Below are 172,687 nucleotides of genomic sequence, written 5' to 3' on the forward strand. Positions count from 1 at the left end.
TTAGCTTTTTAGGGCCTTTTTTAGAGGTTTGCAGCCAATAAAGCTTCAATTTGAGGTGCTTCAACGCGGGCCATGAGGTGTTTATAGGCTTTGATTGGGTTTTTGCTAGAGAGAGGCGCTTTAACGTCATTCCAGGTCATGGCTGGAATCGAAAGGAAATCCTCAACACCAGCAGTGACTTGTGGCAAAACTGGCTTGAGATAAAGACTTAATAAGCGGAATGCCTCTAAGGTAACGCTGCAAACACGCTGCAGATCTGCTTCGCGCTCAGGGTCTTTAGCGATTTCCCAGGGCTTGTTTTCATCTACGAAGCCGTTGACCTTGTCAGCCAGCTCCATGATGGTGCGCAATGCTTTGGCATATTCACGAGCTTCATAAAGTGCTGCAATTTTCTCACTTGCGGATGCTATTTCAGTGAGCAGGGGATTATTCAAGGCTTCATCAGAAACTACTCCGTCAAAACGCTTTACCAAAAAGCCGGCACTGCGACTGGCGATGTTGATGTATTTACCCAAAAGATCACTGTTTACTCTGGCAACAAAGTCTTGAAGATTTAAATCTAAATCTTCCATGCTGTCATTCAACTTAGTCGCAAAGTAATAGCGGAACCATTCGGGGTTAAATCCAGATGTAATGACGCTATGCGCAGAAATTAAAGTGCCGCGTGACTTACTCATCTTCTCGCCATCAACGGTAAGAAAGCCATGAGCAAATACATTAGTTGGTGTGCGATAGCCGGCAAAATGCAAGGTTGCTGGCCAGAAGAGTGTGTGGAAATACAAAATATCTTTACCGATGAAATGGTATTGCTCGGTAGCGGTATCGGGCCTGACCCATTCCTCAAAGTTCAAGCCTTTGCTCTGGCAGTAGTTGAGGAAGCTGGCGTAGTAGCCAATCGGTGCATCAAGCCACACATAGAAATACTTGCCAGGCGCATCGGGGATTTCAAAGCCAAAGTAGGGGGCATCGCGGGAGATATCCCAGTCACCCAGCTTGCTATCTCCAGGCTGACCAACCCATTCCTTCATCTTGTTGCGGGCTTCAGGCTGAAGTGGTGTTTTGACTTGAGTCCACTCGCGCAAGAAAGTTTCGCAACGAGGGTCGGATAACTTAAAGAAGTAATGATCGGACACTTTTTTAATGGGTGTTGCGCCACTGACAACCGAGAATGGGTTCTTTAAATCAGTTGGGGAGTACGTTGCCCCACACTTTTCGCAAGAGTCGCCATACTGATCTTTAGCGCCACACTTAGGACATTCGCCTTTAATAAAACGATCTGGCAGGAACATCTCTTTAACTGGATCGTATGCTTGTTCGATCGCACGCATTTCAATCAAGCCTGCATCACGCAGCTTGAGATAGATGCTTTGAGATAGTGTTTCGTTCTCAGGACTATCGGTGGTGTAGTAGTTATCGAAAGAAATTAAAAAGTCATCAAAGTCACGTTTGTGCTCTTTCCAGACATTGGCGATTAATTCTTTAGGGGTGAGACCCTCTTTTTCAGCGCGCAACATGATTGGAGTGCCGTGCGTGTCATCGGCGCCAACATAGTGCACTTCGTGACCACGCATTCTCTGGAAGCGAACCCAAATGTCCGTCTGGACATATTCCACCAAATGCCCAATATGAATCTGGCCATTGGCATAGGGTAAGGCGGAGGTAATTAGCAGGCGACGTTTGGGGCTACTCATGAAAAGCGGACTTAAATAGAAAAAGTTTCAACAAATGGCAATACAGGATTATGGGGCTTAGGGCCTCACTTCAGCGCCAATTTTAGTCTGCGGTTAAAGTTAGTACCGAATTGAACCTATTTAAGAGGCGTTTTATGGCTTTGCCCCACAATATTCAGATGTCTAATGCTTCCGTGCCGTTGGTGCACGAGGTGCAGATCATGGATGAGGCAGGGCGCATTAAAACTACCCATATTCCTGGAGAGCGCCCCTTAACCATTTATTTGGATAAGCGAGAAGTCGTCACCTTGATGACCTTGGGGAGTGCCCCTGAGGCCCTAGTTCTAGGTTACTTACGCAATCAGCGCCTAGTAGAGTCACCAGACGATATTGCGAGTATTCAAGTGGATTGGGAGACCGATTCCGCTGCCGTGAAAACCCATCGCAGTACCGTAGATATCGACGCCCTTACCAGTAAGCGCGTAGTGACTACGGGCTGTGGGCAGGGCACGATGTTTGGTGGCTTGATTGAAGAAATGTCGGAGATTAGGCTGCCAGATGGTCCAGAGTTAACTCAAGAAGCGATTGTTGCCCTCATCGATAGCATTCGGATGCACGACACCATTTATAAGAAATCCGGCTCTGTTCATGCTTGTGCCGTGTTTGAACGGGATGGTAATGACAATGTCCGTCTCTTGCACTTTATTGAGGACGTTGGCAGGCATAACGCTGTGGACTCGATTTCGGGCCTGATGTGGCTGGCTGACAAGCCAGGCCAAGATCTGATCTTCTTTACTACTGGACGTCTCACCTCCGAAATGGTCATTAAGGGCGCTCAGATGGGCATCCCTTTCTTATTGACTCGCTCTGGTGTGACCTTAATGGGCTTGGAGCTCGCCCGCAAGACTAATCTCACACTGCTATCCCGGTGCTCAGGTAAGCATTTTGAGATCTACAACGCCCCTGAGAGGGTGATTTTTAGTTCGACTCCAGTTTCCCAGTAAATTGCTGGGCGTAGGTCTGGCGATGGTTTTACAATTCGGCCATGACTATTAAATCTGACCACTGGATCCGCCGCATGGGCGAACAAGGCATGATCAGCCCGTTTGAACCTGGGCAGGTCCGCCAGGACGCCGCCGGACACAAAATTGTGAGCTATGGCACTTCAAGCTATGGCTATGACATTCGCTGTGCTGATGAGTTCAAGATTTTCACGAACATCAATAGCACCATCGTAGATCCTAAGAATTTTGATGAACAATCGTTTGTTGATTTCAAGGGTCCAGTCTGCATCATTCCACCAAACTCTTTCGCTCTAGCAAGAACCGTTGAGTACTTCAAGATTCCACGTAGTGTATTAACAGTCTGCGTTGGTAAGAGTACTTACGCGCGCTGCGGAATTATTGTGAACGTGACTCCATTCGAGCCTGAGTGGGAAGGTTACGTCACACTGGAGTTTTCTAATACGACGCCATTACCTGCAAAAATTTATGCAGGTGAAGGATGTGCACAAGTACTGTTCTTTGAAAGCGATGAAGTGTGTGGCACATCGTACAAAGATCGTGGCGGTAAGTATCAAGGCCAAGTCGGCGTAACTCTGCCGAAGACTTAATCTGTTTAATCGCCATATTGGCGAACTTAAAGGGTACTCATGAAATTTCGTTTTCCAATCATCATTATTGATGAGGACTTTCGCTCTGAAAATATTTCAGGTTCGGGTATTCGCGACTTAGCAGAAGCGATTGAAAACGAGGGCATGGAAGTGATTGGCCTGACTAGCTATGGCGACCTCACATCCTTTGCCCAGCAGGCTTCTCGTGCCTCCACCTTTATTGTTTCCATTGATGACGAAGAATTTGTTTCTGATTCTGAGGACCACGATTTACCTGCATTAAATAACTTACGCGCCTTTATTACTGAAGTGCGTAAGCGTAATGAAGATATCCCCATCTTCCTGTATGGCGAAACCCGTACCTCACGTCATATGCCGAACGACATCTTGCGTGAATTGCATGGCTTCATTCATATGAATGAAGATACGCCAGAGTTTGTTGCGCGACATATTATTCGTGAGGCAAAGGTCTACCTAGATTCATTGGCTCCCCCATTCTTCCGCGCGCTGACCAACTACGCCTCTGAAGGCTCTTACTCTTGGCATTGCCCTGGCCACTCTGGTGGTGTGGCTTTCTTAAAGAGTCCAGTAGGTCGTATGTTTCATCAATTCTTTGGTGAGAACATGCTCCGCGCTGACGTCTGCAATGCGGTAGAAGAGTTGGGTCAGTTGTTAGACCACACGGGGCCAGTATTGCAAAGTGAGCGTAATGCTGCGCGCATCTTTAATGCGGATCATTTGTTCTTTGTCACAAACGGTACCTCCACATCAAACAAAATTGTTTGGCACTCTACTGTTGCCCCTGGTGATGTAGTTTTGGTAGATCGAAATTGCCATAAGTCAGTGATTCATTCGATCACGATGATGGGCGCGATTCCAATCTTCTTGATGCCAACCCGTAATCATTTGGGCATTATTGGCCCAATTCCAAAAGAAGAGTTTGAATGGAAAAACATCAAGAAGAAAATTGATGCTAATCCATTTATTAAAGACAAGAACGTAGTGCCACGTGTCATGACGCTCACACAAAGTACTTATGACGGAATTATCTATAACGTCGAGATGATTAAAGAAATGCTCGATGGCAAAGTAGATTCATTGCATTTTGATGAAGCTTGGTTGCCGCATGCTGCATTCCATCCCTTCTACAAAGACATGCATGCGATTGGTTCCGATCGTAAGCGTACCAAGAAGAGCTTAATGTTCGCTACCCAGTCAACTCATAAGTTATTGGCCGGTCTCTCACAAGCTTCGCAGGTATTGGTGCAGGATGCAGAAGAGTGCAAGCTTGACCGTGATTGCTTTAATGAAGCCTATTTAATGCATACCTCCACTAGTCCGCAGTACGCCATCATCGCTTCTTGCGATGTGTCTGCTGCCATGATGGAGTCTCCTGGCGGTACTACGCTGGTTGAGGAATCGATTGCGGAGGCGATGGACTTCCGTCGCGCGATGCGTGAAGTGGATGATAAGTTTGGCGCTGACTGGTGGTTTAAGGTTTGGGGTCCAGATCACTTAACCGAAGATGGCATTGGTGAGCGTTCGGATTGGATTCTCGAACCCAATGCTAACTGGCATGACTTTGGAAAAGTGGCCAAAGATTTTAATATGCTGGATCCAATTAAGGCGACGGTAGTAACGCCTGGACTGGATATCGAAGGCAACTTCGGCTCTATGGGGATTCCAGCAAGTATTGTGACTAAGTACTTGGCTGAGCACGGCGTGATCGTAGAGAAGTGTGGTCTTTACTCCTTCTTCATCATGTTTACGATTGGTATCACCAAAGGTCGTTGGAATACCTTGGTAACTGAGTTGCAGCAGTTCAAGGATCATTTTGATAAGAACGCCCCGCTCTGGAAAGTATTGCCAGAGTTTGTAGCTAAGCACCCCCGCTATGAGCGCGTTGGCCTCAAAGATATTTGCCAGCAGATTCATGAGTTCTATAAGAGCCGTAATGTGGCGCGTATGACTACGGAGATGTATACCTCGGATATGGTTCCAGCGATGATGCCTTCTGAAGCTTGGGCCAAGATGGCGCATAAAAAAGTGGATCGCGTTCCTTTGGATCAACTCGAAGATCGGATTACGGCAATGCTAGTAACACCGTATCCTCCAGGTATTCCATTGTTGATCCCGGGTGAGCGCTTTAATAAACGCATCATTGACTATCTCTACTTTGCGCGTGACTTCAATGAGCAATTCCCAGGTTTTGAAACCGACATCCATGGCTTGGTGAAAGCGGATGTTGGTGGGCGTAGCGAATACTATGTTGATTGCGTGAGGCAAGAGCCAGATATCACTTTGTGATTTATGATTGCTTCATAAAAAACCACCTGCGGGTGGTTTTTTATTTGATTGACTTATCTAGTTGAAAGACCACTGGTGCATCTTCATCTAACTTGCTTGGTGGTGCATTCGGTTTAGCCTCATCGCCCCCAGTGAAATTAAAGTCTTGGCTCTGAATGACTGCTGCAGGCTTATCGAGAAGGGCGGTTACTAGACTTGGGAATGCGGCTACCACAACAACCATGATGAGTTGCAGCGCAACCCAAGGCAATGCACCCCAATAGATATCGCTACTCTTCACTTCTTTGGGTGCTACGCCACGCAAATAGAAGAGCGCAAATCCAAAGGGTGGGTGCATAAATGAAGTTTGCATATTCACGCACAGCATGACCCCAAACCACACGAGTGCGGCACTAGCTGCGGCTTGTGGATTGCCATTCATAGAGGCAAGCAGTACCGGTGAGAGCAGTTTGACTGCGACAGGTGCAAGCATCGGAACGACGATGAAAGCAATTTCAAAGAAGTCCAAAAAGAATGCCAAGAAGAAAACAAATAGATTCACAACCACCAGGAATCCAATCCATCCTCCAGGAAGATTAGAAAAGAGCTCCTCTACCCAGTGACCGCCATCGACTCCTTGAAAGACAACTGAGAAGCAGGTGGAGCCAATCAGGATGAATACCACCATCGCAGTAATGCGCATGGTGTTTTGATAAGCCTCTTGTATCAATCCCTTGAGATTAGGAATAGTTGCCCTACGAATCCACGCCAATAACAACGCACCCATTGCCCCCATGGCGCCAGATTCAGTTGGGGTTGCAATGCCAGTCATGATGGTTCCCAGTACCAAGAAAATCAGCACTGCTGAAGGGATGATCCCCATGAGACATTGCTTCCAGAGGGGCCACCCTTTGAGGGTGAGCTCATTTTCTGGGGCGGCGGGCAGGTAGTCGGGTCTAAAGCGGGAAAGGAAAAAGGTGTAAAGAGCAAATAGACCAATTTGCAGCAAGGAAGGGCCCCAAGCACCTAGGTACATGCTGCCCACATCAGCGCTACCACTTTGGGTTTTTAACTGGTCAGCCAGCACTATCAGCACTAGAGAAGGTGGCACCAGCTGAGTAATGGTCCCAGAAGCCGCTAAAACGCCCGTAGCGTAGCGCATGTTGTAGCCGTAACGCATCATTACCGGAAGAGAGATCATTGCCATAGCGATCACCTGAGCGGCTACGGTGCCAGTGATCGCTCCCAGAATGAATCCCACAATAATGACTGAGTAACCCAGTCCACCCCGAATACGCCCAAAGAGCTGACCCATAGAATCCAGCATCTCTTCCGCAAGGCCGCAGCGCTCAAGGATGGCGCCCATAAAGGTAAAGAAGGGGATGGCTAGCAATAGGTCGTTAGCGAGAACGCCACCAAAGATGCGTTGAGGGATGGCTTGTAAAAAAGGCATGCCAAAGAAATTCTCGCCAATCGCAATACCAGCGAAGAATAATCCCGCCGCCATCAAAGAAAAGGCTACTGGAAAGCCGATCAACATAAACACGATTAATCCGCCAAACATCAGCGGTGGCATCCATTCAAGTGGAATCATTGCATGGGCTTTTCATAACGGAGATCGGCGGCCGGTAATGTTTCTTTGCCCTTGAGGGCGCCAATACGTTTGATGATTTCTGAAAGACCTTGAAGGCTCAGCATAAAGAAGCCAAAGGGTACAACAAACTTAATAGGGTAGCGTGACAAACCACCTGAATTAAGTGAGTGCTCCGAGATCAACCACGAGGGGTAAAACAGGGTGGCCCAAGATAGCCAAGCAAAAAGAATGCAGGCTGGCATTAAAAAAACAATCAAGCCAAAGAGATCCACATAGAGACGTCCACGATCAGATAGTTGCGAGTAAATTAAATCTACTCGAACATGTTCATTGCGTTTCAGGGTGTAGGAGGCGCCGAGCATGACGGCGGCAGCAAATAGGTACCACTGTAATTCCAGTGGCCAGTTGTTGCTCATATCCAAGCTGTAGCGTAGGAGGGCATTAGCGGCAGACACAACACAAGACAGCAAGATCATGATGCTGGCTATCTTGCCCAGGAATTGATTTAGGCGATCAATTCCTGTAGAGAGCGTTCCCCAAAAGTGCATCCAGTTTAGAGATCTGCGCGACCCCGTTTAATTGCAGCCAGTACTTGCGCTGGAGCAGTACCACCAGTGTGTTGGCGAGAATTTACTGAGCCGTCTACTGTCAACAGAGCGAAGACGTCATCACCCATCAGCTCAGGGCGATTGTCTAAACCACAAGCAAAGCGCAATTCGGGAAGACTTAAATCGGTGAGCATGCAGTTGCGACCAACACAGGCTTTCACGGCGTGGGCTACTGCTTCATGAGCATCACGGAACGCCAAACCTTTTTTAACTAAGTAATCGGCAAGGTCAGTAGCCGTTGCAAAACCTTCTTCAGCAGCAGCCTTCATCACATCGGCTTTAACCTGAATATGTGGAACCATATCAGCGAAGATGCGCAAAGTATCTTGCACGGTATCTACGGCATCAAATAGCGGCTCTTTGTCTTCTTGATTATCTTTGTTGTATGCCAATGGCTGACTCTTCATTAAAGTTAATAAAGAAATTAAGTCACCATATACGCGACCTGTTTTGCCACGAGCCAATTCTGGTACATCGGGATTCTTTTTCTGGGGCATGATGGAGCTGCCCGTACAGAAGCGATCAGGCAGATCAATAAAGCCAAAGCGTGGGCTGAGCCACAGCACAAGCTCTTCAGATAAGCGGGACACGTGCATCATCAAAATGGATGCAAAGGCGCAGAACTCAATTGCGAAGTCGCGATCTGATACTGCATCCAGCGAGTTATTGCAGATGCCATCAAAACCGAGAATCTTGGCAACTTGCTCGCGATCGATTGGGTAAGTTGTTCCAGCTAAGGCGGCTGCGCCGAGCGGTAGACGATTGAAGCGGGCGCGTAAATCAGCTAAGCGGCTAGCATCGCGACTAAACATTTCGTAATAAGCCATCAAGTGATGGCCAAAAGTAATGGGCTGAGCTACTTGTAAGTGAGTGTGACCAGGCATGATCGTGGCAGAGTGAGTTTCTGCAAGATCAAGCAGGGCGATGCGAAGAGTTTTGAGGGTGACTGCGATTTGATCAACGCTGTCTCGCAACCAGAGGCGCAAATCAGTCGCCACTTGGTCATTGCGTGAACGACCGGTGTGCAGACGTTTACCAGCATCACCAACTAATTCAGTCAGACGAGCTTCGATGTTCAGGTGAACATCTTCTAAGGCGAGTTGCCAGTTGAATTCACCAGCCTCGATCTCAGTTTTGATCTGAGTCATGCCCTTTTGAATATCCGCCAAATCTTGTGCGCTAATAATCTTTTGGGTAGCCAGCATTTCAGCGTGAGCTAAGGATCCCGCGATATCTACTAAGGCAAATCGTTGGTCAAAGCCAATGGAGGCGGTATAACGTTGAACTAGTTCGTCAACGGGTTCGTTAAAACGGGCCGACCAAGCTTGGGCTTTGTTGGCGAGGGAATTTTTTGATGAGCTCATAAACGCAGTATATTGGTGTAGGTCTTTGATTATTTTAAATGTTATGTCCCAAACCCCCATTTCTAGCTCTATAAGCTCCGTCTCCGCCACCCCTCAGCGCCTGGTAATCGCCTCCCGTGAGAGCCGGCTTGCCATGTGGCAGGCAGAACATGTCCGGGATTGCCTTAAAAAGCTCTACCCAGCATGCGACGTGCAGATCCTGGGGATGACTACCCGTGGCGACCAAATACTGGATAAAGCCCTCTCTAAGGTCGGTGGCAAGGGTTTATTTGTTAAAGAGCTTGAGACTGCTCTAGAGGATGGTCGGGCTGATTTAGCGGTGCATTCCCTGAAAGATGTCCCCATGGTGATGCCAGAGGGCTTTGATTTGTCTTGTGTGATGGCGCGTGAAGATGCGCATGATGCATTTGTCTCAAATGACTACGCCAGTCTTGAGGATTTACCAAAAGGCGCGGTAGTAGGCACATCTAGCTTGCGACGTGAATCTGTTCTCAGATCCCAGTTCCCACATTTAGAAATTCAGCCCTTGAGGGGAAATTTAGATACCCGCATGGGCAAGCTCGATCGCGGTGAATATCAAGCCATTATTTTGGCTGCCGCTGGTCTCAAGCGACTTGGCTTAGAAAGTCGTATTAGAGCCCTGTTACCAATTGATCCGTACACACCAGCTGCCGGTCAGGGCGCTCTCGGTATCGAAACCCTCAGCAAGCATCCCAATATTAAAGAGTGGCTTGCGCCACTAAATGATTTACCGACCCTCTTTGCGGTTACTGCTGAGCGTATGGTGTCACGTCAATTGGGCGGTTCTTGTGAAGTACCTTTGGCTGCTTACGCTACCTGGGATCAGGATCATATGACAATCCGATCTTTTGTCGCTAGCGTAGATGGCACTGCAAGCTGTCTGGCTAGTGCTAAAGGCTCAGTGAAGAACTTAGAGCAGGCTGAGGCGCTCGGTCTATCAGTTGCGCGAGATCTGATTTCTCAAGGTGCTGAGCGTCTATTGCCTAACGGTTTACCCAAGTAAGTCTCAATGAGCAATAAGACCATTGTGATTACCCGTCCAAGTGGACAGGCGCGGCAATTATCGGAGGCGCTTCAGATAAACCTACTCAACAGTGGTTTTACGCCTGAAACTACTCCTAAGATTATTTCTTTACCCTTACTCACTATCGCTCCGAAGAGTGATGATGCTTTAGTCGAGAAGATCATTAAGGCACTCAAGACCGCAGACCTTGCAATTTTTGTTAGCCCAAATGCGATTGAATGCACGATGCGCTTGCTGGAACAGTCTTGGCAAGATTTATCGGATAAGCCTTTGCCAGTAGGCGTTATGGGTGGCAGTAGCATGGTAGCCCTGAAAAATCATGGCATTGGTGTTGAGGGTAATCCCACGAAAGTCATTCTTCCTCAGCGCAACGCGCAATGGGATTCCGAAGGTTTATGGGTCGAATTGCAGAAGCTGAGCTGGGATTGGTCGACTAAGAAAGTCATCATTTTTAAGGGTGAGGGTGGGCGCGACTGGCTGGCTGACACCTTAAAAAATGCCGGCGCGCAAGTAGAGGCATTCTCAGTTTATGCGCGCGTGCCTTTAGATCTTAATAGCCCTGCCTGGAATGAGATTCAGGGGATGGATTTTGCTAAATCACTTTGGCTCCTCACCTCATCTGAGGCAGTGCGATATTTAGGGCAAGCTAATCTACCGCTCGATCTAGCAACCGCTATTTGCCCGCATCATAATATTGCCGATGCTGCTGAGCAGATTGGCTTCGGCGAGGTATTTACTTGTGAGCCTGGTGACGACGCCTTAATTGCTGCATCCCAAGCCTGGCTAACGATTTAATCGCTAGGGTAGTTCAGTAGCGCTGGCAGGAATACTTCACTCACCAAGAGTGGGCGCCCTTTAAGTTGGTATAGCGTACGTCTTGCCCAGCTAACCGATGGTAGCTCTGGGTATTGCTGAAAACATTTTTTCCATAACGCGCTTTGCTTATCTAGGCGAGCAATTTCTCGAAGAGGTTTCTTTTTAGAGTGCATGCGTGTTTTGGCAAATAGCACCGCGCCTAATGGTTTCTTACCTAAGCGTAGAACCTCATGGTTACTACCGCTCGAGCTGCTACTGGGAATAATGCTGTGTGCCATGACTAAGGGAATGCCATTGGCGCAAAGCAATACCTCTCTAATGCGACAACGCTTGATCTTGAAATGAAAATAGCGACTCTCGTCGCTATTTAGGTCTTGCCGGCAATCTCGCAGAACTACTACTTCTAGTTTTTGTCCGATTGCGCGTTCAATTTTTTGGGTTAAAGAACCAGTATCACTAAGCCAAGACTGCCACTTGCGTGGCGCTTGATGCAGCTCACCGGAATCGACTCGATTCCATGCAGAACGGAGACGACGACGGTGAACCATTTTTAGCTACCGCTAAAGTTTCTACGTTGACCGCCAGCTTTTGGTTTTGCAAAACGTGGACCAGCGGATGGACGTGAATCTCCAGAACGTGCAGGACGTGAGTCAGCAGAACGTGCAGGGCGTGAATCAGCAAAGCGATTAGCGCCAGCAGGACGAGAGTCACCAGATGGGCGTGAATCACCAGTTGGACGGGAATCGCCAGAGCGAGATTCGAAATGATTGCCTGAGCGGTTTCCACCAGCTCCACCACCAGAACGGGACTCTGAACGAGCACCTGAACCATAACGACCGCCGCCACCACCACCAGAACGACCACCACCACCGAAGCCACCGCCAGAGCGACCGCCACCTGGGCGACCACCGCCACCACCAAAGCTAGGCTTGGCTTGTGGCTCAAGGCCAGCAATCACGGAAGCAACGATGTCTTGCTGTGTGAAGCGTTCGATATTGCGAATCTTGGCGCGATCACGATGTTCAACCAAAGTGATAGCAACACCATTGCGACCAGCGCGACCAGTACGACCAATGCGGTGCGTATAGTCTTCTGGTTTCATTGGTAAGCCAAAGTTAATCACGTGACTAATACGTGGCACATCGATACCGCGAGCCGCTACGTCAGTTGCAACCAAAATCTTGGTGTGACCTTTACGTAAAGACTCAAGACGACGCATACGCACTGCTTGAGGCATTGCACCATGTAAGGCGCTAGCTTCGTAGCCATTAGCACGCAAGGTGTCAGCGATTTTTTCGCTTTCAATTTGAGTGCTTGCAAACACAACCGCTTGATCCAAAGTGGCGTCAGCCAAAATATGCTCGAGCAATTTATGCTTGTGTGACATGCTATCAGCCCAGTGCAGCTTCTGTTCAATGTTCGCATGCTTTTCGCCAGCATGAGCAAGCTCAATACGCTTAGCATTAGAAGTCAACTCATTAGCCAAAGACATAATCTTAGGTGCAAAAGTTGCAGAGAACATCAAAGTTTGGGTACGGCCAGCACAACGCTTATCAATTGCCTCGAGATCATCAGCAAAACCCATGTCGAGCATGCGATCAGCTTCATCGATAACGAGTTGCTTTACATCATCCAAGCGAATTGCTTTGCTATCGGTCAGGTCAAGTAAACGACCAGGAGTTGCGACAACTAATTGCGCGCCTTTGATAGCTTGGATTTGCTTGCCATAAGGCATGCCACCCATGACGGTTGCAATACGGATACCTTTCAGACCGCGAACTAAATTCACTGCATCTGCGGCAACCTGTTGAGCTAATTCACGAGTAGGGCAGAGCACTAACACTTTAGGTTGTGCGCGTCCCGGTGCAGGTGAGCCGTTTGGGTTGTCTTCGATGAGTTGATTAATCAAAGGCAATAAGAAGGCCGCGGTTTTACCGCTACCGGTTTGGCTGCTGACTAATAAGTCACCGCCAGCGAGAGCCGCAGGAATAACCTGAGCTTGCACTTCAGTGGCTTGGGTATAACCCAGTTCAGCAACGTTTTTAAGGAGTGGCGCCGCGAGGGCGAAAGACTGGAATTCATTTCCAGCCGGATTAGTTTCTTTAGAAAAAGTCATGCTATTACACATCCCCTTTAAGGGATGTCTCCGTGTATACACTCTTTGTTTTTTATTGAGTGTGATGGTCAAAGGCATCGACCATCAGACAAGCGGCAGCGTTGTTGTGTTTATGACTTCTAAACTAATCGCTGAAATATAGCTGGGGGGCGATGAATCAAATTGCTTTAAAAAGCCTCCTATTATGGCATTTTAAGTGGCCAATTACAAGGGTTTTCCCGAATTAATTACAAGTAATCACATTAACGCAGCCAGCTTAATAAGCGCTCAACACTTTTACCATATGGTGGCCTTGCTAATTTGGTGCCGCTTAATAAATTGAGACCAAAGAAGCCGCGCACTTCTAAGACGGATTTGCGATGGCTAAATATCTCAAAACCCGCTTTGCCGTGATAAGCACCCATACCGCTTGCACCGACACCGCCAAATGGTAAATCTTCTATAGCTGCATGCAGAAGGGTGTCATTGATTGTTACGCCGCCGGAGCGAGTCTCATTGAGAATCCGCTGCATCACTTCCTTATTTTTACCAAACCAATATAAGGCGAGCGGCATTGGGCGCTCATTGATATAACGAATTGTGGAAGCTACATCGTTGATTGCCATGATTGGCAGGATGGGGCCGAACACTTCCTCTTGTAGGATCAACGCATCTTCAGAAATATTTAAGAGCGCTACTGGAGTAAATGCTAGAGGGATTTCTCGAGTGGGGGTGATGAGTGGGATTGCTTGCGCGCCACGATCTACCGCATCTTGAACTAGTTGATTCCATCGTGCTAACTGATGCTCGTCAATTGCGCCGGTCAATTCCTCCGGATTGGAGAATTGTTGCTGAGCTGCATTTTGTAACTCCACCACAAACGCATCGCAATCACTTGGGTGCACTATCGCGTAATCAGGGGCAATACAGGTTTGGCCGCCATTGACTAGCTTGCCGTAAACAATACTAGCAGCAGCATCTTTAAGCTTGGCGGAGGAGTCGACAATCGCTGGTGATTTGCCGCCTAATTCAAGGGTAACTGGCGTTAAGTGATCTGCTGCTGCACGCATTACCTTCTTACCAATTTCTCCAGAGCCGGTAAAAAAGAGATGATCAAAAGGGAGGGCTGCAAAAGATTCCGCAACTTCAGTACCCCCAGTGCTGACGCAGAACTCGCTAGGGTGAAAATATTCTTGAATCAATGTTGCCAAGAATCCAGAGGTGCGTGAACTTCTTTCTGAAGGTTTGAGCCAAACGCGGTTCCCAGCAGCAAAAGCAGTGATAGCTGGCACTAGGGCGAGTTGAACTGGGTAATTCCAGGGGCTCATGATGCCAACAACGCCCATGGACTGCATCTGAGTCCAAGCATAAGAAGAGCCCAAGAATCCAGGTGTTGGCACTAACTGAGGCTTCATCCATTCTTTAAGGTGCTTGCGAACATGTTTGCAGGCCTGATAAATCATTTGGAACTCAAGCAGTCGACTCTCAACCGAGTGGCGAGTGCCAAAGTCCGCAACCAAGACTTTGCAGATTTTTTCTTCATTGGCGGCAATCATTTGCTCAATGCGCCCAATGCGTTCAAGGCGAACCTCAAGCGTAGGGTTGGGTTCAGCAGCATAAGCCGCCTTGATTTCATCTAACTGAATTGTGAAGCGATTTATCGACATAGGGTTTTATGTGGGGCAAGCAAATGATTGAATAAGGTATTAGGATAAAGGCATGAACCAAACTATCCTTAAAAACCACCCGACTCTGGAGCGCGCTACTTTGGGTGGCGGCTGTTTCTGGTGCCTAGAAGCCGTTTACCAGCAAATTTCAGGCGTGAGTGCAGTAGTTTCAGGGTATGCGGGAGGGGCAATGCCAAACCCAGACTATGACTCTGTATGTTCAGGTCAAACAGGACATGCTGAAATCGTCGATGTGTATTTTGATCCATTGGTAGTGTCTTATCGTGACTTATTGGAAATCTTTTTTGTCATTCATAACCCCACTACCTTGAACTATCAAGGTAATGACCACGGCACTCAATATCGTTCGGTGATCTTTACTCATGGCGAGAGTCAAAATGCAACCGCGCATGAAGTGGTCAAAGAGCTGAGGGAGGCGAAGATCTATTCCAACCCAGTGGTAACTCAAATTGACGAAGCCCCTGCTATTTATCCTGCCGAGGATTATCACCAAAATTATTTTCGTCAGCACCCAGGGCAGGGCTACTGTATGGCGGTCGTTGCTCCTAAATTAGCCAAATTTAGAGCAAAGTTTCAGTCTCTCATCGCTCCAGAGTTTCGCTAGAGCAAGGAGATTCTTTCCGCCTAACTCTTTTTAAGGTGCCAGGCGTGCAATGCGCCAGTGAGTACCATCAAGCTGATAGTGAATGCGGTCATGCAAGCGTGAAGGACGGCCTTGCCAGAATTCAATTTCGGTGGGATGTAGGCGATACCCACCCCAATGCTCTGGTCTTGGTGGCTTAGCACCAAAGTCGGCCGCGAAGCGCTTTTCAGCTTCTTCAAGAAATTCCCGATTCGGAATCTCAGTGCTTTGGGGTGAAGCCCATGCCCCAATTCGGGAGGCAGCTGGACGGGAGTGAAAGTATTCGTCGCTCTCAGCGGGGCTGACACGCTCAACCGTTCCCTTAATGCGAACCTGACGCTCTAGTTCATGCCAATGAAATAAGAGGGCGGCGTGAGGGCGGGCAGCTAATTCTTTGCCTTTTTGACTTTCGTAATTGGTGAAGAAAGTGAAGCCAGCGGTATCAGCGCCTTTTAGTAAGACAATACGGGCTGATGGATTGCCTGATGCATCTGCCGTTGCCAAGGTCATCGAGTTAGGTTCAGGACATTCCGCTTTAATGGCCTGTTCAAACCAAAGCTGAAATAAGCCTAGTGGATTAGGCGGAACCTCAGTCTCTGAAAGTTGGCCGAAGGTGTAGTTTTTGCGGAGTTGAGCAATGGAGTCCATTTTTTCAGTATAAAGAGAAGCTATGGCAGAAGACAAGATAGAAGACAACTTAGTAGATCGTCGTTTTGGGGGTGTAGCTCGACTATACGGGCCAGAATTGCGCGAGCGTTTCCGTCATGCCACAGTCGTAGTGGCTGGATTGGGTGGTGTAGGTTCTTGGGCTGCCGAAGCCCTGGCTCGCACTGCAATTGGACATCTTGTGTTGATCGATTTTGATCACATCGCCGAAAGCAATACTAATCGTCAGTTACACGCTCTTGAGGGCGAGTATGGCAAGGCAAAAGTACAAGCCATGACCGATCGCATTCGCCAAATTAATCCTGAGATTTCGCTCACTACCCATGATGCATTTTTGGAACCAGAAAATCTTGATGCATTGATTCCAGAAAATGCGATTGTTTTAGATGCAACTGATTCAGTCCAAACCAAAATTGCTTTAGCCGTTTGGGCGAGTCAAAATCAGCGGGCTCTAGTGATGTGTGGTGCAGCTGGCGGAAAATCTGATCCCACCTCTGTGCGTTGCGATGATTTATCTCGGACCGAGCAAGATGCTTTGCTGGCAAAGGTGCGTCAAGGCCTTAGACAGGATCACGGCTTCTCAAGGAATCTTAAGAAAAAAATTGGTATTCGCGCTATTTATTCTCACGAGCCTCGTGCAGGCGTTGCTAGTGGCGGTCTTGCTTGTTCTGGTTATGGGTCGACTGTGATGGTTACTGCAGCCTGTGGTTTGGCTGCTGCCGCTGAAGTTTTAAATCTTATTGCCGCTGAATAAGTAGTGATTTTTTTAAAAAAATTAGTAAATCCTTAAGGGGAATCCCTGTAGGAAATTACGGATTCTGATGTAATCCCCAATTTATTCATCTCCCTTTAAGCCCGCTCTCATCTAGCCTACCTATTTTTTCCACAGCACATTTATTCGTTTAATCACTTTGCACATTTTTATCCCCTAGTGTAGAAGCGCAGTCCTCCCTAGACTTTGCCTCGTTGGTGATTTACCAACGACAAATCGAAAGGAGGTCTCTTTTGCAGACTGAACAAACTGGTTTACAGCGCCATCTCAAAGTGCGGCACATTCGCCTCATGGCTTTGGGATCCACTATCGGGGTCGGATTATTTCTCGGTTCGGCAAGCGCGATTCAAATTGCAGGACCTTCAATCTTATTGGGATATCTGCTGGCTGGGATAGTTGCCTTTATTGTGCTTCGTGCCTTGGGTGAAATGGCGGTGCATGAACCAGTTGCTGGCTCATTTGCGGCCTATGCGAATACCTATGTGGGGCTACTAGCGGGATACATGGTCGGCTGGGGCTACTGGACTTACTGGATCGTTGTCGGAATAGCCGAAGTGACTGCTGTTGGTATTTATATGGGAATTTGGTTTCCTGAATCACCGCAGTGGATTTGGGCTTTATCTTCCATCTTGATGATGGGGTTGATCAATCTCATTGCCGTAAAAGTATTTGGTGAGTTTGAGTTTTGGTTTGCGCTCATCAAAGTAGTTGCGATTGTTGCCATGATCGCATTAGGCGGCTCAGTTATTTTCTTTGGTTTTGCTAATGACTGGAATCCAATTGGTTTTGCAAACTTATGGCAGCACGGCGGCTTCTTTCCGAACGGTATTAGTGGAATGTTACTTTCCTTGCAGATGGTCTTATTTGCTTACGTTGGGATTGAGATGATTGGCTTATCTGCTGGTGAGGCAGAGAACCCACGCAAAACCATTCCCATGGCAATTGATTCATTGGCTTGGCGCATCTTGATTTTCTACATGGGCGCGATCCTGGTCATCTTGGCGATCTTCCCTTGGAATGAGGTGGGTCAGCAAGGCAGTCCATTCGTAGTGATGTTTGAACGGATTGGTTTACGTGAAGCTGCTGGAATTATTAACTTCGTGGTGATTACCGCTGCCTTGTCATCATGCAATGCTGGCATCTTTAGCGGAGGCCGAATCTTATATGCGCTCTCTGTTAATGGCTACGCACCTTCGCCATTTGCCAAGCTATCCAGGTACGGGGTTCCACATCGCGCAGTGATGGTGACGGTAGCGATCTGCATGACTGGAGTGGTATTGAACTATTTCGTTCCAGATAAAGCATTTCAATACATCATGGCCGCAGTCACCTTCGTTGGTTTGATGGTGTGGATTGCTATTTTATTCACCCAAATTCAGTTTCGTCGCTCCCTTACCAAAGATCAGGTTGCTGAATTGGCATACCGCACACCTTGGTGGCCCTATTCCTCGTGGTTCGCATTGGCATTTATTGCCTTAGTGGTGGTGTTGATGGGCTTTCATGAGGATGCGCGGATTGCATTGGTCTTAGGTCCGTGTTTATTGGGTGTGTATCTCGCCATGTTCTACATCATTGGCTTGCATCGCAAAACAAAACTGAGTCGTGAATTCAAATAAGGAGACATAAATGATTATTGGCGTACCTCAAGAAGTAAAAAATAATGAATTTCGTGTTGGCTTGACCCCGGGTAATGTTAGGGGGCTATGTAAGCAAGGACATTCTGTCTTAGTGCAACGTGGAGCAGGCGAGCAGATTGGCTTGAGCGATGAATCCTATCGCTTGGCTGGCGCTACCTTAATTAATAGCGCTGCTGAAGTCTTTGCAAAGGCGGAGATGGTGATTAAGGTGAAGGAGCCTCAAGCGCAAGAATGCGCGATGTTGCATGAAGATCAAATTCTCTTTACTTATTTACATCTAGCGCCAGATCCACAGCAGACCAAGGCATTGCTCGCTTCGGGTGCAAGTTGTATCGCTTATGAGACAGTCACGTCGGGTAGCGGAGCTCTGCCTCTTTTGGCTCCCATGAGTGAGGTCGCTGGCAGGATGTCCATTCAGGCAGCTGCTACGCATCTTGAAAAGACACATGGGGGCGTGGGAATATTGATGGCGGGCGTACCAGGAGTGGCGCCAGCAAAAGTAGTGATCTTGGGCGCTGGAGTTGTGGGCCGTAATGCCTTGCAAATGGCGGTAGGTATGGGTGCGGATGTTTGCATCTTTGATCGTAATATTGATTCCTTAAGACAGATTGACATGCTCTACGGCAATCGTGTGAGAACCTTTTATGCCGACCCGCTTTTGGTAGAGCTTGAAGTTTGTGAGGCGGATGTTGTGATTGGTGCCGTGTTGTCGCCTGGTGCTACAGCACCAAAGCTAGTGACCAGGGAGATGGTGCGCAAAATGAAAACAGGCGCGGTAGTAGTGGATGTTGCAATCGATCAAGGCGGTTGTTTTGAAACATCTAAACCCACTACTCACGCTGACCCTACCTTTATTGTTGATGGTGTTCTGCACTACTGTGTAGCGAATATGCCAGGGGCTGTTGCCAGAACTTCCACCTTTGCTTTGACTAATGCAACTTACCCCTTCATTGAGGCCTTAGCAAACAGTGGCATGGTAAAGGCGCTCTCTCATAACCATCATCTACGTAATGGTTTGAGTGTTCATCGAGGCAACCTCACTTCTGAGCCAGTGGCCAGTGCTCAAAAAGTGGATTTTGTCACTGCTGAAGAATTGCTAGCCGTTTAAATCGCATGAAAGTTGAAGCCAGCATCTCTCGGGGTGCTGGTCTTGAAGACCAGCTCTGAGGCTGTCATATTTATCCTCTATGATTCTGTTAGACATTAATATCAAAATCATTATTAAACTACTGAATCTATGGACTTCTCCGCATTAGCAATCTCTACTGGCGTTGTAGCTCTAGCTGAGATGGGCGACAAAACCCAATTACTCTCCTTGATGCTTGCTGCGCGCTATCCCAAACAAGCTCTAGCCATTATTGGCGGCATCCTGATTGCAACCATTGCAAACCATGCCTGCGCAGCACTTTTAGGACATTGGCTTACGACTTTTATGAGTCCAGATCTACTGAAATGGATTTTGGGAGTGAGCTTTCTGGGGATTGGACTTTGGCTCCTAGTGCCAGATCACATTGATGATGCGGCAGGTTCAAAAGTAGCTGATAGAGCTTTTCAGGTGTTTATGTTGACCGTTGGACTCTTTTTCTTGGCGGAGATGGGGGATAAGACCCAAATTGCCACGATCGCTTTGGGCGCAAAATATTCTGACGTCTTTTCAGTAACGGTTGGCACCACTTTGGGGATGATGTTGGCTAATGCCCCAGCTGTTTGGATTGGGCAAAAATTCACTAAACGCATGCCTATTAAGTGGGTGCATGCTGTTGCTGCAGTGACCTTTATCGCCATTGGCGTTGCCACCCTCGTTTGGGGTTAAGTCGAATTTTTCCATGGGGCTTAAAATTGCCCTATGAAAACTGATCTGCCACAGAGCTTTCGTAGGCTCGAATACCGTGCCCCCAATTACACCTTTGTACAGGTTGCGCTGGATATTGCCCTAGATCCTGCCAGGACGATTGTAAAGAGTCACCTAGAGGTTCTACCTGGCCCCAGTCATGAGGCTGGCATGCCTTTGGTCTTGCAAGGTCATGAACTAGAGTTTGTGAGTTTGCGCATTAATGGTGAAGCCCATCGTCAGTTTGAGCTCACTCCTGAGACACTCACTATTCATGCGTTACCAAATGAAGGTCAGCAGGTTTTCATCGTGGAGATCATTTGTGTTTGTGTGCCTGAGAAAAATACTTCCCTTATGGGCTTGTATGTTTCCAATGGGAATTTCTTTACCCAGTGTGAGGCTGAGGGTTTTAGAAAGATTACCTACTTTCTCGATAGACCAGATGTCATGGCGCGTTATCGCGTGACTCTCCGTGCTCGTGAGGCAGAGTGCCCAGTGTTGCTATCAAACGGTAATCTGATTAGCACTGAAAAATTACCCAATGGTTGGCATAGCGCAGTCTGGGAGGATCCATTTCCAAAACCGTCTTACTTGTTTGCCTTGGTTGCCGGTAAGTTGGAATGCATTGAAGAAACGATCACCACTAGTAGTGGTGCGCAAAAGTTATTACAAATTTGGGTTGAGCCTCACGACTTGAAAAAGACCCGTCATGCCATGGACTCTTTAATCGCATCGATTCATTGGGATGAAAAACGCTATGGCCTTGAACTGGATCTCGAACGCTTCATGATTGTGGCAGTTGGTGATTTCAATATGGGCGCAATGGAAAACAAAGGTCTCAATGTTTTCAATACCAAATATGTTCTCGCTCAACCCGAAACTGCAACGGATGCCGACTTCGCCAATATCGAAAGCGTAGTGGCTCATGAGTATTTCCATAACTGGACTGGTAACCGAGTTACTTGTCGCGATTGGTTTCAGCTTTCCCTTAAAGAAGGCTTAACGGTATTTCGCGATCAGGAGTTTTCTGCGGATCAGATGGGTAGCGAGTCCGGTAGAGCGGTGAGACGTATTGAAGATGTGCGTTTATTGCGTCAACTGCAGTTTCCGGAAGATGCGGGTCCGATGGCTCATCCAATTCGTCCGGACGAGTATCAAGAGATTAATAATTTTTATACCGTTACCGTATATGAGAAGGGCGCTGAAGTCGTGCGCATGTACCAAACCCTATTGGGTGTAGAAGGTTTCCGCAAAGGCATGGATCTTTACTTCAAGCGTCACGATGGCCAGGCGGTTACTTGTGATGATTTCTTGGCTGCGATGGCTGATGCTAATGGCCGCGACCTTTCCCAATTTAAGAGTTGGTACAGCCAAGCGGGCACTCCTTCGGTGAGGGTTGAGGAATCCTACGATGCGGATAAAAAGCAATATCAAATTACCTTGACACAAACCCCCTCACTCGTTGTGGAGCACAAAGATAGTAAGCCTTTTCATATCCCACTAAAGATGCGCTTGCTAACTCCATTGGATGATCAAGCAGAGGTTTTATTGGAGTTGACTCAGGATCAGCAAACTTGGACTTTTGATCAAATAATAAGTCGTCCAGTGTTATCGATTAATCGTAATTTCTCGGCCCCGATTAATTTAGATTTTGATCAAAGTGAAACTGATCTGCTCACCATGTTCTCAAGTGATGACGATGCCTTTAATCGTTGGGAGGCTGGTCAGAAGCTCGCAATGCAAATGATTTTGGGTAATCGCTTACCTGATGCACCGCTCATTGAAGCCTACCGCACCCTCTTAACCGATCCGGAATTAGATCCCGCATTTAAAGAGTTAGCGCTAACCTTACCCGCAGAGACTTATTTGTATGAGCAGTGTAAGAGTGTCGATCCTCAGCAGATTTATGCTTCCCGTCGTGCTTTCCGCCACGCCATAGCCAGCGAGTTGCGCATCGAGTGGGCTGCTCTCTATCAGCAGATGCAAACACCGGGACTATTTAATCCAGATGCGATCAGTGCTGGTAAACGTGCTTTAAAGAATCTGGCATTAAGTATGTTGCTCGAAGCGGATCCGCTGATCTGGGCGCCAATGGCGGTGAATCAATATCAGCATGCCGATAACATGACCGACCGTTATGCGGCCTTAGCTGGGTTGGTAATTCATGGATCAAAATCAGCGGTAGCGTGTCTAGAGGATTTCTATACCCGGTTTGCTGATGATGCTTTAGTGATTGATAAGTGGTTTGCATTGCAGTCAAGCAGACCTCCAGTGGCTAATGCTGAATCTACCCTGAATGAAGTCAAGCGTTTACGCGAGCACGAAGCTTTCAAAATGAATAACCCCAACCGTGTTCGCAGCGTTATTCATGCTTTTTGTATGAATAATCCCGCAAGCTTTCACCAGGCGGATGGAAGTGGTTATGCATTTTGGGCTGAATCTGTGCTCGCTTTAGATCCAATCAATCCACAAGTTGCGGCTCGTTTGGCAAGAGGTTTGGATCGCTGGCGCCACTTTGCAAAGCCTTACCAGGATCACATGTTGGCAGCCCTCAAGCGGGTAGATGCTTGCGAAACCCTCTCTGCAGATGTAAAAGAGGTGGTTTCCAAGGCTTTGGGGAATTGATCAGTTCAGAACAAGGCAAAATAGACCCCATCCAGAAATAAACCCATTACGGAGAAACTCCTTTTGACCGCTTCAAGTACTTTTAATACTAATTTCAAGCAATATTTAGCATCCACTAAGGTGAAGGGTGCAGATATCCCCGCGGGCTTACAAGAGTTATTGTTAGCGGTTGCTGATACCTGCTCCACTTTGAGTCATGAAGTGGCGCAAGGTGCCTTAATCGGTTTACTGGGATCTGCTGGCACTGGCAATGTCCAGGGTGAAGTTCAGCAAAAGCTGGATGTGATTGCTAATGACTTACTCATCGATGGCGTGCAGGGGTGCAAATCTCTAGCGGGCCTGGCCTCCGAGGAGATGGAGTTGCCGCTGCCAGTTCAGGGCACTGGTGACTATTTATTGTTGTTTGATCCATTAGACGGTTCCTCAAACATTGATGTGAACGTGTCCATCGGTACTATTTTTTCTGTGCTGAAAAAACAAGATCCTTCAGCGCTATTGCAAACCAGTGATTTCTTATTGTCAGGTCGCCATCAGGTGGCTGCGGGTTATGTTGTCTATGGCCCGCAAACAACCATGGCGCTTACTCTGGGTGAAGGCGTAGTGATGTTCACTCTAAATAAAGTAACTGGCGAATTTGTTTTAATTAAGCATGCAGTGGAGATTTCTCACTCAACGAAAGAGTTCGCAATCAATATGTCCAATATGCGTCACTGGGCTGAGCCTGTTCGTCGCTATGTAGATGAGTGCCTGGCTGGCGTCAGTGGTGAGCGTGATAAAGATTTCAATATGCGCTGGATTGCCTCTATGGTTGCCGATGTTCATCGCGTCTTATCGCGTGGCGGCGTTTTTATGTATCCATGGGATCAACGTGAGCCACATAAGCCAGGCAAGCTACGCCTCATGTATGAAGCAAACCCGATGAGCTTTTTGGTGGAGCAGGCTGGTGGTGCATCGACCAATGGTGAGCAACTCATTATGGATATGGTCCCCACTGAACTCCATGAGCGCGTCTCGGTCATGCTCGGATCTAAGGAAGAGATTGAGCGTTTGCAACACTACCATTCTCAAGTTTAGTACCTTCTTAGTACTCTCTTAGTGCTCTCTTAGTACTTCGATAGTAAAAAAGCCCAATCAGTGATTGGGCTTTTTTGTTTTTAGCATCTGAAAAAAAGAATTCAATAACTACGGCTGCACCTTTTCTTTAAGGTAGGCCAGAGATTCTTCCACTTGGTCAATCAGGATGAGGCAGATATCACCAGCAGACAAATCATTCAGAGCGGTATCAATGGCAAGGAATTCACCGGTGATTTCTTTGACTTGTTTGGCTTTCTTTGTACCCACTAAACCTTCCTGCAGAAGTTTGAGCACCTCTCCGTCCTCGCGACCACGCTGACACTGATCTTGATAGAGGATGACGTTGTCAAAGCTATTGCCAAGTATGCGCGTCAAATCACGAATATCTTCATCACGACGATCGCCAGCACCACTGATCACGACATGGCTCTTCTTAGGCTTCATAGCCTCAATGGCACTTGCTAAAGCGCGCATGGCATCTGGATTGTGACCATAGTCAGCAATCACAGTAGCGCCTTTGTGTTGAAATTGATTAAAGCGACCTGGCACTGCATTGGCTGAGCTCTCAAAAGTGTGGAGTCCGCGGGCAATCTTTTCAGCATCTAAGCCTAAAGCCCAGCCAGCACCAATAGAGGCCATCGCATTTTCAATCTGAAAACCTAAAACACCATTTTGAGTCAGCGGAATCTCACTCACTGGGAAGCGGAACAGTATTCGCGCACCTTTTGAGCAAACAATGTAGGTGCCATCAAAGTAGATTACTTTTTTATTCTTAGCGCGGTGGGCCGCAATCACAGGGTGGTGTTGATTCTGTGCAAAGAAGATCACTCTACCAGTGCAGACATCACCCATCCTAGCAACAATGGGGTCGGCAGCATTGAGAACGGCAGCACCTGTAGGCGCGACGTTCTGAACAATAACCCGCTTCAGAATCGCTAAATCTTCTACGCTGGTGATGTAGTTGAGGCCTAAGTGGTCACCTTCACCAATATTGGTGACAACAGCAACTTCACAGCGGTCAAAGCCAAGGCCTTCACGTAACATCCCGCCACGAGCTGTTTCTAATACGGCGGCATCGACATCGGGATGCATAAGGACATTGCGAGCACTCTTAGGGCCACTGCAATCACCGGAATCAATTAAGCGATGGTTGATATAGACGCCATCAGTAGTAGTCATACCCACGCGTAAGCCAGTCTCATTTAGCAAATGAGAAATGAGGCGTACTGTAGTGGTTTTGCCATTCGTCCCCGTTACAGCCACGACAGGAATACGGCCATCTTCGCCAAGCGGATACATCATGTTGACGATATCTTCGCCAACAGGGCGACTCTTGCCATAGGAAGGCTTGAGATGCATACGTAGGCCTGGCGCAGCATTCACCTCAACAATGCCGCCACCCTGAGATTCCAGGGGCTTATAAATCGCTTCACATAAAATGTCGACGCCGGCGATATCTAGCCCAATCATTTGTGCGGCAGCAATTGCGCTGGCAGCAACATCGGGATGAACATCGTCAGTCACATCAGTAGCGGTACCACCGGTACTGAGGTTGGCATTATTACGGAGTAAGACGCGCTCACCAGTTTTAGGAACATATTGTGGGCTTAAGCTATTACTGGCTAAATGCGCAAGCGCGATGTCATCAAAACGAATCTTAGTTAATGCAGTTGCATGGCCATCGCCACGCAATGGATTTTTGTTTTCTAGTTCCACAAGTTCAGCAACGCTATGTTTGCCATCACCAACCACCTGAGCGGGTTCGCGACGCGCTGCAGCGGATAAGCGGTTGCCTACTACTAGCAAGCGATAGTCAGCGCCTGGAAGATAGCGCTCGACAATGGTTTCACGACCAAAGGCTTGCGTAACAATAAAGCCAGCGCGTACCTCTGCTTCTGTTTGAATATTGGCAACAACACCTTTGCCTTGATTGCCATCTTTAGGTTTAAGAACAATGGGACCACCAATTTTTTGGGCGGCGCGCAATGCATCATCAGCAGTGGTAACCACTTCACCAATTGGAACTGATACACCAGCGGCTGCCAAGAGGTTCTTGGTCAGTTCTTTATCTTGCGCTATAGCTTCCGCAATCGCGCTTGTGTTACTGGTCTCTGCAGCTTGAATACGCTTTTGTTTGCTGCCCCAACCAAACTGCACCATGCTGCCCTCAGTCATGCGGCGATAGGGGATATTTCTTTGTACGGCAGCATCAACGATAGAGCCGGTACTTGGCCCTAGGCGAACATCTTCATACAAAGCTTCTAACTCTGAAAGGGCAGCTGCTAGATCAAATGGCACATCATTTAAGGTTGCCTGAATGAGTGCAAAAGCAAAGTCAAAAGCCATGCGTCCGACCACTTCTTCGGTGTATTCGACGACGACTTGATATACACCTACGTCAACGGTTTGTACTGTGCGGCTGAAAGTGACTGGACAGCCGGCTTGTGACTGAAGGCCTAAGGCAGCATGCTCCAGGGCGTGCGCTAAGGATAGAGTTTCATTATGGCCACCGCGACGCATGCTACCTAATTGAGGAAAGCGTTCACGAATCTTGATTTCAAATTGAGGGATCGAATCGATTGAGCGTTCTGTTTCGTCGCAAGAAACAATTGCCTCTAGGGCAGTATGGCGGCTCCATAAATTCGGGCCGCGCAACATGCGAATACGGGTGATTTCCAATTAAGCCCCTGCTGGAATGCTGGTGTCAGAAACAAAGGTTTCAGCACCAGCTTCGATTACGTTGAATGGAATATCTAAAGCCCAAGCTGCAGCAATGGCGGCACCAAGATTCATGGGCTTCCATGGCTCGGTAGCGCTTGGCTCGGAATTGCGTGGCACTGGAATACTCTTTTGATCATGCTTGGCGGATTTGAGGGTGATTTGTTGATTCCCAATCATCACCACGCGACCGCCATTTTTGAGATGCTCTTGCGCAATTGCAGAGGCAGAGTCCTGAGTAAAGAAAATGACTTCGCCATCACACAACTCTGCCATGCTGGCAACCATTGGGTCATCGGCATTGAGAACGGCAACCCCAGTTGGCAACACGACATCTACTTGAGTTCGGACAACGCTAAATACTTGGTCTTCATCATAAATAGCGTATTGGGGGAAGTTAGCTTTTGGGTCTACATTTAACACCACACCTACTTGGCAGCGGTCATACGCCAAGCCTTCAATCAACATGGATAAATGATTGTTTTCAATAACCGCCGCTTCAACCGCACGATTTAATAAAGTGCGACGGGCATTTTCCCAGTTGGCAGCATTGCTCTTTTGAATTGAGCGATGACCAAAAAATAAACCCTTACTGCAAGACAGGCCAACATACAAATTGGTTAATCGCAAGAAGTGAGCAATCATTTCGGCAACCGGAGTCTTGCCGCGAGCACCGCAGACACCCACTACTGGGATGCGGAAATCAGCTCCCGGTGGGAAGAGGTGATTGGCGATCTCCTTGCCGACTGGCTGAGGTTTGCCGCTGGCAGGTTTTAAGTGCATCAACAAGCCAGGGCCAGCATTCACTTCAACGATCGCTGCGTTCTGTTCGTCTAGTGGTCTGCTAATGTCTTGTGCAACTAGGTCAACACCAGCAATCTCTAGTCCTACTACGCGGGCGGCTAGAGCTACTTGGCTTGCCACTTCGGGGTGAACTAAGTCAGTGACATCAAACGCAACGTTGCCATTACTTTGAATGAGTACTTTTTGATCTAAGCTTGGAATGCTCACGCCTGTTAATTTCTGGCGTGCAAGTTCCAACTCCACCGCAGAATCAATGCGAACTGGATTAAGGGGATGCTCTTCAGCGGTGCCTCGGCGTGGATCTGAATTAATCTGAATTTGAATGAGCTCAAGCACAGTGTGCGCACCATCACCGGTGACCCAAACTGTTTCACCCTTAGCAGCTGCAACCACTTTATTACCAACCACTAGTAGGCGATGCTCATCACCCAAAATATGACGCTCTACTAAAACTTCACTACCTTCATCGATTGCGACAGCATAGGCCGCTTCAATTTCTTGTTGGGTGTACAGATTGATAAATACACCACGTCCATGATTACCATCGATCGGTTTGACCACTACTGGCAGGCCGATATCTTGTGCGGCTTCCCATGCATCATCCGCGCTGGTCACAGTGCGACCTTCAGGTGTTGGGACTCCAGCACTAGACAAAAGACTTTTAGTGAGATCTTTGTCTCGAGAAATCGTTTCAGCAATAGCGCTGGTTTGATCGGTTTCGGCGGTCCAGATACGACGCTGATTAGCACCGTAGCCCAGTTGCACTAGGTTACCTTCGGACAAACGGATAGATGGGATGCCGCGCTCTTCAGCTGCATTAACGATGCAGGCAGTGCTAGGTCCAAGCAATAGATCGTCGCCGAGATCGCGTAGTTCTTCAATGATGGTGCTCACTAGGGCGACTGGGTCTTTGGTGTCTTGCGCTAGAGCGAGGTATAAGTCGCGAGCGTATTTAAGTGCGGTGAGTGTCACTTCTTCATTAATCGCGCTCACCATGACCTTATAGACGCCACGACGGTCGCCGTCACGCGCTTTACCAAAGCCACCGGGGATGCCGGCTAAATTTTGTAATTCCAGAGTGAGGTGTTCAAGGATGTGGGCAGGCCAGGTGCCTTCTTCCACTCTCTTGAGAAATCCACCCGCTTCGCCATAACTACAGCGGTGTTCTTGAAGACTTGGGAGCGCCTTCACTAGGCGGTCATAAAAGCCGGGAATCAGGTTAGAGGGGTAGTCCTCTAATTCGCCAATATCAAGCCAAACCTCAATAACTGGATGGTAAGTCCACATATTGGGCCCGCGGAGATGCTTGACGCTCAAGATCTCAATGGTTTTATCTAGTAATTGGGGCATATGTGGAGTGGGGAATCTCAGCGCCGCTTCAGAAGGTGAGGGCGGGGATGTCTCAGACTATCTCTCTGGTTCTAGTAATTATTCAAAATCCACAAAATTAGCAAAAATGCACAAAAAAGCTTACTTCATCAATTTAACGGCTTTCCGCCAAGTAAAGTTGACACAGTTACCAAATCTTAAAAATCTAGCTCCACTATACTTTTAAGACTAATGAAGCCAGAAATTTCCCTATCCGCTCCCCTTTCGTCAAGTCATTGGGCTAGCGCTTTAGAAGCCCCCCAATCACCAGTGAAAGACCTTAACTCAATACTGGCATGGGTTGAGCTGGATCTTGATGGAGATATGCGCTTTGAAAAAAGCCTGCTTTGCTTGATCCCGACAGGGCTTTTTTGGACCGATGGCACCCACACAGAATTTTGGCCTGTTAGCTCTGGAGCGCATCTTTTGCATGGAGATCATGCTGGGGTAGGCCATCTTAAATTGGAGTCTGAGACCAGTCTGCTGCGGCTTTGGTATTTCACCTTGGCTGTCAATCCCCAGGTGTTACGCCTACAGAGTAGCTTTAAGCAGCTAATACGCGGTGATCAGGCGAGTAAACAGCCTGAGGCTTCTGAATACGATAAGCAGGTTTGTCCAGTTTGTTTGAGTCCCAAGCCCGCCAATTCAGATGCTTGCCCAACTTGTGATCCTGAGGAGGATGCCCCTCCATCTACCTGGACCTTATTTAAGTTGTGGCGTTTTGCACGTCCTTATAAAAAAGAGCTTTTATTGGGCTTTGTCCTGACTTTGCTCTCAACGGGCGCCACCCTGATCCCGCCATATTTGACGATGCCTCTAATGGATCACGTCTTAATTCCGTATGAAAAGGGCAATCCGATCGATTTTCATTTGGCCAGCAAGTATCTGTTCGCCTTATTTGCCGCGGCGATCATCGCTTGGGGTTTGGGCTGGTGGAAAACCTATCTCCTCGCATTGGTGAGTGAGCGTATCGGCGCTGATTTGCGTAACACGACCTTTGAGCATTTGCTCAAATTGTCATTAGAGTATTTCGGTGGCAAAAGAACGGGTGACTTGATTGCGCGTATTGGTGCGGAGACTGATCGTATTTGCGTATTCCTATCCCTTTACGCCCTGGACTTTGCGACCGACGTCATCATGATTACGATGACAGCAGCAATTTTGGTGTCGATTGATCCGTTGCTTGCATTGGTAACTTTGGCACCACTGCCATTTATTGTGTGGATGATTCATGTAGTGCGAGACAAACTTCGTTTTGGGTTTGAGAAGATTGATCGCGTGTGGTCTGAAGTAACTAATATCTTGGCGGATACGATTCCAGGTATTCGAGTGGTGAAAGCATTTGCTCAAGAAGATCGTGAGCTCAAGCGTTTTGTTGACTCTAATCTACACAATTTACAAATCAATGATCGCGTTAATCGCGTCTGGGGTTTGTTCTCCCCAACCGTCACGCTCCTTACCGAAACTGGCCTCTTAGTAGTGTGGGGTTTTGGTATTTGGCAGGTAGCCCATCAAAAGGTCACCGTTGGTGTATTGATTGCATTCCTTGCCTATATTGGGCGCTTCTATATTCGACTGGATTCAATGAGTCGGATCGTGTCACATACCCAGAAAGCGGCTGCTGGAGCTAAGCGTATTTTTGATATCTTGGATCATGTCTCCAGCGTTCCTGAGCCAATTAATCCAGCGCCCTTAGGCGAGGTCAAAGGCCGCATCTCCTTGCGTGGCGTGGGTTTCCGCTACGGTAACCGCGCCGTCTCTAAAGGTATTGATCTGGATATTGCCCCTGGAGAAATGATCGGTTTAGTTGGTCATAGCGGCTCGGGTAAGAGTACTCTAGTGAACTTGATTTGTCGCTTCTATGATGTGAGCGCTGGTTCCATCGCTTTAGATGGGCGCGATATTCGTAGTATCGGAATCGCGGACTATCGCAAGCGAATTGGTTTAGTGCTGCAAGAGCCATTTTTATTCTTTGGCACGATCGCAGAAAATATTGCATACGGAAAACCAGAGGCCACTCGCGAAGAAATTATTGAAGCGGCGCGTGCTGCGCATGCGCATGAATTTATTCTGCGCTTACCTTTGGGTTACGACTCATTAGTAGGTGAGCGCGGTCAATCTCTTTCGGGCGGTGAACGTCAACGTATCTCTATTGCACGCGCTCTCTTGATTAATCCAAGCATTCTGATTTTGGATGAGGCTACTTCTTCAGTCGACACTACAACTGAAAAAGAAATTCAGCGCGCTTTAGATAATCTAGTGAAAGGCCGCACGACGATCGCGATTGCCCACCGTCTGTCCACCTTAAGAAAAGCAGATCGTTTGGTTGTGCTTGATAAGGGCGAGATTGTAGAGATTGGTTCGCATGATGAGTTGATGGATGCGCAGGGCGCGTACTATGCCCTTTACCAAGCCCAGCTGCGTCACGCCGCAGAGTTGGTTGAGGGTGGCGCCATTGGTGAGAGTATTGAAGAGGGCAAGGTATGAGTCAATATCAAAAACCACATTCTCTAGAGCGCGATTCTCTCGGTCGCCTTGTCCTGGTGGATGCCAGCGGCAATCGTCACGTTGGCGTCTATCCTGTCAGAGCCTTTCCGATTACGGCGCCGGGCGCTGGGATCTCCCTCATGGATCAATCCGGTAAAGAGCTCTGTTGGTTTGATGGGGTTGCCTCTATCCCCGAGGCTGAATTAGGACTCATTGAAGAAGAAATGGCTGCCCGTGAGTTCATGCCGGTAATTGAAAGAATTACTAAGGTATCCACTTTTGCTACCCCGAGTATTTGGGATATTGAAACTGATCGTGGGCCCACCAGAATTCGTCTCAAGGCCGAGGAGGATATTCGCCGAATTGCTGGAAATACGCTCCTGATTGCGGACTCCAACGGCCTGCAATTTTTAATCAAGGATTCCACTCAGCTTGATAAGGTCAGCAAGAAGCTTCTAGACCGATTCCGCTAGAATTTGAGTTCAGAGACACCGCTTGATTTGCCGCTTTAGCTCAGTTGGTAGAGCAGTTCATTCGTAATGAAAAGGTCGCCAGTTCGATTCCGGCAAGCGGCACCAAACTTGATATTAGGGTTAATACTAGCTAGCTAGTGTTACCCCTAATCCCCCATTTACCAATTATTGATGGCAATCAAGTGTTAGTCCCTCAAGTTGCATAAAAATCGCTACATAACAAAGAGAAGCCAAAGTAATATTGGTATTCAAAATTTTTTGGAGGAGCGTTCATGAAGATGAAGTTAAAAGGGGCATTGATTTCCACCGCATTAGCCCTCGGTGCCGCTGGTATTTCACCTGCTTTCGCCGCTTGGGAACCTACCAAGCCAGTCGAATTCATTATTCCTGCTGGCCCTGGCGGTGGTGCTGACCAAATGGCACGCATGATCCAAGGCATTATTACTAAAAATAACTTGATGAAGCAGGCCATCATCCCTGTAAATAAATCTGCTGGTGCTGGTGCTGAAGGCTTCTTAGCAATGAAAGAGGCAAAGGGCGATCCAAATAAGATCGTAATCACGCTCTCGAATTTATTTACTACTCCTCTGGCTACTGGCGTTCCTTTTAACTGGAAGGACATTACTCCAGTGGCAATGCTAGCCTTAGACCAATTTGTATTATGGGATAACGCAGACAAGCCATATAAAACCGCCAAAGAATTTATCGATGCCGCTAAAGCAGCTGGCCCAGGTAAATTTAAGATGGGTGGAACTGGCTCTAAGCAGGAAGATCAAATTATTACTGTTGCGCTTGAAAAAGCCACTGGCGCTAAATTCACTTATATCCCATTTAAAGGGGGTGGCGACGTAGCTGTTCAGCTCGTTGGTAATCACATTGATTCTTCTGTGAATAATCCAATTGAGGCAGTTGCCCAATGGCGTGCAAATAAGTTACGCGCATTGTGCGTATTTGATGACACTCGCATGCCTTACAAAGAAAAGGTTACCGATACCCAGTCTTGGTATGACATCCCAACTTGTAAAGAAGTAGGCGTTCCCACTGACTACGTCATGTTGCGCGGCATTTTCATGGCTCCGGGCGTTACTCAAGAGCAGGTTGATTTTTATGTCGACTTGTTTAAAAAAGTGCGCGCTACACCAGAGTGGAAAAAGTTCATGATTGATGGTGCATTCAATCAGACCTTCATGTCTGGAAAAGAATTTAGCAATTGGCTAACTCTGAATGAAGCATTGCATAAGCAGCTGATGACCGAGGCTGGTTTCTTGGCCAAGTAATCGCTGAAGATGAAATAGAGCCTCTGTGAGGAGGCTCTATTTTTTTGAACACATCAAAAGCACAGCAGTATTAATTAACCATTTATTAGTGATCGAAGCACATGTCTGAACATACAAACAATTCAAATCAAGACTCAGTAATTAGCGTGCGGATGATGGATATCATCACCGCCCTCTTATTTATTGTAGTTGGCCTAGTGGTAATGATTGGAAGTCTTAAATTAGGCGCCAGCTGGGGCAGCGATGGCCCTGAGGCTGGCTATTTCCCTTTTTACATTAGCCTGATCATTTTGCTATCTAGCACCATTACCCTTTATCAAGCGGCGATCGTCAATAAGAAAAAGAAGACAGAGTCATTCGTTGATAAAGAATCCTTCAAGCAAGTGATGGCGGTATTGTTGCCAGCGATTGTTTTTGTATTGGGTGTTCAGTTAATCGGTATTTACGTATCAGCTGTTATTTACATCGCTATATTTATGGTTTGGTTAGGTAAGTACCCAGCATGGAAAGCAATTGTTGTATCAGTCGGAGTGAGCGCATCTCTCTACCTGATGTTCGAGTATTGGTTCCAGGTTCCATTGCCACACGGCTCTTGGATTAACCCGCTCGAATTTATTGGCGTGCAATAAAAAAAGAATAATTATTAAAAAAGATTAGAAAAGAAGGAGTTCAAGTTGGAAGAAATTAGCGCTCTATTCAGCGGCTTTGCCGTTGCAATGACACCCTTTAACTTGCTATTAATGCTGGTTGGTGTAACTCTCGGTGTGATTATTGGTGTGCTCCCAGGCCTAGGTGGCGCAAACGGAATTGCGATTCTGTTGCCTCTCACCTTCACAATGCCACCAACTTCCGCAATCATCATGCTGTCCTGTATCTATTGGGGCGCATTGTTTGGTGGTGCGATTACATCGGTTTTGTTCAATATTCCAGGCGAGCCCTGGTCTGTTGCGACAACCTTTGATGGCTATCCAATGGCTCGCAATGGTAAAGCTGGCGAAGCATTGACTGCTGCATTTACGTCTTCATTCGTTGGTGCGTTCTTTGCGATCGTGATGATCACTTTCTTAGCTCCATTGGTAGCGAAGTTTGCCTTGCAATTTGGGCCGCCTGAGTTCTTCTCGGTCTACTTGCTGACTTTCTGTAGCTTTGTGGGTATGAACAAGGGATCTCCATTTAAGACAATTTCCGCCATGATGCTTGGCTTTGCCTTGGCGACAGTTGGTATGGATACCGTAACAGGTCAATTGCGTCTGACTTTTGGTAATCCAGAATTGATGCGTGGTTTTGACTTCTTAATCGCGGTTATTGGTCTGTTTGGTATTGGTGAGATTCTCCTTTCAATGGAAGAGGGCTTGGCTTTCCACGGTGCTGCCGCGAAGATTCGTCGCCAAGTGGTACTTGAGACTTGGGCAAAATTGCCAAAGTATTGGGCCACTTCTTTGCGCAGTTGCTTGATTGGTTGCTGGATGGGTATCACCCCAGGTGGTGCTACCCCAGCGTCCTTTATGGCGTACGGTGTTGCTAAGCGCGTCTCCAAGAATGGCGAGAACTTCGGTAAAGGCGAGATGGAGGGTATTGTTGCTCCAGAAACCGCGGCTCATGCTGCTGGTACTGCCGCTTTGTTACCAATGTTGTCCTTGGGTATTCCGGGGTCACCAACAGCCGCTGTATTGCTTGGCGGTTTGTTGATCTGGGGCTTACAACCAGGACCATTACTTTTCGTTGAGAAGCCAGACTTTGTTTGGGGCTTGATCGCTAGTATGTACTTGGGTAACTTGGCAGGCTTGTTTGTTGTATTAACTTGCGTTCCATTGTTTGCCTCGATTTTGAGAATTCCATTCTCAATCATCGCTCCAGTAATTATTGTGATTTGTGCGGTGGGTGCATACACCGTTCACAACGCTACGTTTGATGTTTGGTTGATGCTCGGCTTTGGTGTGCTTGGATATATCTTCAAGAAGTTGGACTATCCAATGGCGCCAATGGTCTTGGCCTTGGTATTGGGTGACCGGGCGGAAGATTCCTTCCGTCAGTCTATGCTGATCTCTCAAGGCAGCGTTGACGTGTTCTTCTCAAACTACCTGGTGGCTGGCATCACAACACTGGCTTTAGTGCTGCTGTTCTGGCCTTTGGTTGGCAAGGTTATCGGCAAGAAAAAGGCTACTGCAGCGTAAGCTAAAGAGCTAAAAATAAAGATTGAACCAAGGGAAGGGGGCGCAAGCCCCTTTTTCTATTCCCGCATCAAGAATCCGATAGAATCTCCTCATGATGAATTTTCGCAAAAATCGCCTCATTCACTGGATTGCAGCTCTAGCAATCGCAATGAGTGCGCTTGCGCCAGCAGTTTCACAGGCGGTATCGCTAGCGAAACACGGCCAAGGTTTTGCAATGGAGATCTGCGCTGCTGATGGCGCTAAAACACAGGTGCATGTGCAAAGCGAAGATCAGTCAGATCGCGTAGAAGCGCTGCCTTGCCCGTATTGCTTGGCTCATAGCAGTATTACCCCGGCGTTCAATACCAGCCTAAGCTTCCAGGCGCCGCAAACACTTGCTTTTCTGCCACAGCTTTTCTATCAATCACCCAAGCCTCTGACTGTTTGGGTAACGCCTCCTTCAGCCGCCCCTCCCACACAAGCCTAAATCTTTTTAGGGCATAGCCTAGCTATGTTTTTGGCAACCAAATATTGGGTTGTCGTCATGTTGTGTGGGGTTGTCAGTGTCATTCAATCAAAAGAAAATAAGTATTTGCATCGGGATTGCGCTCGAATTAATCCTATTTTCAAACAGTGCTCGAGCACAAATTGCGCCGCCACCTGATTATGATCAGAAATTAAAGAGCGTCACTGTTTCCGCTACCCGTTCAGGAACTCCGTTGGATGAAATTCCTTTAAATACAACGGTGCTGACTAAAGAGGCGCTAGAGGTGTCCCCAGATCAAACGATCGATCAGGTCCTAAAGAATGTGCCTGGCGTTATTCTGAATGACACACCTTATTACCAGAAAGATCCAACCGGTCAGGGCATTAACGTCCGTGGCCTTGGTAATGCTAGAACACTAGTGTTGATCGATGGAGTTCCAGCAAATGATGCTTTTTATGGGACTGTGCAGTGGAACTTAGTTCCCATGTCTTCAATTGACTCGGTTGAGTTTATCCGTGGCGGTGTTTCTAGTTTATGGGGTAACTATGGCATGGGCGGCGTTATTAATATTAAGACCAAAACGCCAGTCAATAGCCAGCAAGAGGTATCGGCAAGTTACGGTGCGTTTGGCACTAGCAATGTAGCGGCCTCCAAGGATTTAATTGCATCTGAAAATCTTCAGCTGAGATTTTCTGCTGATTACTTCAACACCGAGGGTTATCAAAATATTGCTACGATTTCTCCGGCATCGCCAACTAGCATTAGAAATGGGCAGGGCGACGCAGCTTCCCATAACTCTAACGTGAGAATGCAGGGTTATTTCAAGGCCACCCAAGATACAAGTGGCTTTTTTCGCCTGGGCTATCACACGATGTCTGACTTATCTTCGGGTTATGCATTTGCAACGAATATCACACAGGAGACTGACCTCGCCGGGGGTGCCACCACTCACCTGGATGACAAGTCAAAAGTAGACGTCAATTTTTTCTACGAGAACACAGGCTTTAATAAGCAAAATGGCTCAACCACTTCTGTTACGGGATCTAATCCCAAAAACTTCCCTTATATAAATGCAAACTATAAAGATCCCTACAGCACTGTAGGTGCATCTGCTCAATATACTCAAGAGGTAACTGGGGTTATTGATCAATTTGTTGTGGGTGTTGATGCTCGTAATATTGCAGGATCAAATCAGACCAATAATCTGGGTGTGAATGGATCCATTGCGGCAGTTAATTATGGACAAGGCCAGCAAACCTTTTATGGATTATTAGGTCAGGCCAAGTCTAAGGCGGAGTCATTCCCGCTCGAAGCTACCTTGGCTGCACGTTTAGATCAGTGGAATAGTCAAACCCCAACTTCCTATAATGCAGGTCTTAGTGGTACACCAATATATCAAAATGTTTCGAATCAAAGCAAGACGCAGCTTAGCCCCACATTGGGTTTGCTGTACAAAATGAATAGGGATTGGGATCTTCGTTCCGCTGCCTATCAAGCATTTCATGCGCCAGGCATGAACAATACACTTCGGAGTTACGGGTCTGGTAATGGATATTCATTCGCAAATCCAAACCTCACTCCAGAAACTATGACAGGCTATGAAGTGGGAACCGACTATCGCTGGCGAGGTGGTTTTGCTCAATTAACTGCATTTAATAACTACATCCAAAATGCAATTGTGAGTTACAAAATTCAACCTAGCCAGCAGGCCCTAGCCAACTCTCTTTGCGCTACGGTTGGTAACCCGAGCGGGTGCTCTACTAACTCTAGTTACTATACAAATAATCAAAGTCTGTTGAGTCAAGGTGTCGAGTTTCAGTTTCATCACGATATCAATTCTCAGTGGGCAACAGATGCTAACTATGCATTTACGAGCACTAAGCTGACATGGACGGCTACCACTGATCCAGTCGGCAAGCAGCTTGCTGGCGTGCCACAAAATATTTTGGGTGGTGGGGTAACTTACTACCCGGTACCGCAAGCAAGTTTGACTGCGACTGTGAGATATGTGGGAAGTTCTTGGCTGGATAATAGCAATACCTTACCGGTGGCTTCTTATGCGGTAGTGGGACTTCGTGCTAACTATGAGCTCACCAAGAGCACAACCGTATACGCATCTGCAGTGAACTTGTTTAATCGCCAGTACATTACTTTTGGCACCGGTAGCAATAGCTCTAGTTATGTATTGGGTATGCCACAAGCAATTTCTGTGGGCGCACGTATCATCTTCTAATGGCATATAAACTTCTCTCCTCTTTTAGTCGCCAGTTATTGGGTGTGCTTCTTCCTTGTGTACTATGCGCTGCGGGACATGCACAAGCCCAGATAGATCATTCTTCGATGGCAAGTGCTTCATCAACGAAGCCCCTGGTTTGCGAAGGATTTGGATTGAATTGTGCTAATGCGGCCACACCATTTCTCACGGAAGATGGAACCTTATTGCTTGCTTGGACCTCGGGTGGCAAGGTGTCTGTCGCGCAGTCATCCGATCTTGGGGGCATGTTTATGCCCCCCATCGTTGTTGCAGAGCATGGAAAAGCTCTTGATGCTGGGAGCGATGCCCGCCCACAAATAGTTTCTGATTCCAGGGGTAATGTATTTCTGGCGTATGCTTTTTTCAAGGATGGTAATTGGAATGCTCAGATCAATACAGTCAGGTCTTCTGATGGGGGCATCAGCTTTACAGCCCCTGCCCCACTGATAAAAAATGGCTCTAGCGAACGCTTTCCTTCGATAGTGATTGGTCCAGATAACACCCTATTTTTGGCCTGGATTGATAAGCGTCTCATTGCGGATGCGAAGGGATCAGGTAATACGCAACTTGGCGGATCTATTGCTTACTCATTTTCTAATGATGTTGGGAAAACTTTTCAGCCTGAGAAAATTGCTAATGACAATAGTTGTGAATGCTGCCGTATAGGCTCAACTATTGATCCAAAGGGAGGGGTGGCAATCGTTTATAGAGCTATTTTCTCTGGGGGCATACGTGATCATGCTACACAGCTCATTAATAAATCTTCATCTGGAGAAATACATAGGGTCTCTAAAGATGAGTGGAGGACTGACGCTTGTCCGCACCATGGCCCCTCAATTGCCGTCTCTAGCACCGGGAAAATTCATGTAGCCTGGTTTACCCAGGGAAGCGCTCGCTCTGGCGTGTTTTATGCTAACTCAAGCAATCAGGGGGAGACCTACTCGAGGCCAGCCAGAATTGGGGCTGAGCAAGAGAATGTATCTCGTCCCTATCTCCTAGCTCTCGATAAATCGATTTGGTTGGTTTGGAAGGCGTTCAATGGGGTCAAGACCTCCGTGTACCTTAAGCAATCCTCGGATGATGGCACTACCTGGTCTCAGCCTGCCCTAATTTCGCAGACAAGTGCTTACTCTGATCATCCTTTGTTAATCAGTAATGGAAGTGAGGTCTTTTTATCTTGGCTAACTCGTGCTGATGGATATCAACTCATTAAACTAGGCGGCAAATAATGAAAAAAATACTTCTTATCTTTTCCCTATTTTTCCTGGCGATGCATTGCGCTTTTGCGGATGTGTCCAGTATGCAGGCATATCAAAAGGGCGAGTGGAGCTCTTTATTGAAGAAAAATGCGGGTCAAGCAGTTGCCATTCATTTTTGGGGTGTTACTTGTGCGCCCTGTGTAAGAGAGATGCCGCAGTGGGGTAAGTTTCTTGCTACGGATAAAAATGCAAAAGTCATATTCATTCAGGTCGATGAAGTACCCATTGAAGCAACTAAAAAAATGTTAGCCCAAGCCCGTCTAGATACAGCTAGCAACTATTACTTAAACACCCCTTTTGATGATTATTTTCGCTATGAAATTGATCCACAGTGGCGTGGCGAAACCCCAATGACCTTGCTGATAGATAAAAACGGAAAGGTGACTCGAAAAACAGGGCCGATAAATTTTATGGAATTGAAGAAGTGGTTTTCTAAAGGGATTTATTAAATTAAGGAGAGTGGTGTGAAAAATATTGTGATTGGTTTGATGTCTTTATCTGCTGCGGTATTTTCTGTCGGGGCGGTTGCTCAAAATGCAAAGATAGGCAGCGTAAAAATTGAAAACGCCTACACTCGCGCCACCGTGCCAGGTCAAATGGCTGCCGGCGGTTTCATGAAAATTGAAAATAAGGGTGCTGCCGATCAATTGTTATCTGCTAGTTCACCCGTTGCTGGTGAAGTGCAGCTGCACGAAATGTCTATGGACGGACAGGTTATGAAAATGCGCCAAGTTAAAGATATCCCAGTGCCAGCTGGTGGTGCGGTGGAATTAAAGCCTGGTGGATTGCATCTGATGTTAATGAATATCAAGGCGCCATTGACTGCTGGTGAGACGGTTCCAGTCAAGTTGAAGTTTGCTAAGGCTGGTGAGGTTGAGGTGAAGATGCCTGTCAATGCAATGGGCGCTGGCCATGGCGGAGCTATGAAGCACTAAGCACTTACGAAAACCGTATTTAGCTGAGGCATTAAAAAAAGCCCCTAGTTTTATTTAGGGGCTTTTGATTTTATTGCCATTGCTATCTGTTTTAATCTAAATTCAGATCCGTTACAGCACCTTTACTTGCAGTGCTTGCGAGGTAAGCATATTTGGCAAGTAATCCACGGGTATAGCGTGGCTTAGGTTGCACCCATGCAGCACGGCGCTTAGCAATTTCTTCATCGCTCACATTGAGTTGAATGAGGAGTTTATGCGCATCAATCGTTACCGAGTCACCCTCATGAATGAGGGCAATCACGCCACCAACAAATGCTTCTGGCGCAACGTGACCAACAACCATTCCCCAGGTACCGCCAGAGAAGCGCCCATCAGTGATGAGGCCTACTGTCTCGCCTAAGCCTTGGCCAACTAGGGCAGAGGTAGGAGCTAGCATCTCACGCATACCAGGACCGCCTTTAGGGCCTTCGTAGCGAATGACCATCACATCACCATCTTTAATCTTTTGCGCCATGATGGCAGCCATTGCATCGTCTTCCGAATCAAATACGCGGGCTGGGCCAGTAATTGATGGGTTCTTGAGGCCAGTAATCTTGGCGACACAGCCCTCTGGAGAGATATTGCCTTTCAGAATAGCTAGGTGGCCTTGCTTGTAAAGCGGATTATCTAAAGTGCGAATCACTTTTTGATCTGCGCGCGGTACTGAAGGAACATCTTTTAATGTCTCAGCAATTGTTTTTCCGGTGATGGTCATGCAATCACCATGTAATAGTCCGCCATCAAGCAAAATCTTCATTACTTGCGGAATGCCGCCAGCCTGATGAAGATCAGTTGCTAAATATTGACCAGAAGGTTTCATATCCACAATCACGGGAACGCGTTTACGAATGCGCTCAAAGTCATCAATCGTCCAATCGATCTCAGCGGCACTAGTAATTGCTAAGTAGTGAAGAACCGCATTGGTAGATCCACCAACAGCCATGATGACACTGACTGCATTCTCAATCGATTTTTTGGTGATGATGTCACGTGGACGTAAATTTTTCTTGATTGCCTCAACCAGTACTAATGCTGACTCATGCGCGCTGGCAACCTTCTCAGCATCCTCATTTGCCATGGTGGAGGAGTAAGGCAGGCTCATACCCAATGCTTCAAACGAGGAGCTCATGGTATTGGCGGTATACATACCGCCGCAAGATCCACTGCCTGGACAGGCGTGTTGCTCTACACCTTTTAGATCTGTTTCGCTCAGGCGTCCAGAAGTAAATTCACCAACGGCTTCAAATGCAGAAACAATATTCAGTTCTTTACCTTTGAAGTGTCCCGGCTTAATCGTTCCGCCATATACATAGATGCTTGGGACGTTAGTACGCGCCATCGCCATCATGCCGCCTGGCATATTCTTGTCGCAACCACCAATAACTAAAACACCGTCTTGCCACAAACCATTGACACAAGTTTCGATACTGTCGGCAATCACTTCACGAGAGATTAGGGAATACTTCATTCCCTCAGTGCCCATGCCGATACCATCAGAGACGGTAGGGGTGCCAAACATTTGCGCTTTTGCGCCAGCCTCTTCAAGTGCTGTTACCGCTGCGTCAGCCAGTTTTTGTAAACCGCTATTGCAGGGGGTAATTGTGGAGTGGCCATTTGCTACGCCAACCATCGGCTTCACAAAATCTGTTTCTTGGTAGCCCATCGCGTAATACATAGAGCGATTGGGTGCGCGAGCAACCCCTTCGGTGACATTACGCGAGCGTTCATTGAGGCGTTTCATGCTGATATTGACTCCAGAAAAGAATTTGTCGAAAAGCTCTATTGTGCCGTGAGACAACAGGGAATGCAGGGGTTTATGCAGACTTTTTGGTGTTCTCGTTAGGCGCTGCAAGAAGCATATTTCTCTATTGTATTTGCTGATTCAGCCTCATTATTAGCTTGAGGGCTAATATCCTTCGTAAAAAAGCTGCGGTACATTGCCTTATCTACTACTTTTCCTTTTAAATTCAATGACTAAAGTTGGCCACATCTACCTAATTGACGACGATGAGTCGATGCGCACCTCTTTAAGCAGAATGCTCAAGGATGTGGGTTACATCGTTGATGATTTCTCCTCCGCAGTGACGTTTCTGGAACATTCGGTGCCAGTAGCACCAGCGGTCATCTTGCTCGATATGCAAATGCCAGATGCTACGATCAAGGTTCATAAGGCGAGAGTCATGGATAAGATGAATGTGGATTCAGTTCAATTGTTAGTTGCAAAGTACCTTGAATCAGACCTAGAAAACCTCCAAAATGGCTAGCCCTTGAGCTAATTTGCTTACTAGTAGATAAATACTATGATGGGACAACACTTTGCTAGATAAGGCACTTAAGACATTTTTGTGATCACTAACACCAAGCTCCCAGCAATTCGTAAAGAAGCCTTTTCTCAGGCCAGAGAAAAGCGCGGTCTGAGCACAAAAGATCTCGGTGGAATGGCTTGCTTATCTCATCGCCAAATTGAGCAAATTGAGAGCGGCCAATCCGGCTCCTTCTATGGCGCCCAAAATAAATTGACCGCTGCTAAAAAAGTGGCCAAGTTACTCAACTTAAGCGACGTGGAAGCATTTGACTATGGGGCTCAAGTACCAGCAACAATAATTGAAGAGCCAAAGGCTGAAGAGTCTAAGGCTCCCGCCAAAAAAGCACAGGTAAAAAAAGAAGCTGAAGCAGCGCAGGAAATAGTGGAGGAGGCTCAAGCTCCAAAAGTAGAGCCCATAAAAGCCAAATTAGAAGAAATGCCTTTGTCTGCAACGGCGGTAAGTTCAAAGCCTACTTCGTCAAAGAAGTTGTTCCTATGGCTCAGCGTGATAGCGGCGCTGGTGTTCTCGGTCATTAATCTGCGCCCACTATTTTTTGCAGACAAGCCTGAAGAAATCATTGTTGTAAAAGAAGAGGTGATTGAGCCAGCTCCAGCAGCCCCTCCAGCGGAGCCTACACCAGTCGCTCCAGTTGCTGTCGCACCAGTAGTTGCGGTTCCTGCGGTCAGTACTGAGACCTCAACGGCCTGCCCTGCTGAGGAAGGGATTATTAGCTATAAACCAGATGCACCTCGTAAAGCGGCTGACATGGTTTATGTACAAGTTAAATCAAAGCAGGTTATTTGTGTCAGCGATGCTTCTGGAAAGATTCAAAACAAAACTGTTGAGCCCGGAGTTGGCGTATCCTTTTATGGCAAGCCGCCATTTAAAGTACTGACAGGTGGGCTTGCTCAGGCAGATATATTCTTTCAAGGCGCAAAGGTTCGCCTGACAAATCTAAATTACAAAACTGTAGTGTTGGAGGCTGCTGAAGTGGTGGCTCCATCCGTAGACCGGACAGATTCTCAGCAGCGCTAACCCTCTGGAGAGTTAGCGCATCAAATGCTGATTCTTAAACTGCGGAGTCGTTAGTTTCGCCAGTGCGAATACGAATTGCCTGTTCAATTGGGCTAACAAAAATCTTGCCATCACCAATCTTGCCTGTGCGCGCGGCTTTAGTAATGGCTTCGATTGCTGTTTCTACACGATCATCAGCAACCACTACTTCTACTTTTACTTTGGGTAAAAAGTCGACTACATACTCGGCGCCACGATAGAGTTCAGTATGACCTTTTTGGCGACCAAAACCTTTTACTTCAGTAACGGTAAGTCCGGTGACGCCTACTTCAGCTAAGGCTTCACGAACTTCGTCAAGTTTGAACGGCTTAATAATGGATGTGATTAGCTTCATATATTCCCCTTAATACGGTAATCATACCTAGAACTGATAACGAGCGCCCAATTACGCTCTAAATTGAGAAGTGATGGGGTATCGCCAGTCACGCCCAAAGGCTCTGGTAGTCACGCGAACACCGGGAGGCGCTTGACGGCGCTTGTACTCATTAAGCTTAATGAGGCGAGTCACTTTTTCTACGCTTTCGGGATCAAATCCAGCAGCAATAATTTGAGCGATGGATTGGTTTTGCTCCATATAACGCTCTACGATGCCATCCAATACCTCGTAGGATGGCAAGCTATCTTGATCGGTTTGATCAGGGCGCAATTCCGCGGAAGGCGCGCGTGTCAAAATCCGCTCCGGAATAATTGGGGCAATACTATTGCGATAAGCACACAAGCGATAGACCAAGGTCTTAGCAATATCCTTAATGACCGCAAAGCCGCCAGCCATATCTCCATATAAGGTGCAGTATCCAACCGCCATTTCGCTCTTATTGCCTGTGGTTAAAACTAGGCGACCTGTTTTATTGGAGAGGGCCATGAGTAGGGTGCCACGCACCCGCGCCTGAATATTCTCTTCGGTAGCGTCGAGTTTCAATCCTTTGAATTGCTCGGCTAAGGCATGCTCAAGGGCGTCAACGGGTTCGCTAATTGGAATCTCATCGTATTGCACGCCAAGATTCTGGGCCATTTCTCTCGCATCAATCCAGGAAATATCAGCGGTGTAACGTGAGGCCATCATGACGGTGCGCACTTTGTCTGCGCCCAAGGCATCCACTGCAATCGCCAGCACTAATGCAGAGTCAACACCTCCAGAGAGGCCAATAATGACACCCGGAAAGCGATTCTTCTGAACGTAGTCGCGCACACCCAAAACAAGCGCTTGGTAAGCTTGAGCCTCTACGCTGGAGGGAACCACCATGACGCCTGGATCTAAATCAGCAGATGGATTGACATTCACAAAGCCAAGAGCAGTTTCAAACTGGGGCATGGTCATCATTACTTTGCCTGCACTGTTTAAAGCAAAAGATCCACCATCAAAGACAAGCTCATCTTGACCACCTACTGCATTGACATACACCAATGGCATCTTACTTAAGGCAATCTGTTTGCGCAGTACATCAATGCGTAAAGATTCTTTTTGGAGGTGATAAGGCGATGCGTTGAGAACTAGAAGTACTTGAGCGCCAGCAGCATGAGCCTGTTTGGCGGGACCAGCATGCCAGGCATCTTCGCACAGAATCACTCCGTATTGAATGTCCGCATTTTCAAAGACACAGGCTTCCTTACCGGCCGTGAAATAACGGACCTCATCAAATACTTCATGATTAGGTAACTCTTGCTTGGCGTAACTAGCAATGACTTTGCCATCACGAATGACGGAGGCGAAGTTTTGTAAACCAGCGGCAGTCTTCGTGGGGTGTCCAACTATGACTGTTAAACCCGGAAATTTTTGGAGCTCTTGCATTAAAAGGCTGAGCTCGCGATCAGCAGCCTCTATAAAAGCAGGGCGTAAGAGTAAATCTTCTGGAGGGTAGCCAGTGAGCGAGAGCTCTGGTGTGAGAAGGATTGTGGCGCCTTGTGCATATGCATCTGCAGCGGCTTGAGAGATGAGCTGCGCGTTGCCAGGCAAATCACCCAGAAGAGGGTTGATTTGCGCTAAGGCGATTTTTTGCGAGCTCACTCCCAATTTTAAATAAAGTTAAATGGTTATGTATTTTCTTTGTTATAGCGCTCGATACCTTCAAGAATCTCTTGATGTGCTTCAGCTACGCCAGCCCAACCCTTTACTTTTACCCATTTACCTTTTTCGAGATCTTTGTAGTGCTCGAAGAAATGTTGAATTTGGTTTAAGCGCAATGGGTTGATGTCTTCTGGCTTTTGCCAGTGTGTATAGATCGGTAAAATTTTATCTTCTGGTACGGCGAGCAACTTCGCATCTTGACCCGCTTCATCTTCCATCTGCAAGATACCGATTGCGCGGCAGCTAACTACAACACCTGGGATTAACGGAAAAGGAGTAATGACAAGAACGTCAACTGGGTCGCCATCGCCCGCAATGGTTTTATTGATATAACCATAATTGCATGGGTAGTGCATTGCTGTTCCCATAAAGCGATCAACAAAAATAGCGCCGCTTTCTTTATCCACTTCATACTTTATCGGATCGGCATTCATGGGGATTTCAATAATGACGTTAAAGCTTTCGGGGATTTTCTTGCCTGGTTTGACCTTGTCGAGACTCATACAAACTCCAAATAGTGATTAGTAAATACCCTGATCTTGATAAAGACGCAGAGAAGTGATTCTGCTACATACTGATAAAGCGCATATAGCCTCTAGTTTATCGCTTTCAGAAAGTGGGCTGACATACGTAAGAGATGCAAAACAATTTAAACCAAATTTTAAGGGGTTTAAGCATGGGTAATGTCACTTTAGGCTTATATTTTGCCTTGGCTTGCGGTGTTCTAGCCGTGATTTATGGTTTTGTAATGCGTAGCTGGATTCTGCGACAAAGCACTGGTAATGCCAAGATGCAAGAAATTGCCGAGGCAATTCAGCAGGGCGCTGCCGCGTATCTTTCACGTCAATACAAAACCATTGGCATTGTTGGAATCGTTCTCACGATCTTAATAGCTCTATTCTTGGATGTTGCCACCGCCATGGGCTTTGTTATCGGCTCAGTCCTTTCTGGTGCTTGTGGCTTTATTGGCATGAATGTTTCAGTTCGCGCTAATGTCCGAACTGCTGAAGCAGCCACCAAGGGTATGAATGAAGCTCTGAATGTGGCCTTTAAGGGTGGCGCAATTACCGGCATGCTGGTCGTAGGGCTTGGTCTACTAGGTGTAGGTCTTTTCTTTATGTTTTTGGTATCAACAGGATCTGGGCAGGATCTCTCATCCGTACTGCATCCCCTCATTGGATTAGCATTTGGCTCCTCATTGATTTCAATCTTCGCTCGTCTGGGCGGAGGCATCTTTACCAAAGGCGCCGATGTTGGTGCTGATTTAGTGGGTAAGGTAGAGGCAGGCATTCCTGAGGATGACCCTCGCAATCCTGCGGTTATCGCAGATAACGTCGGTGACAACGTAGGTGACTGCGCAGGTATGGCTGCGGACTTATTTGAAACCTATGCTGTGACATTAATTGCCACGATGGTTTTAGGGGCACTCATGATTACTAGTGCCCCAGTCTCTGCCATTGTTTACCCCTTAGTGTTGGGAGGTGTCTCAATAATCGCTTCCATTATTGGCTGCTCTTTTGTAAAGGCCACTCCTGGTATGAAAAACGTTATGCCAGCTTTGTACAAAGGCTTAATTGTGGCTGGCGGCATTTCTTTAGTAGCGTTTTATTTTGTCACTAATTTCATCATGCCGGATGATGCCTTGGGTATCCCTGGAAGTCAGTGGCGTTTGTTTGCATCCACAGTAGTTGGCTTGGTACTCACCGCTGGATTAGTTTGGATTACGGAGTACTACACTGGAACGCAATTTAAGCCGGTGCAACACATTGCCGAAGCTTCAACCAAAGGTCACGGTACTAATATCATTGCTGGCTTAGGTGTCTCTATGAGATCCACAGCATATCCAGTGTTATTTGTTTGCGCTGCAATTTATGCAGCTTACTGGTTAGCTGGAATTTATGGCATTGCTATTGCAGCTACTGCCATGTTGTCGATGGCGGGTATTGTGGTTGCTCTAGATGCCTATGGACCCATCACAGATAATGCAGGTGGTATCGCTGAGATGGCCGGTTTGCCACAATCTGTCCGTGACATTACTGATCCACTCGATGCTGTAGGTAATACGACCAAGGCAGTGACGAAAGGTTATGCGATTGGTTCGGCAGGTCTTGCTGCTCTAGTGCTCTTTGCTGATTACACACATGCCCTTGAATCTATTGGCCAGCAAGTATCTTTTGACTTATCAAATCATATGGTGATCATTGGCCTCTTTATTGGAGGCATGATTCCGTATTTGTTTGGTGCGATGGCCATGGAAGCAGTGGGTCGTTGTGCTGGCGCGGTTGTAGAAGAGGTTCGTCGACAGTTTCGCGATATCCCTGGAATCATGGAGGGGACGGCAAAACCGGAATATGGCAAAGCCGTGGATATGCTGACTTCTGCAGCAATTAAAGAAATGATTATTCCATCACTCCTACCCGTTGTTGCCCCGATTTTGGTCGGCTTATTTTTGGGGCCTGCTGCCTTAGGCGGTTTGCTCATGGGTACTATCGTGACTGGTTTGTTCGTAGCAATTTCGATGTGTACTGGTGGTGGCGCTTGGGATAATGCCAAGAAATACATTGAAGAAGGCAACTTCGGTGGCAAGGGTTCTGAAGCGCATAAAGCGGCAGTCACTGGAGATACTGTAGGCGATCCCTATAAGGACACTGCAGGACCTGCTGTGAACCCTTTAATTAAAATTATCAACATCGTCGCATTATTGATCGTGCCATTATTGCCTTTGGCTCGTTAACAATAGTCGGGATGTAAAAGCTCTTCCTTGTTGGTGGTTGTGTTCCATAAAAAAACGCCTAGCAATGCTAGGCGTTTTTATTGCTCCATTGTTTAGTGAGCTATGCCAAGGTTTCTAAATACCGTTGAGCATCTAATGCAGCCATGCATCCCGTGCCTGCGCTGGTAATAGCTTGACGATAAATATGGTCTTGCACATCACCTGCTGCAAAAACGCCGGGGATATTGGTAGCGGTTGCATTACCTTCTAAACCAGAGTGAGTCTTAATATAGCCATTATTCATATCTAATTGACCAATGAATAATTCAGTATTAGGTTTGTGGCCAATCGCAATAAAGGCACCAGTCACAGCAATATCTTCTGTGCTGCCATCCGCTTTCTTAATGCGCACACCGGTCACGCCTTTTTCGTCGCCCAGCACTTCGTCCAGAGTGGAGTTCAATTTGAGCTCAACCTTACCTTCGGCTACTTTCGCCATGAGGCGGTCATTAAGAATTGGCTCTGCACGGAATTTATCGCGACGATGAATCACGGTCACTTTTTTAGCGATGCCAGTCAGGTAGAGCGCCTCTTCAACAGCAGTGTTACCACCACCGACCACGCAAACATCTTGATTGCGATAGAAGAAGCCATCACATGTCGCGCATCCAGAAACACCGCGACCCATAAATGCTTCTTCACTAGGTAGCCCAATGTACTGAGCAGATGCCCCTGTAGAAATAATTAAGGCATCACAGGTGTAGGTGCCAGAGTCGCCAACCAAGCGGATCGGCTTTTCAGTGAGTGCGGCAGTATGAATATGATCAAAGATGATGTTGGTATTAAAGTGCTCTGCGTGCTTCAAAAAGCGATCCATTAGCTCTGGTCCTTGGACTCCATCGGGGTCTGCTGGCCAGTTTTCGACATCAGTAGTGGTCATTAATTGACCGCCCTGTGCTAATCCAGTAATGAGGGTAGGGCTCAAATTAGCCCGGGCTGCGTATACGGCAGCCGTATAGCCAGCAGGGCCTGAACCCAGAATGAGGACTTTGGAGTGTTTTGGGGTATTTGTAGTCATACCCAAATTATAGGATTGCTTGATTACAATCGGTAGAACATGGCAAGAACCGCATACCCGAAGTCTAAAACCCCTTTAAGCCCCCAGCCCCCTGAGAATCACGGGCAGGGCAGGATGCCCCGCCTCCTACTGGAGGCTCGCTGGTTTATCTCCTGCGGCCTATGTTTAGGACTCTTTGCTATTTTGCTGACCTATTCGAAAGCAGATCCGGCTTGGTCGCATGCCAGTTTTGAGGTTCCCAAGAACCTGGGCGGGCGCTTTGGGGCCTATTTAGCTGATTTATTACTTTATATCTTTGGTATTTCCGCTTTTTGGTGGGTGGTGCTCTTTGGGCGCCGCGTTCTGAGTGGCTGGCGTGAGCTTTGGAGCATTCCTTTGCCGCCAGATCCAGATGCCAAGCCAGACTCCTTATTAATGCGCTGGTTGGGCTTTGGGCTGACTTTATTGAGCAGCATGGGTCTTGAGTCTATTCGCATGCATTCGCTGACCTGGGAGCTTCCAAGGCCTCCTGGAGGTATCTTGGGAGAGCTCATTGGCGATCCCTTGCAGATGACCTTAGGTTTTACTGGTTCTACTTTGGTTTTGCTATTTACGCTTTGTGCCGGTCTTTCCTTGTTTCTTCATTTTTCTTGGTTAGATGTCGCTGAAAAAGTAGGTCGCTCCCTAGAGTTGGCATATAACCGTTTGCGTGAGCGTCGCGATAGTGAAGAGGATCGCAAATTGGGTGAAGCGGCAGCAGAAGAGCGTGAAGAGTTTGTTGAAGAGTTCCGCGGGCGCGTTGAAATCGCTAAACCAGTACAGATTGTTCGTGCCCCAGTAGAGATTCCGAAAAGTGCTCGCGTTGAGCGCGAGAAACAGCAGCCACTATTTGTGGATATTCCAGATTCAGAGCTACCTCCATTGGCATTGCTTGATCCTGTCCCAGAAGCGAAAGAAACTATTTCAGCGGACGTACTGGAATTTACTTCTCGCCTCATTGAGCGCAAGTTGGCTGAGTTCAATGTGGAAGTGAAGGTCATTGCGGCCTATCCAGGCCCAGTAGTGACTCGTTACGAAATTGATCCTGCTGTTGGTGTGAAGGGTAGTCAGATCGTCAACCTATCCCGCGACTTGGCACGCTCTCTTGGTGTAGTAAGTATGCGTGTGGTGGAAACCATTCCCGGTAAAACATGTATGGCCTTGGAGCTACCAAACCCAACGCGTCAATCGGTTTACTTGTCTGAGATTTTGAGTTCACAGGTTTACAACGACAGCCACTCCAATTTAACCTTGTCTTTAGGTAAAGATATTTCTGGTAGCCCTATCGTGGCTGACTTGGCAAAGATGCCGCACTGCTTGGTTGCGGGTACCACTGGTGCTGGTAAGTCTGTTGGTATTAATGCCATGATTCTGTCTATCCTCTTTAAGTCGAAGCCTGATGAAGTGCGTCTGATCATGATTGACCCGAAGATGCTAGAAATGGCAATGTACGACAAGATCCCGCATCTACTGTGCCCGGTAGTGACTGATATGAAGCAAGCGTATAACGCACTGAATTGGGCTGTGAATGAGATGGAGCGTCGCTACAAGCTCATGAGTAAGTTCGGTGTGCGTAACCTTGCTGGCTTCAATAAAAAGATTTTAGAGGCGGAAGAAAAAGGCGAGAAGCTTACCAATCCATTCAGCCTTACTCCAGATGATCCGGAGCCAATTTATAAGGCGCCCGTGATCGTGATCGTGATCGATGAGTTGGCTGACTTGATGATGGTCTCTGGCAAAAAGATTGAAGAGTTAATTGCGCGTATTGCCCAAAAAGCCCGTGCTGCCGGTATCCATTTGGTGTTAGCAACTCAACGTCCTAGCGTGGATGTGATTACTGGCCTGATTAAAGCCAACGTTCCTACCCGCATCTCTTTCCAGGTCAGTAGCAAGATCGATAGCCGTACGATTCTCGATCAACAGGGTGCTGAAGCACTGCTGGGTATGGGTGACATGCTCTACATGGCACCCGGTACTGGTTTACCGGTTCGCGTTCATGGCGCCTTTGTTTCTGACGATGAGGTTCATCGGGTAGTGGAGTGGCTCAAAGAGAAGGGCGAAGCTAACTACATTGACGGTGTTCTTGAGGGTGCCGATGAATCTAATATCGATGCTCTGACTGGTGAAGGTGGCGGCGAAGCCGACCCGTTATACGACCAAGCAGTAGCTATCGTCCTGGACAATAAGCGTCCATCCATCTCCTTGGTACAACGTCATTTGCGCATTGGTTATAACCGTGCCGCCCGCTTACTCGAGGATATGGAAAAAGCCGGTTTAGTTTCGAAGATGGGTAATGGCGGTAATCGCGAAATCCTCCATCGTCCTTCCGAATAAGGCGATCCCCTTGCGTAGATTTTTCTCGTTACTAGCTCTCGGGCTCACAGTTCTTTTATCTTCAAACGGGGTATTTGCAGATGGCGAAAGTGGTGCAGAGCAGTTGCGTCAGTTTGTGCGTAGCTCCAAAACTGCTGAAGGTGAGTTTGTGCAACAACAGTTGCGCGCACCTAAAGCAAATGAGCCACAAGATAAGGGTTTAAAAGTCATTCGCCAAACTCAGGGTCGTTTTGTATTTCAGCGACCAGGGCGATTTATTTGGGACACCCAAAAGCCGTATGAACAAAAACTGATTGCTGATGGCAAGCAACTCATTTTGTGGGACAAGGACTTAAATCAGGCAACATTCAGGCCTGCTGGCCAAGCTTTGGCAGCTACGCCTGCGGCAATCTTGTTTGGAGAGACTTCCCTAGACCAACATTTTGATTTAGTTGAGGCAGAAGATCGCTTGGGTATGAAATGGGTTGCTCTTGTCCCCAAGAAAAATCCCAATGCAAAAAATGGGAATGACTTACCGTATACCAAGATCTCAGTGGGGATGGCCAATGGACTGCCTAAAGCACTGGAGCTCATAGATGGGCTAGGAAGCGTGGTGTTGGTTACCTTAGATAAGATTCAATTGAACGTCAATTTGCCCGCCAATCGCTTTACCTTTGTGCCGCCTGCTGGCGCGGAAGTCTTGCGCTTAAACTAGAACCCATAAGTCTTATTGAGTCACCTTTCAGTAAAAACCAAATATAAAAAATCGAGCAATATATGATTGACCCGCAATTACTCCGCAAAGATATCGCAGCCGTTGCTGCCCGTTTAGCCACTCGTAAATTTCAACTGGATGTTGAGAAGTTCAACACCTTAGAGTCTGAACGCAAATCTTTGCAAACACGCACTGAAGAATTGCAATCTAAACGTAATCAATTGGCTAAGGCCATTGGTATGAAAAAAGGTAAAGGCGAGGATGCTACTACCGAGTTGGCGGAAGCAACCCAGATTAACCTTGATATGGAATCAGGCGCATCACGCTTAGCAATTTTGCAGGTAGAGATTGCAGATTTCTTGATGGGTATTCCGAACCTGCCGGATGAAGCAGTTCCTGTTGGTAAAGATGAGACTGAAAACAAAGAAGTGAAGCGCTGGGGCGATGCTCCAGCATTTGATTTTGAGATTAAAGACCATGTTGATCTGGGTGGCCCACTGGGTCTAGATTTTGAAGTAGCAGCGAAGATTAGTGGCTCGCGCTTTGTGGTTCTCAAGGGGCCTATTGCTCGATTGCATCGTGCTTTAGCGCAATTCATGCTTGATACCCACACAACCCAGCACAATTACCAAGAGATCTACGCACCATATATGGTTAATGCTGCCTCCATGCGTGGTACTGGTCAGCTACCTAAGTTTGAAGAGGACTTGTTTAAGGTTCCTCGTCAAATGGGTGGTGAAGATACAAAGGGGGCAAATGCCGGCGAAGCAAGAATTGAAAACTTCTACTTGATTCCGACAGCAGAAGTACCGGTGACGAATTTAGTGCGCGATGAGATTGTGAGTGCCGATAGTCTGCCTTTGAAATATGTTGCCCACACTCCATGCTTTCGTTCTGAGGCTGGAAGCTATGGGCGCGATGTGCGTGGAATGATTCGTCAACATCAGTTTGATAAAGTGGAGTTGGTGCAAATTACTAAGCCAGAAGATTCAATGCAGGCCCTAGAGGATTTAACTGGACACGCAGAGAAGATTCTCGAGTTACTGGAGCTACCTTATAGAAAAGTATTGCTCTGTACTGGTGATATGGGTTTTGGTAGTGCCAAGACTTATGACTTAGAAGTATGGGTGCCATCACAGAAAGCTTATCGTGAAATCAGCTCTTGCTCCAGCATGGGCGATTTCCAAGCACGACGCATGCAGGCTAGATTTAAAGCTGGCCAAGGCAAGCCAGAATTAGTGCACACCTTAAATGGATCCGGTCTTGCGGTTGGTAGAGCGCTGGTTGCATTACTTGAGAACAAACAGCAAGCGGATGGCAGCATTGCTATTCCAAAAGCATTGCAGTCTTACTTGGGCGGCCTAGAGGTATTGAAGCCTCTCTAAATGATGATCTAAGAAGATCAGGGGATTGCCCGAAAGCTATAATCGCAGTTCGGTTCGGAGAGGTGGCAGAGTGGTCGAATGTACCTGACTCGAAATCAGGCGTAGGGTCAAACCTACCGTGGGTTCGAATCCCACCCTCTCCGCCAATCAATCTCTGTATTTTTGCCTACAGAGAAAATATTGAAAGAGCCCCGCATAACGTGGGGCTTTTTATTTATAGGTAGTTTGTAATGCACGGACATTCATTAATACAAGGGAGCATTACTGTTGCAATCTAGTCACCAAGTACTTCATGATGTTTTTGGCTTTGATCAATTTCGAGGTGCTCAAGAGTCTATTGTTAGACATGTAGTGGCAGGCGGCGATGCTTTGGTCCTTATGCCTACTGGTGCCGGTAAGTCGCTGTGCTATCAAATTCCCTCGCTTGTTCGCCGCGGTGTAGGGGTAGTAGTTTCACCCCTAATTGCGCTGATGCAAGATCAGGTAGATGCATTAACCCAGTTAGGCGTTAAAGCTTCATTTCTGAACTCTAGTCTGGATATAGCTACATCTCAAAAGGTGACTAGTCAATTACTAGCTGGAGATCTTGACCTAATCTATGTGGCGCCAGAACGTCTGATGAACCCTGGTTTTCTATCGATACTCGATAGGCTTAATACGGGCCCCGGAATTGCATTATTCGCTATTGATGAGGCGCACTGCGTTTCGCAATGGGGCCATGATTTTCGTCCAGAATATCGCCAGCTAACCGTTTTACACGAGCGATTTCCAAAAGTTCCTCGTATTGCCTTAACCGCTACTGCGGATGCGCCAACCCGAGCAGAAATTGTCGAACGTCTGTCCTTAGAATCTGCTGAGCAGTTTGTCTCTAGCTTTGATCGTCCCAATATTAAGTATCGAGTTTTGCAAAAACAGAATGCTAAACAACAGTTAGAGCACTTTTTAGATGCTGAACATGCCGATGACTCCGGAATTATTTATTGTCTATCGCGTCGCAGTGTAGAAGAGACTGCGCAATGGTTGCAAGACCGCGGGTGGGATGCGATGCCGTATCACGCGGGCTTAAGTGTGGAAACACGCAGCGCCAATCAAAAACGCTTCTTGCGTGAAGAAGGCGTCATCATGGTTGCAACCGTAGCGTTTGGTATGGGTATTGATAAACCCAACGTTCGCTTTGTAGCGCATCTGGATCTTCCAAAAAGTATGGAAGGGTATTACCAAGAGACCGGTCGGGCAGGTCGCGATGGCTTGCCTGCAAATGCCTGGATGGCCTACGGATTTGGGGATGTGGTGAGCTTGCGGCAAATGGTAGATTCTGGTGAAGCTTCTGAAGATCGTAAGCGTGTAGAGCGCCAAAAACTTAATGCCTTGCTGGGTTATTGTGAATCCACAACATGTCGCCATCAAACGATCTTGCGCTACTTTGGAGAGATGCATCCTGGTGGCTGTGGCAACTGCGATAACTGTCTAGAGCCAGTGGTTACTTGGGACGCCACACACGAAGTGCAAAAAGCATTGTCATGCGTATATCGTACCGGGCAACGTTTTGGAGTGACCCATTTAATTGATGTGCTTATGGGTAAAGTGACTCCTAGAGTGAAACAATATTTTCATGAGCAAGTGAGCACCTTTGGTATTGGTGCGGAACTCAATCAGGCACAGTGGAATAGCATCTATCGTCAGTTAGTATCTGGCGGATATTTAGATGCAGACATTGCATTACATGGCGGCTTAAAGTTAGTGGATAACATTGCCTTGCCAGTTCTACGTGGAGAGCAAGAAGTTTGGCTACGAAAAGAAACGGGCTACTCCAAGAGCAGTGCTATGAAGTCTGGAGCAAAGAAGAGCTCTACGCATCCCTTTAGCAATATTGCAGATGAAAGCCTATGGGAGGCGCTCAAGGCGAAACGTACTGAGCTGGCACGCGAACAAGGGGTGCCACCCTATGTAATTTTTCATGACAGTAGTTTGCAAGAGATGGTTAAATCCGCGCCAACTACCTTAGATCACTTCAGTCAGATTGGTGGGGTCGGACAAACCAAGTTAGAACGCTATGGCGAACACTTTCTTAAAGTCATTCAGGAAAATCTAGAGCGTTCCAGTTAAACCACTATTTTTAACAGCAGTATGTTGAAAATACTCACGTTGGTTTGGTGCGCTAAAAAGCCTACCATTGGCAGAAAATAGGTTTTCTCCAGGAGGACGGTGCGCTGTTCGGTCAATGTGAGGCCTTCTAAGATAGATTGCTTTTCGCTATTTAGTCTTTCTCGGACAAGGCAATCGTCGAATCCTGATCCATTTAAAGTTTTTACTACCAGATCCACTTAAAAGATTACTTTTCATTTTCTAATGTAATTTTGATATTTCTCAATAATTATCTAGATATACCACATGAAAATAGGCATTCATCTACCCGTCGAACTGGTTGCGGAATATGCCTCTAATGCGGTCAATTTTCTTATGGCAAAGTTGCGATCTCAACTAAAGGAGCTTCAGCTTGATCAATAGATTTTGCTTGTTTGACGCTCGGACTTACGTGCTGATTGTGCTACTTGGATTCTCCTAACTCTGATTTTTACAACCCAGAAGGAAATACTATGAACAAAATTATTCTCCCCATTGCTGTTGCAATCTTTTCTGTCCCAGTGATTGCCATTGCCCAAAATGCACCCCAAGGCGCTGTCATGGCTACAAAAGGATCCAACGAGGCAGCGGTAGCTGAGGCGGTACAGTTGCAAGGCAAAGTAAAGTCTATCGATAAGCAAAGTCGCACCGTAGTGGTGGTGGGTAAGCAGGGCAAGGAGGTCACTTTACCCCTTGGACCAGAGGTGAAGAATTTTGACCAAATTAATGTGGGTGATCTCGTCACTCTCACCTATATTCGGGCCTTAGCCCTGGAATTACACAAATCCGTCAATGAGGGGAAGTTAGGTCAACCTATCACCATCGAACAATCGGTGCGTGCTAAACCTGGGGAAAAGCCGGCGGGAGCAATTGAAAAGACGGTTAATGTCACCGCAAATGTCATAGCGGTAAATCAAAAAACTCAAGTGGTAACTCTAAAGGGGCCCAACCGTACTGTTGAACTCAAGGTGCAAGATTCCGCCATGTTGAAAGATATCAAGGTAGGGGACCAAGTGGATGCCACCTTCACTGAAGCTATTGGCATCAAAGTGACTGCCGCTCCAAAGAAATAGGTTAAGAGTTTTTACATGTTGCAGTTCTTAAAAGGGCTACAACATGTCCCAAGACCCATTCACCGGAAGTCATTAAGCAATATCGCTAACCCATGATCAATGTCATAAATACAATCGCGATAAAAAATAAAAAGTTACTCTTATTCAATAAGTTATCGTATGTAGTCTCTGGAATGAACCGTAGAAGACGACTTATTCAGTTATGGAATTTTTGATCTAGGAGGGTTGCCACTCGCATATGGATGAAAAAAAACCATCCCTAATAAAGGATTTTTTAAGCGAGCCAGAGGGCTTCTCTCTAGTATTTGGCGGATTCTTATTTCACTTACTTCAGCGCGCGCATCTTGCTGGTAATACAGGACGATCACTATGCATCAGGATCCTTGTAATTACCCTTCTAGCTTGGCTCCCATTGCTCGTGCTTTCTCTTATTTCTGGTCAAGTTTTTCGGGATAGCGTTCAATTATCATTTCTAGTCGATATTGAAACGCATGTACGTTTTTTGCTCGCGCTGCCGCTATTGGTTGTCGCCGAATCGGTGGTGCATCAACGTATTCGTCCGTTGATTAGTCTTTTTTTAGAGCGAGACCTCATTCCCGAAAGTGCAAAAGGGCAATTTAGCGCTGCCATTGAATCGGCAATACGTTTGCGGAACTCAACTAGTATCGAACTTATTTTAATTTCCGCAGTCTATCTGTTTGGGATTCTTTTTCTTTGGCGAACTCAAATCGCATTAGATGTCTCTAGTTGGTATAGCGTGGAGATCAATGGCCGATCCAAACTTTCTCCAGCAGGCTGGTGGTTAGCCTTTATCAGTCTGCCCTTGTTTCAATTTCTGTTGTTGCGCTGGTATTTCCGGCTTTTTATTTGGTCCCGTTTTCTATGGCAGGTATCGAAAATATCATTAAATCTGATACCCACTAGCCCTGACCGAGCATGTGGCCTGGGATTTTTAGCCAAGGTTAGCTATGTGTTTTCACCATTAGTGTTTGCGCAAGGTGTCCTTCTTGCTGGTGTTCTGGGCGAACGCATCTTTTTTACTGGTGTATCCCTAACCTCATTCGAGATCGAAATCATCGGTATGGTGACGCTCGTACTGCTTTCCATATTGGGCCCATTGCTCGTATTTACGCCGCAAATAATGGCTGCAAAACTGAATGGCTTAGATGAATATGGCACGCTTTCCCAAAAGTATGTGCGCGCATTCGACTTTAAGTGGTTACGTAGACGCGAGACAACTGACGAACCATTCATTGGTAGTGCTGATATTCAATCTTTGGCAGATTTAAGCAATAGCTTTGAAATCATTAAAAGTACGCGCGCGTTCCCATTTGATATCAAAAATGTCATTCAGCTGATCATCATCACGGTACTGCCTATTGCGCCATTACTTTTGACCATGTTCTCTTTAGAGGATCTGTTATTGACAATTTTTAAGATCCTCTTTCGCTAACACCAGGCATTCATGTTTAAAAATTAAACTGAAGACATCCACCTGGGAGTCTACGTTGAATTACAGCTTTTTTTATGTTCTCTATCCACTAGTCAGCCATCAAATTTTATTAATTCACATAAATGGCAAATAAGCCCTGAGCACATTAGGATTCAGATTTCCTTTGCTAGCCTTTAGGTATCGAAAAATTTTCACTAGCCCCTGAATTTTAATTGGAGCGGACAATTAATTTACTCATGAGATGCTTGGTTATCTTGTGAGATGGGTTAAAGAAAAAAGTAATTATTTTTTCTTTCTAACTTGGAATCAAAAGAGCGCCCAAACTCAAGAGTAATGTCGTATCAAGGTTAAAGTAAAAATTACCTTTCATTCTTTAGTCGTTTTGCCCCCTCAACTAGAGGATTCCATCCCACTACAAGAGTCAACATGAAACTATCCATGCGTAGCGCATTAGGTGCTGAGTCGTTAATTGTTGACTTATATCCAAGAGTTAAGGCTGTATTGTCGTTTATCGTATAGCCTAGCGTTAGGCCGACTCCAAGATTATTAAGCCGAGTGCCCGGAACGCCATTAATAGTTGCCTGTCCACCCTGGTACCAGGCTCCATCAAGGGAGCCCCAAAAATTTTCAGTAAGATCTCGCGTTAAGTGCCCATCAAGCTGAAAGAGTGGGTCGGTCTTTAATGTTTGACCGACATAATTATTGTTATTACCAAACATCCAAACCGCTGGTAAGAGCTCAAGAGTCGTACGTTTACCTGGCACCCAAGGACCTAGTTGGAGTACGGTCGGTAATCCCACGCGTCCATAATTTCGATTTTGGCCGAGATTCAGAAGTTTGCTGGAGTTATATTCTCCAATCGGAATTGCCAGATCCGCTAGAAAACTCATTGAAACGCCAGGCTCGTATCTCAAAGCATCGGCCAGGGTATTTTGCGCACGAGGCCCTAAAAAATTAATCGTGTATTCAAGCATTGGATCCCCAAACCCATTGGCAGTCTGGGTTGCTGTACGTCCACCAGCAGTAACATCTCCAGATACTCGACCCATCGGCAGAATCACCGCGGCTGTGGCAGCACGATCAAACATTGAGAAGGTGTGAGCATAGCCAACCATTCCCATAGTCGCATTGAAGCTTGCTCCTGGTGTAACCGTATGTGCCGGGTTGAAAGGATTGGTATTGCCACTGACTGATTGAAAAATGAGCGGCACCGCATTACTGTCAGAGAGGGAATTCCAGTAAAAACGACCCGGAACCTGTGCTGTGGTATTTGCCGAAACCAGAGCGCCGCCAACAAATAAGATGGCCATAATAAAACGTAACCAACGATTTGATTTCATTTTGTATTCCTTTTTTATGCGTGGCTTATAGGATCGGCTTTAGATATATTCCAAGGTCGAACGTTTAATTCTTCACACCCTCAATCAAGTTTTTTGGAGGGATAAATTGTTTTTTGTAGATCAAGGGCGGGAATCCCGGATCAACTGGAACGCGCATAGGCATGGTGTCGTCCAGGGTTTCAAATGGAGAGCGGCTAGGGAGGATGACATGATTTTTAAGTACAAAGTCATCCCATAAAACTAGCATCGACTTAAGTTTTTCAGGATTGTCATTAGCGAGATTTTTTCTCTCTGCCGGGTCTTTTGTAACCTCAAAGAGCTCCCATTCGCCAGTACCAAAAGGCTTGTATTGCCAACGCAATTTCCAGTCGCCTTGCCTAACAGCGCGATTCCCGAAAATTTCCCACGCCAGATAATCTTGTTTGGAGCGTGGCGAATCCACTTTATTTGTTAGTAACGGGTTCCATGACTTACCAATCAGTGGGGGCAGAGCATGACCCTCTTTATCCTTACTTGGATACGTTGCGCCTGCTATTTCAAGTAGCGTTGGCATGATGTCTGCCACGTGCATCAACCCATCATTAATACTGCCTTTGGGGCGTGTAACCGGTGGCCCGCTGACGATAAGCGCATTCCTAATGCCACCCTCCGCCATCCAACCTTTGTATTGACTAAATGGTGTCATGGAAACTTGAGCCCACATTGGCCCATAAGCGACATAGGATTGTGGTCCACCCCATGCATTCGGGTGAGTCTGGGACCAATTCATTGCCGCAAATAAAAAATCTCGCGAGCCAGGCGAACCTGAGATCATTTTGAATAAATCCGATCCCTCGGCACCATTGTCACCAAATACGATAAAAATTGTATTTTCATACTCGCCGATCTGTTTTAAGTGATCAACCAGCCGACCCACGTGGAAATCTAAGTTTTCCACCATGCCAGCATAAAGCTCCATTTTCTTTCCAAGCAATGCCCGAGAGACTGGAGCTAACGTGATTGGGTCTGGAAGAAACCACATTCTTTCAGACAGCTCGGTGCCAGCAGGAGTAATTCCAAGCTCAATTTGCCGCTTTAATCTGGACTGCCTGACTGCATCCCAACCAATGTCGTATTCGCCAACGTGCCGAGATCGCCATTCTTCGGGTAAGTGGTATGGGTCATGCGGCGCCTGTTGCGAAACGTATGCAAAAAAAGGCTTTCCATCATCATGATTGCTATCAATAAAATCAATGAGCTTATCGGTATAGGTTTTGGTGGCGTAATAGTCGGTGGGTAATTCCGTTAAATATTTTCCATCCTCTGTAAAAACACTTTTGGGTGAGGCGCCAGTGAAGTTGGTCATATCCCAATAGCTGCCAGCACCATCTAGAAGTGAAAAGTCTCGTTCAAATCCTCGGGCCGCTGGAATTTGGTTGGGCGCCTTTCCTAGGTGCCACTTACCAACCATGTAAGTATGGTATCCAGAAGTCTTAAGAATTTCAGGTAGAGTAGTGACCCGATCATTGAGGTAGCCTTCGTAGCCTGAAATCCCTTGCTGATTCGGAGCTATCCATTCATCCATGTTGCCCAATCCACTCACGTGAGTATCAACCCCGCTCATCAGTGCTGCTCTAGTTGGCGAGGAGGTTGGGTGGGTATAGAAATTAGTAAAGCGAACTCCGTTTTTGGCAATCGCATCTAGATTTGGCGTCTTAATCTCACTACCAAATGCGCCCATATCAGCAAACCCTAAATCATCCCCAAGGATAATGACGATGTTAGGTCGACGCGGAATATCTGAGGCAAATGACGGAATTGAAGCAAGTAAAGGCACCGTGAATACCATGGCGCTGAGGGCCGGGAGCCGCCTCTTAAAATCAAAAGAGAATTTAATTGATGAACGTGTAGTCATTGATTGTGGTTCGCCTTCACACAGACGGTAAACTTATTAGCCCTCAAATATCCGCGTATTACTAAATAGAGATCACCCTGCGGCGATCTAAATATGCTGACCACATAACAAAAGTAAAAATTACACTGCCCATTGCAATTACTTTGTAAAAGAAGGCCGTTGAAATATTTTGATTAATGTCAAAAAATTCATTCTAAAAAATTTTAGTATTCACACGTGGGGATCAGATATGCGCATGGAATTAAAGAGTTACCAACCTAAATTAAATTTTCTTATGCGGTGAACTCTCTATTTGATAAAAAGCCAATCTAAGTATTAATTTTTATGGGGTTTCTGATGTCTAAAACTATAAAGCAGACTAAAACAAAAAATTCCACCTCGTCTGAAACTCCCTACTTGTCCGTTGACGAACGCTCTGCAAAAGGTCGCGCCTTGCGTGATGTAGCTCCACGTTCATCGCACGCAGGATGGATACCGGCTAAAAATCGCCGTGACCCAGTGGATTTATTAATTGAATCCAATGCCGGTCGCTTGGAAAATTTGGTGCCTATTCGATTCGGCCGAATGTCCGAGTCACCCTTTGCTTTTTATCGCGGATCTGCCGTGCTGATGGCTGCTGATCTTGCTAACACTCCCACTAGTGGATTGCGTGTTCAGGCCTGCGGAGATGCGCATTTGATGAACTTTGGTGGCTTTGCTACCCCAGAGCGAAACATCATCTTTGATATTAATGATCTTGACGAGACTTTGCCCGCCCCATTTGAATGGGACCTCAAACGGCTTGCCGCCAGCGTAATCATCGCGGCAAAACACTTGGATTTCCCTATGAGCAATGCAGCGCGGCTTGTCACCGATCTGGTTCAGGAATATCGTGAACGCATGACTGACTATGCAGGCATGCGCGCCTTGGATGTCTGGTACGACAAAATTGATCTACAAAAGTATTCTGATCGAATGGGTGATCCTGAAATAATTAAAGAGCTTAAAAATCGGCTTAAATTAAGAATAGAAAAAGAACAGCGTAGAACTGCACCTGATTTTTTATACCCCAAACTGGTTACTCACCAAGGCTCAAGGCCTATGATTAAGGACGAGCCGCCCCTGATTTTCCATCCAACTGCGGAACAGGCTCCCGGCCTTTTAGACGGGTACTCTAAGGCAATCAAGGAATACCGCGAGAGCTTACCAGATCACATGCGAACACTATTTGATCGATTCCACTACTTTGATCTGGCGGAGAAGGTTGTCGGGGTTGGCAGTGTTGGTACAAGATGCGCAGTCATGTTATTGATGGCTGCCGACAATGATTCCTTGTTCTTGCAGATAAAAGAGGCACGCACCTCGGTGCTTGAACCTTATGCAGGAAAAAGCCTATATAAAAATAATGGTCAGAGAGTCATTGTCGGACAACGGCTGATGCAGGCTGCGACTGATGTCTTTTTAGGCTGGACAAGTGGCATTAGCGGACACCATTTTTATGTCCGCCAACTTCGCGATATCAAAATGTCGGCGATTATTGATGACTGGGATCCGGCGATGATGCGACAGTATGGGCGGATGTGCGCGCACGCCTTAGCCCGTGCTCATGCGCGTACTGGGGATGCCGCCTTGATTTCCGGCTATATGGGTACTAGTCGAAGTTTTGATGATGCCATTGGAGAGTTTGCCGTCGAGTATGCCGCTCAGAATCAAGCTGACTATCGAACATTTATCAAAGCGATTCGAGAGGGAAAAATTAATGCGGTAATTGGAAGTTAGCTCATATTGTTTGAGGGGATTCTGATTTCATCACATCTTCAATTGGTTAAGCGTTAATTTGAAAGCTCAATTCACATGCGTAGACACTGTTGGCGGTTTGCGTTATGGACCTTTACTTTCGCTTGCATCATTGTCATGTCGTTATCAATAGCGCAAGCGCAAAACTTGGAGCCACGATCCTATGCCAATACGCCAATTGGACTTAATTTTCTAATTGCTGGTTATGCTTATACAGAAGGTAAAGTAGCATTCAATCCAACTCTACCGATTGCCAATGCGCAGTTTCACAGCAATACTGAAGTTCTTGCATATGTGCGCTCAATCGATGCTTTTGGGAACTCAGCCAAGTTTGATGTCATATTGCCGTACTCTGCATTTTATGGAGATGCGTTGGCTAATGGGCAACCTGTACAACGTCAAATGTCCGGCATTGGGGATCCTAAATTTCGCTTTTCGATGAACTTTTATGGCGCTCCCGCTTTATCGCTGAAAGATTTCAGAGGATACAGCCAGGATCTCATCATTGGTGCCAGCATGCAGATTAGTGCGCCGCTAGGGCAATACGACAATAGCAAGCTCATTAATCTTGGCTATAACCGCTGGTCCTTTAGGCCTGAACTCGGGATTTCCAAAGCCATCGGTTCATGGACTCTGGAATTTATGCCTAGCGTCACTTTTTATACGGTCAATTCAGATTTTAATTACGGGCAAAGTCTGTCTCAAGCCCCCCAATACGAAGCACAGGCACATATCATTTACAGTTTCGTCTCTGGGGTTTGGCTGGCGCTTAATGGCGACTACTTTGTAGGCAATCGGACCACTCTGAACGGCGTCTTAAATAATAATCTTCAGTCCAATACTAGGGCAGGCATAACCCTTGCTTTACCAGTAGATCGTCATAACTCAGTCAAACTCTATGCTAGTACAGGCACAGCATCTCTAACTGGATCTAACTTTAATGCCATTGGCATCGCTTGGCAGTATCGCTGGGGCGATGGTTACTAAGATGAGTCTTTTACTAACCCAAATTCTATATCCGCTATTGCCGAGAATGAGGGGTTCAATCAAGAGTAATGCTAAACCAAGTAATTCTCACTGGCTCGGTCAATTGAGGGGAGGCGCCTTGCAAAGTAACGCCACATATACTGTTATTTCTAGCAAATCGCTGCTGATTGAGTGTGTCGATGATCAGAGGCTTGGCACAGGCAGCGCAAAAGGAGGCGATTTTGAAGAAAACATTGGCAGACTGAGTGTCGTTTCCTTATCTCCATTTTATTTTCTTTGTTTGCTATGACTACTCAACCAACACTTCAGCTTCCAAAATTGATCAATGGTGATTTCTATCGTTTTCATACGATGGTTAAGCCCAGCGGCGCACACTGCAATCTTGATTGCGCTTACTGTTTTTATCTTCATAAAGAAGATTTGCTGCATCAGCCGCAGGTACCACGAATGAGTAATAGCTTGTTAGAGGCTCATATTCGTCAATACATCGAGGCGCAAGGTGGCGACGAGGTAATTTTTACTTGGCAGGGTGGTGAGCCAACGCTGATGGGGATTGATTTTTTTAAACGCATCGTAGCGCTTCAGAAGCAGTACAAGAAAACAGGCCAGCGTATTGAGAATGATCTTCAGACCAATGGTATCTTGCTTAATGATGAGTGGTGTGCTTTCCTTGCCGAGCATCAATTTCTAGTTGGCTTGTCGATTGATGGGCCTGCTGAACTGCATGATCTTTATCGCTATAGCAAAGGCGGCAAACCAACCTTTACACGAGTGATGGCGGCAGTCGAGTTATTACACAAGCACCGTGTGGTATTTAGCGCTCTGTGCGTTGTGAATCGTAGTAATTCGCGTCGACCAATCGATGTCTATCGTTTCCTGCGTGATGAGGTAAGACCGTATATCATTCAATTTATTCCCGGATTAGAGCCATCTGATTTTCATTTTGTTGCACCGGGTCACTGGGATTGGTCAAATCTACCAAGTGTTACTGACTGGTCGGTACTGCCGGATGACTGGGGATATTTTTTGACGCGAGTATGGGATGAATGGTTCAAGCATGATTACGGACATGTGTTTGTCGACCAGTTTGAGAACATCATCTCATTAATGTTCGGTCATGGTCCACAGAAATGTGTCAGTGGACGCATTTGTGGCAAGGCACTGGCGATCGAACACAACGGTGATGTCTATAGCTGTGATCACTTCGTTTATCCAGGGTACAAATTAGGCAATATCCTCGAAGTACATGAAGGCGATCTGGCATTTTCCGACCAGCAGAAAAAATTTGCTTACGCTAAGAGTGATAGCCTGCCTACCTACTGCAAATCCTGCACCTATTTAGAGCTGTGCTGGGGCGAGTGTCCAAAAAACCGTTTTACCAAAACACCAGAGGGTGAGTCAGGCCTGAATTATCTTTGCTCGGGACTTAAAAAGTTTTATGCGAAGGCAAGCTCTGATCGTCGCGAACTGGCTAAACGGCTGGGGCGATAAATGGTCTGTTCTACCGCTATCAAGGTAAACACCTTCCCCGTTGGTAGCTGGTACTGCTATAAGAATCCTTCTTTTTCAATAGTTAGGTTTTTTAGTCAAAATAATTATCTAATTTTTAAGCTTTCAAGCTTGTCATTGTGACCCTTACATTCGGCTATCAATTTTTATTTCCTTATTTAATTTTGATATTTCTCAATTATTAAAAAATCATGGCTTTTATAAAGGGAGCATTAGGTGTGGTGTTTACTTTGATTTGTAGTGGGCTTAATTGAAGAATGCTCATTCAACGAAATACCTTTGCATGGCTTTTGTATAGTAATTAAGTCCAAGAGCTTGTGTCGGTGTATTTATTGAAATGGCAAGTTGGTTAATTTGGGAAATGGAAACAGAAATCAGCTCTATGCCTAAATCTTTATATCTTCTCAGACATGCAAAAGCTATTGCAGGAGGGATTTTGGGTTCTGATCAGGATAGATCTTTATCCAAAAGGGGTGTTAGGGATGCAATTAAGTTAGCCCATAAATTGGCTAAAAAAGAGTTACTTTTGGACCTTATTTTAATGAGTCCTTCAGTTCGCACAATTAGCACTGGTCAGATTATTTCAAGTGAACTGCACATCCCCCATTCTCATTTAGTTGTTAATGAGAATCTCTATGCGGCAGAACCCATGGATTTGCTTAAAGTTATTTCCCATGTTTCCAATAAAATTGATAGGCTTATGATTGTTGGACATAATCCTGGGCTAATGAATTTAGCCTCGCTGCTCGCGGGTAAGTCACTATCCATGACTACATGCTCCCTAATTAAGCTCTCTTTTGACTTTGAAGATTGGCATGCCATCTTTACGGAAAGAGCCTCAAAATTTAACTTTCTGAACTAGCTTGTGATATCACTCATTAGAAATAATGCCTGCAAACGGTAGTGAATTTGAAATCAAGCTACGCTTTCCGTTCGGTAGGCTTGAGTCAATTGAAAAATGGATCATTGCTCGGGGCGGGCTTCGCCGCCAGCATTTACAGTCTGCATACATAGACACGCCAGATTTTTTACTGACTCAGGCGGGCTTTGCTTTTCGTTTACGGAAGGAGGGGCGCCAGTGGATCCAAACGCTCAAAGTTTCCACGGATAATCCCTTGAAAAGGCTTGAGCACAATGTTGTATTGGATTTTACTGGGGATGCCATGCCCAATTGGTGCCTTGATCTCCATGATCAACACAACCCTGGAAAGTTATTAACAAAACGGTTTCCAAAATTAAAAACTGATGATCTGCAAATTCGCTACCAAACTGATATTTGGCGAAGAAAAACAGCAGTAAAGACGCGCCAGGGAATGCTTGAATATGCCTTGGACTTAGGGTCAATCCACTCCTTATTACCCAATGGGATGGCCTCAATCCCAATTCAGGAGTTAGAAATAGAGTTAAAGGAGGGCGACCCTCGAGATGTTCTTCATCATGCACTTAATCTGATTAAGATCCACGGGGCTTACATCGATTCCCGTAGTAAATCTGAACGCGGTTTTTTGCTGGCTAGCGGATTGGAGTTCGGCCCCCCAGCAAGGGCCAATTTCATTTCACTGAAGAAGGCGGGGGATCGCCATGAAATGATTGGTCGTCTCATCCACTCTTCTCTGCAGCAAATATTGGCCAATCAAAGCGTGCTTAATGCTGAGTGTAATAATTACTCTGAATATCTTCATCAACTGAGGGTGGGTCTGCGTCGCCTAAAGGTCCTATTTAAATATTTGGCGAGGTATGATATTTTCATGAGTGAGCAAGGGGTTGGGGTATTTAAAAGTACGTTTAGTATGCTTGGTGAGTATCGCGACAATGATTACATTGAAATTGTTTTAAACCCAAGACTGTTATCGCTCGGCAGTTCAGAGATTAAGCTCAGTAATAATGCAGAATTGCCAGACCCTTCACACATAACGAGGGGCAAAGAGTTTCAGTTGCTCTTGGTAGAGCTCATGTCTATTGGGCTTACTCAAGCCTCCTTTATTGGTGGTCCCACAGATGATGCGAATGTTAAAGATGACGCAGCAATTCTTAAAAAAATAGTTTCCCAATTTCTTGATGACGGATTTCGTTTTATATCGAATCGAGCCTTTAAATTCTCAGACTTGCAGGACGAAGAGATTCATTCGATGCGGAAAAAAATGAAGTTTTTACGCTATTCCCTAGAATTTTTTAGAGACTATTGCATTAAGAAAACATGCCCCAAGTTTTTTAAGGCCCTTACAACCACGCTGGATTTTTTTGGATTATTTAATGATATTTGCGTCGCCATTAATCGAATTGAGGGGCTAGCGCAGAATGATCCTACCTTGTTATTTGCTCTTGGTTGGCTTAAAGCTGAGCGTCAACGCGTCCGCGGTTTATGTGGAAAAAGCATAAAAAAGCTCATTCAAATAAAAACTCCTTGGCAGAGCTAGCTGGACATATAGCATTCCTGTCTTCCCTGATCCTTATTTGTCAGAATCTAGAGGAGGGCTTTCATCTCTAGACCAGGATAATATGTGTAGCTACTACACCTACTTCAGGTTGTTGACCACAATCTGAAGTACTTGCAAAATGAGTAGCAATACTAGGGGCGATAAATCTAATGCGCCAAAATTAGGTATTGCCTTTCTGATTGGCGAGAGTAGGGGGTCAACTAGAAGTGAGACTAAATACTGGATCTGAGATCCAGCGCCTACCCACGAGAGAATAATGCTGGCAAAAACTAAGCCAACAAATCCTGAAAGAATGAGGTCGAGCAGGTCCATAAAAGCCGCTATGAGCCACGACACCGTCGATAAAGAAGCTCCAGATAGCAGAATAAGTATTGCCACCTTTCCGGTAACTAGTATGTAAGCAGCTAGAAAGCTTGCGACATCAAAGCGACCAATGCTTGGAATCAGTCTGCGTAATGGCAACACAATCCAATTGCTGATCGGAAGAATATAGGCGCCAATTGTTCTGCTTTGACCTGTGCCAAGATTAAATGCGAGCCACTGCAAATAGCACCTCAGGAGGCACGCTCCGGCAAGAACGCTGATCAATACTTGTAGGAGAAGGTTTGTGATTTGTATCAACATGGGGCTATTGTAGGGCGTTTAAGGCTATTAATATGGTTAAAGCAAGATCATTTTATTCATGTTCTAATGCTCAGCAATATGATTACTGTCGTTATTGCCTCTTATAAGTACGGACATCTTGCAGCCCATTGCATTGAGTCATTACTTTCTCAAACTCTTGCACCTACAAGAATTCTATTTGTTGATGATGGGGCGCATGACTGTAGCCACCTGCCTGGTTTATACCCTGATATCGAATATATTCTCAGGCCTCATAATTTAGGCACTGTCGATAATTTTCACGATCTCTTGATGAGGGTTGACACTGAGTATGTCCTTTTTATCGGAGCTGATAATTGGCTCAGATCGGACGCGATTGAGCTTTTATCTGGGGCTAGTGCTGATATCGTTACCTATGACATTGTTGTGACGGGCGAGTTAAAAGAAGAGATTCATGATCGCGTCCCAGGTGAGACTAGGCCCCATCAGGGCGATCTCTATTGGGATCGCGCAGGAAAGCATCATGGCTCCATGATGTACCGAACATCGCTGGGTCAGAAAGTCGGCTACAAAATGAGATATGTCGATGGGATCCATCCTCAAGAAGATTGGAATCTCTGGGACAAAATGCGAGAGCAGGGCGCTTCAGTAGCAAGCCTGGATGAGGGCCTTTTATTTTATAGAAGGCATCGTGAAAATTTTCTCAAGTACGACCATCTAGTGGATGTGCTTGATGAGCAAATCTAGGCTGACGGAGTTAATGGTTTTCTCATTTCAGTGAGGGTGCTCGCATCGACGTAAAGTCTGATGCCTAAGGTGCCTGAATTCTCCCGTACTGGAGTTTTTCTGAGGTAAAGCTCAAGCAATTCAATTTCAGGATGAAGGGCGCACGCTTCAACAATTCTCGTAAGCAATCTCTCTTGAGTTTCGTAATGACCGTCTTCTGATAGCCGATCAATTTCGATTACCAGCGGGTCGTAATCAAATACATAATTCATCGCATCCACTGCAATCAATACAAGGCTTGGATCAACCCATAGTGTGATGTCTAAAAGGTGTCGATCCGGAATGCATGCTCCTGGAGCATAAGTTCCAATTTGAGTATGTAGTTGAAGATCCTTCAATTCTACGCAGGCTCTTAATGACATTAGATGCTTTCTAGTGCTTGAATTAATTACGATTAATGAGAGATAAAAATTCTCGACGTAAATTAGAGTTCTTCAAGAAGGATCCTCTCATCACGCTGTTAATCATCTTTGAGTCTGGATCTTTAACGCCTCTCCACTGCATGCAGAAATGATCCGCATCCATCACAATCGCAACCCCCGTAGGCCTTACCTTTTTTTCAATCATATCGGCCAATTCTACAACTGCCTCTTCCTGAATTTGCGGGCGGCACATGACCCATTCCGTTAGTCGAGAGTACTTGGAGAGTCCAATCAGGGCTGAATTTTTATCCGGGAGTATCCCAATCCATACCCTTCCCATAATGGGGCATAAATGGTGGGAGCAAGCGCTTCTCACCGTAATAGGACCAATAATCATCAGCTCATTGAGGTGGCTCACATTGGGAAATTTTGTTAATGAGGGCTGTTCTACATAACGACCATTAAATACTTCATTAACAAACATTTTTGCGACACGCTTACTCGTGTTTTTAGTATTGTGGTCGCTTTGTGTATCGATTACGAGGCTCTCTAAAACTGCCTGCATTTTTTCAGAGACTTCGTTTACTAAGATATCGAGCTCCCCTGGCTGAATAAAAGCGGAAATATTATCGTTTGCATGAAAGCGCGCTTTTTTAGCTTTGATGCGCTTTCGAATTACTTCTGAGAGGGGGATTCCAACATTCATGTATGAATACTCTTAATTGATTAAAGCAGTTTTTTAATATCCGGACTGACTGGCTATATTGACTATCAGTAGAACCTTGCCTGAGTAGTTGGAAGCTTGCTCTTTTTGCCGCTGAGACTCCCTAACTTAATATTAGGCAATCAGGTTAATTTTCAGAAAAGGGTTTATTGAGGCAAACACATAATTTATCTGAAATCACCATCTTCCGCTGACGGTAAAAGTAAGGGGGTTTTCAAATCTGATGAAGAATGGTCGCTTTGTGAGCTTGAGGCTTAATTCAGTACTACTAATCCTGAAATCATATTGATTGTCATGGCAAGCAGGGTGGCATTAAAAAGAAATGCAGTAAGACCTTGAACCATGACTAAGTAACGCATCCTGGAACTAGCAATATTGACATCGGCAGTTTGGCAGGTCATTCCAATAACCATCGAGAAGTAAAGAAAGTCTATATAGACTGGCTTTAATGTGGCCATAAAAACCAATGGCGCCTCTTGAGATTTTGCATACTCTTGGTAGTAGACATACGCATAATGAAGAGAGAAGGATGTGTGAATTAAAAACCAGGAAGTTGCATAGGTTGCTAGTACGAGCGTAATTCGATAGTGTGCGATTCCTGATGGCGCTGCGTTTACTCCCGCCAGAATCATGACAATCGCTACTAAACTCGCAATAGATGCAAATACGGTGATGAGCAATATGAGGGCAGCGCCATCATCTTCTTTTTTGGAGAGCCCTATGATATTTTCTTGGTTTGAGAAATACATCATGAAATAAGTAAGCAATAGATAGAGGCCGCCTGCAATAATCCATGAAATTGCTAGACGAACCGTGATGGGCATTGATTCTGAAAGTAGAAAAAATCCAATCAATCCGGCGATGCTAATAATAAAAAGGCGCAGTGAGGCGCTAATATGGTGCCAGTGTTGTGTCCAGTGGATTGATTTCATAGGCATAAGTATGCACTGAGGAATTATTTAAGGAGATCGTTTTGAGAAAAGATGCCCGAACTTGGATTTTATTTGCTGGCGTGCTGTTGATTGTTGTTACGTGCTTGATAGCTTACCTAGGATCACGACCGGCTGAGGCTAATTTGTCTATGCTCGGAGAGCCCCTTCATTTTCTGGCGACGGGGTTGATAGTAGCCTAGTCGCTAAATGTCACTACGTGATCGGCTACTAGGTGTATACCAATCTTTTCACCAATCGCGTGATCATGGTGGCTGGGAACAAATGCGAAAATCTCAATGCCGGATGCTAGCTTAAGCGTATACAGAAAGTCAGCACCCCTAAAGGTCTTGCGTACAACCTCTGCTTGCATAGCGCTGTTGTCATCATGCTGAATGTCATCGGCACGTAAGAGGACATCAATTGCTTTTCCAATATCTTTGCTGCGATCTTCTTCCAAATCGAGCTCACCCAACTCAATCTTGACTTTGTTATTGGCTTGTACGACACCCTTAATGAATACCCCTCGACCAATGAAGTCTGCGATATAGCGATTAACTGGCTTGTGATAAAGCTCATAAGGTGTATCCCACTGCAGGACTTTGCCATCCGTCATTACACCCACCTTATCGGCAATGGCGAATGCCTCAAACTGATCGTGAGTTACCAGTAAGGCGGTAATGTTGTTTGCCTTGAGGATTTCTCGCATTTCGCCTGCAAGACGCTCTCTGAGTTCAATGTCTAGGCTGGAGAAGGGTTCATCCAGCAAGATTATTTCAGGCTCTGGGGCCATAGCTCTGGCTAGTGCCACACGTTGCTGTTGGCCACCACTGAGCTCATGGGGGTAGGCATCAGCCTTATCTGAGAGCGATACTCTCTTAAGCCACTCCATGGCTACTATAGCTCTTTGAGTGCTTGGAAGATGTTGTAAGCCAAAAGCAATGTTCTCTAAAACATTCAGATGCGGAAAGAGGGCGAAGTCCTGAAAGACCATCCCTATTTTTCTTTTGCTTGGTGGGAGATGAGTGGAAGCAGAGCTCACAATCTGGTCTCGCAAGAGGATTTCTCCGGCTTTAACGGGCTCAAACCCGCAAATCCCCCTCAGAATAGTCGATTTACCGCAGCCAGACGACCCCAATAGACAGCCAATCTCGCCTTGAGCTAGATCTAGGTTGAAGTCTTTAACTGCAGTGACACGACCTTGGCCATCTCGACTTAGGTAGTCGATTTCTAGCTGTTTAATCGAAAGCAGTGTGTGAGCGGAGTTCATCCCTATAATTTTCTCATTAATGCTAATGGTTTAATGCATAGCTAGAGTCTAAACGGATTGCCGATTGAATGAATCGTATTGTCGTACCACTTGCCCTGTTCTTATTTTTACCTCTATTTGGCTTGGCAACGCCATTCCTATTTCCTGGGAATGATCAATTAGCCACCAGCACCCTGAGTCATCTCTGGAATTTTGTACTCGGCGGATACATTGCCTCGACCTTAGTGCTTATTCTCGGTGTTGGAGTAGGGGTATTTATTCTAGGCGTAGGCAATGCTTGGATCATTGCTAGCTATGATTTTCCAGGTAAGAAAATATTTGAGTGGGCTTTAATTTTGCCTTTAGCGGTGCCGACCTATGTCATGGCGTATCTGTTTGTGGATCTCCTGCAATTTTCGGGTCCGATACAGAGCACCTTGCGCGATTTATTGGGAATGGAGTCGCTCTGGTTCTTTCCTGATCCGCGATCTTTGGGTGGAGCTATCTGGTCTTTTTCGTTCTGCCTCTTTCCTTATGTCTACCTCATTACTCGTACTGCGTTTTTAGAGCGTAGCGGTCGTTTGATCGAAGTATCCGAAACGCTTGGCTATAGCCCGCTTCAAGGATTTATCAAGTTGGTATTGCCGATGGCAAGGCCAGCCATCTTTGCTGGGATGGCTTTAGCGCTGATGGAGGTCTTGGCGGATTTTGGTGCGGTCTCCTACTTTGGCGTGCAGACTTTTGCAACGGGTATCTTTAAGGCTTGGCTTTCATTCGGCGATCGTGTGGCGGCAGTCCAGCTTTCTCTGGGACTTTTGAGTTTTGTCTTATTAATCTTTTTTATTGAGCAAAGCAGCCGCTCTAAATTGCGTTTTGCTACTGCCTCACGGGGCAGGCCGCTTGCCAAGATTCTGCAAGGTAAGAATGCTCTCTTTGCTTTTACATTTTGTAGTGCCACACTATTATGCGGATTTTTACTGCCCGCATTTGCGCTATTACAGCTACTGATTAAGCAAGGCCTCACTATCGACATTCGGTATCTAGATTGGTTGAGTAATTCTTTATCTGTCTCCATTCTGACGGCGGTAATCTCCGTTGCGCTCGCCATACTCTTTGCCTACTCCGTCAGAATTAATTCACGTTTTAGCTGGGTTAATCGATTGTTGAGTTTTGGTTATGCACTACCTGGTGCAGTCTTAGCAATTGGGATCCTCTCCTTTTTAGAAATCTTTCATCTTGCTTGGTGGATGTCTGCCAGCATGTTGGTGCTGGTCTACGCTTATTTGGTCCGCTTCCTTTCCTCTAGCTTACAAAGCGTAGAGGCTGGTCTTGCGCGCATCACGCCCTCCATGGATGCCTCGGCAGCGCTCCTTGGGCTCTCTAGGGTGCAGATTCTGAAGCGGGTTCATGTCCCACTGCTAAAGCGTAGCCTCATCACTGCGGGCCTCTTTGTCTTTGTGGATATCATGAAAGAGTTGCCAGCCACTCTCTTGTTGCGACCATTTAACTTTGACACCTTGGCTGTGGCAACTTATCAACTAGCTGCCGATGAGCGCCTTGCTGAACTAGCGCTCCCGTCACTAACCATTGTTTTGGTTGGGCTTTTTCCAGTACTGCTGCTTTCTAGGGTAATCTCCAAACCTTAATTGATAATCATTCGTATTTGTGATAAATTAGATTTATTCTAATTCTGATCATCATTACTGCAATGGCAAATCAATCAATACGAAAATACCTAGGCTTTTGTACACTGCTACTCAGTAGCGTTTTGGCGCTGCCACTGCAGTTGCATGCTCAGGAGGCTAAAGAGTTAAATCTCTACTCAGCCCGTCACTACCAGACTGATGAAGCGCTCTATAGTGACTTCACCAAAAAAACAGGTATCAAGATCAATCGCATTGAGGCTGATGACAATGCTCTGGCCGAGAGACTCAAAAGCGAAGGTGCTAATAGTCCGGCAGATGTGATTTTGATGGTGGATGCAGCTCGATTGTGGCGCGCGCAAATTGATGGTTTCTTTAAGCCAATTCATTCCAAGTATTTGGAGAGTCGGATCCCGGCAAATTTGCGATCTAAGCCCGACCCAGAGGGATCAACTTGGTTTGGTTTTTCAACCAGAGCTCGCCTCGTGGTCTACAACAAAGCAAAAGTGAATCCCGTAGACGTAGACACTTATGAGAAATTAGCGGAGCCAATGAACAAGGGTAAGGTATGCACGCGTTCAGGCGCTCATCCTTATATGCTGTCATTGATTGGCGCCATGATTGAGCGTCGTGGCGAGGCTGCTACTGAAGAGTGGGCCAAGGGAATGGTGGGAAATATGGCTCGCCCTCCAAGAGGCGGCGATACAGATCAAATCAAAGCAGTTGCCTCAGGTGAATGCGGAGTGGCTCTCACAAATTCCTATTATTTAGTCAGACTCTTGCGTTCAACTAAGCCAGAAGACCAGGCCATCGTTTCTAAGATTGGATTTGTTTGGCCGAACCAACAGACAACTGGCACACATATCAATATTGCGGGTGGTGGGGTTGCCAAGAATGCGCCACATTTACGAGCTGCTATTCAGTTTCTGGAATACCTAGCCAGTGATTCTGCGCAAGAATATTTTGCTAACGGCAACAACGAGTGGCCCGCAGTCAAGTCAGTCAAGATTGAAAATGAGGGGCTCAAAATGTTGGGACCATTCAAGGCTGAAAATATTTCAATTGCAGCAATTGGTAAGAACCAAATTGCTGCGCAACGATTGCTTGACCGAGTTGGATATAAGTGAAATATATTAGGGAAAACCCTTGACTTTTAGAGGGTTTTCCTTTACATTAGTAACTCGCTGAAAGCCGGCTTTCAGCATAAGGAGCGTACAGACTAGAGTTTTACCGCAGTTGTGGAGACTGTCAGTACGCTTCTTAGAAATATCTTCAAAAGTAGTAGCCAGGTCGCATCAGCGACATCTGAAAATCAGAAGTGAGCTGCTACAAATCAAATACCTATTTAAAAAACGAATTCTATAAAAACAGCAGGGTCTCTGCTCGTCTGCAATTTGTTTCTAAGGCTGCTGGCTCTCAAAGGTGGCTAGAATGATTGCATTCATCAAAAGATCTGGATTCCCCTATGAAAATCATCTCGAGTGCTTTAGTGCTTGCCGTCTCAATGACTATGCTGGCTTGCTCAACGGCGCCAAGTGAGTTTGGGGTATATCGACAGTCTGATGGAACGGTTGGGGTGCATGCCCCAAAATCCGCTAAAGATACTGAGGCTCAAGCAGCCGCAGCAGAGGAGTGTAAAAAACTAGGAAAGCGAAGCGCCACGATTGTTGAAACTCGTAAAACAGTGAACGACCGCTTTCCTATGACCTACATTTTTGTGTGCAACACCTACTAAGTTAAAGCTGCTTAGCTAAGCAGCCATTTCTTAATTGATTTGTTGACGCACATTGCATCTAAAGCCAGCCCAAAGAACTCTGAACCATTGGTGACCATGCTTTCAATAGCCTCAACCTTGCCAGATTTCACGCCACGCAAGTAGGTAGCCGCACGATAGCGTAAGAAGTGCTCATTTTCACCTTCTTCGTTATCTGTGGAGCAGATTTCTAGGCTGCCGTAGCGGGTTTCTGGGTTGATATTCAAGATAGAAAGACCCAATGCGCCAATCAGCTTTTCTGGTACAGGAATAGGAACGTAAGAGTAGAGGGAGACTAACTGCTCTTGTTCGTCGACTTCAATAATGTGGTCAACATCGAACACATCTTTTTCTGTCAATTCTGTTTCACCAGAATCGCCGCCACCAAAGGTAGACTCAAATTGCAACATTGATGTATTGCTATCTTTGGAGATTTCGATCATGTCAGGGTAGCCAAGCAAACCTTTCCACCAGTACATCAGTGAGAAGGTGCAGGGTTTTACTTCAACCAAACCTTTATCGGTTGATTTGGCAAAGTACAGGCCGTAAAACTCATCATCTTCCTCAAGGCCGTACTGATCGACTTTTAGTTGCTTTGGCGCAGCTGCCTTAGAAGCTTTTTTAGCAGCCTTCTTTGGAGTAGGTTTTTTGGCTGCCGGCTTCTTAGCCACTACCTTTTTAACCGCCTTCTTAGCTGCTGGTTTTTTGGCAATCGCTTTTTTAGCGACCGGCTTTTTAGTTACTGTTTTTTTCACTACCTTTTTAACCGCCTTTTTGGCTACCACTTTCTTAGCGGCAACTTTTTTAACGGCTTTCTTTGCAGGGGCTTTTTTTACCACCTTAGTAGCTACTTTCTTTTTTGCTGGAGACTTCTTTGTAGCCATGGTCTATTACCCTTCCTATTGGTAGTTAATGTGCTTAATGCACCAGTTGATCTTACTTCAGTTTTATCAACTTTTGCTGATACCTATATGGGGATATACCTTGCAATATCAAGGGTGAATAGCCAATTGTCTTTTAGTCATCCTGAAGAAGTGTAAGGCGCTTGAATTTAAGCTCTAACTTGCTACACTGGAGCGGAGTAGTTATGAATAACCTCAACCTAAAGAGAATCTATGTTCCCTGAATATCGCGAGTTAATTACCCAGTTGAAAATATCCGATCGTCACTTTTCTCATTTATTTGATAAGCATAATAATCTGGATCAGAAGATTCAAAGAATGGAGGCCCATTCCGAGCCCAGCACCCCAGAAGAAATTGAGGTTTTGAAAAAAGAAAAGCTTTTACTGAAAGACCAGCTCTATGCAGTCCTAAAAAAAGCGAGCGCTGCTTAAGAGTTCTAGACCATCGGAGCGCATATTTGGATCTGATGGTCTTTTGTTGAGAATTACGCCTTCTTCAAAAAGCAGGCCTTGAGCAACATATTGCCAGCTTCTGTCTTGCAATCTACCTCATGATCCCCTGAAACTAGGCGGATACCCTTAATCTTGGTTCCCACCTTAAGGGTTGTCGAGGATCCTTTGACCTTCAGATCTTTAATTAGAGTGACGGTGTCGCCATCAGCCAGTAGGTTGCCATTAGCGTCTTTTACTATTAAGGAGCCCTCATCCTCTTCAGCTATAGCTGTCATGGGCCACTCATGACCACATTGAGCACACACAAAATTCTCGCCGTCAGGGTAGGTCATATCTTCCTGGCAGGCAGGACATTTTGGAAGATTGGCTATGGTGTTCATGGTTGCGCGCTAGTAAAAGTAATGTAAGTGGCAATTTTAGTCCACTGCTAGGGTGGTAATTTAGAATCAGCTGACAATGAGTAAAACAGTCAAGATCATCATCGGCACCCTTAGTGCTGTTATTGCCCTACTTGGTTTAGGGGCGTGGTACGCAGCTTCAACAGTTGATCCGGTGCAGTTAACTAAATTACTCTCCACTTCGGTCAAGGCGGCCACTGGCAGAGAGTTAACAATCTCTGGGCCAGTAAGCTTAAGTTTTTTCCCGAGGATTTCCGTATCAGCGGAGCGCTTGAGTCTGAGTAATGCGCCTTGGGGATCCAATCCTGACATGCTCACCCTAAAGCGTATTAATTTAGATATTAAAACTCTACCCCTAATCAGTCAACGCATTGAGGTCGGTGATGTCAAGCTTGCTGGTCTGGAGCTGCTTCTCCAAAGAAATGCATCTGGTAAGACAAATTGGGATATGAGAACGCCGACATCCAGTGCCACTGTTGATCCCACCAAGGGCAATAGCGTTGTAGATGGCACTTCGGCAAGTGACAACTTAATCTCCATGGAGAGTGTTTCCCTTGTGGATGCTCAGATTCGGTTTCAAAATCCCTCTGGCGCAATCTCAAGTTATCAAATTCAGCGCTTGTCATTGGTGGAGAGTGGCGATAAAACAGCCGTCTCCCTCAATATGCAAGCTCAAGGGCAGATTCTTGAGCTTAGCGGAAAGACGGGCTCTCTTTCTCGATTGGTAAAGCAATGGGATGTTGCATCGGTGCAATTTCCGCTAGACCTGACCCTCGGTATGAGTGGCAAGTCAATGGTGATCAAAGGCGAGGTAAGTAAGTCCCCTAAAAATATACCTACAATCAATTTGGCATTGAGCTCAGCGGCATTTGACTGGCCTAAGCTCGGTGCGATGCCCGGTCAGCAAGCTCAGGCCTCAAATGGCATCAAGTCAGTTTCGGCATTGCATCAAGCTCCGAAACCACGAGCTAAGTACTTGTTTAGTAGTGAGAGTATTCCATTTGATGTGCTACCCCAGGCCAAAGGGCAGGTAGTGATCAATATTGCTGAGTTAGGCCTGCCAAAACGTAAGCCTATCGAAAACCTTCAGGCCACTTTGCAATTGAATGGCAGCGTTATTGATATCCCAAAGCTGACGTTTCAGATGGGCAAGGGGGTTGCCGATTTACAGATCAAGCTCTCGGGGCTCGATACAGAAAATCCCGCGCTCTCAGCCAAAGGTGTGACAAAGGATTTCACACTTGAGAATTTGTTGGCCAGACTCGATCCAAGCTCCAAGGTTAGCGGGGGTGCGATGAAAATGGCATTTGATATAAAGACATCAGGAAGTAGTCTGCATCAAATGGCGGCTAGCTCAAATGGAAAAATTCAGTTGAGTATTAATCAGGCTCAAATGGGAACTAACGTTTTAAATGATGCAGGCGACTTCGTGGTCACGCTTTTGGACTCTATGAACCCGATGCGCAAAAAGAGTAGCGAAACCGTTTTAGAGTGTGCGGTTGCCTATCTGCCAATTAATAATGGCCAGATCAATATCGCCAATACAGTTGGCGCTGAATCCGATAGATTGGATGTAGTTTTGGCCGGATCTATTAATCTGAAAACCGAAGCAGTTAACTTGACGATTGATCCACGAGAAAAATCAGGTTTGACTACTGGCTTGGATTTGGCGGGATTAGTAAAAATGGGCGGCACTCTGACAAATCCTCAAACAGGTATTAACCAAGCTGGAGTAGTTAATAGTGCCGTCTCGATTGGTTTGGGAATATTGACGGGTGGTGCAACTCTTCTGGCTGAGAATGCTAGATCAATGACTTCAAAAGGCCATCCCTGCCGTGATGCACTCCACCCCTGGTCGGATATCTACCCTGGGGCGGAGTAAGCCTTAAAACAGTATTCCGCTGACAAAGAGGCTGAATAAAGAAATAAAAATACTGGCAAAGAATGCGGTCCAGAAGCTGGAGATCGTAAAGCCGCTAACCACTGCAGAGACCAACATCAGCACTAAGGCATTCACTACAAGCAGAAACAAGCCCATGGTGAGAACAGTGAGTGGGAGAGTAAAGAGAATTAATAAAGGCTTTACTACGGCATTAGCAAACCCAAGTAATAGGGCGGCGATCAGTAGCGAGCCACCATCTGCAAAGCGTAAGCCGCTAAATAGATAGCTAGCCACCCAGAGAGATAAAGAAGTTAAGCCCCACTGGACTAAAAACGGTACTAAGTTACCCATGACGAATATCCTTTTTTAAATTATCTGCATCATTAATGCTAAATCTTATCAGGGCTTTAATAGTGAGGTGGAATTTCATCTTTTGGGCTACTATTGCTTGCCCCATCCCCGCTACTAGCTTGCTCTTTAATCGATTTCAGCTCACGATAGAGAAATTCAATCTGTTGTTGCTGCTTATAGATAGTTTGATTGAGCTGATCAATCAAGTCTTCGGTAAAGCTGAGTTTGATTTCAAGGTTAGTGATGCGATCTTCAGTCATTTCAATTCCTCTATGTTTATCTTAAGAATGAACTAATTCAAATCGACCATCTTCCATTTCTGCTTTTGGTCTAATCCAAAAGTCGTGCGACTGAAGCGATTCATACACATACGCTGGCTCTAGGTTGGCTTCAACGTTGGCAAGTAAAACCACCTTATAGAAGCCGCCTGTCTTAATATGCCTTAGCTTACAGCCGGGTTTAAAGAGGCCGTCATCGGCATCTGCCATTTTTGGTTTACTCATGTCAAAAAAGTGCTTTCTCAGTATGATCTATGGATGACAAATAATGTCCCGTACTCCATTCTAGATATATCTCCCATCCCTCAGGGATTTACTGCTGCGGATGCCTTGCATAACTCTTTGGATGTCGCCCAGCATGCCGAGGCTTGGGGCTACACCCGCTATTGGGTAGCGGAACATCACAATATGACTGGGAACGCCAGCTCTGCTACCGCAGTCTTACTTGCTTATATTGCTGGAGGCACTAAAACTATTCGCGTGGGGTCCGGCGGCGTGATGCTGCCAAACCATGCTCCATTAGTCATTGCTGAACAATTTGGTACTCTGGCGTCTCTCTATCCCGGCAGGATTGAATTGGGCTTAGGGCGTGCGCCAGGTACTGACCAAATGACTGCTAGAGCCTTACGTCGAGATTTACTGGGAGGCGATGATCGCTTTCCGCAGGATGTGCGAGAGCTACAGCATTACTTTGGCCCCATTCAGGATGGGCAAGCTGTGAGAGCGATTCCGGGGGCGGATACGGAAGTGCCAATTTGGATCTTAGGTTCTAGCTTATACGGCGCTCAATTGGCTGCTCACTTTGGCTTGCCTTATGCGTTTGCCTCACACTTTGCGCCAGAGCAGTTACTGGATGCCATGTCTACTTATCGCGAATTATTCAAACCATCCGATAAGTTAGCCAAACCCTATGCAGCATTTGTCATGAATGTAGTTGCCGCAGATACAGACGAAGAAGCTGCTCATCTATTTACTACTTTGCAGCAAAACGTGATTCGTATGCGTCGGAATACGCGCGGACAATTGCCGCCACCGATTGATGATTTGGATGATTTTTGTGAGCCACATGAAAAGTCTACTGCTGCACATGCTTTGCGGTGCTCTGCTGTTGGATCGTTGCAGACAGTGAGAAAAGAGATGCAGTATTGGCTCGATCAAGCTGGCGCTAATGAAATGATCATTACGGGTCAAATCTACGATCATCAAGCGCGCTTAAGATCATTTGAGATTGCCGCTGAAGCAGCCCAGGGGTTGCGCTTTAGCTCTAAAGCCTAAAGGCGTTGTAATCGCTGGTAATGAGAATATCTTCTTGAGCGGCTCTGCTAGCCAAACGAAGCACGGCATTATCTTTACTAATGAGTATCGCTGGCCTGAATTGATAAGCCAGATCCAAGAAGATCTGATCATCGGGATCTTGGCATTGCCAGGGCGCAGGCGCTAAATCGGAGTCATCATGCTGCTGTGCAAGCGATTTCCATTGCGCCAGAATGCTGATCTGAATCGCCTCATCAAGCTTAAAGAGGGGGCGGGAGATCACATCAGCCAACTCCAGAAATGTTTTTTCACTCGCAATAGTGGGAATGCCGCCAGCCAGAATTGCTTGTTTTAAATGGATAGCCCTTTCGTCATTAAAGACAAAAATATCTAACAAGATATTGGTGTCTAAAACTACCGGCTTCATTGTTGTTGATTGCGCCAGATTTCTGGAGTGATGGTGACTTGACCCATATCTGAAGAAACATAGGCTTCTCCATCTTGAATATTCACATGCAGAACCATGCTGCGCTCAACGAGTTTATTGAGTTCTTTAGCCTGCTCCGCTGGTATGGAAATCACCTGAAGGTTGCGGGCGCGAGTTAACTTATTCGCAATGCCATCCCACCAGATTTTGCTAGTGTGTCCACCATAGCAATAGATGATGACTTGATCGGATCGGCCGCAGGCTTTAAGGATGCGTCGTTCATCTGGCTGACCAACTTCAATCCAAAGCTTAATAGCATCAGTGAGGTCTTTAACCCAAAGGTCGGGCTCATCGGTATCACTCAAGCCTTTGGTAAAGGTCAAATCTTCCTGGGCTTGCAGGGCAAAGGCGATGATACGTACCATCATCCGCTCTTCAGTTTCAGAGGGGTGCTTTGCGATGGTCAGGGAGTGACTGCCGTAATAGTGGCGGTCAGAGTCTGCGACGTGAAGGTCGGCTTTGTGGATAGTTGCGCGTAGTGCCATGGCGCATTATCGCCTTTAAAAAGGGGGTAACCTGAATCTGCCAGTATTATTTAGAAAATTGCCCTGATTTACTGTGTATCGTAGAGCCCCATGATCCGTATTACCGAACTTCGTCTGCCTATTAACCATGCCCCCGAGGCATTGGAAGAGGCGATCTTGAAGCGCTTGAATATCCAAGCTCAAGACTTGATTCGTACTGACGTTTTTAAACGCAGTTACGATGCCAGAAAAAATGTAGCACTTGCATTTATCTATACCGTCGATTTATCGGTGAAAGATGAAGAAAAATTGCTTCGGCAGTTTGCGAATGACATTCACATTAGACCGTCACCAGATACAAGTTACCACTTTGTAGCCAATGCCTCACAAGTCAAGAGTACAAACTTTGAGCGCCCCGTCGTGATTGGATTTGGCCCTTGTGGAATTTTTGCAGCCTTGTTACTGGCGCAGATGGGTTTTAAACCTATCGTATTAGAGCGTGGTAAAAAAGTACGTGAGCGCACCCAAGATACTTGGGGTTTATGGCGCAAGAATGTTCTTAATCCAGAATCCAATGTGCAATTTGGTGAAGGTGGAGCAGGTACGTTTTCTGATGGCAAGCTCTATAGCCAAATCAAAGATCCTAAGTTCTATGGTCGCAAAGTTATTGGTGAATTCATTAAAGCGGGTGCTCCAGAAGAGATTCGTTATGTGGCTAAGCCGCATATTGGAACCTTCCGCCTAGTTGGTGTTGTAGAAAAAATGCGTCAAGAAATTATTGAGCTTGGTGGAGAGATTCGTTTTTCACAAAAGGTGATTGGCTTTGATATTCAGAATGATCAGATCGTAGGCGTCAAGATTGAAGGGCATCCAGATTTGTCAGCTAACCATGTGGTGCTAGCTTTAGGTCATAGTGCTCGCGATACCTTTGAAGCCTTATATGCAGCAGGTGTCTATATGGAAGCAAAGCCATTTTCAGTAGGCTTTCGAATCGAGCACCCACAATCTGTGATCGATAAAGCGCGCTTAGGCCCACATGCTGGCAATGAGCTCATCGGTGCGGCCGATTACAAGTTGGTGCACCATGCCAAGAATGGCCGTGCGGTCTATAGCTTCTGTATGTGCCCAGGCGGAACGGTAGTTGCCGCTACCTCTGAGCCCAATCGGGTTGTGACTAACGGGATGAGTCAATACTCTCGTAATGAGCGTAATGCGAATGCTGGCATCGTCGTTGGCATTACCCCCGAAGATTATCCTGGTGGTCCGCTAGCGGGCATCGAGTTTCAGAGGGCTCTAGAGTCCAAGGCCTATGAGTTAGGCGGATCTACCTATGAGGCCCCAGGTCAATTAGTGGGAGACTTCTTGGCTGGTAAGGCCTCTACCGACTTTGGTTCTGTAATGCCATCCTATAAACCCGGCGTTCATCTGACAGACCTCGCTGATGCTTTACCTCCTTATGCAATTGAGGCGATCCGAGAGGCGATCCCCGCTTTTGAGAAGCAGATTAAAGGCTTTTCGATGAAGGATGCGGTCTTGACTGGTATTGAAACTCGAACATCCTCTCCATTGCGCATTACCCGTGGCCCAAACTTGCAGAGCGTGAATATCAAAGGTCTTTATCCTGCGGGCGAGGGTGCCGGCTATGCTGGCGGAATCTTGTCTGCAGGGGTTGATGGGATTAAAGTAGCGGAAGCAGTCGCTCTCGACTATCTTTCCCAATAATTCAATAAGCTGATTTCTGATGAGTTCTGTAGTGCCAGTGTCCACCCCCAATGAAAAAGAAGTGCTTTTTCATCCAGAGCTATTGCAGAAGTTTGACATTAATGGGCCACGCTATACGTCTTACCCCAGTGCCGATCGCTTTCATAATAAATTTAATGAGTATGACTATCTAGGGGCATTGCAGCGCGTAGCCAAAGCCAATGAGCCACTATCGCTTTATTTTCATTTACCGTTCTGCCCCAATATTTGCTATTACTGTGGTTGCAACAAAATTATTACCAAAGACCACGGGCGCAGTGCTAAGTACATTAAGTATTTAGCTAAAGAGATGGCGATGGTATGTGCCGCCATGGGTTCAAATAAAAAAATACCAGTAACTCAGCTGCATTGGGGTGGCGGTACCCCCACATTTTTATCTCATGAAGAGATGATTGAATTAATGCAGCACACTCGCGAACATTTTGATTTGCTGCCTGGTGGTGAATACTCGATTGAGATTGATCCAAGACGAGTAACTGAAGCGGATATTGCCTTGCTAGCAAAATTAGGCTTTAACCGTATCAGCCTTGGAGTGCAGGACTTTAACCTAGAAGTTCAGCAAGCTGTCCACCGCGTTCAAACTATTGAGGAAACTCAAGCAGTGATGGATTGGTCTAGGAAGTATGGCTTTAAATCCAGAAGCGTAGATTTAATCTATGGCTTGCCAAAGCAAACGCCCGAGACCTTTAAGGAAACGGTTGAAACTGTGCTCAAGATGAATCCAGATCGCTTATCTGTTTATAACTATGCCCACCTGCCGCATATTTTCAAACCTCAACGCAGAATTGCTGAGGCGGATTTGCCCGGGGCTGCGGATAAGCTAGATATTCTGTCGAACACGATAGAACGACTGGGCGAAGCAGCTTATGTGTTTATTGGTATGGACCACTTTGCTAAGCCCGATGATGAGTTGGCAATTGCACAAAAAGAAGGCAAGCTTCATCGTAATTTCCAGGGCTACTCCACCCAAGCTGAGTGCGATCTCCTGGCTTTTGGAATTTCCTCTATTGGCAAGGTCGATGATTGTTACGCGCAAAATGTCCGCACTTTAGATGAGTACTATGCGGCTATTGATGATGGACATCTTCCGACTCTTAGAGGTTTACAGCTGGACGAGGATGATTTATTGCGACGTGAGTTAATTGGCGAGCTAATGTGCCAATTTGCTCTAGATACCGAGTTATTCGCTAAATCACATCAAATTGATTTCCCCAGCTACTTCAAAATAGAAATTGCAGAGCTTAAACATTTAGAGGAGGCTGGCCTCCTTGAGTGGCAGGGCACCAGGATGGTTGTACCCATCAAAGGTAGGCTTCTAGCTAGGCGCATAGCCATGACTTTCGACCGTCACCTAAGGGAATCCCAAGCCAAGGGCACTTACTCCAAGGTGCTTTAAGCAGAATATAGCTATAACTCAGGATTATTTGATCTAGATCAAAAACTCATCAAAACTGTGTTGGTTTAAAACCAATAAAAAACTTCAGCACCCATTGCATTTGATTTACATCAAATCGCCACCCTAACTTCAATTTGAAAATAGATCCATCAAGTTGATAACATAAAAAAGGGTACATCATGCGCATTAAAACTCTAGTAGCGGCTATGGCAGCAGTAGCTTCATTGGCTCCAATCGCGGCTCAAGCACAAGCAGCCGAAGAAAATCCATGGATGATTCGTGTTCGTGCCGTTGATTTACTTTGGAATAATGGCCAATCTGGGAGCGTTGTCCAGGGTGCCAATGTAAAAGCAAAGGATCAAGTCATTCCTGAGTTTGACGTTTCTTACTTCTTTACTAAAAATATTGCTGCTGAATTAGTTTTAACCTATCCACAATCTATTCAGATTGACGCTGGTGGAAATAAGTTGGGCACCATTAAAGCTCTACCGCCATCATTAGTGCTTCAGTATCACTTCACAGAATTTGGTGCATTCAAGCCATATGTTGGTGCCGGAGTTAACTATACAATCTTCAGTAGCCGCAATAACTTGGGCAATGGAGCATACTCAGTCGATAACTCCAGCTTTGGTGCTGTTGGTCAAGTTGGTATGGATTATATGTTTGACAAAAATTGGGGTTTAAACCTTGATGTTAAATATGCCACTATGTCTACTAACGTTACGGCTACTGCAACTGGTGCAAATGGCGGTAAATTAACGTTAAACCCATGGATGCCAGCTGTTGGTGTGACATACAAGTTCTAAGAGCTTAATTCTGAGTTCTTGAGGTAGAGCCCCTAGGGGGCTCTATTTTTTTCCTGTAATTTATTGAATGAGGTGATCTATTAGATTCTCAAATTCAGCTTCATTGAAATGTAAGTTATTGAAGCGCATTATTGCGATGTGCTCTGGAGGATTAACTCTGCGTTTAGTGTATTGATCCCAGTGCTTGAGTTTGTATTCGTCTCGTGGGTCCGCACGCTTCTCCATGCGATGCTTTGCTTCATTCTCATCTAAATCAATCCAAGCGATTTTGATACTCGAGACGCTGGGCACTCCCAGCTCTTCTGGATTAAACATTCGACCACTTTGAATCTCGCTTGAAAATGGACCTACCAGAATGACATTGACGCCTAGTTGTAGATTTTCTTTAGCAATGGCGATTAGTCCTGCATATTCCCAATCCCTTAGGTTTTTAAGATAAAAAGGGCTATCGCGATCATTTGAATTATTAGTGGTGAGCTCCATGACATGAGCACTATAGGCACCATAAACTGTATCTTTGTCTAAAAAGAAAAAGTCTTCGCCTGTCTTTTCAACAATGATGGGTAGCGCTTTTTTGGCTAAAGTAGTTTTACCAGTGCCTGCATGGCCGGCAAAGAGGATAAGTCGTGGTGCGCTGGGACTAAGCTTACAGGTCATTTATCTCTCTATTTGGAGGTATTACTTCAGTAAATTCTACTTCTCAATCCCATGTTTATTGGAAATATCACCACTTTGGGTGAAGTGACGATAATGTCGCCATGGCTTTAATCGTACTCACTGATGCAAAACTGGCTTTTGGCCACGTTGACCTCCTCGCAAACACTGCTTTCTCATTGGAATCTGGAGAGCGGGTTGGCTTAATTGGCCGCAATGGCACTGGCAAATCCTCTTTATTGAAGATCTTGGCCGGCATAGAAAAAATGGATGATGGATTGCTGCAATATCAGCAAGGCCTCCGGATTGCCTATGTTCCTCAGGAGCCTATATTTGAGGCGGAGGAGACTGTATTTGATGCGGTCTCTAAGGGTGTGGCTCAAGCCAAGGCCCTTCGTGAGGAGTATGAGGCTCTGAGCATTGGGGAGTGGGATGATGCTGCTCACCATCGCCTCGATGAGGTGCAATCTCAATTAGAGGCTCTCAGCGGCTGGAATTGGGAGCAACGCGTTCATGAAACGTTGGATCGCCTGCATTTAGAGGCTGAACTGAAGATCAATACTTTGTCAGGTGGAACTAAGAAGCGCGTTGCTTTGGCTCGTGCTCTTGTAGAAATGCCCGATGTGCTGCTCTTGGATGAGCCGACCAACCATTTGGATTTAGATTCGATCTCCTGGTTAGAGGATTTGCTCAAAGAGTACAAAGGCTCGGTTATCTTGATTACCCATGATCGCGCCTTCCTAGATAACGTCTGCACACAAATTGTGGAGCTGGATCGAGGCATCCTACGTACTTATCCAGGCAATTTCTCGGCCTATGAAGTATTAAAAGACCAGGAAATGAATTCTGAATCCTTGGCTAATGCACGCGCGGATAAGTTGCTCGCCCAAGAAGAGGTCTGGATTCGTAAAGGGGTTGAGGCACGACGTACTCGTAGTGTGGCGCGTATTGCTCGCCTAGAAAACTTACGAGCCTCGCGCTCACAAAGACGTGATGCCGTAGGGCAAGTGAAGCTCGCGGTTTCTGCAGGGGATAGAAGTGGCAAGATTGTTGCTGACCTGCAGGACGTATCCAAGTCTTATGGCCGTCCAATCGTGAAGGACTTTACGGCAACAATTTTGCGTGGCGATAAAGTTGGCCTGCTTGGACCTAATGGTGCTGGTAAGACTACTTTACTCAAATTAATCTTAGGAACGATTGCGCCTGATTCCGGTACAGCAACGATGGGTACTCGGATTGAGGTAGCCTACTTTGACCAGATGCGTGAAGGTCTAGATCTCAATGCTTCGCTCGAGGATTACATCAGCCCAGGTAGTGAATGGATTGAAATTAATGGCAATAAGAAGCACGTTAAGAGTTACTTAAGCGATTTCTTATTTGCTCCAGAGCGCACCAATTCGCCAGTAAGCACTTTGTCTGGTGGAGAGCGTAATCGTTTATTGCTGGCGCGTTTATTTGCGCGCCCTGCAAACGTTTTGGTTTTGGATGAGCCAACCAATGACTTGGACATTGATACTTTAGATTTGCTCGAGCAGTTACTGCAGGACTATAAGGGCACGGTGTTTTTAGTCAGTCACGATCGTTATTTCTTGGATAACGTAGTTACCAGCATCATCGCTAATGAGGGTGATGGATTCTGGCGTGAGTATGAAGGCGGTTACGAGGACTGGAAAATTCAGAAGGCGCGCTCAGACAAAATTCGTGCAGCCAATGGTGGTGCTAAGACTGCTGAGAAGTCTGAATCAAAGCCAGAACCAAAGTCTGAGGCTAAAACTGAATCCAAGCCTACAGTTGCAAAAAGTGGTGTACAGAAACTGAATGGCAAAGAGCGTCAAGAGCTAGAGGCTCTGCCATTGCAAATCGAAGTTCTCGAAACACAGCAGGCTGATATTGGCATTGCGATGAGTAATCCAGATCTCTATAAAAACGAGCCTGAACTGGCTGCAAGCATACAAGCACGCTTGTCAGAAATCACTGCCGATCTAGATATCAAATTGCAACGCTGGGAACTGCTCTTAAGTCGCTCAGAATCTTAATGTAACTTGAGGCGTTTAGATTTGAGTCGTGAAAATGCCTCAAGTCCAAAAGAGGCGACAAGAGCAATGAGTAAGGCGATCGCACTCGAAGGTGCGGTCTGAATTGTATTGATCAGTAGAGCGGTGAATAAGCTGAGATTGATTGCAATTGCACACCACAGAATTTTGGGCTTAGCGCCCGTCTGCTTGTGTACTCGAATGTGCCCATAAGTAATCACCGCATAAACCAATAGAAATGCCAAGCTAGCCATTTGACCCACTTCGCTCAAGGGGAAAATTAAGGCTAAGACAATCACCCCAATCGATGAGACGGTCAGCGCGTGAAGATTATTTTTGAGCACGGTATTACCTAGGGCACTCGAGACTTCCTTCTTCTGTGCCACATCGGCGGCGATATTGGAGGCTGCAAAAATAGTGGCATTCACAGCGGCTGCGCAGGCCAGTAATGCTGAAATGCTAATGACAACAAAGCCAAGCTTACCCGCTACCAATTTAGCTGCATCAGCTAGTACGTGGCCATTGTCTACCTGCATTACGTTTAAGGGCATCAGCAACACAACGGCTGTGCTGACGGCTAAGTAAGCAATCGTCACCAAGATCAGTGCAGAAAACATCGCCAGAGGTAATTCTTTTTGCGGGCTCTTCATAGCTGATGAAGAGTTAGCTACCACACCGAAGCCTTGGAAATTAATATAGAGAATGCCTGCGGCTACTGCAATTCCTTCAATTGAGCCGCCAGCCATGTGATAACCCTTAAAGTCTGCATGATGTATTCCCATGGCGGAAAAGACTAGCAGACTAATTACAACCAGACCAATTGCAAAGGCCTCAGCCTTGCCGACTAGACTGGGTCCAAGCAAGTTTAGGAATGTGCAAATCAAAATGATGGCTGCGGTAATGCACTTCAGAAGGATGGGGGAGAGATCTCCACCAAAGAGCGTGTTGGTGTATTCAACAAAACCTGCTGCATATAGAGCAGCAGCAATCAGGTAGGCGATATATTGAAATAGATTGATACCGCCAGAAATAATCCCCGGTCCAAAACTCATCACTGTGAAGGTGGCTGCCCCACCACTACTTGGAAAAGCTGCGCCGAGTTTCGCGTAAGAGTAGACCGAGAAGGAGGCTGCAATAGCTCCAATCAGAAAAGCCAGTGGTACGTGGGTGCCAGCATGTGAGCTGGCTAAACCCAGCAAGGAGTACAAGCCTGCGCCCATCATCCCGCCGATGCCTAGCGCGGTCGCAGAAAAAAGACTAATGTCCTTGGCTTGCTTGGGATTCTGTTTAAGTAAGCCTGAATTCAATGGGGTTTAACCTAAATTCGCACGAAGCAGTTGGCTTCGTAAGCGTGTGATTTCTTCTAAGAGGTCGAGAGCAAGTGCAACTCCAGGAGTGTTGAGTTCCAAGTCATGAGTAAGATGCGCAGCTGTTTTTGCGCGCTTCAGTGAATCTCCGCTAAAGCGCCAGTCTTCTGGGGATGAGCCTGCAGGACTCAGAACACCTTCTGATACCCAAGCCATGATGAGATCCTCTGGTGCACGCGTAGCCTGTGAAATTTCTACAATACTCATATGTACTTCCTCTTCAACAACACTACCTTCGATCCAGGTGACTTGTGTTTGTGTCATGTTCATCATCCCTTCAAGTGAGTTCTGGGGTTGAAATCAAAAGCTTTTCCTAGTGCTTGATAAGCTGCTTTTTGCTCATCAGTTTCGGCGCCAGGTAAAACAATATTGGGCACTACATAGAGATCGCCAGCTTCTTTGCTGGGGATACCTTTTTCCTTAAGGCGCATCTTGCGACCCGTTGCGGTACCAGCTGGAATCTTTAATTCCAGTGTAGAGCCTGCGGGGGTAGGTATATTGACGGTGGTTCCAAGCGCCGCTTCCCATGGGGCTAGTGGCAAATCAAGATATACATCTTTGCCATCCACTCGATAAATCGGATTTGGATGGAAATCAATCTCGAGGTAGAGGTCGCCAGCACCACCAGAGCCCATACCCGGACCACCCTGACCGGCTAAGCGTAAATTTTGCCCAGCCTTGATACCTTTTGGAATGCTGACGTCTAGTTTGCGCTCTTGAGTACTGACATGTCCGCTGGCATCTTGCGTTGGCATATGCAGCGCAATAGTCCGTTTTGCGCCATTGTAGGCATCAGCAAGATCAATCAATATTTTGGCGTGATGATCCTGACCCTTGAAGTCCATGCCTTGACGGGGGTTGCCACCGCGCCCGCCCTGACGGTGCCGACCTCTACCAAATAAGGATTCAAAGAATTCACTTTGATCACCTTCGTAGCCACCACCAAAGCCTCCATGACCACCGCCAAAGTTACCGTCGGAGTATTCAAAGCCTTCGTTCCAGTTGGGTGGGGGGGTGAAGTCTTGACCATTCTTCCAGTTGGCACCCATGCGATCGTAGGCAGCACGCTTTTCAGTATCTTTGAGAACAGAATAGGCTTCGCCGACAGCCTTGAATTGCTCTTCAGCCCCAGCTTCTTTATTTACGTCTGGATGATATTTGCGAGCTAACTTACGGTAAGCCGCTTTAATTTCTGCTTCGGTAGCGCCACGTGCCACACCGAGCGTTTCGTAGTAGTCCCTGAATTTCATAATCCCAATGAATTCCTGATTAAATCAATAAGCTTAATTCTACAGTCCCTGGCGTTGATTTCTAGCTTCTTTTAGGCAAAGAAAAGGTGGATATTTAACCCACCGGTTACTAGTCTTGGTTCAAGGCCGGGATTAGCTTGTTACTCCAATTTGCCGGGTTGCGAATTCTTAGTCCCCTAGACCCAATAATTCACTTTTTGAAGCTCCTTCGAGACTATTCTGAGGAGAAGAATTCAAGTGTATGTTGTCCCATCTCTTAAGTCGAAACTGCCCCCTTTAAGATCTCACCACTCATTTCCATCCCATAGCCGATGTCATGACTCAAGGCAACGACACCATCAACATTGGAAAAATCTTTTAATCGTTCAGGCGTAAACCATGCAGCAATTGACAGTAGACAGAATGCCAATGAAATTTCATGTCCCCACTTATGAAAATTATTTAATGACTCAGGTCAAAAATAATCACTTCCGCATTCTTGCCATCACTAATAAGTAGCTCGCTCTCGTTTTCAACCAGCAGAGCATCTCCACCAGACAGGGGTTCGCCATTGAGATGGAGGGATCCCTTCACAAGGTGGACATAAGCCTTTCGCGATGGATCGAGTTCCAGCTTATGAGATTGGGATCCATCAAATAAGCCCGCATACATTTTGGCATCCGCATGAATTTTGACGGCGTTACCCGCACCATCCGGTGAGGCAACTAAGCAAAGATTTCCTTGCTTATCTGAGAGCGGAATGGATTTTTGCTCGTAACTGGGAGTGATTTCCATGACGTTTGGTTCAATCCAAATTTGCAGGAAGTGGGTAGTTTGGTCTTTAGCATGGTTGAACTCGCTATGGGTAACACCTGTTCCTGCGCTCATACGTTGAATATCGCCAGGTGGAATGCCTTTGACATTCCCCATGCTGTCCTCGTGAGCCAATTCACCAGATAAAACGTAGCTAATGATTTCCATATTACTGTGGCCATGTTTACCAAAGCCCATGCCTGCAGCTACCCGGTCTTCATTAATGACTCTTAAATTACCCCAGCCCATAAATCGGGGGTCGTGATAGCCGGCAAAAGAGAAGGAATAAAAGCTTTTAAGCCATCCATGATCAGCATAGCCGCGATCTTGAGCTTTTCGGAGGATTAGCATGATGAAGGTCTTTTCTGGAGGGGGATAAGCACATTATCATTAGCTTTTGACATATTTGCTGATTGGCCTTCCATGGGAAGTATCAAACAAGACATTAAAGAGACGTATCTAGGCCTCATTGAGACTACTCAAGAGAAGTGGGGTGACTTTACGCAGTTCTTAAAAGAAGCCTGGCCTTTGTTGCTGTTTTTATTCCTCACGCTGATAGGGGTTTGGCTATACGCTGATCCACCACCACCCAGACATGTTGTGATAGCAACAGGACAACCCGGCGGGTCTTATGATGCCTTGGGCAAAAAATACGCTGCCTTCTTTGAGAAAAAAGGAATTACGCTTGAGCTTCTCTCGACTAAAGGTGCCCAAGAGAACATTGAATTTTTGGCGGATCGTAAAAATCCCGTGCAGGCTGCTTTTGTACAGGCAGGCGTATTTGATCCTCACGGTGTTCATGGGGTCCAATCTTTAGGAACCATTTCTTATGATCCGATTTGGTTGTTCTATCGCGGAACCGAGGTAAAGGAAAATGATTTCCAGGAGATTAAAGCGCGGTCTCGTTATTTTCTAAATTCTAGGATGTCCGTGGGCCAAAAAGGTAGCGGAACCTACGCTCAAGCTATACAAATTATGAGAGCCAATGGCTTTGAAGAGGGCGCCCATTTTCTTTATCTCTCTGGCGCAAAGTCCGTTGAAGCTTTGCAAAAAGGGGAGATTGATGCTGCGTTTATTGTCGATGCCTATGAGGCGCCCAACGTACAGACTCTCTTGGCGGATCCAAAATTGCATTTAGCTGCATTTCCTCGAGCAGAAGCGTATTCTCGCCTGTTGCCTTATATGCAAATTTTGAATGTTCCAACCGGCTCGTTTAGTTTGAAACGTAACTTTCCCGCTACGGATATTAAGTTGATGGCCTCAACCACCAATTTACTTATTGATGACAGAATGCATCCGGCACTTCAATTTTTATTTTTAGAGGCTGCTCGCGAGATTAATGGGAGAGCCACTTTCTTTTCGGCGCATGGTGAGTTCCCTACCTTCAAAAATACTGGCCTTCCTGAAAGTCCAGTAGCGTTGCATTATGAAAAAAATGGCTCGCCTTTACTGATGACCTATTTTCCATTCTGGCTGGCTGAGTTAATTAATCGCTTAGTGTTTGTATTCCTGCCATTCTGTGCAATCGCCTATCCAGTACTTTTAACTCTGCCTGGCTATCGCAATAAGCGTATGCGTCGAAAGATCAATCAGCTATATGGAGTGTTGAAAACGTATGAGCAAGAGCTGACCGATAAATTCCAACCAGAAGCTAAAGATGAGTATCTTAAGAAGTTAGATCTACTGGAGTACCAAGCTCTTCAGCTAAAGGTTTCTAAGACGATGTCTGGCGATTACTATGCCTTACGCACTAGCATTGACTATGTCCGCAACTGCCTGAATCGCGGAGTACACCCTTACCAATTCGAAGGGGAAAATGGTGGCGTATAGTTTGTTGATATCAATTAATACGTAACTCTTATGAAACATTACGATCATCCCGCTCGAAAACAGTTGCACGAAGAAGTGCATGCTCGCCCTCCGATTGCGCTTTGGCCAAACGAGAGGGTGCTGTCTCAATCCTTTTTGCTTGATGCAAATTCTCGTCAGACTCAGATTGAGTGGATTCAAAAGCTCAGTGCTGCATTAGGTGCTACCAATGATCATGAACAAGACCATTCATTCAAAATATTAACCCTGGCGCCTGAGCCAGAGCGAGTTTTGATTAAATGGGAATTACATGGTGAGTTTGCAACTATTGCCGCGATCACACACAATCCCATCAAAATTACTGGACCATTGTTAGCGTCGCGCCTCGCTCTGGAAAAGAGTTTGGATAATTTATTTCAAAGCCTAGGCTGCCCAACCATTGTTGAGGCAGGTGGCGAAAGAATTTCCGCATTAGATCTCGCATTTGAGCATCGTCCTCTTTTCGCAGAGGCTCAAGAGGTGTCTGCTATTTTTAGTGGAAATACCTTGCTGGGGAGCTATATCCTCTCGAGCAAGCAAGCTCAGCTATGGACGGATTTACGTTTGGATGAAGATGGTTATATTTCTTACTTCATCCCACATGATATTTTGGGTTCACGGCAGGCTGGTCGCGTAGCGCGAGCACTTGCTGAGGCGGAAACCTATCGCATGGCCGCAATGATCGCCTTCCCAGTGGCTAAAAGTCTCTCCATGCCTCTCAGAAGCGCAGAGTCAGAATTAGCGGACCTCTCTAAAAACATTTCTCAACTGCAAACTGAGTCAGGGGTACATACTGAAAAAGACGGTCAGTTTTTAGGTGAACTTTCTCATTTAGCCTCAAGAGCTGAGCAATGGATATCGGGCTATGGATTGCGTTTTACTGCTGCCGAGGCCTATAGTCAATTGCTAAGCAAAAACTTATATGAGTTGGCTGAGTCTCCGATTCCAGGCGTTCAATCCCTTTCCGAGTTTATGGATCGTCGTTTTCAGCCCGCCATGGGCACCTGTATTTGGACTCAGCGCAGATTAAAAGAATTGTCTGATCGGATCTCAAGAACAACTCAGACCCTCAGGACGCGAATCGAATTTGTGAATGAAGAGCAGACACAAAAATTGTTAGCGAGCATGGATCAGCGGGCGCGTCTGCAGTTGCGTCTGCAGGAAACAGTAGAGAGCCTTTCGGTTTTGGTGTTAACTTACTATGCGGTGAGCTTATTGGCCTATGTCGCCAAGGGTGGCAAAGAGGCTGGATTTGCTATTCATCCAGAAATCGTTGCTGCAATAGCCGCTCCAGTTGTGGCGATTATTTTCTTGTGGGTAAGTAAACGAAGGCGCAAGCGAATCGTTGAGATGGGTAAATCTTTGTAGGCATTAAAAAAGAGGCCGAGGCCTCTTTTTTAATGAGCTGAAATACTTTTTAACCCAAGCTATCGGCCCAGATATTGTGCGCCCAACCCCAAGCATAAACACCCTCAAGGGTAGATGGTGCAGGGGATAGACCACCAGAACCTGGAACAGTCTTAAAGGTTTTCTCGGCAGCGTTGTACTGATGAACGCTGGCAACGTGAACCACTTCGCGATCATTCACAAAGCTGTAGCAAGTGTTGGTTAAAACAGGGGCTGGATTCACTTCCCAAGCGCTCAACTCTGCAACGATGGCAGCGGCTGCCACTTTGGCATGTTGGTTAGCCATATGACCAGATTTTGGCATTGCTGGTGCAATCTGAATAGAGTCACCTAATACATGGATATCTTTGCGAGCAGTCGATTCAAAGTTCAGGAAGTTGACGTTCACCCATCGACCATTGGAATTGGCTAAACCAGTTTTAATAGCGATTTCGCCAGCAGACATTTGTGGCAGGACATTCAATACATCAGCCTTAACGTCATCCTCAACCTCGAGTTTGAGTGTTTTGGTTTTTGCATCGACGCCAACAACATTACTCTTTGGTCGATACTCGATAATTCCGGCGTACTGTTCAGCCCACACCTTCTTAAATAGCGCCCCCTTAGATGTGACATCTTGGTTGGCATCCAAAATCAATACCTTGCCCTTGGGGTTGTGTTGCTTAAGGTAGTTTGCCACCTGGCAAGCACGCTCATAAGGCCCAGGAGGGCAGCGATAAGGGGCCTCTGGAATCGTGATGGCAACAGTGCCACCTTCGCGCATCGCCGCGATTTGCTTGTGCAAGGTAACAGTTTCTGGCCCTGCTTTCCAAGCTTGTAGAGTCACACCATCCTTGTTGGCTTGCGCAAGACCCTCAATGCTTTTGAAGTTGAGTGAAACGCCAGGAGACACTACTGCCTTGTCGTAACGCAAGGTTTTTCCTGAGGCAAGAGTGACAGTTTTCTTATCCGGATCAATGCTGCTTACGCTGTCTTGAATAATCTTGATACCATGACGCTTGCTGAGAGTGTCGTAAGGAGAGGTGATTTCGGCTAGAGTACGCGAGCCACCAACGACTAAATTGGACATTGGGCAAGAAATAAACGAGGTATTCGGCTCAATGAGAGTCACTCGCGCAGTGTTATTGGAAAACAGGCGTAAATATTTAGCAGCCGTAGCGCCGCCATATCCGCCGCCAATCACTAGGATTTCTGCTTTTTGTAAATTAGCTGCTTTTGCTTGAGTTGATAGGCCTGCAAGTAGGCCCACTGCTGCAGCGCTCTGACCTATAAAATGTCGACGATCCATGGCGCCTCCTTATTGTTTCTTGCCAAGTTGATTGGCAATAGTAGTGAGTTGTTCGTCTGTATAGCCTTTGGCAAGTTGCGGCATGATGGTGCCTTCGCGTGCGCCAGACTTAAATGCTTTCAACTGAGTGAGCATTTGTTCGCTAGTCAGGGTATTGATCAGTGGCATACCACCATCAACTACACCCTTACCATCTGTTCCATGACAATTAGCACAGGTAGCGGCAAGGCTGCGCTTATACAGTTGGTCCGCAGTTTGTGCGGAGCTGAGCCCGCTCCACTGGCTTAAGCCAATGAGGGTGCTGGCCACCAAAATAGGTTTTAAATACTTCACTTGCATAGGGATAATCTCCATCTTACCTACAGCTGTTCTTGGGATGATGCTGAATGACTCTATCTTAATCAGATGGGGTCGGGATTGGTGGTTTTACTTAGATTGATTTTCAATAAGCTCAGAAGAAAAAACGAGGTTGAGGATATTGTCGCTGACAGTTTTTGGCTTTTGCCATAAGACCTATAAACTAGCGGTATGCGAGGCTCTTTTACCTACCGAAATGCAATTTTTATCCTATTTTTAGCGATATTCACATACTTATATGGTTTGGATAGTCGCTTTGCGCCTAAGAATGGGGATGAGTATCCCTATATGCACATCGTCAGGATGACGGCCGATGCCGGAGCTTGGTTGCCCCTGCAATCCGAGATGGACGGCATTAAAAATACTAAGCCTCCTTTAGTATTTTGGGAGGGTATAGCTAGTACCGCTTGGGGAAGCGACTGGACACTCCTAGCACTGCGTTGGCCTAGTGTTTTGTATACCGGCTTAACAGCATTTTTCTTATTTCTGGCGGTATCTCGCTTTAGTGGCAAAAAACAAACTGGCTTATTGGCATCATTGGTATGGCTTTCTTTTTTTGCGACTTATCGCTATGGCCGCCCATTTCTGACGGACCCTCCTGAAGTATTTTGGTTGAGCTTGCCATTTTTCGCACTGCTTTATTGGGGTAGGACTGCGTTTGAATCCAAACTACTCTTTCCCTTATTGGCGGGCGCCTGTTTTGGTATGGCCTTATTGTCAAAGTCTTTTGCTTATATTGTTCCTGCTGGATTTGCCTTAGGATTGTTTTACTCGCGCTGGCGTGAGTGGAGTATCCCTAAGGTCTTATTGCAAGACTTTTATAAAGTGGTGTTGACTGCTGTTCTAGCCTTAGGTGTGTTTGCCCTCTGGTTTGTGCTTGATCCATTTCCAGAGGCGGTCTGGAAAGAATTTGTTCTGGGTGAGAACGCGGGTAAATTCGAGGCACGCAGCTCCAATTACCTTCTAGATTTTGTGCGTGGTGGTGACAGCATCTGGATGTTGACTATCACGACTCTGGCTAACGCTGGGCTGTTCACCTTTGTATTAATCTCCGCTTTGATTGAATGTTGGCGAGAGCGGCGTTTCATTTCGCTTGAAGAGGGCTTGTTGTTGCTCTTAGTCTTAGCCTTTTTTATCGTATTTAGTTTGCCAAGTCAGCGCTCTGGTCGATACCTACTGCCAGTGATGCCGGCATTTGCCGCTTTGATCGCAATGTATTGGGAGCGGCTACCTTTGTGGGGGTTTCGGATTGCGCTGTTACTGCAGTTGATACTACTCTCGGCTCTCGCTTGGGTTGGTGGAAATTTACAGCTATCAAACTTTCTAGGCCAGTCTGGTATCTGGAATTATTCAGCGTGGCATTGGGGCTTCATGGTATTTGCGATTGCCATGTTATTACTGGGCATATTCAATCGAGAGCGTAGCAAGGCATTCGCTTTAGCGGGATGCTTTCTTTGTTATTGCGCGCTCACTAGTAGCTTGTCACCTCTTGAGGGTGCTTTAGGTCGATATCCGCAATCCACCATTCAGACTGTTGCTGGGCAAGATGTTTGGGTTCCTTGTGACTATCGCGCGAAGGATGAAGAATATCGACTCCTATTACCCGGCGCCTTATTGCATGGTTATTTGGCAAAGGATGCGAACCAAATTGATTTGCTAAGTAGTACTTATCCTTTAGTGGCAATACAGTCGCCGATAGGCGTAGAGCCTACACTTTGTGATTCTTGCAAGATAGTGGGTAAGCGTATGGAGATGCGGGCCCGTCATTCTGATGCTGAGATCCAGGCGATACTCAGAGGCCATATTGGAGAACATCTGTTTGTGAATGAATATTTAGTTTCTACGCCTGCAACGATTGCCTTGCCATTGTCCGGTAAGGATGCGTGTCGATGAGCCGCGTTATTGCCCTGTGTTTTTTATTACTTGCCTCAGTATTGGGTTATCTACATATCGATAGTCGTCCAGCATGGGTCCCATTTGCAAGCAATTCTTCCGCTGGTAATCCTATTGAACTGGATGCTTCAACAGAGTCATCTGAGGGTAGTGCGGCAGCAAAGGCCTTAAAAAGCCCTACGCCAGTAAAACTTATTCAGCCAAGTCTGCGAATGGATTGGCTGCCAGATACTGGAGCTCCTTCAGTACATGCGGCCTCTTTAATTGCGCTTAAGGATGGCTCGGTAAGAGCCTTCTGGTTTGCGGGAAGCCGAGAAGGTGCGCCAGACGTAGTGATCAATACGGCTAGCTTTGATCCGCAGGCGTCCAGGTGGAGCGCCCCGACTGTTGTGATGGATCGGGTCAGTGCGGAAAAAGGTTTATCACGTTACATTGCTAAGTTAGGCAACCCCGTTCCAGCAAGAATGGCTGATGGACGCATACAGTTATTTTTTGTCACTGTTTCTATTGGAGGCTGGGCTGGTAGCTCCATCTCAACGGTGATTTCAGATGATGAAGGTTTAACTTGGGGTCAGCCTCAGCGCTTAATTAGCTCGCCCTTAATTAATTTGAGCACCTTAGTGAAATCTCCAGCGATGTCTTTTGCTGATGGGCGCCTGGGTTTGCCGGCTTACCACGAGTGGATTGGTCGCTTTGGAGAGTTCCTGAGAATCGATGTGAGTCAGGTGATTGATAAACGACGCATGAGCTCTGGCAGGGGTGCGATTCAGCCCGTAGTCTTTTCTGATGGGCCACAAGAGGCAAGCGCTTTTTTTCGTCAAACTCGATCAAGCTCTCAGCTAAAGCAAATTCCAGCAAGTGAAACTAAGGACGCTGGGCAGTCTTGGGTGCTTACAAAAGATCTCGAGATACCCAATCCGAATTCCGCTCTTGCCGCGCTTACTTTAGCGAATGGTACGAGATTGATGGTGCTTAATAATATTGAGGCAGGGCGCTATCGATTGGTGATGGTGGTGCGCGAACCAGACTCCTCCCAGTGGCAGGTAATCCAAGTTCTTGAAGATGATGAATCCCTGTCCAATAATGAGCGTCGAGAATTTTCTTACCCGTATTTAATTTCTACCAATGGTGAAGATGCTCACTTAGTCTATACCTGGGATAGAAAAAAGATTAGACATGTTTACTTTCCAGCTGCCTGGTTTAAATATGCCCTAAGCAGCCTTAAAGAAAAGGAAGTGCAATGATGACCTCGTACCTCCAACTTATTGCTCTTTTAGAAATGTCGCTTACTTGCGCAGTGGTGTTGATTATTCTCTTGCAAAAACTAGCTTCACTAGAGATTCCTTTTGTAGCGCGAGTGGCTTTAGTTCTGCTATTAACGAATCTGTTTTTCTGGCCGTTGGGGATGTCGCTGGAATTACCCTTGTCTGCATATGTGCGCGGCGTGACAGGGGATCTCAGTGTGGTGACTATGCTTTTGTTGTGGAGTGCCATACTTCCTTCCGCCAAAAAGACGCCTCTTGGATTTAAGGTGCCATTGGCGCTGATCGCGATGGTGTTTTATCCCTTTGCGCTTGGTCTTGGAATGATAGATCCTTATGCATGGGGTTATGGTTCGATTAGTTTCTTGATTGCCGTAGTTCTCTTTGCAGTTATCTGTGGTCTAGTTGGTTGGGTGAAGGGTGTCTGGATCCTCTCCTTTGCGATCATTGCTTGGGCGGCGCATTGGCATGAATCAGCAAATCTCTGGGACTATCTCTTAGATCCTTTCTTGGCTATTTGGGCTCTATTTGCGATTCCCAATGCAATGTATCTCAAGCGTCGTGAGAAGGCGCAGTCAGGCTATCTCTTTAGGGCGGGCTGATCTTCGGTCGGGCACTGAGTCAATTAATTCAATAGTGCAATTTCAGTAGTGCAACAACAAATCTTTAGATAACAAAAAAGCCAGCAGAGCGCTGGCTTTTTTGTTTGCTGCTATTCCGGAATTAATCTGGAATATTGGATTTACGAATCACTGGTCCCCAGACGTTGATTTCTTTCTCAAGGTGATCTTTGAGGCCTTTGGCGGATACTTTATCCATCGGCACGATGTCAATGTTGGAATCATTTAAACGCTTTTGAACGTCTGGCGTGTTCAATGCCTTCTTAAGGGCAGCATTGAGCTTGTCTAGTACTGGCTGTGGAGTGCCTTTTGGAGCATATACACCATGCCATACTTTTACTTCAAAGCCTTTCAGGCCTTGTTCGTTCAAAGTTGGAACATTCGGAATTGCAGGTAAACGCTTCATGGTTGTTGTGCCAAATGCTTTTACACGGCCATCCTTAATATAGGGAATCGTCTGTGTAGTTTGATCGCACAAGAGGTCAACTTGACCGCCCAAGAGATCGGTCAAAGCCGGGCCAGTACCTTTGTAAGGGATATTGGTTAACTTGACGCCTAGACGACTCTGAAATAATAGGCCGCACAATTGTGATACCGCACCAGGACCAGCATTAGCCATTGTTACTTTTGAGCCATTAGCCTTGATATACGCTTCGAGTTCTTTGAAGTTATTTGCTGGCAAATCTTTTTTACCAAGCAACACCATTGGCACATCAGCAACCTGACCGATGTAATCAAAGCTAGTCATTGGGTCATACGGAAGTTTGTCGTACAGCGCGTTTGCCGTAGCCATGCCCATATGGTGAATATAAATTGTGTAGCCATCTGGAGCTGCACGAGCTACCTTAGTGGAGGCAATAGTACCGCCAGCGCCAGGAACGTTCTCCACGACCACTGTTTGACCTAAGGCTTGACCCATTGGTACGGCTATCAAGCGCGCAATTGTGTCGGTAGGGCCACCAGCTGCAAAGGGCACAACCAATTGAATGGATTTAGTGGGCCAGTCCTTCTGGGCGGATGCAATATTGCTACCCAATAATGTGCCGGCGCTGACAACTGCAGCTATTCCAGCGAAAAGGGTATTCTTTAATTTCATTTAAGTCTCCGTTAATGTGTAATGCATGCTAATTTTGCCACCTTTAAATGCTATCGGTTTTAGGGTTTACCAGCAACAGCCAGTGTTCTTTGGGCTAGCAAAACTACTGGCCGATCAATCATGCGGCCATCTAATTTGACTGCACCACCTTTAGACGCCTTATCGGCCTCTATAACACGGTGCGCCCAAGAGACCTCTGCAGCAGTTGGCATAAAGGAATCCTGAACCAGGGCAAGTTGTTTTGGATGAATGCATAGCTTGCCTCCAAACCCCATTCTTTTAGCGCGCTCTGCATCATCTGTGATGCGCTCGATGTTATCGGTAGAAGGAGTAACCCCGTCAATTGGAGGGGCAATTTGTGCCAAACGCGAGGCCAACACAATCTGAAAGCGCGCAGTTTGCAGTTCAGTTTCTTGAGCATCACACACCATGCCTAAGTCTGCCTGTAAATCAATATTGCCCAAAGCTAAACGCAGGACTTGTTCAGAGTTGGCAATGTCATTGAGGCGATCAAGACCCATGGCAGTCTCAATCATCGGAATGATGGCGGTATTTGGCAAAATCTGTGCGGCACCATTAATTTGATCGAGGGATTCACTCTTCGGAATTAACAGGCATGCTACATCAAGCTCTTCGACCAAGATGAGGTCAGCCGCATAAAAATGACTGCCAGGAGAATTTGAGCGAATAATCAAACGCTTTTTTTGTTCCGCAGTAAATGTGGGCCATGCAGCGCGTATAGCTTCTCGGGCAGAGTCTTTGTCTTCCTCGGCAACCGCATCTTCTAGATCAATGATGACAGCATCAGCACCACTATCCAGCGCCTTAATAAAGCGCTCTGGGCGAGTACCCGGCACAAATAAGAAAGTGCTGCTAAAGCCGATGGGAGTATCAAGTGGATTCATGTGTGAGGCTTTATTGAATGTGTGTTGTTGGAGAAAAATAAATCACTGGGGGCTAGGAGATGAATAGTCCTACCTTGGACTGCTTGCGGATATTCCACAAGCGTTCAATGGCAGTGCTCATTTCAGTTGGCGTAGCACCACCGCTAAATGCGGCCAGACGCATGGCTTTATCCGTAATCTCAGCGCGGCTTAAGGTGTTACCGGGATCACCCTTAGGTTCATCAACACGACCCTCCAAAATTTCACCGTTCTGCAAATACACTTTGACTTTACCGATCCACCTTTGTGGATAAGCGCCATCCACTTCGGGGTCTAGAATCATGGTGACGCGATCGCGAAAGGTGCAAATTTCTTGATCATGAAAGTGTTGATCAAATTCTTGCAAGCCTGCAAATTGATAGTGGGCAATCAGTGCGAGCACGGTACCCATGGAGAATTTAGATTGGTGAACTGTTGCTGGATCAGTTACTGGGCCCAGCACATCGATTGCGCCTTGATGAACCAAGGTCTCTACTTTGGCGATATCGCTAGGTTTCAAGTGATGCGCCAGCATGACCTGCAATAGGGCGTCTGCAGCAGGGTGAGTATGACGACAGGAGGCGTGATACTTGAAACTGGTCTCGGCAATAGTCCAGCGGCTACCCAAGCGATCAATCAACTTGCTGGGATCCGCATCACTTGACATGCCCGCAGCTAAACCTTGCTTGCCTTCTAAGATGTGTTCAGCTCCAGTAAATCCCGATTGCGCGAGATAGGCGGACATCAAGCCAGTAGAGGCGGCATGCGCAGTATGTAACTGCTTGGAGTCGGCGGCATCGCGCAGAAATTCCCAAAGGCCCGCAGATTGTGTTCCAGCAGAACCAAAGGCATGCAGCATTTGGGTGGGATTCAGCTTAAGCAGATGACCCACGGCAGCGGCCGCGGCTAAGGTACCCGCAGTACCCGTAGTGTGAAATATTTTGTAGTGTGATCGACCTAAAAATTCACCAACTCGAATACCGACTTCATAGCCAGCAACTGCAGCTACGAGAAGTTCTTCGCCTGAGGCACCGATGGTTTGCGCCGTCGCTAGTGCCGCAGGAAATACCACGGTAGCTGGATGAAAGACGGAGCCGTTGTGAACGTCGTCCTGTTCTGCTACGTGGGAAGCTGCTGCATTAGCTAGTGCGGCTAGGAAAGGACTGGAAGTCGTGCGGCTAATGAGAATTTCAGCGGAACCAGGATTGGAAGCATTAAAGCCACCCATGCTTTGCGCAAACTGCGTAATAGTTTCAACTGGGCGCGAACCTTTACCAGCGATTGCAGAGCCAAACCAATCCACCAATAAGTCTTCGGTACGCGCAATCACTTCTGCGGGAATGTCGCCTATCTTTAGTTCAGAGGCAAAGGTGGCTAATGCTTTAGATAAATGTGGAGTAGTCATAGTGAAATCATTTCCTAAGCTAAAACTGCAGTGGCCTGCATGGTGAGCCAACCTTCATGATCTTCAGCCCAAATAGAAATGGTTTTTCCGGAAGGGTCTTTCTCGAGATCGGGCTTAGCGTTCACCTTAAATGGATTGATATCAAAGGTAGGGCGAATGGCGCGGAACTCAAAGCTCTTTAGTGTGCAACCTAGAATACTTTGACGCACCAGATCTACTAACAGGGTTGCAATTAAGGGGCCATGGACAATTAGGCCGGGATAGCCCTCTACTTCAGTAACGTACTGACGATCGTAATGAATGCGATGTCCATTAAAGGTGAGTGCTGAGTAACGGAACAACAAAACATCGTCAGGCGTAATCGTCTTAGACCACTTAGCTCCAGTTGGCGCTGGCGTGGGTTCAACCGGCTTATCGTCTGGACCAGGCGCATCGCGATACACAATGTCGTGCTCTTCAATCAAGGCTAAACCATGTTGATTGGAGACTGTATGTTTAACCAAGACAAAGATAAGGTCACCAGTACGCCCTGCTTTGTGTGTGACAGATTCAATCTTAGAGACGCGTTCGATTTCGTCACCTACGGAAAGTGGAGTCAACCATTGAACTCGGCTACCGGCCCACATCCGACGTGGCAGTGGTACAGGAGGCAAAAAGCCACCGCGTTTGGGATGGCCATCGGGACCGATTTCTGATTGAGGGGCGCATGGTAAAAAATAGAGCCAATGCCATAACTCCGGAAGAAAGCTTCCCTGATTTGGCGCTGGATCTGCTCGATCAAGTGTTGCCGATAAGGCTCTGACGGGTGCTGCCGTGACGATGTCGTGAAGGGTCTCGGTTTTGCCGAGCCATTCTTGGAGATGGGTGATGGTTTGGGGTTCGATTCGCATAACTTCCATTATGCCAATTTCAGCCCCAAGTCCAGTGGTGTTAGATCAATAAAGTAGCTACAAAATAACTGAGCAATCCAGCTAGGGCTGAACCAGTTAAGACGCTAATGACCCCCTTCTGATACTTAAAGAGCGCTAAGCCTGCAAGTAGGGTAATGGCAATAGAAACCCAGGAAATCGAGCCACCAAGCCCATGCGGAAAAAAGACGTGATACGCAAAGAACAGGCCTAGGTTGGCAATGACACCCACTACTGCAGCGGAGATTGCGGTAAGGGGTGCGGTGAAGCTGAGTTTGCCATGTGTAGATTCAATGATTGGACCACCGACGAGCACTAAGAAAAAAGAAGGTAGAAAGGTAAACCAGGTGGCAACACTGGCACCCAACACCCCAAACCAAAATGGATTGCTATTTCCAATGAGGTGTTGAATATGACCAGCTAGATAGCCAACAAAAGCGACGACCATGATGAGGGGTCCAGGGGTAGTTTCTCCAAGTGCTAAACCATCCATCATTTGGCCGGCACTAAGCCAATGAAATTGATCCACTGCACCTTGGTAAACGTAGGGCAGTACTGCATAAGCGCCGCCAAAGGTGAGGAAGGCAGCTTTAGTAAAAAACCAAGCAATTTGTGGGTAAAGTGTTTTCCACCCAAATATCAGCGCCAGAGTAAAAAACGGCATTAACCAGAGCATCAAAACAACTGAGCTTTGCATCATCAGTTTCTTTTTGGAAAACTTAGCATGGTCGGGGGTTGGGGTGTGATCATCAATCAACGCCGCAGCATGCGTCCCATTCGTCTTATTGTGAGAGGCGATGTGCTGAAAATATTCTGGATAGCGTTTGCCACCCCAAATACCAATTAAGGCGGCAAAGATGACAATGATGGGAAAAGCCAAGTTGAAAATAAAGATCGCCAGAAAGGATCCCAGTGCAATCCAGCGTAGCGCTTGATTGTGAATCGTGCGCTTACCAATGCGGACTGCGGCATGCAGGACGATAGCAGTGACTGCGGGTTTGATGCCAAAGAAGATGGCGGCAATCCAAGGCACTTGGCCAAAGGTGAGATAGACCCAAGATAAGCCGATCAAAATAAACAGAGAAGGCAGTACAAAAAGTGTGCCGGCTAAGATGCCACCCCAGGTGCGGTGCATGAGCCAGCCGATATAGGTCACCAGCTGTTGCGCTTCGGGTCCCGGTAGGAGCATGCAATAGTTAAGTGCATGCAAAAAGCGCCGCTCAGAAATCCAGCGACGCTTCTCAACAAGCTCTTGGTGAAGGACTGCGATTTGTCCTGCGGGCCCACCAAAACTAATAAAGCCCAGCTTGGCCCAAAACTTCAGGGCCTCGCCTAGTGGAATACTCAAACTTCTTCCATTCCGCCAACAACTTGGCTAAAGCCGTTATCTACATAAATGATTTCAGCAGTAATGCCGTTTGCTAAATCAGATAAAAGAAAGGCGGCGGTATTGCCAACGTCATCAATCGTGACATTGCGGCGCAGAGGGGCTGTCTTTTCTACTGCTTCCAAAATCTTGCCAAAGCCTTTAATACCAGCCGCAGCCAAGGTTTTGATTGGGCCAGCGGAAATGCCGTTGGCGCGAATGCCTTTAGGCCCCACGGAGCCAGCTATATAGCGTACTGAGGCTTCTAGCGAAGCCTTAGCAAGACCCATGGTGTTGTAGTTAGGTACGTTACGCATGCTGCCAAGATAAGTTAGTGTCAATAAAGAGGATTTATCACGCAACATTGGCAAGGCCTCTTTTGCCATGGCTGGGAAGCTGTAGGCAGAGATATCGTGGGCAATTTTGAAGCCTTCACGAGAAAGGCCTTCTAAAAAGTCGCCAGCAATGGCTTCGCGTGGTGCAAAGCCAATCGCGTGAACAAAACCATCGAACTGTGGCCAAGTCTTCGCTAAATCCTTAAATAGGGCGGAAATCTGCTCGTCGCTGCCAACATCACAGTCAAAAATCAGGTCGGTGTTGAATTCTTTGGCGAAATCGACAATACGGTCTTTAAAGCGCTCACCAACGTAGGTAAAGGCCAGTTCAGCCCCTTCACGGTGACATGCCTTAGCAATGCCATAGGCGATTGAACGGTTAGAAAGAAGGCCGGTAATCAGAATTTTTTTGCCAGCGAGAAAGCCCATATTGTGTCCTTTGCTTCAAATGTGGTTTGCTATCTACAATTGTTGCATATATGCCCATGCTCTCCGCCATCCGCCAAATTCCCACTTTGCTGCTCTTAGCCACTCTGGCTGGGGTGGCAGTCAATCTAGCCCATGGTGCTCAGGGGATCGCTCAATACGGCAAACCCAAATACGCCGATGGATTCAGCTATTTTGACTATGTCAATCCCAATGCTCCGAGGGGTGGCACGCTAACTTTGCCCAATCCCGATCGCCGTACGAGCTTTGATAAGTTCAACCCATTTACCCTGCGTGGCGTCGCTGCCCCTGGTATAGCTCAGCTAATGTTTGAGTCTTTGGCGGTAGGTAGTGCGGATGAGGTCTCTAGTGCCTATGGTCTGATTGCGGAAGATATCCAGGTGGCATCTGACAAGATGTCTGTAGTGTTTCGGATTCGTCCTGAGGCGAAGTTTTCAGATGGAAGCGCCATCTTGGCAGGTGATGTAAAGCATAGCTTTGATACCTTAATGAGCTCGCTCGCTAATCCGCAATTTAAAACGGTATATGCCGATGTGAAACAGGCGGTAGTCGTTTCTGATCGCGTCATTCGTTTCGACTTTAAGAATCGCAATCCTGAGCTGCCAGTGATGGTGGGAACTTTGCCTATATTTTCTCGCAACTGGGGCAAAAAACCCGATGGCACGATTACACCATTTGATAAGCTAACTTTTGAGTTGCCATTGGCTAGCGGCCCGTATGTGATCGAGTCTTACAAAGCTGGCAAGACGATGATTTTTAAGCGCAACCCTAACTACTGGGCTGATCAAGGTGGCAAGACTCTCAATGTTCGTGTCGGTTTTTATAACTTTGATCGCGTGAATTACAAGCTCTACAGCGATGATGCCGTTCGTCTAGAGGCCTTTAAGGCAGGGGAGTTTGATGCCTTAGTGGAATACCGCGCTAAGAATTGGGCAAAGAGCTATGTTGGCCCAAGGTTTAATGACGGCACTCTAGAAAAGAAAGCCTTTCTCAATCATAACGGTGCGGGTATGCAGGGTTTTGCCATGAATGTACGACGACCTATTTTTCAGGATCCGCGTGTACGGCAGGCTTTGGGTTATGCGCTTGATTTTGAGTGGTTAAACCGTCAGCTGTTCTTTGAGCAATACAGTCGTATCAATAGTTACTTTACAAATAGTGATCTCAGTGCAAATTTTGATGGCCCGCGCAAGCCTACTGAAGCGGAGTTGAAATTACTCAAACCCCTGAAGGCGCAATATCCTAAGTGGGTCCCCGACGCAGTCTTTGATCCAATGCCTGCCGCTCCCTCAACCGTGGCACCGGATAGCTTGCGTCAAAACCTACGCAAGGCGCGTGACTTATTGGCTCAGGCAGGTTGGCAATATCGTGACGGTGCCTTACGTAATATGCAAGGTGAACCTTTTCGATTTGAGATGGTGGAAGATGGCCCATTCTTTTTGAGGGTGATTTCATCTTATGTTCGCAACCTAGAGAAGCTCGGTATTCAGGTAGACATTCGGACTAGTGACTTTGCTTTGCATCAGAAGCGTATGGATGAATATGACTTTGATATGACTACCATTCGTTTCCCTGATTCCCAAAGCCCTGGCAATGAATTATGGGATCGCTTTGGCAGTCAGGCTGCAAAAGAAAAAGGTTCTGACAATGTGATTGGGGTGCAGTCCCCTGTTGTAGATGCCTTGGTGGATGCAGTTGTTAAAGCCCAAACTCGAGAAGAGCTACGTGCGGCCACAAGAGCTTTAGACCGCGTTCTTTGGAATAGCTATTACGTGATTCCCCAGTGGTACAACCCGACGCACCGAATCGCGTATCGTAAAGAGATGCGCTATCCGGAACCCCCTTTGTATTACACCGCTGAATCTTGGATTCTCCTGAACTGGTGGAAAGAAGGGGCGCGCTAATGCAAGGACAAATGTGGTCTTATATTTTCAAGCGCATGCTCTTGATGATTCCTACCTTATTGGGTGTTTTAACTCTGACATTCGCAGTGGTGCAATTTGTACCAGGCGGTCCAGTCGAGCAGTTGATGCTGGAGTTAAAAGGGAAGGGCGACGCCGCAGTCAGTGGTGCTGAGTCTTCTGGTGGCGGTAGCAACTATCGTGGACGTCAAGGTGTTGATGCTGAACGTTTGGCTGAGGTCAAAGCCTTATATGGTTTTGATAAGCCACCAGTTGAGCGCTATTTCATGATGCTCAAGCGTTTTGCTCAATTTGATTTAGGTGAGAGTTACTACCAACATCAAAGTGTTTGGCAATTGGTGGTCTCTAAATTACCGGTATCGATCAGTATCGGCCTGTGGACTTTCTTTCTCACGTATTTGGTGTCGATACCATTAGGTATTGCCAAAGCCGTGAGAGATGGCTCCCGCTTTGATGCGATCACGAGCACGATGATTTTGGTAGGCTATGCCATTCCAGGATTCGTATTGGGTGTACTGTTACTCGTCATCTTTGGTGGCGGTAGTTTCTTGCAGATATTTCCACTGCGTGGACTCACTTCAGATAATTGGAGCGAGCTCAGCATGATGGGCAAGGTGATGGATTATTTGTGGCACTTAGTACTGCCGATTACCGCTTCAGTGTTAGGTAGCTTCGCGGTGATTACGATGCTGACAAAAAACTCTTTCTTGGAGGAGATTCGTAAACAGTATGTTTTGACAGCGAGAGCGAAAGGCCTCACTGAGAAGCAAGTTCTTTGGAAGCATGTATTCCGTAACGCACTCCTGCCTTTAGTAACCGGCTTCCCAGCAGCTTTCATTGGCGCTTTCTTTACGGGCTCACTACTGATTGAAACTTTGTTTTCCTTGGATGGTTTAGGACTACTGTCTTATGAGTCGGTAATGAGACGCGACTACCCGGTTGTTTTTGGAACCCTGTACCTCTTTACGTTAATTGGCTTGTTTACTAAGCTTATTTCTGATCTTTGTTATGTCTATATTGACCCCCGAATTCAGTTTGGCGCTGGAGGCGGATCATGAGTCGCTGGCATCGCTTTAAAAACAGCCGAATGGGTTATGCCAGCCTCTGGATCTTTATGATCTTGTTTGGCCTCTCCATGTGCGCCGAGCTAATTGCAAATGACAAGCCATTAATCGTGCGCTATCAGAGTAAGTTTTATTTCCCGATTGTGAAATCGCAGCCTGAGAGAGTCTTTGGCGGAGACTTTGCGACACCAACCGATTTTTTAGATCCTGATATTCGCCACAACATTACGAGCGATGGTAATTGGGCGATTTATCCACCCATCCCTTATAGCTATGAAACGCTCAACTACTTCTCAAAAGTTCCTAATCCTGCACCACCCTCTTTTGATAATTGGTTAGGTACCGATGATCGTGGGCGCGATGTGTTGTCGCGCTTGATTTATGGATTCCGCTTGTCGATTCTATTTGGCTTAGCCCTAACCATTGTTGGCGTGAGCGTCGGCATTATCACGGGCTCTTTAATGGGCTTTTTCGGCGGTAAGTTTGATCTGATTTCTCAGCGCCTAATTGAGATTTGGTCGGCAATGCCAGAGTTGTATCTACTCATCATCTTCGCCTCGATCTTTAACCCTAGCATTTGGCTCTTGATTATTTTGTTAGCCGCTTTTGGATGGATGGGTTTATCTGACTATGTGCGCGCAGAATTTTTCCGCAATCGCGCACTAGAGTATGTTCGCGCTGCCAGAGCGTTGGGCTTAACGAATCTGCAAATTATGCGCCGTCATATTTTGCCCAATAGCCTAACGCCCGTAATTACCTTTCTCCCTTTCAGAATGAGTGCCGCCATTTTGTCGCTCACGAGTTTGGATTTCTTGGGTCTGGGTGTTCCGCCTGGCACCCCTAGTCTCGGAGAGCTGCTCTCTCAAGGTAAAAGTAATTTAGATGCTTGGTGGATTTCACTATCGACCTTTGTGGTCTTGGTTGCCACCTTGCTTTTACTCACCTTTATGGGTGAGGCCTTGCGTGACGCTTTTGATTCTCGTAAGTCAGGTGCCCTGACTGGAGGGCGCTCATGAGTACGGATAATCACATGAATCATGCTTCAGCCCCCTTACTTCGTTATGAAGATTTCTCAATTTCCTTTGGTTCAGGTCGGCGCGAGAAATTTGCTGTTAGTCATCTTGATCTAGAGATTGGAGTGGGTGAACGAGTTGCCTTAGTTGGAGAGTCTGGCTCAGGCAAGACGCTGACTGCGTTAGCGCCACTTCGCCTTGAGCCTGAAGGTGCAAAAACATCCGGTCGAATTCTGTGGAGTGGCAAGAATGCAAATGCCAACAATCAAGCAGTCAACCTACTTGATTTACCAATACAGGATATTCGCGAGATTCGTGGGCGCGAGATTGCCATGGTGTTTCAGGAGCCCATGACTGCGCTCAATCCTTTGTTTACCATCGGTAATCAAATTGTTGAGGCGGTGCAGATCTATCAACCTTTAATCTCCAAAGCGGATTGCCTATCTGCTGCGATTGATTTGCTGAAGAAGACTGGCATCCCTGAGCCGGATAAACGTTTCTACTCTTATCCCCATCAACTATCTGGTGGGCAACGTCAACGCGCCATGATTGCGATGGCATTAGCTTGCAAACCAAGATTGCTTATTGCAGATGAGCCCACGACTGCTTTAGATGTGAGTTTGCGTTTGCAGATTTTGGATTTACTCAAAGAGTTGCAAGAAGAGTCTAAGGATCATGGTGGTATGGCGATCCTCTTGATTACTCATGACCTCAACTTAGTAAAGCATTTTGCGCAAAGAGTTGCCGTATTAAATCAGGGCAACCTGATGGAGGTGGGAGCTACAAAGCAAGTCTTTAATCATCCAGATAACGCGTATACAAAAGCCTTGGTAAATAGCGAGCCTGTGCGGGATCTAGCACCAGTCATGCCTTTGGCGCCAGTGCTATTAAAGACCAATAACTTATCTGTTTCTTATCCAGGAACCGAGGCCACGTCTTGGTTTAAAAAATCTCCACCCCATCAAGTATTGCGTAAGGTTGGCTTTGAGCTGAAGCAAGGGCAGACTATTGGTGTGATTGGCGAATCTGGTTCTGGTAAGACCACCTTAGGAATGGCGGTCTTAGGATTGCTGGGGGATTCTGCTGCGCAGATTACTGGCGATGTGGATATTCTTGGTAGTGATTGGCAACAATTAAAGCCCGCGGAACGTCGAGCTATGCGATCGAGCTTACAGGTAATTTTTCAAGATCCGTTTGGCTCACTTTCTCCGCGCATGAATGTCATGCAAATTGTTTCTGAAGGATTGGATGTGCATTTTCCCAATTTATCTTCTGCTGAACGAGAGTCTCGCGTTTTAGATATTTTGCGAGAAGTGGGCATTGATCGCTCAGCTCTCACGCGCTTTCCCCACGAATTTTCTGGTGGCCAAAGACAGCGTATTGCAATCGCCCGTGCTTTGATTTTGAAGCCGAAGATTTTGGTCCTGGATGAACCTACATCAGCGCTAGATGTGTCGATTCAAAAACAAGTACTCGCCTTACTAACTGAGCTCCAGAAAAAATATAACTTAGCCTACCTGATGATTAGCCATGATTTGGCGGTCATTCGGGCGATGTCGCACGAGGTGATGGTGCTCAAGGCAGGCAGAGTGGTGGAGTTTGGAGACACCGAGACTCTGATTAAGCATCCTCGCCAGACCTATACCAAAGAGCTATTTGCGGCGGCTGAACTGACTTAAGGGCTGGAGCAAACCGCTCTGCAAGGCGCTAAATTGGTGCATTCATGCCCCATAATGAAAAATATCTCATTGAAAACAATGAGTTAGCCCTTGGACTAGCACTTGGTGAAATAAGTCTTCTTTGTTAGAATGGCGTAATGTCCTTTCAAAAAGACCTCTTACCAAGCTTGCTCAAGCAAATGCCAATGGCCTTACTTGTGGCTTTCGCACTCGCTGCAACTCCGGTAATGGCAGTAGATGCCACTCCTGATGTTGCAAAAGACACTTCTGCTGAGCAGACGAAAGATACGCCTAAAGAGACTATGTTTCAGGCTGGTAAATCCTACTTTGCTCGTGTCTCCGATCGCTTGGCGGATTCGGTAACTGGTAAATCAGACGAATTGATTAATCGCGCCATGGAAGTGATTGGCGTGCGTTATCGCTGGGATGCAGAGTTGCCGCAATCGGGTTTAGATGGCAGTAGTTTCGTCGGTTATGTCTTCAAAGATAAATTGGGATTCTTGTTGCCACGTAAAGCCACTCAAATGAGTCGTGTTGGTAAACCGATTACTCGTGAAGAATTGCAGCCTGGTGATTTAGTGTTCTTTAACACCATGCGTTTAACTTTTTCTCATGTCGGCATTTATGTTGGCGACAATAAATTTATTCACTCTCCATCTAAAGGTACTAGTGTGCGCGTAGATGATCTTGGTAGCCTCTACTGGGATAAGCGCTTTGATGGCGCGCGTCGTTTAGATGGCAGCGACAACCTGGGTGATGCAGAGCGTCAAGAGTTGTTGAACGAAGTCAATAAACTCAAGCGCAAATCTCGCAGCCTTTAATCTACCCTGCGCTTTAGAAGCTGGCGGCTAGGCCAATTGAAGTGCCTCGGACGTTCTGTCCAAACTGATATCGAAATACCAGTCGCACCCTACTAAACATGGGGTCTGATGCACTACGATCAAGCTCTACGCCGGTACCCACGGAGGAGAGAGAATCAAAGCCAAGGGCGCCACGCAGTTGGCCAAGAAATTCCGTATGGGCTAATTCAAATACGGCACGCAAGGGTCTCTCTAGTACCGTTAGTGGGGTAGGGTATCTGGCGCGAGCCCATAAGCCTAAGCTTTGTGAGTCAGCGGATCCTTGAACAGCGGTGGAGCTATCAAAGGTATTCATGGCGATATTGGTGTAGCGCAACTCGACATCATATTCACGTTCGGGTTTGTAATCTTCGTAGTCGAGCATCATTGAGCCGCCGGCACCATAAGCATTCATGCGCCCTTTGTTTAGAAACTGCAAATCAGTTCCAGTATTGTTTTGAATGTAGCGGCCTGCAAGGGAGAGGTCGCTCTCGACGTGACCGAGCATGATGTTGGCAATTGGACGAATGCGTAAGTTATCCGTCAGTGGAAAATCCCAGCCAATACCGCCTGTGCCGGTAATACCATTCCAGTGCACGGGTACCGTGACACTGTTGCTACCAATACCATCGGTAAATGTTGGGTTGTAGCGATTGAAGGCAATCGTTCCCTCAAGATAGAGCGGGAAGTTGGCGCTAATACGATCACCACCTCCTAGAGAAATCATTTGCAGATCTGGGTTGTTTCCACCTCTATCAGTAATCGACAGCGATCCCGTAGTGACATCCGGGGTGAGTGAGTAACCCGTGATGGTCATAAAGGCATCGGTGCGCTTCTTTAGGTAATTATTGGCCGCTGTATTGAATTGGGTGTTCTGTGCGTAAGTGTGATGCGCTTGCATGGTGAGTACCAGCACGATCAGAGCTTGAAGAAGAGTGGAAATGGATTTCATAAATAAGTTGCACCGAATCCTAAATCAAACACCCCTATTTTGAAAGTTAGCCCTAGGGCTAGCTTCGAAGTTTTTCTTTCAGGGCAGCCATTTGATCTTGGGTAGCAACCTCGCCAGCGAGGATTGCTGCATTTCTGGATTTGAAATCACCGCTACTCATTTGTTTGAGATGGGGTGTGATCACAATGTCGGCGCTCTTAAGCTCGAACTGATTAATACTTCGCTGCATGATGGAAATAGTCTGCTGCATAACGCCAAGGGTACCGCTGGCATCTTGATGAACAGGCTCTGAAGAGATATTGACGGCAATCACTAAGGTTGCCCCCATTTGCCGGGCATAGCTGGCCGGAACTGGAGCCACTAAACCGCCATCGACGTATTCTTTACCGCTAATGACAGCGGGCTGGAAGACTCCGGGGACACTACAGGAGGCGCGGACTGCCAGGCCGGTATTGCCAGACCTAAATAAGATACCTTTGCCTGACTGTAGTTCGGTCGCCACAATCCCCAGTGGAATACGCATTTGTTCAATCGATTTGTTTTGCACTTCCCGGTTAACCATATTTTGGAGCGCATCGCCCTTGATGAGTCCGCCAAATCGTCCTGAAAAAGGCAAACCCCAGTCAGCAAGGGTTGCCTCGTCTAAGTTCAAGGCTAGTCGGTTTAGCTCATTTCCAGAAGCGCCAGATGCTAGTAGAGCTGCAATAACGCTGCCAGCACTACTTCCTACCACGATGTCGGGCCTGATGCCCTGAGCTTCGAGTGCCTTAATTACACCTACATGGGCAAAGCCGCGGGCGGCCCCCGCTCCTAATGCGAGGCCAATGACAGGCTTGCGACTACCTATTAAGCTACAGCCAGTGAGGCCTGAGCCCCCAATCAGAACCCCCAAACCAAGGCCTAAGCCCAGAAAGCGGCGCCTTGTATCAGTCTCGGAGGATAAAAGTGGGGATGGGGCTGTAATCTCTTGCATATAGCTATTGTATTGAGCCTCCCTTATAATGACCAAACGGTGAGCGAAAAGACTTCGATTCAGCGCGGGTAGCTCTCCCATATGGATTTTCGGAGATGAATTGCCCGTAGTAGCTAAATAGCGCCACCAGAACACTACCAACCCATTACTGAAATAGATTTTTATACCCTCATCAGGCCATTGCCTGATAGCCCGAATTTTATGGATGATCACAATAAACGCGTAATTGAAACAGCCCTCTTGTGCGCGCAAGAACCCCTGACCATTGCTGATCTGACGCGCTTATTTGCCGAAGATATCGCCGCTGGCGAAATTGATGACGCCCTCTTAGAGCTTCAGAAAGCTTGGGAAGATAAGGGTATGGAGTTAGTGCATATCGCAACAGGCTGGCGTTTTCAGAGTCGCTTAGCGATGCGCGAATATCTTGATCGTTTGACTCCAGAAAAGCCGCCAAAGTATTCTCGTGCGGTCATGGAAACCTTAGCGATCATTGCGTATCGTCAACCCGTTACTCGCGGCGAGATCGAAGAGATTCGTGGTGTTGCGGTGAGCAGTAATGTGATGAAGCAGTTAGAGGACCGTGGCTGGGTTGAGGTTATCGGCCACAAGGAGACTATTGGTCGCCCAGGCCTCTATGCCACGACCAAACAATTTTTAGATGACTTGAGTCTGACGAATTTACAAAGCCTACCAATGCTAGAAGATACTGCCCCTATGGCTGCAGCCGAGCAATTGGGTCAGGCGGTCATGCAGTTTGATCCGAGTGCTACTGTTGAAACCGTCATCGAGTTAGATGAAAACGGTGAGCCCATTATTCAGTTAGCAGGCGAAGAGATAGTTAGTGAAGAATTCATCAGCGAAGAAATTGTTATTGAGATTGCTGATGACGAAAGCAGCAAAGAGACAAGTGAAGAAGTAGAAGAAGTTACTCCAGAGTCTGAAGACAAATCAGACGAACAAAAATAATTATTAATGACAAGTCATAACGAAAACGATTCATCTCCGATTAAACCGACATCGGACAATTCCTCAGGATCTGAGTCTGCATCCAATCCTTCCGATGGTGCGAAAGGCGAAGGGCACGAAGGCGGTCAGCGTCGTCCACGCCGTCAGGGCGCTGGCGCTAGCAAGCATCCCTTTAATAAGAAACGCCCATTCAATAAAGATCGGCCTCGTCGAGAGGGCGGTGAGTCGGGTGGCGCACGTGAGGGTGGCGGTAATGCTTCCGCCAAGCTCGCTCCGAATCCAGCTGAGAGCGAGGCTTTGTTCGCATCAGTAGTTTCTGGAGAATTTGATGCTGCCTTAGATGCGCCTGAGGCATTGGAAGTTAAAAATCCTGATGGCCTTAATGAGAATGAGATTTCTCATCAGACTGGTGCTGAGCGTCGCGCACAACGTGTACGTCATGATGATGATGCGGATACGCCTAGCGATGATGAGATGAGTAGTTTGCAATTTGCAAACATCGATGATTTACCTCTCAGCTTGCGGGATGAAGTTTGGTCAGACCTAGATGGTTTAGACGACGACGCTGACGATGAAGACACTGTGAAGTTGCACAAGGTGCTCGCTGATGTTGGCATGGGTTCACGTCGTGACATGGAGGACTTGATTGTTCAAGGCCGTGTTTCTGTCAATGGTTTACCTGCCCATATTGGTCAGCGTATTGGACCAACCGATCAAGTCCGCATTAACGGCAAGCAAGTTCATCGCAAGATTCAGACTAAGCCGCCACGCGTGATCATGTATCACAAGCCTTCAGGCGAAATCGTGAGTCAGTCCGATCCAGAAGGTCGTCCAACGGTATTTGACCGTTTACCAAAACCACGTCAAGGACGCTGGATTGCGGTAGGGCGTTTGGACTTCAATACTGAAGGTCTTCTGTTATTCACTACATCAGGCGAGTTAGCTAATCGCTTAATGCATCCCCGTTACGGCGTTGAGCGCGAGTACGCTGTCCGTATTTTGGGGGATCTGAGTCAAGAAAATATGGCTCAATTAAAGAGCGGCATTACCTTGGATGATGGCCAAGCGAAATTCTTACGTCTCTCTATGGGTGGTGGGGAAGGCGCAAACCGTTGGTATCACGTTGCCTTGACTGAGGGTCGTAATCGTGAGGTTCGCCGCATGTTCGAGGCGGTTGGTCATACCGTTTCTCGTTTGATTCGTACGCGATACGGCATTTTCTTATTGCCTCCACGTTTAAGACGGGGTAAATGGGAAGAGATTGAGGCGGGTGGCATCTATAACTTGATGAAGTTTGCGGGTTTAAAGATGCCTCAGCCACAAGATAAAGGCCGTAATCCGAACTCACAGAGCCGTGATCGCCACTCCACTCCTAGTGGAGACTTTCAGCCAGATCCAATGCAAACCTCAGTTTCTTATTGGGGTTCACGGGATGCATTAACCCAGGCCAGTGGCCATGGTGCTCTAACCCATCAAGCTAGGGGCGGTAAACCTGGCGGCGGTGGCTCAAGCGAGGGCCGCGGTCCTTTCCGGGGCCGTACTCAGGGTGGTCGTCCGGGCGCAGGTGGTCAGGGTGGTCAAGGTGGCGGACAGGGAGCTCAAGGTCAAAACCGCAATAAAGGCAAGAAAGTCCACCACGGACAGTCAGCTTTTGTGACGGCAAGCCCTCAAAGCCCTGGAAATGGACCTAAACGGGGAGCACCAAAAGGGCGCAAACCATTCAATAAGGGGCCTAGAAAACCGCGAAATCCAGGCGAAAGCTTCTGATTTTGATGATTTTTCCTCTAAATCGGCTATAATTTTGGTCTTACAGCAGTTCGCTGCTGTTTTTAGTTGTTACCGACTGATGTTGCGATCAACGTAAGTCGGCCTGTTCTGAATTTCGAGAATATGGGCTTTGAAGCCCATTTTTTTTTGCCATTTTGGATTGAAGGGTGTTCGTGAAAGATCAGCGGATTATTTCTGCAGAAGTAGAAAACCTAGGGTACACGCTAGTCGATATTGAGCGTGAAGCCGGAGGTTTGCTGCGCGTCACGATTGAAAACCCGGATTATGAGCGCTTGATTAATGTCCAGGATTGCGAAAAGGTAAGTCACCAATTGAGCTATACCTTGCCAGTTGAAAACATTCCTTTTGAGCGTCTAGAGATTTCTTCTCCTGGTCTGGATCGCCCTGTCAAATCAGCGGCTGACTATGAGCGTTTTTCCGGAATGGAAGTGGATTTGAAGTTACGCATTGCCGTTGGTGATCGCAAAAAGTTTCGTGGTGTGTTGCAAGGTTTGCTGAGTGGTGAGTTGGATTCGCCTGACGCGAAATTTGGTTTGTTGTTTGAAGGTGCTGATGGCGCCGAATCTCAATTGGAGTTTTCTTTAGCCGAGGTCGATAAGACTCGGTTGGTCCCTGTTATTGATTTCAAAGGAAGAAAGTCATGAGCCGAGAAGTTCTCATGTTGGCAGACGCCTTAGCGCGTGAAAAGAACGTAGATCAAGCGATTGTGTTTGAGGCGCTAGAAATGGCGTTGGCATCAGCCACTAAGAAACGTTATCCAACAGAAGATGTGGATATTCGTGTATCGATTGATCGCGAGTCTGGTGAATACGAAACCTTCCGTCGTTGGTTGGTTGTTCCTGATGAAGCGGGCCTCCAAGAGCCGGATAAAGAAATTCTGCATTTTGAAGCCCTTGAGCAATTTCCCGACATGGAAGTTGGCGAATACATCGAAGAGCAAATCGAATCTTTAGCCTTTGGTCGTATCGGTGCGCAAGCTGCCAAGCAAGTGATCTTGCAGCGTATTCGTGATGCTGAGCGTGAGCAGATTTTGAATGACTACCTTGAGCGTGGCGAAAAAGTCATGACCGGTACCGTCAAGCGTGCTGATAAGAATGGTTTGATTATTGAATCTGGACGTGTCGAAGCATTGCTACGTCGCGATCAAATGATTCCAAAAGAAAATCTGCGCTCTGGTGACCGCGTACGCGCTTACATTCTTAAAGTAGATCGTGAAGCCCGTGGCCCACAGATCGAACTCTCACGTACTTGCCCAGATTTCTTGATCAAGTTGTTTGAGAATGAGGTTCCAGAGATGGAGCAAGGTTTATTGGAGATTAAGGGCGCAGCTCGCGATCCTGGCATCCGCGCAAAAATTGCCGTGATTACTTATGACAAGCGTATTGATCCGATCGGTACTTGTGTTGGCGTTCGTGGCACACGCGTTACTGCAGTTCGTAACGAAGTGGCTGGTGAAGCAGTCGACATCGTATTGTGGTCCGAAGATCCAGCGCAGTTTGTGATCGGCGCCTTGGCCCCGGCGCAAGTGTCTTCTATCGTGGTTGACGAAGAGCGTCACGCCATGGATGTTGTGGTTGATGAAGAGAACTTAGCAATTGCAATTGGCCGTAGCGGACAAAACGTTCGTTTAGCTAGTGAATTGACTGGTTGGCAGATCAACATCATGACTCCAGAAGAGTCTGCTGAGAAGACTGAAAAAGAAGCTGCCTCTGTACGTCAATTGTTCATGGACAAATTGGACGTTGACCAAGAAGTTGCTGACATCTTGATTGAAGAAGGTTTCAATACACTGGAAGAGGTTGCTTATGTACCTCTTTCCGAAATGTTAGAAATCGATTCTTTCGATGAAGATACTGTGAATGAATTACGTACTCGTGCGCGTGACTCTCTCTTGACCATGGAATTGGCTAAAGAAGAGCGCGTTGGCGAAGTCTCACAAGATTTACGTTCCCTCGAGGGAATGACTACTGAATTGATTGCTAAGCTTGCTGACAATCAAGTTCACACACGTGACGACTTAGCTGAACTGGCTGTTGATGAGCTAGTTGAGGCGACACAAATTGACGAAGAAACCGCGAAAACGCTCATCATGAAAGCGCGCGAACATTGGTTTACTTCATGAGAGGAAGTAGTGCATGGCAACAACAGTAAAAGTACTCGCTAAAGAATTAAAACGTACCGCGCCAGATCTTCTGGAGCAATTGAAGGCGGCCGGTATCGAAAAAGGTTCTGAGGACGATAGCATCACCGAAAAGGACAAGACTGTCCTGCTTGAGCATTTGCAAAAAGAGCATGGCAGTGCGGATACAGGTAGTCGTAAAAAGATTACTTTAATCAAGCGCGAAAACTCAGAGATTCGTCAGGCAGACTCTGCTGGGCGCACTCGCACCGTTCAGGTTGAGGTTCGTAAAAAACGCGTTCTAGTTAAGGCTGGCGACAAGGCTCCCGAGGAAGCTCCGGCTGAAGTTGCTAAGGCAGTCGCCCCTGCGACTCCTGCTAAACCAATTCTGTCTGCTGAAGAGTTAGAAAAACGCGCAGCTGAAGCTACTCGTCAAGCCGAGTTATTGGCTCGTCAAGAAGCGGAAATGAAAGCGGCAGAAGATGCTCGCCAAAAAGAAGCGGCTGCTGTAGCTGCCGCAACTGCAGCTGAGCCAGTTGTTGAGAAGACGGTTAAGGCAGATGATGACGTCTCTGTAGCTGAAGCAGCTGCTGCAAAAGCCGCCGATAAAAAAGCACAAGCTGATAAAGCTGCTAAAGATATCGCTGATGCCAATAAGGCACAGTTGGCTGATATTACAAAACGTCGTGCCGCTGCTGAAGCTGAAGCTTTGGCCATTCGCGACATGATGAGCGCTCCAGCGCGTGTGCTTAAGGCGCCAAGTGAAATTGCTGCTGAAGAAGCTAAAAAAGGTACCTTGCATAAGCCTGCCAAGGTTGAAGGTGCTGACGATAAGAAAAAGGCTATCGCTAAGGTTGGTGGCAAGACGATTAAGTCTGCAGAGACTTCATCTACTTGGCAAGAAGAGGGTGCCAAGAAACCGGGCGGTCTCAAAACTCGCGGTGATAGCTCTGGTGGCGTAGGAGGCTGGCGTTCTGGTGGCGGTAGAAGAAAGCAGCGTCAAATTGCTGAAGCTAACGTAGACACCAACTTCCAAGTTCCAACAGAACCAGTTGTACGTGATGTTCATGTTCCTGAAACCATTACTGTTGCTGAGTTAGCTCATGCAATGGCCGTAAAGAGTGCAGAAGTCATTAAGCTCTTGATGGGCATGGGTCAGATGGTGACAATTAACCAAATCTTAGATCAAGATACTGCCATGATCATCGTGGAAGAAATGGGCCATACCGCCCATGCTGCCAAGTTAGATGATCCCGATTTAGATCTAGGTATTGCTGGTCACGATGCAGAGTTATTGCCACGTCCACCAGTAGTCACAGTCATGGGTCACGTTGACCACGGTAAAACATCTTTGCTCGATAAGATTCGTGCGGCTAAGGTTGCGACTGGCGAAGCCGGTGGTATTACTCAGCATATTGGCGCTTATCACGTTGAGACTCCACGTGGCATGATTACCTTCCTCGACACTCCAGGTCACGAAGCCTTTACGGCAATGCGTGCTCGTGGTGCCAAGGCAACGGATATCGTGATCTTGGTTGTTGCGGCGGACGACGGTGTGATGCCACAAACGAAAGAGGCGATTGCTCACGCAGTAGCTGGTGGCGTTCCAATTGTTGTGGCGATTAATAAGATTGATAAACCAGAAGCAAACTTAGAGCGCGTTAAAACTGAGTTAGTTGCTGAGCAAGTCGTTCCAGAAGAGTACGGTGGTGATGTGCCATTTATTGGCGTGTCCGCAAAAACGGGTGACGGCATTGATGCATTGCTCGAAAACGTACTCTTGCAAGCGGAAATTTTGGAACTCAAGGCAGCAAAAGATGCTCCTGCGCAAGGTCTCGTTATTGAGGCGCGCTTGGATAAGGGTCGCGGTCCTGTTGCCACTATTTTGGTTCAGTCTGGCACGCTCAAGCGTGGTGATATGTTGTTAGCTGGTTCAACCTATGGTCGTGTTCGCGCGATGTTGGATGAGAACGGTAAAGCCTGTAATGAGGCTGGCCCATCCATTCCGGTGGAGATCCAAGGTTTATCTGAAGTGCCTGCAGCTGGCGAATCAGTGCAAGTAGTACCTGACGAGCGCAAAGCACGTGAGATCGCACTTTTCCGTCAAGGTAAGTTCCGTGATGTGAAGTTGGCTAAACAGCAGGCATTCAAGCTCGAAACCATGATGGAAAACATGGAAGAGGGTGCCATTGAAGCGAAGTTGTTGCCACTCATTATTAAAGCGGACGTACAAGGTTCTCAAGAAGCATTGTCACAGTCATTGCAAAAGCTATCAACTGCAGAAGTGAAAGTGCAAATCGTTCACGCAGCGGTGGGCGGCATTACTGAAACCGACGTGAACTTAGCGGTTGCTTCTAAGGCGGTCATTATTGGCTTTAACTCTCGTGCGGATGGTGCAGCGCGTAAGTTGGCCGAAAACAATGGTGTGGATATTCGATATCACAACATTATTTATGACGCGGTTGATGAAGTGAAAGCAGCCTTAAGCGGCATGTTGACGCCAGATAAGAAAGAAGAAATCACCGGTATGGTGGAGATTCGTCAAGTCTTCTTGGTGTCTAAGGTTGGCGCGATTGCAGGTTGCTTGGTGCTCGACGGTGTTGTTAAGCGTAACTCCAGTGTTCGACTCTTGCGTGACAACGTAGTGATTTGGACTGGTGAGTTGGACTCTCTCAAGCGCTTCAAAGATGATGCAAAAGAAGTTCGTGCCGGCGTTGAGTGCGGTCTGTCATTAAAAGGCTACAACGATATCAAAGAAGGCGATCAACTCGAAGCCTTTGAAGTTACCGAAGTTGCTAGAACACTCTAAGAGTTGCTGAGTTAATGCATAAAACTAGTCCCCATCGTAACCAGCGTCTCGCCGATCAAATTCAGCGAGACCTGGCCGAGCTAATTCCCCGTGAATTGCGTAGCCCAAGTTTGGGTTTAATTACCCTGCAAAGTATTGAACTCACGCCAGATTTGGCTCATGCAAAAGTCTTCTTTACCGTCTTAGGTGCTGAACCTGCGGTTGCATTGAAGGCATTGCAGGATAAGGCGGGCTATTTGCACTCATTATTGTTTAAGCGTTTGCATATTCATACTGTGCCAACTCTGCATTTCCACTACGACAGTTCAGTTGAGCATGGCATTGAAATGTCTCGCTTAATCGATCAAGCGGTGGATAGCGATCGCAAAGACGAGAACGCGTAAACTTTATGTCTGTACGTATCGACGGCGTTGTCTTGCTTGATAAACCTGCTGGTATGAGCTCGCAAGGCGCAGTCACTGCCGTCAAGCGCGCCCTTAATGCAGAAAAAGCAGGGCACACTGGCACTCTAGATCCAATGGCCACTGGCTTACTGCCCATTTGTTTGGGTGAGGCAACGAAGTACTCCCAGGATTTATTAGAGGCTGATAAAAGTTATATCGCTCAGGTGAAATTTGGTCAGCGTACAGATACAGGTGATGCTGAAGGCCTAGTGATTGAAGAGCTGCCTTTGCCTGCATTCGCTGATGAGGCTGATATCAAAGCTGCATTGGATGCTTTATTGCCAGCTTTTACCGGCCCAATTAGCCAGATTCCACCAATGTATTCCGCGCTGAAGCGTGATGGTAAGCCTTTATATGAATATGCTCGTGCTGGTGTTGAGTTGGAGCGTGCTCCTCGAGACATTACGATTCATGCAATTCGTTGGACCAGCATTAACTGGCCAGAAGCAACTTTAGAAGTAAGCTGTAGTAAGGGTACTTACATCCGTGTATTGGCTGAGGATATTGGTAAGGCCTTGGCTTGTGGCGCCCATTTAGTTGGTTTGCGTCGCACCGAAGTAGGCCACCTCACTCTCGAACAGTCTTTCACAATCGAATCCATTCAGAAGGGCTTGCAAGATAGCTCTAATTACATCTTGCCAGTCGATGCTCTTTTGCAAACCTTGCCACACTTAACTGTAGATGAGCAACAAGCAAGACGCTTAGAGATGGGGCAACGCGTTCCTCTTAATTTACCTTCGATAGAAGCGCTAGTGCGTATCTATCGTGCAACTGCTGCCCCACATAATTTTATTGGTACTGGAGATTGGCGCTCTGGGGTATTGCATCCTAAGCGGCTAATTTCTTCAGCGCATTAATTTTTTACCTATTGATTTATTTACTTTAACAACCACATTCTTAACTTCAGAAGCTTCACATGACTAAACGCGCACTTCGTAATATCGCCATCATCGCCCACGTTGACCACGGTAAAACTACTTTGGTTGACCAACTCTTGCGCCAATCTGGCACATTCCGCTCAAATGAAAAAATGACCGAACGCGTCATGGACTCAAATGATTTGGAAAAAGAGCGTGGCATTACTATTTTGTCCAAGAACTGTGCGGTTGAGTATGACGGCACACATATCAACATCGTAGACACACCAGGACACGCCGACTTCGGTGGTGAGGTAGAGCGTGTGCTCTCCATGGTTGACGGTGTTTTGCTCTTGGTTGACGCAGTTGAAGGCCCAATGCCACAAACTCGCTTCGTAACTAAGAAGGCCTTGGCTCTTGGTTTGAAGCCAATTGTGGTGATTAACAAGGTTGACCGTCCAGGCGCACGCTGCGACTACGTAATCAATGCAACTTTTGAGTTGTTTGACAAACTTGGCGCGACTGAAGAGCAGCTCGATTTCCCGATCATCTACGCATCAGGCTTGAATGGCTATGCAGGAACAACAGAAGATGTTCGTGAAGGCGATATGCGTCCATTGTTTGACGCTGTCTTGAAATACGTGCCTGTGCGTGATGATGATCCAGATGGTCCTTTGCAATTCCAGATCTCTTCAATCGATTACAACAGCTATGTCGGTAAGATCGGTGTTGGTCGTATCAGCCGTGGTCGAGTGAAGTCTGGCATGGAAGTGGTTTGCATGAACGGCCCCGATGGCGTTCCATTTAAAGGCCGTATAAACCAGGTATTGAAATTTAAAGGTCTAGAGCGTGAAATCGTTGAAGAGGCTGTTGCTGGCGATATCGCTTTAATTAACGGTATTGAAGAGTTGGCAATTGGTACAACGGTTTGTGCGGTTGATAAGCCAGATCCATTGCCAATGCTGAAGATTGATGAGCCAACATTGACCATGAACTTTATGGTGAACACCAGCCCATTGGCTGGTCGTGAAGGCAAGTTTGTTACCAGCCGTCAAATTCGTGAGCGTCTTGATCGTGAATTGAAAGCCAATATGGCTTTGCGTGTTCGTCAGACTGATGACGATACCGTATTCGAAGTCTCAGGTCGCGGTGAGTTGCATTTAACGATTTTGGTTGAAACTATGCGTCGTGAAGGCTATGAAATGGCCGTTTCCCGTCCACGCGTAGTGTTCCACGAAGAGAACGGTGTCAAGATGGAGCCATACGAAAACTTAACTGTGGACGTAGAAGATGCTACTCAAGGTGCTGTAATGGAAGACTTGGGCAAGCGTAAGGGCGAGTTGCAAGATATGGTGAGTGATGGAAAAGGTCGTACCCGTCTTGAGTACCGTATTCCTGCGCGTGGCTTGATCGGTTTCCAGGGCGATTTCATGACCATGACTCGTGGTAATGGCTTGATGAGTCATACATTTGATTGTTACGCACCAGCTAAAGACGGAATTTTAGGTGAGCGCCATAACGGCGTATTGATTAGCCAGGATGATGGTGAAGCAGTTGCTTACGCTATTTGGAAACTGCAAGATCGCGGTCGTATGTTTGTAAAGCACGGCGATCCGGTCTATGAAGGTATGGTGATTGGTATTCATAGTCGTGACAATGACTTGGTTGTGAACCCAATTAAAGGTAAGCAATTAACTAACGTGCGCTCTTCAGGTACCGATGAAGCTGTTCGTTTAGTGACTCCAATCGACTTGACCTTAGAGTACGCGGTTGAATTTATTAGCGACGATGAATTGGTAGAAGTAACACCAAAAAGCGTACGAATTCGTAAGCGCTACTTGAAAGAGCATGATCGTAAAAAAGCATCTCGCGAGTAATTTCCTCGACTTGTTTTAATCAGTCATGCCGCTAGTTAAATAAGAGTCACCTTTGGGTGGCTCTTATTTTTCCTTGATACCTGTTTTCCTAAAATCTAAGTAAATTATTTATTTCATGCTGCCATCCATCGAACAACGCCTTGCCCAAGAGTTATCCGCTAAACCCGCTCAAGTAGCCGCTGCTATTGCCTTAATGGATGAGGGTGCAACAGTTCCCTTTATTGCACGATATCGCAAAGAAGCGACGGGTGGTTTGGATGACACGCAGTTACGATTATTGGAAGATCGCCTAGGTTATCTGCGAGAGCTCGAAGAGCGCCGCAAAGCGATTGTGAGTTCAATTGAAGAGCAGGGCAAGATGACGCCAGAATTGCTCAAAGCTATCATGCTGGCTGAGGATAAGACACGTCTTGAGGATCTCTATTTGCCTTATAAGGTCAAGCGTCGCACCAAAGCTCAAATCGCCCTAGAGGCTGGATTGGAGCCTCTAGCAAATGACTTATTGGCTAATCCAACCCTTGATCCAGAGCTAGAGGCTGCTAAATATTTAAAAGAAGCTTTTACATCAGATCAAGGTGAGAATCCTGGCGTAGTGGATACCAAGGCTGCTTTAGAGGGTGCCCGTCAGATTTTAATGGAGCGTTTTGCGGAAGATGCGGGACTAGTGCAATCACTAAGAACGTATTTACAAGAGCATGGCGTTGTGGAATCTAAAGTCATCGCTGGTAAAGAGCAAGAGGGCGAGAAATTCGCTGACTACTTTGATTATTCGGAGCCCATTTCAGCGATTCCATCACATCGTGCCTTGGCTTTATTTAGAGGTCGCCGCGAGCAAATGTTGATGGTCAATCTGCGTCTAGATACTGAAGAAGAAAAACCTAGGTGGGATGCGCCACATAACCCTTGTGAATCCCGCATTGCTAACCAGTTCAAGATTAAAAATGAAGGTCGTCCCGCGGATCAGTGGTTAGCTGAGACTGTTCGTTGGACTTGGCGTATCAAGTGTTCTATGCACTTAGAGTCTGAGCTGATGAGCGCCCTACGGGAGCGCTCCGAGACTGAGGCTATCAATGTCTTCGCCCGAAATCTTAAAGATTTACTATTGGCCGCACCTGCTGGACCTAAGGTAACGATTGGCTTGGATCCAGGTATGAGAACAGGAGTCAAGGTTGCTGTAGTCGATGCGACTGGTAAGGTGGTAGACACCGAAGTGATTTATCCACATCAACCAAAGAATGATTGGGATGGCTCATTGCACACGCTGGCTAAATTAGCGGAGAAGCATAAGGCGACCCTAATCTCAATCGGTAACGGTACGGCATCACGTGAGACTGATAAGTTGGCGCAAGATTTAATTAAAGCTAAGCCAGAACTCAAGCTGACGAAGATTGTCGTGTCGGAAGCAGGGGCATCAGTCTACTCAGCCTCTGAGTACGCCTCAAAAGAATTACCAGGCATGGATGTGTCTTTGCGTGGAGCAGTATCAATAGCGCGAAGGTTGCAAGATCCCTTGGCTGAGCTTGTCAAGATTGATCCGAAGTCTATTGGTGTTGGCCAGTATCAACATGATGTGATGCAGACTCAACTAGCTAAGTCATTGGTGGCGGTAGTTGAGGATTGCGTGAATGCAGTAGGTGTAGATGTGAACACCGCTTCGGCACCTTTGCTATCAAGGGTTTCTGGTCTAAGTAGTGCCGTTGCTGAGGGTATTGTCACTTATCGAGATAGTAATGGCGCCTTTCAGACGCGGGCAGATTTACGGAGTGTGCCGCGCCTAGGCGACAAGACCTTTGAGCAAGCTGCCGGTTTCTTGCGCATCATGAATGGCAAAGATCCATTAGATGCATCCGCAGTCCATCCAGAATCCTATCCTTTGGTAGAAAAGATTCTGAAAGATATTAAAAAGGGCGTAAAGGAAGTTATTGGAGATGCTGGAATACTGAAAGGCCTCAACCCAGAAAAGTATGCGGATGAGAAGTTTGGTGTTCCTACAGTTACCGACATCATTAAAGAATTAGAAAAGCCGGGTCGCGATCCACGTCCTGAATTCACCACAGCAACATTTAAAGATGGCGTTGAAAAAATTAGCGATCTCAAAGCGGACATGATTTTGGAAGGCGTTGTCACTAACGTTGCAGCCTTTGGTGCCTTTGTAGACATTGGCGTTCATCAAGACGGCTTAGTGCATATTTCTGCTTTAGCTAATACCTTTGTTAAAGACCCACATTCGGTAGTAAAAGCAGGGCAGGTTGTTAAAGTGAAAGTCTTGGAAGTAGATGAAAAGCGTAAACGGATTGCGTTGACGATGCGACTCTCTGATGAGGCGCCTAAATCAGCTCCAGGCGTAAGGTCAGAGCAACGAACTCCGAACCGCCCAGGAGTACCAAGAGCTCCAGAAGCCAGAAGACCGCAGGAAGATAGAAGATCTGCGCCCCCCATCAATAATGCGATGGCGGATGCCTTAAGAAAGTTAAGAGGCTGAAGCTAAAAAACATTACACTTTGCAAGATAAGGTGTGACTGTAAATGGGGATAGAGATAAAAATCATATGATTCTGGTGAAACCTATTCTGATGGCTTTTCTGGCTCTCTATGCCTTTGCTTCTTTAGCTCAAGCAGTCCCAACGGTAGCGGCCGCCTCAGATTTAAAGTTTCCTTTAGAAGAGATAGCTGCTAACTATAAGTCCGATAAAGGCCAAGCCGTGAAGTTGGTATTTGGCTCATCTGGTGTGCTGTGGCAGCAAGTTAAAAACGGGGCGCCCTTTAGCTTGCTGATGTCGGCTGATGAAGCATACGTAGATGACCTATTTAAAAATAACTTAACGATAGATGGTGGGACTCTCTACGCTATTGGCAGAATTGTTCTCTTGGAGAAAAAGGGCAGCCCAATTAAGCTCAGTATCGACAAGGAGGGCTTGATTAAAGCGATTCAGGATGCCAAGAAAATCGCAATCGCCAATCCAGCTCACGCTCCTTATGGCAGGGCTGCTAAAGAATATCTCACCAGCATGGGAGTTTGGGAGCTCATCGAGCCCAAGCTAGTATTTGGGGAAAATATTTCACAGGCAACTATGTTTGCTTTAACCGGCTCGGCAGACTTTGCAATCTCGGCCTTATCTCTGGCCTCATCACCGCAAATCCAAGTTCAATCGACCTATGTGCTGATCCCAGATACTTTGCATAAGCCACTGAAACATAGAATGGTCTTATTAAAAAATACTGCATTCAGCGCCAAAGATTTTTACATCTACCTTCAAGAGCCTAAGTCGAAGCAAGTGATGACGAGGTATGGATTTGCTACTCCGTAGTCATTAATTTGTAATATTGTTTCATTATTGTCGAATTATGAAAAATACAGAAGCAATACAGGCATTCATCGCTTTGGGCCAAGAGTCGCGTTTAAATGTCTACCGACTCATTGTTCAGAAGGGGGATGCAGGTTTGTTGCCCTCACAAATTCATGAGATGCTGGGCATACCAAATGCAACACTCAGCTTTCATTTAAAAGAGCTTTATCAGGCTAATCTCATTACGGTAGAGCGTCAAAGCCGAAACTTGATCTACAGACCAAACCCCGGTACGGTTGAAAATCTTAGCCAATTTCTATTGGCCAACTGCTGTGGTGGTAAATCATGTAAACCAAGCCAAGTCGCAAAGAAGGTAAAAGTCCAATGAAGCAGTACAACATTCTTTTCTTGTGTACACATAACTCTGCTCGTTCCGTATTGGGAGAGGTGCTAGCCTCTACCCACCCTAGCGGGAAATTCTTTGGCTATTCAGCAGGATCAAGCCCTGGAACTTCCGTTAATCCCATTGCAAAAGAAATTGCCATAGAGCTAGGTTTCGATGAAAGCAAGCTACGCTCAAAGAGTTGGGATGAGTTTGCTCTTCCTGGCGCCCCTAAGATGGATTTTATTATTACGGTTTGTGATAATGCAGCCGGCGAGGTCTGCCCTTTTTGGCCTGGCAGTCCAGTTACTGCACATTGGGGCTTCCCCGATCCATCACAAGTACAGGGTAGCAATTTGGAGAGGAAGACTGCTTTTAATGAAGTAAAAAATGGCCTACAAAGACGCCTCGATATTTTGGCTGCCATGCCATTAGAAAAACTCGACTCCCTGAGTCTAAAAGAGGTCCATACAAAAGCATGAGTTCAATTACTAAAAAACTGTCTTTCCTAGATCGCTATCTAACGGTTTGGATTTTTGTGGCGATGGCGACGGGGATTGCCTTGGGTCACTTCATGCCTGGTATTGAAGGGTTTATCAATGCCTTCCAGGTAGGGACAACCAATATCCCAATCGCTATTGGCTTGATATTAATGATGTACCCTCCATTTGCTAAGGTCCGCTACGAAGACCTACCGGATGTCTTTAAGGACAAGCGCATCTTCCTAGTCTCGCTACTAATGAACTGGTTTATTGCGCCAACATTAATGTTCTTTTTGGCGATTATCTTTGTCCCAGATCAGCCCGAATATATGGCTGGCCTAATTCTGATTGGCATTGCACCTTGTATTGCGATGGTGATTGTTTGGAATGATTTAGCAAAGGGTTCAACAGAATATGCTGCTGGTTTGGTTGCATTTAATGCGATCTTTCAGGTTCTATTCTTTAGCGTCTATGCTTATTTCTTTCTCACCATATTGCCTCCTTACTTTGGATTAGCGGGGGCTAATGTCAGTGTGAGTATGGGCGAAATTGCTCAAAGTGTTTTTATTTATCTCGGAGTGCCTTGTATTGCAGGCATATTGACTCGAGTCGTGATGCTCAAATACATTTCCAAGGATCGCTATCACGAGCAGTTTGTACCTCGAATTGGAAAGATCACCTTGATCGCCTTACTGTTTACGATTGTGGTGATGTTTAGTCTAAAGGGTAATTTGATTCTGTCATTACCTTTGGATGTCGTGACGATCGCGGTTCCATTGCTAATCTTTTTCCTCATCATGTTTTTACTGACATTTTTTGTGACTGGCAGAATGGGGATCGATTACAAGCGTTGTTGCACGCTTTCATTTACAGCCTCAAGTAATAACTTTGAGCTGGCTATCGCTGTAGCGATTGCAGTATTCGGCATCAATTCTGGCGCTGCCTTTGCAGCGGTGATAGGCCCCCTAGTAGAGGTACCCATCATGATTGGCTTAGTTGCCGTAGCGCTTTGGGTTAAAGCGCGTTATTTTGATCAATAGCTTTTGATCAAGCGCGATAGGGTCGTACAAGCGCCTCTAAAGCAAAGGCATCATTCGAATGCCTGAGTCGATCTATTGATTCTCTGAGCGCCTTTATTTCTTTGCATTTGAGCTTTCGAAGCTTCTTGCGATCCATGCCATAGGTATCCACTAAGTAGCGAACTCTGGATAGGCACAACTGGAGGCGAATCAGCCAGTAAATGGCAAAAATTCCTGGTGCAAATAAGAGAAGTAAAATACTCATTTCGTAGTCCATAAAAAAGACCGCCACCTGGACGGTCTATTCAAGTTAATGTAAAAATTAACCTTCGTTCTTATTTAATCAATAAAACAGGTTGCTTAGCTGCATTGCTTACCTTTTGGGCAACTGATCCCATGATGGCATCAACAATACCGCTTCTACCCTTTGATCCCATTACTATCAGATCAAACTTTTCTTTATTTGCTAGAGCAATAATTTCGTTGGCAACGTTACCACGCTTAATGACCATGCTGTGTTTGACGCCAGCAGTATCAAGAGCCTTTTGAGCCCCTTTGAGCTCTTTCTCGCTCACCTCACGGAGGTAGTCATCGATCACACTACTGGCTACAAATTGCTTCACGTGACCAAGGCCAATATCATCATGGATGCTGATTAATGTCACTGTGCACTTACTACGTAAATTTTTAGCCAACTTACCAACATACTTAGCTGCGTTGAGCGATGATTTTGAGCCATCAACTGGTAATAGAATTTTCATAATGCCCTTCATTATTAAATTGATAAAACTGTTGCTACCGAGATTTAATGTACTCCCTAAATACTGATAAATCTATATGCCTACTAATACCTTAGTAATTTATTAGTTTATTGACTTTTGTGGTTTTATTTTAAGAAAGCATCATAAAAGGTCTTCATGATGAGGATAGTAACCAGGATAAAGAAGCCTTTTCGGATAAAAGAGTTTCCATGTTTGATTGCAATCTTAGTGCCAATTTGACCGCCTACCAGATTTGCGCTGGCCATTAGTAAGCCAAGCTTCCAATCAAAGTAGCCAAGATAGAAAAAGACGCATAGCGCACCCAGATTGGAGGCAATATTGAGAAACTTTGCCGGTGCCGCAGACCGCAAAAAATCAAATCCCAAAATACGGGTATACAGCAGTTTATAAAAGGCTCCAGCTCCAGGCCCCAGAAAACCGTCATAAAAGCCAATAATGCTGGCACCAGCAGAGGCAATGGCTTTTTGTTTATGGTGTTGATGTTTCGGTGCGTGAACTAGGCCGATACTGGATTTGATATTAAAAAGAAGAAGTGCTATCAACAAAAATGGCAGGGCACCTCTGAGCCATTCAGTTGGTAACTGGGTAACGAGGTATGCACCTGCAACAGATGCACAAAAAGCAAATATGGAGGAAATGACGACCAAGCCCCAAGGGACCCTATTTGCCCTACTGTACTGAATGGCTGCTCCAATAGTCCCCACGATTGAGCCAAACTTATTCACCGAAAGTAGGGTGGCCGGTAGAAAGCCTGGCAATACTGCAAAAAGGGCTGGTATCTGAATCATTCCGCCTCCACCGATGATGGAGTCCACTAGCCCCGCAAATAGTGCACAGGCTAACAATAGACTGAGGTCAAAAAATGAAAGTTCAAACATTAAATTCCCTGCCTTAAAGTCGGCAATATTGATATTAGATTAGTAAGATTGCTAAATTGTAAAGGGCGAATAGAATGCCTACTCCATATTTGTCTGGATCTACAGGAGAGGGCTTGCATTAGCGGGTATATCAAGCTAGCGATACCCTATGCATTTCTGTAATAGCAGTTTAGAAACGTCAGGAATATTGATGTTTATCAATTTTTGAATTTGGTGGGGATCTATAAATGAGGCGTGGGGTGTGATGCGTAATTTAATTTGTGAGGGAAGCGCGAATTAAAGACTGTTTACCTTAGCGGCGAACATATCATTCCTTACTTTCCCCGGGTGTGGGTGTAGTTCAATGGCAGAACGATGACCTATTTATAGGCTGTTAAGAGGGTTCGATTCCCTCCACCACATCAAACAACCGCTCTCGATAAAAATTCCCATATAGGCAATTCTCTCACCTAATTTAAGGGTGGTTTAATAAAATCAAAACTATTGATATTTATCAAAACTACTTTTTTAAAGACGATTAAAAAGTAGCTGTAGTGTGCAGTGTTTAACTTGAGCTTCTAACGTGGGGAGTAGGTTCAAGCGAATTTGTCATGGATGGATGCACTGCACACTTCCCCCATATCTGCTTGATGTTTCCTATGAGGTCTTTTGCCACCATTGGGTGGCATTTTTTTGCGCTGCTATTTCATGAAAAATGCTCTAAAGCTGTTCCCAAAAATTCAGCAATCATGATCTCCCCATCTTTGGGATGTGCCCGAAAATACTCCTCATAGAAAATTTCAACTTGATGTCGGTTAAGTTGATCCAGGCAGCCTTTACCTAGCTTTCTTCTAAACCAATCAATATGACCACAAATAATATCGATGTCGTTGGCCAGAACTGCTTGTCTTAGGCTATCGATAAATTGTTCATCGCTTTTACCCTTTAGGCTGGCAAGACCCAGTACAACATCCTCTGGAGTTGAGCAGGTGATATCACCCACTTCGCGGATAGAGTTCAATTTAACGTTCATCGATAGGCTTATCAAGTTAAGAAGGTTAGTTAGAGATTGGAATCTTAGGTCCTGAAGTTGGCAGAAGTTTGAGTTTTATCAAAAAATTGAATTTAAAGCCCTAGCTAATTAACCAGTTCTTCATTTTTAGCATTTTTGCTGATTATTGCGATATGTCAAAAAATGGATGATTTAGAGCGATAGGATGATCGCTTACGAAAAGGAGATAAAAATGGGTGTAAATCAGTTAGGTGAGAAGTTCAATAAGATGCATCATTCAAGTATGAAAAGTACACAAGTATTGGGTAAGATGGCTGCCGAAGGCGCTAAGAATGTATCTCAAGCACATGCTTCCTTAGCTAATCATGTTGCAAAAAATATGCAGATGGCTGCTGCCAATATGATGACTGCGAAGAGTCCAGAGGAGATTTGGGCGGTAATGAAGGGTAATGGAAGTGCTCCATTTTCAGAGGAATTGAAGGCATATCAAGAGTCTATGCGGAAAGCGCTAAATGATTATGCCCATGAATTCTCCGAGGTGAACGATGAATTATTTGAGCATACTAAAGATGGGTTGGATGAATTCTTTAAAGTGGCTTGTCAAAATGCACCCGATGGTACGGAGGTCTTAATTAAGCCATACCAGTCTGCTTTCAATGCTTGTTTTGAGGGTATGCAGAAAATTCAACAACTCATGACTGGCTACCTAGACAATATAGAAGGTGGCATGAGTCAGCTGAATCAAAAATCTTCATCTACATCACATGCTCGAAAGTGAAGAGTTCTATTGGGGCGCCAAGCCTTTGGCTGGCCCCCAGTTGATTCCCTTTGAATCTAGGTATTCTCTAAGGAGAGTGACTTCCAAGACAGAATTTCAGGGGGCTTTCGATCAATCTTAGGAGTGAATGTGGATGGCTTACCAAGAATAATTGGTGCGATCACTCTTGCTCCTTCGGGAATACTTAACTCACTCTTCCATTCAGGCGTATTGAGGATGTCAACCGCAAATCCAATCACACAACTTCCAAGACCATGCGAGTAGGCGGCTAACATCAGATTCTCAGCTGCTAGCCAGCAATCGGCCTCCACAAATCTTCCGGGAAATTTACCGCAAATTAAGACTAAGGTGCTGGCATTGTAAAAAATCTCAAAGCCCTTTGTTTGCACAATCTTGATTGCATTTTGAGAGAATGTGCTTTTGTCCGATCTCGTGGCCAATATTGCTTCCTTGATTTCATTTGAAATCCGATGCAGGAGTCCTTGGTCTTGAATTACCGAAAAAGCGCAAGGCTCTTCATGCATGGCAGTGGGAGCCTGAGCCGCCGCCTTGAGTAGGGTGGTAAGCAGCTCTGAATCCACTATTTCATCAGTAAAATGCCGCACGGATCTTCTGGAATAGATCGCCTCTGTTACCGTGATCGGATGGGTACCCATCGCATCGTTAAACTTTCGTGTCATAACACTTCCTCAAATTAATGGTGGCTCATTAGGTAAATGAGGTGTTATCGATTACTTTCTTAACGCCTGGAACTGCCCATACCGCATCGATTGCAAGAGTCCTTTCCTTCCAATCATGAATTTTCCCGCCGAGCGTGACTTCATCGCCATGAATGCTCACCGTAATCTCTTGTGCTTCTTCGTGAGCACGACGTTTGAGTGCTCGCTCAATATCAATTTTTACGGCATTAACAGAGATAGCCGGTTTCACCATAATATGGTTGTAGACGCCACGTACCCCAGTCAAATAACGCAATGAATTTTCAGCGGATAAGCGTTCAAAGTGCCATGGTACTTCGCCAGTGAGGGTGATAAACCCATCCTCGACCCTAATAGATACGAGATCTGCGAGTTTATAAACATTCCATTTGAGCGCTTCCATCGCTGCTTTTGCTATTTCGGTATCACTTTTCTTGCTAGAGCCTGGAAGTACAACGTCTAATTCAATTGCGATGAACTTAACCCCCGCAACCCTTTTAGCAGCTTGCTCGGCATTCCACTTCTCGGCAAAGCTATCAACATGCCCTGAAAGGGTTACGACACCATGTTTAACCTCAACTCCGATATGAGCTGCGTTCACCTTTGGCTCCCACTTCAGTTCAGCCATGACATCTTGTTGGATTTGAAGATCTGTTTTCATTTTTCCCTCTAAGTATTTTGTATTGGGATGTCAGCCTCTAATTAAAGAGCCCGCATCTAAGTCAAAACTGTAAGGGAGGCTGAAAACTGAATATTGAGGAATATCAATATTAGCCAGTAGATTAATGATTCACACCTGGGATATAGACGGTTCTTGAGATGAAGTAGGCTTCATTTCTTTGGGTGCCGGCTGACCGATAAGATCTAGCGGGGCTTCTGAAGTAATCAGCCCGTTAGCACTTTTCAGGTTAGCTTCTAGCCAATGACGCATTTCATTATCAGGAATGATGATTGGCATTCTTTTGGCATCACCTAGTTTATGAAATCGCTTAAGAAGGGGATGTGAACTGGCATCTTTTGTCAAAATGCAGAATGAAATAATATCTTTTCCTAGGTCAACGTTAGTCCATCTGTCCCATAGGCAAGCCAGTGCGAATGGTTTATTGTCAGATTTTTTAATAATCCATCTCACTGGTGAATCACTCTCATAATTTGGTTGAAAAAATCCTTCAATTACGACCAGGGCAAAATGCCTCCGATTCCATGCCGTCCTAAAGCTTGGTTTGGAGCTCACTGTCTCACTGCGGGCGTTGAATGTCTCTCTATGTAAGTTGGGAATATGATTGGCTGTCATGGATTCGCTCCTAACATTGTGCGTATATTTATTTGATTTACCGCTACTAGCCCAGGAGGGTACTAGACCAAAGTGAGCTAAGTCACTTTTGTATTCTCCTGCATCAAATGCGGCTCGGATAATTGGACAGTAATATCCTGGATAAATTTCTGTATCAAATTTCTTTGGCAGGGCGATGGAAAAATGGTCTTGTACCCATAAATTATTTGTAGAGGCAATAAAGTTAAGGCACATAAGTTCTTTGGGTAGATGTTATTTAATTGACGATTTGAATTTTGTCTACGACATTTTTGACGGAAGGAATTGTCCATGCCGCATTGACCGCAGAATTTCTCTCAGACCAGCTATGTACCTTTCCAGATAGGGTGACAATATTGTTATCAATGGCAATATCCAAGTTATTAGCCTCATCAATGGCTTGACGTCTAAAAGAATCAGTAATGTCCTTCTTGACTAGCGGAATACTCAGTTTCGGTTCAACATTAATTAAGCTACAAATTCCAGTAATGCCAATCAAGTTTGCAATGAGGTGTTGGACTAATTCTTTTTGAGAGTGCGACTCTACGGTGCCGCTTAAAGTGATAAATCCTGCCTCAACCTTGGCTTTAATATTGTTATCAGGGTTAATATTGCTCCAGTTGATTAGGCTCTGAATCTGATAGGAAATTTCGGAATCACTTCGGGTGGAGGATCCAGGCAGAATCACCTTGATTTCTTGGGCTAAGGCATTCACACCTTTAACTTGTTTTGTAGCTTTCTCAGCTTTCCACTTTTCGTAATAACTTTCTACATGGCCAGACAGGGTAACGACGCCATTTGAAACCTCAACCCCTATATGGCCTGCATGGATATGAGGGTCATGCATTAGTTCAGTAAGCACATCCTTTTGAATCTCTAGATCTGTTTTCATCGGAATATCCTTCCTAGTTATGCCATTACTTAGCCGCGCGCCTATTCCGTTTTTTCTTGATTGCTTTATCAATCGCCTCCTGCCAGATGAGGCGATCCCATAGTTTCGGATCAATTTCTTTGCTGTTGTTGGACTCCTTGGAATAGTTTCCCGATGCCTTTTTGATCATGTCTTTTCTCCCTGATAGTGGATGATCTGAATTTAATTCTTGCCAAGATTGTTTTTTTGATTTTTATCAAGAATTGAATTCCACATGACTCTATAAATCACACATGAGATGTCAATCTTCAATCATGAATCAATGAGTCATTGGAGGAAGTATGAAATCGTATTTTTTAAAGACTGCTTTAGCATCAATTGTGCTGGTATCAACTATTCAATATTGCTATGCTGAGCTACCTGAAATTGAGAGTCGCAGCAATTTATCTTGCATGATGGGTGGTGTAGGGCTAGATGAATCTCAATCAATGCGAGAAGAGGCGAAGAAGTGGCCTTTAGCTATTGAATTTTCAGAGCATATAGATAAGACGGACGCATGGATTTCTGGTGCCTGAACTGACCTGATTTTTAGTACCACTCCAAAAGAGAGGATTTTTGATAATCTCTCACTTAAAGGAGTGCTAAATATGGCAAAAGGCCAACGTCTCAAACCCGAGCAAATCGTCACCTTATTGCGTCAAATCGATGTTTTAACCACCAATGGCAAAACCTTAGCTCAAGCTTGTAAAGAAGTGGGAACGGTAGAGCAAAGCTACTATCGCTGGCGCAAGATCTATGGCGGCATGAAGGTCGACCAGGCTCGCAAGTACAAAGATCTGGAAGCGGAAAATACCCGGCTTAAGAAGCTCGTAGCGGACTTATCGCTACGAGAAGTCATGCTCAAGGAGGTTATTAAGGGAAACTTCTAAGCCCTGCTAAGCGTAAAAATGCAGCGCAGCTACTCATGGATCGGTATTACATCTCTGAGCGGACTGCCTGCAGTTTAGTGGGGCTATCGAGAGCCGCTTATCGGTATATGCCGCTGCCTAAAGATGACGAAGAGCCGCTTAGAGCCGAGGTCATCCGCATGGCGAGCACCTATGGCAGGTACGGCTACCGATTTATTGCCGGGATGATGCGTAATGCCGGTTGGGGCCAAGCTACCACCGCAAAGGTCGCTCGTATCTGGCGGCAAGAAGGCCTAAAGATCCCACAAAAGCAGCCTCCTAGAGGCAGACTCTGGTTTAACGATGGCAGCTGTATGCGCCTGCGAGCTACTGCCCCCAATCATGTGTGGAGTTACGATTTTGTCTTTATTAGAGATGCGTATGGTGGCAAGATCCGCATGCTCACCCTAATTGATGAGTTCAGTAGAAAATGCTTAACGATCCACTGCGCCAGAAGAATTGGTTCGATCCAAGTGATTGAACAACTGGCGAACGCCATGATTGACAACGGTATCCCAGAGTACATCCGAAGTGATAATGGCCCAGAATTTATTGCTAAAGACCTGCGTAGTTGGTTATCTGGCATTGGGGTCAAAACTGCTTATATTGAACCAGGGAGCCCTTGGGAGAATGGCTTTTGTGAGAGCTTTAATGGCACCTTCAGAGACAACCTCCTTGATGGAGAAATCTTCTATAGCTTGAAGGAGGCACAGATCATCGTGGGGGAGTGGGTTAAACATTACAACCATGTCAGGCCCCATAGTGCTTTAGGTTACAGACCACCAGCACCTCAAACCCAAGTACCCAAACTCATACAGAATCAACCCATGTTGCTGCAATGATTTACTATAGAAAAACTCTCTTTGGTAATGGACCTAAATTGACAGCAGTTCAGATGGAAACATATAAAAATTCAGCTGATCCCTTGCTCAATAATTTGCGATTGAACATCATGCTGTCTGTACTAATTTTATTTTTAGGGCTATCTGGCGTCACCCTGATGCTCTTTTACCGAGCGAAACAAAGAACACAAGAAGAAGAATTACGCTTAATTAATAGTAACGAGGTGCTGCATGACGCAGCTCATTTTGATACCTTGACTAAATTGCCTAACCGCCTGTCTCTCGATGGTCTATTGGAGAGGGCTAAGGCGGTTGCGAGAGTAGATTCAGACTTATTGGCAATTTGCTTCTTGGATTTAGATGGTTTCAAGGAGGTAAATGATCGAATGGGTCATTTATCTGGAGACAATCTTTTAATTGCTGCAGCAGGGCGCATGAAAAAAGCAGTGCGCGATAGTGACTCCGTGATTCGCTTGGGAGGGGATGAGTTTGTTCTCATCCTAGGTGGTATAAAAAATGAGACTCAACTAAAGATTCTGCTAAATCGAATGTTGAGTTTGCTATCCGCCCCATTTATGATCGATGGGCGGAATATCTCTATCAGTGCCAGTATTGGGGTGACGATTTATCCTAAGGACAACGCGGCCACTACTGATTTATTGGCACATGCGGATTCTGCTATGTATGTTGCTAAGAACCGGGGCAAGAATGCTTGGGAACTCTACGCCCCCTAACTTTTTATTGGTCTTGATGGCAGCTATTTCAGCGGCTATTAGCTATTGGGTTAATAATCGGTTAAGCTTGATATCGGTAGATTAATCAATATTCAAAGAGGTTCAATGCAATGGAATTAGCCAATCAAGCCATGTATTTGGGATTTGGGCTAATCTTCCTTGGCCTTAGTTTTGGCTCTCTTCATGATTTACGGCATCAATTTAGCTTGCAAAGCTCAAAGCATTACTGGGTTTTTTCTTTGCTTGCGATGTCACTATCTTGCTTTTTTTTCCTCATCTACCCTCTTGTTGGCGGGCTTGCACTTACGCTTGCTAACGTCACGCAGTTTGCGGCAAATATGGGACTCGTCATCCTTTTTAGATCTTTTAATACAAAGATTACAAAAGGACTATTGCTGGCATTTTTAATTTCATTGCCATTGTTTGGCCTAGTCTTTGAGCTGACCCGCGCCAAGGAGGCCTATGACATACGAATTGAATTTCTCAGTGGCGTAGCAATTGCCCTTGCCATTTGGCAAATGTATGAGGTGAGCGTGCAATATCTAAAGTCTAGATCCATTTATTTGGGTTTTTTGATTTTAGCTGTTGCTGGACAAATTGCATTATGGATTTATAGAATCTGGACCGTGGATCACTATGCAGACTTTATCGGTCATGCAAGTATTTTTGATGAGCATTTACCTGAGTTCATTGCGCGATTAATCGTTATTGTTTTATACGCCTTAATTTTTATTGCCATAGGCAATTACTTCTACGACCAATTGGTGGCTCGAGAACGAGAGCGTCGAGAGGATAAAGAGGAGCAGATGCTAGTTGCCCTGAAGAGCTTAGCTTCGGCAAGGGATAACGACACTGGAAATCATATTGTGCGGACTCAGCGTTATGTGAAAGTCTTAGCTGAGCGGCTTAAGTTCATGGGATATCACCCTGAGCAGCTTGATACCAAAAAAGTTAATGCCATATACAGGGCCGCACCTTTGCACGATATCGGAAAAGTGGGTATTCCAGATAGTATTTTGCTTAAAGCAGGCCCCTTAAATTTTGATGAATGGGGTGTGATGAAGACTCATGCTGCTATTGGTGAGTCGGTATTAGAAGCTTCAGCAGCCAATCTGAAGGTGAGAGATGAGGTAATAGAGAGTGCCATTCTCATTGCGGGTGGTCACCATGAAAAGTGGGATGGTACTGGTTACCCCAGGGGATTAAGCGGTGAAAATATTCCGTTGGATGCCAGAATTATGGCATTGGCAGATATGTACGACGCGCTCGTGACTAGTAGGCCCTACAAGAGCGCCTGGTCTCATGATGAGGCGATTGAGGAGATAGTGAATAAAAAAGGCACTCACCTAGATCCTACAGTTGTTGATGCATTTATTGCCGAAGAAGATTCTTTTAAAGCAATTGCAAATCGATATCGGGATTAAGTCCCGGAGCCCTTACAATAATTGCTACATTGGAGTTAGCATTTAATCGCTCTTTGCGATGATGCTTTGATTTTTCAGGACTTATTTGTGATATCGAATTCAGAGGGCATATCGCCATCACGAGTATATCTACCTGCTGGTAAAGGCTACCGGACTCTATTCGACTTTTTTATCGATCATTTTCCTCATATTGATTCTAAGGAGTGGGACGCCCGCTTTAGCGAAGGTTTGATAACGCGCTTAAGTGGTGAGTCGGTAGCGGCAAAAGACCCCTATCAAGCCAATACGCACTTGGTTTATTTTAGGCGCCTAGAGCGAGAGCCCGACATTCCATTCGAAGAGCAAATCTTGTATCAAGATGAGCATATCCTAGTAGCTGATAAGCCTCATTTCTTGCCCGTGACTCCAAGCGGCCTCTATTTGCATCAAACTTTGTTGAATCGATTAAAAAAGAAGACGGGCATACAAGACTTAACTCCTATACATAGGATTGACCGAGATACCGCTGGATTGGTTGTCTTTTCAGTTCAGCCCCATGAGCGTGCTCAATATCAGAATCTATTCAGAGATCGGATGGTCAAAAAAGTATATGAAGCAATAGCTCCCTATTCAGAGGCGCTTCATGCAAGATTGCCGCTGACATACTCATGTCGACTGGAGGAGTCTGAGCATTTTCTTCAAATGCAAGAAGTAGAGGGGGAGCCCAATACAGATACTCTAATAGAGCTAGTGGAAGTCTTGAAGCCTTGGGCAAGATATCGGTTGACTCCAGGCAGTGGAAAAAAGCATCAACTACGATGTCATCTAAATGCTTTGGGTATTCCTATCAAGTTTGATCAAATATATCCAACTTTGACTCCCTACCAAAGGTATGACTTGGATTTTTCAAAACCTTTGCAACTTTTAGCAACAGAGATCTCTTTCCGGGATCCAGTGACGGGAAAAGAAAGATCATTTTCTAGTCAAAGGGTAGTGGCCCAATTGATTCCTTCTAAATAAGGCCTTTCGCTCGCTATTACCTCACTTTGGAGTGTGATGTTTGATGGGTTTTATGGGAGTCTTAGGTGTCAATGAATTCACGATCCAAAATGTATGCTCATTAAATGCTAATTTGTTAGAAGATATGCGCTCTAACAACGCTAAATATTGGCCTTTTACTCAATAAATATATAAAATCTACAAAAATGCTACTCCGTGACTACTGTATTCGGTCGCCAAATTCCTGGATTTCCCCTTTAACAAGTTTCTATATCCAAGATCTCTATTGTGCTAGCCATACCTAAGATTCTGATTGTTTGCGGCACCCGTCCAGAGATCATTAAGTTAGCGCCTGTTTTTCATTTCCTACGTGCTCAAAACTGGTGCGAAGTTCAATGGCTGCATACCGGACAGCATCAAGAGATGGCCGAGCAAATTTTGGCTTGTTTTGACATTACCCCTGATATTGTTTTAAGCCGGGCCGGAAGCTCACTCTCTGAATTTAGTATTGGCTGTCGTCAGCAATTAGATGCAGTGATGGAGGCGACGAAGTGGGGCGCTGTCATTGTCCAGGGCGACACTGAAAGCGCTTTTCTTGGGGGGCTGTCCGCTTTTTATCAGCGTATACCTATTGCACATGTGGAAGCCGGCTTACGAACCTATGACTTAACAAGGCCATTTCCAGAAGAGGGCCTTCGACAAATGCTTTCTCGGATTACCCATTTTCATTTTCCCCCAACCGTGGGCGGAAGAGATGCACTTGTTAAAGAGGCCATTCCTGTAAAGAATATTGTTGTGACTGGCAACACTGTAGTTGATGCTCAAAAATGGGTAATAAAAAAATATCATATTCATAAAGAAGCAATAGCTGGACGGAATATGCTTGTCACGATGCATCGCCGTGAAAATTGGGGAAGTGATATCGAGGAAGCTTGTAGGGCAATCGCCACTTTAGCAAGAACCCATAAAAAATTGAATGTTGTATTCCCAGTACATCTCAATCCTGTTGTTCAGAAGTCAGTCGACCCCATCTTGGGCGATTTGCCCAATGTTACTTTAACAGCCCCCCTTGGTTATCTCGAGATGCAACAAGCCATTGCGAATTCATGGCTTATTTTGACTGACTCTGGGGGCATTCAAGAAGAGGCGCCCACTTTTCATGTGCCGGTATTGGTGTTGAGAAGAGAGACTGAAAGACCTGAGGCTGTCCAAGCGGGGTGTGCGAAGATTATTGGCACCAGTGGGGCAGCCCTCATCAATGAGGTGAATACCTTATGGGATGATGATTTGCTTTATAAAACGATGATGCCCCTCTCAAATCCGTTTGGAGATGGCCATGCTAGTGAGCGGATTTGCGAGACCCTAAAAGCACAGCTAAGTAACTAGTCATGTACTTAGTAGATATATTCGCAAGTTATCTTTTTGCGCTAAAGTATGTTTCGATTTTAGTAGCCCTCATCATATCTATTAGTAGCCTTGATGATTTGCTGATTGATATTGTCTACTGGTGCCGTCGCTTTATTCGATGGATCACTATCTATCGACAGCATCCAAAGATGCAATATCAGGCTTTATTTTCTAAGTTAGAAAAGCCGCTTGCCATTATGGTTCCGGCTTGGCATGAAACGGGCGTTATTGGAAAAATGGCTGAGTTAGCAGCTATTACTCTCGACTATGAGAATTATCATATCTTCGTTGGTACTTATCCAAACGATCCAGAAACTCAATTGGACGTTGATAAGGTATGCGCCGTTTTTCCTAATGTGCATAAGGTCATTTGTGCAAGACCGGGACCTACAAGTAAGGCAGATTGCCTTAATAACGTTTTAGATGCCATTTTGCAATTTGAATTGCAGGCAAGCCTAGAGTTTTCAGGCTTTATTTTGCATGATTCTGAAGATGTGGTCTCTCCATTAGAGTTGCGTCTTTTCAACTACCTTCTTCCAGGCAATGACCTCATTCAAATACCAGTTTATCCATTTGAAAGATCTTGGAGCAACTTCACCTGCATGCATTATTTAGATGAATTTGCAGAAATGCATGGCAAGGATGTTGTTGTTAGAGAGGCCTTGGCAGGCCAGGTTCCAAGTGCTGGCGTTGGGACTTGTTTTAGCCGCAAGGCAGTACTGGCGCTCTTGGCGGATGGAGATGGTATTGCATTTGATGGACAAAGCTTGACTGAAGACTACGACATTGGTTTTCGTCTGAAGGCAAAAGGACTTAAAGAAATTTTTGTGCGCTTTCCGGTGATTCTAGATGACTCCAAGCATGCAAAAGACATGTTATTAAATGGTCAAAGCATTCGAGACTCAAATGTTATTTGTGTACGTGAATATTTTCCAGATACGCTGGCGACTGCAATTAGGCAAAAATCCCGCTGGATCACGGGAATTGTGTTTCAGGGATATAAAACACATGGCTGGTCTAAAAGTTCGGTATTGAACTATTTTCTTTGGCGAGATCGCAAGGGGATTATTACCAACTTCATTAGTTTTATCGCCTCAATGATTTTGATTCAACTAGTGATTGTTTGGTTATATCAAGAGCTCTGGCCTGGGGCATACCATTTTTTATCCATATTCGAGTCTAGTGAATGGTTGATGGGCCTAATGTGGATTAACTTCTTTTTGATGGGCAATCGTATGATTCAGCGCATCTTTTTTGTATCATCTTATTATGGTCTTGCCCAAGGCCTGCTTTCAATCCCTCGCCTATTTTGGGGGAACTACATTAACTTCATGGCAAATTGGAAAGCTATGAGCCAGGTGATTGCGCATGGCGACCCACACCGTATTGCCTGGGATAAAACCACGCATGATTTTCCAACAATAGGGCTTGAGAACAAAGAGCGAAAGAGGTTGGGACAAATTCTCATTGATCAAGGCGTGGTGACTAAAGATCAGTTGGAATCTGTACTAACCCATCATGTTCATGGCATCAGGATTGGTAGCGCATTAGTGCATCAGGGCATCTTAAGTTCCGTCGAGCTTGCTGATGCGCTAGCGATTCAAGCAGGCGTCCCTATGGAGGCTATCGATCCGTATGCCATTCCGGCAGAGATGATCGAGGCCATTTCGCCTTCGATAGCCTTGCACTATGCCATTCTACCGATTAGACGCGAGGGCGCTACCCTTATTGTGGCCAGTGAGTCTGCCTTGGATCCGATTTCACTGGCGGCTATTAGTCGAAAATTGAAGTGCGGTATTCGATATTTTATTGCGCCTAAAGGTCAAGTTACAGTGGGCTTAAGAAGATGGTATGAGCACTTGGATGCAGATGATCCCAGAGCAATATTGGATGAAGCTATTGCCTCTGGAAAAGTTCAGCCAAGCCATGCAGAAGAAATATGGAATTTTTATGTTGCCAGGCAAGTCATTCTTGCTGAGGTGCTAGTGTCTTTGGGGCACATTAATGAAGCTGCACTTCGTGCTTTGTTATTGCAGCATTCGGTGACTGATTTGAATTTAGGAGACTTCTTAGTTGATAAAAATATCGTTAGTCGAGAAACGTTGGAAAAAGCGTTAAAAGTTCAAAGTCAACTTCAGCCAGAGATGCGTCAGTTGATAGAATCTGAAGTTGCAATTCAATCCAGCTCTGCATGAAACAATTCATAAAGATCTTTCTTGTATTGCTGGCTATTAATGGATACGCCCAATCAGCACCCAAGCCAGACCTGGGTGCTGGCATTAGCTCCTATCAGAAGTTCCTGATTTATCCTCACATTGAAAAGGGTATGAGTGCGCTAGAAGTTGGGGACAATAGTAGAGCAATTCAAGAATTTTTATGGGCTCGAAAAAGAGCGCCAAAAAGTCCAGCCACTGCTTTATATCTTGCAAATGCTTACATCAAGGATGGTGATTATTCAAAAGCCGAAAAGGTTCTGGAGCAGCAGCTTATATTTACTCCAAAGAACCCGCAAATCTTAAAAAGGCTATCCAATACACTAGTTTTGAAGGGTGATTATTTAGCAGCCTCACAATCCCTAGAGGGGGAATTACAGGTCAATGAGAATAATATTATTGCCAGAGAGAAATTAAAAGTGGTCAATCAGGAGTTGGCAGGCGAGGAGTTGACGAGGTTGAAAAATCTTCAAGAAGATGATCCGGCCCAGTTCTTAGAAGATTTAAAAGGTAAAAAAGTACGTTTTGAAAATGCATTTGATGAAAGAAATTGGATTGACCTGCTTTTAACGGATTTTGCAAAGCAGCCTGAATTACTCCTCAGCTATCAGCCTGAATTTTATTCCAATCAAATCTATCAAGCTGAAAAAGTCTTACAGAAATTGCTCGTAGCGGGGCGGAAGGCCGAAGCAGATGCATATATTGCTGGACTCCCTGATGGCATTAAATTAAGCCCTGTCTTTTTAGATCATTTAAGCTATCAATTGCTCAATGAAAATGGGGAGCATCAAGCGATAGAATTATTGTTAGGCGCCTACCCATTTTTTCGGGCAAGCAACTCTCAGCGTGAAGAGTTAATCAATCGACTGACTATCTTGTTAAAGACTCATAAAGATGTCATTTCTGCTCCCTACGTCGCTAAATTAAGTATTCCCCTAGAAACTCCTGAGCTCAGATCTCTGCAGGTGAAATTGTTATCCGCCTTGAATGATTGCCTAGCGATACGTCAAATACTTGGAGACTATTCTGCTTTTTATACTCCAGACGATTGGACTAGCTTGGGTTACTGCTATGGCGACCAAAGTCCAGGATTGGGTCTGTTTGCTTTCGAGCGTGCCGAAGAGCTTGCCCCAAGCTCTGATCGTGAAAGGGCTGTAGCGTATGAAGCATTCAGAGCAAAAAATTATTTGCGCGCTTTAACTGCCTGGAACTCTATCTCAATGGCTCAAATGACTCCCGCTGATATGCTAAGTGCAGCTACTACTGCTCAAACCCTTGGTGATGACAAAGAATTAAATAAATGGCTGCAGGTTTATCAGAAGAAAAATGGCGAAAAAAATGATCGTTACTGGTGGCTGATGGCGCAAACACAATTGAAGTCTAACCCTCAAGTGGCTATTGAGTACCTATTAAAAGCAGCAGCTCTCCAGCCATCCGTTACGTATTATTCTCAAATAGCCTCTTTGTTGATGGTGGAGGGAAAGATTGCTGAGGCTATCGATTATTTTCATAAGGCTTTAGCCCTAAATCCCTTCGATAGTGCTACTCAGGCTGCTCTAGGGTATGCCTACTACCAACAAGGTAACTATCAACGCGCTCAAAACTATTTACAGGCTTCCCTAAAATCTCGGCCTGACGATGAAGAGCTCATCAAGCAATTGGCATATACAGATCAAAAGCTGGGAAAAAATGCAGGAGCAATTCAGTATGCTGAAGCGGCCATTGATAGTTTGAATCGTTATGCTGCCAAGGAGATTACTCCTGAAATGAGAAGTACTGAGTTTGGTATGAGGAGAATGCACGAGGATTTGCAGCGGCGTTGGTCCTTTACGGCCGATGCGATGAGCGGCAATCAAGTCACTGCCGCACCTAGCATCGGACAGCCGGGTGTGAATTATCGAAGCTACTCTCAAGCTGAGGCTGCTTATAGACTGGGCGACCCCGCCATTGATAACGGCAAGTCACTATCAGCGTACACCCGGATTTTTGCAGGAGGAGGGGTCAATAACTCCGCGGTCCCTCTTTATGCGCCAATGATTGCGGGCGGATTGCGGTGGAAACCATTCTCTGACTATGTACTGAACTTGGCGGTAGAGGAGCAAACCCCTTTAGATCGCGGCCAATATACACAAACCTCTATGATGTTGCGTGCTAGCGCCTCTTTATTTAATTCGGGCATCTATAGTGATGACTGGCACCCCAATGGTCCTGGCTGGGTGGCGCAAAATTTATACCTAGACGCCGCTCACTATCTATCTACATCCGTCACTTCATTGGTGTCGGATTATCGTATCAGTTACCACCATAAGATTGAAGAAGGTCAAACCATTGAGCCATATGTGCATGCGCAATGGAGTAGTCTGAACCAGGCAAATGGTGTCGATGAGCGCCTTGGATTCGGAGCAAGATGGAATATTTGGCAAGGGCAGAGTAAATACAATGCATACCCCTCAAAAATGATGGTTGGACTGGAATATCAATATGCCTTTAAAACCTATCTCAATGATAAAAGTGCGGTCTTTCTCAGCTTAGGAGGGCGTTGGTAATGCGTTATGTATTGATCACTTTATTTTGCTTACTATCCAGCATTGCTCAGGCTGGAGATATTAGGGGTATCTTCTTTCAGCCACAAGAATCTGATCTCAAGATTCCTGTAGAGAGCTGGCCTAAGATTTTTTCCGAGGCGCGCAATCGGGGATTTACTGACTTAGTTATCCAGTGGACCAGCTTTGGGGATGTATTTTCGTCACAGGCAAATCAAGAGTGGTTAAAAGATCGCATGATTCAAGCATCTCAGGCTGACTTAAAGCTCATCGTAGGGCTTGGTGGGGACCCGGAAATGTTTACCCTTTTAAAGCAACCCCCTCCAATTGTTGGAAGCTACTTTAGGAAAATCAATCAAATCAATGTGGCGCTTGCAACTCGTTGGGCAAAAATACTTCCAGCGGGGATGATCTCGGGATGGTATCTTCCGCTTGAGGTAGATGATCGGCAGTGGAGGGAGGCTCCCGCACGCGCCGAACTGACCAAATATCTTATTCGTCAAGTCGACGAGCTGAATCAAGTATTGCCAGTACCAACTTATATTTCAAGCTTCTTTGCAGGTAACATGACGCCGGAGCGTTATGCTGCGATGCTGGAAAACATGGAGGCGCAATCCCATGTTCATTTTTGGGTCCAAGATGGATCTGGAACAAATAAATTAACTAAGCCAGAGCGCGATCTTTATTTGGAGGCTGTTTCTAATTGCAAGGGTTACGCTGTATCAGGACTTATCTTTGAAATTTTTACCCAAACCCAAGCCGATCATCAGTTTGCCGCCAAACCCCTCAATGCGGCAGATATGAATAAAACGCTTCGACAGAAGAGTCCGTGCGGAGGAGATAACGTTTTCTTTGCCTTGAACTATCTGATCGATTTCAACGCTACAAAATAGTAGCTTGGTTTAGCGCTCTATAGGGCCGTTCTGAGTTGCCTTGGTTTGGCGGTTGCCATGTTCATAAGACTCAAGTGGCCTGATGTATCCCCGACCAAAACAAACTAAAATCAATAACAATTAATAATTGATTAAAAGTGACCGTGGAAAACAAACTCAAGAAAAGATTAGCGGTTGCTCCCATGATGGAGTGGACCGATCGTCATTGCCGATCTTTTCATCGCACCCTCACTAAAGATGCCGTTCTGTATACCGAGATGGTGACTACAGGTGCACTCATTCACGGGGATGTACCGCGCCATTTGGATTATTCCCAAGACCAACATCCAGCAGTGCTTCAACTGGGTGGTTCTGAGCCTTCTGACTTGGCTAAAGCTGCCGAGTTGGCTCAGCAGTGGGGCTACGATGAAGTTGATCTAAATTGTGGCTGTCCATCTGAGCGGGTGCAGCGCGGAGCCTTCGGTGCCTGCTTAATGGCTGAACCACAATTAGTAGCGGATTGTGTGAGGGCTATGAAATCCGCTGTCGATATCCCAATCTCAGTCAAGCATCGTCTTGGCTTGGACAATATGGATGCTGCAAACTCTGAGGCCGATTATCAGTTTGCGCTCAATTTCATATTAGCGGTTGCTGATGCAGGCGCAAGTCAAGTCACTATCCATGCCCGTAATGCCGTACTCAAGGGTTTATCTCCAAAAGAAAACCGTAGCAAACCCCCTTTGCGTTATGAGGTAGCTGTAAAGCTTCGTCTGGATGCCCAAAAACAATACCCTCTTTTAAAAGTCCTATTGAATGGTGGTCTTGAGAGTAATGATCAGATTGCTGGCCATTGGGATGATTTTGATGGTTTTATGGTGGGTAGGGCGGCTTATCATTTCCCGGCCATGCTCTTAGGTTGGGATGACCTCATTGCTACTGATGGTGAGGCTGCGGGCTACCTTTTTAGTGAGACGGAATGGCATCGCATTCAGATTGCGTTGATTAAGCAAGTGCAGACGTGGTTTGATGAGTGTCAGGTCAAGAAGAAACCCTTTTATATTGGCGCCTTTACAAGGCACATCTTGGGTTTAGCGCACGGCAGGGCGGGATCTCGGTACTGGCGCCAACGCCTCTCAGACCACCATGCTTTAGCCAAGGTTCAGAGTAAGGCGGCCATTGCTGATTTTTTCCTCGATGCCAGCTTAACCCTGGGTGACTGGGCTGCCTTTGAATTTGAGGCCGCCTAAATCGATCATCTAGGGTATTTTTGACAGGGTTTTGGCCCAAAAGCTATAATCTTAGATCTTCAGTGGCGGACGTAGCTCAGTTGGTAGAGTCCCAGATTGTGATTCTGGTTGTCGCGGGTTCGAGCCCCGTCGTTCGCCCCACCGAATACTGTATTAAATGCGCTTCATTCCTCTCGGAATAAGCCATCCCTACTGTTATTTTGGGCTATATAAGCGCACTTGATTTCTGCCTTGTGACTTCGCTTGATACATCGCCTCATCCGCATTTGCACTCAACTCAGCCTCAGTCTCACCGTGCTCTGGATAAATGGCAACCCCTAAGCTGGCACCTGTAACCAGCTCTGAATTATTTGCCATGAATTTCTGTAATAGCGCGACACGAATTTTTTCCGCAATCGCCAAGGCACTTGCTTCAGAGTCAATGTTAGGTAGTAGGACGACAAACTCATCCCCTCCGATACGAGCAACCGTATCTGATGTACGTACACAGTTGAGCATCCGTTTCGCTGATTCGCAGATGGCAATATCTCCAGCAGCATGACTATGGTTGTCATTAATGGATTTGAGATTATCAAGATCAATAAATATCAGAGCAAATTTGGATTTATGGCGTTTTGCAAGTTCGAAAGTTTGCTGAAGTCGATCCGCGAAGAGCATGCGGTTTGGAAGCCCTGTTAACGGGTCGTGATTTGCAAGGTGCTGATTTTTGAAGTTAGAGCGTATGGATTTGAGTAGTAGCTTTGCTCCTATTAAAAGGAGAACAAGGCTCAAAGCAGTTGTATAAAAAATGCCATAGGCACTCTGGCGCCAGCCAGCTAAGTACAGCTCCTCGGTAGCAATTGCACCAACAACTAAAGGGTAGTTCGGAACTATGCGAAAGGAGATCATCCTTTGTACTCGAGCATTGTCTCGAAGTGCGGTGGGGGAGTCCGTCAAAATTACTCGCCCCTTCAAGTTGGGATCATTTATAGCATTTTCAAGTACTTCGCTGGTATTTACCTTGCCAATACGATCATCCACAAAAGGCCAACGCGTTAATAGCGTTTGATCTTTTTTGAAGAGCACTAGTGATGCACCATCTCCAAGATTGGTGCCAATCTGTTCGTAGAATTTTGAGAATACTTCGGCGGAAACGCCTATCAATGCAACCCCTAAAAACTCCTCATTTGCATTGCTAATTCTTTTGGCTAAATAAAAGACCCATTTGCCATTGCCTTTATTTTTAACGGGATTGCTGAAGTAGGTTTGGGTAGACGTGTGGGTGCTTAGGTATTTAAAGTAATCCCTGTCAGATAGATCAATATTAGGCGCAGGATAAGAGCGTGAAAAATTGAGTACTTTGCCATTGGCGCCAACGTAGGTGGCTACGTCAATAATTGCATTCGCGTTGGTTTTTTCTTCTAAGTTCAGGAATTGTGCTTTTTTCTCGGCAAACTCGCGATATTCTTTTTCGGTCCTAATGTTTGCCGCAGAAACGGCGTCCGTAAGGCTCTCTAGCGCTGTGTTTGCCGAAAACATCGTTTGGGCAGCATGCTCTGCTAAAACTACAGTTAAATTAGAGAGTTGTTCTGATCGGTCCTTAACTGAGCTTTGCCTCAGAATGTAAGCGGAAATACTGGCGCTAACAATAAAGACAATTGCGATGGCAATGGCTGCAATGGTGGTAATTCGGGTAACTCTGTTGGTTCTTGAACTTAAATCCATCATTTATGCTATCAAATAAAACTAATAATAATAAAAAATATCAAAATAATGAAAAAAATAGATATCTCCCGGCTCACTGTTGGGTCTTTGCTATGGGCGATGGCCCCCAGTTCTTATTCCACGCAGTCCTTATTGAAAGCCTGGGGGTTATTTTGAATCCCGGGGACATCTAGTAGATTAATACTAATTTTGGGCAGTATGGAGCAGTTTTACCTTGAAATCGCTAGTCATGGCTATGTATTCTTCTTATCATCATCTCTATAACTTTAGTGCTGGCTTTCCATTTGGCTGCCCACTCCTTACCTTAGATTAGCCCTTGAACCGCTCTATTCTTTCTAATTTACCTGCACTCTTCTCACAAAGGTCGGTGATTAAGGCCGCACTCTGGTCGCTTGCCTATGCGGGTATTTGCACTTTTCTGCTGACCTACTTTTCTGGGGCTGCGGGGGAGAGTCCGGTATGGATCCCAGCTGGCATTGGTTTGGGTGTATTGCTCACTTTGGGCTGTCGTTATTGGCCTTTTATTTTCCTTGCGGCAGTAGCCGGGGAGATGGGTGGTGGCCATACCGTATTGATGGCCACTCAACTGGCTTTTGGCTCGGTCTGCGGTTTTCTCGTAGCCGCTGTTATTTTGACGCGGTTTACGATATTTAATCCTCGCCTCGAATCCATTGGTGACTATATGCGCTTGCTATCCGCAAGTGCTATCGCTGCACTGATTAGCGCCTCCCTCAATATTCAATTTTTGATCTGGGGCGGTTTAATGCCTCTTGACAATATAGGCTCTGTTTATCAGAAATGGTTAACTGGTGACTACTTCGGAATGGCATTTGTTGCACCAGTGCTATTAATTTTGAATGGGAAGTGGCCAAGCTCCTGGACTAGAAAAAAAACGATTTATTTGTGCCTTTTATTGTTTGCAGCTTTTGCTTTGGGTCAGGCAGTATTTTTTGGATGGTTCAGGGAATATGTTGATTTAACGGGCAGGGGCTACAGCTTCCTGTTCATCATGGCTTGCACAGGTTTATTCTTTGGGCGACAAGGCGCCATGTTGCTGCTGACCTTATTGTTGATGCAATCGATATTCGGCGCTTTTTATGGCGATGGATTTTTTGCTAGCAATCTCATGAGTAGGGCCGCCCCTACAATGCTCTGGTTTTATCTTGGACTACTTTCCATGCTTGGACTACTGGTTAGCTTAGTAGTGGAGAGCTTTAGTCTTAAGAATGCTCGCTTGCAAACGGCAGTAGAAATTGCAAGAGAGTCTGAGGAGCATTTTCGGCAAATTGTTTCTAGTACCCCAGTGTTAATAGCTACCTACGATCTCAGTACCGAGAAAACGGACTTTGTAAACCCGCACTTTACTGCGGTATTGGGGTATGTGGTTGAAGATTTTTTGGCCCCAAATTCTTGGTGGCCAATCGCCTACCCAGACCCAATCTACAGACAAGAGATAGAAGAGGAATGGCATAAGAGAGCCGCTAAATCTCAATCAAGTCAGACCCCTTTCGAGCCCCTGCAAACAAGCACCAGATGTAAAGATGGGTCGATTCGCACTATCAAGTGGGGATGCTTTCTTGTTGCCGATCGCATGGTCATTCATGGAGTAGATATTACGGAGGAAAAGCGTGCTGCCGAAGTATTGAACATCACCTCCGCCGTATATCGCGCGATGGGCGAGGCGGTAGTCATTCAGGATGTGAATAATTCAATCCTGATGGTGAATGAAGCTTTTCAAGCATTAACTGGATTTAACTTTGCCGAATTAGAAGGGCAGTCTTTCGCTGACTTTCTGGTGAAGCGCCATGGTGCACGTTCTTATTCAGATATCTTTACCACCCTTGAGGCGATGGGCCGCTGGGAGGGTCAGGCGTGGATCAGGATGAAGGATGGTGGTGAAGTGCTGCGTTTTGTCTCCATTTACTCCACCTTTAATGAGGAGGGTGCGCCCTTGCAGAGAGTGGCATTGCTCTCTGAGGTGACCGACCAGCGCAAAGCGCGGGAGCTGATTAATCAGCAGGCCAACTTTGATCCGTTAACGGGATTACCCAATCGGCGATTAATGTTTGACCGTCTCGAGCAGTTGATTAAGCAATCCATTCGCAGTGATAAAAGCATTGCTATCGCATATATCGATTTGGATAATTTCAAAGATATTAATGATAGTCGAGGCCATGATTTTGGCGATCAATTATTGAAGGGAATTTCAGCGCGCTTGCGTTCTGAAGTTCGGCAAACTGATACTGTAGCTCGTATTGGTGGTGATGAGTTTGTCATTCTTCTGGGGGATTTAGAAAGACCAGAAATTGCCGATACTATTATTCGCGAGGTCTCTGGAAAGCTTGCAGATCCAATTTTGATTGATGGCCAACTGGTTTATATCACTGCCAGTATGGGTATCTCCATGTTCCCGAATGATGGAAGCGATGGCAAAGCCCTATTACTGGGCGCGGACCAGGCCATGTACGCCGCGAAATCTCACGGCAGAAATACATATCAATATTTCACTCAATCTTTACAAATTAATGCCTCTTACCGAGCTGGCGTGATTTCTGATTTACGTGACGCGCTTGAAAAGAATCAGTTTGAACTCTATTACCAGCCCATCATCAATATGAAGACTGGCCAGATTGCGCATGCCGAAGCCTTGCTCCGATGGCGCAGGGCGAATGGCGAGATAGCGTTGCCGTCTGCTTTTATTCATATTGCGGAAGAGTCGGGGTTGATTGTAGAAATTGGCGACTGGGTTTGGAAAGAGGCGATTGCTTTTTTAGGGGGCTTAAAGTTGCCACCTCACTTTACGCTTGCAATTAACGTAGCCGCCTCTCAATTTAATTCTAGCCAGCATTCGGCAGCCTCTTGGCTGGAGGTGCTAAAACAGCATCGGGTCGCACCTGAGTATGTCAGTCTGGAGATAACTGAGCGGATGATGTTGAATCAGTCGCATCGGGTCATGCGAAAAATTGCCATGCTGCAAGAGTCCGGTTGCAAATTTAGCGTGGATGATTTTGGGACTGGCTACTCTTCACTGGCCTCTTTAAAGAGCTTTAATTTTGATTACATCAAGATTGATGCTGATTTCATTAAGCCTTTGACGCCAGATAGTCAGGATGCCGCTTTAGTATTTGCGATGATTTCAATGGCGAAGGGCTTGGGATTAGAGTCAATCGCTGAGGGTGTCGAGACCGAAGAACAGGCTCAAATACTGTCTACGATGAGCTGTACCTACGCTCAAGGTTACCTGTACAGCAAGCCATTGCCAGCTCAGGAGTTTGAGGCGCTTCTCGCCAAGCAATCAGCCGCCAACAGCTAATATCTAGACAGTTGTGTTGCAATTAGACAACTAACTGTCTAGTAGATCTCTACTTTTATACAGTTAATGACTGTCTAAAGCATTTCAAATTCTGTATAAATGATCCCCCAGCCATCACTTTTCATTGGATAGACAGATACATGATTTCTAGCAAGGCCTTGATAGACCAAACCGGTATATCACGCGCCACCCTCAACAATTACATCCAGCTTGGGATATTGCCTAAGCCAGTTGTACAGTCTCTCACCGCTAGTGCGGATGAGGGTGGGGCTAGAGTCTTAGGTTTCTTCCCTGACGATTCTCTGGAGAGGGTCCAGGCTGTCCAAATACTGAAGTCGCAAGGTCTATCGATGGCGCAGGTAGCGGAGCGCTTAGCGCAAACCGATGCCTTGCTAGAGTTATCGGAGATCCAAGTAGAAGGCGGTATTGCGGCACGGACCAGCGCGCGAGTTGCCAGTAAAGCGAATGCCTCACGCGTAGATTTAAAGCCTAAAGAGATGCTGGGTGAGCTTTCCCTATCTTTAGATAATTTGAATCATCCTGCCTATATGCTCAATTACAACTTTGAGCTGACTTGGCTTAATGAGGCCGCTCGCAAGGAGGTCTTTGGTTTTGTAGCTCCTCCTGCTAAAAGTGCTGAGCGTAATTTATTGAGCCTACTCACCCGCCCAGAAGTTTGTCTAGGTTTAGATGATCAGCGTGCCTTAGTGGGGCTCTTGCTGCAGTTAGCAAGCTCTAGGATGAGTTATGAATCTCTCGCGAAGCTAGTGGTCCAAAGCGATCCTGAGTTAATGCCCCTATTGGATGCCATTGTTTTTGATGGAGCCAATGATGAACAAGCAGTCAATGAGATAGAGTTTTTTCAGAAGGACGCTCAAGGCCAATTTATTTGCTACCGCGTCTATGCCGTGTATTTCCGTGAAGGTATTTTGGTGGTGCACTCGCCAGCAACTGAGCGTGGTGATGAGCTCATTAATTTCTTAGGTCGTCGTGACCAAGTGATTCATTCTCTGCTGAGTAAGCGCTTGCCCGTAATGACGCCGCTAGCGGTTCTCGTGGCTGACTTGCAGAACTCCGTACGCATCTGTTCTGAATTGCCGCCAGATGAGTATTTCGCCTTAATCAATCAGATCTGGGCCTCGATGGGCCCCATTTTGAGAAAATATACTGGTACTCACGGTAAGCATGTTGGTGACGGGGTCGTTTATTACTTCTTCCCGCAAGCTGAAAGCAATTACCTATTTAATGCCGTAGCTTGCGCAGATGAATTGCGCCAAGCCATGCGCAAGATTAGTTCCGAGTGGCAGCTCAAGAAAAACTGGTTTACTGAACTGCAGCTCAATATTGGCCTGCATGAAGGCCAAGAATGGTTGGGTAGCTTTCAGTCGGCCAATCATATCGAGTTTGCGGTACTGGGTAACACAATTAATCAAGCCTCACGTCTCAGTGATTTTGCGAGACAGGGTAGCATCTGGGCTACTAAAGATTTGGTGAGTAAGCTCAGTGTCGATGAGCGAAGTCGTATCGAGTTTGGTGTGCTCAGAAAGAGTCAGGAGAACGGTGATCGTTTTGTGCCTTCCTCTTATGCTCAGATTGAATCCATCATCGATCTACAGCAGGATAAACACGAAAAGCTAAGAGATATTTCTCAGTTGGCTGTGACAGAAATTCGTCGGGTTAGTAGTACGCGCCTGTACTAGAGAGGGCCCCTGAAGGCTTGCTCCTCAGTTACATCAATAGCCAGCAGGAATAGGTGAATATCCCGGGACTTTATTTAAGTCAATCTCATCAATGAGGTGGGGCTCTAAAAACTTCTGCGCATATTCCTCATAGACCTTTTCCCAGATAAAAATATCAAACAGGTCAGGGTCAATATGCCCATTGAGTTTCATTTTTCCGAGGATGTGCAGAGATTCGCTTAAGGTTTTTCCTTTTTTGTAAGGGCGATCTTGTGCAGTGAGCGCCTCAAAAATATCAGCAATTCCCATGCAGCGCGCCTGTACAGACATTTCCTCACGCTTTAGGCCTTTTGGATAGCCTTTGCCGTCCATGCGTTCATGGTGGCCGCCTGCGTACTCAGGGACATTTTTAAGGTGTTTCGGCCAAGGCAGTTTTTCCAGCATATTGATGCTTGATTCAATATGGTGGTTAATAATTAAACGCTCTTCGCCAGTTAAAGTCCCAGCCCTAATAGTGAGGTTTTCGATTTCCTCCTCATTCAGAAAATCATGAATTTTCCCAGAGAGATCTTCCCAGCGATAGTGAATTGCAATGGCTTTGACCCGCTCGATATCTACATCACGCATCGATTCCACACCGATATTGCAGTGACTCAAGAAATTGCAATCATCAATCAGTTGTTGGTGACGCTGAGAGACGTCTTCATCCGAGATTAGATTTTTAGCCTGTGCTAGTTTTAAGTCGCGGAAAATAATCTCAGCGCGAGTTTCAATTAACTGAATGCGATCAAATATGGTTTCTAATTTAGTGGCTTTATCCACCACATGCACTGGCGTTGTGATCTTGCCGCAATCATGCAGAAGCCCCGCAATCTTTAATTCATGGCGATCTTCATTGGAGAGGCTAAAAGAGCTCAGTGGCCCAACAGTGCAGCGATTGACGGCATCGGCGAGCATCATGGTCAGATCAGGTACGCGATTACAGTGGCCCCCTGTGTAGGGGGATTTATCGTCAATGGCATGGTTGATGAGACTGATAAAAGACTCAAACAGTTTTTCTAGGTGATTAATGAGGTTTCGGTTTGTGAGAGCTACCGCTGCTTGAGAAGCAAGGGCCTCAACAATGGATTGATTGGCTTCAGAAAAAGGAATGATGCTGCCAGTGAAGGGGTCTACCGCATTAATGAGTTGCAATACGCCGATGACTTCGGATTCATGATCCTTCATTGGAATCGTTAAGATGGATTGTGAGCGGTAGCCGTTTCTGGCATCTAGTTCATGGGTTCCAGAAAAATCAAAGCCCGTGGCGTTATAGACATCTGGAATATTGACTGGTTCTTCTCGGTGATAGGCATAGCAAGACACTCGCGATAAGTCGGGCTCACCATTGGCTTGGAAGAGGGAGATGGGCGAGGCATCGATTGGTGTCCCGCTAATGCCACCCCAATGCAAGTCCCTGCTTTTAGTATGAACAATCTCATAGTTGAGGGTCATATCTTCTTGAACAAGATAAATACTCCCCGCGTCAGCGTTCGTGAAGCGCATCGCTGTCTGAATAATGTTCTCTAGAAGCTGTTGAATGTCCGTCTCGCTAGAGAGTGAGGCACCAATACTTAAAAATTCATGTAATACCGTTTTTTGGTTCAAGGCTATCAGACATCATTTAAATGGATGTTTTTGATTATCAACAGAATTTCCTTGAAATATCTAGTACATTTGTACTGCTTTTAATAGTAGGATTCAATTATAAAAATGAGAATCTTTCTACCATTGGTTATAGGTCTAAAGTTCGGTCTAATAGGCGATCACCTATAACTAAGGTACCCGTTTTGATAAAGCCTAGCCGATCAAGCCGATACAGATTTTGTATTAAGCGCTTACCCATCTATTTAGTTTGCTCAAGTTTAGCGCTTTCGGGCTGCACCTCCATGATGCAAAGGGAGGGCGATCCTCCGACGGGCCCTGCTTATGTTGGATGGCTACCTACGACTTATAAAACACCTTCTAATCAGCAGTTGCCACGCCCTAAGGAGCAGTGGTGGCAGGACTTTGGTAGCGAAGAGCTCAACGGGATTGTTGAAACCGCTTTAACTAATAACTTTGATTTGCGCATTGCGATTGCGCGCGTATCACAAACCCGTGCTCAGGCTGACATCGTGAAGTCTGCGCAATATCCCACTCTAGATGCCAATGTTCGATATGGTATTCAGGGGCCTACTCCGGGCCCAGGTTATGCGGCCAATACCTCGCAGTGGAGTTCGCAGCCACTTTGGCAGGCCGGCGCCCTCGTTAACTATGAGGTTGATCTTTGGGGTAAAAAAGGCTTTGATACGCAGTCTGCATTTTCACAAGCCTTGGCTAGTGAGTTCAATCGCCAGGCTGTCGCGTTGAGTTTGGTGGGCGATGTGATGACGGTTTATTTTCAGGTCGTTTCGCTGGATGAGCGCATCGTGGTTAGTGAGCGCAATTTGGAAACGATCCGGGGCGTAGGTAGGGGCTTAGAGCGTAGGGTGCAATTGGGTGATGCCACTCTGATTGATTTATCCCAACAGTTGATTTTGCAAAACAATACCGATGCTCTGGTAACCGGTTTAAAGCTTCAGCGGGAGAGGGCGATTAATCGTCTGGCAGCTCTTTTGGGCACAACGACCTCTAGCATCAAAATCAAAGTTAAATCTGTAGAAGAATTCAAAGCCCCAGTAGTGGCTCCTGGCTTGCCATCCGACTTGCTGTGCCGCCGTCCCGATATTCGGAGGGCTGAGGCTTCTTTAGAGGGGGCAGAGGCCGACTTATTGTCAGCTCGCGCCAATCTCTTCCCCACTTTCTCCATTACGGGTGGAGGTGGTTATGGCAGCTTCCTATTGTCCCAGCTCACTATGCCGCAAAGTTTGTTTTACAACATCACTAGTAACCTCGTTCAAAACATCTTTGATGCGGGTAAGCGTCGTGCACAAATTCAGTTAGCTAGTGCGAAGAATGTGGAATTACTTGAAGGTTATGCCAATACCGTTGTAGGCGCCATGCGCGATGTTGAAGATGGATTATCTGGAGTGGCACTAACTGCGCAGGCTTATGCTGCCTTAAATGAATCTCGTAATCGCGCACAACGTCTGGCTGTGATGAGTGCCAAGGTAGTTGAGCGCGGTGGTATGGATTATGTTCAGTTATATGAGATCCAAAGAACGGTCATTGCTTCGGAGGATGCTGCTGTGAGTGCCCGGAGCGATCAGTTAATTGCTTCAGTCAATCTCTACAAGGCCATTGGTGGTGGTATGAAATTAGAAAACGATCCTTGTTTGGGCGGCGGCAATTTACCTGAGGCAGATGCGAGTTGGGTTGCAAAAGCCAATAGCGCAGATTCTGTATTTGGGTCTAAACCAGATTTGGTTGTGAGTCCAAAAGGTCAAGTAAGTTACCGCGGAAGCAAGGCGCCATTGCCTGGTAGCGGCCTGAAGGCCTTGGAGTCTCCGATGATTCCCCGTGATTCTGCTTTCGAACTTATCTCCACTCCTGTAAGTCAGGAGGCTAAATAATGAAACAAATCTTACAAAAAATCTGGGCTGCCATACAGTATTGTGGCCGCGCCTTAAAAATGGGCTTAATCACTTTGTATTTGGTGGTGAAGTCGGACATGGAGTCCCTGTGGACTCATTTGCAAGGCAAACATAGAGTGCTTCGAGAGAGTAAATCTTTTGATCGCAAAAAGGCCCATGCTGCATTCTCAGCTCATATGCCAAAAGCAAAGCCAGCACACTGGATTCCCCTGCTAAAAGCGCGCTGGGTATCGAGTAAGCACCGTCTGCTGATGGAGTGGCAAGAATTTAAAGCAGAGATGATTGTTCTGCTTGAGCGGATACATCAAATTCGCAATCAGACTGACATGCAGAAGCTCGTGGGGATGCTGTCCCCATTTGATACTGAGAAAAAAACCATCCTTGCTGCCAGCATTGTGATCAATCTACTGGCCTTAGCTTTCCCATTGTTAATGCTTCAGCTATACGACCGCATCTTGCCCCATCAATCCCTTGATACCTTGGGCTTATTTGCGATTACTGTTGGTATTGCTGTTGCCTTGGAATCGGTCACACGGGTTGCGCGCTCCTACACTACTGCCTGGATTTCAGCACGCTTTGAACATAAGGCCATGATGGAGGTGGCTGAGAGAATTTTAGTTGAGCCACTGCATGAGTTTGAGCGTCAGGGTACTGGTGCTGTGATGGAAAACTTCAAATCCATCTCTAGCTTGAAGTACCACTACTCCGGACAGACTTTCCAGCAGTTGATGGATTTGCCGTTCACATTTTTATATTTATTGATTATTTTCATACTCAATATCTGGATTGGCTTATTAGTTACGTTTGGATATGCGGTATTTGTTTTCATTACCTGGAAGATGGGTCGCAACGATCCTGAGTTAATCAAAGAGCAGAAGACGGCAGACTTGCGCCGCAGTAACTTCTTAAATGAAACACTGAGCAATGTTCATACGATGAAATCCATGTCCATGGAGTCATTGATGTTGCGTCGCTATGAGCGTTTACAAGAAAGTAGCGCACGCATCATGGCCCGCATGACCTATGCGGGTGACATGTCAGCCGGTATTGGTAATGTCTTTTCACCTTTAATGACAACCTTAGTGGTGGCTCTTGGTGCCTACTTGGTGATTACTCATCATTTAACCAATGGTGAGTTGGCTGCATGCGTATTGCTAGGTATGCGTTCGCTTGCGCCACTGCAGCGCTTGGGTGGCATGTGGACCAAGTTCCAGCAAGATGAAGTATTGCGTGACAGCTTAGCCAAAACCTTAACCTTGCCAGGATTTCCTGCGACCACGAGCTTGAATGATGGCGAAGAAATCAAGGTATTTGACAAAGAACTTATCCCATCCTCGCTTGAACTATCTGATGTGAGCTACCAATTCCCGGGCAGCACAAGCAAAATCTTTGATCATCTGAATTTGTCGGTCGCCGCTGGTGAATGTGTCGCTATTACAGGCGATATTGGGGCTGGGCGAAGCACCTTGCTGCAGATTATGGCGGGCGTTATTTCCCCGACGGAAGGTCATGTTCTAGTCAACGGTACAGATATTTTTGAAATCGATTTACGGAAACTTACCGAGCAAGTAGCTTACCTTCCCCAAAGCAGTCAGATGTTCGAAGGATCTTTGCTGGATAACGCAAGTGTCTTTGACGCTAGTCGGGTCGACCGTGCGTTAGCAACTGCAAAATCCCTGGGCTTAGGCGATTTTGTGTCCAAAATGCCGCGAGGTTGGGATTCTCCAGTAGGGGATATGGCTACCGATTCATTGCCGCCGGGTTACCGTCAGCGGATTGCTATTGTGCGGGCCTTATCCAATCAGCCTAATGTGATTTTGATCGATGACCCTACATCCACTATCGACTCGGAAGGGGATGCTGTTTTCTTACGCTTCCTAGAATCCATTAAAGGAAAGATCACTCTAGTCATCGTGTCGCAAAGACCTTCCTATTTGCGCCTGGCAAATAAGACTTGGTATTTGAGTGCTGGTAAGTTGGCTGAAGTCTTACCTGGGCAAGTTACTACCCTTAGTGGGGTTGTGGTTTCACATGAAGGTGGCACGGGCACTGGCTCTGATATTGCGCTTACTACCAACTCAAGAGCCTCTGAAGGCTTCAGTTATCAATCGATGTCTAGCGCCGAGTATTTCGACTCACCCTTAAAGCGCGGACATATTGATACCGAACGTTGGGAGCGCACTAATGAGACGGTCAATAGTAATTTCAAAAATGAGACTGATTTATCTGGTTGCTTAACGCTGTTACTCAAGTTGATGAACTCCCGTGGTACTGCGCGTGAAGTTGCGGAGTCCTTGCCTTACTTTACCGAGAGCTTAGATTTACCTGGATTTCATAATTCGATGGCTCAGCTGGGTTACAAAGTCATCAAAGTCCATTGTGCTTTAGGTGATTTAGATCCGCGTTCATTGCCTTGCTTATTCCTGCCAGATGATGGATTTGGTTTCATCGCCATGGGCCGCGTAGGACAGCAAATGCGTAAGGGCGTTAGTGAGTCAGGCGAGGTTGATCTCGAATCCAATTTAGGCATGATGGGTCAAGCCTTTTTCTATGAGTTAGCTGATAGCAAGACTGTAGAGAATCGCTCTTGGGTCTTTAGGGTGATGTTGCGTTTCTCACCCCTCATTGGTCAAGCCACGATTTCCGCTTTAGTAACTGGTTTGGTTATTATGGCTGGGCCACTATTTATGATGGTCGTGTACAGCACGATCATTCCATCGGGCGCGCAAGATACGCTTCTGTATTTAGGCATTGGATCGGTCCTTGCACTGTCTTTGGCCTTCTTCTTCATGCGCCAACGTGCTCGAATTCTGTCTTATATCGCAGGACGTATCGAGTATTTATTCGGTGCCACAATTTTGCAGCAGGTATTTAAGATGTCGCCTGCTTACACTGAACGCGCATCAGTAGGTTCACAAACATCCCGCTTGCAAAGTTTTGAGGCTATTCGGGATTTATTTATCGGACCTTTGGCTTCAACTGTCTTGGAGTCTCCAGCAACCATCATTCTGTTGATTGCCTTATCGATCATTAATCCAATTGCATTATTGGTGTTTGTCATCATGGCCACCATATATGGATTGTTATATTGGCTCTTCTCGGTTCCTACTCGGGATCGAGTATCGGCAGTAAGCAAGGCTTCTACCAAGCGTAATGAATTCTTGGTGGAAATGATTACCAAAATGCGTGTTGTGAGGGAGTGTGGCGCTCAGACACTATGGCTCGAGCGCTTTAGGGAAATCTCCGCCAATGCCACGATGGCATCATTTAAGGCGGAGCAGATGTCTTCCTTATTGGTCGGCGTGTCTTATTTCGTCATGATGTTGTCGGCTTTGTTTATCGTGACAGCCACTGTGCCAGCGGTATTCATGCAAACCGTTTCATCAGGCGCATTGATTGCTTCCATGATGTTGATGTGGCGGGTACTAACACCGATTCAAACCATCTTTACTAATATGACTCGCATTGAGCGTGTGCGAAGCGCTACCCGTCAAATTGACGGATTGATGAAGATTCAGGGTGAGAGCCAAGGATCTGCTAGTTCTTTGATTGCTCGTGGCCTTGAAGGTGCCATTGAATTTGCCCGGGTTTCATTCCGTTATTCACTCAATGTTGATCCAGCGCTGATTGGTGTGGAGTTTAAGGTGGCGCCTGGTGAAATGGTGGCGATTAGTGGACCTAATGGCGGTGGTAAATCTACTCTTCTCAAATTGATCTTGGGAATGTATCAGCCGCAAGCGGGATCTATCCTGATTGATAACGTAGACATTCGCCAACTTGATCCAATTGAATTGCGTCGCATGATTGGTTATGCGCCTCAAGATATTCAATTATTCAGAGCCACCATTGCTCAGAATCTCCGCCTTGCCCGTCCCGACGCGACTGATGATGAGGTGTATCAGGCCTTGGATATGGCTGGCGCATTAGAGCAGGTATTGGCACTGCCAAGAGGCTTGGAATATCGCGTGGGTGACAACACCAACGATCTGCCTTCTAGCCTAAAGCAAAAATTATCCTTAGCGCGCGCCTATTTAACTCGTGCACCTATCTTGGTATTTGATGAGCCAGGTGCAGGCCTGGATGAAATGGGCGATCGTAAATTTATAGAAACCATGAAAGCGCTCAAGGGAAAAGCCACGGTGATCTTTATCAGTCATCGCCCAAGTCATATCCGCTTAGCCGACACTTTACTGGTGTTAGATAAAGGGTATTTGCGCGCTGCTGGCCCTCCTAATGAATTACTCAAACAGCCAACGGCAGCCTAAATATGAATCCGCAAATGATGAAGCCAGCCAATACGAAAACATGCAGCAAGATACTAAGTAAGAGAGTCAAATTATGAATACGCCACTTTCACAAGAGCCAGAAAAAGGTAGCCCGCTAGTATTGGGTAGTCGCAATGACAACTACATTGCGAAAGCCATCCTATTAGAGGAGGCAGCCCCACCTGTCTATTGGCAAACCACGGTTAAATTAATTGCTTACTCTTTAGGTGCTTTCTTTATTTGGGCTTTATTCGCCAATCTGGATGTGGTTGCTACAGCCCCTGGACAAGTCATGCCGATGCAGTCGGTGCAAATCATTCAGCACGTTGATGGAGGGCGGATCGCAGAAATAGAAGTGTCTGATGGCCAGGAGGTCAAAGCAGGGCAGGTGCTGATGCGCCTCAATGACACCGAAGCGGGTGCCGAGTATTTGACACTGTCTGCTAAGTATTGGGGTCTCGTTACAAGGGTAGAGCGCTTACGTGCGCTCCTGGCTGATCGTAAAGCGGATTTCTCCGCAGTGCCAGAGCAATATAAGCAAGTTGTTGCTGAACAAGAATTTACTTTGAAAACTTCCAAAGAGCAGATCGGTCAACTGGAGTCAGAAATCAAGATCTTGAGTGAAGTGAGTTCTATTCGTGGTGATTTAGCGAAAGAGAAGTTGGCTACCCGTGTTCAAGCTTTGGATGCCCAAAGAAACTTGAGTCAAGCTCAGGCAGAGTTATTGCGTTATCGCAAAGCTAATATGGATGACCTCAATACTTCAACTGGTGAGCTTGCTCAGACTGAAGAGCAAATGACAAAACTGAAAGATCGCTTGGAGCGTGTGGATGTCGTATCCCCAGTCGATGGCGTAGTGCAAGATCTGAAGTTCCGCACTATTGGTGGTGTCATACCTCCTGGCGCAACCTTAATGAATGTAATACCGCTCGATGGCAAGATGCATGCTGAAGTGCGCGTTCAACCAACCGATATTGGTTTTGTGAAGAAGGGTGAAGATGCGCGCCTCAAGTTAGGTACTTACGACTTCATGCGCTACGGGACCATTACCGGAAAAGTCACCATGGTTTCTTCGTTCAGTTCCTTGGATGAAAAATCGAATCCTTATTTCAAAGTGATTGTGAGTATTCCGCAAAACTTTGTGGGTGATAAGGAAAAGACTATTGAGCCGGGTATGACTATTCAAGCAGACATCATTACCGATCGTCAATCCGTTCTGAAATATCTCTTGCGTCCAATCTATGTCGCTTTCTCACAAGGTATGCGTGAGCGCTAAAAGTGCGCCTATCACCCATCGAGAAATAATAAATATGAATTCACTACGTTCGCCAATTGATAGGAGGGGATCAAAGTCATTAAGTGCTGCGACTAACTCCTCCAAAAAGTCTTCTGTCGAGCAAGTATCTCTTTCTGGACGACAGCAGGAAATTATCAGCCTACTTGCTGAAGGAAAGAGTAATAAGGAAATTTCGGATTTTCTGAAGATTGGTTATGGCACGGTAAAACAACATTTGTTTGTGCTCTTCCGTAAGTTAGGTGTGAGCAACCGTACAAAGGCAGTGATTGCTGCGAACCAGTTAATGAAAGAGCATCCCAATGATTTTGGGGTGACTACTAAATCTGCCCCTCAAAAAGGGAAGCTAGCGCTTGCTCGCGCGGGCGGACATTCCTGGCGGCTTGTTTCTGCTGTAGTGATTTCTATTCCGGATACCGCTTTAGCTACCCCAGAAGAGTTGGATTGGCGTAATCAATATTTGTTAGATTTGCGTGATGTCTTAAAGGGCTACGTGGATGCCTTAGATGGCCAGTTTCTCTTGCTGCCTTATGGTGGAATGTTGGCATGGTTTGGTTATCCCAATACACACCTTGATGACGCCGACCGAGCGGTACAGCTTGCCCAATTTACCCAGCAATACTCCAATCAGTACTTAACGCAGGACTCAGAAATTGATCCTGAGAAAATAATGCAGCATGCGATTGGCATCGGTATAGCGTCTAAGCCCGAGATGAGTTCTGATAAAGCTAATGAGCTCTTTGCATCAGATGCCTTTAGGGTAGCTGCAATATTGGCCCGTAATGCGAGAGTGCTCAATCGTCCCTTAACCGATACCCTGACAAAAAAATTAGCACCCTTTAGTGTTTCTTGGTTAACAGTCAAAGCAAAGGCGCCTGAATTAATTCAGGTAGGTGAGATAGCGGCAATTGCAGACGCGCACGTCGCCCCTCTAGACGCAAGTCCACTATGGGGTGGCTTGCCATTTATGGACGGTGTAATGGAGTCTGTAAAGTCTGGCGTAGCACAATGGGTTGCTGTGGAGTCTTGGCCACCATCGCTTGCTACTTCCCTAATCGATGCTCTTGGTAATGCAGCACAACTGAATGGTTTTAAGTCCATACATCTGCGTACTCCTAGCCAGCAACGTCGCGATAAATTGCTGCAAAGTTTTATTGTTCAAGCAGAAAATAGTCATCGTGATTTAGATTTCAGCGTTTTAGGCTTACCTGTCAGTGCTGGGGGCGGTGAGCGCCTAGGAGCGTTTCTTGCTCAACAGGCAATTCTGAGGCCGCTAGTTATTCAAGTATATGGATTAAAAGCACTGGAAGCCTTCAAGTACGCACTGGGAGATCGCGGCATAGATCGTATGGCTGCCAGACCTATTCTGGTGATTGTGGCTAACCTCAAGGAATCTGGCTCCTCGCAGACTTCAGTGAGACTATTGGGGCCAAGACCAATTGAGATGCCGTTCTCGCGAGTCTATTCCATGAATGCACCTACACAAGAGTCGCTGCCAGAGAATATCCGTGTAGATATGCAGGCCATCCTGGATGATCTTTCTGCGCATGCGCAATCTATTGTGATGACGGCTTCTCAGAATCCTGAAAAACCTATTGAAGAGGTCATTTCTATCTTAGATTTACCGCATCATCAAATTCAAAGTGGATTGCAAGAGTTGGCATCTGCAGGCTTTATCTTGGCACGTCAAGGAGGCGGTTTTGAGTTCCGCGATCAAGCTACGGCGGAGGCAATTCAACATCTCAGCCTACCCCGTGCATAAATTGATTTGATGCTTGCATAAGCTATGCTGAGACTACTGGCGATATTGTTAATCTTGATTGTGCAAAGCGCCTGTGTAAGCAGCTCATCACAGACAACCCAAAAAATTGCACAAAATCAAAATCAAAATCAAAATCAAACTCAGACGCCAGCCTCAGCTACTAAATTCAATTCATCTCAGGTAGATTCCTTAGCGTCAACGCAGGGCACAGTCATGGTTGTTGGAGTTAAGGGTCAAATTTCTAAAAATGCCTTAGAAAAACTCAGGCTATCAATAGGTCAAGTCAGTGGTGACCCCATTCCGGCGGGCCTTATTGTGTTGCTTGATTCCCCAGGCGGGGATGGTGTGGCCGCAATGCAGATGGGTCGATTACTTCGTAAAGCTAACGCCCATGTCTTTGTCACGGGGCAGTGCGCCAGCGCCTGCATTTTCGTATTGGCTAGTGGGGTAGTGAGGGTCGCTCCCTCCTACTCAGTAGGGATTCATCGCGGTAGGGTGACAATGAGCGACTCCAATGCCAAGATCATTAAGGAGGTGGATCTCAACGATAACCCTCAGGCTAGGGCAGCCCTGAAGCATTTTGAGAGTCAGGCCCCTCTCTATTTCGCAGAAATGGGTATGTCCCCAGAGCTCTTTCCATTGATGCAATCCCATCAATTGAAGGGCGTTTACCGCCTTAGCAGCACTGAAATCGCTAAAACTAAGCTATCTGGGTTTGATAGCATCTATCTACAACAGAGGGCAGCCTTCTATCGCAAGCAAACTGGCCCTTATCGCATGGATGAAGATGAGCTGAAGAGCCGTACTCAAAAGGTGGCTTCTAGATGTTCAGGCTTTGAAAAACACCATACTGAATTTATCAGCTGCTACAAGCAAACTCTGAGAGAGCCTTTTCTGAATTAGGGCCTTTAAAGCATCAATGAACACGGGTATTTATTGATGTATATATAACTATAGTTATCTAACTAATATCAGGCTTACATAGGTCGATATAAGTCAATACAGTCATTACATACAGGGTAATTGCGCCTTATAAATTCACCGAAAAAGTCATGGCTGATAAACCAAGTAACGCAATAAGCTCTCAGCAAATCAATGATGCTCAGCATCTTGACGATATGACCTCATTACAACAACCCAGTGAAGTAGAACAATCCCTGATTACTCAACATGGTGTCTACCCCAATCAATCTGGACCCTATTGCATGGATGTAGATCAACTGAAGAGTCGAACCCAAAAAGGTTGGCTCTAGATACTCAATATTTGAAAAATACCTTACTGAATTTATCGCTTGTTATAAGCAAGCCTTGAGGCAGTCTCTTCTCCCTTGGGACTATTAACATCTCAATGAGTGCAGGTAGTTGTTAATTTATATAACTATAGTTATATAACTAATATCAGGCTTACATAAACCCATTGAAGCCAATACAGTCGCGAGATAGAGGGCAATTGTGCTCTAAATATTTACCGAAAATAAGTCATGGCTGACAATCCAGTTAACGCACCAACAACTCAGCAAGTCAATGATGCTCAGCATCTTGACAACATGACCTCGTTGCAACAACCCAGTTCGGCGGAACAATCTCCTATTGCGCAAAATAGTGAAGTTAAGGGTGATGCGCCTGTAGCAAATTCTCCAACGCCAACCCCTGACAGTCCAAGTTTATTTAACGACCCTAAGAACCCTAACAATAAGGTTGTGGAAGTCGATCCCGAAATCACTGGCGATGAAGTGGAAAAAAATTCCAGTGGAGAGAATTCTGGAGATCAAGCTGGCAGAGGTTCGGAAGATCTGAATAACTTCAGAGTTGGGACTGGAAACTCAAACTTAACAGTCCAGGCTAACGGCGAAGCATCTGAAGGTGATGCTGCACCCGAAGCAACGCAGAGTGCAAATGCTTCCAGCAACAATAGTGATAATCAAGGTTCATCGGGCGGCGGCGGAATCCCTCGCGGTGTTAAAGCGAAAGCAGGAACTGCTGAAGCTACATCGCCTGCTTCGTCAACTTCGCAACCCAACACCCCATCGTCTTCACAAGCTCTTGAATCTGCTGGTAGCACAGAAGTAGCGCCCCCCACAAACTCACCGCAGACTTCAAATGTAGTTACACCTCAGGCTCAATTTATTCCAGATAAAGCTACGGCTGAAGTAAATCGCATTGCATCAGTTGGCTCGCAATCAACGGAAGTCACAGAGGGGGATGCGCCATTCGCTCTTAATACTTCGGGAAAAATTACTGTTGTGGATGCCGATGCTGGCGAAGCACTTGTGCAGTCCCAATCCAATGTTCGTGGTAGCTACGGCAACTTCAGTATTGATGCAAATGGTAATTGGACATTTACTGCAAATAGTGCCTACAACGAGCTAGCTGCAGGTCAGCGGTTAAGCGAGAGTTTCACGGTAACTAGTTTGGATGGTTCTGGTACCGGTGTTGTAACTGTGACCATTACCGGTACCAATGACGCTGCTGCGATTACGGGTACTAGCACCGCCTCCTTAACCGAAACCAATGCGGCACTGACTGCTAGTGGTAGCTTAAGTGCGACTGATGTCGACAGTAGTGCAGCCTTCGTGGCCCAAACTGCTGTGACTGGTAGCAATGGTTATGGCGCCTTCAGTATTGATACTGCCGGTGCTTGGAGCTATACCGCTAGTACTGCGCACAATGAGTTTGTTGCTGGTCAAAATTACACCGACAGTATTACGGTCGCTACTGCTGATGGCACCACCCAAGTAATTACCGTGACCATTACCGGTACCAATGACGCTGCTGCGATTACGGGTACTAGCACCGCCTCCTTAACCGAAACCAATGCGGCACTGACTGCTAGTGGTAGCTTAAGTGCGACTGATGTCGACAGTAGTGCAGCCTTCG

At 46.3% G+C, this 172,687-nt stretch carries 147 protein-coding genes and 4 tRNA genes; 95 read left to right on the forward strand and 56 right to left on the reverse strand.

Annotated features, from left to right (window positions below):
* Window positions 1–20 precede the first annotated feature (20 nt).
* The gene (gene metG / locus ICN42_RS05480; RefSeq protein ID WP_216252012.1) at window positions 21–1,691 is read right to left on the reverse strand and encodes a methionine--tRNA ligase; all 1,671 of its coding nucleotides are present in this window, start codon (window positions 1,689–1,691) and stop codon (window positions 21–23) included.
* A gap of 140 nt (window positions 1,692–1,831) precedes the next feature.
* Here metG and ICN42_RS05485 point away from each other — a divergent pair, with 140 nt between their 5' ends.
* From ICN42_RS05485 to ICN42_RS05495, 3 genes are read left to right on the forward strand one after another with little or no spacing between them, the layout of a single operon-like run.
* Window positions 1,832–2,674: a formate dehydrogenase accessory sulfurtransferase FdhD gene (locus ICN42_RS05485; protein WP_216252941.1), complete on the forward strand. Its 843-nt coding sequence runs from the start codon at window positions 1,832–1,834 to the stop codon at window positions 2,672–2,674.
* Window positions 2,675–2,715: 41 nt separating this feature from the next.
* A complete protein-coding gene (gene dcd, locus ICN42_RS05490; RefSeq protein WP_215309538.1) occupies window positions 2,716–3,282 on the forward strand; it encodes a dCTP deaminase in 567 nt (188 codons plus the stop codon).
* Window positions 3,283–3,321: 39 nt separating this feature from the next.
* Window positions 3,322–5,589 (forward strand): arginine/lysine/ornithine decarboxylase, encoded by a 2,268-nt coding sequence (locus tag ICN42_RS05495; protein WP_216252014.1) that lies wholly within the window; start codon window positions 3,322–3,324, stop codon window positions 5,587–5,589.
* 40 nt (window positions 5,590–5,629) lie between these two features.
* On the opposite strand, the gene ICN42_RS05500 is transcribed toward ICN42_RS05495, so the two are convergent.
* The 3 genes from ICN42_RS05500 to argH are packed head-to-tail and all read right to left on the reverse strand — an operon-like array spanning window position 5,630 to window position 9,134.
* Entirely contained in the window at window positions 5,630–7,162 is a 1,533-nt protein-coding gene (locus tag ICN42_RS05500) for a TRAP transporter large permease subunit (protein WP_216252016.1), read from the reverse strand.
* Window positions 7,159–7,710, reverse strand: coding sequence for a TRAP transporter small permease subunit (locus ICN42_RS05505; RefSeq protein ID WP_216252018.1), 552 nt, complete (start codon window positions 7,708–7,710; stop codon window positions 7,159–7,161). Before ICN42_RS05505 ends, ICN42_RS05500 begins: the two co-directional genes overlap by 4 nt.
* A gap of 5 nt (window positions 7,711–7,715) precedes the next feature.
* Window positions 7,716–9,134, reverse strand: a complete 1,419-nt coding sequence (gene argH / locus ICN42_RS05510) for an argininosuccinate lyase (protein ID WP_216252021.1) — start codon at window positions 9,132–9,134, stop codon at window positions 7,716–7,718.
* A gap of 43 nt (window positions 9,135–9,177) precedes the next feature.
* Here argH and hemC point away from each other — a divergent pair, with 43 nt between their 5' ends.
* Both hemC and ICN42_RS05520 read left to right on the forward strand, forming a co-directional pair.
* Window positions 9,178–10,158, forward strand: a complete 981-nt coding sequence (gene hemC, locus ICN42_RS05515) for a hydroxymethylbilane synthase (RefSeq protein WP_216252023.1) — start codon at window positions 9,178–9,180, stop codon at window positions 10,156–10,158.
* Window positions 10,159–10,164: 6 nt separating this feature from the next.
* On the forward strand, window positions 10,165–10,974 hold the full coding sequence (locus ICN42_RS05520; RefSeq protein WP_216252024.1) for a uroporphyrinogen-III synthase: 810 nt from the start codon (window positions 10,165–10,167) through the stop codon (window positions 10,972–10,974).
* Here ICN42_RS05520 and ICN42_RS05525 read toward each other — a convergent pair.
* The 3 genes from ICN42_RS05525 to ICN42_RS05535 all read right to left on the reverse strand — a co-directional run bounded on the left by ICN42_RS05525 (window position 10,971) and on the right by ICN42_RS05535 (window position 14,757).
* Window positions 10,971–11,543 carry a chorismate lyase gene (locus tag ICN42_RS05525; RefSeq protein WP_216252026.1) on the reverse strand — a complete coding sequence of 191 codons (573 nt, stop codon included), beginning with the start codon at window positions 11,541–11,543 and terminating at the stop codon, window positions 10,971–10,973. The genes ICN42_RS05520 and ICN42_RS05525 overlap by 4 nt on opposite strands.
* 2 nt (window positions 11,544–11,545) lie before the next feature.
* Window positions 11,546–13,111, reverse strand: coding sequence for a DEAD/DEAH box helicase (locus ICN42_RS05530; RefSeq protein WP_216252028.1), 1,566 nt, complete (start codon window positions 13,109–13,111; stop codon window positions 11,546–11,548).
* A gap of 242 nt (window positions 13,112–13,353) precedes the next feature.
* Window positions 13,354–14,757, reverse strand: coding sequence for a coniferyl aldehyde dehydrogenase (locus ICN42_RS05535; protein WP_216862434.1), 1,404 nt, complete (start codon window positions 14,755–14,757; stop codon window positions 13,354–13,356).
* Between the two features lie 52 nt (window positions 14,758–14,809).
* Between ICN42_RS05535 and msrA the strand changes: the two genes are divergently transcribed.
* A complete protein-coding gene (gene msrA / locus ICN42_RS05540) occupies window positions 14,810–15,382 on the forward strand; it encodes a peptide-methionine (S)-S-oxide reductase MsrA (protein ID WP_216252030.1) in 573 nt (190 codons plus the stop codon).
* Between the two features lie 30 nt (window positions 15,383–15,412).
* Here msrA and pdxH read toward each other — a convergent pair whose 3' ends face one another.
* A complete protein-coding gene (gene pdxH / locus ICN42_RS05545; protein ID WP_216252032.1) occupies window positions 15,413–16,048 on the reverse strand; it encodes a pyridoxamine 5'-phosphate oxidase in 636 nt (211 codons plus the stop codon).
* 22 nt (window positions 16,049–16,070) lie between these two features.
* On the opposite strand from pdxH, the gene ICN42_RS05550 reads away from it, so the two are divergent.
* The 6 genes from ICN42_RS05550 (at window position 16,071) to ICN42_RS05575 (ending at window position 24,005) form a co-directional block, all read left to right on the forward strand.
* On the forward strand, window positions 16,071–16,820 hold the full coding sequence (locus tag ICN42_RS05550; RefSeq protein ID WP_216252035.1) for a ThiF family adenylyltransferase: 750 nt from the start codon (window positions 16,071–16,073) through the stop codon (window positions 16,818–16,820).
* Between the two features lie 308 nt (window positions 16,821–17,128).
* Window positions 17,129–18,454, forward strand: a complete 1,326-nt coding sequence (locus ICN42_RS05555; protein WP_304609723.1) for an amino acid permease — start codon at window positions 17,129–17,131, stop codon at window positions 18,452–18,454.
* A 10-nt stretch (window positions 18,455–18,464) separates the two neighbouring features.
* Window positions 18,465–19,583, forward strand: a complete 1,119-nt coding sequence (ald, locus tag ICN42_RS05560) for an alanine dehydrogenase (protein WP_216252041.1) — start codon at window positions 18,465–18,467, stop codon at window positions 19,581–19,583.
* 129 nt (window positions 19,584–19,712) lie between these two features.
* A complete protein-coding gene (locus ICN42_RS05565) occupies window positions 19,713–20,288 on the forward strand; it encodes a TMEM165/GDT1 family protein (RefSeq protein ID WP_216252044.1) in 576 nt (191 codons plus the stop codon).
* A gap of 33 nt (window positions 20,289–20,321) precedes the next feature.
* The gene (pepN, locus tag ICN42_RS05570) at window positions 20,322–22,931 is read left to right on the forward strand and encodes an aminopeptidase N (protein WP_216252047.1); all 2,610 of its coding nucleotides are present in this window, start codon (window positions 20,322–20,324) and stop codon (window positions 22,929–22,931) included.
* A gap of 63 nt (window positions 22,932–22,994) precedes the next feature.
* A complete protein-coding gene (locus tag ICN42_RS05575) occupies window positions 22,995–24,005 on the forward strand; it encodes a class 1 fructose-bisphosphatase (protein ID WP_216252050.1) in 1,011 nt (336 codons plus the stop codon).
* 108 nt (window positions 24,006–24,113) lie between these two features.
* Here the strand turns inward: ICN42_RS05575 and cphA (ICN42_RS05580) are convergent, their stop codons facing one another.
* Together cphA (ICN42_RS05580) and cphA (ICN42_RS05585) are read right to left on the reverse strand one after the other, a co-directional pair.
* Window positions 24,114–26,684, reverse strand: coding sequence for a cyanophycin synthetase (cphA, locus tag ICN42_RS05580; RefSeq protein ID WP_216252053.1), 2,571 nt, complete (start codon window positions 26,682–26,684; stop codon window positions 24,114–24,116).
* Window positions 26,685–28,877, reverse strand: coding sequence for a cyanophycin synthetase (gene cphA, locus ICN42_RS05585; RefSeq protein WP_216252056.1), 2,193 nt, complete (start codon window positions 28,875–28,877; stop codon window positions 26,685–26,687).
* A 210-nt stretch (window positions 28,878–29,087) separates the two neighbouring features.
* On the opposite strand from cphA (ICN42_RS05585), the gene ICN42_RS05590 reads away from it, so the two are divergent.
* The 11 genes from ICN42_RS05590 to ICN42_RS05640 all read left to right on the forward strand — a co-directional run bounded on the left by ICN42_RS05590 (window position 29,088) and on the right by ICN42_RS05640 (window position 40,220).
* Window positions 29,088–31,382, forward strand: coding sequence for an ABC transporter ATP-binding protein (locus tag ICN42_RS05590; RefSeq protein ID WP_216252060.1), 2,295 nt, complete (start codon window positions 29,088–29,090; stop codon window positions 31,380–31,382).
* Window positions 31,379–31,855, forward strand: coding sequence for a DUF1854 domain-containing protein (locus tag ICN42_RS05595; protein WP_216252063.1), 477 nt, complete (start codon window positions 31,379–31,381; stop codon window positions 31,853–31,855). The genes ICN42_RS05590 and ICN42_RS05595 overlap by 4 nt, the downstream gene beginning before the upstream one ends.
* 29 nt (window positions 31,856–31,884) lie before the next feature.
* Window positions 31,885–31,960 (forward strand) — tRNA-Thr (locus tag ICN42_RS05600).
* Between the two features lie 173 nt (window positions 31,961–32,133).
* Entirely contained in the window at window positions 32,134–33,132 is a 999-nt protein-coding gene (locus tag ICN42_RS05605; protein ID WP_216252945.1) for a tripartite tricarboxylate transporter substrate binding protein, read from the forward strand.
* 101 nt (window positions 33,133–33,233) lie between these two features.
* Window positions 33,234–33,761, forward strand: a complete 528-nt coding sequence (locus ICN42_RS05610) for a tripartite tricarboxylate transporter TctB family protein (protein ID WP_216252066.1) — start codon at window positions 33,234–33,236, stop codon at window positions 33,759–33,761.
* A 45-nt stretch (window positions 33,762–33,806) separates the two neighbouring features.
* Window positions 33,807–35,306 carry a tripartite tricarboxylate transporter permease gene (locus tag ICN42_RS05615; RefSeq protein ID WP_216252068.1) on the forward strand — a complete coding sequence of 500 codons (1,500 nt, stop codon included), beginning with the start codon at window positions 33,807–33,809 and terminating at the stop codon, window positions 35,304–35,306.
* A 91-nt stretch (window positions 35,307–35,397) separates the two neighbouring features.
* Entirely contained in the window at window positions 35,398–35,772 is a 375-nt protein-coding gene (locus ICN42_RS05620; RefSeq protein ID WP_255539251.1) for a DUF2946 domain-containing protein, read from the forward strand.
* 76 nt (window positions 35,773–35,848) lie between these two features.
* Complete coding sequence (locus ICN42_RS05625) at window positions 35,849–38,005, forward strand: TonB-dependent receptor (protein WP_216252072.1); 2,157 nt, start codon at window positions 35,849–35,851, stop codon at window positions 38,003–38,005.
* Window positions 38,005–39,255 (forward strand): sialidase family protein, encoded by a 1,251-nt coding sequence (locus ICN42_RS05630; RefSeq protein WP_216252075.1) that lies wholly within the window; start codon window positions 38,005–38,007, stop codon window positions 39,253–39,255. The genes ICN42_RS05625 and ICN42_RS05630 overlap by 1 nt, the downstream gene beginning before the upstream one ends.
* Window positions 39,255–39,734, forward strand: a complete 480-nt coding sequence (locus ICN42_RS05635; RefSeq protein WP_216252077.1) for a TlpA disulfide reductase family protein — start codon at window positions 39,255–39,257, stop codon at window positions 39,732–39,734. Before ICN42_RS05630 ends, ICN42_RS05635 begins: the two co-directional genes overlap by 1 nt.
* Before the next feature lie 15 nt (window positions 39,735–39,749).
* Window positions 39,750–40,220: a copper chaperone PCu(A)C gene (locus ICN42_RS05640; protein WP_370626000.1), complete on the forward strand. Its 471-nt coding sequence runs from the start codon at window positions 39,750–39,752 to the stop codon at window positions 40,218–40,220.
* A 91-nt stretch (window positions 40,221–40,311) separates the two neighbouring features.
* Here ICN42_RS05640 and ilvD read toward each other — a convergent pair whose 3' ends face one another.
* The gene (gene ilvD, locus ICN42_RS05645) at window positions 40,312–42,000 is read right to left on the reverse strand and encodes a dihydroxy-acid dehydratase (protein WP_216252080.1); all 1,689 of its coding nucleotides are present in this window, start codon (window positions 41,998–42,000) and stop codon (window positions 40,312–40,314) included.
* A gap of 229 nt (window positions 42,001–42,229) precedes the next feature.
* Here ilvD and ICN42_RS05650 point away from each other — a divergent pair, with 229 nt between their 5' ends.
* Together ICN42_RS05650 and ICN42_RS05655 are read left to right on the forward strand one after the other, a co-directional pair.
* Entirely contained in the window at window positions 42,230–42,523 is a 294-nt protein-coding gene (locus ICN42_RS05650) for a response regulator (protein ID WP_255539252.1), read from the forward strand.
* A gap of 81 nt (window positions 42,524–42,604) precedes the next feature.
* Window positions 42,605–43,600: a helix-turn-helix transcriptional regulator gene (locus tag ICN42_RS05655; protein WP_216252082.1), complete on the forward strand. Its 996-nt coding sequence runs from the start codon at window positions 42,605–42,607 to the stop codon at window positions 43,598–43,600.
* Window positions 43,601–43,634: 34 nt separating this feature from the next.
* Here ICN42_RS05655 and glnK read toward each other — a convergent pair whose 3' ends face one another.
* From glnK to ppa, 3 genes are read right to left on the reverse strand one after another with little or no spacing between them, the layout of a single operon-like run.
* Window positions 43,635–43,973 (reverse strand): P-II family nitrogen regulator, encoded by a 339-nt coding sequence (gene glnK / locus ICN42_RS05660; protein ID WP_216252085.1) that lies wholly within the window; start codon window positions 43,971–43,973, stop codon window positions 43,635–43,637.
* 51 nt (window positions 43,974–44,024) lie between these two features.
* Window positions 44,025–45,644, reverse strand: a complete 1,620-nt coding sequence (locus ICN42_RS05665; protein ID WP_216252086.1) for an NAD+ synthase — start codon at window positions 45,642–45,644, stop codon at window positions 44,025–44,027.
* 26 nt (window positions 45,645–45,670) lie between these two features.
* Window positions 45,671–46,207: an inorganic diphosphatase gene (gene ppa, locus ICN42_RS05670; protein ID WP_216252089.1), complete on the reverse strand. Its 537-nt coding sequence runs from the start codon at window positions 46,205–46,207 to the stop codon at window positions 45,671–45,673.
* 173 nt (window positions 46,208–46,380) lie between these two features.
* On the opposite strand from ppa, the gene ICN42_RS05675 reads away from it, so the two are divergent.
* Window positions 46,381–48,438 carry a sodium-translocating pyrophosphatase gene (locus ICN42_RS05675; protein ID WP_216252090.1) on the forward strand — a complete coding sequence of 686 codons (2,058 nt, stop codon included), beginning with the start codon at window positions 46,381–46,383 and terminating at the stop codon, window positions 48,436–48,438.
* A 100-nt stretch (window positions 48,439–48,538) separates the two neighbouring features.
* On the opposite strand, the gene trxB is transcribed toward ICN42_RS05675, so the two are convergent.
* Window positions 48,539–49,495 carry a thioredoxin-disulfide reductase gene (gene trxB, locus ICN42_RS05680; protein WP_216252092.1) on the reverse strand — a complete coding sequence of 319 codons (957 nt, stop codon included), beginning with the start codon at window positions 49,493–49,495 and terminating at the stop codon, window positions 48,539–48,541.
* Between the two features lie 39 nt (window positions 49,496–49,534).
* Here trxB and ICN42_RS05685 point away from each other — a divergent pair, with 39 nt between their 5' ends.
* The 7 genes from ICN42_RS05685 (at window position 49,535) to ICN42_RS05715 (ending at window position 58,576) form a co-directional block, all read left to right on the forward strand.
* Window positions 49,535–51,847 carry a DNA translocase FtsK gene (locus tag ICN42_RS05685; protein WP_216252094.1) on the forward strand — a complete coding sequence of 771 codons (2,313 nt, stop codon included), beginning with the start codon at window positions 49,535–49,537 and terminating at the stop codon, window positions 51,845–51,847.
* Complete coding sequence (locus ICN42_RS05690; RefSeq protein ID WP_216252097.1) at window positions 51,807–52,541, forward strand: outer membrane lipoprotein carrier protein LolA; 735 nt, start codon at window positions 51,807–51,809, stop codon at window positions 52,539–52,541. Before ICN42_RS05685 ends, ICN42_RS05690 begins: the two co-directional genes overlap by 41 nt.
* A gap of 62 nt (window positions 52,542–52,603) precedes the next feature.
* A complete protein-coding gene (serS, locus tag ICN42_RS05695; protein ID WP_216252099.1) occupies window positions 52,604–53,926 on the forward strand; it encodes a serine--tRNA ligase in 1,323 nt (440 codons plus the stop codon).
* Window positions 53,927–53,982: 56 nt separating this feature from the next.
* Window positions 53,983–54,072, forward strand: a tRNA-Ser gene (locus tag ICN42_RS05700).
* Between the two features lie 121 nt (window positions 54,073–54,193).
* On the forward strand, window positions 54,194–56,032 hold the full coding sequence (recQ, locus tag ICN42_RS05705) for a DNA helicase RecQ (RefSeq protein ID WP_216252101.1): 1,839 nt from the start codon (window positions 54,194–54,196) through the stop codon (window positions 56,030–56,032).
* A gap of 491 nt (window positions 56,033–56,523) precedes the next feature.
* Complete coding sequence (locus ICN42_RS05710) at window positions 56,524–57,123, forward strand: copper-binding protein (RefSeq protein WP_216252103.1); 600 nt, start codon at window positions 56,524–56,526, stop codon at window positions 57,121–57,123.
* 238 nt (window positions 57,124–57,361) lie between these two features.
* The gene (locus ICN42_RS05715; protein ID WP_216252105.1) at window positions 57,362–58,576 is read left to right on the forward strand and encodes a hypothetical protein; all 1,215 of its coding nucleotides are present in this window, start codon (window positions 57,362–57,364) and stop codon (window positions 58,574–58,576) included.
* A gap of 359 nt (window positions 58,577–58,935) precedes the next feature.
* On the opposite strand, the gene ICN42_RS05720 is transcribed toward ICN42_RS05715, so the two are convergent.
* Complete coding sequence (locus tag ICN42_RS05720; RefSeq protein ID WP_216252107.1) at window positions 58,936–59,916, reverse strand: transporter; 981 nt, start codon at window positions 59,914–59,916, stop codon at window positions 58,936–58,938.
* A gap of 64 nt (window positions 59,917–59,980) precedes the next feature.
* Window positions 59,981–61,810 (reverse strand): arylsulfatase, encoded by a 1,830-nt coding sequence (locus ICN42_RS05725; protein WP_216252109.1) that lies wholly within the window; start codon window positions 61,808–61,810, stop codon window positions 59,981–59,983.
* A 336-nt stretch (window positions 61,811–62,146) separates the two neighbouring features.
* Between ICN42_RS05725 and ICN42_RS05730 the strand changes: the two genes are divergently transcribed.
* From ICN42_RS05730 to ICN42_RS05750, 5 genes are all read left to right on the forward strand, one after another.
* The gene (locus ICN42_RS05730) at window positions 62,147–63,568 is read left to right on the forward strand and encodes a DUF2252 domain-containing protein (RefSeq protein WP_216252112.1); all 1,422 of its coding nucleotides are present in this window, start codon (window positions 62,147–62,149) and stop codon (window positions 63,566–63,568) included.
* 135 nt (window positions 63,569–63,703) lie between these two features.
* Window positions 63,704–64,573, forward strand: a complete 870-nt coding sequence (locus tag ICN42_RS05735; RefSeq protein WP_216252113.1) for a transporter — start codon at window positions 63,704–63,706, stop codon at window positions 64,571–64,573.
* 285 nt (window positions 64,574–64,858) lie between these two features.
* Window positions 64,859–66,064 carry an anaerobic sulfatase maturase gene (locus ICN42_RS05740; RefSeq protein WP_255539253.1) on the forward strand — a complete coding sequence of 402 codons (1,206 nt, stop codon included), beginning with the start codon at window positions 64,859–64,861 and terminating at the stop codon, window positions 66,062–66,064.
* Window positions 66,065–66,443: 379 nt separating this feature from the next.
* Window positions 66,444–66,944 carry a histidine phosphatase family protein gene (locus ICN42_RS05745; protein ID WP_216252115.1) on the forward strand — a complete coding sequence of 167 codons (501 nt, stop codon included), beginning with the start codon at window positions 66,444–66,446 and terminating at the stop codon, window positions 66,942–66,944.
* Window positions 66,945–66,969: 25 nt separating this feature from the next.
* A complete protein-coding gene (locus tag ICN42_RS05750; RefSeq protein WP_216252117.1) occupies window positions 66,970–68,499 on the forward strand; it encodes a CHAD domain-containing protein in 1,530 nt (509 codons plus the stop codon).
* Between the two features lie 99 nt (window positions 68,500–68,598).
* Here the strand turns inward: ICN42_RS05750 and ICN42_RS05755 are convergent, their stop codons facing one another.
* Window positions 68,599–69,144, reverse strand: coding sequence for a YggT family protein (locus ICN42_RS05755; protein ID WP_216252119.1), 546 nt, complete (start codon window positions 69,142–69,144; stop codon window positions 68,599–68,601).
* A gap of 66 nt (window positions 69,145–69,210) precedes the next feature.
* Between ICN42_RS05755 and ICN42_RS05760 the strand changes: the two genes are divergently transcribed.
* On the forward strand, window positions 69,211–69,870 hold the full coding sequence (locus tag ICN42_RS05760; RefSeq protein WP_216252121.1) for a glycosyltransferase: 660 nt from the start codon (window positions 69,211–69,213) through the stop codon (window positions 69,868–69,870).
* Here ICN42_RS05760 and ICN42_RS05765 read toward each other — a convergent pair.
* The 4 genes from ICN42_RS05765 to ICN42_RS05780 all read right to left on the reverse strand — a co-directional run bounded on the left by ICN42_RS05765 (window position 69,867) and on the right by ICN42_RS05780 (window position 73,194).
* The gene (locus ICN42_RS05765; protein ID WP_216252123.1) at window positions 69,867–70,271 is read right to left on the reverse strand and encodes a dihydroneopterin aldolase; all 405 of its coding nucleotides are present in this window, start codon (window positions 70,269–70,271) and stop codon (window positions 69,867–69,869) included. The genes ICN42_RS05760 and ICN42_RS05765 overlap by 4 nt on opposite strands.
* 22 nt (window positions 70,272–70,293) lie before the next feature.
* Complete coding sequence (folE, locus tag ICN42_RS05770) at window positions 70,294–70,977, reverse strand: GTP cyclohydrolase I (protein WP_216252125.1); 684 nt, start codon at window positions 70,975–70,977, stop codon at window positions 70,294–70,296.
* Window positions 70,978–71,249: 272 nt separating this feature from the next.
* Entirely contained in the window at window positions 71,250–71,927 is a 678-nt protein-coding gene (locus ICN42_RS05775) for a DUF1345 domain-containing protein (protein WP_216252129.1), read from the reverse strand.
* Window positions 71,928–72,123: 196 nt separating this feature from the next.
* A complete protein-coding gene (locus ICN42_RS05780) occupies window positions 72,124–73,194 on the reverse strand; it encodes an ABC transporter ATP-binding protein (protein ID WP_216252131.1) in 1,071 nt (356 codons plus the stop codon).
* 68 nt (window positions 73,195–73,262) lie between these two features.
* Here ICN42_RS05780 and ICN42_RS05785 point away from each other — a divergent pair, with 68 nt between their 5' ends.
* From ICN42_RS05785 to ICN42_RS05795, 3 genes are all read left to right on the forward strand, one after another.
* Complete coding sequence (locus tag ICN42_RS05785) at window positions 73,263–74,819, forward strand: iron ABC transporter permease (RefSeq protein WP_216252133.1); 1,557 nt, start codon at window positions 73,263–73,265, stop codon at window positions 74,817–74,819.
* 62 nt (window positions 74,820–74,881) lie between these two features.
* Window positions 74,882–75,943 (forward strand): extracellular solute-binding protein, encoded by a 1,062-nt coding sequence (locus tag ICN42_RS05790; protein WP_216252135.1) that lies wholly within the window; start codon window positions 74,882–74,884, stop codon window positions 75,941–75,943.
* A gap of 338 nt (window positions 75,944–76,281) precedes the next feature.
* Window positions 76,282–76,551, forward strand: a complete 270-nt coding sequence (locus ICN42_RS05795; RefSeq protein WP_216252137.1) for a hypothetical protein — start codon at window positions 76,282–76,284, stop codon at window positions 76,549–76,551.
* Window positions 76,552–76,562: 11 nt separating this feature from the next.
* Here the strand turns inward: ICN42_RS05795 and ICN42_RS05800 are convergent, their stop codons facing one another.
* Complete coding sequence (locus ICN42_RS05800; protein ID WP_216252139.1) at window positions 76,563–77,453, reverse strand: hypothetical protein; 891 nt, start codon at window positions 77,451–77,453, stop codon at window positions 76,563–76,565.
* Window positions 77,454–77,684: 231 nt separating this feature from the next.
* Here ICN42_RS05800 and ICN42_RS05805 point away from each other — a divergent pair, with 231 nt between their 5' ends.
* Window positions 77,685–77,903, forward strand: coding sequence for a YdcH family protein (locus ICN42_RS05805; RefSeq protein ID WP_216252141.1), 219 nt, complete (start codon window positions 77,685–77,687; stop codon window positions 77,901–77,903).
* 53 nt (window positions 77,904–77,956) lie between these two features.
* On the opposite strand, the gene ICN42_RS05810 is transcribed toward ICN42_RS05805, so the two are convergent.
* On the reverse strand, window positions 77,957–78,256 hold the full coding sequence (locus tag ICN42_RS05810) for a zinc ribbon domain-containing protein YjdM (RefSeq protein ID WP_255539254.1): 300 nt from the start codon (window positions 78,254–78,256) through the stop codon (window positions 77,957–77,959).
* On the opposite strand from ICN42_RS05810, the gene ICN42_RS11915 reads away from it, so the two are divergent.
* Entirely contained in the window at window positions 78,209–78,331 is a 123-nt protein-coding gene (locus tag ICN42_RS11915; RefSeq protein ID WP_255539319.1) for a hypothetical protein, read from the forward strand. The genes ICN42_RS05810 and ICN42_RS11915 overlap by 48 nt on opposite strands.
* A gap of 49 nt (window positions 78,332–78,380) precedes the next feature.
* Complete coding sequence (locus ICN42_RS05815) at window positions 78,381–80,204, forward strand: AsmA family protein (protein ID WP_216252143.1); 1,824 nt, start codon at window positions 78,381–78,383, stop codon at window positions 80,202–80,204.
* Between the two features lie 3 nt (window positions 80,205–80,207).
* Here the strand turns inward: ICN42_RS05815 and ICN42_RS05820 are convergent, their stop codons facing one another.
* The 3 genes from ICN42_RS05820 to ICN42_RS05830 are packed head-to-tail and all read right to left on the reverse strand — an operon-like array spanning window position 80,208 to window position 81,058.
* A complete protein-coding gene (locus ICN42_RS05820; RefSeq protein WP_216252144.1) occupies window positions 80,208–80,555 on the reverse strand; it encodes a phage holin family protein in 348 nt (115 codons plus the stop codon).
* A gap of 56 nt (window positions 80,556–80,611) precedes the next feature.
* Window positions 80,612–80,815 (reverse strand): SlyX family protein, encoded by a 204-nt coding sequence (locus ICN42_RS05825; protein WP_216252146.1) that lies wholly within the window; start codon window positions 80,813–80,815, stop codon window positions 80,612–80,614.
* A gap of 21 nt (window positions 80,816–80,836) precedes the next feature.
* A complete protein-coding gene (locus ICN42_RS05830; RefSeq protein WP_216252149.1) occupies window positions 80,837–81,058 on the reverse strand; it encodes a hypothetical protein in 222 nt (73 codons plus the stop codon).
* Window positions 81,059–81,091: 33 nt separating this feature from the next.
* Here ICN42_RS05830 and ICN42_RS05835 point away from each other — a divergent pair, with 33 nt between their 5' ends.
* Window positions 81,092–82,108, forward strand: a complete 1,017-nt coding sequence (locus ICN42_RS05835; protein WP_216252151.1) for an LLM class flavin-dependent oxidoreductase — start codon at window positions 81,092–81,094, stop codon at window positions 82,106–82,108.
* Here the strand turns inward: ICN42_RS05835 and ICN42_RS05840 are convergent.
* Both ICN42_RS05840 and ICN42_RS05845 read right to left on the reverse strand, forming a co-directional pair.
* The gene (locus tag ICN42_RS05840) at window positions 82,098–82,514 is read right to left on the reverse strand and encodes a putative toxin-antitoxin system toxin component, PIN family (RefSeq protein ID WP_216252153.1); all 417 of its coding nucleotides are present in this window, start codon (window positions 82,512–82,514) and stop codon (window positions 82,098–82,100) included. The genes ICN42_RS05835 and ICN42_RS05840 overlap by 11 nt on opposite strands.
* On the reverse strand, window positions 82,511–83,059 hold the full coding sequence (locus ICN42_RS05845) for a YaeQ family protein (RefSeq protein WP_216252155.1): 549 nt from the start codon (window positions 83,057–83,059) through the stop codon (window positions 82,511–82,513). Before ICN42_RS05845 ends, ICN42_RS05840 begins: the two co-directional genes overlap by 4 nt.
* Before the next feature lie 90 nt (window positions 83,060–83,149).
* Here ICN42_RS05845 and ICN42_RS05850 point away from each other — a divergent pair, with 90 nt between their 5' ends.
* From ICN42_RS05850 to ICN42_RS05860, 3 genes are all read left to right on the forward strand, one after another.
* Window positions 83,150–84,760 (forward strand): NAD(P)/FAD-dependent oxidoreductase, encoded by a 1,611-nt coding sequence (locus ICN42_RS05850; RefSeq protein WP_216252157.1) that lies wholly within the window; start codon window positions 83,150–83,152, stop codon window positions 84,758–84,760.
* 19 nt (window positions 84,761–84,779) lie between these two features.
* Window positions 84,780–86,195 carry an oxygen-independent coproporphyrinogen III oxidase gene (gene hemN, locus ICN42_RS05855; RefSeq protein ID WP_216252159.1) on the forward strand — a complete coding sequence of 472 codons (1,416 nt, stop codon included), beginning with the start codon at window positions 84,780–84,782 and terminating at the stop codon, window positions 86,193–86,195.
* 179 nt (window positions 86,196–86,374) lie between these two features.
* Window positions 86,375–87,001, forward strand: a complete 627-nt coding sequence (locus tag ICN42_RS05860) for an OmpW family protein (RefSeq protein ID WP_216252162.1) — start codon at window positions 86,375–86,377, stop codon at window positions 86,999–87,001.
* Between the two features lie 60 nt (window positions 87,002–87,061).
* Here the strand turns inward: ICN42_RS05860 and ICN42_RS05865 are convergent, their stop codons facing one another.
* Window positions 87,062–87,658, reverse strand: coding sequence for an ATP-binding protein (locus ICN42_RS05865; RefSeq protein ID WP_216252164.1), 597 nt, complete (start codon window positions 87,656–87,658; stop codon window positions 87,062–87,064).
* A 101-nt stretch (window positions 87,659–87,759) separates the two neighbouring features.
* Between ICN42_RS05865 and ICN42_RS05870 the strand changes: the two genes are divergently transcribed.
* Window positions 87,760–89,691 carry an ATP-binding cassette domain-containing protein gene (locus tag ICN42_RS05870; RefSeq protein ID WP_216252166.1) on the forward strand — a complete coding sequence of 644 codons (1,932 nt, stop codon included), beginning with the start codon at window positions 87,760–87,762 and terminating at the stop codon, window positions 89,689–89,691.
* On the opposite strand, the gene ICN42_RS05875 is transcribed toward ICN42_RS05870, so the two are convergent.
* The 5 genes from ICN42_RS05875 to ICN42_RS05895 form a co-directional block, all read right to left on the reverse strand.
* Window positions 89,688–90,995 (reverse strand): APC family permease, encoded by a 1,308-nt coding sequence (locus tag ICN42_RS05875; protein WP_216252167.1) that lies wholly within the window; start codon window positions 90,993–90,995, stop codon window positions 89,688–89,690. The genes ICN42_RS05870 and ICN42_RS05875 overlap by 4 nt on opposite strands.
* A 6-nt stretch (window positions 90,996–91,001) precedes the next feature.
* Window positions 91,002–91,319 carry a chaperone modulator CbpM gene (locus ICN42_RS05880; protein WP_216252169.1) on the reverse strand — a complete coding sequence of 106 codons (318 nt, stop codon included), beginning with the start codon at window positions 91,317–91,319 and terminating at the stop codon, window positions 91,002–91,004.
* A gap of 5 nt (window positions 91,320–91,324) precedes the next feature.
* Window positions 91,325–92,305: a DnaJ C-terminal domain-containing protein gene (locus ICN42_RS05885; protein ID WP_216252172.1), complete on the reverse strand. Its 981-nt coding sequence runs from the start codon at window positions 92,303–92,305 to the stop codon at window positions 91,325–91,327.
* 256 nt (window positions 92,306–92,561) lie between these two features.
* Window positions 92,562–92,714 carry a hypothetical protein gene (locus ICN42_RS05890; RefSeq protein ID WP_370626002.1) on the reverse strand — a complete coding sequence of 51 codons (153 nt, stop codon included), beginning with the start codon at window positions 92,712–92,714 and terminating at the stop codon, window positions 92,562–92,564.
* Window positions 92,715–92,746: 32 nt separating this feature from the next.
* Window positions 92,747–93,448 carry a pirin family protein gene (locus ICN42_RS05895; RefSeq protein ID WP_216252176.1) on the reverse strand — a complete coding sequence of 234 codons (702 nt, stop codon included), beginning with the start codon at window positions 93,446–93,448 and terminating at the stop codon, window positions 92,747–92,749.
* Window positions 93,449–93,520: 72 nt separating this feature from the next.
* On the opposite strand from ICN42_RS05895, the gene ICN42_RS05900 reads away from it, so the two are divergent.
* On the forward strand, window positions 93,521–94,927 hold the full coding sequence (locus tag ICN42_RS05900; RefSeq protein WP_216252177.1) for a TAXI family TRAP transporter solute-binding subunit: 1,407 nt from the start codon (window positions 93,521–93,523) through the stop codon (window positions 94,925–94,927).
* 30 nt (window positions 94,928–94,957) lie between these two features.
* Window positions 94,958–96,313, forward strand: coding sequence for a DUF3422 domain-containing protein (locus ICN42_RS05905; protein WP_216252180.1), 1,356 nt, complete (start codon window positions 94,958–94,960; stop codon window positions 96,311–96,313).
* Window positions 96,314–96,362: 49 nt separating this feature from the next.
* On the opposite strand, the gene ICN42_RS05910 is transcribed toward ICN42_RS05905, so the two are convergent.
* Together ICN42_RS05910 and ICN42_RS05915 are read right to left on the reverse strand one after the other, a co-directional pair.
* The gene (locus ICN42_RS05910) at window positions 96,363–97,640 is read right to left on the reverse strand and encodes an NAD(P)/FAD-dependent oxidoreductase (RefSeq protein WP_216252182.1); all 1,278 of its coding nucleotides are present in this window, start codon (window positions 97,638–97,640) and stop codon (window positions 96,363–96,365) included.
* A gap of 9 nt (window positions 97,641–97,649) precedes the next feature.
* Window positions 97,650–97,979 carry a c-type cytochrome gene (locus ICN42_RS05915; protein ID WP_216252184.1) on the reverse strand — a complete coding sequence of 110 codons (330 nt, stop codon included), beginning with the start codon at window positions 97,977–97,979 and terminating at the stop codon, window positions 97,650–97,652.
* Window positions 97,980–98,168: 189 nt separating this feature from the next.
* On the opposite strand from ICN42_RS05915, the gene ICN42_RS05920 reads away from it, so the two are divergent.
* The 3 genes from ICN42_RS05920 to ICN42_RS05930 are packed head-to-tail and all read left to right on the forward strand — an operon-like array spanning window position 98,169 to window position 101,754.
* Window positions 98,169–99,890 (forward strand): glycosyltransferase family 39 protein, encoded by a 1,722-nt coding sequence (locus ICN42_RS05920; RefSeq protein ID WP_216252185.1) that lies wholly within the window; start codon window positions 98,169–98,171, stop codon window positions 99,888–99,890.
* The gene (locus tag ICN42_RS05925; protein WP_216252187.1) at window positions 99,887–101,134 is read left to right on the forward strand and encodes an exo-alpha-sialidase; all 1,248 of its coding nucleotides are present in this window, start codon (window positions 99,887–99,889) and stop codon (window positions 101,132–101,134) included. Before ICN42_RS05920 ends, ICN42_RS05925 begins: the two co-directional genes overlap by 4 nt.
* The gene (locus ICN42_RS05930) at window positions 101,134–101,754 is read left to right on the forward strand and encodes a hypothetical protein (RefSeq protein ID WP_216252189.1); all 621 of its coding nucleotides are present in this window, start codon (window positions 101,134–101,136) and stop codon (window positions 101,752–101,754) included. Before ICN42_RS05925 ends, ICN42_RS05930 begins: the two co-directional genes overlap by 1 nt.
* Window positions 101,755–101,875: 121 nt before the next feature.
* Here ICN42_RS05930 and ICN42_RS05935 read toward each other — a convergent pair whose 3' ends face one another.
* From ICN42_RS05935 to fabI, 6 genes are read right to left on the reverse strand one after another with little or no spacing between them, the layout of a single operon-like run.
* The gene (locus tag ICN42_RS05935) at window positions 101,876–102,868 is read right to left on the reverse strand and encodes a tripartite tricarboxylate transporter substrate binding protein (protein WP_216252190.1); all 993 of its coding nucleotides are present in this window, start codon (window positions 102,866–102,868) and stop codon (window positions 101,876–101,878) included.
* 59 nt (window positions 102,869–102,927) lie between these two features.
* Window positions 102,928–103,773, reverse strand: coding sequence for a CoA ester lyase (locus ICN42_RS05940; RefSeq protein ID WP_216252192.1), 846 nt, complete (start codon window positions 103,771–103,773; stop codon window positions 102,928–102,930).
* 52 nt (window positions 103,774–103,825) lie between these two features.
* The gene (locus tag ICN42_RS05945; RefSeq protein WP_216252194.1) at window positions 103,826–105,196 is read right to left on the reverse strand and encodes an MmgE/PrpD family protein; all 1,371 of its coding nucleotides are present in this window, start codon (window positions 105,194–105,196) and stop codon (window positions 103,826–103,828) included.
* A 14-nt stretch (window positions 105,197–105,210) separates the two neighbouring features.
* A complete protein-coding gene (locus tag ICN42_RS05950) occupies window positions 105,211–106,095 on the reverse strand; it encodes a MaoC family dehydratase N-terminal domain-containing protein (RefSeq protein WP_216252196.1) in 885 nt (294 codons plus the stop codon).
* 31 nt (window positions 106,096–106,126) lie between these two features.
* Window positions 106,127–107,452 carry a chromate efflux transporter gene (chrA, locus tag ICN42_RS05955; RefSeq protein ID WP_216252198.1) on the reverse strand — a complete coding sequence of 442 codons (1,326 nt, stop codon included), beginning with the start codon at window positions 107,450–107,452 and terminating at the stop codon, window positions 106,127–106,129.
* A complete protein-coding gene (gene fabI / locus ICN42_RS05960; RefSeq protein WP_216252199.1) occupies window positions 107,449–108,234 on the reverse strand; it encodes an enoyl-ACP reductase FabI in 786 nt (261 codons plus the stop codon). The genes chrA and fabI overlap by 4 nt, the downstream gene beginning before the upstream one ends.
* Window positions 108,235–108,284: 50 nt before the next feature.
* Between fabI and ICN42_RS05965 the strand changes: the two genes are divergently transcribed.
* From ICN42_RS05965 to ICN42_RS05985, 5 genes are all read left to right on the forward strand, one after another.
* A complete protein-coding gene (locus ICN42_RS05965) occupies window positions 108,285–110,156 on the forward strand; it encodes an extracellular solute-binding protein (RefSeq protein ID WP_216252957.1) in 1,872 nt (623 codons plus the stop codon).
* Between the two features lie 11 nt (window positions 110,157–110,167).
* Complete coding sequence (locus ICN42_RS05970; RefSeq protein WP_216252958.1) at window positions 110,168–111,232, forward strand: microcin C ABC transporter permease YejB; 1,065 nt, start codon at window positions 110,168–110,170, stop codon at window positions 111,230–111,232.
* Entirely contained in the window at window positions 111,229–112,254 is a 1,026-nt protein-coding gene (locus ICN42_RS05975; protein ID WP_216252201.1) for an ABC transporter permease, read from the forward strand. Before ICN42_RS05970 ends, ICN42_RS05975 begins: the two co-directional genes overlap by 4 nt.
* The gene (locus ICN42_RS05980; protein ID WP_255539256.1) at window positions 112,251–113,930 is read left to right on the forward strand and encodes an ABC transporter ATP-binding protein; all 1,680 of its coding nucleotides are present in this window, start codon (window positions 112,251–112,253) and stop codon (window positions 113,928–113,930) included. The genes ICN42_RS05975 and ICN42_RS05980 overlap by 4 nt, the downstream gene beginning before the upstream one ends.
* 227 nt (window positions 113,931–114,157) lie before the next feature.
* Window positions 114,158–114,751, forward strand: a complete 594-nt coding sequence (locus ICN42_RS05985; protein ID WP_370626017.1) for a C40 family peptidase — start codon at window positions 114,158–114,160, stop codon at window positions 114,749–114,751.
* A gap of 13 nt (window positions 114,752–114,764) precedes the next feature.
* Here ICN42_RS05985 and ICN42_RS05990 read toward each other — a convergent pair whose 3' ends face one another.
* Both ICN42_RS05990 and ICN42_RS05995 read right to left on the reverse strand, forming a co-directional pair.
* Window positions 114,765–115,721: a hypothetical protein gene (locus ICN42_RS05990; RefSeq protein ID WP_255539258.1), complete on the reverse strand. Its 957-nt coding sequence runs from the start codon at window positions 115,719–115,721 to the stop codon at window positions 114,765–114,767.
* Between the two features lie 58 nt (window positions 115,722–115,779).
* Window positions 115,780–116,694 carry a patatin-like phospholipase family protein gene (locus ICN42_RS05995; RefSeq protein ID WP_216252203.1) on the reverse strand — a complete coding sequence of 305 codons (915 nt, stop codon included), beginning with the start codon at window positions 116,692–116,694 and terminating at the stop codon, window positions 115,780–115,782.
* Between the two features lie 201 nt (window positions 116,695–116,895).
* On the opposite strand from ICN42_RS05995, the gene scpB reads away from it, so the two are divergent.
* The 13 genes from scpB to arsB all read left to right on the forward strand — a co-directional run bounded on the left by scpB (window position 116,896) and on the right by arsB (window position 132,743).
* Entirely contained in the window at window positions 116,896–117,660 is a 765-nt protein-coding gene (gene scpB / locus ICN42_RS06000; protein WP_216252205.1) for an SMC-Scp complex subunit ScpB, read from the forward strand.
* 6 nt (window positions 117,661–117,666) lie between these two features.
* Entirely contained in the window at window positions 117,667–119,427 is a 1,761-nt protein-coding gene (gene rluB, locus ICN42_RS06005; RefSeq protein WP_216252206.1) for a 23S rRNA pseudouridine(2605) synthase RluB, read from the forward strand.
* Window positions 119,428–119,600: 173 nt separating this feature from the next.
* Window positions 119,601–120,092 (forward strand): ribosome maturation factor RimP, encoded by a 492-nt coding sequence (gene rimP, locus ICN42_RS06010; protein ID WP_216252209.1) that lies wholly within the window; start codon window positions 119,601–119,603, stop codon window positions 120,090–120,092.
* Window positions 120,089–121,570, forward strand: a complete 1,482-nt coding sequence (gene nusA / locus ICN42_RS06015; protein WP_215334709.1) for a transcription termination factor NusA — start codon at window positions 120,089–120,091, stop codon at window positions 121,568–121,570. The genes rimP and nusA overlap by 4 nt, the downstream gene beginning before the upstream one ends.
* A gap of 13 nt (window positions 121,571–121,583) precedes the next feature.
* Window positions 121,584–124,376: a translation initiation factor IF-2 gene (gene infB / locus ICN42_RS06020; RefSeq protein WP_216252211.1), complete on the forward strand. Its 2,793-nt coding sequence runs from the start codon at window positions 121,584–121,586 to the stop codon at window positions 124,374–124,376.
* Between the two features lie 14 nt (window positions 124,377–124,390).
* Window positions 124,391–124,759 (forward strand): 30S ribosome-binding factor RbfA, encoded by a 369-nt coding sequence (gene rbfA / locus ICN42_RS06025; RefSeq protein ID WP_216252213.1) that lies wholly within the window; start codon window positions 124,391–124,393, stop codon window positions 124,757–124,759.
* Between the two features lie 5 nt (window positions 124,760–124,764).
* A complete protein-coding gene (gene truB, locus ICN42_RS06030; protein WP_216252215.1) occupies window positions 124,765–125,676 on the forward strand; it encodes a tRNA pseudouridine(55) synthase TruB in 912 nt (303 codons plus the stop codon).
* A 59-nt stretch (window positions 125,677–125,735) separates the two neighbouring features.
* Window positions 125,736–127,553 (forward strand): translational GTPase TypA, encoded by a 1,818-nt coding sequence (typA, locus tag ICN42_RS06035; protein ID WP_173959679.1) that lies wholly within the window; start codon window positions 125,736–125,738, stop codon window positions 127,551–127,553.
* A gap of 115 nt (window positions 127,554–127,668) precedes the next feature.
* A complete protein-coding gene (locus ICN42_RS06040; RefSeq protein ID WP_216252217.1) occupies window positions 127,669–130,035 on the forward strand; it encodes a Tex family protein in 2,367 nt (788 codons plus the stop codon).
* Window positions 130,036–130,110: 75 nt separating this feature from the next.
* On the forward strand, window positions 130,111–130,860 hold the full coding sequence (modA, locus tag ICN42_RS06045; protein ID WP_216252219.1) for a molybdate ABC transporter substrate-binding protein: 750 nt from the start codon (window positions 130,111–130,113) through the stop codon (window positions 130,858–130,860).
* Window positions 130,861–130,897: 37 nt separating this feature from the next.
* The gene (locus tag ICN42_RS06050; RefSeq protein WP_216252222.1) at window positions 130,898–131,227 is read left to right on the forward strand and encodes a helix-turn-helix transcriptional regulator; all 330 of its coding nucleotides are present in this window, start codon (window positions 130,898–130,900) and stop codon (window positions 131,225–131,227) included.
* The gene (locus ICN42_RS06055) at window positions 131,224–131,703 is read left to right on the forward strand and encodes an arsenate reductase ArsC (protein WP_216252224.1); all 480 of its coding nucleotides are present in this window, start codon (window positions 131,224–131,226) and stop codon (window positions 131,701–131,703) included. Before ICN42_RS06050 ends, ICN42_RS06055 begins: the two co-directional genes overlap by 4 nt.
* Window positions 131,700–132,743: an ACR3 family arsenite efflux transporter gene (arsB, locus tag ICN42_RS06060; RefSeq protein WP_216252226.1), complete on the forward strand. Its 1,044-nt coding sequence runs from the start codon at window positions 131,700–131,702 to the stop codon at window positions 132,741–132,743. The genes ICN42_RS06055 and arsB overlap by 4 nt, the downstream gene beginning before the upstream one ends.
* 7 nt (window positions 132,744–132,750) lie before the next feature.
* Here arsB and ICN42_RS06065 read toward each other — a convergent pair whose 3' ends face one another.
* From ICN42_RS06065 to ICN42_RS06075, 3 genes are all read right to left on the reverse strand, one after another.
* Entirely contained in the window at window positions 132,751–132,987 is a 237-nt protein-coding gene (locus ICN42_RS06065) for a hypothetical protein (RefSeq protein WP_216252228.1), read from the reverse strand.
* Window positions 132,988–133,057: 70 nt separating this feature from the next.
* Window positions 133,058–133,483, reverse strand: coding sequence for a universal stress protein (locus ICN42_RS06070; protein ID WP_216252230.1), 426 nt, complete (start codon window positions 133,481–133,483; stop codon window positions 133,058–133,060).
* A gap of 125 nt (window positions 133,484–133,608) precedes the next feature.
* The gene (locus ICN42_RS06075; protein WP_216252232.1) at window positions 133,609–134,382 is read right to left on the reverse strand and encodes a TSUP family transporter; all 774 of its coding nucleotides are present in this window, start codon (window positions 134,380–134,382) and stop codon (window positions 133,609–133,611) included.
* Between the two features lie 329 nt (window positions 134,383–134,711).
* Here ICN42_RS06075 and ICN42_RS06080 point away from each other — a divergent pair.
* Window positions 134,712–134,783 (forward strand) — tRNA-OTHER (locus ICN42_RS06080).
* Between the two features lie 284 nt (window positions 134,784–135,067).
* On the opposite strand, the gene ICN42_RS06085 is transcribed toward ICN42_RS06080, so the two are convergent.
* The gene (locus tag ICN42_RS06085) at window positions 135,068–135,394 is read right to left on the reverse strand and encodes a hypothetical protein (RefSeq protein WP_216252235.1); all 327 of its coding nucleotides are present in this window, start codon (window positions 135,392–135,394) and stop codon (window positions 135,068–135,070) included.
* A gap of 211 nt (window positions 135,395–135,605) precedes the next feature.
* On the opposite strand from ICN42_RS06085, the gene ICN42_RS06090 reads away from it, so the two are divergent.
* Window positions 135,606–136,151 (forward strand): hypothetical protein, encoded by a 546-nt coding sequence (locus ICN42_RS06090; RefSeq protein WP_216252237.1) that lies wholly within the window; start codon window positions 135,606–135,608, stop codon window positions 136,149–136,151.
* Window positions 136,152–136,207: 56 nt separating this feature from the next.
* Here the strand turns inward: ICN42_RS06090 and ICN42_RS06095 are convergent, their stop codons facing one another.
* The 5 genes from ICN42_RS06095 to ICN42_RS06115 form a co-directional block, all read right to left on the reverse strand.
* Entirely contained in the window at window positions 136,208–136,831 is a 624-nt protein-coding gene (locus tag ICN42_RS06095; RefSeq protein ID WP_216252239.1) for a nitroreductase family protein, read from the reverse strand.
* A 28-nt stretch (window positions 136,832–136,859) separates the two neighbouring features.
* Complete coding sequence (locus tag ICN42_RS06100) at window positions 136,860–137,510, reverse strand: BON domain-containing protein (RefSeq protein ID WP_216252241.1); 651 nt, start codon at window positions 137,508–137,510, stop codon at window positions 136,860–136,862.
* A 129-nt stretch (window positions 137,511–137,639) separates the two neighbouring features.
* The gene (locus tag ICN42_RS06105; RefSeq protein WP_216252243.1) at window positions 137,640–138,377 is read right to left on the reverse strand and encodes an SOS response-associated peptidase; all 738 of its coding nucleotides are present in this window, start codon (window positions 138,375–138,377) and stop codon (window positions 137,640–137,642) included.
* Between the two features lie 22 nt (window positions 138,378–138,399).
* Window positions 138,400–139,053 (reverse strand): BON domain-containing protein, encoded by a 654-nt coding sequence (locus ICN42_RS06110; RefSeq protein WP_216252245.1) that lies wholly within the window; start codon window positions 139,051–139,053, stop codon window positions 138,400–138,402.
* A 25-nt stretch (window positions 139,054–139,078) separates the two neighbouring features.
* Complete coding sequence (locus ICN42_RS06115; RefSeq protein WP_216252247.1) at window positions 139,079–139,222, reverse strand: hypothetical protein; 144 nt, start codon at window positions 139,220–139,222, stop codon at window positions 139,079–139,081.
* A 151-nt stretch (window positions 139,223–139,373) separates the two neighbouring features.
* Here ICN42_RS06115 and ICN42_RS06120 point away from each other — a divergent pair, with 151 nt between their 5' ends.
* The 11 genes from ICN42_RS06120 to ICN42_RS06170 all read left to right on the forward strand — a co-directional run bounded on the left by ICN42_RS06120 (window position 139,374) and on the right by ICN42_RS06170 (window position 152,380).
* Window positions 139,374–139,607: a hypothetical protein gene (locus ICN42_RS06120; RefSeq protein ID WP_216252249.1), complete on the forward strand. Its 234-nt coding sequence runs from the start codon at window positions 139,374–139,376 to the stop codon at window positions 139,605–139,607.
* 72 nt (window positions 139,608–139,679) lie between these two features.
* Window positions 139,680–140,821 (forward strand): IS3 family transposase gene (locus ICN42_RS06125; protein WP_216252251.1). Its coding sequence is split into 2 segments (ribosomal slippage): window positions 139,680–139,947 and window positions 139,947–140,821, totalling 1,143 coding nucleotides; the frame shifts between segments, so codons are not numbered across the junction.
* A 53-nt stretch (window positions 140,822–140,874) separates the two neighbouring features.
* Complete coding sequence (locus ICN42_RS06130) at window positions 140,875–141,555, forward strand: GGDEF domain-containing protein (protein ID WP_216252253.1); 681 nt, start codon at window positions 140,875–140,877, stop codon at window positions 141,553–141,555.
* 110 nt (window positions 141,556–141,665) lie between these two features.
* Window positions 141,666–142,979 (forward strand): HD-GYP domain-containing protein, encoded by a 1,314-nt coding sequence (locus ICN42_RS06135; RefSeq protein WP_216252255.1) that lies wholly within the window; start codon window positions 141,666–141,668, stop codon window positions 142,977–142,979.
* Between the two features lie 87 nt (window positions 142,980–143,066).
* A complete protein-coding gene (locus ICN42_RS06140; protein WP_216252257.1) occupies window positions 143,067–143,978 on the forward strand; it encodes a pseudouridine synthase in 912 nt (303 codons plus the stop codon).
* A gap of 267 nt (window positions 143,979–144,245) precedes the next feature.
* Entirely contained in the window at window positions 144,246–145,343 is a 1,098-nt protein-coding gene (gene wecB, locus ICN42_RS06145) for a non-hydrolyzing UDP-N-acetylglucosamine 2-epimerase (protein ID WP_216252259.1), read from the forward strand.
* A gap of 2 nt (window positions 145,344–145,345) precedes the next feature.
* On the forward strand, window positions 145,346–147,559 hold the full coding sequence (locus ICN42_RS06150) for a glycosyl transferase family protein (protein ID WP_216252261.1): 2,214 nt from the start codon (window positions 145,346–145,348) through the stop codon (window positions 147,557–147,559).
* Entirely contained in the window at window positions 147,556–150,123 is a 2,568-nt protein-coding gene (locus tag ICN42_RS06155; protein ID WP_216252264.1) for a tetratricopeptide repeat protein, read from the forward strand. Before ICN42_RS06150 ends, ICN42_RS06155 begins: the two co-directional genes overlap by 4 nt.
* Complete coding sequence (locus ICN42_RS06160; RefSeq protein ID WP_216252266.1) at window positions 150,123–151,013, forward strand: DUF4434 domain-containing protein; 891 nt, start codon at window positions 150,123–150,125, stop codon at window positions 151,011–151,013. The genes ICN42_RS06155 and ICN42_RS06160 overlap by 1 nt, the downstream gene beginning before the upstream one ends.
* 143 nt (window positions 151,014–151,156) lie before the next feature.
* A complete protein-coding gene (gene dusA / locus ICN42_RS06165; RefSeq protein ID WP_370626003.1) occupies window positions 151,157–152,239 on the forward strand; it encodes a tRNA dihydrouridine(20/20a) synthase DusA in 1,083 nt (360 codons plus the stop codon).
* A gap of 65 nt (window positions 152,240–152,304) precedes the next feature.
* Window positions 152,305–152,380, forward strand: a tRNA-His gene (locus ICN42_RS06170).
* Window positions 152,381–152,434: 54 nt separating this feature from the next.
* Here ICN42_RS06170 and ICN42_RS06175 read toward each other — a convergent pair.
* Complete coding sequence (locus tag ICN42_RS06175) at window positions 152,435–153,943, reverse strand: sensor domain-containing diguanylate cyclase (protein WP_255539259.1); 1,509 nt, start codon at window positions 153,941–153,943, stop codon at window positions 152,435–152,437.
* Window positions 153,944–154,259: 316 nt separating this feature from the next.
* Here ICN42_RS06175 and ICN42_RS06180 point away from each other — a divergent pair, with 316 nt between their 5' ends.
* Entirely contained in the window at window positions 154,260–157,256 is a 2,997-nt protein-coding gene (locus ICN42_RS06180; protein ID WP_216252270.1) for an EAL domain-containing protein, read from the forward strand.
* A gap of 140 nt (window positions 157,257–157,396) precedes the next feature.
* A complete protein-coding gene (locus ICN42_RS06185) occupies window positions 157,397–158,956 on the forward strand; it encodes an adenylate/guanylate cyclase domain-containing protein (RefSeq protein WP_216252271.1) in 1,560 nt (519 codons plus the stop codon).
* Between the two features lie 33 nt (window positions 158,957–158,989).
* On the opposite strand, the gene ICN42_RS06190 is transcribed toward ICN42_RS06185, so the two are convergent.
* A complete protein-coding gene (locus tag ICN42_RS06190) occupies window positions 158,990–160,582 on the reverse strand; it encodes an HD domain-containing phosphohydrolase (RefSeq protein WP_255539260.1) in 1,593 nt (530 codons plus the stop codon).
* Between the two features lie 20 nt (window positions 160,583–160,602).
* Between ICN42_RS06190 and ICN42_RS06195 the strand changes: the two genes are divergently transcribed.
* From ICN42_RS06195 to ICN42_RS06225, 7 genes are all read left to right on the forward strand, one after another.
* Window positions 160,603–162,468 (forward strand): efflux transporter outer membrane subunit, encoded by a 1,866-nt coding sequence (locus tag ICN42_RS06195; RefSeq protein ID WP_255539261.1) that lies wholly within the window; start codon window positions 160,603–160,605, stop codon window positions 162,466–162,468.
* Window positions 162,468–166,754, forward strand: a complete 4,287-nt coding sequence (locus tag ICN42_RS06200; RefSeq protein ID WP_216252273.1) for a peptidase domain-containing ABC transporter — start codon at window positions 162,468–162,470, stop codon at window positions 166,752–166,754. Before ICN42_RS06195 ends, ICN42_RS06200 begins: the two co-directional genes overlap by 1 nt.
* Before the next feature lie 73 nt (window positions 166,755–166,827).
* Window positions 166,828–168,030, forward strand: coding sequence for an HlyD family efflux transporter periplasmic adaptor subunit (locus tag ICN42_RS06205; RefSeq protein WP_216252274.1), 1,203 nt, complete (start codon window positions 166,828–166,830; stop codon window positions 168,028–168,030).
* Window positions 168,031–168,064: 34 nt separating this feature from the next.
* Window positions 168,065–169,810 (forward strand): helix-turn-helix transcriptional regulator, encoded by a 1,746-nt coding sequence (locus ICN42_RS06210; protein ID WP_216252275.1) that lies wholly within the window; start codon window positions 168,065–168,067, stop codon window positions 169,808–169,810.
* 24 nt (window positions 169,811–169,834) lie between these two features.
* On the forward strand, window positions 169,835–170,713 hold the full coding sequence (locus ICN42_RS06215) for a hypothetical protein (protein ID WP_216252277.1): 879 nt from the start codon (window positions 169,835–169,837) through the stop codon (window positions 170,711–170,713).
* Between the two features lie 149 nt (window positions 170,714–170,862).
* Complete coding sequence (locus tag ICN42_RS06220) at window positions 170,863–171,063, forward strand: hypothetical protein (protein WP_216252279.1); 201 nt, start codon at window positions 170,863–170,865, stop codon at window positions 171,061–171,063.
* Between the two features lie 228 nt (window positions 171,064–171,291).
* A partial coding sequence (locus ICN42_RS06225) for a VCBS domain-containing protein (RefSeq protein WP_216252281.1) occupies window positions 171,292–172,687 on the forward strand: 1,396 nt, incomplete at its 3' end.

The organism is Polynucleobacter sp. 71A-WALBACH (genome assembly GCF_018882365.1).
Classification (GTDB): Bacteria; Pseudomonadota; Gammaproteobacteria; order Burkholderiales; family Burkholderiaceae; genus Polynucleobacter.

Bases quoted from the DNA above. Each gene is read 5' to 3' on its own strand.
- ICN42_RS05735 (WP_216252113.1), top strand. From the start codon at position 63,704: ATGTCGTTATCAATAGCGCAAGCGCAAAACTTGGAGCCACGATCCTAT.
- ICN42_RS06150 (WP_216252261.1), top strand. From the start codon at position 145,346: ATGTACTTAGTAGATATATTCGCAAGTTATCTTTTTGCGCTAAAGTAT.
- ICN42_RS05840 (WP_216252153.1), bottom strand. From the start codon at position 82,514: ATGAAGCCGGTAGTTTTAGACACCAATATCTTGTTAGATATTTTTGTC.
- ilvD (WP_216252080.1), bottom strand. From the start codon at position 42,000: ATGAAACGCCTCAATGAACGCTCGCGTAATGTCACCGAAGGGGTTGCT.
- ICN42_RS05595 (WP_216252063.1), top strand. From the start codon at position 31,379: ATGAGTCAATATCAAAAACCACATTCTCTAGAGCGCGATTCTCTCGGT.
- hemC (WP_216252023.1), top strand. From the start codon at position 9,178: ATGTCCCAAACCCCCATTTCTAGCTCTATAAGCTCCGTCTCCGCCACC.
- trxB (WP_216252092.1), bottom strand. From the start codon at position 49,495: ATGACTACAAATACCCCAAAACACTCCAAAGTCCTCATTCTGGGTTCA.
- ICN42_RS05925 (WP_216252187.1), top strand. From the start codon at position 99,887: ATGAGCCGCGTTATTGCCCTGTGTTTTTTATTACTTGCCTCAGTATTG.
- ICN42_RS05605 (WP_216252945.1), top strand. From the start codon at position 32,134: ATGAAGTTAAAAGGGGCATTGATTTCCACCGCATTAGCCCTCGGTGCC.
- ICN42_RS05800 (WP_216252139.1), bottom strand. From the start codon at position 77,453: ATGGCTACAAAGAAGTCTCCAGCAAAAAAGAAAGTAGCTACTAAGGTG.
- ICN42_RS06075 (WP_216252232.1), bottom strand. From the start codon at position 134,382: ATGTTTGAACTTTCATTTTTTGACCTCAGTCTATTGTTAGCCTGTGCA.
- ICN42_RS05845 (WP_216252155.1), bottom strand. From the start codon at position 83,059: ATGGCACTACGCGCAACTATCCACAAAGCCGACCTTCACGTCGCAGAC.
- ICN42_RS05835 (WP_216252151.1), top strand. From the start codon at position 81,092: ATGACAAATAATGTCCCGTACTCCATTCTAGATATATCTCCCATCCCT.
- ICN42_RS05730 (WP_216252112.1), top strand. From the start codon at position 62,147: ATGTCTAAAACTATAAAGCAGACTAAAACAAAAAATTCCACCTCGTCT.
- ICN42_RS05880 (WP_216252169.1), bottom strand. From the start codon at position 91,319: ATGACACAAACACAAGTCACCTGGATCGAAGGTAGTGTTGTTGAAGAG.
- ICN42_RS05915 (WP_216252184.1), bottom strand. From the start codon at position 97,979: ATGCAAGTGAAGTATTTAAAACCTATTTTGGTGGCCAGCACCCTCATT.
- ICN42_RS06040 (WP_216252217.1), top strand. From the start codon at position 127,669: ATGCTGCCATCCATCGAACAACGCCTTGCCCAAGAGTTATCCGCTAAA.
- cphA (WP_216252056.1), bottom strand. From the start codon at position 28,877: ATGCCCCAATTACTAGATAAAACCATTGAGATCTTGAGCGTCAAGCAT.
- ICN42_RS05630 (WP_216252075.1), top strand. From the start codon at position 38,005: ATGGCATATAAACTTCTCTCCTCTTTTAGTCGCCAGTTATTGGGTGTG.
- ICN42_RS05505 (WP_216252018.1), bottom strand. From the start codon at position 7,710: ATGCACTTTTGGGGAACGCTCTCTACAGGAATTGATCGCCTAAATCAA.
- scpB (WP_216252205.1), top strand. From the start codon at position 116,896: ATGGATGATCACAATAAACGCGTAATTGAAACAGCCCTCTTGTGCGCG.
- serS (WP_216252099.1), top strand. From the start codon at position 52,604: ATGATTGACCCGCAATTACTCCGCAAAGATATCGCAGCCGTTGCTGCC.
- ICN42_RS06105 (WP_216252243.1), bottom strand. From the start codon at position 138,377: ATGTGCCTTAACTTTATTGCCTCTACAAATAATTTATGGGTACAAGAC.
- ICN42_RS05990 (WP_255539258.1), bottom strand. From the start codon at position 115,721: ATGAAATCCATTTCCACTCTTCTTCAAGCTCTGATCGTGCTGGTACTC.
- ICN42_RS05980 (WP_255539256.1), top strand. From the start codon at position 112,251: ATGAGTACGGATAATCACATGAATCATGCTTCAGCCCCCTTACTTCGT.
- ICN42_RS05635 (WP_216252077.1), top strand. From the start codon at position 39,255: ATGAAAAAAATACTTCTTATCTTTTCCCTATTTTTCCTGGCGATGCAT.
- ICN42_RS05940 (WP_216252192.1), bottom strand. From the start codon at position 103,773: ATGAATCCACTTGATACTCCCATCGGCTTTAGCAGCACTTTCTTATTT.
- ICN42_RS05930 (WP_216252189.1), top strand. From the start codon at position 101,134: ATGACCTCGTACCTCCAACTTATTGCTCTTTTAGAAATGTCGCTTACT.
- hemN (WP_216252159.1), top strand. From the start codon at position 84,780: ATGAGTTCTGTAGTGCCAGTGTCCACCCCCAATGAAAAAGAAGTGCTT.
- ICN42_RS05590 (WP_216252060.1), top strand. From the start codon at position 29,088: ATGAAGCCAGAAATTTCCCTATCCGCTCCCCTTTCGTCAAGTCATTGG.
- ICN42_RS05685 (WP_216252094.1), top strand. From the start codon at position 49,535: ATGGCAAGAACCGCATACCCGAAGTCTAAAACCCCTTTAAGCCCCCAG.
- ICN42_RS05755 (WP_216252119.1), bottom strand. From the start codon at position 69,144: ATGTTGATACAAATCACAAACCTTCTCCTACAAGTATTGATCAGCGTT.
- ICN42_RS05870 (WP_216252166.1), top strand. From the start codon at position 87,760: ATGGCTTTAATCGTACTCACTGATGCAAAACTGGCTTTTGGCCACGTT.
- ICN42_RS05775 (WP_216252129.1), bottom strand. From the start codon at position 71,927: ATGAAATCAATCCACTGGACACAACACTGGCACCATATTAGCGCCTCA.
- ICN42_RS05555 (WP_304609723.1), top strand. From the start codon at position 17,129: ATGGCTTTGGGATCCACTATCGGGGTCGGATTATTTCTCGGTTCGGCA.
- ICN42_RS05650 (WP_255539252.1), top strand. From the start codon at position 42,230: ATGACTAAAGTTGGCCACATCTACCTAATTGACGACGATGAGTCGATG.
- arsB (WP_216252226.1), top strand. From the start codon at position 131,700: ATGAGTTCAATTACTAAAAAACTGTCTTTCCTAGATCGCTATCTAACG.
- ICN42_RS05535 (WP_216862434.1), bottom strand. From the start codon at position 14,757: ATGTCGATAAATCGCTTCACAATTCAGTTAGATGAAATCAAGGCGGCT.
- ICN42_RS06205 (WP_216252274.1), top strand. From the start codon at position 166,828: ATGAATACGCCACTTTCACAAGAGCCAGAAAAAGGTAGCCCGCTAGTA.
- ICN42_RS05725 (WP_216252109.1), bottom strand. From the start codon at position 61,810: ATGACTACACGTTCATCAATTAAATTCTCTTTTGATTTTAAGAGGCGG.
- ppa (WP_216252089.1), bottom strand. From the start codon at position 46,207: ATGAGTCTCGACAAGGTCAAACCAGGCAAGAAAATCCCCGAAAGCTTT.
- ald (WP_216252041.1), top strand. From the start codon at position 18,465: ATGATTATTGGCGTACCTCAAGAAGTAAAAAATAATGAATTTCGTGTT.
- dcd (WP_215309538.1), top strand. From the start codon at position 2,716: ATGACTATTAAATCTGACCACTGGATCCGCCGCATGGGCGAACAAGGC.
- ICN42_RS06090 (WP_216252237.1), top strand. From the start codon at position 135,606: ATGGGTGTAAATCAGTTAGGTGAGAAGTTCAATAAGATGCATCATTCA.
- ICN42_RS11915 (WP_255539319.1), top strand. From the start codon at position 78,209: ATGACCACATTGAGCACACACAAAATTCTCGCCGTCAGGGTAGGTCAT.
- ICN42_RS06055 (WP_216252224.1), top strand. From the start codon at position 131,224: ATGAAGCAGTACAACATTCTTTTCTTGTGTACACATAACTCTGCTCGT.
- pepN (WP_216252047.1), top strand. From the start codon at position 20,322: ATGAAAACTGATCTGCCACAGAGCTTTCGTAGGCTCGAATACCGTGCC.
- ICN42_RS06115 (WP_216252247.1), bottom strand. From the start codon at position 139,222: ATGATCAAAAAGGCATCGGGAAACTATTCCAAGGAGTCCAACAACAGC.
- ICN42_RS05970 (WP_216252958.1), top strand. From the start codon at position 110,168: ATGTGGTCTTATATTTTCAAGCGCATGCTCTTGATGATTCCTACCTTA.
- ICN42_RS05745 (WP_216252115.1), top strand. From the start codon at position 66,444: ATGGAAACAGAAATCAGCTCTATGCCTAAATCTTTATATCTTCTCAGA.
- pdxH (WP_216252032.1), bottom strand. From the start codon at position 16,048: ATGGACTCCATTGCTCAACTCCGCAAAAACTACACCTTCGGCCAACTT.
- ICN42_RS05820 (WP_216252144.1), bottom strand. From the start codon at position 80,555: ATGGGTAACTTAGTACCGTTTTTAGTCCAGTGGGGCTTAACTTCTTTA.
- ICN42_RS05690 (WP_216252097.1), top strand. From the start codon at position 51,807: ATGGCGGTAATCGCGAAATCCTCCATCGTCCTTCCGAATAAGGCGATC.
- ICN42_RS05750 (WP_216252117.1), top strand. From the start codon at position 66,970: ATGCCTGCAAACGGTAGTGAATTTGAAATCAAGCTACGCTTTCCGTTC.
- fabI (WP_216252199.1), bottom strand. From the start codon at position 108,234: ATGGGCTTTCTCGCTGGCAAAAAAATTCTGATTACCGGCCTTCTTTCT.
- ICN42_RS06050 (WP_216252222.1), top strand. From the start codon at position 130,898: ATGAAAAATACAGAAGCAATACAGGCATTCATCGCTTTGGGCCAAGAG.
- ICN42_RS05785 (WP_216252133.1), top strand. From the start codon at position 73,263: ATGAATCGTATTGTCGTACCACTTGCCCTGTTCTTATTTTTACCTCTA.
- ICN42_RS05830 (WP_216252149.1), bottom strand. From the start codon at position 81,058: ATGAGTAAACCAAAAATGGCAGATGCCGATGACGGCCTCTTTAAACCC.
- typA (WP_173959679.1), top strand. From the start codon at position 125,736: ATGACTAAACGCGCACTTCGTAATATCGCCATCATCGCCCACGTTGAC.
- ICN42_RS06175 (WP_255539259.1), bottom strand. From the start codon at position 153,943: ATGGATTTAAGTTCAAGAACCAACAGAGTTACCCGAATTACCACCATT.
- ICN42_RS05550 (WP_216252035.1), top strand. From the start codon at position 16,071: ATGGCAGAAGACAAGATAGAAGACAACTTAGTAGATCGTCGTTTTGGG.
- ICN42_RS05805 (WP_216252141.1), top strand. From the start codon at position 77,685: ATGTTCCCTGAATATCGCGAGTTAATTACCCAGTTGAAAATATCCGAT.
- ICN42_RS06130 (WP_216252253.1), top strand. From the start codon at position 140,875: ATGGAAACATATAAAAATTCAGCTGATCCCTTGCTCAATAATTTGCGA.
- ICN42_RS05825 (WP_216252146.1), bottom strand. From the start codon at position 80,815: ATGACTGAAGATCGCATCACTAACCTTGAAATCAAACTCAGCTTTACC.
- ICN42_RS06220 (WP_216252279.1), top strand. From the start codon at position 170,863: ATGGCTGATAAACCAAGTAACGCAATAAGCTCTCAGCAAATCAATGAT.
- ICN42_RS06160 (WP_216252266.1), top strand. From the start codon at position 150,123: ATGCGTTATGTATTGATCACTTTATTTTGCTTACTATCCAGCATTGCT.
- ICN42_RS05720 (WP_216252107.1), bottom strand. From the start codon at position 59,916: ATGAAATCAAATCGTTGGTTACGTTTTATTATGGCCATCTTATTTGTT.
- infB (WP_216252211.1), top strand. From the start codon at position 121,584: ATGGCAACAACAGTAAAAGTACTCGCTAAAGAATTAAAACGTACCGCG.
- ICN42_RS05790 (WP_216252135.1), top strand. From the start codon at position 74,882: ATGGCAAATCAATCAATACGAAAATACCTAGGCTTTTGTACACTGCTA.
- ICN42_RS05905 (WP_216252180.1), top strand. From the start codon at position 94,958: ATGAAACATTACGATCATCCCGCTCGAAAACAGTTGCACGAAGAAGTG.
- msrA (WP_216252030.1), top strand. From the start codon at position 14,810: ATGAACCAAACTATCCTTAAAAACCACCCGACTCTGGAGCGCGCTACT.
- folE (WP_216252125.1), bottom strand. From the start codon at position 70,977: ATGAATGTTGGAATCCCCCTCTCAGAAGTAATTCGAAAGCGCATCAAA.
- ICN42_RS06155 (WP_216252264.1), top strand. From the start codon at position 147,556: ATGAAACAATTCATAAAGATCTTTCTTGTATTGCTGGCTATTAATGGA.
- ICN42_RS05885 (WP_216252172.1), bottom strand. From the start codon at position 92,305: ATGAAATTCAGGGACTACTACGAAACGCTCGGTGTGGCACGTGGCGCT.
- ICN42_RS05675 (WP_216252090.1), top strand. From the start codon at position 46,381: ATGGGTAATGTCACTTTAGGCTTATATTTTGCCTTGGCTTGCGGTGTT.
- ICN42_RS05815 (WP_216252143.1), top strand. From the start codon at position 78,381: ATGAGTAAAACAGTCAAGATCATCATCGGCACCCTTAGTGCTGTTATT.
- ICN42_RS05895 (WP_216252176.1), bottom strand. From the start codon at position 93,448: ATGCTAATCCTCCGAAAAGCTCAAGATCGCGGCTATGCTGATCATGGA.
- ICN42_RS06110 (WP_216252245.1), bottom strand. From the start codon at position 139,053: ATGAAAACAGATCTAGAGATTCAAAAGGATGTGCTTACTGAACTAATG.
- truB (WP_216252215.1), top strand. From the start codon at position 124,765: ATGTCTGTACGTATCGACGGCGTTGTCTTGCTTGATAAACCTGCTGGT.
- ICN42_RS05760 (WP_216252121.1), top strand. From the start codon at position 69,211: ATGCTCAGCAATATGATTACTGTCGTTATTGCCTCTTATAAGTACGGA.
- rbfA (WP_216252213.1), top strand. From the start codon at position 124,391: ATGCATAAAACTAGTCCCCATCGTAACCAGCGTCTCGCCGATCAAATT.
- ICN42_RS06215 (WP_216252277.1), top strand. From the start codon at position 169,835: ATGCTGAGACTACTGGCGATATTGTTAATCTTGATTGTGCAAAGCGCC.
- ICN42_RS06195 (WP_255539261.1), top strand. From the start codon at position 160,603: ATGGATGTTTTTGATTATCAACAGAATTTCCTTGAAATATCTAGTACA.
- ICN42_RS05565 (WP_216252044.1), top strand. From the start codon at position 19,713: ATGGACTTCTCCGCATTAGCAATCTCTACTGGCGTTGTAGCTCTAGCT.
- glnK (WP_216252085.1), bottom strand. From the start codon at position 43,973: ATGAAGCTAATCACATCCATTATTAAGCCGTTCAAACTTGACGAAGTT.
- ICN42_RS05910 (WP_216252182.1), bottom strand. From the start codon at position 97,640: ATGGATCGTCGACATTTTATAGGTCAGAGCGCTGCAGCAGTGGGCCTA.
- ICN42_RS05525 (WP_216252026.1), bottom strand. From the start codon at position 11,543: ATGGTTCACCGTCGTCGTCTCCGTTCTGCATGGAATCGAGTCGATTCC.
- ICN42_RS05810 (WP_255539254.1), bottom strand. From the start codon at position 78,256: ATGACCTACCCTGACGGCGAGAATTTTGTGTGTGCTCAATGTGGTCAT.
- ICN42_RS05965 (WP_216252957.1), top strand. From the start codon at position 108,285: ATGCCCATGCTCTCCGCCATCCGCCAAATTCCCACTTTGCTGCTCTTA.
- ICN42_RS05860 (WP_216252162.1), top strand. From the start codon at position 86,375: ATGCGCATTAAAACTCTAGTAGCGGCTATGGCAGCAGTAGCTTCATTG.
- ICN42_RS05740 (WP_255539253.1), top strand. From the start codon at position 64,859: ATGACTACTCAACCAACACTTCAGCTTCCAAAATTGATCAATGGTGAT.
- ICN42_RS05985 (WP_370626017.1), top strand. From the start codon at position 114,158: ATGGCAGTAGATGCCACTCCTGATGTTGCAAAAGACACTTCTGCTGAG.
- ICN42_RS06065 (WP_216252228.1), bottom strand. From the start codon at position 132,987: ATGAGTATTTTACTTCTCTTATTTGCACCAGGAATTTTTGCCATTTAC.
- ICN42_RS06210 (WP_216252275.1), top strand. From the start codon at position 168,065: ATGAATTCACTACGTTCGCCAATTGATAGGAGGGGATCAAAGTCATTA.
- ICN42_RS05935 (WP_216252190.1), bottom strand. From the start codon at position 102,868: ATGAAATTAAAGAATACCCTTTTCGCTGGAATAGCTGCAGTTGTCAGC.
- ICN42_RS05780 (WP_216252131.1), bottom strand. From the start codon at position 73,194: ATGAACTCCGCTCACACACTGCTTTCGATTAAACAGCTAGAAATCGAC.
- ICN42_RS05865 (WP_216252164.1), bottom strand. From the start codon at position 87,658: ATGACCTGTAAGCTTAGTCCCAGCGCACCACGACTTATCCTCTTTGCC.
- ICN42_RS05765 (WP_216252123.1), bottom strand. From the start codon at position 70,271: ATGTCATTAAGAGCCTGCGTAGAATTGAAGGATCTTCAACTACATACT.
- ICN42_RS05950 (WP_216252196.1), bottom strand. From the start codon at position 106,095: ATGGAAGTTATGCGAATCGAACCCCAAACCATCACCCATCTCCAAGAA.
- ICN42_RS05500 (WP_216252016.1), bottom strand. From the start codon at position 7,162: ATGATTCCACTTGAATGGATGCCACCGCTGATGTTTGGCGGATTAATC.
- ICN42_RS06135 (WP_216252255.1), top strand. From the start codon at position 141,666: ATGGAATTAGCCAATCAAGCCATGTATTTGGGATTTGGGCTAATCTTC.
- ICN42_RS05610 (WP_216252066.1), top strand. From the start codon at position 33,234: ATGTCTGAACATACAAACAATTCAAATCAAGACTCAGTAATTAGCGTG.
- ICN42_RS05975 (WP_216252201.1), top strand. From the start codon at position 111,229: ATGAGTCGCTGGCATCGCTTTAAAAACAGCCGAATGGGTTATGCCAGC.
- rluB (WP_216252206.1), top strand. From the start codon at position 117,667: ATGACAAGTCATAACGAAAACGATTCATCTCCGATTAAACCGACATCG.
- ICN42_RS05530 (WP_216252028.1), bottom strand. From the start codon at position 13,111: ATGACTTTTTCTAAAGAAACTAATCCGGCTGGAAATGAATTCCAGTCT.
- ICN42_RS06120 (WP_216252249.1), top strand. From the start codon at position 139,374: ATGAAATCGTATTTTTTAAAGACTGCTTTAGCATCAATTGTGCTGGTA.
- nusA (WP_215334709.1), top strand. From the start codon at position 120,089: ATGAGCCGAGAAGTTCTCATGTTGGCAGACGCCTTAGCGCGTGAAAAG.
- ICN42_RS05900 (WP_216252177.1), top strand. From the start codon at position 93,521: ATGGGAAGTATCAAACAAGACATTAAAGAGACGTATCTAGGCCTCATT.
- ICN42_RS05520 (WP_216252024.1), top strand. From the start codon at position 10,165: ATGAGCAATAAGACCATTGTGATTACCCGTCCAAGTGGACAGGCGCGG.
- ICN42_RS05995 (WP_216252203.1), bottom strand. From the start codon at position 116,694: ATGCAAGAGATTACAGCCCCATCCCCACTTTTATCCTCCGAGACTGAT.
- ICN42_RS05920 (WP_216252185.1), top strand. From the start codon at position 98,169: ATGCGAGGCTCTTTTACCTACCGAAATGCAATTTTTATCCTATTTTTA.
- ICN42_RS05795 (WP_216252137.1), top strand. From the start codon at position 76,282: ATGAAAATCATCTCGAGTGCTTTAGTGCTTGCCGTCTCAATGACTATG.
- ICN42_RS05850 (WP_216252157.1), top strand. From the start codon at position 83,150: ATGATCCGTATTACCGAACTTCGTCTGCCTATTAACCATGCCCCCGAG.
- ICN42_RS06200 (WP_216252273.1), top strand. From the start codon at position 162,468: ATGAAACAAATCTTACAAAAAATCTGGGCTGCCATACAGTATTGTGGC.
- ICN42_RS06185 (WP_216252271.1), top strand. From the start codon at position 157,397: ATGATTTCTAGCAAGGCCTTGATAGACCAAACCGGTATATCACGCGCC.
- ICN42_RS06095 (WP_216252239.1), bottom strand. From the start codon at position 136,831: ATGACACGAAAGTTTAACGATGCGATGGGTACCCATCCGATCACGGTA.
- ICN42_RS06070 (WP_216252230.1), bottom strand. From the start codon at position 133,483: ATGAAAATTCTATTACCAGTTGATGGCTCAAAATCATCGCTCAACGCA.
- ICN42_RS05715 (WP_216252105.1), top strand. From the start codon at position 57,362: ATGGATGAAAAAAAACCATCCCTAATAAAGGATTTTTTAAGCGAGCCA.
- ICN42_RS05710 (WP_216252103.1), top strand. From the start codon at position 56,524: ATGAACAAAATTATTCTCCCCATTGCTGTTGCAATCTTTTCTGTCCCA.
- ICN42_RS05620 (WP_255539251.1), top strand. From the start codon at position 35,398: ATGATGAATTTTCGCAAAAATCGCCTCATTCACTGGATTGCAGCTCTA.
- ICN42_RS05945 (WP_216252194.1), bottom strand. From the start codon at position 105,196: ATGACTACTCCACATTTATCTAAAGCATTAGCCACCTTTGCCTCTGAA.
- metG (WP_216252012.1), bottom strand. From the start codon at position 1,691: ATGAGTAGCCCCAAACGTCGCCTGCTAATTACCTCCGCCTTACCCTAT.
- ICN42_RS05495 (WP_216252014.1), top strand. From the start codon at position 3,322: ATGAAATTTCGTTTTCCAATCATCATTATTGATGAGGACTTTCGCTCT.
- argH (WP_216252021.1), bottom strand. From the start codon at position 9,134: ATGAGCTCATCAAAAAATTCCCTCGCCAACAAAGCCCAAGCTTGGTCG.
- ICN42_RS06085 (WP_216252235.1), bottom strand. From the start codon at position 135,394: ATGAACGTTAAATTGAACTCTATCCGCGAAGTGGGTGATATCACCTGC.
- ICN42_RS06100 (WP_216252241.1), bottom strand. From the start codon at position 137,510: ATGAAAACAGATCTTCAAATCCAACAAGATGTCATGGCTGAACTGAAG.